The following is a 223,740-nucleotide window of genomic DNA, read 5'->3' on the forward strand; positions in this document are numbered from 1 at the left end:
AACTGCGATAGCAGCCCAGGCTTAGGATTTATATTGCAGGCCCGCACCACTGGCGGGGCGACGCGGGCGGGCCGCTGCCGTTCCTTGAAATCCGCGTTGGGAGTCAGATTCCGTCGGCACCGAAAAGCACAGGTGCTGACGAAGCAGACGGAACTTCCCCCCACGATCACGGTTTTGAGTCACGATGCCAACCCAAGGAGATGCAGATGTCGAGCAAAATGCCGCCCGTGCCGCCTGAGAACCAGAGCCAGAAGGGTCGAGGAGAAGGGCGACAGGTTAGCCACGATGATGCCCAGCACGGCACTCACGGAGCGCCGGATCCGGAGCGCCAAGGGCAGCAAGCCAACACCAAGGTCAACACCACTCATCAGGGCCGTCAGCAGGATCGGTGATCATGTCCACATCGAAGAAACACCCGAACACGATCCGGCAGGGCGGGCCAGGCGCATCGCACGAGAACGCCAGAAAACCCCTGCAGGTCAACAAACCCCGGCGGATGAAGACCGTCGATCCAAAAGCCGAGTTTCAGGGGGTGGCGGTGAAAAGGACAGTCATCATTCGCACAATCCCAAGAAGGGTAGCAACAGTTGAACCCACGGCTTTGTGAATGATTGTGCTAAAGCGCGCCGCGTGTGCATGTCATTGTCTCACAACCGAGCCTTTTTTTGAGTGACATGCATTAGCCGGACCAGGGTGAGGATCAGCGAGTCGAGACGCCCGGAAAAACCGGAGGCCGTGGGCCCGCACCACTGGCGGAGCGATGCGGGCCCGGCCAAGGGTTACGGCCCTCGACCAGCAGCGAGGGGCTCGCTGCCGCATGCAGAACAAGCCCCGTAATTTCAGGTTCCGCTAATATACAAAAAAGCCGGCCACCTTTCGGCAGCCGGCCAGTTCCAACAGAACAAGGGAACGTGCACTGATGGGGCAGTGCAACGCCCGAAGTGTTTCGAGGCGACGATGTTCCACCGGAAATCCACAGATTCGCCGTTTCGATCTACATTGGCCGGATTGAAAGATCTTTGACGATCTCTCCCAAGTTCTCGCGGAGCCCGGTCCGACGTGTGGCGCCCTGTCTGCGCCTTGGCTCTCTATGCGGCCAGCAAGCTCATCCTTGAAGAATGCCCGCCGCGGCTGCCGCGCGCATCAACCCGGCGTGCAATTGGTCGAGCGCGCGGCAGACCGGGGACGCGTCAAGTCGAGCGTCGGTCGACGTAGGTGTAGACGCCGGCCCCGATGGCGACCGCGCCGACCGTGATCACGATCGATGGCGCGCCCATCAAACTGGCAAGGACCGCCCAGATGAGGGCGATGACGATAGCGCCGAGTGTTCCCAGGATCAGTTTCGGCATTGTCTACCCCTCCACGTTCGGACCGCCCGTCGATGGTCGTCACCCACCGGTCATGCGAAACGCCGCATGAAAGCACAGTGTGGCCCATGAGGTGAAGGGCCGCGCCGGAATACTCCGGTGCGAAAAAGATGATGCCCGCGCCGCCAAAGCCCGGGTGTTCAATAGCCAAATTGCTGGACCGGCGCCTAGCGCCTCAGCGCGTGGACTTCCGCCATGCTTTCGCCGCCCATCGGCAGGGCCATCTCATCATCGAGCAGCCGGGTGATGCGGGCAAAGCCCGTAAACGCCTTCCTGGCTGCTTCGGCCGACATTCTGCCCGACAGGGCCGCGGAGCAGCAATTCACGGCGCATTGATACACAGGCCCACGCCGTCCCAATGGCCATTTCTGCAAAAAGACCATCGCTTCGGCAACGCTATCGACTTCCTCGACGGGGTGTCCCTGCCCGCGCGCAATGCGCACGGGCGTAAAGAAATGCAAGCGGTCCATTTTGTTCTCTCCCTGGTCGGCCGCAGCGCGGACCAACCCTACTAAATTCGCGGATAGCGCGTTTGTTCCGCTTATTGCAAAAAAATCTGCGCCGGTGGGCTTGGGTTGCCGACGACCGCTTTTGTCCGGAACGTTAGGCCGGCTGATGCATTTCGCTCTCGTGATTGCCTTGAGGGACACGTTCAAACCATGCGGATAGCCCATGTCGCCCCTTTGCACGAATCGGTGCCGCCCCTTCTCTATGGCGGCACCGAGCGCATCGTTTCCTATCTGACCGAAGGGCTGGTCGAACTCGGCCATGAGGTGACGCTGTTCGCCAGCGGCGACAGCCGGACGTCGGCCAGACTGATACCAGGACGCGAACGCGCGCTGCGCCTCGATCCGCGTCCGCTGAAATCGGACACGGCGGCGCATCTTGCGATGCTTGCCGATGTGAGGAACCGAGCCCACGACTTTGATATCATTCATTTTCATCTCAGCCATTTCCTGCATTTCTCGTTCTTCGAGACCATGCCGGACAAGACGGTGACGACGCCTCATGGCCGGCTCGATTATGTCGATCTGGCGCCGGCCTATGAGCGCTTTCCGCGCTTTCCGCTGGTCTCGATCTCACACAGCCAGAAGACCGGGCTTGCGAATGCCAATTGGCTGGCCACCATCCATCACGGGCTGCCGACGGGTCTCTATCAGCCGACCTTCGAGACGGCGGCGGGCGAACCATACCTTGCCTTTCTCGGCCGGCTTTCGCGCGATAAGCGGCCGGACCGGGCCATCGACATCGCCTTGCGGTCGGGCATGAAGCTCAAGCTGGCGGCCAAGATCGGCGACGATGATCGCGCCTATTTCCATGAGACGATCGAGCCCTTGATCGATGGCAACCGCATCGACTATGTCGGCGAGATCGCCGAGGGTGAGAAGACTGAATTCCTCGGCAATGCCGCTGGTCTCCTGTTTCCGATAGACTGGCCCGAGCCGTTCGGCCTTGCCGCGATCGAGGCGATGGCGTGCGGTACGCCAACCATCGGCTGGAACTGCGGTGCGTTGCCGGAAGTCATCGACCATGGCGTCACCGGATTTGTCGTCGATTCTCTCCATGCCGCGGTCGCCGCAGTGCCGGCCTTGCTGCAGCTCGACCGGCGAAAGGTGCGCGCCGTCTTCGAAAGTCGGTTCTCCGCCAACAGGATGGCGCGCGACTATCTCACTGCCTATGCGCGTCTCATCGGCGCCCCGGCTGAATCGAAAGCGTCGTGAACGACGGCGGACGTTCCGAGCCCGAAACAGAGATTTGTGACTGATGACCGAACTTGACGAGCGCAAGCTCGACCCTGCCGTGGCCCTTGCCTCCCTGGACGAAACCGCGCCGCGCGAGCCGCACCGGCTGTTTGCCCTAAAGCAAGGCGACTGTTTTGCCGTGGCCGATGCCTACGGCGATATCAGGGGCGCGGGCGACGGTTTCTTCCGTGACGACACGCGGGTGCTGTCGGAGTTCAGGCTCACCGTCGGCGGCCGGCAGACATCGCTGCTCGGCGCCTCGCTCAGCCAGGACAATGTGCTGTTCACCAGCAATTTGACCAATTTGCCGATGCAAAGCGCCGGTGGCCGCGACATCCCGCAGGGCGCCATCCATATCGAGCGCGTCAGGCTGTTGTGGCAGGACCGGCTGTTCGAGCGCATCACCCTTTCCAACTACAGCCAGGAGCATTCGGCAATCCGCGTCTCGCTGCATTTTGCCGCCGATTTCCGCGACATGTTCGAGGTGCGCGGTTCGACCCGGCCGAAGCGCGGAATGGCGCATGCAGCGGAGATCGCGCCTGCCTCGGTGCTGCTGCGCTATGACGGACTGGACGGGCTGGCGCGGGTGTCGGCGATCTCGTTCTCGCAGCCGCCAGACCAGTTGAGCGCCGAGCGCGCGGATTTCCTCATCGCAGTGACCAAGCGCAGCAGCAAGATGCTTTACGTCGAGGTCGGCGCGGAACTGACCGAAACGCCCGACCGCGACCGCTTCCGGGCGGCCGCGGCGCGCGCCCGTTTCGGCATGCGGGCCAAGCGCCGCCATGGCGCGACGGTGCACAGTTCGGGCCGCGTCTTCAACGATTGGGTCGAACGCGCTCGCGCCGATGTCGCCTTGCTGACCACCGAGCTGTCGACCGGCCCTTACCCCTATGCCGGCATCCCCTGGTTTTCGACGGCCTTCGGCCGTGACGGCGTCATCTCGGCGCTGCAGATGCTATGGCTCAACCCCGGCCTGGCGCGCGGCGTGCTTGCCTTCCTCGCCCAGCACCAGGCGACCGAGACATCGCCTTTCAGCGACTCGCAGCCCGGCAAGATCATGCACGAGACGCGCAAGGGCGAGATGGTGGCGCTGCAGGAGCTACCCTTCGGCCGCTACTATGGCGGCGTCGATACCACGCCGCTCTACATCCACCTCGCTTGCGCCTATGCCGAGCGCACCGGCGACATGGACTTCATCGCCAGCCTGTGGCCGTCTCTCTGCGCCGCCGCCAAGTGGACGGAAGAGGCGAGCCGCGCAACCGGCTTCGTCACCTATCAGCGCGCTGCCGAATCCGGCCTTGCGAACCAAGGCTGGAAGGACAGCTTCGACTCGGTCTTCCACGCCGACGGGCGCATTCCCAAGGGGCCGATCGCGCTGGTCGAAGTGCAGGGTTATGTCTTCGCCGCCTTCAGGGGCCTTGCCGCTCTCGCCCGCCGCCGGGGCGAGTTCGCGCAGGCCGAGCACTGGGAAAATCGCGCCGAAGAGATGCGGATCGCCGTCGAGCGTGATTTCTGGCTGGACGATCTCGGCTTCTATGCGCTGGCGATCGACGGCGCCGGAGAGCCGTGCAAGGTGCGCACCTCGAATGCCGGACACCTGCTCTATGTCGGCCTGCCCGAACCGGCGCGGGCTAAGATGGTCGCCGACCAGTTGCTTTCGGCTTCCTTCCACTCCGGCTGGGGGGTGCGAACGCTTTCCGACGATGCTGTGCTGTTCAACCCGATGTCGTACCACAATGGTTCCATCTGGCCGCATGACACGGCGATGTGCGGCGCCGGCCTGGCGCGGTTCGGCGAGCGTGACAGCGTGGTGCGGCTGATGAGCGGTACGTTCGAATCGGCAGTGCATTTCAACATGCGACTGCCGGAACTGTTCTGCGGCTTCACCCGCTCGCCGGGCGAAGCGCCGATCGCCTACCCCGTCGCCTGCCTGCCGCAAGCGTGGTCGGCAGGCTCGGCCTTCATGCTGATGCAGGCGTGCCTCGGTCTGGAAATCGACGGCTGGAACGGCGAAATCCACGTCACTCGACCCCGTTTGCCGATCGGCATCGATACGCTGACGCTCAGGCATCTGGGTGTCGGCGAAAAGAGGGTCGATCTTACCTTCCAGCGTGTCGGCGACCGCGTCGTCGCCTTTCTCGCCGACCGCCATGAAGGGCTGGTTCCGCTGATCGTGCGGACATGATCGGAACGGCTTTCAACGGGAACCGATCCCAGGGTTTGTGCGTTGCAAAAAACACAGGTTCTCACGGGCGATCGTCGGCTGCGAACACTCAAATGGAACCATGAAGAAAAAGGCCCTGACGGCCAAAATTGAGTTGGAATTGGAATGACCGATTATGGCATGGCCCTGCTCTGGGTCTTGATCCTTGCAAGCCTTGGCCTTTCGATTCTAGCCGTTCTGTTATCGATCTCCAGGCAACGTCGTAGCCATAGCTTGACGGTTGCACCGACTGCCGGCGAGGACGTCGCATCGGAAGCGACGCGCAAGGTTTTGCGGGAGTTCGAGAAGAATGGACAATCTCCCGACGCGGCGCTGGTGAACTGGTCGCCCGACACCTTGCGCAAGATACTTGCCGACGACCTGCCGGACGCGCAGGTCATCGTCGTCTCGAACCGAGAACCCTATATCCACAACATCAAGGACGACGGCGTCGAGCTTCTGGTGCCGGCCAGCGGCCTGGTGTCGGCGCTTGAGCCTATCACCCGCGCCTGCAGCGGCACCTGGATCGCCTATGGCGGCGGAACTGCGGATCGTCTGACGGTCGACAGCAACGATCGGGTTCAGGTGCCGCCGGACAATCCGTCCTATACGCTGCGCCGCGTGTGGCTGAGCGACGACGAATATCAGGGCTATTATCTCGGCTTTGCCAATGAAGGGCTTTGGCCGCTCTGCCATATCGCCTTCACACGGCCGGTCTTCCGTGCCTCGGACTGGGAGGCCTATGAGGCCGTCAACCGCAAATTCGCCGATATGGTGGTTGCCGAGGCGCGCAATGAGCGGCCGATCGTGCTGGTTCAGGATTACCATTTCGCGCTCCTGCCGCGCATGATCCGCGAGCGCCTGCCGGAGGCGATCATCATCACCTTCTGGCACATCCCGTGGCCGAACTCCGAAGTGTTCAGCATCTGCCCATGGCGCGAACGCGTTCTTGATGGACTGCTCGGGAGCTCGATCATCGGCTTTCACACCCAGTTTCATGCCAATAATTTCACTGAAAGCGTAGACAGGTTCCTGGAAAGCCGGATCGAGCGCGCCGACGCCGCGATCTCGTATGGCGGGCGGACGACACTGGTGCACGCCTATCCCATCTCCATCGAATGGCCGGCCGAACTCCTGGCCAAACTGTCACCGGTCGAGGAAAGCCGCGCCCGCCTGCGTGAGCGGTTCGGCCTGTCGGCGGACGTCAAGCTGTGCGTCGGCGTCGAGCGCCTGGACTACACCAAGGGCATCCTCGACCGCTTCCATGCGCTGGACGAATTGTTTACGCGCCACCCCGAGTGGATCGGCAAGGTAGTGTTCCTGCAGATTGCTGCCCCAAGCCGCGGCACGCTGCCGGCGTACCAGCAATTGCACGATGAATGCCTGCGTTATGCCAACGAGCTCAACCAGCGCTACGGTCATGACGGCTACAAGCCCGTGGTCATGGTGGCTGAGCACCATTCGCAGCAACAGGTCTATGAGATCTATCGCGCCGCCGACATCTGCATGGTCACCAGCCTGCATGACGGCATGAACCTCGTAGCCAAGGAATTCGTCGCCGCGCGTGACGACGAACAGGGCGTGCTGTTGCTCAGCACGTTTGCCGGCGCGTCGCGCGAACTGCTGGAAGCACTGATCGTCAATCCTTACGACGCGGCGATGATGAGCCAGGTGCTGCTGCAGGCGCTGACCATGTCACCGGACGAACAACGCGAGCGCATGCGCCCGATGCGCGAAATAGTGCGCGACAACAATGTCTTTCGCTGGGCCGGCAGCATGCTGCTCGATGCGGCGCGCCTGCGCAAACGCGGCGACCTCGAAAGAGCGACAAGTGTCGCCGAGCGGCCCGCAAACACCGGCAGCAACATCGTCTCACTGTTCGACCGCATGCGGAAGGTGGCGTCATGAATAGCCTGTCGAAAGCACCGGGCCTGCCAACCGCACCCGACCTGCCGGAAGGACAATGGGCGCTTTTCCTCGACATCGACGGCACATTGCTGGAGCACGCCGCGCACCCCGACGCCGTGTCCGTGAGCGACGAACTGCGCAACCTCCTCGGCGCCGTCGACAAACGGCTGGACGGCGCCGTCGCCTTTATCACCGGCCGCTCGGTCGAGGGCGCCGACCGCCTGTTTCATCCGTTGAAGCTGCGTGTTGCCGGTCTCTATGGGCTGGAACACCGGCTGACGCCGGACGGCCCGGTCGTTACCGCGGATGCTCCCGCCGATATCGCTGCCCTTGCCGACGCCATCGAGGCCGAACTCGATGACGGCCTTGTTCATATCGAGCGCAAGGGTCCGATCCTCGCCATCCATACGCGTGCGGCGCCGCATCTGCTGGCCAGGGCAACGCATCTTGTCGAACAGGCTTTGACCGAGCTTCCCAAGGGCTATCGGGTTATCCCGGGCAATGCCGGCGTCGAACTCATGCCGCTCGAAGCCGCCAAGGGCGCTGCCGTGCGGCGTTTCATGGCAATCCCGCCCTTTGCCGGACGCCGGCCGGTCTTTCTCGGCGACGACACCGCCGACGAAAACGGTTTCGAGGCGATCAACGAGGCCGGCGGCATCTCGATCCGGGTCAAGCCGCGTGGGCCGACCGTGGCCCAATACAGGCTCGATGATGTCACCTGCGCGATAGCTTGGCTTGCCGCCAATTTCGACGCATCACCGGCCCTCAACCGCAAAGCGTCCTGATCCCTGCCGTCTGCGGGTCGAATCAAGATCGCCGCGATTGCGCCGACCTTCGCCAAAAGCCGATCGATAAGCGCTGTTCTCATTGAATATCTTTAAGGCCAAAGCCGGCAAATGGATTGCTTGCCGGTTCCCCTGCGTCAGGCATAACCTGCGCAGTCGACGCGTGAGGGCGCGTGCGGCATCAAGGGGAGGACATCGCAGTGACCATACAAGGCGCATCACCTGATCTATACAATGAGGATCTGGCTCCGGCCAAAGTCCGAAACTGGGGGCCGTTCTCGATCTTCAACGTCTGGACGTCGGACGTCCACAGCCTCTGGGGCTATTATCTCGCCGCAAGCCTGTTCCTGTTTTGCGGCGGCTTCGTCAATTTCATCATCGCCATCGGCATCGGTTCGCTGATCATCTACGCGCTGATGAACATGGTCGGCTATGCCGGCGTGAAGACCGGCGTGCCCTACCCCGTGCTGGCGCGCGCCTCCTTCGGCATCTGGGGCGCCAACATTCCGGCCCTGGTGCGCGCCATCGTCGCCTGCTTCTGGTACGGCGCGCAGACGGCGGCGGCATCGGGCGCGATCGTGGCGTTGCTGATCCGCTCGCAATGGTTCGCCGATTTCAACGCCAACACGCATTTCCTCGGCCATACGGGTCTGGAAGTGATCTGTTTTGTGGTCATCTGGGCACTGCAATTGCTGATCATCCAGAACGGCATGGAAACGGTGCGCCGCTTCCAGGATTGGGCCGGCCCGGCGGTGTGGGTGATGATGTTGATCCTGGCGATCTATCTCTGTGTAAAATCCGGGAGATTTGCCTTTACCAGCGACATCCCGATGGATGTGCTGCTCGACAAGACAAAGGATGCCGGCGTACCCGGAACCCCTGGCTCCTGGACGTCGCTGTTTGCGGTGGCCGCGATCTGGGTCACCTATTTCTCGGCGCTCTATCTCAATTTCTGCGATTTCGCCCGCTATGCCCCAGACAAGGCATCGCTGCGCAAGGGCAACATCTGGGGCCTGCCGATCAATCTCATCCTGTTCTCGCTGGTCGCCGGCGTGACCACCATCGCTGCCTTCGACGTCTATGGCGAAGTGCTTCTGCATCCCGACCAGATCTCGGCGAAATTCGACAGCTGGTTCCTGGCAGCGCTTGCAGCCCTGACTTTTGCCGTGGCAACGCTCGGCATCAATGTGGTGGCAAACTTCGTCTCGCCGGCCTTCGACTTCTCCAATGTCTTTCCCCGGCAGATCGACTTCAAGAAGGGCGGCTATATCGCGGCCGTGATCGCGCTGGTGCTTTATCCCTTCGCGCCGTGGGAAGGCAGTGCCGCGTCTTTCGTCAACGTCATCGGCGCGACGATGGGGCCGATCTTCGGGGTGATGATGGTCGACTACTATCTGATCCGGAAGGGCGAGGTCGACGTCGAGGCACTGTACCGCGAAGATGGCGAGTTCCGCTTCCAGGGCGGCTGGCACGTCAACGCCTTCATAGCCGCCGGCATCGGCGCCATCTTCTCCTCGGTCCTGCCGAACTTCACCAACTTGCTGCCGGCATGGTGGGGCGTTTATGGCTGGTTCTTCGGCGTCGGCATTGCAGGGGTCATCTACTACGTCCTTCGCACCGCCGCCCTTGGCGCAGGGGCCAGGACGGCAAAGGCGTGAAATGAGAGATAGGGAGTAGTCAGTAGTCAGTAGTCAGTGGGAATAGTATAACTCCCTACTCCCTACTCCCTACTCCCTACCATCTCAGCCAACCTCCGCACCGTGTTCCAGTTGCGTGCGGTGCCGATGCCCATGCGCTTGTGGTTCATGGCAGCGAGCAGCCGCGAGCTTGGCCGCTCGCGCGAAAAGACGACCCAGATGTCACCGTTGACCGAAGCCACCTTCTCGTCCTCCGCGGCATAGGCCTGGAGCGCGGCCACACCATCCGCTGGCGCTGGCTTGCGCATCACCCGCACAGCCACCTGATCGCCTGCCTCGGCAGAGTCGGCCGGGAATGGGTTGCCGGCGGCAAGTTTCAGCCAATCCTCGGCAGTGCGCACGATGATGACGACGTTGCGGCCGAAGGTTTTTTCGAAGGCCGTTTCCAGCCGCTGTTCCAGCTTGGCGATGCCGGTCGCCCGTGTCTCGAAGACCAGATTGCCGGTCGCCACCAGGGTGCGCGGGTTCTTCAGCCCAAGCTGTTCAGCCATCGCCTTGAGGTCGGCCATGACGACCCGGCGGCCTTCGCCGAGGATAATGCTGTAGAGCAGCGCAACATAGGTCTGCATCAGCTGCGAAACCTCACCGTGGCCCTAGACCAGTCGCGACTGGTCCACCGCGGCCGAGATGAAGCTGGCGAACAGGGGATGCGGCTCAAGCGGCCGGCTCTTCAGCTCCGGATGGTACTGGACGCCGATGAACCAGGGATGGTCGGGGTATTCGACCGTTTCCGGCAGCACGCCGTCGGGCGACATGCCGGCAAACACCAGGCCGCAATCTTCCAGCCGCTCCTTGTAGTCGATATTGACCTCGTAGCGGTGGCGATGGCGCTCGGAAATCTGGGTGTCGCCATAGATGTCGGCGATCTTCGAACCCTTGGCGAGTTCAGCCTGATAGGCGCCAAGCCGCATGGTGCCGCCGAGATCGCCGGTTTCGCGGCGCTTCTCCAGCATGTTGCCTTTCAGCCATTCGGTCATCAGGCCGACGACCGGCTCGTCGGTCGGACCGAATTCGGTCGACGAGGCGTGTTCGACGCCGGCCAGCGAGCGCGCCGCCTCGATGCAGGCCATCTGCATGCCGAAGCAGATGCCGAAATACGGCACCTTGCGCTCGCGGGCGAATTTCGCCGCCAGGATCTTGCCTTCCGAGCCGCGCTCGCCGAAGCCGCCGGGCACCAGGATGCCGTGCACCTTTTCCAGCCACGGCGTGGGGTCTTCCTTCTCGAAAATCTCGCTCTCGATCCAGTCGAGCTTGACCTTGACGCGGTTGGCCATGCCGCCATGCGACAAAGCCTCGATCAGCGATTTGTAGGCATCCTTGAGGCCGGTGTATTTGCCGACAATGGCAATCGTCACCTCGCCTTCCGGATTGTGGATGCGGTTGGACACGGCCTGCCAGGGCTCCATACGTGGCTTCGGCGCCGGATCGATACCGAAGGCGGCCAGCACTTCCGAATCGAGCCCTTCCTTGTGGTAAGCCATCGGCACGTCATAGATGTGGGGCACGTCGAGCGCCTGGATGACGGCACTTTCGCGCACATTGCAGAACAGCGACAGTTTTCTGCGCTCTTCCTTGGGGATGGCGCGGTCGGCGCGGACCAGCAGGATATCGGGCGCGATGCCGATGCCGCGCAGTTCCTTGACCGAATGCTGGGTCGGCTTGGTCTTCAACTCGCCGGCCGTCGGGATGTAAGGCATCAAGGTCAGGTGGACATAGACGGCGTTGTTGCGCGGCAGATCGTTGCCGAGCTGACGGATCGCCTCGAGAAACGGCATCGCCTCGATATCGCCAACCGTGCCGCCGATCTCGCACAGCACGAAATCATAGTCGTCATTGCCGTCGAGCACGAAATTCTTGATCTCGTCGGTGACATGCGGAATGACCTGCACGGTGGCGCCGAGATAGTCGCCGCGCCGTTCGCGCTCGATGATGTTCTTGTAGATGCGGCCGGTGGTGATGTTGTCCTGCTGGTTGGCCGAGCGGCCGGTGAAGCGCTCGTAATGGCCAAGATCGAGATCGGTCTCGGCGCCGTCATCGGTGACGAAAACCTCGCCATGCTGGTAAGGCGACATCGTTCCGGGATCGACATTGAGATAGGGATCGAGCTTTTTGATGCGTGCGCGATAGCCTCGCGCCTGCAAGAGAGCCCCAAGGGCCGCTGCAGCGATGCCTTTTCCAAGTGAGGAAACCACGCCGCCTGTGATGAATACATATCGCGCCATGGGAGTCATCGCTTAACGCGGCCGAATTGATTCCGCCAGAGAAAAAACCGCCGCTGAGGCTTTTTCCAGAGAAGGCGCGATAGTCCCGAGGTTCGAGACTGGTGTTTTGGTCAAAACAAAAGGGCCGGCAAAAGCCGGCCCTTTCGGCAGGTTTGTGAAAGCGTCAGATGATGACGACCTTGGTGCCGACCCTGACGCGGCTGTAGAGGTCCATGACGTGCTCGTTGATCATGCGGAAGCAGCCATTGGAGGCGCTGGTTCCGATCGACTGCGGCGCGATGGTGCCGTGGATGCGCAGATGCGTGTCCTTCTTGCCGTCGTAGAGATAGATGGCGCGGGCGCCGAGCGGGTTCTGGCCGCCGCCGGGCATTCCGTCCTTGTACTGGCCATAATGCTTGGGTTCGCGCTTCTGCATGTCGAGCGTCGGGATCCAGCGCGGCCATTCCTGCTTGTCGCCAACGGCAACCTTGCCCTTGAACTGCAGGCCTTCGCGGCCGACCGCGATCGCATAGCGGCGGGCGGTGAAAGCCGATTCGACGAGGTAGAGGCGGCGCGCGCTGGTATCGATGACGATCGTACCCGGCTCATAGCCGCTGAATTCGACGTCCTGCGGCACGAATTCCGGCTTCACCTTGAACTGCTTCTTGGCTTGCCGCTTGGCGAGAGCCTGGTCGAGCGCGCGCGTTTCGGGGAGATAGGCAATCGACGAGGCAGAGGACGTGCCGCCGAACAGGCCGGCGAACAGTCCGCCGCTCGTCGGCTTCTGGCCCGGGGCCTCGCTGCGCAATTCGCCATTGTTGCCGGTCAGCGCGATATTCATCGCTTCGGCCGGAAGCGGTTCAGCCGATTCGATCGGCTCGATCGGCGCGATCGGGTCAACCGGAGCGATGATCTTGGTGGTCTTCTTGCCTGGCTTGGCGTCGGCAACCACGACCGGCTTGCCCTTGCTTGCCAGGAACGCCTGGCGCTGGGCATCGGCCCTGGCTTTCGCCGCATCGCGCATCGCCAGCTTGCGGGCCTCGAGCGCCTTGACGCGGGCGAGATCCCTGTCGGCGGCGATCTTGTCTTCGAGCTTGCTGATCTGAGCCAGATCATCCGGGCTCGGGTTTTTCTTCTTCTTGAGAAGCTTCAGCTGCGTCGCATCGCTCTTGGCGGCGACGTTGATGACAGCGGTTTTGCCAACCGCCTGCGGTGAGGTCATTGCCGGAGTGCCGGCGAAGACCGCGGAGCTCATGCCGAATACGGCACAAAACCCCATGAAAATGAAGCTGCGAAGCTGCATGGCGAAGATCCGATCGTTCAATGCTTGTTGCCCACGGCGTCGCCCGGCGCCCCCCAAGGGCGCAGAAAGTGCCGCCGGCAATCTATAATCGAAGTGGCGTACGGGCCTCAAGCACGGGGTGCGGTCGAATCTTCGTGATCGTGTGCCATTTGCCGCGACTGTGTTGAAACAACAACAGATCGCGGCATCTGACGCTACCGACTACTGGTTCGGAACCTGCGGTGTCACCGGCAAGGTAACGCCATTGGTAGCCGGCGGCGTAGCCGAATCGGTTGCAGGTGGCGTCGCCGGAGATGGAGCCGTCGCCGGGGCCGTGGTGGCGGGCGGCGTGGTGGCGGCGCCGTTGGCCGCGGGCGCGGCCGGTGCGGTGTTGCCCGAAGGCGGCGTCGGCGCCGTCGTGCCGGGCAACTGATTGAGCACGCCGTTGCCGCTGTCGGCCGGCACGCGGTCGAGAATGTCGATCGGTTTTTCGCCATAGCGGGCAACGATCGAGAGTGTCAGCGACGTCACGAAGAAGGCCGCGGCCAGGATCGCCGTCGCCCGCGTCAGCGCATTGGCGGCGCCACGCGCGGTCATGAAACCGGAACCGCCGCCAATGCCGAGACCACCGCCTTCGGAGCGTTGCAGCAGCACCACGCCGACAAGGGCGAGCACGACCATGAGGTGGATGACGATCAGTACGGTTTCCATATTTTATCCTGGCAAGCCCTGCCGCTCCCTGGCGATCAGGGCCGGTGATTTGGAGGCGGCTCCATACAATGCTTTAACGGCATTTCCAAGCCCGTGGCCGGAATATGGGAAGCAATGCGCCCTTTGCAACGATTTCCGCCGAACTGCTGCGTTCATAAGTCTATGACCGAACTGGTCGGCAACGAAATTCCGGGGCCTACGAGATATTCTGGTATGCCTCGGCGATGGCGAGAAAGTCGGACGCCTTCAGGCTGGCGCCGCCAACCAGCGCGCCATCGACGTTTTTGACGCCTAGCAGTTCGACAGCGTTGGACGCCTTGACCGAGCCGCCATAGAGGATGCGCATCTTGCCGGCCACGGCTGCGCCGAGCGCTTCCGCCAGTTTTTGGCGGATATGCGCGTGCGCCTCCGCCACGTCTTCGGCGGTCGGCGTCAGGCCGGTGCCGATAGCCCATACCGGCTCGTAGGCGATAACGGTGTTGGCGGGCGTTGCGCTCGGTGGCACCGAGCCGGCGACCTGGCGCGATAACACGTCGAGTGCTGTGCCCGCTTCGCGCTCGGCCTTGGTCTCGCCGATGCAGATGATGGCGACGAGCCCTGCCCGCCACGCCGCCGAGGCCTTGGCGAGGACGATGGCATCGTCCTCGCTGCGCTGTTCGCGGCACTCGGAATGGCCGACAATGACGTGGCTGGCGCCCGCATCCTTCAGCATCTCGGCTGAGACGCAGCCGGTGAAGGCGCCGCTTTCCTTGATGTGGCAGTCCTCGCCACCGGCCCGCACCGGCGTGCGCGACAGGATTTCGACGGCGCGCGACAGTAAGGTCGCCGGCACGCAGACCAATGCTTCGGTCTCTGCGTCGAGCCCGCTCATGAAGCCGTTGCCGATCATCCTGAGCTCGTTCAGCGAAGCGCTGGTGCCGTTCATTTTCCAGTTGCCGGCAACGAGCGGTCGAATTCCTGGCGTCATGGGGATCTGGTTCTCCGGGCGACATTGGGGTCTCGCCCTCCCTATCAAAATCAGGCCACAAAGCAATCGACAGTGAGCCGGAAGGGCGCTATTGCGCTTGTTTCAGACTCGGGCGCACGCAAAACTGCGCAAAAATCGGAAGTAACAATGCTTGGTATATTGAGAAGCGCGGCAGGGACCTGGGTCGCGAAAGCCCTGCTGTCGCTGCTGGTGTTGAGTTTCCTTGCCTGGGGCGTCACCACGCGGATGACGGGCGGCTTCCTGGCTGGCCATCATGCGGTGATCACCGCCGGCAGCACCACCGTGTCGATCACCGAATACCGCCTCGCCTACGATCGCCAGATCGCCATGCTGCAACAGCAGATCGGCCAGCGCATCAGCCGCGACCAGGCCAAGGCCTATGGCATCGACAACCAGGTGCTGGCTCAGTTGGTGTCCGGCGCCGTCCTCGACGAACAGGCGCGCAAGCTCGGGCTTGGCTTCTCCAAGGACAGGCTGGCCGAACTGACGCGGCAGGAACCCGCCTTCCAGGGCCCGAATGGCCAGTTCGACCGCCGGCTGTTCGAATCCCGCCTGCGCGAACTGGGAATGCGGCCGGAGGATTATCTGAAGAACCGGGCTCAGGTGGCGGTGCGCCAGCAGATCGTCGAAGCGGTTTCGGACGGGCTCAAGGCTCCGGATACCTTCTTCAAGGCAGTTGCGCTCTATCGCGGCGAAGACCGCACCATCGACTATCTGATCTTGCCAAAGGCGTTGGTGGAGCCGATCGAGGCGCCATCCGACAGCGTGCTTCAGGCTTATTTCGAGGCCAACAAGAAAACCTACGCGGCGCCAGAATACCGCAAATTCTCCTATGTCCGGCTCGAGCCCGAAGACATCATGGATGTCAGCGCCGTAACGGACCAGCAGGTCAGCGACGACTACAACAAGAACAAGGGCCGCTACACCACGCCGGAAATGCGCACCATCGAACAGCTGGTGTTTCCTTCCGCGGACGCCGCCAAGGCGGCATCCGATTCGCTGAAGACGGGCGCCACTTTCGACAAGATCGTCACCGCGCAGGGCAAGACCCCGGCCGACACGCTGCTCGGCACGCTCTCCAAGGATAAGATCACCGACAAGGCGGTCGCCGATGCCGCATTCGCGCTTGCCGTCAACGAAGTCAGCCCGGTCGTCCAGGGCGCGTTCGGTCCGGTGCTTTTGCGCGTTACCGAGATCAAACCGGAAACGGTGAAGCCGCTGGCCGAAGTGTCAGACCAGATCCGCAAGGATCTGGCGCTTGGCGAAGCAAGCCGCATCCTGCTCGACGTGCACGACAATTACGAAGACACCCGCGCCGCCGGCAGCACGCTGGCCGAAGCCGCCGCCAAACTCAAGCTCAAGGACGTTACCGTCGAGGCCATAGACCGCACCGGCCTCAAGCCGGACGGCACCATCATCAAGGACCTGCCGGCATCGCCGGACCTCATCAAGGCGGTGTTCCAGGCCGAGCCCAACACCGAGAATCAAGCCCTGACCACCCCTAACAACGGCTTCGTGTTCTATGAACTGACATCGATCACGCCGGCTCGCGACCGCACGCTGGACGAAGTCCGCCAGCGCGTGGTGGCGGACTGGACGACAGAGGAAACGACCAAGCGGCTGACCGCGAAAGCAGACGAACTCGACAAGCGCCTCAAGGCTGGCACCACACTCGACGTCATCGCCGGCGAACTGAAGCTTGAAAAGCAGACCAAGCGCGGCGTGAAGCGCGAGGCCGACGATGTCGATTTCGGCAAGGAGGGTGCTGCTGCGATGTTCGGCGTCGGCGAAGGCGGCACCGGGCTGATCCCCTCGCCCACCGGCGACGGCCAGATCCTGTTCAAGGTCGCCGAAGTGTTCGAGCCGGCCGGAGCCGACGCCAGCTCGGTACCCGACGATGCGCAAAAATCCTTCACGCAAGGCATGTCCGACGATCTGCTCGACCAGTTGGTGGCGCAGTTGCAGACGCAGTACGCCGTCAGCGTCGACCAGGCCGCCGTTGCCCAAGCCCTCGCCCAATGAATGGCCCTAGCCCAATGAACGTCTTGGCCGAATGAGCGCCCTGAAGACCCATATCGCCAAGGTCGCCACGGGAACCGGGCTTACCTTCGAGGAAGCGCGCGAAGCTTTCGACATCATCATGTCTGGCGACGCGACGCCGGGCCAGATCGGCGGCTTCCTGATGGCCTTGCGTGTGCGCGGCGAGACGGTGAGCGAGATTTCCGGGGCCGTCGCCACCATGCGTGCCAAGATGCTGCGCGTCGAAGCTCCTGAGGGCGCAATCGACATCGTCGGCACCGGCGGCGACAATTCGCATTCAGTCAACATCTCGACCGCTTCGGCCTTCGTCATTGCTGGCTGCGGCGTGCCGGTCGCCAAGCACGGCAATCGGGGCCTGTCGTCGCTGACGGGCGCTGCCGATGTGCTGGTCGCGCTCGGCGTCAAGATCGATATCCCACCAGAGGTAATCGGCCGCTGCATCCAGGATGCCGGCGTCGGCTTCATGTTCGCACCTGCGCACCACCCGGCGATGAAGCATGTCGGCCCGACCCGCGTCGAGCTCGGCACGCGCACCATCTTCAACCTGCTCGGACCGCTGTCCAATCCGGCCGGCGTCAGCAGGCAGGTGGTCGGCGTGTTCCTGCCGGAATGGATCGTGCCGGTGGCCGAGACATTGAAGGCGCTGGGCACCGAGCATGCCTGGGTCGTCCATGGCGACGGCTATGACGAGATCACTACCACCGGCGAGACTGTGGTTGCGGAACTGGCCGGTGGCGAGATCCGTCATTTCACGCTCACCCCGGAAGCGGTCGGCCTGCAGCGCCACAGCAAGGACGAGCTGCGCGGCGGCGATGCCGCCTACAATGCCAAGGCGTTGCGCGACATGCTGGGCGGTGCTGCCGGCGCCTATCGCGATACGGTGCTGATGAATGCCGGCGCCGGCATGGTGGTAGCCGGCAAGGCGACGACGCTTGCCGACGGCATGGCCGCGGCCACACAGGCCATCGACAGCGGCCGGGCGCTGGGCGTGCTCGACAGGCTGGTCGAGATTTCGAACGGATGAGCCGTGGCTGACATTCTGCGCAAGATCGAGGCCTACAAACGCGACGAGATCGCGGCGGCGAAGGCGCGGATACCGTTGGCCGAGATCAAGGCGCGAGCCAAGGATGCCGACGCACCGCGTGGCTTTCTGAGGGCGCTTGAGGCGAAGCGCAGATCGGGCAGCTTCGGCCTGATCGCCGAGATCAAAAAGGCAAGCCCTTCCAAAGGCTTGATCCGTGCCGATTTCGACCCGCCCGCACTGGCGCAGGCCTATGAGAAAGGCGGTGCCGCCTGTCTTTCGGTGCTGACCGATGCGCCATCCTTCCAGGGCGCGCCGGAATTTCTCACCAATGCACGCAAGGCAGTGTCCCTGCCCGCGCTGCGCAAGGATTTCCTGTTCGACCCTTACCAGGTCTACGAGGCTCGCGCATGGGGCGCCGATGCCATCCTGATCATCATGGCCAGCGTCGATGATGCCTTGGCGAGCGAATTGGAAGCGACCGCGTTCGAACTCGGCATGGACGCGCTGATCGAGGTGCATGACGAGGCCGAGACGCAGCGCGCGGTAAAACTCTCGTCGCAGCTGATCGGCATCAACAACCGCAATCTGAGAACATTCGAGACCAGCCTCGAGACCTCGGAACGGCTGGCGTCGATGGTGCCGGGCGGCCGATTGCTGGTCAGCGAGAGCGGCATTTTCACCCACGACGATTGCTTCAGGATGCAAAAGACCGGCATCAGCACCTTCCTCGTCGGCGAGAGCCTGATGCGGCAAGAGGATGTCGCTGCGGCAACGCGGCTGCTTTTGACAGGCAAGGCGAAGGCAGAGGCCATCTGAGGATGGCAGCCGCCCTCACCCATCTCGGCGCCAAGGGCGAGGCCAACATGGTCGATGTCGGCGACAAGGCGGAGACGACGCGCACGGCGGTCGCCGAGGGCTTTGTCTCGATGCGGGCCGAAACCCTGAAGATGATCCTCGACGGCGACGCCAAGAAGGGCGATGTGCTGGGTACCGCGCGCATTGCCGGCATCATGGCGGCCAAGAAGACGCATGAGCTGATTCCGCTCTGCCATCCGCTGCTTTTGACCAAGGTGTCGGTCGACATCGAACCGGACACCACGCTGCCCGGCCTCAGGGTCACCGCGCTTGCCCGCGTCACCGGCAAGACCGGGGTCGAGATGGAGGCGCTGACCGCGGCATCTGTCGCGTGCCTGACCATTTACGACATGGCCAAGGCGGTCGACCGCGCCATGGTGATTTCCGGTATAAAGCTGGTGGAAAAGACCGGCGGCAAGTCCGGCGACTACAAGGCGGGTTCGTAAATGGTGCTGGTTCCGGTCGCCGAGGCGCTTCAACGCCTCCTCGACGGCGCTGTGGCGTTGCCCGGTGAAAGCGTCGCGCTGGCGGATGCGGCCGGCCGGGTGCTGGTGGAGCCGGTCGTGGCGCTGCGTACCCAGCCGCCTTTCAATGCATCTGCCATGGACGGCTATGCCGCACGGGCGCAGGATGTGGCGTCCGCTCCGGCGCGGCTTTCGGTGATCGGCATGGCGCCCGCAGGGCGCCGCTTTGACGGCACAGTTGGTAAATCCGAGGCCGTGCGCGTCTTCACCGGCGCGCCGCTGCCTGAAGGCGCAGACACCATCGTCATCCAGGAAAATGTCCGCGATCTCGGCGGTAGCCGGATCGAGGTCACCGAACCGACGGCGAAGAACCGCAATATCCGCCGCCTTGGACTGGATTTTGCGCAAGGCGACGTGCTGCTGGAAAAAGGCCGCGTGCTCGATCCGGCTGCATTGTCGCTGGCGGCGTCGGCCAATCATTCCCGGCTGAACGTGGTGCAACGGCCGCTGGTCGCCATAATCGCCACCGGCGACGAATTGCTGCCACCGGGCAGCGAACCTGGCCCCGACCAGATCATCTCGTCCAACGCCTATGGCGTCGCTGCTGTGGCGCAGTCGGTCGGCGCTCGCGCGCTCGATCTCGGTATAGCGGCCGATCGCAAGGAAGCGATCGCGGCGCTGGTGAAAAAGGCGGTCGATGCGAAAGCCGACGTCATCGTCACGCTCGGCGGCGCCTCGGTCGGCGACCATGATCTCGTCCATGACGTGCTGACCGGCGAAGGCATGAACCTCGACTTCTGGAAGCTCGCCATGCGCCCGGGCAAGCCGCTGATGTTCGGGCGGCTGGGCGATATCAGGTGCATCGGCCTGCCCGGCAATCCGGTGGCGAGCCTGGTCTGCTCGCAATTGTTCCTGAAGCCGCTGTTGGCGCAGCTCGGCGGCCGTCCCCACCGGCAGGACATCCGCCAGGCTCAGCTTGGCGCCGCGATGCCGGCCAATGATCTAAGGCAAGACTATGTGCGCGCCGTGGTCCGGGAAGAAGCCGGCGCATTGGTGGCGACGCCGTTCGGCATCCAGGATTCCTCGATGCTGAGAATGCTGGCCGACGCCAACGGCCTGATCGTGCGCGAGCCCTTCGCTCCGGCGGCAGAAGCAGGCGCCGCTTGCAGCGTTCTGATGTTGCGCTGAAGGTCGCGGATCCAAGCCGTTAATTCCAAGAGATAAGACTGGTTGTTACTCCGCCAGCAATGTCCGCGTCAGCGGATGTGTCGGATCGGCAAGCCCGTCGACGATGCTGAAATGATGCCGGTCCGGCTCGACCACTGTGCTGGTCGTGGCGCCGAGGCCGATCCAGATGTTGGCAAGCAGCGCATTCTGGCGCAGGAACTCCGCCCGCTCGCCGCCGCCGGCCCAGCAGGTGATGCGCGCGCCCTGCATGGGGCGCAGCAGAACCGGGCTTTCGGCCAGTGCTTCCGCTTCATCGATGGCCAGTGTCGCGTTCATCCCCGTCCGCATGATCGGCCGCAGATCATGAACCCCGGAGATCGAGACGACATTGCGTATGCGGCCGGCCACATCGGCGGCCAGAGGCGTCGTTGTCGTCACCATCCTGGAGGCGAGATGGCCGCCGGCGGAATGCCCGGTCAGGATCACCGGCCCGCCGACCATCGTCGCCGCCTTGCCGATCGCCGCCGCGATTTCCCTGACGATGCCGGAAATGCGTATGTCGGGACAAAGCGTGTAAGTCGGCATTGCCACGGCAAAGCCATTGGCAACCGCGCCGTTGGCCAGATGCGACCATGGCTTGTTGTCGAACGCCTTCCAGTAACCGCCATGGATGAAGACGACGAGCCCTTTGGGCATGACATCGGGAAGGAACAGATCGAGCCTGTTGCGCGGGCTGTCGCCATAGGCGATGTCGAGCTTGGCCCGACCGGACGCCGACATTGTGTCGCGAAAAGCCTGTGCCGGTGTGTCCCACGCGGCCGGCCAGCGATTGCTGCCGGCAATGTTGTCGCCGTTGGCGTAGGCATTGTCCCAATCGGCAACACGATGTTGGAGCATCTGCATCCCTCCCGGATGGCTTCAGTTCAGTCGACAGGAATGGCCGCCGAACAGGGCGGCGTCAATCCTGCGACCTAAAAACATTTTAGGCTTGAAACAAATTTCGACTGGTGCGATCCTGCGCCTTGTTCAGCCATGGGCGCGAGGCAGACAGGGGCAGCCGAAAATGCTTGGGCCATCAGCGCATATCGACACATTCACGCGCGACAACCTGCCGCCGCCGGAGCAATGGCCGGAGTTTTTGCTCGACGGCTTCGACTATCCCGACCACATAAATGCCGCCGTCGAATTGACCGACAGGCTGGTCGAAAAAGGGTTCGGCGACCACACCGCGCTGATCGGCAATGGCCGCCGCCGCACCTACAAGGAACTGTCCGACTGGACCAACAGGCTCGCCCATGCCCTGGTCGAGAATTATGGCGTCAAGCCGGGCAACCGGGTGCTGATCCGCTCGGCCAACAATCCGGCCATGGTCGCCTGCTGGCTGGCCGCCACCAAGGTTGGCGCGGTGGTCGTCAACACCATGCCGATGCTGCGCGCCGGCGAACTCGCCAAGATCGTCGACAAGGCGGAAATCACGGTTGCGCTTTGCGATACAAGGCTGATGGACGAGATGACCGCCTGCGCCAAGGGCAGTGCGTATCTCAAGCAGGTCATTGGCTTCGACGGCACGGCCAACCATGACGCGGAACTCGACCGCGCCGCCCTCGACAAGCCGGTCACCTTCACTGCCGTCAACACCGGCCGCGACGATGTCGCCCTGCTCGGCTTCACCTCCGGCACCACCGGCGTGCCGAAGGCGACGATGCATTTCCACCGCGACCTGCTGATCATCGCCGACGCCTATGCCCGCGAAATCCTGGAGGTGACGCCCGACGACATCTTCGTCGGCTCCCCGCCCCTTGCCTTTACCTTCGGTCTTGGCGGGCTCGCCATCTTCCCGCTGCGTTTCGGCGCCGCGGCGACGCTGCTGGAACAGGCGACGCCACCCAACATGATCCACATCATCGAGACCTACAAAGCGACCATTTCCTTCACCGCTCCAACCGCCTATCGGGCCATGCTCAAGGCCATGGATCAAGGCGCTGACCTGTCCTCGCTGCGCGTCGCGGTTTCGGCGGGCGAGACGCTGCCGGCGCCTGTCTTCGAGGAATGGACTGAGAAGACCGGCAAGCCGATTCTCGATGGGATCGGCGCCACCGAGATGCTGCATATCTTCATCTCCAACCGCTTCGACGACATGAAGCCGGCCTCCACCGGCAAACCCGTCGGCGGCTATCAGGCACGCATCGTCGATGACGAGATGCGGGAGCTGCCGCGCGGCTCTACTGGCCGGCTGGCGGTGCGCGGCCCGACCGGCTGCCGCTACATGGCCGATGCCAGGCAAAAGGACTATGTCCGCGATGGCTGGAATCTCACCGGCGATACGTTCACGCAGGACGAGGATGGCTTCTTCCACTTCGCCGCGCGTTCCGACGACATGATCGTCAGCGCCGGCTACAACATCGCCGGCCCCGAGGTCGAAGCGGCGCTGCTCTCGCATCCCGACGTCGCCGAATGCGCGGTGACCGGCGCCGAGGACGGTGAACGCGGCCAGATCGTCGAGGCGCATATCGTGCTTGTGCAAGGTGTTTCGCCGGACGCATTGACCGTCAAACGCCTGCAGGACCACGTCAAGGCAACGATCGCGCCCTACAAATATCCGCGTTCGGTGAAGTTCATCGACGCCTTGCCCAAAACCCAGACCGGCAAGATCCAGCGCTTCCGGTTGCGCGCGGAGAAGAGCAATTGATTAAGCCGCACGATCCGGCGTCCGATGGCGCGCAGATGTCGTTCAAGGAGCGGATGTCCTACAGCGACTATCTGCAGCTGGACAAGGTGCTCGATGCGCAGGCGCCGCTGTCTTCGGCCCATGACGAGATGCTGTTCATCATCCAGCATCAGACATCGGAATTGTGGATGAAGCTCGCTTTGCACGAGATCGGCGCCGCGATCCGCTCTATCCGCGCCGACCGCCTCGAACCGAGCTTCAAGATGCTGTCTCGCGTCGCGCGCATCTTCGAGCAGCTCAACAATGCCTGGGACGTGCTGCGCACGATGACGCCAAGCGAATACACCGAGTTTCGCGACGCGCTCGGCCAATCCTCGGGCTTCCAGTCGTGGCAGTACCGCGCTATCGAGTTCATGGCCGGCAACCGCAACCTAGCCATGCTCGGGCCGCACAAGCACCGGCCCGATCTTACGGACAGGCTGGAAGCGATCCTGGCCACGCCGTCGCTGTACGACGAGGCGCTTCTGCTTTTGGCGCGCAATGGCTTCGACATCGGCGCCGATGCCGGGCGCACGGACTGGCGCGAGACGCGCGTCGAGAACGAAGACGTGCTGGCTGCCTGGCAAACCGTCTACCGCGACCCGCAGCGCTACTGGATGCTCTACGAACTGGCCGAGAAGCTGGTCGACTTCGAGGATTACTTCCGCCGCTGGCGCTTCAACCACGTCACCACGGTCGAGCGCATCATCGGCTTGAAGCGCGGCACGGGCGGCACCTCAGGCGCCTCCTATCTGAAGAAGATGCTGGAGGTTGTGCTGTTTCCGGAGCTCTGGACGGTCCGCACCCGGCTCTAGAGCATTTCACCGTTTAACGTAAACGGCGAAATGCTCTAGCTCTTTGATTTGACGCAATTGCGGACGGAAAACCGCTTCACACTTTTCCTGAAATTGCTCTAGTTCCTCAGGTGACCGCGGTCTTCACCGCGAAGCGGGCGTCCTGCCAGGCGCCGGTGCGCAGAATATCCTCCAGGACTTCGACCGCCTGCCAGACATCGCCATATCCGACATAGAGCGGCGTGAAGCCGAAACGGATGGTCGACGGCGCCCGGAAATCGCCGATCACGCCGCGCTCGATCAGCGCGCGCATCACCTGATAGCCATGCGGATGGAGGAACGACACCTGGCTGCCGCGCTGGCTGCCGTCGCGAGGACTTTCCAGTTCAAGCCCGTAGGCGCCGCATCTGGCTTCGACGAGCTGGATAAACAGGTCGGTCAGCGCGATGCTTTTTCTGCGCACCGCCGCCATATCGACGTCGTTCCAGATATCGAGCGCGCCCTTGAGCGCCCGCATCGACAGCACCGGCTGCGTTCCGCACAGGAAGCGGCGAATGCCGCTGCCGACGGCAAAGCCCTGCTCGAAGGCAAAGGGCCGCGCATGGCCCCACCAGCCGCTGAGCGGCTGGTGGGCATCGTCATGGTGGCGCTCGGCCGCGTAGATGAAGGCTGGCGAGCCCGGGCCGCCATTGAGGTATTTGTAGGTGCAGCCGACGGCGAAATCGGCATTGGCACGGTCAAGTTCGACCGGCAAGGCGCCGGCCGTGTGGCAGAGATCCCAGATGATCAGCGCGCCGGCGTCATGTGCCTTGCGCGTCAGCGCCGCCATGTCGCGCAACTGGCCGGATTTGTAGTTGACGTGGTTGACCAGGATGACGGCAACGCTGTCGTCGATCAGCTCCTCGATTGCGGCCGCGTCGACGCCCTCCAGCCGCAGCCGCGTTCCCGGCCGGGTCGAGGCGACGCCTTCGGCCATGTAGAGGTCGGTCGGGAAACTGTCGCCCTCGGCAACGATGACCGACCGATCCGGCCGCATGCCGAGCGCTGCGTGCAGCAGCTTGTAGATGTTGATCGAGGTTGTGTCGCAGACCACCGTCTGCCCATCAGCCGCGCCGATCAGTCGCCCGAGCTGATCTCCGAGTTCCACCGGCATGTTGAACCAGCCGGCGGTGTTCCAGGCGCGAATGAGATCGTGCGCCCATTCCTGCGTGGCGGCCTGCTGCAGTTCGCTGAAGACGACCGCTGACGCGGCGCCCAGGGAATTGCCGTCGAGATAAATCACGCCTTGCGGCAAGACAAAGCGTCCGCGCATGGAGCGCAGCGGATCGGCGGCATCCATTGCTTCGATTGTAGCGAGATCGGGTGTCGTGCTCATGATCCGGCGCCCCTCCATGGACAAACGCGCGCGGCGGAGCCTGCCGCCCAAACATGCCGGCGATCTTGAGTGGTCGCCCTTGAACTGTCAAACATTATATATAATTCACCCATTGAAAGGCTTTGATATATAATGATCCGCCGAGCGTTTATGTCTGATGGATCACGATGCTGGATGACGAGCAGACCTCGAAGACGGAAGCGGCCTATCGCCTGCTCAGGCGCGATATTCTTGCGACCCGGCTGGCGCCTGCCGCGCCGTTGAAGCTGAGCACGCTGCGCAACACCTACGGCATCGGCTGGACGCCGTTGCGCGAGGCGCTGTCGCGGCTGGAGGCGGAACGGCTTGTGACCGCCATCAGCAACCGCGGGTTTGCGGTCGCTCCCGTCTCTCGGGCGGAGCTCGAGGATTTGGCGCGTGCGCGGCTGGTGGTCGAACTGCCCCTGCTGGTGGAATCGATCGAGGAGGGCGACCGTGAGTGGGAAGACGCGGTCGTTGCCGCCCACTATCGTCTCTCACGGTGCGGGTCTGTTCTCGACGATCCATCGGATGATGCGGTCGACGCGTGGTACGAAAAACACGATGCCTTCCATGCGGCGCTGCTCAGTGCCGCGACATCCAGCTGGCTGCTGCGCTTCAATGCGACGATTTCCGACCAATTGCATCGCCATCACCGCTTTCTGGGTCTGGCCCCGACGCTGCGCGCCGCCGCCGGCCGCACGGATGGCCACCGGAAGGCCGTGGCGGCCCTGCGCGACGCCGTGGCGATCGAACACCATACCGCCCTGATGGAAGCGGCCCTCGATCGCGACGTCGAACGTGCGAAAACTCTGATGACCGCTCACATCGGCTACACGCTGCAGGTCTATGCCCAGAGTGAACCCGGCGCGGATGCTGCGCAGCCCCGTCCGAAAAGGAAGCGGCGATCGTAGCCGACGACGCAGGGCACTTTGTCTTCGTTTCACCCCGTTGCCGGCCAACGACTACGAGCGGCGCTCGCAGCGCCGAACGTTACGCTGAACAAAACGTCAACACATTCATTAAACTTTAAAAGGTTGCGGAACACAACTGGAACAGATAGGGTTTGTTCTGGGTTTGTTTTTTCTGATTCTGGTTTCAGAACCCTTGGGGGCCGCGATGCTGACGCGCAAACAACATGAGCTTCTGATGTTCATCCATGAACGCCTGAAGGAGAGCGGAATCCCGCCGTCCTTCGACGAGATGAAGGAAGCGCTCGACCTCGCCTCCAAGTCCGGCATCCACCGCCTGATCACGGCGCTTGAGGAGCGCGGTTTCATTCGCCGGCTGCCGAACCGGGCGCGCGCGCTGGAAGTGCTGCGGCTGCCCGACTCGATCGCACCAGGCCTCAATGCGGCGAGGAAGTTTTCGCCGAGCGTCATTCAGGGCAGTCTTGGTCAAACCGGCCAAGGGCAAGGCGGCCAAGGACAAGGCGCGTTGGGCCAAGGCGGTCTCGGCCGCCAGATCAAGCCGGGCTCGCCGTCGCGTTCGATGTCGGCCGGCAATGACGATGCCGTTTCCGCGATTTCAATCCCGGTTATGGGACGCATCGCCGCCGGCGTGCCGATCGACGCCATCCAGCATCAGACCCATTCGATCTCGGTGCCGCCCGATATGATCATGGGCGGCGAACACTACGCGCTCGAGGTCAAGGGCGATTCGATGATCGAGGCCGGCATTTTCGATGGCGACACGGTCATCATCCGCAATGCCGACACAGCCAGCCCCGGCGAGATCGTGGTGGCGTTGGTCGACGATGAGGAAGCGACCCTGAAACGCTTCCGCCGCAAGGGCGCCTCGATCGCCCTGGAAGCCGCCAACCCGGCCTACGAGACCCGCATTTTTGGACCGGACAGGGTGAAGGTGCAGGGCAAGCTTGTCGGATTGATCCGGCGCTACTGAGCCGGCTTGGGTTTGTACTTTTCACGCTGGTTGTAAGGCGGCAGGCCGCGCGCTTCGCGGGAGAAGCGGCGTTGCTCGTGCCAGGGGCGATACGGCTTGTCGACGGCGAAGCGGATGGTTGGCGCTGCAGCTGCCGATTGCGGATCGAAGAAGACGGCGGCGCTGCCGTCGCGGGCCAGCTGTTTCTTCGTCACGACCAGCACCAGCGGGTCGCGGCACGGATTGTAGGCGGTGGCGTCATCGATGACGATCAGGCTCGCGAAGGCACAGGCCGGCCGCGCCGTCTTGCGGTCTTTCGCAAGCGCTACAATGGCTCCGGAAGGGTGCCGGGCGATACAGAGATCGCCGGTGCAATAGAAGGGCGAGCCGGGCGGCAGATCGAGCGGATCGAGATCGAACCGCGTATCTGTTGCCTCGAAAATCTCAGGTGGGATAATGGTTTTGGCCCGCAGCGCCCGTTTCCAATTGTCCGTGGTGAATTCGTTGGAGCGTTCGCGGTTGAGGGCGAGTTCGCCGCCACCGATCGGCATGGCCACCAGATGCGCATCCTCGGATATGAGCACGTCGGGCGTAAGCACCTGCGGCACCGTCAACAGGCCGGCCAGCGCGAAAGGCACGGCCGCCAACCTGAGCCAGGTGGTGGCCATGGTGGCGATGACGAGGGCGACCGCCACCAACAGCACCGAGCGGATGGAGATCAGCCCGACGGCGTCGACCGGCGAGCGCTCGGAAATCCAGGCCGATATAGCGATCATCGCCATCAGACCCTTGCCCATCACATAGAGGAACGGCCCGTCGGCGCCGAACGGCATCGCCAGTGCGCTGAGCACGGCAAAAGGCATGACGATCAACGAAACAATCGGCATCACGGCCAGATTGGCGATCAGGCTGAGCGGCGACACACGCTGAAAATGCCAGATGGCGAACAGCAAGGTTGCACTGCCGGCGATGATCGAGGTCATGGCGAGGCCGCCCATGGCCAGCGCGAATTTTCGCGACAGGAAGCCGACGAAGGAGCGCTTTGCCGGCGGCGTTCTCACCTTGTCGGCGCGGTAATCGGCCCAGCCGGCATAGGCGCCGACAAGGGCGGCGGTGGCAGCAAACGACATCTGGAAGCTGGGACCGACCACCTCGTGCGGCGACACCAGGATGACGGCAATGGCGGAGATCGCCAGATTGCGCATGGTGAGTGCGGCGCGATCAAACAGCACGGCGACAAGCATGACCGCCAGCATGATGAAGCTGCGCTCGGCGGCAACCACGACGCCTGAAATGACGAGATAGGCGGCGATGGAGACGAGTGCTGCCACTGCTGCATATTTCTTGACTGGGCGGCGCGAAGAGAAATCGGGAAACAGCGCAAAGGCGCCACGCAGCAACGCCATGATGGTGCCGGCAACCAGCGCCATGTGCAGGCCGGAGATGGAGATGATGTGGTAGATGCCGGTGCGCCGCATCGCTTCGTTGACCTCGTCCGGGATGCCGGCGCGCACCCCGACAATCAACGCCGCGGCAATCTCGCCTTCGGCGCCGCCGATTTTGCCCCTGATATGGTCGGCAATGTTTTCGCGCGCGTTCTCGATTGCCGAGGAGAGCCGCGCGGTCAGCGGCGGCGGTCCCTGCGTAGCAATGGTTTTCGGATTGCCGAGAAAGAAGCCGCTGCCGCCGATACCGGTGAAATAGCTGTCGAAGGAGAAATCGTAGCTCTCCGGCCGCACCGGACCGGTCGGCGGCAACAGCCTGGCATAGCCGGTGATCAGGGAGCCGGCGGTCATATCGGCGGGAACGGTCCGCGCCGAGAGCCTGACCCGCTCCGGGGCGTAGCGCAGCTCGGGGTAAGCGGTCGAAACCACATCGAGCGTCAGCCTGATGCGGCCGCTTTCCATCTGTTCGAGACTGACGACGCGGCCGGTCAGCCGTGTCTGAATCTCGGAGCCGAGCATCTGCGTTCCGGCGCGCCAAGTCTCGACTTTGGCGGCGACGACGCCGAGCGCGCACAGCATCGCGGCCATGCAGAACAGATGCGTCCTCGGCCGCGATCGCGTGGCGAGGGCGCAACATGTCGCCAGCACCACAATGGCGATTGGCTGCGCAAAGCCGGGCTCGCCGGCCAGCGAGAAATAAATGATGACGCCGGCCGCCAGGAAAACCGGCACCAGCAGGAAGGCGACGCCCCGGTCGAGCTCCGTGTTGGCGGCCACGGCAAGGCTGCGGCGGAGCGCGGGCCATGACGGACGGCGAAGCCGTCTGCGCAGACGGGCGATAGATCCGGGCGCTGTGACTTGCGCCGGCAACGCGCCACCGGGCAGCGCAGGCGCGACGCCGGGATGCGGCTCAGGCAGCGCGAGGGGCAGCGGCTCGGCATAGGGACTATCGGCAAACAGCGAGCGTTCGCTGACGCTTGCCTCGGCGCCTTCGCCTTCCTTCGTGCCCCGGCCACGTCCAGCCATCGGGTCTGCCCCTTGCGCCCCAGACCCCTATGCTACATGAACGCGCAAAGCGCGAAAGTCCGCGTGATCACGTCCACCGCGCCGGAATCGACCATCACCTGGCAAGGACGCTCAATCCTCAATCATATCCTGGCCCTCCGCCCTCAGGCGAGCAAGCCCATCGTGCATTGCCTTCAATTGTTCCGGTGTATGACCCTGCCATTCACCGAGTTCACCCAGGATGAGCAACGGATCACGGGAGCGGTAGGATTTCGTCGGATTACCGGGAAATTTTTTGTCGGTCAGGTTAGGGTCATCCATAAAAAACCCCGTCGGCTTTACGATGTAAATCCTTTGACGACCGTCACCCGTTGCAAGCTCTGCTCCCCAGATGGCGGCTTCCAGTGTCTGGGTGAAATAGATCCATGACAGTGGTTTACCTCTGAAATTGGAAGGGTGGCCGACGCTCAGCAGATCCCCGGGTTTCAAATCCGCCCGGGTACCATGGTAGAACGGATCACCCTCCGTATGGTCGGCGTTTTCGGTCATCGGTAGTCCTTCTTTCAATCATGCCTCCTTCGTGGCGAGACCGGCCTGCACACAGTTGCGGTGTTCACGATAATGATTGCAGAAAGGTCTATATGCGTGACCAAGCCAACGCTGTCACGGCGGCGTTGTAGTCGGGCAGTGCCGCATCCGTGAAGAAATGTCCGCTCGTCAGAGGGGGCTACCACCGTCGCAGCGATGTTCCAGGCACTGTGACGGACGCTGCAGCCGAATGAAACCCAGACATTGACGCTGCTGTCAAACGAGGTTGCGCGGAGGGTGCGAACAGATTTTGTGCTACAAGGCTCCAGCGCCAGTTGACGCAACCGATAATTGCCGACGTGCCCCGGCCACGTCCAGCCATCGGGTCTGCCCCTTGCGCCCCAGACCCCCTATGCTACATGAACGCGCAAAGCGCGAAAGTCCGCGCGATCACGCTCCGCTTTCCAAGGTTCCGAGAGTTCCATGTCCGACACGGTCGTCACCCGTTTTGCCCCCTCGCCCACCGGCTATCTGCATATCGGCGGCGCGCGCACGGCGCTGTTCAACTGGCTGTACGCCAAGCACACCGGCGGCACGATGGTGCTGCGCATCGAGGACACCGACCGCGAACGCTTCAACGAGGCGGCGACACAGGCCATTCTGGATGGGCTGACCTGGCTCGGCCTTTCCTGGGACGGTGAGGCCATATCGCAGTTCGAGCGCGCGCCGCGCCACCGTGAGGTGGCCGAGGAGCTGGTGCGCCTGGGCAAGGCCTATTACAGCTACGAGACGCCTGCCGAGCTCGAGGCGATGCGCGAGGCCGCACGCGCCAAGGATCTGCCGCCGCGCTACAACGGCCAGTGGCGCGATCGTGCCCCCTCGGAGGCGCCTCCCGGCGTCAAGGGCGCCATCCGCATCAAGGCGCCGACCGAGGGCGAAACCGTGGTGCACGACCGTGTGCAGGGCGAGGTGCGCTTCCCCAACAAGGACCTCGACGATTTCATCATTCTGCGCTCGGACGGCAATCCGACCTACATGCATGCCGTCGTCGTCGACGACCATGACATGGGCGTCACCCACATCATCCGTGGCGACGACCATCTGACCAACGCCGCGCGCCAGACGGTGATCTACAACGCGATGGGCTGGGACGTCCCGTCGATGTCGCATATCCCGCTGATCCACGGCGCCGACGGCGCCAAGCTGTCGAAGCGGCACGGCGCACTCGGTGTCGAGGCTTATCGCGCCATGGGCCATCTGCCCGAGGCACTGCTCAACTATCTGGCGCGGCTCGGCTGGAGCCATGGCGACGACGAGATCATGTCGATCAAGGACATGATTTCGTGGTTCGACATCGGCGATGTCAACAAGGGTGCGGCGCGCTTCGACTTCGCCAAGCTCGAGTCGATCAACGGCGCGCATATGCGCAAGATGGCCGATACCGAGCTGTTCGACATTTTCGTCGCCACTCTGCCATACCTCGAAGGCGGATCTGCTATGGCCGCCCGTCTCGACGACGCCAGGAAGGCGCAGCTGCTGGCCGCCTTGCCGGGCCTGAAAGAGCGCGCCAAGACGCTGGTGGAACTGGCCGATGGCGCGGCCTTCCTGTTCGTCGAGCGGCCGCTGCCGATCGACGAGAAGGCGGCAGCATTGCTCAGTGCCGACGCGCGCGCGATCCTGCGCGGCGCACATGCCGCTTTGCAGACTGTTCCGGGCGATTGGTCGGCTGCCGCGGCTGAAGCCGCGGTGCGCGAGTTCGCAGCGGCCGGCGGCCACAAGCTCGGCGCCGTGGCCCAACCGCTCCGGGCGGCCCTTACCGGCCGTAGCACCTCGCCCGGCGTGTTCGACGTTCTTGCCGTGCTTGGCCGCGAGGAAAGCCTGGCGCGGATTGCGGATCAAATCGATTAGGAGCGAGCTGGCCCAAAAAGATTGGCATTGAAAGGCGGGTTTCGCAGTGCAACATTAGGCCTTGGCCCAATCAGGCACGCACCTCCCAAAATGCGGTGGCGAGTTCGCGCATTCCGGTGATTTCGACGTGTCGTTTGCAGGAATTGCCTTGCCGGCATGAGGAACATGAAGGAGTTGAGAATGAGCGAAGCTGCGACAAGACTGGAAACCGGCAGCAAGACGACGCACCCGTCGACTGCCACGCTCGAACTGGCCGGCAAGACGCATGAATTCAAGGTGCGGAGCGGCTCGGTCGGGCCCGACGTCATCGACATCGGTGCGCTCTACAACACCACCGGCGCCTTCACCTACGATCCCGGCTTCACCTCGACGGCGAGCTGCGAGTCGGCGATAACCTTCATCGACGGCGATGCCGGCATCCTGCTTCACCGCGGCTACCCCATCGACCAGCTGGCCGAGCATGGCGACTTCCTCGAAGTCTGCTACCTCCTGCTCTACGGCGAACTGCCGACCAAGGCGCAGAAGGACGATTTCGACTACCGGGTGACGCGCCACACCATGGTGCACGAGCAGATGTCGCGCTTCTTCACCGGCTTCCGCCGCGACGCGCATCCGATGGCTGTGATGTGCGGCGTGGTCGGCGCGCTGTCGGCCTTCTATCACGACTCCACCGATATTTCGGATCCGTATCAGCGCATGGTCGCCTCGATGCGGCTGATTGCCAAGATGCCGACGATTGCGGCCATGGCCTACAAATACCATATCGGCCAGCCCTTCATTTACCCGAAGAACGAGCTGAACTTCGCCGCCAACTTCCTGCATATGTGCTTTGCGGTGCCGTGCGAGGAATACAAGATCAATCCGGTGCTGGCGCGCGCCATGGAGCGCATCTTCATCCTGCATGCCGACCACGAACAAAACGCCTCGACCTCGACGGTGCGCCTTGCCGGCTCGTCGGGCGCCAATCCGTTCGCCTGCATTGCCGCCGGCATCGCCTGCCTGTGGGGCCCGGCGCATGGCGGCGCCAACGAAGCGGCGCTCAACATGCTGGGCGAGATCGGCCATGTCGACCACATCCCGGAATTCATCGCCCGCGCCAAGGACAAGAACGATCCGTTCCGGCTGATGGGCTTCGGCCATCGCGTCTACAAGAACTACGATCCTCGCGCGAAAATCATGCAGAAGACGGCGCATGAGGTGCTGGGCGAACTCGGCATCAAGGACGATCCGCTGCTCGATATCGCCATGGAGCTGGAAAAGATCGCGCTGACCGATTCCTACTTCATCGAGAAGAAGCTCTATCCGAACGTCGATTTCTATTCCGGCATCACGCTGAAGGCGCTGGGCTTCCCCACCACCATGTTCACCGTACTGTTCGCGGTCGCGCGCACCGTCGGCTGGATCGCGCAGTGGAAGGAAATGATCGAGGACCCGCACCAGAAGATCGGCCGCCCGCGCCAGCTCTATACCGGCGCCCCGGAACGCGACTACGTGCCGATTGCGAAAAGGTGAAAGAGAGTGAATGGTGAATGGTAAGTAGTGAATAGCAGGTAGTAATAGCAGGTAGTAAGTAGCAGCTTGATTATAGTCGAGAGCTCGTTAATCCTATTCACTATTCACTATTCACTATTCACTATTCACTATTCACTCGCTAAGCCCTATTCGCTCTCCCGATGTGGCGAAGAACGACATCGGCGGCGATGTCGCCGGAGGGCCTGTCGGTGGCCATGCGTCTGGCAACCTCGCCAAAGCCGTCCTTTTGCCAAGCGCGGTAGGCGGTGTCTGAGAACAGTGCCTCGAGCTGCCGCGCCAGATAGTGCGGCCGCACGTACTGGTTGTAGCTTTCCGGCACGACCGGCCGGTCGGCAATAAGGTTGGGCAAAGCAGCGCTCCACACCGTGATCAGGCTCTGCGCCATCAGCATGATCGGATCGAACTTGTAGCAAGAGATCATCGGGACACCCGACATCGCCAGTTCCAGTGACACCGTTCCAGACGCGATCAGCGCCGCATCGGCCTTGCCGAAGGCCTGCCACTTGCGCTCGGGATCGAGGATGACTTCTGGCTCCTGATCCCAGCGCGCCACCGATGTTTTGACCAGTTCGGCGACATGCGGCACCGTCGGCAGCAACAGCCGCAGCCTGTGGCCACGCGCGCGCAGCGCCGACACCGTCTCGCCGAACGGACCGATAAGCCGGCTCACCTCGCCGCGCCGCGACCCTGGCAGGACGAGCAGCGTCTTGACGTGATCGGCCGAGAGATCGCGTGGCTGGGCTTGCGCCCTGGCCGCGCCCAGCACGCCTGGATCATGCGTGAGGCGATGTCCGACGTAAGTGCCGGGCGGGCCGCCGAGACGGCTGAGCTCCTTTACCTCGAAAGGCAGGATGCACAGTATGTGGTCGACATAGGGCTTCATCGCGGCCGCCCTACCCGGCCGCCACGCCCAGACGCTCGGGCAGACATAATGGACGATCGGGATCGACGGATCGGCGGCGCGGATCTTTTTGCCGACGCGCAGCGAGAAATCGGGGCTGTCGATGGTGATCAGACAGTCGGGTTTTTCGGCGGCGACAGCACTTGCCGTCTGGCTGATCCGCCGCATCAGGCGCGGCAAGTCACGCAGGATGGCGCTGAGCCCCATCAGCGCGATCTCGGCGCCGTCGAACAGCGGCGCCAGTCCGAGCGCCTGCAGATGCCGCCCGCCAGTGCCGACGAGTTGCACCTCGCGCCCGGTCATGCGCTTCAGCGCCTGCACGATGTCGGCGCCCAGCAGGTCGCCGGATTCTTCGCCGGCGACGATGGCAATCTTCAGCGGCTTCTCAGCTGCCATGGACAGCCCCCGCAGCCGGCAGGCCGAACACGAACAGGCCGAGCGCATTGGCGCGCGCGAGAACGGCGGGGCCTTCGAGGATGAGCGAACGGCCGGCTTCGACGGCAATGCCGGCGAGCCCCGCGGCATGCGCCGCCTCGACGGTCTGGGGGCCAATAGATGGCAGATCGGCACGCAATTCCTGGCCAGGCTTGGCGCATTTGACCAGGACACCGCGCGTCTTGCCGGCCAGCCTGCCATGGCCGCGCAACTGCTGCGTCCGCTCGAGCAGTCCGTGGGTGCCCTCGACGCCTTCCAGGGCAACAGTGCGGCCACCGATGGCAATTGCCGCCTGACCAATGTCGAGCGCGCCGATGGCCTTTGCCGCCGCGTGTGCCGCCTCGATATCGCGCCAGTCGGACTTTCGCGGCACTGCTTTGGTCAGCGGCCCTTCGGCCGCGACGAGCCGGGGCACGACTTCATGCGCACCGACAACCTTGACGCCCCGTGCCTCCAGGCCGCGGGTCAATATCTTCAACAGCCCGTCATCGCCGCGGGCAAGCGCCATGGCGAGCGAGGGTATAAGTGCCAGTAGCCCAAGGTTCGGACGCATGTCGACCAACCGCGGCCTGCGCCTGATCTCGCCGGCAAGCACAAGATGGGTGATGCGCCGGCGCCTCAGCAACGCAACCAGCGAGCCGATGTCTTCCAGCGCAAGGCTTTCATGCTCATAGATTGTGAGGTCGGACTGACGGTCGGCCTGACCTTCGACCAGGATGATGACAGGCCGATGTCCGGCCTCCGCCAGGCCGGCGGCAACTTCGACCGGCAAGCTACCGCCGCCGGCAATGATGCCGACCCTGGCGTCCGGCGCAAGTTCGAGGCCCGTTGAAGTGGCCTCAGCCTTCGTCATCGGCATCGTCGCCGTCGCCACCCTTAAGCGACGGGACGGCAAAATGCCGCTTGCCGCGACTGGTGATGAAATCGATGATTTTCATGGCCGTCGGCGACGACGCAAACTCGGCCTTGGCGAATTCGATGTTCTCGCCGACAGTGCGGGAGCGGTCGAAGATGGTCTTGTAAGCCTTGCGCAGCAGGTAGATTTCGGCGCGCGGCAACCCGGCGCGCTTCAGGCCGATGATGTTGAGTCCACGCAGGCTGGCGCGATTGCCCACCGCAATGGCGTAGGGAATGACATCGCCGACAAAAGCCGAGCAGCCGCCGAGAAAGGCGTTGTCACCAACACGCACGAACTGATGAACGGCGCTGAGGCCGCCAATATAAACGCTGTCACCGACCTCGCAATGGCCGCCCAGGGTCGCGCCATTGGCGAAGGTGGCGTTTTTACCGACGACGCAATCATGGGCAATGTGGGCATAGGCAAGGAAATTGCCGTTGTCGCCGACGGTCGTCTCACCGCGGCTGGAATCGGTGCCGAGATGCATGGTCACGCCTTCGCGGATCGTGCAGTGCTGGCCGATGACCAAAGTGGTGCGGCCGCCCTTGTGCTTGGTGTTCTGCGGCGGTCCGCCCAGTGTCGCCATTGGATAGACCTTGGTCGCGGCGCCAATGGTTGTCGCGCCCAGCACCGAGACATGGCTGACCAGTTCGACGCGGTCACCGATCACGGCGTCAGCGCCGACATAGCAGAAAGGTCCTATTGCGGCGCCTTCGCCGATCTGCGCGCCGGCCTCGATGACGGCCGAGGGGTGGATTGAAGTCTGTATTTTCATGAGCATTTCGAACCGTCAGCCGGTAACCATCATTGCCGAGATCTCGGCTTCGGCGGCCTTTGTGCCCTCCACCATGGCCTCGCAGGCGAATTTGAGCAGGTTGCCGCGCATCTTGATTTTCTTGACGTGGATTTTCAACTGGTCGCCCGGGACGACCGGTTTGCGGAATTTCGCATTATCGATGGTCAGGAAATAGACCAGCGACGGCTTTTCCGTGTTGAGGTTACGGATGCAGATCGCGCCGGCGGTCTGCGCCATGGCCTCGACGATGAGCACGCCCGGCATCACCGGCTGATCCGGGAAATGGCCCTGGAAATGCGGCTCATTGATGGTCACGTTCTTGATGCCGATGGCAGAATCATTGCCGTCGATTTCGATGATGCGATCGATCATCAGGAAGGGATAGCGATGCGGTAAAAGCTTCATCAACCCCAATATATCGACCGCTTCGAGCGTCGCCGGCACCATCTCAGCTACTTCCCCCTTCGCCCTGCTTGCGCGTCCTGGCGAGCTTCCTCAGCATGGCGATCTCGCGCATGGCTTCCGCCATCGGCTGCGCCGGATAGCCTCCCCAGATCTCGCCCGCCGGCACGTTGCTCATGAACCCGCTTCTTGCAGCAAGCTTGGCCCCTGATCCGATGGTCAAATGATCGGCAAGGCCAACGCCGCCGCCCATGGTGACACCATCACCGACGGTGACGGAGCCGGAAATACCAGAGAGCCCGGCAATAATGCAATTGCGGCCGATGCGAACGTTATGGGCGATCTGCACCAGATTGTCGATCTTGGTGCCCTGACCGATGACCGTATCCGACATGGCGCCGCGATCGACGGTCGTGTTCGAGCCGATTTCGACATCGTCCTGGATGATGACGCGGCCGACCTGCGGCACACGCTCAGGGCCTTTGGCGCCGCCGACAAAGCCGAAGCCGTCCTGGCCTATCCTGGCGCCGCCATGAATGATGACGCGGTTGCCGATCAGCGCATACTGAACACTGACACCCGGCCCAATGTAGCCGTCACGGCCGATCTGGCAGGAGGGGCCGATAACGGCGTGGGGGGCAATGACCGTTCCGCTGCCGATGGAAGCGCGGGGGCCGATGACCGCTCCGGCCTCGATGATCGCCCCGGCCTCGATATGCGCCGAGGCATCGACATGAGCTTGCGGCGAGACCCCGGTTTCGCTGGTCATCGGTCCCGGCGTAGCCGCCGTCGGGAACAGCAGCCGGCCGATCATGGCGAAGGCCTGCTGCGGGCGCGGATGAACCAGAACCGCAATGCCTGCCGGCGCCTTGCCCGCGAACTCGGCGGGACAAAACACGGCCGCCGCCTTCAGCGACTGCATCAGCGCGAAATTGCGCTTGCCGTCGACGAAGACGAGCGCACCCTCGCCGCCTTCATTGGCTGGCGCCAACGCATCGATCGATATGTGGGCAAAATCGGAATCGACAAGCGATGCGCCGGTCAGATTCGCGACTTCGCCAGCCGTATACCGGCGTGATGGCGCGAAGAACACCGGATCGGTCATTCCAGAAGCAATATCCAGCTAGGTCGGATCAATTCTCTTCCGGACCCCAACGGCCCGGAAGCATCGTTACCCGCGCATCAGAAGCGGCTCGACATGCCGAAGTTGAATTCCTGCACGTCGTCGGTCTTTTCCTTCTTGATGGGCATCGCGTAGTCAATGCGGATCGGGCCAAAAGGCGATGACCACAGCAAGCCGACACCAACCGAAGCGCGCAACTCTAGATCAGTTGAAGCTTGAGTAACCCCGGCGACGTTTATCTTGCTGCCGTACAGTGTGGCGGCATCAGCAAACACAGCGCCGCGCACACCAAAGCTTTCCGGAATGACCGGTATCGGGAATTGAGCTTCGGCCGACGCATTGAAATAGGTGGTGCCGCCGAGGTGGTCACCCGTTGCAATATCCGCGGGGCCGATACCACCATACTCGAAGCCGCGGATCATGCGGTCGCTGCTCTGGAACTGATCGAAGATACGCAGGCCGTTGTCGCCATAGCCCGCGATATGGCCAGCACCGCCTGAGATCAGGCCGACCAGGTCCAGCTGTTCGGACAACGTCTGGTAGACAGTGCCACGACCGGTAACCTTTACGAATTTGGCATCGCCACCAAGGCCGGCCACTTCCATGGTCGTGGTGGCGTAGATGCCTTCATGCGGGCTCTTCATGTCGTCGATGGTGTTGTAGACCAGCCCAAGGCTGACCGACGACTTGATCCAAGGGCTCTCATCAATTCCCTGGACGATTGCCGCAGATACGTTGCAGTCCGCGTCGGGAATCCCGTCGCCAGGGGCGTTGCCCGGGATGGCAGGATTGTTATCGCAACCGTCGTCGAGCTTGTACTTCTCCTGGGCGATATTGTACGCCAACTGCGTCGAGATGTTGTCGGTGATCGGCAGGCCGAAGCGCACCGTCGCACCCAGCGTCTCGCTGTCATAGTGGTCGTAGTTGCGCGTCTGCTGGAAGACATCGAAGCCGGCGGCGATACGGCGCCCGAGGAAATAGGGTTCGGTGAAGGACAGGCTGTAGTCCCGCGAATTCTTGCCACCACCCGCCGAAACCTTGATGTACTGGCCGCGACCGAGGAAGTTGCGCTCCGCGACCGAACCTTCGACGGACGGACCGGCAGTGTCGCCACCTGTCGAATAACCTGCGCCAACCGAGAACTCGCCGGTCGATTTCTCGACCACGTCGACCACGAGCACGACCTGGTCTGGCTCGGAACCCGGGACAGTCGAAACGTCGACTTTCTCAAAGTAGTCTAGCTTTTCCAGCCGCTTCTTCGCGCGCTGGATGAGTACCTGGTTGAAGGCGTCGCCTTCGCTGACATCGAACTCACGACGAATGACATAGTCGCGTGTGCGGTCGTTGCCGCGGATTTCGATGCGCTCGATATAGGCCTTGGTGCCCTGGTCGATCGTATACACGACCGAAATCGTGTGGTTCTCGAAGTTGCGATCACCGCGCGGCGTCACCTGAGCGAAGGCATAGCCCGAACCCGCGACCTTTTCGGTCAGCGCGATGATGGTGTCCTCGACATCCTTGGCGTTGTAGACGTCGCCCTTGTGGGTCTGAACCACCGCTTCCAGCGCCTTCGAGTCGACTTCGGGAATGGTGCTCTCGACGCTGACGTCGCCGAACGTATAGCGGTCGCCTTCCTGGACGGTGATGGTAACGGTGTACTGGTTGGTCGTGTCGTCGAGCTCGCCGACAGCTGAGACCACCTGGAAGTCGGCATAGCCGTGATTGTAATAGAAGCGGCGCAGCGATTCCTGGTCGGCGCGGAGCTTGTCCTCGTCATAGACGTCGTCACGCAGCACGAAGGACAGGAAGCTCGAGCGCTTGGTGGCGATGACGTCAGACAGGCGGCGGCTCGAATAGGCGCTGTTGCCGACGAAATTGACAGCGGCGATCTTGGTGCGGCCGCCTTCGTTGATGTTGAAGACCACGTTCACGCGGTTGTCGCCGAGATCCATGATCTGCGTCGTGACAGCGGCGTCATCGCGGCCAATTCGCCTGTAGGCAGCCTTCACCGCCTCGACATCGGAGTCCAGCGTTGCCTGCGAAAACGTCCCGCGCGGCTTCAACTGCACGGCGACTGCCAGCGCATTGTCCTTGAGCTTCTTGTTGCCCTGGAACAGAACCTGGTTGACGACCTGATATTCGGCAACCTTGACCACCAGCGTCGAACCGACCTGATTGATCTGCACGTCCGAGAACAGCCCGGTACCGAACAGCGCCTTGACCGCATCGTCGATATCGGCGCTGGAAAACGCCTTGCCCGGCTTGATCGTGATGTAGTTGCGGATGGTGTCGGCGTCGACACGCTGGTTGCCGCTGACCTCGACTCTCGAGACAACGGCTGCCTGCGCCGCAGATGTGGCAACGAACTGCACGGCGAGCGCACCTGGTACAACCAGAGCGGCGGACATAGCCACCGCGGACGCGGCGCTCAAAAATTTGGATGCTGCCTTCATCGGGCTTTTGTACCTTTTCTCGAAGTCCCCACGGCGAGAAAACCGGACGTGCGGTAATTTCTCCTACCGTATTAACCGGATTTTCCCTACACGCAAGGCTTCTGGTTAATTTGTAATTACTTAACCCTGATGCGTGGCTTTCGCGTCACGCATACCCCCGTGCATGGTAAACGGCGTCTCAACATTGCCGGTGCTGAAGCCAAATTTCTTCATGATTTCAGCACCCAAACAGATCGTTCCAGAAGACGAAGCCCATAAATCCCAGCACCAGAAAGAGGCCGGCCCGGTATCCCATTTCCATCATCCGCTCCGATACCGGACGCCGGAAAACGGCTTCGAGTGCGTAGAACAGGAGGTGGCCGCCGTCGAGGGGGGGAATCGGCAAAAGGTTCAGAATTCCGATCCCGACCGACAGTCCGGCGACGAGCTGCACCAGCCACAGGAAGCCCAGCTTTGCCGCCTGCCCCGACATCTTGGCGATCTTGATCGGGCCGCCCAGCTGGCATTTGTCTTCGCGGCCGACAACGAATCGCTGCAGGAACTGGCCGGTGCGCTGAATGACGTGCCCCGTCTCCTCGACCGCGGCGCCGACTGCTCCGACAGGGCTGTAGGTGATCAGCCTGGGCTGGCCGACATCCTTGTTGTTGACGACGCCGATGACGGCCACCTTGACCTTGTTGCCCAGCGCGTCCAGCTGCTCCATCGGCTCCGGCGTCGCGACGACGGTGACCTCCTTGCCGTCGCGCAACATGGTGAAGGTGATGGCGTCGCCGCCGCGGCCTGAGACCAGGCGTTGGACGTCGGCGAAGGTCTCAACCTTGCTGCCGCCGACGGCGACGAATCGGTCGCCTGGCAAAATGCCGGCCCTTTCGGCTGGACTGCCGGCGGTGACCGCCGCCACCATCGGCTCAAACACAGGGCGGCCATAGAGGGAAAACAGCACGGCAAAGACGGCAATGGTCAAAAGGAAGTTGAACAGCGGTCCGGCCACCACCGTGGCGGCGCGTTTCCAGATGGGTTGCGTGTGGAAGGCGACCTTGCGTTCAGCGTCAGTCAGCGTTTCCAGATCTTCCGAACTCGGCTGGCTCGACGTGGCGCTCATGTCGCCGACGAATTTGACATAACCGCCGAGCGGTATGGCGCAGAGCTTCCAGCGCGTGCCGTGGCTGTCGTTGAAGCCGAGAAGTTCGGGGCCGAAGCCGATCGAAAAGGCCTTCACGCCAATGCCGCACCAGCGGCCGACGAGGTAATGTCCCATTTCGTGAATGAAGACGACCACGGTCAGCACGAACAGAAACGGCACCAGCGTGCCGAGGACAAAGCCTTCCGTGCTGAAAAACGCGTGAAGAATTTCGTTCAAGTCATGCCCTCAAATTCACCTGCGGCATAAAGGTGTCGCCGCGACTGTGACATCAATCCAGGCGAATCCGTGGCGTGCGCCATTTCTTCGCCGTGAAATATCACTCAAGCCGGAAACAGCCCCTGCGCCGGATGATCGGCGCCCGCCGAAATCCAGCCGATCACGTATAGGGCAAAAGCCGCCGCGACAAGCCCGTCCACCCTGTCCATGACACCGCCATGCCCGGGTATCAACGCGCTTGAATCCTTGCGGCCGTGGCGGCGCTTGACCCAGGATTCGAAGAGATCGCCAGCCTGGGCAACAATCGACAGCACCAGCGCAACCAAGGCGAGGACGCCAAGATTGCCGGCCCCGGCGGCGGCAGCCAGAAGCACGCCGGCGGCCACGCCGCCGACAGCGCCGCCAAGCGCGCCGCTCTGCGTCTTGCCGGGGGATATAGATGGCGCGAGCTTGGGCCCACCGACGGAGCGGCCGACGAAATAGGCGAAGATGTCGGTCGCCCAGACCACGGCGAACAGAAACAGGATTGCGACCAGGCCGGGATGGTCGCCGCCGCGCAGCAGCGCCAGCGATAAGCCGGACAAAGCCGCGTAGGCAAGACCGGCTGCATCCCATTGCGCCGCTCCACGCATACGGGCGCCGACAGCAGCGACCACAACCATGGCCAGGACAAGAGACAGAAGCCACGATGCCGGCACGCCTGCAACCAGGGCGACGACGAAAACCAGAAGCAGCGCTTCGGGAATGAAGCCGAGGGTCGCACCGGCCAAGGGGCGCGACATGCGCGCCCATTCATAGAAGATGACCGCCGCCATGCCGGCGCAAAGCAGGCGGAACCACAGCCCTCCCAACCAGGTCAGGCCAAGCGCTATTGCGGCCAGCACCAGCGCCGAGACGATGCGAAGCTGAAGATTGTTCATCCCGCCGCCGATCACGAGGCAGCGACATCTTGAGCGGCAAGCCCGCCAAAACGGCGCTCGCGGCCAGCAAAATCGCGCAATGCGTCGGCCAGGTGTTCGCGGCTGAAGTCAGGCCAGTAGCAAGGCAGAAAAACCAGTTCGCTGTAGGCTGCCTGCCACAGAAGGAAGTTCGACAGCCGAAGCTCGCCACTGGTGCGGATGACCAGCTCCGGATCGGGAATGCCTGCGGTGTCGAGGGCGCCGGCAAAAGTGTCTGCCGTGATCGCCTCTGCGTCGATCTCGCCGCGCACCACTGCGGCTGCGAGCTTGCGTGCCGTGCGCACGATCTCGTCGCGCCCGCCATAGTTGAAGGCGATGACCAAGGTCAGCGATTCATTGCGCGCAGTCAGCGATTCGGCCTCTTCGAGCAGGCCCCTGATGTCCGGCTGCAGCCCCGCCCTGTCACCGATGATCCTGACGCGCACGCCGTTCTGGTGCAGTTCGGCCAGATCGCGGCGGATGAACAGCTTCAAAAGCCCCATCAGGTCGCTCACTTCGGCCTTGGGCCGCGACCAGTTTTCCGACGAAAAGGCGTAGACGGTCAGGAAGGAAATGCCGAGACCGGGCGCGGCGCGCACCGTCTTGCGCAGCGCTTCGACGCCGGCGCGATGGCCGGCAAGCCGCGGCATGCCGCGCGCTTTGGCCCAGCGTCCGTTTCCATCCATGATGATCGCGACATGCGCGGGCGTTGCCATTGTCTCGCTTTCGGGCCGGTGTGGGCCGACCCTAGACCTGCATGATTTCAGCTTCCTTATCGGAAAGCAGGTGATCGATGGTGCTGATCGTTTCGTCGGTCAGCTTCTGGACCTGATCGGAGCGCTTGCGCTGATCGTCCTCGCTGATGTCGCCGTCCTTTTCCGCCTTCTTCAAGAAGTCCATGCCGTCGCGACGGACATGGCGCACCGCAACGCGGGCGTTCTCGGCGTAGCCATGCGAAATCTTGACCAGTTCCTTGCGGCGCTGCTCGTTGAGCTCGGGCAGCGGAATTCTGAGATTGGTGCCGTCGACGATCGGATTGAAGCCGAGATTGGATTCTCTGATGGCACGGTCGACCGCGCCGACCATCGACTTGTCCCATACCGAAACCGAGATCATGCGCGGCTCCGGCACCGACACGTTCGCCACCTGGTTGATGGGCATGGTGGTGCCGTAGGCCTGGACCTGGATGGCGTCGAGCAGATTGCTGGAGGCACGGCCGGTGCGCAGCGAAGCCAGATCGTGCTTGAAGGCGGCGATCGCGCCATCCATGCGCCGCTTGAGGTCGTCGAACTCACCACTCATCTTAGTCTCCTCGACCCGTTTGATCCGGGTTCAGTGCTTAGGGCCTATATTCGGACCCGCTTTCGAAAACTGATCCCCTTTTTAGGAGAGTATACTCCGGGTCACTCGTCGGCGACGATCGTGCAACGGCCGCCGCCCCGCAGAATATCGCCGAAACCACCTTTTTCGTGGATCGAATAGACGATTATCGGGATGTTGTTTTCGCGCGCAAGTGCAATTGCGGCGGTATCCATGATCGAAAGGCCCTTGTTGATGACTTCGGCATGGCTGATGCGCTCGAAGCGGGTCGCATTCGGATCCTTCTTGGGATCGGCCGAATAGACGCCGTCGACCTGGGTGCCCTTGAACAACGCGTCGGCGCCGATCTCGGCGGCGCGCAAGGCCGCGGCCGAATCGGTGGTGAAGAACGGATTGCCGGTGCCGCCGGCGAAAATGACGACCTTGCCCTGGTTCATATAGGCGGTGGCCTGGCGCTGGGAAAAACTCTCGCAAAGTTCGGGCATGGCGATGGCCGACAGCACGACGGCATCGACGCCGATCTTGTTCAGCGAGGTGCGCAGCGCCAGCGAGTTGATGACGGTGGCCAGCATGCCCATGTGGTCGCCGGTGACGCGGTCGCCGCCCTTGGATGCCACCGCCACGCCGCGAAAGATATTGCCGCCGCCAATGACGACGCCGACCTCGATGCCAAGTGCGCGGGCTTCGGCGATGTCGGCGGCGATTCGGTCGACCACCGAGACATCGATGCCGAAATGCTGCTCGCCCATCAACGCTTCGCCCGACGCTTTCAGCAGGACACGTCGATAGAGGGGCTTTGCCGTCATCTGGACCTCGTCATTGTTGCGTGTGGCAGCCTGGGCAGGCCGCCCTCGCGCGGGCGCCGCCGCTGGCGCGATGCCGAGTTCCGATACACGAAGGGCGCCGCGATGTCACGCGGCGCCCCTCGCCCAATTCCGCCTTCCCGTCGCGGCCCGTCAGTTGCTGGTGATGCTGACGGCGTCGCCCTCGACCAGCAGCGGCGGCGCATAACCCAACGGCTTGTCGCCGGTCACGGCGCCGCCGGTAACCCGGGCTTGTATGTCGGAACCGAAATAGGCGTACGGGAATGGCGGCGGTGTCTTGCTGACCGTATCCAGCCGCGCGCGAAGCTCGGCGGGTAAAGTGAAATCCAACGCCGCCAGATTGTCCTGCAACTGCGCCAGCTTGGTGGCGCCAAGAATCACGGTGGCGATGCCCGGTTGCGTTGCCACCCAGTTGAGCGCGACCTGCGCCATGCTGCGTCCGAGTTCGGCGGCAACTTTTTCGAGCTCCGCCACGATCGCCCAGTTGCGCTCGGTGAACTTCTGGAACCCCGGATGAGTGGTGTTGCGAAAGCCGTCGAGCCGGCCGGCATGGCCTTCCTGCGTCGGCCGGTACTTGCCGCTGAGCAGCCCGCTGGCCAGCGGGCTCCACACCATGATTCCTGCGCCATGGCGGGTGCCGAAGGGCACGAACTCATTTTCGATCGAACGCTCCACCAGCGAATATTCAAGCTGCAGGGCCGACACCGGCTCGTAGCCGCGCCACTCGGCGATCGTCTGCGCGCGGGCAGCATACCAGGCCGGCACATCGGACAGGCCGACATGGCGAATTTTGCCCGCACGCACGAGATCATCCATCGTGCGCATGACCTCCTCGGCCGGCGTCAGCCCGTCCCAGACATGGAGGAGGTAGAGGTCGATATAATCAGTGCCCAACCGCTTCAGGGAAGCGTCCACGGCGCGCAAGATGTTCTTGCGGCCATTGCCGCCGGCGTTCGGATTGCCGGGCTCCGCGTTGAAGGTGAATTTCGTGGCGATCACCGCTCTGTCGCGCAAGCCTCGCTCGGCGATGAATTCGCCGAGCCAGGTTTCGGCTGTGCCGCCGGTGTAGAGGTCGGCGGTGTCGAAGAAATTGCCGCCGGCCTCGACATAGGCGTCGGCCATGGCGCGCGCGGTTTCCCTGTCCGCGCCCCAGCCCCATTCGGTGCCAAAGGTCATGGTGCCCAGTGCCAACCGGCTGACGCGCAGGCCGCTGTTGCCCAGTGTGTAATAGCTCATGGTCATGGTGTTTTTCCTATCCTGATTTCTTGACGCCGGCTCACTGGCCAGGCGTCATCTTGACCCAGGGATTGCCGCGCTCATGCGTGGCGCGGAAAACGAAGCCGTCGACTTTCCAGCCGGTCCCGGAGCGAACCAGATGGTGCTCGTAGGTGCCCCAGACTTCCCACAGCGGGTCGCCATTGCCTTCCATCCGGTTCCAGGCATAGCCGTTCGAAGAGACGGTCGCCGCGTCCGCCTCAAAGATCACCTGGTGATTGGTGCGCAGATGCAGGCTGGTCTTGCTGCCCCTGAGGTTGCCGGCCCAGGTACCGATCAGATCGTCGGAGGGGATGGTGGCGGCGGGCTGTCCTGACAGGCTGCTGAAGTCGACGGTGACACGGTCGGCGAAATAGGAGCGGGCAAGCTTCCAGTCCTGCGCATCGACGGCACGGTCGATGGCATCGGCGATGCGGATGACGGCGCGTTCGTCGGCGAGCGCGCGCCAACCGGACGGCTCGGCGCCGCCGGCATCAGCCGGCGCCAGAGCAAGGGCTGCGGCGAAGGTAGCGTGTTTCAAGGCATTCATCTCTCTTCTCCTTGTGCATTGGTGACGGCAATATGGGTCAGCCTGTCGGCATCGAGAAGATTGAAGTGTTCGCAAGGACTATGCGATATCATGCATGAATGGACCGGGACCTGCTCAGCCATCTGCCTGTCATCGTCGCCGTTGCCCGACGCGGCGGCTTTGCGCTTGCTGCGGCCGAACTGGGCATGTCCCCATCCGCCGTCAGCCATGCGGTGCGCCTCGTGGAGGAGCGGATCGGCCAGCCGTTGTTTGCGCGCACGACGCGCAGCGTCTCGCTGACGGAAGCCGGCAAGGCGCTGGTGGAGACGGCGGCCCCTGCCCTTCAGGACATTGCCGACCGTATGGATCGTATCCGAGCCATCAAGGGCCGGCCCTCCGGCTTGCTCAGGTTGAACGTTCCCAACATCGCCGTTCCACTTGCCGTCACTCCCGTGGTCGCCGCGATGGCTGAACGCTATCCTGATGTGACCATCGAATTGCTCACCGACCAGGGGCTGGTGGACATTGTCGGCGAGGGTTTCGATGCCGGCATCCGGCTGGGCGAGATGATCGCACAGGACATGGTCACGGTCCGGCTGACGCCGCCATTCAACGCCGTGATCGTTGCCTCTCCCGCCTATGTCGGCCGGCATGGCCGTCCGCGCGGTGTGGCGGATCTTTCCGAGCACAATTGCATCGGCTACCGGCTTGTGCGCTCCGGCGCACTCTATCGCTGGGACCTGACCGAGGACGGCAAGGATGTCGTGGCCGAGACGAAGGGTACGGTCATCGTCACCGATTCGCTGGCCGCGATCGACCTTGCGCTTGCCGGCGTCGGGCTGACCTATGTGTTCGAGCCGCTGGTCCGCGCGGAATTGGCCGCCGGCCGCCTCGTTCAGATCCTGCCGCAAACGGCGATCGAGGAGCCCGGCCTCTTCCTTTACTTCCCGCGCAGGGCGTCGACGGCGCCAAAGCTCAGGGCCTTCATCGACACCGCACAAGAAATCGGCCGAGCATCCTTGCGGACACCCGGCCGAGTTGCCTGAGCTGAGAAGCCCTTTTCGGGGCTATTTTTAAAACTACTTCTTCACCGCCGCCGCGACTTCCGCTGCGAAATCGGTCTCTTCCTTTTCGATGCCTTCGCCCAGCGCAAAGCGCAGATAGGCGGAGATCTTGGCCGGAGCGCCGATGTCCTTCTCGGCATCCTTCAGCGCCTGCTCGACAGTGATGTCGGGATTGAGCACGAAGGCGTGCTTGAGGAGCACGACTTCCTCGTAGAACTTGCGCAGGCGGCCTTCGACCATCTTTTCGATGATCGCTTCCGGCTTGCCGGACTGGCGCGCCTGGTCGGCGAAGATCGCCTTCTCGCGCTCGACCGCTGCCGGATCGATCTGCTCGGCGGTCAACGCCAGCGGGTTGGTGGCGGCGACATGCATGGCGACCTGGCGGCCAAAGGCGTTGGCGGCATGCTCATTGCCCGTCGTCTCGATCGCGACCAGAACGCCGAGCTTGCCAAGACCATCGGCAACCGCATTGTGGACGTAGGTTGCGACAGCACCGTGCGGGACGGTGAGCTTGGCCGAACGGCGGAAGCTCATGTTCTCGCCAATGGTGCCAACGGCGTCCTTGATGGTGTCAGTGACCGACTTGTCCGAACCCGGATACTTTGCGGCAGAGACAGCCTCCGTCGTGCCATAAGCAAGCGCGACCTTGGCGACATTGCGAACGATCTCCTGGAACTGCTCGTTGCGGGCCACGAAATCGGTCTCGGAGTTAACCTCGATGATGGCGGCCTCGCGGACGCCGGAGTCGACGCCGATCAGGCCTTCGGCGGCAGTACGGCCAGCCTTCTTGTCGGCCTTGGAAATGCCCTTCTTGCGCAGCCAGTCGACGGCCTCTTCGATGTTGCCGTTGGTCTCGGTCAACGCCGCCTTGCAGTCCATCATGCCCGCGCCGGTCAAGTCGCGGAGTTCTTTGACCTGTGCAGCCGAAATGCTCATTGTCGCCTCTTTGTTTTAAATGCACCGACGCACCACCGGTACTCGGTGATGCGTCCGTCTAGCGTGCCAAATATGAGAATGATGAAGGCCGCAACCGGCCTTCGATTGTCAAGCTTCCGGAGCGTCAGCAGCCGGGGCCGGAGCCGGATCAAGCGCCGGTTCGACCGGAGCTTCGACCGAGGCGCCGATGTCGACGCCGAGCGCGCCCTGCTGGCGGGCGATGCCGTCGATGGCAGCCTTGGCGATCAGGTCGCAATAGAGCTGGATGGCGCGCGCCGCGTCGTCATTACCGGGGATCGGGAAATCGATCTTGTCCGGATCGCAGTTCGAATCGATGATGGCGACGACCGGGATGCCGAGGCGCTTGGCCTCGAGGATGGCGATCGCTTCCTTGTTGGTGTCGATGACGAACATCAGGTCCGGCGTCGAACCCATGTCCTTGATGCCGCCGAGCGCCTTGTCGAGCTTCTCGCGCTCGCGGTCGAGGTTCAGGCGTTCCTTCTTGGTCAGGCCCTGGGCCTCACCGGCCAGCATCTCGTCGAGTTTGCGCAGGCGCTGGATCGAATTCGAGATCGTCTTCCAGTTGGTCAGCATGCCGCCGAGCCAACGCGAGTTGACATAGTATTGGGCCGAACGCTGTGCGGCGTCGGCGACGATGTCGGACGCCTGGCGCTTGGTGCCGACGAACAGCACGCGGCCGCCCTTGGCAACGGTGTCGGAAACCTGCTTCAGAGCCTGGTGCAGCAAAGGCACCGTCTGCGACAGGTCGATGATGTGGATGTTGTTGCGGGCGCCGTAGATGTAAGGCGCCATCTTCGGGTTCCAGCGGTGGGTCTGGTGGCCGAAGTGAATGCCAGCTTCCAAAAGCTGGCGCATGCTGAAATCAGGCAGTGCCATTCTTAGTTCCTTTTCCGGTTAGCCTCCACGGACACAGGCATTTTTGGACTTTGTCCTCGAACGCCACCGGAGGTTTCAGCCGGATTTCTCCCGGGCAGACACCAAAGTCCGTGTGTGGAATGAGCGCGCATATAGAGGGGAAGTGCTGCAAACGCAAGCGGTGAGGTGCTTCATCGCTCAGCGTGCGGCAATCAGCGCTCCGGTGCCGATCATGGCGCTGCCGGCGAACCGGTTAATCAGCCGCATGCGTTCGGGCGTCCTGAACCAGCCGGATGCCCTGCCCGCCAGCGCGGCGTAGATGCCCATGGTGAGAATATTGGCGCCGACGACGACTGCCACCACCAGCAGGCCGTCGGCAAACGTCATGGTGTCGAGGTTGAGGATCAGCGGCATGATCGAGGCGTGGAACAGGATCGCCTTCGGGTTGCCGAGCGCCACGGAGGCGCCAAGCAGGAACGAACGCGACAATCCGGTTTGGGGGATTCCTTGCGCGGCCGATTGCGCGGCCGCGGCCCGCCACATCTTGATGCCGAGGAAAATCAGGTAGGCCGCACCGGCGTATTTCAACAGGAGAAACACCCATTCGAAGGTCTGGGCCAGCGCCACCAGCCCGAGCAGTGCCAAGGTGACCAGCACGGCATCACCGGCGGCAATGCCCATTCCGGCGACGAACGCACGCAGGAAGCCGCGTGCCACGCCGTTGGTGATCACCGTGAACATCGCCGGACCCGGCGTGGCGGCGGCAAGTGTGATGGCAAGGCAATAAGCCAAGAATGCCGTTAGCGTCACGATCGGCCCTTTCCGTTGGGTATTCGTACGCGCCTGAAGATCGCAACGATCTCCTCGCGGCTGCATTCGATGGCGCCGAGCCGCACCGCCCGGTCGCGCTCGAAGCCGGTTATGTCATAGTGCGGCGCCGATGTCCTGGGCGGCCCCTGGTAGGACGAACGCTTGACACCAAGCTCGGCGGCGAAACGATGCAGTTCGTCCGTATCGTCGGCCATCAGGTGGCACCAGCGATGGCCGGCCCATTTCCAGATCGCCGCATCGACATAGACCGCCATCGGGAACTGCCATCAAGCCTGCCGTGCCAGCGCCGCATTGTTGCTATTTCGAGACCGGGCAAGGCTTGGTCTGATCGAACAGCGACAGGTTGACCAGCTTTCCGGTCATCGAGAACTCGCCATAGTCCATTGTGAGGTCGCGGGTGATGCCGTTCTCGTGCAGCTTGAAGCTGATGCGGTATTCCGGCACCTCTTCGCCCGATTTGTCGGTCTCGTCGAAATAGGCGATGTCGACCGGCCAGTATTTGTCGCCGGCAAGCTTGGCCAGCGCCGGCGCTTCGGGGTCGGCCTTGTCGCCCTCGGCCTTCTTGCCGACGATGACGGTGGTGGTCATCACCTTGTTGGCATCCTCCGAACCGTCGAACAGGCTGGTTTCGTAGAAATTCTCGCCCTTCTCGGCCTTGCCGATCAGTTCGACCAGATGCTGGGTCGGGAACTGGGTGGCGGCGAGTTCGAGGCTGTTCTTCTCGGGCTTGTCGATATCGACCTTGAGGCCCTTGGTCTCTTTTGTGGCGGTGCCTTTGACCTCCTTGTCTAGGTTCTGGTCGACGAAGGATTTGGTCACGAACGAGAAGGTCTTGCCTTCGGCGTCCTCGAACGTGGTCGTCTGCTGGTCGGTGAGCCTGGTGTTGTCGCCGGTGGCGATCTGGGTGACGAAACGGAATTTTACCGTATAGCCCTCGCAGGGCGAGCCGTTGAACTCATAGACCATGCGGCCGGAAATCCCGGTGATGCCCGAGCGGTCCGACGCCTTGTCGAGGGTAAGATCGTAGACGGCGCGATGCGCCTGCAGCGCCGGCACGGCAAAGGCTGGAGCCATCGAGAACAGCACCGGAAAGAGAACGGCGTGGAAGGCAAGGCGCGTTGCGCGCATTAGGGGCTCCGATCGTCGCAGCTGATGGCAGGCCGCAGGTAAAGATGGTCCAGCTTAAAAAAAGTCGTGGCGGAAGCGAGGCAAAAATAGCAATTTCGGCCCGGCCAGCGCGGCGTCTCCAAGCAATAGGGAAATACCATGAGTGAAACAATCGAAAAGCGGCTAAGCGATCTCGGCGTGACGATACCTGCCGCCGCAGCGCCCGCCGCGAACTATGTGCCCTATTGCAGGTCCGGCAATCTTTTGTTCACCGCCGGGCAGTTGCCGCTCAAGGACGGCAAGCTGCAGGCAAGCGGCCTGCTCGGCCGCGACCTCGACACCGCAACCGGCAAGGAAGGCGCAAAGTACTGCGCAATCAATGTCTTGGCCCAAGCAAAAGCAGCACTTGGCGATCTCGAAAAAATCCAGCGTTTGGTCAAGATCACCGTCTTTGTTGCATCAGTGCCGGATTTCGTCGAGCAGCATCTGGTCGCCAATGGCGCCTCCGATTTCCTGGTCGCCGCCCTTGGCGAGCGCGGCAAGCATGCCCGCTCCGCCGTCGGCACCGCCTGTCTGCCGCTTAATGCCGCAGTGGAAATCGAAGGCGTCTTCGAGGTCGCATGAGCAGGACCAAGACAATGACCGACCTTTCCTGGCTGACCGCCCGCCCGGTGGCGCATCGCGGCTTTCACGACATGAACAAGACGCGCTGGGAAAACACGCTGTCGGCCTTCGCGGCTGCCGCCGAGCGCGGCTATGCGATCGAATGCGACGTGCATCTGTCGTCCGACCGCGTCCCCGTCATCATTCATGACGGCGATCTCAGGCGGTTGACCGGCCAGGACGGCTTCGTCTGGCAGCGCACGGCAGCGGAACTGGCGGCGCTCAGGATCGGCGGCACCAGGGACCATATACCGACGTTGCAGGAAGCGCTCGGCCTGGTCGATGGCCGTGTGCCGATGGTTGTCGAACTGAAGGGTGTGCCCGGTTACGACGAGGGCTTGGTGGCAAGCGTCGGCAAGATGCTGGAGCGCTACAAGGGCAAGGCGGCGATCATGTCGTTCGACCATTGGCTGGTCCGCGACTTCCCCAGGGATGCGCCTGGCATTCCGGGTGGGCTGACCGCCTACGGCAGGGACAATCAGTTGATCGAGGCGCATTTTGCCATGCTGGCACATGACCTCGCCTTCACCTCATATGCCGCGGGCGATCTGCCGAACCCGTTCGTCAGCTTCGTGCGCGAAAGGCTTAAAATGCCTGTCATCACCTGGACGGTGCATGACCAGCCGGCGGTGGATCTCACCTTCAAATACGCCGACCAGATGACGTTCGAAGGGTTCGAACCCGATCTGGTCAATGTCGCCTGATGGAAGTGCCTGAAACGTGACTTGTAGCGGCCCCGACAGAGCTTAAATAAGCCCCATGGATCAGGGTGATGAAGGTGACGGGCAAACGGCGAATGCGGAGTTTTCCATCCGCGTTGCCGCCGGCATCAATGCCTTCACCTGCGACGAGTGGAACGGCTTTACCGGCACAACCCGCAGCGACACAGAAAATGGCTATAACCCTCTCGTTTCATATGCTTTTCTGAGCGCGCTTGAAGAGTCCGGCTGCGCCGTGCGGCGTACCGGCTGGCAAGGTCATCATCTCAGACTGGAAAATGCCCAAGGCAGATTGCTGGGCGCCGTGCCCTGCTATCTCAAATCGCACAGCCAGGGCGAATATGTCTTCGACCACGGCTGGTCCGATGCGTTCGAACGCGCCGGCGGCAACTACTATCCGAAACTGCAATGCGCCGTGCCGTTCTCTCCGGTCACCGGCCCTCGCCTGCTGGTCAGCAAAGGCGAGGACAGCGCCATTGTGAAGGCCGGTCTCGCAGCGGGCCTGAAGGCGGTGACGGAAAAGCTCGGCGTGTCGTCCGCGCATGTCACCTTCGCCAATGAAAGCGACGTTGCAACGCTGGAAGCAGCCGGCTTCCTGCACCGCACCGACCAGCAGTTCCACTTCTGCAACGAAGGCTTTTCGACCTATGACGATTTCCTCGCTACGCTGGCATCGCGCAAGCGCAAGGCGATGAAGAAGGAGCGGCGCGAGGCGCTCGCCAACGATATCTCGATCGACCGGCTGACCGGCAAGGACCTGACCGAAAGGGCCTGGGACGATTTCTTCGCCTTCTATATGGACACCGGCAGCCGCAAATGGGGCCGGCCCTATCTCAACCGCAAGTTCTTCTCGCTGATCGGCGAGCGCATGTCCCAGGATATCCTGTTGGTAATGGCCAAGCGCAATGGCCGCTATGTCGCCGGCGCCATCAACTTCATCGGCTCCGATGCGCTCTACGGCCGCAATTGGGGCTGCATCGAGGACCACCCGTTCCTGCATTTCGAAGTTTGCTACCATCAGGCCATCGACTTCGCCATCGAGCGTAAGCTGAAGGTGGTCGAGGCCGGCGCGCAGGGTGAGCACAAGCTGGCGCGCGGCTATCGTCCCGTGACCATGCATTCGGCGCACTACATCGCACATCCCGGCCTGCGCAATGCTGTGGCCGACTATCTCCGGCGGGAACGCCGCGAGGTCGAGCGGATGGGCGAAATCCTGGAAGAGCATACGCCGTTCCGCAAGGATCTTGAGGAATAGCGATCCGCCCCTGCCCTCGCCTGTCGATATCGCCGGACCATCTTGCCGGTCCGGGACAGCTTCGCTACACCGGGAGCATACTCCCGGAGCGCCGCCATGACCGAGGCCTACGACCCCAGCAATATCTTCGCGAAGATCCTGCGCGGCGAAATCCCGTCGCACCGCGTCTACGAGGATGATGCCGTGGTCGCCTTCATGGATGTGATGCCGCAAGGCCCCGGTCACACGCTGGTGGTGCCCAAAGCACCGTCGCGCAATCTGCTCGATGCAGATCCGGCGACGCTCGGCCGGCTGTTCACCACGGTCCAAAAGGTGTCGCTGGCGGTCAAAAAGGCTTTCGGCGCTGACGGGGTCACGATCCTGCAGTTCAACGAACCGGCCTCCGGCCAGACCGTCTACCACCTGCATGTCCATGTCATCCCGCGGTTCGAAGGCATCGCGCTCAAGCCGCATACGGGGCAGATGGAGAAGCCCGAAGTGCTGACTGAGAACGCGGCCAGGATCCGAGCAGCGCTGAACGGTTGAGGTGGCGCGCGCCTCAGGGCGATGCGCTCAGCCACAATCCACCACGTCGGTTAGGAAAATATCAAACCACCCCGTGATAAAGTGCCGTACCGGGATGCGTTTGGGTTTTAAAAATCGTGGAACATTCGGTTGCGACATCAGAGCCGTTGGTAAAAGCAGCTGCCGGGCGGGCCTTTCTGCGCACCTTGGCGGACGCGTACCGGCGACACCGCCTGCTGCACGCGATGGCCATCGCTGCCCTGCTTTTGGCAGCCGCGGTCGGCCTGCGCACCGGAAACATGCCGGATTTCGGCGTGCTGGAAGACTATGCCCAATACCTTCTTTTCGCTTTCTGGATCGGTGGCTGCGCCTTCGCACTCGGCAGCTTTTTTCACCTTGCGCAGGACATTGTGTGGAGCGGCTATATCGGGGCGACGCCAGGCAGTCTCGGCATATCCGCCTTCCCGTCCATGCATGTGGCGATGGCGGTGCTTTTCGCGCTTTATGCAACACGCCGCTCACGGTTGGCCGGCCTTTTGATGTGGGCATTCGCCGCAATCATCATGGTCGGCTCGGTCGTCCTTGGCTGGCATTGTGCCGTGGATGGCTATGCGAGCGTTCTGATTTCGATCGCCATCTGGAAGGCGTGCGGGTACTTCCTGGGCAAGTTTGCACCCGAGGGCGTCGCCGCCTGACCTAACAGCATCTGACCTGAAAAGCAGGGGCCTGTGTCGGCAAACCGGCCAGCCAATGAAAAAAGGGCCCGTCACCGGGCCCTTTTTTCATAGGCGAACTTTTTAGCTCTTGCGCGGTAGTTGCGGCACCAGGCTGCGCTTGCCGCCATCCTTGCCCTTGGGCTCAGGCTCGTCCTTGCCCTTGGGCTGAGGCTTCTGCGCCGCCGCCTTCTTGGCGACGGGCTTCTTGGCCACCGCCTTGCGGGCTTTCGGCGCCTCTTCCGGCTCCTGCTTCGGCTGCACCGGGGCTTCGTCGGCCAGCGATTCGAGCTTCAGGCCGGTTTCGCCGGTTTCCTTCTTCTCGACAGTGACGCGCACCGTGCCGCCCTTCTTGAGCTTGCCGAACAGCACCTCGTCGGCCAACGGCTTCTTGATGTGCTCCTGGATGACCCGGCCGAGCGGCCGCGCACCCATGCGCTCATCATAGCCCTTGTCGGCCAGCCAGGCGATCGCGTCCGCCGACAGGTCGAAGGTGACGCCCCGCTCGGAAAGCTGGGCCTCGAGCTGCATGACGAACTTCTGCACCACCTGGTGGATGACCGGGACTGGCAGAGAGCCGAACGGGATGATCGCATCGAGACGGTTGCGGAACTCCGGCGTGAACAACCGGTTGATGGCCTCGACATCGTCGCCTTCGCGCTTGGTCGATCCGAAACCGATCGCCGCGCGCTGCGCATCGGATGCGCCCGCATTGGTGGTCATGATCAGGATGACGTTGCGGAAGTCGATCTGCTTGCCGTTGTGGTCGGTCAGCTTGCCGTGGTCCATGACCTGCAACAGGATGTTGAACAGGTCCGGATGCGCCTTCTCGACTTCATCCAGCAAGAGCACGCAGTGCGGATGCTGGTCGACGCCGTCGGTCAACAAGCCGCCTTGGTCGAAACCGACATAGCCGGGAGGCGCGCCGATCAGCCGCGAAACGGTGTGGCGTTCCATATATTCCGACATGTCGAAGCGGATCAGCTCGACGCCGAGCGAGGCAGCCAACTGCTTGGCGACTTCGGTCTTGCCGACGCCGGTCGGGCCTGAGAACAGGTAGGAGCCGATCGGCTTTTCCGGTTCGCGCAGGCCGGCACGCGCCAGCTTGATTGCCGAGGTCAGCGCGGTGATGGCGGTGTCTTGGCCATAGACGACGCGCTTCAGCTCGATGTCGAGGCCTTGCAGCACCTTCTCGTCGTCGGCCGAAACCGTCTTCGGCGGGATGCGGGCCATCGTGGCGATAGTGGCTTCGATCTCCTTGATGCCGATCGTCTTCTTGCGCTTGGCTTCCGGCACCAGCATCTGCGAGGCGCCGGTCTCGTCGATCACATCGATCGCCTTGTCCGGCAGCTTGCGGTCGTTGATGTAGCGGGCCGACAGTTCCACCGAAGCCTTGATCGCCTCGTTGGTGAACTTCACCTTGTGGAATTCCTCATAATAGGGCTTGAGGCCCTTCATGATCTCGATGGCGTCCTCGATGGTCGGCTCGTTGACGTCGATCTTCTGGAAGCGCCGCACCAGAGCGCGGTCCTTCTCGAAGAACTGGCGGAATTCCTTGTAAGTGGTCGAGCCGATGCAGCGGATGGCACCCGAAGACAGCGCCGGCTTCAACAGGTTCGACGCATCCATCGCGCCGCCTGACGTGGCGCCGGCCCCGATCACCGTGTGGATCTCGTCGATGAACAGCACGGCGCCGGGATAATCCTCTAGCTCCTTGACAACCTGCTTCAGCCGCTCTTCGAAATCGCCACGGTAGCGGGTGCCGGCCAGAAGCGTGCCCATGTCGAGCGCGAAGATGGTGGCGTCCTGCAGCACTTCGGGCACGTCGCCTTCGACGATGCGCTTGGCCAGACCTTCGGCAATCGCCGTTTTCCCGACGCCGGGATCGCCGACATAGAGCGGGTTGTTCTTAGAGCGGCGGCACAGCACCTGGATGGTGCGGTTGATTTCGCTCTCGCGGCCGATCAGCGGATCGATCTTGCCGGCCTTGGCCTTGTTGTTGAGGTTGACGCAATAAGCCGTCAGCGCATCCTGCTGCTGCTTCTTCTTGCCGCCTTCCTCCTGCGGCTCGGCGCCGTTCTGGCCGCCCTGCTCGTCATCGGCGCCGCGCGGCGAGCGCGTCTCCGATGCGCCGGGGCGCTTGGCGATGCCGTGCGAGATGTAGTTGACCGCGTCGTAGCGGGTCATCTGCTGTTCCTGCAGGAAATAAGCGGCATGGCTCTCGCGCTCGGCAAAGATGGCGACGAGCACGTTGGCGCCGGACACTTCCTCGCGGCCGGATGACTGCACATGGATCACGGCGCGCTGGATGACGCGCTGGAAGCCGGCGGTCGGCTTGGAATCCTCATCGTAACCGGTGACCAGATTGTCGAGTTCGGTGTCGATATAGGTCAGAACGGTGTGCTTCAGCTCGTCGAGATCGACGTTGCAGGCGCGCATAACGGCGGCCGCCTCGGTGTCGTCGATGAGGGCGAGCAGCAGATGTTCTAGGGTTGCATATTCATGGTGCCGCTCATTGGCGAGCGTCAGCGCCTGGTGAAGCGCCTTTTCCAGGCCTTGGGAGAAAGCCGGCATGTTACCTCACTTCTTCTCCATCACGCATTGCAGCGGATGCTGATTATGTCGGGCGAAATCCATGACCTGAGACACTTTGGTCTCGGCCACCTCGAATGTATAGACCCCGCACTCGCCCACCCCATGATTGTGAACATGAAGCATGATGCGTGTGGCGGCTTCGCGGTCCTTTTGAAAAAAACGCTCCAGGACGTGAACCACGAACTCCATGGGCGTATAGTCGTCGTTGAGGATGAGGACCCTGTAAAGGCTGGGCTTCTTGGTCTTGGTCTTCGTGCGCGTAATGACGGCTGTGCCGCGACCGGCCTCATTGCCGTCGCCGTCACTTTGCATCCGCACCACGCTTGTCGTGGCAGTCAAACCTGAAGTCACGTAATCCTGCCTCTTTCGAATCCCCATGGCGAGTTCGATATGTAGGTGTTCGATGGACGATTTTAAGCCCTTCTTGTTAGCTGACAATATGGCTAGGTGGGCAAACCGAGGCGATTTTCAAAATCGTGAACCGCCAAAGCCCCGGAATTGAAACCGGCATGAAAAAACCCGGCCGCGCATCCGCGACCGGGTCTGTTTTGCAAGCCCGAAAGGCCGTGCCTGGTATTCTCGAGCGAAATTACTTCGCCTTGGCGACAATCGATTCGAAGGGCTTGTAAGCCTCCTTGGCGAGATCGGCATAGAGATCGCCGAACTTGGTCGCCTCGGCAACGAAGCTCTCATAGCTCTGCTTGGCGAAGTCGGACTGGATCTCGACCGCCTTTTCCAGCGACTTGGCGGAGAACAGCTTTTCGACCGCGGCGCTGCCGGCTTCGAAGCTCTTCTTGGTGTATTCGCCAGCTTCAGTGGCGATCGCCTGCGCGCCCTTGGAGAGCGAGGTGAAGCTCTTCAATCCGGTATCGGCAAACTCCTTGCCGTATTTCGAGAAGTCCTCGTAGGTCTGGGTCATTTGACGTTTCCCTTGGCGTTTTGAAGCGCCCTTGCCTGAGCGCGGTTGTGCAATGCACGAGAATATATTGTGCGCTGCACAAAAGTCAAGATTTCAGCGGCATCAGGCCGCGCTGCGCCGGCAACAGCTAAAATTCGAATAAAGAAAGGCTCAAGCCCGAGGAAAATGGTGAACGCGCCGGTTACCATAAACGGATTGGTAACGCTGGCCGCGATAGTTTGACGACAAGTGAGGTCGGATCCCTTTGCCACCTCCAGGGCAATGAGTTTCAAAGGAACTATCAGTGCGTCAGGCGTTGTCGGTCTTCGGTTCAAAATCCGCATCTTCCCTCAAAACGATCATGATCCTCGCTTTGGCGATGTCATTTGTCGTTGCGGATGCCGCGTCCTCGATGGCCGCCAGGTCTTCGGCGATCGTCGTCGACGCCAAGACCGGCAAGGTGCTTTATTCGTCCGATGCCAACGGCCGGCGCTACCCGGCGTCGCTGACCAAGATGATGACGCTCTATCTGACCTTCGAGGCCATGGCGAAGGGCCGGATCAGCAGGAACACGCCCGTGCCGTTCTCGGCCAAAGCGGCGGCCGAACCGCCGACCAAGCTCGGCGTCAAGGCGGGCGGAGCGGTTTCGGTCGAGACCGCCATCCTGTCGATGGTGACCAAGTCGGCCAATGATTCGGCGACCGCGCTCGGCGAACTGCTCGGCGGCAGCGAAAGCAATTTCGCCCGCATGATGACCGCCAAGGCGCGCGCGCTCGGCATGGACGGCACCGTGTTTCGCAATGCCAACGGCCTGCCCGATCCCGGCCAGTTCACAACCGCCCACGACATGGCGATGCTCGGCATAGCGCTCAGGGAACATTATCCGCAGTATTACGGCTATTTCTCGCAGCGCTCCTTCCTTTACGGCCGCCAGCGCATCAATGGCCACAACCGTCTGCTCGGCCGCATCAAGGGCGTCGACGGCATCAAGACCGGCTATACCCGCGCCTCCGGCTTCAACCTCGTCTCGTCGGTTTCGGATGGCAACCGCCGCCTCGTCGCCGTCGTCATGGGCGGCACTTCGGGGCGCAGCCGCGACAACCAGATGGCCGGCCTGATCAACGCCTACATGCCGCGCGCATCGACCCGCGGCGGCGGCGCCCTGGTCGCCAAGGCCGGCGGCGACAATCCGGTCAAGGCGCTGGCCAAGGTCTTCCTGCCCAAGCATGACGCGCCGACGCCGGATGGCAAGCCGATCGTTGAAGACGATGCCGTAGCGTCCAATGACGATCCGACATCCGCTGACGAGCAGTCTGCTGAAGGCCAGTCTGCCGACGAACAGACGGTGGCCGCGGTCGAAGAGCCCGCCCCCGTCGTCAAGACCAGGAAGGTCAAGACCGTCATCGTGACGGCGCCGAAGGTCGAAACTGCGCAGATTGTGGCTGCCTATGCCGAACCCACGCCTGTATCCCCACAGGCGGTCGACCCGGTCAACACGGCCTCGGTGCCGGCTGGTTGGGCGGTGCAGGTGGCGTCGTCGCCCAAGCAGTCCGAAGCCCAGGCTTTCCTCGACAAGACCGCCAAGCTGGCGCCCAAAGTTCTTGGGGCTGCTTCCGGTTTCACCGTCGCCTTCGAAAAGGATGGCGAGACCTATTACCGCGCCCGGTTCGGCGGCTTCCGCTCGAAGGACGCGGCCTGGAATGCCTGCAATGCCCTGAAGAAAAAGAAAATCGCCTGCTACGCCGTCCAACAGTAGGGCGGCGTCGGAACCATCTCCCGGAAATTTACTGCGTCGAAGGAGACTAGTTGTGATTGGAGAGCAAGACGTCCTTGGCTTCGTTGATCCGCGCCGCCAGGAAAGACGTGCCGCCGATGTCGGGGTGCAGGCGCTGCATCAGGCGGCGGTGCGCCTTGCGGACATCCGCCGCGGCGGCCCCCGCTTCAAGACCAAGGATCTTGTAGGCCTCCTCCTTAGTCATGGCGCCCGCACCTGGCGCAACACCCAGCCCTTCGCCACCGTTCGCCTCAGCGTCTTTGCGCCAGACGGGAAAACGGCCGTCAAGATACGTCTCTAGGAGCTGGCGGCTCTCCGGGTCGCCGGGGAGTTCGCCGTAAAGCTGCTGCAGCTCGGCCAGGCCCATCGCGCCCAGCATCTTGCCTTCATGGCGGCCGGCCAGAACCAGGCCTTCAAGTCCGCCCGTATCGTGATCAAGCTCCATTTCCAGTGCGGCGGTCCGCACCGTCGAGCGCTTGCCGGGCGCCGGCCCGACCGACGGCCGCTTCATTCGCATCGAACCGTACCAGGCAAGGGCCGCGGCCAGAATGAGGCCGGCAATGCCTTCGCGCCCGACCACCAGCACGGCGAGCCCGACCAGCGCCAGAAGCACCGGCCCGAGCGTGCGCATGCCGCTTGCCAGTTTTTGCGCATCGGCGCGGACAAAGATCGTCGCCGCCCCGAGCAGCACCAGAAACAGTGCAACAAGTGCAATGATAGCGCCCATCAATTCCCGCCGCCCCTGAGATGCTCGATCAGCAGCCGGTCTCCCGGCCTGTCCCTTGCCTCGAGCGCCTTCAATCCACCCGTCGCATAGACGGCGACCGCCGAAAGCAGCCCGGCCAAGGTCGCGGCGGCCCGCCGATCAAATCGGAACCAAGCCCCTTTGGACAGCCGCGCAATCTCCTTGAACGCCTTTTCTGCGCCGGGATCATGGCCTTCCTGGAAGACGAAGACGGGAGCGCCGTGCAGACCGAGGCTGCCGGCCTTCTGCGCCAGGTCGTCGATATCCTCTTCCATGGCATCGCCGATATAGACCAGAGCGTTGACCTTGGCCGCCGCCGTTTCCTTCAGCGCATGCGCCAGCACCTTGCCGATCTGGGTGTGGCCGGCACGGCAGTCGATCCGCGTCATCAGCTGCTTCAGGGCGTTGGTGTCGGCGACAAAAGCCGTTGAACGGCACTCGCCCAGCCCGCGAAAATAGGCCAATTGGACGCTGAGGGTGCCGGCCTTGCCGACGGCGTCGAACATTTCGCCCTGCAGCTTGGTGGCGAGATCCCAGGTCGGCTGGCGGCTCATCGTGGCATCGAGCGCAAGGATCAGCCGCCCGGAGCCGGTCGCGGACGCGGCAAGCGTCCGGGCCTGACGCATAAAGGCGTCGATCTCGCCGGCATTGGATTGAGGCTTGACCGGCGCAGGATCGGCCCTTGCGGGCACGCGCTGCTTCTTGTCGCTCATAAGAATCAAGATGTGGCGTTGTCGGGCCCCTTGCAAGTCCAGCCTTGGACAAGATGGAGGGCCAGCGCTCGACGCTCTGGGAGAAGCGGCCGCGCCGTGGCCTTACAACAAGCCCAGATCGGCGAGCTCGCGCTTCAGTTTCGGCGGCATCTCGACCATTCCGGCCTTGCCCTTGCCGATATCGGCGGGCGCATCCGACGGTTTGAGATAACGCCAGCCCTGGAAGGCGCGGCGCGGCTGCCAGTCGGTGCGCACGACGTCGAGGTCGAGCATCAGGCGGCAACGGCCGATGCCATCGTCGTCGGTAAAGGGCCTGATATCAGTGATCAACTGGCGGCATTGCACGCTGCCCTTGATCACCCAATAAAGCGAACCGCCATCGGTGACCTCGGCGCCGCGCGTCGGCACCATGCGGGTGGTGTGCCAGTGCTCGGCGGGTTCGCCGGCGCGGCGGCGCTCATCGAGGCGGAAGGCGATCCATTCTTCGAGGTCCTCGACGCTGTCGCAACCGACGCACAGTTTTAGGAGATTGAGTGCCATCGCTTAAGGTTTAGTCCGGCGCGCGATTGCGTCAACGGCCCTGCCCGACTTCTCCACAGTGCCAGTGGCGTTGCACGGTCAGCATTCCACGACATTGACGGCGAGCCCACCAAGGCTGGTTTCCTTGTACTTCTCGTTCATGTCGAGGCCCGTCTGGCGCATTGTTTCGATCGCGGCGTCGAGCGGCACGAAGTGGACGCCGTCGCCTTTGATCGCCAGAGAGGCGGCGGTGACCGCCTTGACGGCGCCGAGCGCGTTGCGCTCGATGCAAGGCACCTGGACCAGACCGCCGACTGGATCGCAAGTCATGCCGAGATGATGTTCGAGCGCGATTTCGGCGGCGTTCTCGACCTGCTCGGGCGTGCCGCCCATGACGGCGCAGAGACCCGCGGCAGCCATCGCCGAGGCCGAGCCGACCTCGCCCTGGCAGCCGACTTCGGCGCCGGAGATCGAGGCATTGGTCTTGATGATGCCGCCGACGGCGGCCGCCGTGAGCAGGAAGTCACGGATGCTCGGCTGGTCGGCCTCGGGGTGGAAATGCAGCCAGTAACGCAGCACCGCCGGCAATGTGCCGGCCGCGCCATTGGTCGGCGCGGTGACGACGCGTCCACCGGCGGCGTTCTCTTCGTTCACCGCCATGGCGTAGATCGACAGCCAGTCATTGGCCAGCAAAGGGTTGGGCTTGTTCTGCTGCCATTGCTCCTGCAGCTTGTCGTGCAGCATGCGGGCACGACGGCGCACTTTCAGCCCGCCCGGCATGATGCCGTCCTGCGACAGGCCGCGGTCGATGCAGCCCTTCATGGCGCCCCAGATCGCATCAAGGCCGTTGTCGAGCTCCTCGCGCGACATATGTGTCTCTTCATTGATGCGCTTCATGTCGGCGATAGACAGGCCGCTTTTGCCTGCCATCTTCAGCATCTCGACGGCATTCTTGAAGGGATAGGGCACCTTCTTGCCTTCTGTGGTCACCGAGCCCTTCACCTTCATCCGCTGCAGCTCTTCCTCGGACACCACGAAGCCGCCGCCGATGGAATAGTAGATGCGCTTGAGCAGCAGCCGGTCGCCGGCATCGTAAGCGTAGAAGGCCATGCCGTTGGCGTGGCCGGTGAGCGGCGTCTTGCGGTCGAGCACCAGATCCGTCGCCGGATCGAAGCGATAGGAGGGATGGCCGCGTGGCGATATCCGCTTCTCGGCGGCGATGCGCGTGGCGATTCCCTCGGCCTGATCGGGATCGACCGTCTGCGGTGTCAGGCCAGCAAGTCCGAGGACAACGGCGCGATCCGAGCCATGGCCGATACCGGTATAGGCGAGCGAGCCGTGCAGGCTGGCGCCAATGCGATCGACCTTGACGCCGGCCGGGCGCGGCCAGTCATCGCCGGCGATCTCGTCGAGAAACCGCCGCGCCGCTGTCATCGGTCCCATCGTGTGCGAACTCGACGGTCCGATGCCGATCTTGAACAGGTCGAAAACCGAAAGAAACACGCTGCGCCGTCTCCGGGAATGGGATCAAGACCTACATATAGGACTTTCCATGATGTTTGTGCTGTTTTGCGGATTGCGGCGCTGCACCTGCCGACCTTGTTTGCTCCGGCAGCGACATCACCGGCTGAAAGCGCGTCGCGCTGAAACGGATTCATGCGACGCGCTTTAAGTTCTTGTTTCAATGCATGTCGTTGTCCCAGAACCGCAGCTCACCTCTGGGCGGCATGCATTGGAGCATCGAACTGACCGCTTTGCCTGTGGTAAAAGGGGGCATGGGCGATTCCTTCCATCTGTCGACGGCTGATCTGGCGGCGCTGGCTTTCTTCCTGCTCGCATGGTTGCTGCATACGCTGGCGTCCGACGGCAGACTGGTCAGCCGGGTGTCGTTGACGATGGCCATGAACGTGCAGCGCGAGGCCTGGATGCGCACCATGGCCGAGCGCGAAATCCGCATCGTCGACACCGCCATCATGAGCGGCCTGCAGCAAGGCACCGCCTTTTTCGCCTCCAGTTCGCTGATTGCGCTCGGTGGCTGTTTCGCGCTGCTTGGCGCCTCGGATCAGGTCCTTGCCGTGCTGAACGACCTGCCGTTGAACGCGACCTCATCGCGCTCCGCCTTTCAGATCAAGGTCTTTGGCCTGGTGCTGATCCTGGCCTTCGCCTTCTTCAAGTTCGGCTGGGCCTACCGTCTCTTCAACTACTGCACGATCCTGATCGGCGCGGTGCCGATCCCCTATGGCGAGGCGTCACGCAACCTGGTCAGCGAAACGGCGGTGTGGCGCGCGGCGCGCATGAACATGCTGGCCGGCAAGCATTTCAATTCAGGCCTGCGCGCGGTGTTCTTCTCGATCGGCTATCTCGGCTGGTTCGTCGACCCGATCGTGTTCGTGCTGTCGACGCTGCTGCTTCTGGCGGTGCTGGTGCGGCGCCAGTTCTTTTCAGCGGCGCGACAAGCGGTGATCGGTCAGCCGCCCGGGCCGGGGAAAAGCTGGTCGATCCGGCCCGATAGCCAATAGGCGGCGAGGCCGATCCATTCGCGGATCGCAATGGTGGTGGTCTGCAGCGAATCGGGTGCGTTGTCGCGAAACAGGCCAAAGCCCTCCTTGCCCGACGTGCGATAGTCGACAGGCCATGGCGTCGTCGGAAAGCCTGCCTTGTCGAACAGCGCCTTGGAGCGCGGCATGTGGAAGGCCGAGGTCACCAGCAGCCAGGTTTCGCCCGATTTCGGCGTTACCAGTTCCTTGGTGAAGACGGCATTCTCATAGGTGTTGCGGGATTTGGTCTCGAGCACCAGCCGATCCGCACTGACGCCGAGCGCGTCGAGCAAACGTGGTGCGGTGGCCGCATCACCCTCACCCTCGATGAACAGTTCGCCGGTGCCGCCCGAGACAACCACCTTCGCTTCGGGAAAGCGCCGGGCGAGGATTGCCGTCTCAACCATGCGGTCGCCGCCGGAATTCAGCTCATAGCCGCCGCGCACCAAGTTGATGGCGCCCTCGAAACCACCGCCAAGCACGACGATGCCGTCGACCTTCTGCGGCAGCGGTGGCCTTGGAAAGCGCTCTTCAAGCGGATTGAGCATCATGGCACCAAGCGACGTCCAGGCCGACAGCGCAAGAATGAGGAAGGCGAAGACACTGCCCGTGGCCGCCAGCCGCCGGCGCCCGATCAGCGCCGCGAGCAAGCCTGCCAGCAGCAGGAAGATCGCAAAATTGAGCGGCTGGACGAAGAACCAGAAGATTTTGGAGAGATAGAAGAACATTACCTGCCTATCACCAGCTCAAATTGTGACGGCCGATGAAGTGCTCGACCGCACTCGCTACCGCTTCCGCTTCGAGGCGGCTTAACTCCCTGCCGAAAACAAGGACGCCGTTCGCGTTGGTCAAGCTGATGACTTCCGACAGTCCCACTTCGTTCGTGGGATAGGTGTGGTCGAGGATTTCGACCCTAAGATGCCCTTTCAAAGGCAGTGACCACCGATTTCGCAAAGAACCCCTCACCGAGCGCACGGCTGCGGTGTCGGTCAGCCGCAGGGTTTCCCTGCCGAACACCCGCCAGATGAAATCCTTGCCCAGGAAATAGGTGAAGAGGGCAATGATCGCCACGAACGACAGCAGGCCAAGCGTGCCGCTGCTGACCGTCGCGGGAGAAATATCGGTCAACCCCATGTAGCCGGTATAGGCAACGATAGCCGCCCCGATCAGGACAAAGACTGTCCTGAAATCCGAGCTGCGTGGCGGGTTGGTGATCAGCAGTTCGTCTCCCGTCTCGACGATGGAAATGCGAGACGGAGGCGGCATGCTACCACCACTTCTCCGGCTGGAAGGTGCCCGCTGCCTGCTCGATGACGGCGGCTGTCTGGAACAGGGTTTCCTCGTCGAAGGGACGGCCAATCAGCTGCAGGCCGAGCGGCAGGCCCTTGGCATCGAGGCCGGCAGGCACGGCAACGCCTGGCAGTCCGGCCATGTTGACGGTCACCGTAAAAATGTCGTTGAGGTACATTTTCACCGGATCGGCTGCCATGTCCTCGTCGGCGATGCCGAAGGCGGCCGACGGCGTCGCCGGCGTCAGGATGACGTCGACGCCGTCGGCAAAAACCGTCTCGAAGTCGCGCTTGATCAAATTGCGCACCTTCTGCGCCTGCAGATAGTAGGCATCGTAATAGCCTGCCGACAGCACATAGGTGCCGATCATGATGCGACGCTTGACCTCTCGACCGAACCCGGCGGCTCGGGTCTTTTCGTACATGTCGACAATGTCCTGGCCCGGCACGCGCAGGCCATAGCGGACGCCGTCATAGCGCGCCAAATTGGACGATGCTTCGGCAGGCGCTACGATATAATAAGCCGGCAAAGCATATTTGGTGTGCGGCAGCGAAATGTCGACGATCTCGGCGCCGGCATCCCTGAGCCAGGCAATGCCCTTCTGCCACAGCGCCTCGATCTCTTCCGGCATGCCGTCGACGCGGTATTCCCGGGGAATGCCGACCTTCATGCCCCTGATCGGTTTGCCGATCGCCGCCTCGTAATCCGGCACCGGCCGGTCGACGGAAGTGGTGTCCTTGGCGTCGACCGAGGCCATGGACTTCAGCATGATCGCGGCATCGCGCACGTCCCGGGCGATCGGGCCGGCCTGATCGAGCGACGAAGCGAAGGCGACGATGCCCCAGCGCGAGCAGCGGCCATAGGTCGGCTTGATGCCGACGGTGCCGGTGAAGGCGGCTGGCTGGCGGATCGAGCCGCCGGTGTCGGTGGCGGTGGCGCCGGCGCACAGGAAAGCCGAGACGGCGGAAGCCGAGCCCCCCGACGAGCCCCCCGGCACCAGTTGGGCATTGTCCAGCGTGCGCGCGGTCTTGGTGCCGCCGGCCGAAACGAAACCGCCATCGCCCTGATGCGTGGTCGGCATCACCACCGTGTCGAGGCGCGAACGCCGCCACGGATTGACGACAGGGCCGTAATAGGAGGTCTCGTTGGACGAGCCCATGGCGAACTCGTCCATGTTGAGCTTGCCCAGCATGACGGCGCCGTCTGCCCACAAATTGGCGGTGACTGTCGATTCGTAGCGCGGCTTGAAGCCGTCGAGCACATGGCTGCAGGCCTGGGTGTGGACACCTTCGGTCCCGAACAGATCCTTGATGCCGAGCGGGATGCCCTCCAGCGCACCGCCCTCGCCCTTGGCGAGCCTGGCGTCGGAAGCTTTGGCCATATCGCGCGCCTTGTCGCCGGTGACGACGATGTAGGCATTGAGCACCGGATTGGCGCGCTCGATGGCACCGAGATAGGCCTCGGTGATTTCGACGGCAGAAATCTCCTTGGCGCGCAGCTTGGCGCGCGCCTGCGAAATTGTCAGATGGGTCAGTTCGCTCATCAAAGGCTCTTTTCGTAAAACACCGACCACTCGGAATCGGGATAATCCAGCACCGGCCCGCAGCGCGAGAAGCCGGCGCGTTCATAGACGGTCCAGGCGGCGGGATGGCGGTCGCCGGTTTCCAGCACCAGACGCTTCAGCCCTTCGCTGCGCGCCAGCGTTTCGACATGTTCGACGATCTTGGCGCCGATCTTCCTGCCCCGATGCGAAGGCCGCGTGTACATACGCTTGACCTCACCGACGCGGGCATCATGGCGCTTCAGCGCGCCGCAGCCGATGGCTTGCCCGTCGTCGCGGGCGATGAACACGGTGGTGTCGTCGCCGGCCATCTGCTCGACCGTCAGATGGTAGCAATGCTCCGGCGGCGTCAGTTCGAGCAGCGTCGCGTTGAGCTCCTCGACCAAAGCGCGGACATCGTCCTGCAGCGGCGTTTCGATGGCGATCTCGATTGCCATCGGCCAGCTACTCCACGACCTTCGGCACGAGGAAGAAATTCTCGTCAGTGGCCGGCGCGTTGGCGACGATATCGGCAGCCTTGTTGCCGTCGGTGACGATGTCTTGGCGCTTCTTCATCTCCATCGGCGTCACCGATGTCATCGGTTCGACGCCGGAGACATCGACCTCGTTCAGCTGCTCGACAAAGCCCAGAATGGCGTTCAGCTCGCCGGTCATGCGCTCGGCATCCTCCTCGCTCACCGCAATGCGGGCGAGACGCGCGACGCGCTTCACAGTTTGCAGATCAACGGACATGTCTTTAGCCTTTGGGAAAACCAGATGGCGCTATAGCGGCGTGGCGCGTGCCGCGCAACATCGATCGTGCTTGGGGATAGAGCCCGTTCATGCCAGGGCGGCATTTCAGCCTAGGGCAGCGATACACCCTCGCACAGATAATAGCTGCCGCCATTGCCGGCCTGCTCGCCTTCGTCGGCGGTCGGGCGCACCGAGACGATGTCGATTTGGGTCGCGTTCATCTGCGTGATCGACAGTATATCGGGAAAGAGAAAGCCCGGCTCCTGGCAGATGGCAGTGACCGCCCAGCTCGGCGAGCGCGTCGCCTTGGTGACCTGGACGAACTCGCAATTATACTCGACGCTTTCCAGGCCGTCCGCCGACAAGATGACATTGCCGGTGTCAATCAGCGTCTGCAGCGTGTCCTTTTTGGCTTGCGCGCAAAGCTCCTGGGTCTGGAGGTAAACGCCCTTGATGAAGTCCTCGGCGGCGGATGCGGGCGACGCAGCGACCAGCATCGAAACGCAAAGAGTCTCTCTCAAACCCATGGTTTAATTCCCCTTTGCGACAAGGGATCGTTTCAACGATCGCTCTATAGTGTGATCGTTTGGCCGATGGCTGGCAAGGCTAGGTCGACACCTGATCCTTCGAGGCCGGCCACGAACTTCTCCGCCGTCGCGTCGATGATCGGGAAGGTGCCGAAGTGGCATGGCACGACGGTGTCGAAGTGGAAGAAGCGCCGGCAGGCCAGGGCCGCCACCGCGCCGCCCATGGTGAAGCGGTCGCCGACCGGCACGAGGCCGATCTTCGGCTCATGCAATTCCTCGATCAGCGCCATATCGGAGAAGATGTCGGTGTCGCCCATATGGTAGAGCGTCTTGTCCTCCGGGAAATGCAGGACCAGCCCGTTGGGATTGCCGAGGTAGACGTTCTGGCCGCCATCGAGCCCAAACGACGAGGAATGCAGTGCCTGCACGAATGTGGTGGTGAAGGCACCGCAATCGACGGTGCCGCCATGATTGCCGGGATTGATCTTCTTGCCGTCGACGCCCTTGCCGACCAGGTACATGCAGATCTCGTAATTGGCGACCAGCTGGGCGCCGCTCTTCTTCAGCACCTCCACCGCGCCGCTGACATGGTCACTGTGGCCGTGGGTCAGAAGCACATGGGTGACGCCTTCCGCCGGCCCCTCCCAGCCGCTCGTCCATGATGGGTTGCCGACGAGATAGGGGTCGATCAGGATGGTCGCGCCTGATGTCTCGACGCGGAAGGCGGAATGTCCGTACCAAGTCAATTTCATCGATCGTGTTCCTCGATTTTGGTTGCGCCGGAAGATAGAACGCCGGCAGCAAAATTAAAGTGACATAGTGTGCTCGCGCTTCAAAAGAACGTGTCGCGCTCTTTGTGACGGCAAGTCTGGGTCACGGTAAGTCTTGGTCACGGTTAAGACTGGGTCACGGTAAAACTGGTTGGGAAAGCCGTTGGGCATCATAGCAATCGAGGATCTGCCGGCACGGCTGGAGGGCGGCAGGACGCTGGCCGGACTCGACCTCGGCGACAAGACGATCGGTGTCGCCGTTTCCGACCGCGGCCTGTCCTTTGCCCATCCGCGCCCTGTCATCCTACGTAAAAAGTTTTCGCTGGATGCGGCAGCGCTGCTCGCCCAGCTGCAGAAGGATAATGTCGGCGCGTTTGTACTCGGCCTTCCTATCAACATGGACGGCTCGGAAGGTCCCCGCGCCCAGAAGTCGCGCGCCTTCGTGCGCAACATGGCAGGCATAACCGACCTGCCCTTCGTGCTGTGGGACGAGCGGCTATCGACAGTCGCGGCCGAGCGGACGTTGATCGAGATGGATTTCTCGCGCGCCAAGCGCGCCGGCAAGATCGATTCGGCGGCGGCCGCCTTTATTCTGCAGGGAGCTTTAGATCGACTCCAGTCGCTTGGCTCATCCGATCGGACGGAACCGAATTTCCCGTCTGACGCCTGATCCAGGCGGCGATGTTGCGGCGCCGGCGAAACGCCCACAACGCCAGCAGCAGGAAGCCGTCGAAGACGCAGGCCTTGGCTACCATGCCCGGAATGATTGCCGGATCAATGCCCAGCATCTGGCCGTAAAGCTGGAACACGAAGTCGTGCAGTCGCCGGCTGAGCATAACATAGCCGAAATTAATGTCGTTGAGCGACAGGAAGAACCAGCCCCAGAACAAGGTGATTGGGGCGGCCCACAGTGCGAACAAGGTGCGCATCAGTGGCCTTCCCAGTGGCTGGAGCCGTCTCTATGGCCGATATCCGCCCGGCCGGAGATGCGCGACAGCAGGGAACCGTGCGCAGCGCCCTTGGCCATGGCATGCGCGGTGGCGCGGCTTTCTGCCTCCCGGGAAACCATGCCGGCAAGGGTCGACCGACGCTCGGCCAGCATGGCGACATAAGAGGCCAGAAGGGCCGCCAGCTGCACGGCGACCACCATGAACAACCCATTGATGCCTTGTGCGGCGCCACCGATCAGGATCAGCGACAACACGGCGGAAGCCGAAATGAAGGCGGTGCGCGCCACACTGTCGGCTCCGTCCGGGCTCGCTGCGGCGTTAACCAGGCTCTCGACGAAGACCCAGCAAAACAGCACCGCCACGACCAGCAAGGCGATGGCCAGCGGCGCCACGACAGCAGCATTGTCGAGATCGGCCAGACGAGTGTTTTCCACGACGACGCCGAGCACGCCCAGAGCGCCCGCAACGCCGCGGTTTCCATCGACACAGATGAACGCCAGCAGGGCGAAAACCAGCGCCCAGTGCAAGGCCAGAAAGGACGTCAAAATGTGCCGCATGGCATTCCTGCTTTGGTGACAAAGACAGTGGGGTCTGCGGCCTGCGGCTGCAACGGAAACCATTCGTTAAGGTTAACGCCTGTCCACAGGCAGGCAAATTCGTTCGAGGCCTGGCGGAAGGCCCTCAATTCACCGGCGGATAGAGCGTGTCGACGATCATGCGCGCATCGTGGCGCGAATCGAGCATGCCATAGGTGTTGCGCCACTGGCCGGCGAGCCGCGTCTCGACGAAGGCGTCCGCAATCCGCCCTGCCCCCAGCCGGCGCAATTCCGCAGCTGCCGCCGACAGCGCCAGCTGTTCGGTCAGCAGGCGGGCCGACCCCTCATCGGTGCCGGCGACCTGCATGGCCGCCTTGAGCACGCCAATGGTTCCGCGTCCGCCGGCGCCGAGATCGCGGTCGATGCCGGCCAGCACCTCCTCGAACAGGCCGGGCGCGCGGCCGAGCACGCGCAGCACGTCGAGCGCCATGACATTGCCTGAGCCCTCCCAGATCGCATTGACCGGGGCTTCGCGGTAGTAGCGGGCGAGCGGCGCTTCCTCGACATAGCCATTGCCGCCGAGGCACTCCATCGCCTCATAGAGCAGTGGCGGCGCGATCTTGCAGACCCAGTATTTGACCACCGGGGTCATGGCGCGGGCAAAAGCAGCCTCGCCGCGGTCGCCGGCAGCCTCGTCGAAGGAGCGCGCCAGTCGGAACGAGAGTGCCGTGGCGGCGGCGACATCGAGCGCCATGTCCGCCAGCACGCGCTGCATCAGCGGCTGTTCGATCAGCGTCGAGCCGGCCACCTGGCGATGACGGGCGTGATGCACGGCCTCAGCCAGCCCCGCCCGCATGATTGCCGACGAGGCGACGGCGCAGTCGAGCCGGGTCAGCGTGACCATGTCCATGATCGTCTTTATGCCGGCGCCGGGCTCGCCGACCATCTCGCCGATGGCGTTGACGAACTCTACCTCCGATGAGGCGTTGGAGCGGTTGCCGAGCTTGTCCTTCAGCCGCTGAAAGCGGAAGCCGTTGCCGGAACCGTCGCCGAGGATGCGCGGGACGAGAAAGCAGGAAAGCCCTTCAGGCGCCTGTCCAAGCACGAGAAAAGCGTCCGACATCGGCGCCGACATGAACCATTTGTGGCCGGTGAGGCGATAAAAGCCGCTGCCGGCGCGTTCGGCCCGTGTGGTGTTGGCGCGCACGTCGGTGCCGCCCTGCTTTTCGGTCATGCCCATGCCGAGCGTCAGCCCGGTCTTGTCGACCGGCGGCTTCTGACTCTGGTCGTATTTGCGCGTCGTCACGCGCGGCGCCCATTCGCGAAACAGCTTTGGGCTGGCCATCAGGGCGGCCAGCGAAGCGCTGGTCATGGTGATGGGGCAGAGATGCCCGGTCTCGAGTTCGGCGGTCAGGTAGAAACGCGCGGCGCGCACCTGATGGCGACGGCCGATCTCGCTATCGCCGTTTTCCCAGATCGAGGAATGCAGGCCGCCGGCAACCGAGCGGCGCATCAGCGCATGATAGGCCGGATGGAATTCGACGAGGTCGATGCGCCGGCCCTGACGGTCATGCGTGCGGAGCTTCGGCGTCTCGACATTAGCGAGGCGCGCCAGCTCCTGCGCCTCCTGCGTCAGGACGAACCGGCCAAGCCCGTCGAGGTCCTTGCGCACCGGATCGGAAAAACGCTCGGCAAGCTGGATCAGCAACGGATCGCCCCGCCAGGCGTTGCCGCCCGTCAGCGGCGGCGGCTGGTTGGTCACGTCGTCGGTCACGCCCAATCCTTCTGAAAGTAGAAGGGCCTTCTAACGCTAGAAAGGCACTTATCATCACGAGGCTTCGAATCCGAAGCAATCGGCTAGATATAGCCCAAGGCAGGCGGCGCGCGCGACGAAAATACCGGGGAGAAAGGCCGCAATGCCAAGCTGACGCTTGCGGCAAGGAATTCTCCCCCCTATAGCAGCGCCTTGAGATGACCGACGCTTCGTCCCTGCCGCTTTATCCTCACCGCCATCTTCTGGGCATCCGCGATCTTTCCCCCGGTGACATCGAGCTTCTGCTCGACCGGGCCGATCGCGCCGTCGCCATTTCGCGGCAGTCCGAAAAGAAGACCTCGACGCTGCGCGGCCGCACCCAGATCAACCTCTTCTACGAAGCCTCGACGCGCACGCAGTCGTCGTTCGAACTGGCCGGGAAACGGCTCGGCGCCGACGTCATGAACATGTCGGTGGCGAGCTCTTCGGTGAAGAAGGGCGAGACGCTGATCGACACGGCGATGACGCTGAACGCCATGCGCCCCGACATCCTGATCATCCGCCACCAGTCTGCGGGCGCCGCCGCCCTTTTGGCGCAGAAGGTCGGCTGCTCGGTGGTCAATGCCGGCGACGGCGCGCATGAACACCCAACGCAGGCGCTGCTCGACGCGCTGACCATCCGCCGCGCCAAGGGGCCGCTGTCGAAACTGATCGTAGCGATCTGCGGCGACATCCTGCATTCTCGCGTGGCGCGTTCCAACATCATGCTGTTGAACGCGCTTGGTGCGCAGGTGCGTGTGGTGGCGCCGTCGACCCTGCTGCCGTCCGGCATCGAGAAAATGGGCGTCATCGTCTCGCGCTCGATGGCAGAGGGCCTCAAGGGCGCGGACGTGGTGATGATGCTGCGCCTGCAGCGCGAGCGGATGGAAGGCGCCTTCGTGCCTTCGGTACGCGAATATTTCCGCTATTTCGGCCTCGATGCCGAAAAGCTGAAGGCCGCCAAGGACGGCGCGCTGGTGATGCATCCCGGTCCGATGAACCGCGGCGTCGAGATTGCGTCCGAAATCGCCGACGGTCCGCAAAGCGTCATCCAGGAACAGGTCGAGATGGGTGTCGCCGTGCGCATGGCGGTGATGGAAGCGCTGCTCGACCCGCGCCGCAACGAGGGCCGGAGCGCATGAGCACGACGGTCTTTGAGCGCGCCCGCATCGTCGACCCGTCACGCGGCTTCGACGAGGTCGGCACCGTGATCGTCGAGGGGAAAAAGATCGTTGCCGCCGGCAAGGCTGCCCTGAACCAGGGCCTGCCGGCGGGAGCCACCGTGGTCGACTGCGCCGGCAAGGCAATCATTCCCGGCCTGATCGACGCGCGCGTCTTCATCGGCGAACCGGGCGGCGAACATCGCGAGACCATCGCTTCGGCCAGCGTTGCGGCGGCGGCCGGCGGCGTTACCTCCGTCGTTATGATGCCCGACACGGACCCGGTGATCGACAATGTCGCGCTGGTCGAATTCGTGCTGCGCACCGCCCGGGACACGGCAAGCGTCAACATCTTTCCGGCGGCGGCGATCACCAAAGGCCTCGCCGGTCGCGAGATGACCGAATTCGGCCTGTTGCGCGAGGCCGGTGCGGTCGCCTTCACCGATGGGCGGCACACAATATCCAGCGCACTGGTGATGCGCCGGGCTCTCACCTATGCCCGCGATTTCGGTGGCGTCATCGCACATGAGACACAGGATGGCGACCTCGCTTCGGCAGGCGTGATGAATGAAGGCCTGTATGCCAGCTGGCTCGGCCTTGCCGGCATTCCGCGCGAGGCCGAGTCCATCCCGCTGGAGCGCGACCTGGCGCTGGCACGGCTGACGCGCGGCGCCTACCACGCGGCCAAGATCTCGACGGCGATGGCAGCGCAAGCGATGACGCGGGCGAAAGCCGACCAGGCCAATGTCACGGCGGGCGTGGCGATCCACAATCTGTCGCTGAACGAGAACGATGTCGGGGAATACCGCACCTTCTTCCGGCTGACGCCGCCTTTGCGCGCCGAGGAAGACCGGCTGGCCATGATCGAGGCGGTCAAGGACGGCACGATCGACATCATCGTCTCCTCGCACGACCCGCAGGATGTCGACACCAAGCGCCTTCCCTTCGCCGATGCAGCTGCAGGCGCGATCGGGCTGGAGACGCTGCTTGGAGCAGCGCTTCGGCTTTACCACAATGGCGACGTGCCGCTGCTTCGGCTGGTCGAAACACTGTCCACCGCACCAGCAAGGCTGTTCGGCCTGCCGGGCGGCACGCTGAAGCCGGGAGCGCCGGCCGATCTTGCGCTGATCGACCTCGGAGAACCCTGGATCGTAAGTGAAAGCGGTATCCGCTCGCGCTCGAAAAACACCTGCTTCGAAGGTGCGCGGCTGCAAGGCATGGTCTTGCAAACGCTGGTGGCGGGCCGCACAGTGTTTTCGAGCTAGAGCGATCGCGCCACGTCGCAGACCGATATTCTGCTGGGGAAATGCGGGGGCAAACAATGAGTTATAACGTTATCCTGGCATTGCTGTTCGGCTATCTCCTCGGCTCGATTCCCTTCGGCCTCTTGATCACCCGCGCGGCCGGCCTCGGCGATGTGCGCAAAATCGGCTCCGGCAATATCGGCGCCACCAACGTTCTGCGCACCGGCAACAAGGGCCTCGCCGCCGCGACGCTGGTGCTCGACGCGTTGAAGGGTACGGCGGCGGTGGTGATCGCGCGCCATTTTGGACACGACTACGGACTGTGGGCCGGCCTTGGACTCTGGGCAGGCCTTGGCGCCTTCCTTGGCCATCTGTTTCCGGTCTGGCTCGGTTTCAAGGGCGGCAAGGGCGTGGCGACCTATCTCGGCGTGCTGATCGCGCTCGGCTGGCATGTGGCGCTGATCTTTATCGTCGTCTGGCTGGCGATGGCTTTTCTGTTTCGCTATTCCTCGCTGGCAGCGCTGACGGCGGCGGTCATCGTGCCGATCGCGCTTTATTTCTGGAGCACACCTGAGACCGCCGGGCTGTTCCTGGTGATGAGCCTGATCGTCATCTTCAAACATCGCGCCAACATTTCGCGCCTTCTTGCCGGCACCGAAGGCAAGATCGGAGCCAAGGGTTGAGCAAGCCCGCCGCCGGGCCGCGCCTCAGCGACCGGCAGCGGCTGAGCTGGCTGCGGCTGATCCGCACACAAAATGTCGGCCCGGCCTCGTTTCGCGAATTGATCAACCGCTTTGGTTCGGCCGAGGCGGCGTTGGAGATGCTGCCCGAGCTGATGATTTCGGGCGGAGCCAAAAGGATCATGCGCATTCCTTCCGTCGAGGAAGCCGAAGCAGAACTCGACGCAGCCAGTGAAAACGGCGCCCGCTTCGTCGGCATCGGCGAGGCCGACTACCCGCCGATGCTGAAGAACATGGACAATCCGCCGCCGCTGATTGCCGTGAAGGGCGAGGCAGCCGTCTTTCGCCTGCCGGCGGTGGCCATCGTCGGCGCCCGCAACGCGTCGCTCGCCGGCATCAAGATGGCGCGCATGCTGGCAGCGAATCTTGGCCGCGACGGCTACGTCATCGTTTCCGGCCTGGCGCGCGGCATCGACACGGCAGCACACCAGGGCAGTCTCTCGACTGGTACAGTGGGTGTGCTGGCCGGTGGGCTCGATGTCCCCTACCCGCCCGAAAATATCGGCTTGTGCGACGACATTGCCGAGCGTGGCGGCGCCGTTATTTCGGAAATGCCGTTCGGCTGGCAGCCGCGGGCGCAGGATTTTCCGCGCCGCAACCGGCTTGTCGCGGGCGCCGCCCTCGGACTGGTGGTGATCGAAGCGGCGCAACGCTCCGGCTCGCTGATCAGCGCGCGCCTGGCCGGCGAGATGGGCCGGCTGGTCTTTGCCGTGCCGGGTTCGCCGCTCGATCCGCGCTGCGCCGGCTCCAACGGCCTGCTCAAGGACGGCGCCACCCTGGTCACCGAGGCGGCCGATGTTTCCGGTGCGATCGCACCCTTGGCGGGCACGCGAACGCGAAGCATTGCGCCGCCAGAAAAGGCACCCGATTTTTCGGCAACTCCCCCGCCCGGTGAGGACGAACGCAGCGGCGTGCTCGAAGTGCTAGGCCCAACGCCGGTGGGCGTGGACGAGATCATCCGCCACACCGGCCTCAACGCCGCGCAAGTCTCCATGGTGCTGCTGGAACTCGACCTTGCCGGCCGCATCGAGCGCCATGCCGGCGGCAATGTCTCACTGGTTTCATGACGTTCCAGCCGATCCCGCCGCACGTCGGCCGCAACTCACGCGTCGAGGGTCACGCCGGCGGCGCCAACGCCGGTACAGATGCCACCGCAGGGTATTTTCCAGGCGGCTCTCGGAAAAGCACTCCGCCATTCCAGGGCTCTCCGTTGCACTGACGATCACGCTCGCAATGGCATACTCTCGACAGCTGACGAAAACCGGGCTCGACGGTCTGCGCATCAGTCAGCGGAACAGATACTTCGATACCTCCGGATTGCCACGGCGCCACATCACATTGTCCAGAAAATAATGGTGCACATTGATGAAGATGAGCACGATGAAGAAGAACAGCGATGACCCCAGCACTTGCCTGTCATACGGGATCAAGGCCGTCAGCGCGGATGGGATCAGCCAGAAGCCGAGATAGCCAAGGGCGGTGCCGCCGACGATAAAGCCGAAGAGCCGAAACCTGTAGAGGGGGCCGAGAAAGGACAGGATTTTCGGCTGCGGATCGCCTTCGGCATCGGAACTGTCTCGCTCGACGTTCGTCTGGTAGCGCCAGACCACGGCGAGATACTGCAGCGAGTGGAGCGCGGGCACGATCAGCAGCCAGAGCGGGTTTACGCGCGCAATCAGGATCCAGAGATAGAGCGACGCGACATAGGCCACCAAACCGTTATAGGGCAGGCCGCCGCCGTTCTTTCGCCAGCGATTGGCCAACATCAAAAGCGTGGCCGCCGTCGACGCAACGGCCGCCAGCATGCCGATGTCGGTAATCCAGGAAGGGGCCGCGAATGTGTAATAGTCCAGGCCATAATATTTGCCCTGGGTGACCGCCGTATTCGTCTGCAGCCATGCCAGGATCCACACCGCATAGGAGTTCACCAGCAGCACCTTCTTGTCGCGGTCGTCGAAGAATTTGCGCTTCAGCACCGCATCCACCATCAGCATGCCGTAGCCCTGCTTGACGTAGTGCCAACCGACAAAAAAGAACATCGCGTTGGTGGCATAGCCGAGCAGGCGCGTGTTCGCCGCCGCCGCGCCATAAGCAAAGAACCCGGCCATGACGAGGGGCACGACAATGCCCGCGAAGATGTAGCGAAGCTGCAGACTCCTGTCGTAGCCGTCGCCCGTCACCTTGCGCCCGAAATTGCGGTAGAAAAGCTGGTAGGAGTGGGCGAAGTGGGGATAGTTCACGAGATAGGCAACGATCACCATAGTTGCGGCCACCGGACCCTCATATTCGAGGGGAACGAGAAACAGCACCGGCAGGATGAGAAACGCGCTGCCGCCCAGCATGAGGAAATCGGCGACCGGGCCGAAGAGGTATTTTTGAGGCGCCGCCGCCTTAGGAGCGACAACATCGGCCGAAAGCTGAAGTGTCATGTCAGAACCCTCCCCTGGGAAGGGCTGAGTTTAGCCAGCGACTGATGTGGCGACAAGGTTGCGCCGTCGATTGGCAACCAACTTAGCCAAGCCCCATCTCCAACCTCAGATGGGCTGCGTTTGTCACGATCCCTCCCAACAACATGAACACGGGAACTGCAATTCCCACCGCTCCTAGCTCCTGTGCAACAAGCGCAGAACCGAAAAAGGCAGCCAAGCCAACAAAGAGGGAAATCGGTATAAAAAGAGCCGCCCTCGTTAGGCCTTTGCGGTAAATGACATACGCCGAAGGGCCTAGCCATAAAAGCATCAGCGCTAAGATCCCGATCACGTCGTTGCCCCTAATTGCATCGCGCCAGATGCTTTTGATGAGATCAGCCCGCCGCTACCTCGTCAAGCGCAGGGCCGCGCGCTGGATAGAGTTGACCACCTTCGCATCGGTGCCGAAAACGGTCCGCACATCCCATTCCGTCATACCCCTCCTCTGATCGTAAAAAAAACCGGCACGATTTGCTACTAACATGTTAGTGTGCTAGCACGGCATACACACCTACTTCGGAGACCTTCCGGTGACATCACGCTTTGGCCTTTCGGCCGCTCTCGCCACGCCTTTCGATGCCCGCGGGCAGATCGCCACCGATCCCATGATCGCTCAGGCCAAAAGTTGCCTGGCGCAGGGTTGCGGCAGCGTGACGCTTTTCGGCACCACAGGGGAAGGCGCGTCGGTGGGCACGACGGAGCGGCGGTCGGTGACCGAAGCCATGCTGGCTGCTGGAATCTTGCCGCATCAACTCGTTGCCGGCGTGCTGGTCGACGCCGCCGAAGACGCCGCCGAACAGGCACAGCATGCCTTGCAGCGAGGCGCCCGAAACATTCTGCTGGCCCCGCCGAGCTACTTCAAGAATGTCGGCGAGGACGGCCTTTTCGGCTGGTTCTCCGCCGTCTTTGCCGCGCTCGGCCCCCTCGCCCGTGACGTGCTGCTCTACAACATCCCTTCGGTTACCATGGTGCAGCTTTCGCTTGGCCTGATCGGCCGGTTGCGCACTGCTTTTCCCGACGTGGTCGCCGGGGTCAAGGATTCCGGTGGAAATTGGAGCTACAGCGAGGCGCTGCTTGCCGCCCATGGCGATCTGGTGATCCTGATCGGCGATGAAAGGCATCTGGCGCGTGCGGTGCGACTGGGTGCTCAAGGCGCAATCTCGGGCATGGCCAATTTCGTCCCGGGCGAAATCCGCGCCATGGCCGAGGACGGGCGCGACGATCCTCGCGTCGAGAGTTTTGTGCTCGAATTGCTCAAATATCCGGTCACCCCGGCGGTAAAGGTGATGGTGGCGCGTAAGACCGGCGACGAGCGCTGGCTTGCGGTCCGTCCGCCGCTGGAGCCGATCGCGTTGCAAGGGCAGCAGCAGCTTGCCTCAGCCTATGACAGCTTGTTTGCCAGGGAACCGGCCTGACCGGCAAAGGGAAGCGCGCCGAAATGGAAGACGGCAACGAACCGACCACCCTCAGGGAGAAGGCCTATGCCAGCTTCACGCGGCATTTGCTGGCGCGCGACTTCAAGCCAGGCCAGTTCGTGTCGCAACGTGAGCTGGTTGCCTTCACCGGACTGCCGCTCGGCGCCATTCGCGAGATCGTGCCGCGTCTCGAGGCGGAAGGACTGCTGACGACCATTCCGCAGCGCGGCATGCAGATCGCCCATATAGACATCAGCCTGATCCGCGAGGCCTTTCAGTTCCGCCTGTTCATGGAGCGTGAAGCGGTGGCGCTGTTTACGGTCAGCGCCTCCGACGCCGAGCTTGCCCGCTTGCGGCGCGAGCATGAGGACATGCTTGCCCGGGCGCTGGAGCAGACCCCGACGCCGGAGATGGAGGCCAAGGCGCAGACCATCGACTGGGCCATGCACGACACGTTCATCGATGCGCTGGGCAACGAGATCATCGCCAAGGCCTATCTGGTCAATTCGGTGAAGATCCGCCTGATCCACCAGGAGCGGTTCCGTATCGACGGGCGCGTCGTGCCGGTCATGCGCGAGCACCTGGCGGTGATCGAAGCCATGGAGAGCCGCGATCCAGGGAAGGCGGTCGAGGCGATCAGTCTGCATATCGACAAGGCGCGCCGGCTGGCGCTGCAGATCTGAGGAAACCTGAGCCGCACCGCGGTCCGCGATGCAATCGATAACGACAACAACCGGGAGGAAGAAATGTCGTCCAATCTGTTCAACCCAACCAGGAGGCAACTGCTTCAGGGAACCGCCGCACTTGCCGCCGCCGCCATTGCCGGTGTTCGCCCAAGCTTTGCCGCCGGCGTCGACTGGAAGCGCTTTGCGGGAACGACGCTTGACGTCAATCTGGTGAAAAGCCCGCGCAGCGACACGCTGATAAAATACATCGCCGAGTTCGAGGAACTGACCGGGATCAAGGTCAATGCCGAAGCGACGCCGGAACAGCAGCAGCGCCAGAAGACGGTGATCGAACTGAGCTCCGGCAAACCGAGCTTCGACGTCGTGCATCTGAGCTACCACGTGCAGAAGCGCCAGTTCGAAAAGGGCGACTGGCTGGCCGACATATCAGGCTATCTCGCTGACCCGACCCTGACCGATCCTGCGCTGGTGGAAACCGATTTCGCCGATGCCGGCATGCTGTTTGCCAAGGACGGCCAGGGCGTGCTGCGCTCGCTGCCGTTCTCGGTGGATTACTGGATCGTCTACTGGAACAAGGAATTGTTCGAGGCCAAGGGCCTCAAATACCCCGAGACGTTCGAGCAGCTGGTGGCCGCCGCCGAAACGCTGACCGATCCGTCGACCAACACCTACGGCTTTGTCGCCCGCGGCCTGAAAAACGCCAACACGCCGGTGTGGACGTCGCTGATGCTCGGCTACGACATGACGCCGCTCGACGACAAGGGCAAGCTGCGCACGACCTCGCCCGAGGCGGTCGAGGCCGCCAGCCTCTACCAGCGGCTGATGACCAAGTCGGCGCCTCCAGGCGTCACCGGATTCAACTGGGCCGAAGCCCAGTCCGCCTTCCTGCAAGGCAAGATCGGCATGTGGTTCGATGGCGTCGGCTTTGCCCCGCCGATGGAAAACCCGGAAAAGTCACGAGTGGTCGGCAAGGTCGGCTACGGCGTCATGCCCAAGGGGCCCAAGGCGCATGCCGCCGGCACCTTTGGCGACGGCCTCGGCGTGACGGCCGCCAGCGAGAAGAAGGAGGCCGCCTACCTCTTCTGCCAGTGGGCGATTTCGCCCGCCATGGGCGCGCGCCTGCTGCAGGCGGGTGCCGGCGTGCCGTTCCGCAAGTCGGTGCTGGAAGATCCCAAGGTGCGCGAAGGCGTCACCATGCCGGCGAGTTGGCTCGATGCCGTGGTCGGCTCGGGCAATGTCAGCCGGCTGTCGCTGCCGGTCATCATTCCGGTCACCGAGTTCCGCGACATCTATGGCGTGGCGCTGACCAATCTGATCGCCGGCGCCGATCCGGCGGAGGAACTAAAGAAGGCCACCGAGCAGTTCCAGCCGGTGCTCGACCGGAGCGAGCAAGGCTGATGTCCGCCATCACCCCAGAACGCACCGGGGTGACGACGCAAGCCATCGAAGGGGGCCAGACCATCCGTCTGGCTCCCAACTACTGGCCTTTCGTCGTCCCGGCGCTCGTCGTCGTCGGCGCCGTGATCGTCTTTCCCTGGGCCTTCACACTGTGGATGAGCGTCAACCGCTGGACCCTCGGCCAGGCGCGAAGCTTTGCCGGGATGGAAAACTATCTGCGGCTGGCAGTCGACCAACGCTTCTGGGAATCGCTTTTCCATACGCTGACCTACACGGCGCTTTCGGTCGCGGCGCCGATGTTCCTTGGCACTGTCGCGGCGCTGATCTTCGACGCCAAATTTCCGCTGCGCGGCCTGTTGCGCGGCGTCTTCGTCATGCCGATGATGGCAACGCCAGTCGCCGTGGCGCTGGTCTGGACGATGATGTTCCATCCCCAGCTTGGCGTGCTCAACTATCTGTTGTCGCTGGTCGGCATCCCGGCGCAGGAATGGATCTTTAATGCCAGGACGGTCATCCCGTCCCTGGTTGCGGTCGAGACCTGGCAATGGACGCCGCTGGTGATGCTGATCGTGCTGGGCGGCTTGGCCTCCGTGCCGCGCGAGCCCTTCGAGAGCGCCGAGATCGATGGCGCCAACGCCTGGCAGCAATTCCGCTATCTCACCTTGCCGATGATCGCGCCGTTCCTGATGATCGCGATGATCATCCGCACCATCGATGCGCTGAAGAGTTTTGACATCATCTATGCCATGACCCAGGGCGGACCGGGCACGGCCTCGGAAACCATCAACATCTATCTCTACAACACCGCCTTCTCCTACTACGACATCGGCTATGGCTCGGCCATGGCCGTGGTGTTCTTCATCGTCATCGTCGCGCTGTCCTTCATCCTGCTGATGCTGCGCCAGCGCTCCCAATGGATCGGGGTGGAGGGCAAATAGATGAGTTCACGGCTGCTCAACCGGATCGGGCTGTTTTTCGCGGCTCTGGTCTTCGTCTCGCCGGCGATCCTGTTCTTCCTCTGGATGGTCTCGCTGTCGCTGAAGTTCGAGATCGACAACGGTGCATACCCGCCGATTCTGATCCCGGAACATCTCGCCTGGTCGAACTATGTGAAGGTATTCGAGGAGAACAATTTCCTGCTCTATTTCTGGAATTCGGTTCTGGTGACGGGCACGGCAACGTTGCTGGCGCTGCTGATCGGCGTGCCGGCCGGCTATGGCATCGCGCGGCTCAAGGCCGAACGCTCGGCGGTGGTCATCATGATCGCCCGCATGACGCCGGGGCTTTCCTATCTCATTCCGCTGTTCCTGCTGTTCCAGTGGGTCGGCATTCTCGGCACGCTGTGGCCGCAGATCATCATCCATCTGGTGGTGACGGTGCCGATCGTGGTCTGGGTGATGATCGGCTATTTCGAGACCACGCCGATGGAGCTGGAAGAAGCGGCCAACATCGATGGCGCCAGTTCCTGGCAGGTGTTCCGGCTGGTCGCCTTGCCCATCGCCAAGCCGGGCATTGTCGTCGCCTTCATCCTGTCGATCATCTTCTCATGGAACAATTTCGTCTTCGGCATTGTGCTCGCCAGCCGCGAGACTCGCACGCTGCCGGTCGCCGTCTACAACATGCTTTCCTACGAGCAGGTGAGCTGGGGTCCGCTCGCCGCCGCGGCACTTGTGGTGACGCTGCCGGTGCTGGTGCTGACCCTGTTCGCGCAAAGGCAGATCGTCGCCGGGCTGACCGCAGGCGCCGTCAAGGGCGGCTGAGGCACGGCCCCGACATCACTCATTTCCGGGAGAAATCCAATGGCATCGGTAACAATCAACAACGTTCAGAAGGCTTTCGGAGCCGCCAAGATCATCCACGATGTCAGCGTCGACATCGCCGATGGCGAATTCGTCATCCTGGTCGGGCCGTCGGGCTGCGGAAAGTCGACGCTGCTGCGCATGATTGCCGGACTGGAAACGATCTCGGGTGGCAGGATCGCCATTGGCGATCGCGTCGTCAACAATCTCAGGGCGCGCGACCGAAACATCGCCATGGTGTTCCAGAACTACGCGCTCTATCCGCATATGACGGTGGCCGACAATATGGGCTTTGCCCTGAAGATCAAGAAAGCCGATCCGGCCGACACCGCCGGCCGCGTCGGCAGGGCCGCCAGCATTCTCGGCCTGGACAAGCTGCTCGACCGCTATCCGCGTCAGCTTTCCGGCGGCCAGCGCCAGCGCGTCGCCATGGGCCGCGCCATCGTGCGCGACCCGCAGGTGTTCCTGTTCGACGAGCCGCTGTCCAATCTCGACGCCAAATTGCGCGTGCAGATGCGCGGCGAGATCAAGGCGCTGCACCAGCGGCTGGGAACCACAACCATCTACGTCACGCACGACCAGATCGAGGCCATGACCATGGCCGACAAGATCGTCGTGCTGCATGACGGCCTTGTCGAGCAGATCGGCGCGCCGCTCGATCTCTACGATCGCCCGGCCAACCTCTTCGTTGCCGGCTTCATCGGCTCGCCGGCGATGAATTTCATTCGCGGCCATGTCGAGGAAGGTGTTTTCCGCAGCGCCGGTGGACTGATCTTGCCGCTGCCGGAAGGCATCGACCTGGCAAACATACCCGGCGGCGACCTCATCTACGGCATCCGCCCCGAACACATCCGAGCGACGACCGCCAAAGGAATCCCCGGCACGATCGTGCTTCTGGAAGCAACGGGTTCGGAAATCTTTGCCAGGGTCGACTGCGCCGGAGAAGAAATCTCCTGCCTTTTCCGCGAGCGGCTGGCACTGAAACAGGGCGAGCAGATGCGCATCGAGATCGACCGCGCCTGCGCTCATCTGTTCGACGTCAAGACCGGGCGGCGATTGTAGGGGGCGATGGGGGCTGCTGACAGGGCAACTTCCGCACGAAATATTTCTGGTGAGCGCGTCGGGGTTCGAACCCGAGACCTACTGATTAAAAGTCAGTTGCTCTACCGGCTGAGCTACGCGCTCCCGCGGGCTCTAAAGGCCGCCCTCGAAATTGCGCGGAACATAGGGAGAGTGCCGCGACCGGTCAACCGGAAAAAGATGGCCCTTCGACCGGGGTTTCAGCCATCGCCAGACGCGCCGCAAATTGCGTCGTCACCAGCCCGGTGAGCCGCTCCCGCACGTGGTCGCCGCTTCGATCTGTTGGCGCGCGAGACGCGCCTTTTCTCTCGCGCCGAATTCGAGAAACATTACAAATCAGCAACTTACTGTTTTGGTGGGAACCATCGCACGAGCGGGCCGTTTTCGTCTCACAAGGGACGTCAACCACCCTTCAAGGAGAAGATCATGAACAAGATCGCAACGGGTCTACTGGCGACCACCCTGTCAATTTCGTTTGCCGCGGCCGCCGCTATGCCGGCCAATGCCGCCCAGATGTTCGTGCCCCAGTCATCAGAAACTTCGTCCGACATCGTGAATGTGGGCGATTCTCGTCATGACAACTGGCGGTGGATGCGCCATGGCAACCGCAATTCCGGCAATCGCGATTTCCGCGTGGGCCGCCAGTTCTCGCGCAACAATGATGGCGGCAGCTATTGGAATGGCCATCGCGGCTATCGCGAATATCACCGCGGCTATCGCCGTCACGGCGACTACTGGTTCCCGCTGGCTGCCTTCGCCACCGGCGCCTTGATCACCGGCGCGATCGTCAACAGCGAGAACAACCGCGGCGATGCGCATGTGCAGTGGTGCTACGACCACTATCGGTCGTACCGCGCTTCGGACAACACATTCCAGCCCAATTACGGCCCGCGTCGGCAGTGCAATTCGCCCTATTGAGCTGAGTTGGTACCAAGTGTTGTGTAGAAAAGCCCGCGCCGGCAACGGCGCGGGCCTTTCCGTAGGTTGCTTGGGTACGGGCGCGGCGGATTAGCTGGCCCAATTGACGCTCTTGAAGATCAGATACAGGGCTCCGCCTTCACCACGCGGAGAACGGTATGCACCGAGGCCGTTGCAGATTCGAACCGCAACTGCGGTCATCTTCCAGCCGAGCACTTCCAGGTCGTTGTTCAAATCTATCGCATAGGATTGAGCCAGCTCATCAATGGAATGCTCCTGTCCGAATGACCGAACCAGCTTTGCGTCGGCAAGCAGTTCGCCAGGCAGGTTTGAATTTGCCCAAGCCCAGAGCCAGTTGCTGGCCTTGGCACTCGTCGATCCGGCGATTTGGATTTCGGCGACGACCTTGGTGATGCCGTTGTCCGAGAACAGAAGCTTTCCTTCTGTCAGATCATAGTCATAGCGAGGCCAACTGCCGAGTCGGAACGCCTGCTGCAAGCGTGCATTCTTTGCATCCAATTGTTCGACAGCCTCGTCGCGCCAGGCGACATACCAGTGTGGATTCATCCCCTTCCCCCGCCACGATTTACTACCGTACGCTCAGCGTCCGGCGCACCGCATCGCGCCAGCCGGCCAGTTTTGCCGAACGCACCGTGGCATCCATGTCCGGCTTGAAGCGGCGCTCGAGCGCCCAGCTCTTGGCAAAATCCTTCGCCTTCGGCCACACGCCTGCTTTCGAGCCGGCAAGCCACGCCGCACCCAGCGCCGTCGTCTCCAGAATGGTCGGGCGATCGACCGGCGCATCGAGGATATCGGCCAGCCGCTGCATGGTCCAGTCGGAGGCCACCATGCCGCCGTCGACGCGAAGCACGGTTTTGGCCGACGCCCCCTTCCAGTCCTTGCGCATTGCGTCGAGGAGATCGCGCGTCTGGTAGGCGACGGATTCCAGCGCCGCGCGGGCGAACTCCGCCGGGCCAGAGTTGCGGGTCAGCCCGAAGATCGCGCCACGCGCCTCGGCGTCCCAATGCGGCGCGCCGAGACCGACGAAAGCCGGCACCAGATAGACGTTCTGTGTGGGGTCGGCGGTTGCCGCCAAAACGCCGCTATGCTCGGCCTTGCCGATCACCTTGATGCCGTCGCGCAGCCATTGCACGGCGGCACCCGCGATGAAGATCGAGCCTTCCAAGGCATAGGTAGTCTTGCCGTTCAGCCGATAGGCGATGGTGGTCAACAGCCGGTTCTTCGAGCGCACCAGATCGGCGCCGGTGTTGAGCAGCGCAAAGCAGCCGGTGCCATAGGTCGATTTCATCATGCCTGGCTCGAAACAGGCCTGGCCGATGGTCGCTGCGTGCTGATCGCCGGCCACGCCAAGGATTTTGATTTCGGCGCCAAACAGGCTTTTTTCCGTCACGCCGTAGTCGTCGGCGCAATCCTTGACCTCAGGCAGCATCGCCACCGGGATGCGCAGGATGGAGAGCAGCTCGTCGTCCCAGACATTTTTCTCGATGTTGTAGACCAGCGTGCGCGAGGCGTTGGTGGCATCTGTCGCATGCACCTTGCCGCCGGTCAGCCGCCAGATCAAAAAACTGTCGATGGTGCCGGCGAGCAGTTCGCCCTTTTCGGCTCGCTTTCTCGCACCGTTCACCTTGTCCAGCATCCAGGCGATCTTAGTGCCGGAGAAATAGGGATCGAGCAGCAGGCCGGTCTTTTTGGTGAACTTTTTCTCCAGGCCGTGTTTTTTCAGCTTCTGGCACAGCGGCGCGGTGCGGCGGTCCTGCCAGACGATGGCATTGTGGATCGGCTTGCCGGTCGCCTTGTCCCAGATGACGACGGTTTCGCGCTGGTTGGTGATGCCGATCGCCGCCACATCCGAGGCCTCGCGGCCGGCGGCCTTCAGCGCGCCTTTGGCCGTCGCGACGACGCTTGCCCAGATCTCTTCCGGATCATGCTCGACCCAGCCGGAGGCAGGATAATGCTGCGTGAATTCCTGCTGCTTGCTGCCGGCGACCTTCATCGCGCCGTCGAACAGGATCGCCCTGGTCGATGTCGTACCCTGGTCGATTGCAAGGATGTATCCGGTCATTAGTCCTCCCGGTAGCTCGCCTATACAAACAGGGGAGACGGCAAGATGCCGCCTCCCCGTTCACTATGATCCTGGCGCGTACGCCAAGATTACTTCTGCCAGCTCTTCACCAGTTCGTCGTAGTTGATGGTGATCGGCTTTTCCTTCTCGTTCTCGATCTTCAGCTGAGGCGCGAGATTGCCGTTCTTGACCGCGTCGGCGTTCCAGTAGGCGAGGTCATGCTCTTCGGCCATCTTCGGGCCGATATCGCCCTGGACGCCCGACTTCTCGATGCGGGTCATGACTTTTTCCTGCTCGGCGCAGAGCGAGTCCATGGCTTCCTGCGCCGTCTTGGCGCCGGACGAGGCATCGCCGATCGCCTGCCACCAGAGCTGTGCCAGCTTCGGATAATCGGGCACGTTGGTGCCGGTCGGCGACCACTGAACGCGGGCCGGCGAGCGGTAGAACTCGATCAGACCACCGAGCTTCGGCGCACGTTCGGTGAAGCTCTTGTCGTGGATCGTGCTTTCGCGGATGAAGGTCAAGCCGACATGGCTCTTCTTCACGTCGACCGTCTTCGAGGTCACGAACTGCGCGTAGAGCCAGGCGGCCTTGGCGCGGTCGGTCGGCGTCGACTTCATCAGCGTCCAGGAACCCACGTCCTGATAGCCGAGCTTCATGCCGTCCTTCCAGTAGACGCCATGCGGCGACGGGGCCATGCGCCACTTCGGCGTTCCGTCGTCGTTCAGCACCGCCTTGGCGCCGGCGTCGACCATCGAAGCGGTGAAGGCGGTGTACCAGAATATCTGCTGCGCGACCGCACCCTGTGCCGGCACCGGGCCGGATTCGGAGAAGGTCATGCCCTGGGCTTCGGCCGGAGCGTAGGCCTTCAGCCAGTCGAGGTATTTCTGGATCGAGTAGACGGCAGCCGGGCCGTTGGTGTCGCCGCCGCGCGCCGTGCAGGAGCCGACCGGCTGTGATTTCTCGTTGACCTTGATGCCCCATTCGTCGACCGGCAGGCCGTTCGGCAGGCCCTTGTCGCCGTTGCCGGCCATCGACAGCCAGGCGTCGGTGAAGCGCCAGCCGAGCGACGGGTCCTTCTTGCCGTAGTCCATGTGGCCATAGACCTTCTTGCCATCGATCTCGCGGCCGGTGAAGAACTCGGCGATGTCCTCATAGGCCGACCAGTTCACGGGAACGCCGAGGTCGTAGCCGTATTTCGCCTTGAAGTCGGCCTTATTCTTCTCGTCGTTGAACCAGTCGTAACGGAACCAGTAGAGGTTGGCGAACTGCTGGTCGGGCAGTTGATAGAGCTTCTTGTCCGGCGCGGTGGTGAAGGAGGTGCCGATAAAATCCTTCAGGTCGAGGTTCGGATTTGTAACGTCCTTGCCCTCGCCCGCCATCCAGTCGGTCAGGTTGCGGACCTGCTGGTAGCGCCAGTGGGTGCCGATCAGGTCGGAATCGTTGACCCAGCCGTCATAAAGGTTCTGGCCGGTCTGCATCTGGGTCTGGATCTTCTCGACGACGTCGCCTTCCTGGATGACGTCATGCGTGATCTTGATGCCAGTGATGGCGGTAAAGGCCGGCGCCAGCACCTGCGATTCATACTGGTGGGTGGCGATGGTTTCGGACACGACCTTGATGTCCATGCCGGCGAAAGGCTTCGCGGCATCGATGAACCACTGCATTTCTGCTTCCTGGCCGGCGCGGTCGAGCGTCGACAGCGGGCCGATTTCCTTGTCCAGAAACGCCTTGGCCTCATCCATTCCGGCGTAGGCGTTGCCTACCCCGAGCAACAGGACAAGGGCAGTTGTTGATGTTAAAAATTGCCGTCGCATAGGTTTCCTCCACATTTAGGTTTCAAGTGCGATCTGGAACGGCCGCCGGCACGCGGTCGATCCAACAGTTTCCCCCTCTATACGTAGCGGAACACGCCGACGGCGTAGACCACGGAGAGAGCGAGAGCCCACCACAGGTTGGATCCGACAAGACCCAGCCAAGCGAGATGGATAAAGGCGCTGCCAAGCAGCGACAGAAAAAGACGGTCGCCGCGCGTCGTCTCGAAGCGCAGGATGCCGACGCGCGGATTGCCGCCCGGCGAGGCAAATTCCCAAAACGCCATGCCGCACAGCAGCAGAAGAATGGTGCCGAAGAACGCCGCCGTCGGCCACGTCCACGCCATCCAGGTGAGGTCGAGATTCATGGTGACACCCTCCCCAGGGCAAAGCCCTTGGCGGTAGTGGTGAGGGTGAACCCGTGCTTTTGTTTCATCACACCCTCCCCAGGGCGAAGCCCTTGGCGATGTAGTTGCGGACAAACCAGATGACGAGCGCGCCGGGGATCAGCGTCAGCACGCCGGCGGCAGCGAGCAGGCCCCAATCCATGCCGGCGGCCGAAACGGTGCGGGTCATGGTGGCGGCGATGGGCTTGGCATCGGTGGTCGTCAGCGTGCGAGCGATCAAAAGCTCGACCCATGAGAACATGAAGCAGAAGAAGCAGGCGACACCGATGCCACTGGCGATCAGCGGCATGAATATCCTGACGAAGAAGCGCGGGAAGGAGTAGCCGTCAATATAGGCTGTTTCGTCGATCTCTTTGGGCACGCCCGACATGAAGCCTTCGAGGATCCACACCGCCAGCGGCACGTTGAACAGGCAGTGCGCCAGCGCCACAGCGATGTGGGTGTCGATCAGGCCGAAAGCCGAATAGAGCTGGAAGAACGGCAGCGCGAACACTGCCGGCGGCGCCATGCGGTTGGTCAGCAGCCAGAAGAACAGATGCTTGTCGCCGAGGAAGCGGTAGCGCGAAAAGGCGTAGGCCGCCGGCAGCGCCGCAGCCACGGAAATCACCATGTTCATGACAACATAGGTGATCGAGTTGATGTAGCCCGAATACCAGGACGCATCGGTGAAGATAGTGACGTAGTTGGCGATCGTAGGCTGATGCGGATAGAGCGTCAGCGAGGAGACGATCTCGGCATTGGTCTTGAAGCTCATGTTGATGAGCCAGTAGATCGGCAGCAGAAGCACGATGATGTAGATCGTCGGCACGATCCACCACCAGCGCGATTCCTCGCCGCGCTTGCGCATCAGCCGGGCGACCTGATCCTGCGAAAGCGTGCTCGCCAATTTTCCCGAAGCGGTGGTTTCGCTCACTCTGTCGGCTCTTTCGTTGGCGCCGCTCATCTCAGCGCTCCGCGTCGTAGTTGGTCATCACGGTGTAGAACACCCACGACAACAACAGGATGATCAGGAAGTAGACCAGCGACATGGCGGCCGCCGGACCGAGGTCGAACTGGCCGAGCGCGGTCTTGACGAGGTCGATCGACAGGAAGGTGGTCGAGTTGCCGGGGCCGCCGCCGGTGACGACGAAGGGCTCGGTGTAGATCATGAAGCTATCCATGAAGCGCAACAGCACGGCGATCAAAAGCACACGCTGCATCTTCGGCAGCTGGATATAACGGAACACCGCCCAGCGCGAGGCGCCGTCGATCTTGGCCGCCTGGTAGAAGGCATCCGGGATCGAAACCAGGCCGGCATAGCAGAGCAGCACGACAAGGCTGGTCCAGTGCCAGACGTCCATGATGATGATGGTGACCCAGGCGTCGAACGAATCCTGCACGTAATTGTAGTCGATGCCGAGCGCGTTGACGTAGTAGCCGAGCAGGCCGATGTCGTTGCGGCCGAAGACCTGCCAGATGGTGCCGACGACGTTCCACGGAATGAGCAGCGGCAACGACATAAGCACCAGGCAGACCGGCACGCCCCACCCCTTCTTCGGCATGTTGAGCGCGATGAATATGCCGAGCGGCACTTCGATGGCCAGGATGATGAAGGAGAAGATCAGGTTGCGCACCATCGCTTCCCAGAAGCGGCTGGACGACAGCAGTTCCTCGAACCACTGGGTGCCTGCCCAGAAGAAGACGTTGTTGCCGAAGGTGTCCTGCACCGAATAGTTGACGACCGTCATCAGCGGAATGACGGCCGAGAACGCCACCAGCACCAGCACCGGCAGCACCAGGAACCAGGCCTTGTTGTTCCAGGTCTTTTCCATCTATGCCCCCATCTCGACACGCCCCATCTCAACCAGCCAGGAATCGGCATAGATGTTGATGCCGGCCGGATCGAAGCGAACCTTTGGGTCGGCCGGCACGCTCTCGTCCTCGCCGATGACGGCAGCGATCTCGCGGCCTTCGAGGCTGGCGCGCACCACCTTGTGGCGGCCGAGATCCTCGACCTTGCTGATTTTAACCGCCATGCCGTCACGGCCGAGCCTGACATATTCGGGGCGGATGCCGAGTTCGATGGCGCCGGAGCTCCCAGCGGCGGTCTTTGGCGCGCCGGGCAGCTCGATCCGCTGGCTGCCGATGGTCGCGGTCTTGCCGTCGATCGCCACCGGCATGACGTTCATGCCGGGCGAGCCGATGAAATAACCGACGAAAGTGTGGCGCGGGCGCTCGAACAATTCGGCCGGCGTGCCGATCTGGACGATACCGCCATCATACATGACGACGACCTGGTCGGCGAAGGTCAGCGCTTCAGTCTGGTCATGGGTGACATAGACCATGGTGTAGCCGAAGCGGCGGTGAAGTTGCTTCAATTGCGAGCGCAGCACCCATTTCATGTGCGGATCGATGACCGTCAGCGGTTCGTCGAACAGGATGGCATTGACATCCGAGCGCACCAGGCCGCGGCCGAGCGAGATCTTCTGCTTCTGGTCGGCGGTCAGGCCCCTCGCCTTCTTCTTCGCCCACGACGCCAGGTCGATCATCTCCAACGTCTCGCGCACCTTGCGGTCGACATCGGCCTCCGGCACGCCGCGGTTGCGCAGCGGGAAGGCCAGATTGTCGTACACCGTCATGGTGTCGTAGATGACCGGGAATTGGAACACCTGCGCAATATTGCGCTCCTGCGTCGACAGATTGGTGACGTCCTTGCCGTTGAACAGCAACTCACCGTGCGAGGGTTGCAGAAGTCCCGAAATGATGTTGAGCAGCGTGGTCTTGCCGCAACCCGAGGGCCCAAGCAGCGCATAGGCGCCGCCATCCTCGAAAGTGTGGTGCACTTCCCGCAGCGCAAAATCGGCATCCTTCTGCGGGTTGGGCAGGTAGGAGTGCCTGACATGGTTGACGTCGATGCGCGCCATCTCTTCCCCCTCAGGCCGCAAGCTTCGGCGCGGCGACGGCGCTGCCGTTGCTGTCGAAGACCATGATGTGGCGCGGATCGATAAACACCTCGATCTCGGCGTCGGGCTCGAAATCGCGGATGCCGTGGGTCAGCATGACCCAGCGCGCATCGGCAAAATCGAGATGGATGAAGCTTTCCGAGCCGGTGATCTCGGTGATCGTCACCTTGGCGCGCACCGGCACCGCGGCGGCGTTGGGCCGCTCGAGCGACAGATGATGCGGCTGGAAGCCGATCGTGTAGTTGGCGTCGGCAATGCCGGCGAGTTCGGCAGGTACCGGCAGCTTGACGCCGCCCTCGAGAAGGAAATCCGGACCTTTCTTGGCCAGCACGATGGTGTTGAGCGGCGGATCGGCAAAGGTTTTCGCCGTCACCAGGTCGATCGGCTTGCGGAAGACGTCGATGGTCGGCCCGAATTGGGTGATCCGCCCCTCGGACAGCGTCGCCGTATTGCCGCCGAGCAGCAAGGCTTCATGCGGCTCGGTCGTGGCGTAGACGAAAATGGTGCCGGCGGCGGCAAATATCTTGGGCAGCTCGGCGCGCAACTCCTCGCGCAGCTTGTAATCCAGATTGGCGAGCGGCTCGTCGAGCAGCACCAGACTGGCATTCTTGACGATGGCGCGGGCCAGCGCCGTACGCTGCTGCTGGCCGCCGGACAGGCTGAGCGGCGTGCGGTCGAGATAGGGTGTGAGCTTCAAAAGCCCTGCCGCGTTGCGGACTTCCTTGTCGATCTTGGCCTGGTCGGTGCCGGCGACGCGCAACGGCGAGGCGATGTTCTCGTAGACGGTCATCGCGGGGTAGTTGATGAACTGCTGATAGACCATGGCGATCTTGCGCTGCTGCACCGGCATGCCGGTGACATTCTGGCCGTCGAACCAGACTGAACCGGTGGTCGGCACGTCGAGTCCGGCCATCAGCCGCATCAGGCTGGTCTTGCCCGACAGTGTCGGCCCGAGCAAAACGTTGAGCGAGCCGTGCTGAAGCGTCAGCGACACGTCGCGGATATGCTCCACCGCGCCGACCATCTTCGTCACGTTTCTCAGTTCCAGCATGATGCCTCCTCCCAGGCTTTGTGCATCAATCGCCTTCCCTATTCCGCTGCCGCGACATGGCGCCGGCTTATGCCGCGCATGAATTCGTCAAGCGCCGAGGCCTGTTCGCGGCTGAGATGCAGACCGCGCTTGGTGCGACGCCACAATACATCTTCGGCGGTCAGCGCCCATTCGTTTTCGCAGAGGTAGCGTACCTCGGCCTCATAGAGATCGGCGCCGAAATTGCGGCCGAGATCGGCGTTCGACTTGGCGAGGCCGAGCAACATTTGCGCGCGCGTGCCGTAAAGCCTGGTCAACCGACGCGCCAGGCGCTGGTCGAGGAAAGGATAGGCGCTCTTCAGCTTCGCCACCTGGGCGTCGAAACCGGTGGCCGGGAAATCGCCGCCCGGCAAGGGCGCGTTCGCCGTCCACGGCTTGCCGCGCTTGCCGAGAAAACCTTCGACCTTTTCCAGCATCGATTCCGACAACCGGCGGTAGGTGGTGATCTTGCCGCCGAAAGCGTTGACGATCGGCGCCTTGCCCCCGCCGCCATCGGCTTTCAGCACATAGTCGCGGGTCGCTTCCTGCGCCTTCGAAGCACCGTCGTCATAGAGCGGGCGCACGGCCGAATAGGTCCAGACGATGTCGGGACGCGTCACGGCTTCAGCAAAATATTCGCTCGCCGCCGCGCAGAGATAGTCGATCTCGGTGTCGCTGATCTTCACGTCATGCGGATCGCCGGGATAGTCGCGATCGGTGGTGCCGATCAGCGTAAATTCTTCCTCGTAAGGGATGGCGAAAATGATGCGCCCGTCCTTGTTCTGGAAGAAGTAGGCGCGCGGATCATCGAACTTCTTTTTGATGACGATATGACTGCCCTGCACCAGGCGCACATTGTGCACGTCGTTCTGGCCCACGGTGGTCGACAGGACGTGATCGACCCATGGACCGGCGGCATTGACCAGCAGCCGGGCCTTGACCTCGTCGGCATCTCCCGTCCGCACGTCTTCCACGCGGATCGCCCATAGATCGCCTTCGCGCCGCGCCCCGACGACTTTCGTGCGGGTGCGGATGGTGGCGCCGCGGTCGGCGGCGTCACGCGCGTTCAACACCACCAGCCGGGCATCGTTGACCCAGCCGTCCGAGTACTCGAAGGCCTTGTGAAACAGCGGCTTCAGCGGCTTGCCCGCCGGATCCTTGGACATGTCCAGTGTTCGGGTCGCCGGCAGCAATTTGCGGCCACCAATATGATCGTAGAGGAACAGGCCGAGCCGGATCAGCCAGGCCGGGCGCAGGCCCTTGGCATAGGGCAGCACGAAGCGCATCGGCCAGATGATGTGCGGCGCGTTCTTCCAAAGAACCTCGCGCTCCATCAGCGCCTCGCGCACCAGCCGGAACTCGTAGAATTCGAGATAGCGCAGGCCGCCATGGATCAGCTTGGTCGAACCGGAGGAGGTTCCGCTGGCGAGGTCGTTCATCTCGGCCAGAAACACCGAAAAGCCCCGCCCAACGGCGTCGCGGGCGATGCCGCAGCCATTGATGCCGCCACCGATGACGAAGATGTCACGGACTGCGTCCACAAAGCCCTCCCGCGATTTCGCATTGCAGCATTTTTAGGTTTTTACGAAACCGTAGCGGGATTATTTCGAAATAAGAACGAATGTCAAACGAAATATCACGGGGCTGTGATAGCGCCGCTATCCGAGCGACGTTTCAATCAATTGCACCTCGGCCTCTTCGCAGATCCGGCGCACCGACGGGATGTCGCAACGGTCGGTGATGAAGGTGTTTACCTGCGAGAGATGGCCGATGCGAACCGGCGCGGTGCGTTCGAACTTGGTCTGGTCGGAGACCAGGATGACATGCCTGGCATTGGCGATAATGGCTTGCGCCACTTTCACTTCGCGAAAGTCGAAATCGAGCAACGCGCCGTCATGGTCGATGGCCGAGGCGCCGATCACCGCATAGTCGACCTTGAACTGCCTGATGAAATCGACCGCGGCCTCGCCGACAACGCCGCCGTCGGAGCCACGCACGACGCCGCCGGCGATTACCACCTCGATCGAAGGATAGATGCGCATCCTGTTGGCAACATTGATATTATTGGTGATGACCATCAGCCCGGTATGGTCGAGCAGCGCCTTGCTGACCGACTCGGTCGTGGTGCCGATGTTGATGAACAGGGAGGCGTTGTCGGGTATCAGCCTGGCCGCCGCGCGGCCGATCGCCTCCTTCTCGTCGGCGGCAATCTTGCGGCGCGCCTCATACTCCATGTTCTCGATGCCGGACGGGAACAAGGCCCCGCCATGAATGCGCGTCAGCAGCCGCTGATCGCAGAGATCGTTGAGGTCCTTGCGGATGGTCTGCGGCGTCACGTTGAAGTGCGTGGCGAGGCCATCGACCAGCACACGGCCATGGTCCTTCGCCATCTGGATGATTTCGGCATGGCGCGGCGACAAATACACTGAGAACCTCCCGTTTTCGTTTTTCTTGTTTGTAGCTGAAAACGAAAGCAATGAAAAGGGAGACGCCGGCTAATGAAATATCGATGATTGCAAAGGCGAACCGGGCAGATACGGCTCAGACCCGCTCCGCCACCTTGCGGGTGACAGCCGCGACTTTACCTGGCGAGCGGATCATCAGGAAATTGCCGGACCAGTATCCCGGGATTCGCCAAGTGCCTTTGATCTCGGTTGCATCACCGTTGATGATGCCGCTGTAGTGAATCGGGTGCGCCTTCAATTCGGCCTTGTCGTATGTCTTGGTAAAGGAGACGGCGTTGCCCTCTCGCTGCCCCTGCAGGCTTGCGTATCTTGCCGTGCTGGTCGCCGCCGGTTCGTGGGTCATCCCCGTCAAGCTGGTTGCCGTCTCGATCAGCGTTGCAACGAAGGAAACCGGCGGCAGTTCGCGCGGATAGAAATAGCGCCCGCTCCAGACGCCCGTCAGATTCTGGCTAACCCCTTCGGCCCTTCCGGCCATATGCTTGCTCGCAAGTCCTTGCTGGCTTGCCCCGGCGGCGGCAACCACCCGGGCAATCCCTGTCAGTCCTTCGGGGATCTTGCACACTCGCAGATGACAGTGAAGGCGGTATCGACATCGGCCGCGGTTGTCTCGAACTGGCCTGCCTGGAAGCGGATGGCGACCCGCCCATCGACACGCGTCTGCGTCAGGTAGATACGGCCGTCATTGTTGATGGCGTCGACCAGACGCAAATTGTGCTCGTCGGAGTCAACGCCGGATGCGGCGCGATGCCGGAACGAGAACAGCGACAGCATCGGCTGGCTGGCGAGCTCGAAATCCTCCTCCTCGGCCAGGCGCCCGGCTATGCCTTCGCTCCAGGCGACGTGATTGCGGATCATGGTGCGCAGCGCCTCGAGGCCATGGGCGCGCAGCAGGAACCACAGCTTCAGCGCCCGGAAGCGACGGCCGAGAGGCACCGACCATTCGGAGTAGTTGATGATGCCGTCATGGCCGCGAGTTTTCAGATAATCCGGCTTGATCGCCAGCGTGCGCACGAGATCCTCCGGCTGGCGGACGAACTGGATCGAGCAGTCGAATTGCGCGCCCAGCCATTTGTGCGGGTTGAAGACGATCGAGTCCGCGCGCTCGACACCGGTCCAGAAATGCCGGTATTCCGGACAGATCATCGCCGATCCGGCCCAGGCGGCGTCGATATGCAGATAGAGCCCCTGGCGTTTGGCCACCGCGGCCACTTCAGCGATGTCGTCGGTGCCGCCGGTGCTGGTGCCGCCGACGCACGCGATGATGCCGGCCGGCAATAGGCCGGCGGCGCGGTCGGCAACAATCGCCGCTTCCAAAGCCGCGGTATCCATGGCGCGGTAGGTGCCAGCGACGGGAATGCGGACGAGGTTTTCCTCGCCAATGCCGGCGACCCAGATGGCGCGGTCGATCGAGGTGTGCACCTGGTCGGAGGAATAGACGCGCAGCCTGCCCTGCCCGGAAAGACCCTTCTTGTTGCCCTGCCAGTCGAGCGTGCGCTCGCGCATGGTCAACACGGCGGCCAGCGTCGCCGATGATGCGGAGTCCTGGATCACGCCGGAAAAGCCTTCGGGCAGGCCGAGCGCCTGGCGCATCCAGTCGACGATGCGCGTCTCAAGCTCTGTCGCCGCCGGCGAAGTCTGCCACAGCATGCACTGCGCGGCCATCGCAGAGACCAGATATTCGGCCACCACCGAGACGGGTGCTGCATTGGCCGGGAAATAAGCAAAGAAACGCGGATGCTGCCAATGCGTCATGCCGGGCACGATCTTGGCTTCGAAATCGGCGAAGATCGTCTCCATCGATTCCGCGGCCTCCGGCGGAGAAGCTTCGATGCTCCTGAAGATCTCGCCCGGCGCTATGGCAGGTCGCACGGGCCGATCGCGAAGGCCGGCGCGGTAATCAGCGCCCCAGTCGGCGGCGCGCCTCGACCAGTCGCGGAATTGCTCGTTGTCCATGGATCCTCCGACACGCCGATCAGCCAGCCGTTTGAATTTTGATTAACATGTTAAATAGAGACAGGCAACCGCGACGAAGGTCCCGCGCTACCCCGGAAAATCCGGCAGGCTGGCAAAGGCCGTCTTCAACGCGTTCGACCAGCCTTCGGAAATAGCACGATAATATCGATCGTCCTGGCCGATGCGCTTTTTCAAACCCACCGTGAACGTGTCCTCCTCCAGGAACAGCAGGTCGAGAGGCAGGCCGACGGACAGGTTCGATTTCAGCGTCGAATCGAACGATACCAGCAAGAGCTTGACCGTTTCAGCCAGGCTCATCGTCCTTTCATAGGCACGGATGATGATCGGCTTGCCGTATTTGGTCTCGCCGATCTGGAAGAACGGCGTGTCGTCGGTCGATTCAATGAAATTGCCCTCGGGATAGATCATGAACAGCCGTGGCGGGCTGCCCTTGATCTGGCCGCCGAGGATGAAGGAGGCGTTGAAATAGGAATCCGCCTTTTCGCCGGCAGGCGACGAGCTGGCGATGACTTCCTTGACGGTGTCGCCGACCAGCCGCACCGTCTGGTACATGGATGGGGTCTCGAGCAGCGTCGCGTGGCGTTCCGCCACCGCCTTGGTGCGCTCGTCGAGCAGGCTGACCACGGCCTGCGTCGTAGCCAGATTGCCGGCCGACATCAGTACGATGACGCGCTCGCCTGGCTCTTCCCAGACATGCATCTTCTTGAAAGTGGAGATCGAATCCATCCCTGCATTGGTGCGCGTGTCCGACATGAACACGAGCCCACGATCGATCTTGAGGCCGACGCAATAAGTCATGGAATCTCTTCAGGCAGCAATCTTGCCGGAGACTACTGCTCTACCGTGACGGTGACTGCAAGCTGTTCCTCCGCCTGTCCCAGTCGAATTCCCGACACCGGCGAGGCGTCGCGATAATCACGGCCGGTGGCTACCCTGACATAGCGTTCATCGGGGGAAATGCCGTTGGCGGCGTCGAAGGCGACCCAGCCGAGACCCTGAACATGGGCTTCGGCCCAGGCATGGCTTGCCGCCTGCTCGATGGCCGCATCCATCATCAGATAGCCACTGACATAGCGGGCCGGAAAACCCATGACGCGGGCTGCGGTGACAAAGATGTGGCTGTGATCCTGGCAAACGCCGGTCTTCAGCGCCAATGCCTCTTCCGCCGGGGTCGTCACGCTGGTGGTGCCCGGCGTGTAGGCGACGCGCTCGACGATCAGCGCCATCAGCCGATGCAGCCTTTCGATGTCGGTACCTTTGCCGACCGCCGCGGCAAGCTCGCTTATGCCCTCGCCGGGGATGGTCAAAGCTGTCTCCTGGCTGAACAGCCACAGTGGCGCAAAGCCGTGATGCGGACCCGAGACGCCCGCTGTGTCGCGGGTGACAACCTCGCCGGAGGCCTCGACGGTGATGAAGTCGCGCTCGCCCTCGACGCTCAACAGCCTGTTATCGTTGCCGAAATGGTCGTTAAAGCGGACTTCCTCGCGCGCGCCCTCGATCTTCAGCGCCCAGGACAGCACGGTCTGCGTCGGGCCACTGACCGGTAACAGGCGTAGCCGCTGCAACAGATAGTGCACCGGCGCGTCGTAGCGGTATTCGGTACGGTGGGTGATCTTGAGCCGCATGCCTATTTTCCGTTTGTAAGCATGATCTTATCCGAAAACCGGGTCTCACTTGTCGCTAGCGCGGTCCTCCGGTTCGCGATCATGCTCAATTGAACCGGTAATCTTGTGCGATCTCTTCGCCAAGCTTGGTGTTGTCTTGAATGAACCTGGCCAGGAATTCGTGCAGGCCGGTGTCGAATATGTCCTTGATCGACCCTGCCTGCAGCATCGCCTGTGTCCTGTCGACGGTGGTGTGGCAGGCATGACGGTCGCCATAATCGTCGCCGAGGAACTTCAGATGCTCGGCGAGAAAACGATAACAGAAGGTCAGCGAGCGCGGCATGCGCACATTGAGGATCAGATAGTCGGCAATGTTGGTCGGTTTGTAGTCGGCCTCATAGACCCAGCGATAGGAACGGTGCGCCGACACCGAGCGCAGGATCGATTCCCACTGGTAGTTGTCGAGGCTCGAGCCGACCCAGGAGATCGACGGCAGCAGCACGTAGTATTTCACGTCGAGGATGCGTGCCGTGTTGTCGGCCCGCTCGACATAGGTGCCGAGCTGCGAGAAGTCGAAGATCTCGTTGCGCAGCATCGTGCCGTAGAACGAGCCGCGGATCAGCGCCGTCTCGCGCTTGATGGCGTCGAGCACACTCGGCAGGTCGCGCTCGTCGATCGGCTTTGCCAGCATGCGCTTCAGGGCCATCCAGGCTTCGTTGATGCTCTCCCACGTCTCGCGCGTCAGCGCGGTGCGCACCATGCGGGCATTGTTGCGAGCGGTCTCGATCGCCGACATCGTGCTCGACGGGTTCGAGGTGTCGCGCAGCAGGAAGTCGGCGACGTTGGCGGCGGTATAGTCCTTGTATTTCTGCGTGAAGGTGACGTCGGAGCCGGCGCTGAGCAGCACCGAATTCCACTCTTCCGACGCGCTCTGGGTGCGGGTCAGAGCCATGCGAAGGCCGGCATCGACCAGACGCGCCATGTTTTCCGCCCGCTCGATATAGCGGTTCATCCAGTAGAGCCCGTTGGCGGTGCGGCCGAGAAGCATGTGAAGTGGCCTTCGGGCTAGTGAGTAGGGAATAGTGAGTAGGGATTAGTAAGCATTTGAATCTCTGTGGAATATGGCATTTCTTGTCCCTCTACTGCCTACTGCCTACTGCCTACTGCCCTATTCCCTACCTAATCGTCCAACACCCACGTATCCTTCGTGCCGCCGCCTTGCGAGGAATTCACGACCAACGACCCCTCCTTCAGCGCCACCCGCGTCAAGCCGCCGGGAACGATCTGGATTCGGTCGGAGACCAGAACATAGGGCCTGAGATCGACATGGCGCGGCGACAGGCCTTTTTCGGTCAGGATCGGGCAAGTCGACAGCGCCAGCGTCGGCTGGGCGATGTAGTTGGAGGGCTTCGCCTGCAGCTTCTTGGCGAAATCCTGGCATTCCTTCTTGGTCGCAGCCGGGCCGACCAGCATGCCGTAGCCGCCGGAGCCGTGCACTTCCTTGATGACCAGCTCATGGATGTGTTCGAGCACGTATTTCAGGCTGTCGGGCTCCGAGCAGCGCCAGGTCGGGATGTTGCCGAGGATGGCCTTGCGGCCGGTGTAGAACTCGACGATGTCGGGCATGTAGGAATAAATCGCCTTGTCGTCGGCGATGCCGGTTCCCGGCGCGTTGGCGATGGTGATGTTGCCGGCGCGGTAGACGTCCATAATGCCGGGCACGCCAAGGGCCGAGTCCGGCCGGAAGGTCAGCGGATCGAGGAAGGAATCGTCGACGCGCCGGTAAAGCACGTCGATCTGCTTGTAGCCTTCGGTCGTGCGCATGGCGACGTGGCCGTCTACAACGCGCAGATCCTGGCCTTCGACCAGTTGCACGCCCATCTGGTCGGCGAGGAAGGCATGTTCGAAATAGGCGGAGTTGAAGCTGCCCGGCGTCAGCACGGCAATGGTCGGTGCGCCCTTGGTGCTTTGCGGCCGCACTGCCGCCAGCGACTGGCGCAGCAATTGCGGATAATTCTCCACCGGCCGCACCTTGATCTGCTGGAACAGCTCGGGAAAGAGCTGCATCATCGTCTCGCGGTTCTCCAGCATGTAGGAGACCCCCGACGGCGTGCGCGCATTGTCCTCCAGCACGTAGAACTCGTTCTCCGAGATGCGGACGATGTCGACGCCGATAATGTGGGTGTAGACGCCGGCCGGTGGCCGCACTCCGATCATTTCCGGCAGGAACGCCTCGTTCCTGGCGATCAGCTCCCTCGGCACGCGGCCGGCGCGCAGGATTTCCTGGCGGTGGTAAATGTCGTCGAGGAAAGCGTTCAGCGCCTGCACGCGCTGCTCGATGCCTTGCGTCAGCCTTCGCCATTCATTGCCGGAGATGATGCGCGGCACGATGTCGAAGGGGATCAGCCGCTCGGAGGCTTCCTGCTCGCCATAGACGGCGAAGGTAATGCCGGTCTTGCGGAAGACGCGCTCGGCGTCCTGCATCTTTTCGGTAAGCCTGGCCGGGTCCTGCTCCTTCAGCCAGCGGTCGTAAGCCGTATAGGGTTGTCTAAGCCCGGAAACTTCCGGAAGCATTTCGTCGAACGCTGCCAATCGCATACTCCCCTGTGACGCCATTTCACTGGCGTCGCGGGAGAAAATCAAGCGCAATCGGTGATTTGGAGGATATCGGCGATCAGTATGTTCCGACTGCCCAAAATTCGGGCAGTCGGAACAGGACCTTAATCAGGCTCTGCCTTGTCGCCGGGCAAGTGCCTGATGCGGCTCTAGCAGTTCACCGGGCAAGTGCCTGATGCGGCCATAGCAGTTCACCGTTTCATGGAAACGGCGACCTGCCATGGCTTTTTGCTTTGCCGCAATTCCGGACGGAAAACCGCTTCACACTTTTCCTGGAATTGCTTTAGAATGCGCGGAAAGTGACGACCGTGAAGGTGTCCTTGATTCCGGGAATAATCTGCACTTTCTCGTTGACGAAGTGGCCGACATCTTCCTCGTCGTCGACGTAGAATTTGGCAAGCAAGTCGTAATTGCCGGCGGTCGAGTAGATCTCCGAGGCGATTTCGGCATCGGCGAGCGCGCTGGCGACCTCATAGGACTTGCCCAGATCGCACTTTATCTGCATGAAAAACGTCTTCATTGCCGGTCCCGATCAAGCTTCAGCACTCAAGCGGCCCTTGTGGCAGACTGCCGCCCGGCTTTCAAGCATCAGGCGGAGCGGGCCTTGGCGACGGCTTGTCTCAGTTCGGACACGGGCATGCCGCGCCGGTACAGGTTGCCGCCGATGACCAGGGCTGGCGTGCCGCGCAGCTTGAAAGCCGTCGCCTGGGCTTCGGTGCGGACAAGGGCAGCGTCGATGTCGGGTTCACGGATGGCGAGGTCGGCACGCACCATCGCCACATCGACACCGACGGAAGAAAGGATGTCGTTGGTGCGGCGTTCCGAAAGGCCGCGCTGGTTGGTCATCAGCGCATCGACCGCCGCGCCATAGTGTTCGCCGCTCAGCAGCGTCACCCGCGCCGCGTCGCGCGACACGTCGCCGAAGATCGGCCAGTCCTTCATCACCAGCCGGACGCCGTTGTCCTCTTCCATCAACTTCTTCAGTTCGACGAAGACGAGCTTGCAGATCGGGCATTGATAGTCGACGAATTCGGCGATGGTGACGTCGCCATCGGGGTTGCCGAGCGCTGGAATGGCGGGATCGAAGGCGACTTCCGTGACAGTCGGCCCGGTGCTTGCCCAGGCGGGCAAGGGAGCCAAAACCGCGAGGCTTGCCGCGCCCTTCAGCAAAAGGCGCCGGTCGATCGGCTGCTTGAACATGGTCGTCCCCTGGTTGCGCGAACGGGTCCCCACCCGTCCCTACGATGCGCGCCCCGCGTTAAAGGAGGCTTAAGCATGATCATGTGGCACTTGCGTGGCGAATATTGCGGTTGCTGAAACCGTGAGGCTCCGCAAACCGTATGGTATGATGCGTCCCGGGACAGGTTTTGTTGGGGGACAATGGAGACAGGCCATGCGCCGCACCGCATTCGCAGTTGTTTCATTGCTGTTCGCGTTGTTCGTGTCGGCAGCCCTTGCCGGCGACGCCGAAGTCAAGGCCGGCCAGGCCGTCATCGATGGTCAGTTGAAGGCGCTCATCGCCAATGATGGCGCCAAGGCGTACAGTTTCGCCGCTCCAAATGTGAAGCGCATCTTTCCGACCGTCGACACCTTCATGAACATGGTGACCAACGGCTATCCGCCGGTGCGCCAGCCGCAGAGCTATTCCTTCGGCAAGGTCGAGCAGATGGGGCCAACTTCGCTAATCCAGCAAGTGCTGATCGTTGGGCCCGACGGCAAGGACTATGAGGCGGTCTACACGCTGGAACAGCAGCCCGACGGCAGCTTTCAAATCACCGGCTGCAGCTTGCGCGCAGCGAATTCGCTCAGCACCTAGATGTGCTTATAGCACCGGAATATCGCCCCTCGCCCATCCCTCTGAAATGTCTGATGTGTGCGCCTCGAAGGCCTTTGCCTCGATCGCGGCGCGAATGTCCTGCATCAGCTTCTGATAGTAAGACAGGTTGTTCCAGGTCAGAAGCATCGCGCCCAGCGCCTCCTGCGAGCGCACGAGATGATGCAGATAGGCGCGTGAATAGTCGCGTGCCGCCGGGCAGTCACTCTCCTCGTCCAGCGGCCGCGGATCGTCCGCATGGCGGGCATTCCTGAGATTGACCTTGCCGCGCCTGGTATAGGCCAGGCCATGGCGGCCGGCGCGGGTCGGCATCACGCAGTCGAACATGTCGATGCCGCGCGCCACCGATTTCACGATGTCGTCCGGCGTGCCGACGCCCATGAGATATCGAGGCTTGTTGTCAGGCAATTCCGGACAGGTGACCTCCAGCATATCCAGCATCACCGCTTGCGGCTCGCCGACGGCCAGGCCGCCGACGGCATAGCCCTTCAGCTCCATCGCGCTCAGCGCCTGCGCCGAGCGCACCCTGAGTGCTGCGTTGTCGCCACCCTGGACGATGCCGAACATGGCCTTGCCGGGCTGGTCGCCGAACGCTGTCTTGCAGCGCTCGGCCCAGCGCAGCGACAGCTCCATCGCGCGCTCGATCTCCTTGAGGTCGGCCGGCAGCGCTGTGCATTCGTCGAGCTGCATCTGGATGTCGGAATCGAGCAGGCCCTGGATCTCGATCGAGCGCTCCGGCGACATCTCGTAGGCAGCGCCGTCAATGTGCGAGCGAAAGGTGACGCCCTTCTCGGTCAATTTTCTGAGCTTCGACAGCGACATGACCTGAAAACCGCCACTGTCGGTCAGGATCGGCTGTGGCCAGCGGGCGAACTCATGCAGGCCGCCAAGCCGCGCCACGCGCTCGGCGCCTGGCCGCAGCATAAGATGATAGGTATTGCCCAGAATGACGTCGGCGCCGACGCCGCGCACCTGGTCCATATACATGGCCTTGACCGTGCCGCCGGTGCCGACCGGCATGAAGGCCGGCGTGCGGATTTCGCCGCGCGGCATGTCGATGACACCGCGCCGCGCCTTGCCGTCGGTGGCGAGAATCTTGAAGGTGAATGTCTCAGCCATTGAATTCCTTGTCATGGACAGGCGCGCCTGGCGCCTGCCTGTCGAGCGACTGCCGGTATTGGATGCAGCCGCGCATGAATTTCGGCCATGGCGGCACAGCAATCGATGGATCGGTCTTTTCCGGCAGCAGGTCCCACAGGTTGGGATGATGCCAGCATAAATCATGGCCGGTAGAATCTCGGTGCTGGCGAATGCCGGCACGCAATTTCTTCACTTCGGCGATCAGGCTTTCGCGATCAAAGGCCTGCAGGTCATCGTCCATCGCTCATCTCCGCTCGATAAAGCAGGCTTGCATCTCCGTAGGAATAGAACCTGTAATCGTTCCCGATGGCATGAGCATAGGCCGCACGCATCGTATCTAGGCCGCTGAAGGCCGAAACCAGCATGAACAGCGTCGAACGCGGCAGATGGAAATTGGTCATCAGCAGATCGGCGGTGCGGAAGCGATAGCCCGGCGTGATGAAGATGTCGGTCGGGCCGGACCAGGCGGTCAGCGAGCCATCAGGCCGTGCCGCGCTCTCCAGCAGGCGCAGCGAGGTCGTGCCGACAGCGATGATGCGCCCGCCCCGCGCCTTGGCGCCATTCAGAGCGTCGGCTGTTGCTTCGCTGACCGAGCCGGTCTCGGCATGCATCTTGTGGTCAGCGGTGTCGTCCGCCTTGACCGGCAGGAAGGTGCCGGCGCCGACATGCAAGGTGACGAAGCGGCGTTCGATACCTTTAGCGTCGAGTGCTGCAAACAGTTCCGGCGTGAAATGCAGGCCGGCGGTGGGCGCTGCCACAGCACCTTCCTCTTTGGCATAGATGGTCTGGTAGTCGGTCAGGTCGCGCGCGTCGTCGTCGCGCTTCGACGCGATATAGGGCGGCAGCGGGATGTGGCCGACGGCATGCAGCGCCTCGTCGAGAAACGGGCCGGAGAGGTCGAAGCCGAGCAACGCCTCGCCGGCGTCGCCCTTCTCGATCACCGTGGCGTCGAGTTGGCCGAGAAAACAGGAATTGCCGTCATGGCCGAAATGGATGCGGTCGCCGGCGGCGACGCGCTTGCCCGGCCGCATGAAGGCCAGCCAGCGGTCAGGCGCCATGCGCATATGCAGCGTGGCGTCGACCTGCGCCTGCGCTTCGCCGCGTCGCCTGATGCCTCTTAACTGGGCAGGTATGACCTTGGTGTCGTTGAAGACCAGAACATCGCCAGCCCTGAGCAGGGACGGCAGGTCGCCAACCGTGCGATCCGAAAGACCCTCGCCCGGCCTGACCACCAGCATTCTGGCGCTGTCGCGCGGCTCAGCCGGGCGAAGCGCGATGCGCTCCTCAGGCAGGTCGAAGTCGAAGAGGTCGACGCGCATCAGTAGAGCCGGACGAGCAGCGCTCCGGCCAACAGCAGCACCGCGCCGGCGATGCGGCCGAGCGAAATCTCGCGCACCGCCACGCCGAGAAAGCCGACGCGATCGATCAGCATGCCGGCCAGCAACTGGCCGGCAACCAGGAACGCCATCAACGCGGCTGCACCAATGCGCGGCGTAAGAATGGTTGACAGGGTAACATAGAAACCGCCGAGCATGCCGCCCGCGATGAACAGCCAAGGCGCCGGCGCCTTCCAGTCGAGCGAGATGTCCTGCAGCCGCACAACGGCAATGGAGATGATACCAAGCACGATCGCGCCCGACAGGAACGAAAACGCAGCAGCCGCGACCGGGAGCCCCAGGCCGCGCGCCAGCTGCGAGTTGATCGGCGCCTGGACGGCGATGAAGGCGCCTGACAGGATGCCGAGCAGCGACCAGACCACGCCCATCATCTTCGTTTGTCCTTACTTGACGTCGGCCGCGACCTTCAGCGACACGATCTTGTCGGGATCGACCACCGGCTCACCGCGCTTGATCTTGTCGACATTGTCCATGCCTTCGATGACCTGGCCCCAGACCGTGTACTGGCGGTTGAGGAAAGCGGCATCGTCGAAGCAGATGAAGAACTGCGAATTGGCGGAGTTCGGGTTCTGCGAACGGGCCATCGAGCAGGTGCCGCGGCCGTGGTTCGCGTTGGAGAATTCAGCCTTCAGGTCCGGCTTTTCCGAGCCGCCCATGCCCGCACGCGAGGGCGCGAAGGTCGGCTTCGACGAATTGCCGAACTTCACGTCGCCGGTCTGCGCCATGAAGCCTTCGATGACGCGGTGGAAGACCACGCCGTCATAGGCGCCTTCGCGGGCCAGTTCCTTGATCCGGGCGACGTGGCCGGGAGCCAAATCGGGGAACAGTTCGATGACGACCTTGCCCTTGGTCGTTTCCAGGATGAGCGCGTTCTCGCGGTCCTTGATCTCAGCCATGTCGGATATCCTTTATCTCAGAAAAACAGATTGATTTGATCGGTTTACTTGTCGGCGGCGATGCGTACCTTGATCATGCGGTCGGGCTCACTGACCGTGCCATTGTCCGCCTCGTTGCCCTTCTTGATCTTGTCCACCAGCTCCATGCCGCTGACGACATTGCCGACGATGGTGTACTGGCCATCGAGGTTCGGCGCCGGCGCGAACATGATGAAGAACTGCGAATTGGCGGAGTTCGGGTCCTGCGAACGGGCCATACCGAGCGTGCCGCGCTTAAAATGTTCGCTCTGCGAGAATTCCGCCGGCAGGTCGGGCAGGTCTGAACCGCCGGTGCCGACGGCCTCGGGGCTGAACCCCTTCTTCATGTTGCCGAACTTGACGTCGCCGGTCTGCGCCATAAAGCCGTTGATGACGCGGTGGAATGCGACATCGTTATAAGCGCCTTCGCGCACCAGCTTCTTGATCTGGGCGACATGCTTGGGTGCCAGGTCGGGGCGTAGCGCGACGGTGACGTCCCCGTTCTTCAAGGTGATGACCATGGTGTTTTCCGGTTCGGCGGCGAAGGCCGAAACGGATGCGGTCACGAGACCGGCAAGCACGGCGAGGAATGAGGCGAGCTTTTTCAGCTGCATAAGGGATCTCCGAAGGTCTTTGTTAGGGTGCATGTCGTTGCCCCAAAACCGGCATCCACTTTTGGGCGACATGCACTATTTCGCGAATTTGGCGGTGAGCGCGCCGGCAACGGCGGCCGGTACGAAGGGACGGATGTCTCCGCCCATCGAGGCTATCTGGCGCACAAGTGTGGCGGTAATGGTGCGTACCGATGGACTGGCGGGCAGAAAAACCGTCTGCAGTTCCGGCGCCATGGTCTCGTTCATGCCGGCCATCTGCATCTCGTAATCGAGATCGGTGCCGTCGCGCAGGCCTCGGATCATGATCGAGGCGCCATGGTTGCGGGCCGCGTCGATGACCAGCCCGTCAAAGGCGACAACCCTAATGCGGGCTCCGTCGCGGCCGAATTCGGCGTTCGTCGCGGCCTCGATCAGCTTCACCCGTTCGTCGAAGGAAAACAGCGGCGTCTTGCCGGGGTGGGTGCCGATCGCCGCATAAACCGTGTCGGCGACAGCCAGCGATGCCTTCAGGACATCGAGATGGCCGTTGGTCAGCGGGTCGAAGGAGCCGGCATAAAGGGCGATGCGATCGGTCATGGGAGGTGCTTCTAGCGGGGCATTGGGCGGAAGGCAAATGCGATTGGGAACATCTGCGTGAACCTTTTCGCAGACATGAACGACAGATGAATGCCTTGATCACGAAGACTTCACGCCGCGTTCGCTAGTTTGCACTTCGGAAGATGAAACCAAAACCCGATCTAATCGTTGGATAGGCGCAGGAGAACACGCACATGCTGATCTACATGCTCGCCACCGCAATGACCGTCGCCATGCTGATCGCCACCGCATTCGGATTGCATAGCGAGGCAGAGCGCGTCCGTGTCCGGACAAAGCGGTTCGAAGGTTTCGGCGCTCGCTGGCCCCACCGTCACCCTTGATTTATTGCTAGTTTCTTGTTTGCGCCGGCCCATCGGGCCGGCGTTGTTGGTCAAAACCTATTCGGCGCTGTCCGGTACGGCATCTCCGGCGCCGGCCTCAATGACACTCTCTTCGACATCCTCGTCGGCCTGCGGCTCCGAGATCCGTTCGACCGAAACCACCTTTTCGCCTTCGGCGGTGTTGAAGATGGTTACGCCCTTGGTGGCGCGGCTGGCGAAACGGATACCGTTGACCGGCACCCGGATGACCGTGCCGCCGTCCGAAACCAGCATGATCTGGTCGTCATTGCCGACCGGGAAAGTCGCCACCAGCTGGCCGATCTCGGCCACCTTCGACACGTCGGTGGCGCGGATGCCCTTGCCGCCGCGTCCGGTCAGGCGGAAATCGTAGGATGACGAGCGCTTGCCGTAGCCATATTCGGTCACCGTCAGCACATACTGCTCATGCGCCTTGAGCTCTTCGTAACGGCTGTCGGAAAGCTCGGTCTCCTCGCCAATCTCCTCATTGGTGAGTGCAATCTCTTCTTCCTCGCCGGTCACCTCGGCGGCAAGCCGCCGCTCCAGTGCTGCCCGCTTGAGGTAGGCGGAGCGTTCCGCCGGTGAAGCATCGACATGCTCGATCACCGACATGGAGATGATGCGGTCGGTCTCGGCCATGCTTATGCCGCGCACGCCGACCGAATTGCGGCTCTGGAAGACGCGCACATCGCCAACGCGGAAGCGGATGCACTGGCCGGAGCTGGCGGTCAAAAGCACATCGTCATTGTCTGTGCAGGTCTCGACGCCGAGAATCTCGTCGCCCTCCTCCTCCAGCTTCATGGCGATCTTGCCGTTGCGGTTGACCTGGACGAATTCGGACAGCTTGTTGCGGCGCACGGTGCCGCGCGTGGTGGCGAACATGACGTCGAGTTCGCCCCAGCTGGTCTCGTCCTCGGGCAGCGGCATGATGGTGGTGATGCGCTCGCCCTGCTCCAGCGGCAGCATGTTGATCAGCGCCTTGCCGCGCGACTGCGGATTGCCGATTGGCAGCCGCCAGACCTTTTCCTTGTAGACGATGCCGCGCGAGGAGAAGAACAGCACCGGCGTATGCGTGTTGGCCACAAACAGCCGGGTGACGAAATCCTCTTCCTTGGTCGACATACCGGAGCGGCCCTTGCCGCCGCGGCGTTGCGCCCGGTAGAGCGATAGCGGCACGCGCTTGATGTAGCCGGAATGGCTGACGGTGACGACCATGTCCTCGCGCTGGATCAGGTCCTCGTCTTCCATGTCGGCGCCGCCGTCGGTGAGCTCGGTGCGGCGCGGCGTGCCGAACTCGTCGCGCACGGCGGCAAGCTCGTCCTTGACGATCTGTTGGATGCGGGCGCGGGACGACAGAATATCGAGGTAATCCTTGATCTCGTCGCCGATGGTGTTCAGCTCGTCGGCGATTTCGTCACGGCCGAGCGCGGTCAGGCGCTGCAGGCGCAGTTCGAGGATTGCGCGCGCCTGTTCCTCGGAGAGGTTGTAGGTGCCATCCTCATTGATGCGATGGCGCGGATCGTCGATAAGCAGAATCAATGACTCCACGTCCCCGGAGGGCCAGCGCCGCTCCATCAACTGCTCGCGCGCCGTCTGCGGATCGGGCGCGGTGCGGATCAGCTTGATCACTTCGTCGATGTTGGCGACGGCGATGGCGAGGCCGACCAGCACGTGGGCGCGGTCGCGCGCCTTGCGCAGCAGGAATTTCGTGCGCCGGCTAATCACCTCTTCGCGGAAGCTGACAAACGCCTTCAGCATGTCGGTCAGGTTCATCACTTCCGGCTTGCCGCCGTTCAGCGCCACCATATTGGCGCCGAAGGAGGTCTGCAGCGGCGTGAAGCGGTAAAGCTGGTTGAGAATGACGTCGGCGACAGCATCGCGCTTCAGCTCGATGACGACGCGGTAGCCCTGGCGGTCGCTTTCGTCGCGAATGTCGGAAATGCCTTCGATGCGCTTGTCGCGCACCAGCTCGGCCATTTTCTCGATCATCGAGGCCTTGTTCACCTGGTACGGGACTTCCGTGATGATGATCGATTCACGGTCGTTTCCGCGCTGTTCGACATTGACCTTGCCGCGCATGACGATGGAGCCACGGCCAGTCGCATAGGCGCTGTAGATGCCGGAACGGCCGAGCACGATGCCGCCGGTCGGGAAATCGGGACCCGGAATGATCTCCATCAGCGCCGGCAAATCGATCGCCGGATTGTCGATGATGGCGATGGCGCCGTTGCAGATCTCGGCCAGATTGTGCGGCGGGATGTTGGTGGCCATGCCGACGGCGATGCCGCCGGAACCGTTGACCAGAAGATTGGGGAAGCGGGCCGGCAGCACCTTCGGTTCGGTGTCGGATGCGTCATAAGTCTCCTGGAAATCGACGGTTTCCTTGTCGATGTCCTCCAAGAGTTCATGCGCGACCTTGGTCAGCCGCGATTCGGTGTAGCGCATCGCCGCCGGCGGATCGCCGTCGATGGAGCCGAAATTACCCTGCCCGTCGATCAGCGGAACGCGCAGCGACCAGTCCTGCGCCATGCGCACCAAGGCGTCGTAGATCGAGGCGTCGCCATGCGGATGGTATTTACCCATCACGTCGGCGACCGGGCGGGCCGACTTCACATATTTGCGGTTCCAGTGGTAACCGCTCTCATGCGCCGCATAAAGAATGCGGCGGTGAACCGGCTTCAGGCCGTCGCGTACATCGGGCAGCGCACGGCTGACGATGACGCTCATGGCATAAGAGAGGTAGGAGCTCTGCATCTCCTCGATGATGGAGATGGGCTCGATGCCGGTAGGGCCGCCGTCGGCGCCGCGCGGGGGTTTTTGGTCGGTCAAATCGGATCACAATCTAATCAGGAATCACTGACCGCTTATATAGGAAGCACGGCCGAAACTCCAATATTCGTGGTGCTTTTCCAATGAGGATTTCAGTGGCAATTTCAAATGGATAAAGCTGATTGCGACGATTTGGCCACAACGCATTTCGCCGCCGCCAGGGCAAAAGCCTGCGATGGACCGTTTTCCAAGCCAGAACGTATCAGGAGGCAGGCGGACGCATTAGCGGGTAGCCACCCGCCGGGCGCGATAGTCGCCGGGCGTTTCGCCCATGACGCGCCGGAAACGGCGGTTGAACGTCGACAAATCGTTGAAACCGGCCTCGAAGGCGATTGCCGAGATGGCATCGCCTGACATGCGCAGCCGCACCGCCGCGCGGTGCAGCCGGGTTCTCAGCAGAAACTGATAGGGCGTCATGCCGGCGACCTGCCGGAAGGTGCGCAGGAAATGATACGGGCTGGTCGCCGTCGCGCAGGCAAGCTCGGAAAGCGAGACCGGCCTGTTGGCATTGAGCTCGATCTGCCGCACCGCCTCGGCAACCCGTTTCTGGTCGCGGCGGCTCGGCGGTCGAACGCCAGGCACCGCATCGCTGGCCACAGGCAGTGCTGCGCCGGCAACAGCAAGTGCTGCGCCGGCAATTCGCAGGCCAAGCTCTTCAAAGGCGTCGATGTCGACCATCTCGCGCGCCGCTTCCGCCTCGGCCAGCAGCGATGCGAGCGCCGGCAAAGGCGGCAGATGCGGCACGCCGAAGGCGGGCTTGCTCGCGCCGGGCACGTCGCTGGCGATGCGGTCGAGATAGGCCGGTGCGAAGTGGAAGGACAGGCAACGGTCGCCGGCGCCATGCTCATGCCCGCATTCATAGCAGGCGCCGACATTGCCGAGCAGGATCGCGCCCGGCGCCAGCATGGCGGCGCCTTGCCTGGTGCGGTAGCGGAAGGTGCCGCTGGTGACAGCGGCAACGCAGAAGGTGTCGTGCGCCTCCTCGAATGGGCGGTCGCCGGCGCCGGCCGTGCACAGCACGTCACAGACATACCAACCCTGCCCCGATGCCAGGTTTTGTTGGCTCGTCGTCATGGCTTGAAAGATAGCAATTTTTCCCAAGCGCGACACCCTGCCGGGGCCTATCGCTTGCAGCCTCCTGACACAACGAAGGCAGCAAGTATGATCGGTGCATCCTCCTTTGCCGAAGCGCTCCACAGCGACGGCCCCAATCCCGGCCTGGCTGAAAAGCTGGATCTCTACGGCCGCTTCGTCGGCGCCTGGACATTCGATGCCACGCGCCATCTCGAGGACGGCACGGTTCTCACCGGACGCGGCGAGGTGCATTTCGGCTGGGTCCTGGAAGGCAGGGCGATCCAGGATGTATGGATCCTGCCCGCACGGGATGCCGGCCCCTCGCCCTCGCTCGGCAAATGGACTTTCTATGGCACAACGCTGCGGGCCTATGATCCCGGCTCGGATGCCTGGCACATCTTCTGGAGCGACCCGCGCAACCAATACTACAGCCGCCAGCTTGGTCGCGCCGAAGGCGACACGATTGTGCAGGTCGGCGCCGACGGCACTGGTTCCTCGGTCCGCTGGAGCTTTTCGCGCATCACCAAGGACGGCTTCCGCTGGCTCGGCGAGCGTTCGCACGACGATGGCAAGGCATGGCATCTCGAAGTCGAGTTCCTGGCGCGCCGCGTCGCCCAGGACTGATGACGCAACATATTGCAAAAAGGTGAAAAAACATGCTTGACCATGTCTCGATCGGCGTCCGCGAGACCAACGTTTCGAAGCCCTTCTACGATGCCGCGCTAAAACCGCTCGGTTATTCCTGCCTCAGCCAGTCGCCAGGCTCACTGGGTTATGGTGCGCAAACCGTGGCGCTGTGGGTGAACGACGCGGAGCGGCCAGTGTCATCGGACGAGAAGTCCGGTCTGCATTTCTGCTTTACCGCGCCGACGAGGCAGAGCGTCGACGCCTTTCACGCCGACGCCTTGCGTGCAGGCGGCAGCGACAATGGCGCGCCGGGGCTGCGCGCCGACTATGGCGAGAACTATTACGCTGCCTTCGTCGTCGATCCCGACGGCTATCGCCGGGAGGCCTATTGCAACGCTGCCGCCTAACACTGACGCCGTCTCCGGTATCGCCATGTCAGACGGTTCCCACCGGTCGGGCTTTGCTCTACCACTATGGTGGCGCAGGGGTCCGGCCCGGCGGGAGGGGTCAGCGATGCCGAGTTTCGACAGCCTGTTCAACGCCTTCGTCACCATTCTGGTGACCATCGACCCGCCAGGTCTCGCGCCGCTCTTCCTCGCGGTGACACGCGGCATGAACCGCGAGGAACGTCAGCAGGTTTCGGTGCGCGCCTCGATCATCGGCTTCCTGGTGATGGCGCTGTTTGCGGTGGCCGGGGCCTCCATCCTGTCGGTGTTCGGCATCACGCTGCCGGCTTTCCGCGTCGCCGGCGGGTTTTTGCTGTTCTTCATCGCGTTCGAAATGGTGTTCGAGCGCCGCCAGGACCGCAAGGAGAAGATCGGCGACGTCGCCATCACCAAGGACATGATCCACAATATCGCGGCCTTCCCGCTGGCGATCCCGCTGATCGCCGGCCCCGGTGCGATTTCGGCGACCGTGCTACTGTCGGGCTCGTTTCAGGGTTTTGCAGCACAAGCGGCGCTGGTCGGCATCATCTTCGTCTGCCTTGCCATCACCTATCTGGTGTTCGTGCTGTCGGAGCGCATCGACCGCATCCTCGGCCAGACCGGCCGCTCGATCCTCACCCGCCTGCTCGGCGTCATCCTGGCCGCGCTTGCGGTTCAGTTCGTCGCGGATGGCATCAAGGCGCTGATGGCGGGGTAACGGCAGCCCCTACTCCACCGCCGTATCGACGACCTTGAAATCGTGGGTGATGACAGCCGTCTTGGCCAGCATGGCCGAGGCCGAGCAGTATTTCTCGATCGACAGGTTGATGGCGCGCTGGACCTTGTCGCGCGACAGCGCGTGGCCCGTGACGATGAAATGCATGTGGATGCGGGTGAAGACTTTCGGGTCGGTTTCGGCCCGGTCGGCGTCGAGTTCGACAACACAGTCCTCGATCGCCTCGCGGCCTTTTTCGAGGATGTGGACGACATCATAGGCCGAGCAGCCGCCGGTGCCGATCAGCACCATCTCCATCGGGCTCGGACCCGGCGTCTTGCCTTCCGGCCCGGAGGCGGTTCCCAGCACAACCTTGTGGCCGCTCCCGGACTCGCCGACGAAGGTGCGCTCCTCGACCCATTTGATCCGGGCTTTCACGGCAATCTTCCTTTCAGAAAGCGTCACTGGCCGAAGACGACCGTGTGCATGATCCGCCCCGGCAGCAGCGTGAACACGCCGGCGCCGATCAGGGCGAAAACATACAGCGATATCATGACCCTGCGATGTGTGGCGACCCGATGCATATGCGCGTGCCAGACCGCCAGCGGCACGGCGATCAACACTAACATCGACAAGAGATGGATCGGGCTGAACGGACCGACGAGGCGTATCTGCTGGATCCAGAAACTGGAGATGGCGACGACCAGCATCAGCGCCGCCCAGGTATAGCCGACGACACGATGACGCGTCGTGCCTTTCGGCAGCGCCAGTTGCGTAGCGCCAATGGCAAGCGCGGCAAGGGCCGCGAAGGCGTGCCATGGAATGGGAGGGCGCGCCGATAGAAGCGGTCCGAGCGACATCGCGCCCTCTCCTCAGATATCGCTGACTATCGTCAGCTCAGAACGGGATTTCGTCGTCCAGTTCGCGCGACGAGCCGCCGCCACCGCCGCCCTTGGAACCGCCGCCACCGCTGTTGCCGCCGCGGTTGAAGCTCTCATTGGGGCCAGACTGGCCGAAATCCGAGCCACGGCTCGCGCCGCCGCCGGCATAGTTGCCGACCTGACCGCCGCCCTCGCCGCGAGAATCGAGCATCTGCAGCTCGCCGCGGAATTTCTGCAGCACGACTTCGGTCGTGTACTTGTCGGCGCCGGTCTGGTCCTGCCATTTGCGTGTCTGCAGCTGGCCTTCGACGTAAACCTTCATGCCCTTCTTCAGGTACTGCTCGGCGACCTTGGCGATCTGGTCATTGAAAATGACGACGTTGTGCCATTCGGTCTTTTCCTTGCGCTCGCCGGAATTCTTGTCGCGCCAGCTTTCCGACGTGGCGATGCGGATGTTGACGACCGGGTCACCGGAATTCAGGCGGCGGATTTCAGGGTCCGCGCCGAGGTTACCGACCAGAATGACCTTGTTGACGCTACCCGCCATGACACTTCTCCGTGCTCATCCGAAACAAATTTCAAGTCGTTCACCTTACAGGCCGCGCACAATCCTGGCTTGCCGCGGCTGGCTTTTCCCACAAGGTTTTTGTTCCCTTTTCGTTCCTATACTGTTAACCACGGATTGTCAAGGAATGGCAGCAATCGCCGACGCGGGCGCGTCGATTTAGCTGACACGCAGGGGCGAGAAGCGGTGTCGTCAGCGCCGTTTTTTAGCTGGCCGCAACGGACCGAAAAAGCCGCTCCACTCCATGCCCATGCCATGGGCGCGCTGTGCGATCACGGTTGGCGCCGACATCAGCCCGACTGCAGGTTCAGATTTCAGAGCCGGGTCATTCAGCAATTTCCCGATCGCGCGCCCGTGCCACCACACCTGAGCGACGAGCGCCGCTACCACCGCGATCAGGCCCCAGGTCCCCAATCCTTCGCCGAAGATGTAAATCCCGTATGGCGGCGATAGCGCCGTACCCAGCTTGGCCAACAAGATCACGGCCACGAAACCGATGACGGCGATCGCTCCTATACCGAGTACGAGGCGGCGATAGAGCCTCAGAGCCTCGTTGAGGTTCTCGGCGGACGAAAGATCGACGTTGGAATTCATAAATACTACTCCTGCCTCGCGATGATGGCCCATCTTGTTCCCCACGGCTTAGAGGCCCGGCAGGATCCAATCAATACGCGGCATTCAAAACACCCCTTGCCAAATCGATAAGTATCGACTTATGCTTTTGCCATGATCGAAGCAGAGATTTTTCGCGCCCTGGCCGACCCGACGCGACGCGCCGTCTACGAGCGGCTGACTTCCGGCGAGATGAGCGTGTCGGAGTTGCGCACCGGCATGAGCGTGTCGCAGCCGGCGGTGTCGCAGCACCTTGCCGTGCTGCGCGGCGCAGGCCTGGTCAGCGAAAGACGCGCCGGCCGCAACGCCTACTATCGCGCCGATCCGCAAGGGCTCGAGCCGCTGCTCGGCTGGATCGAACGCTACCGCGCATTCTGGCCGGAGCGCATCGAAAGACTGAAGGCCGTTTTGAAGGACATGGACCAATGACCGACGAAAAGCAGACGCAGACCGCCAAAGATGCCCTCGCCTTCGAATGCGATCTGCCGGACGCACCGGAAAAAGTGTGGCGGGCACTGACCGTGCCGGACCTCTTGGCGGAATGGATGATGCCGAACGACATCAATCCGGAAACCGGCAGCCGCTTTGCCTTTGCCGGGCCTGAGAAGCCGATCGAGTGCGAAGTGCTCGATGCCGAACCGGGGCGCCTGCTGCGCTATTCCTGGCGCGAGCGTTCCGGCGACGCCGACCGCGAGGAGCTGGGGAGCATCGTCACCTTCACACTCGCCCGCACCGTTTCCGGCGGCACGCATCTGCGCATCGTCCATGACGGGTTTGTCCTGACGCCTGCGGTCGCGATGGCCGGCGCCGGCTGCCGGCTCTGGCTGCGCGCATACAAGCCCAAGCGGCCTGTCGCCGCCAACGCGCCACGCCTGTTGCTGCGCGCCGCCTGAACCGGAAAAATCAAAACGGAGACAATGAGATGAGCGGCTTTGCCAATCTGGTGCCGATGGTGATCGAGCAATCGAGCCGCGGCGAACGCGCCTTCGACATTTTCTCGCGGCTGCTGCGCGAGCGCATCATCTTCGTCAATGGCGAGATCAATGACGGCATGTCGGCGCTGGTCTGCGCCCAGCTCCTGTCGCTGGAATCGGACAATCCCGACAAGGAGATCTCGCTCTACATCAACTCGCCGGGCGGCGTGGTGACCAGCGGTTTCGCCATCTACGACACGATGCAATATGTCAGCTGCCCGGTGTCGACCGTGTGCATGGGCTTTGCCGCGTCGATGGCCTCCTTCCTGCTGATGGCGGGAACGCCGGGGCGGCGCATCGCGCTGCCCAATGCCAGCATCGTGCTGCATCAGCCTTTGGGTGGCTTCCAGGGCCAGGCCTCCGACATCCAGCGTCACGCCGAAGGCATTTTGCGCACCAAGCGGCACATGGCCGACCTCTACGCTCACCATTGCGGCCGCACCCACGAAGAGGTCGAACGCACGCTCGACCGCGATTTCTTCATGACCGCGAAGGAGGCCAAGGACTGGGGCCTCGTCGACCACGTCTTCGACACCCGCAAGCAGGCAGCGGCCTGATCGGCGGATTGAATGCAGGCCGGTGTTCCCTCAATTTCAACGCCGCTGGTCTGGCCTCGCCTTGAGCGCGGCACTATAGTCTTGCCATGCGCTACCACCTGAACAGACTGACCATAGCCATTGCCATCACGGCGGCGACATCGAGCATGGCCTTTGCCGGGGGCAGCACCAGCACGTCGCGGAAAGGCGCTCTGCCCGGCGTGACCGGCGACTACCGCATCGCCAAGCCCGCGCCGCAGCCGGAGCCGGACGACGCGCTGTCTGCCGGCGAGAACGGCACGTTCAAGATCGGCGACACCGATGTCAGGATTTCCGGCAGCATCACTGTCGATGTCGGCACGGGTGGGATCAAGCCGCCGCGCCGGTAGCCCCTTTTCCCAGTTACTATACGGGAGAGAAAGCCTGCGCCGACGACTTCCTCACAAAAGAACAGCCCCGCCGTTGCTTCCGCTAACGGTCGGGGCTTTTTTTGGATTCCAAATCCAAACTGCCGGTAGTGTTATACCGACTTTGATTTCGGATGCTTCGCGGCGTTCAGCCGACGATCCGACTAGCCGTCTCTGATTTTTGTGGGATTCGGCAGGTCACGGTTTGTCGGGTGGTTTGTTGGATTGTCGCGATGCGTCCATTTGGACACATACACTTCAATGCCTCGAAACTACCTGGCACTTATGCCCGCCGCGGCTCCACTAGCAGGTGGAGCCTCAAGGGACTATCCGGTGGCGTCATGCTCCGCTCCTATGTCCGTTGCGACAGGTGTCAATCCGAAGCACAAATCGCAAAAACCTGCGGCGTCTCGCAGGCCGCTATGGGCGGCGAGGCCATCAAAGACGGCCGGCTCCGTTGACTCCGGCAGAGTGCGCCCCTGATTCGACGGCGTCAACCTTGAATAGCCGGTTACGGAAAATGTGATCGTCGGGAGCTTACGTTAGGGTCAGTTTCTGAAACACCCTTGTCAGTTTCTGCACAGCTTTGTCAGGAGCGTGTTCGGTCTTTGTTCTTTCCGCTTGCCCGTTCGCGCGAAAGACGGTTAAACGGCTTTGGTCGAGAAGTGTGGCGTCTCTCGACGTGGCGGCAAAAATACCTACATAGGGAATGGCCGGGAAAACCCGCCGATCCCACTGACACCAGACCTGAGGCGGCGACCGGCGATGGCCGACCATAAATACCTTTCCATTCGCGGGGCACGCGAACACAACCTAAAGAATGTCGATCTCGACCTGCCGCGTGACAGCCTGATCGTCATGACCGGCCTGTCGGGCTCCGGCAAATCGTCGCTTGCTTTCGACACCATCTATGCCGAGGGCCAGCGCCGTTACGTCGAGAGCCTGTCGGCTTATGCGCGCCAGTTCCTCGAAATGATGCAGAAGCCGGATGTCGACCAGATCGACGGCCTGTCGCCGGCCATCTCGATCGAGCAGAAGACCACGTCGAAGAACCCGCGTTCGACGGTCGGCACCGTCACCGAGATCTACGACTACATGCGCTTGCTGTTCGCGCGCGTCGGCATCCCCTATTCGCCGGCGACCGGCCTGCCGATCGAGAGCCAGACGGTTTCACAGATGGTCGACCGGGTGCTGGCGGTCGAGGAAGGCACGCGCCTTTTCCTGCTGGCGCCGATCGTGCGCGGCCGCAAGGGTGAGTATCGCAAGGAACTGCTGGAGCTGCAGAAGAAGGGCTTTCAGCGCGTCAAGGTCGACGGCGTCTTCTATGAGATCGCCGATGTGCCGGCGTTGGACAAGAAGTACAAGCACGACATCGATGTCGTCGTCGACCGCATCGTCGTGCGCGGCGACCTGGCGACACGGCTTGCCGATTCCATCGAAACGGCGCTCAAGCTGGCGGAAGGGCTGGCGGTGGCCGAGTTCGCCGACCGGCCGCTCGACGCCAGCCAGACCGGCGAGGACTCGGTCAACAAATCGAAGAACGAGACGCATGAGCGCATCCTGTTCTCGGAAAAATTCGCCTGCCCGGTTTCCGGCTTCACCATTCCGGAGATCGAGCCCAGGCTGTTCTCGTTCAACAACCCGTTCGGCGCCTGCCCGACCTGCGACGGCCTCGGCAACCAGCGCGCCATCGACGCCAGCCTGATCGTGCCGGACGAAAACGTCTCGCTGCGCGACGGCGCCGTCAGCCCGTGGGCGAAGTCGACCTCACCCTATTACGCCCAGACGCTGGAAGCGCTGGGCAAAGCCTATGGCTTCAAGCTCGGCGACAAGTTCAAAGACCTGACCGAAGAGGCCAAGGAGGCCGTCCTGCGCGGCACCGGCGAGCGCGAGGTCACCTTCCAGTATGATGACGGCCTGCGCTCCTACAAGACGACCAAGACGTTCGAGGGCGTCATTCCCAATCTCGAACGGCGCTGGAAGGAAACCGAATCCGCCTGGATGCGCGAGGAGATCGAGCGCTTCATGTCGGCGACGCCCTGCCCGGTCTGCAAGGGTTACCGGCTGAAGCCGGAAGCGCTGGCGGTCAAAATCGCCGGAAAACACATTGGCGAGGTCACCGAGCAGTCGATCCGCAACGCCGACAAATGGTTCACCGAACTGCCGCCACATCTCAACGACCAGCAGAACGAGATCGCGGTGCGCGTTCTCAAGGAGATCCGCGACCGGCTGCGCTTCCTCAACGATGTCGGCCTCGACTATCTGACGCTGTCGCGCAATTCCGGCACGCTGTCGGGCGGCGAGAGCCAGCGCATAAGGCTGGCGTCGCAGATCGGCTCCGGCCTCACCGGCGTGCTCTATGTGCTGGACGAGCCGTCGATCGGCCTGCACCAGCGCGACAATGCCCGCCTGCTCGACACGCTCAAGCATCTGCGCGACATCGGCAACACGGTGATCGTCGTCGAGCATGACGAAGACGCCATCCTGCATGCCGATTATGTCGTCGACATGGGTCCGGCCGCCGGCATTCATGGCGGCGAGATCATCGCCCAGGGGACGCCGCAGCAGGTGATGGCCAATCCCAACTCGATCACCGGTAAATATCTGTCGGGCGCGCTCGAAGTCGCCACGCCCGGTGTCAGGCGCGAGGCCAAGAAGAACCGCCGGCTGAAGATCGTCGGCGCGCGCGGCAACAATCTCAAGAACGTCACTGCCGAAATCCCGCTCGGCACCTTCACCGCCGTCACCGGCGTGTCTGGCGGCGGCAAATCGACCTTCCTGATCGAGACTTTGTTCAAGGCGGCGTCGCGCCGCATCATGGGCTCGCGCGAGCATCCGGCCGATCACGACCGCATCGAGGGCCTCGAATTCCTCGACAAGGTCATCGACATCGACCAGTCGCCGATCGGCCGCACACCGCGTTCGAACCCGGCCACCTACACCGGCGCCTTCACACCGATCCGCGACTGGTTCGCCGGGTTGCCCGAGGCCAAGGCCCGCGGCTATCAGCCGGGCCGCTTCTCCTTCAACGTCAAGGGCGGCCGCTGCGAGGCCTGCCAGGGCGACGGCGTCATCAAGATCGAGATGCACTTCCTGCCCGACGTCTACGTCACGTGCGACGTCTGCCACGGCAAGCGCTACAACCGCGAGACGCTCGACGTCGTGTTCAAGGGCAAGTCGATCGCCGACGTCCTGGACATGACGGTCGAGGAAGGCGTCGATTTCTTTGCCGCCGTGCCCGGGGTGCGCGACAAGCTCGACACGCTGAAGCAGGTCGGCCTCGGCTACATCCATATCGGCCAGCAGGCGACGACGCTGTCGGGTGGTGAGGCGCAGCGGATAAAACTCGCCAAGGAATTGTCGCGCAAGGCGACCGGCAAGACGCTCTACATCCTCGACGAGCCGACCACCGGGCTGCACTTCCACGACGTCGCCAAGTTGCTGGAAGTGCTGCACGAACTGGTCGACCAGGGCAACACGGTGGTGGTGATCGAGCACAATCTCGAAGTCATCAAGACCGCCGACTGGGTGCTCGACCTCGGCCCCGAAGGCGGCGATGGCGGCGGCGAGCTGGTTGCCCAAGGCACACCGGAAGCGATCGTGCGCGAAAAGCGCAGCTACACCGGCCAGTTCCTGAAGGAGCTTTTGGAGCGGCGGCCCGGAGGCAAGCGCGAAGCGGCGGAGTAACTGACAGACCGGTCGGGCGCCTGGAGAGCTTTGAATGACAGTCCGACAGGCGCTTGCCGGTGATCTCGACGCAGTCGTCTCGCTGACGCAGACCGCCTATGAGCACTACACGCCCCTGTTAGGCGCGCCGCCGCTCCCAGTCACCGAGGACTATGCGCCACGCATCGAGCGTGGCGAGGTCTGGCTCTTGGAGAGCGGCGCGGAACTCGCCGGGCTGATCGTTATTGAGCGCCATCCCGATCATGCGATGATCTTCAGCGTCGCGGTCTCCCCCGCTTTCCAGGGCAGGAAACTCGGCACCGCGCTGCTCGACTTCGCCCAGGAACAGGCGCGGCTATGGGGTGTGCCGGAGGTGCGGCTCTACACCAATTCGCGCATGGAGCGGAACATCGAGATCTATACGGCCTATGGCTTCCACGAAACGGGCCGCCGAGCCAATCCCCACCGTCCCGGATGGACCGTGGTCGACATGATCAAACCGGTTGGAAAAATAGCCTGACCGCATTTTTAGAACTGGGAGGAAGACGATGATCAGCCAAGGAACAATCCGCGCCGGGATGGGTGGCTGGACTTTCGAACCCTGGGATACCTCCTTCTATCCGGACAAACTGTCGAAGGCCAAGCAGCTGCACTATGCCAGCCGCCAGGTGCCGAGCATCGAGGTCAACGGCACCTACTATTCCAGCTTCAAGGAGCCGACCTTCGTCAAATGGGCTGGCGAGGCGCCGGACGGTTTCGTCTATTCGGTGAAGGGCAATCGCTTCGTCACCAACCGGCGCGTGCTTGGCGAAGCCGGCGAGTCCATGACGCGCTTCCTCGGCTCCGGCATTGCCGCGCTGGGCGACAAGCTGGGCCCGATCCTGTGGCAGTTCGCGCCGACGAAAAAGTTCGACGCCGACGATTTCGAGGCCTTCCTGAAGCTGCTGCCGGAAAAGCAGGATGGCGTCGCGCTGCGCCATGCGCTGGAAGTGCGCAACGACAGTTTCAGCGTGCCGGAATTTGTGAGCCTGGCGCGCAAATACAAGGCGGCGATCGTCTATGCCGACCATGCCAAATATCCTGGTATCGCCGACATCACCGGCGATTTTATCTATGCGCGGCTGCAGACCGGCAGCGACGACAATCCGGATTGCTATACGCCGAAGGGCCTGGACGAATGGGCAGCGCGGGTGAAGACCTGGGCGCAAGGCAAGCAGCCGGCAGATCTGCGGCGCGCCGATCCGACTTTCGACGCGCCGGTGAAACCGCGCGACGTGTTCGTCTACTTCATCACCGAGGGCAAGGTGCGCGCGCCGTTCGGCGCCATGGCGCTGATGAAGCGGGTGAGCTGATCGGTTAAAGCGCGTCGCGCTGAAACGGATTCATACGACGCGATTTAAGTCTTTGTCTTGATGCATGCCGTTGTCCCAGAACCGCGGCACACTTCTGGGCGACATGCATTAGGAGCAATTCCAGGAAAAGTGTGGAACGGTTTTCCCGGGAAAGCGGTCAGCGCTTTCCCTTGAAAAGGGTTTCAACCCAGAATTGCTACGATGAACCGAAGCGTGATAGCTTATGCGCATCGTAACCTTATCGATACCTCCATCCTGCATAAATCCGGTGCGGGTCCTTTCTAGAGGCCGGCCGCCGCGCGCAAGGACGAGGGCATGTCGCTCGACTACAGTTCCCTTCTGTTGGCTGTCGGGTTTTCCGCCGCTTGCCTCGGCCTGACGCTGTTCGGCATTTGGCTTACCGCGCGCTCGGAAAAATTCCTGCTGACCTGGGCGGTCAGCGTGCTTCTGATCGTCGCCGACGTCTTCGCCTACCAGGCCTATATCGACGCGCCCGGACGCCTGCTCGGCCTCGCCAGCTTCACGTTCCTGCTGCTCGGCTTCGCGACCATGCTGGGCGCGGCCCATCAGTTCACGACCGGCCGCTCGCCATTGCCGCGCATCGCTGTCGGCGCCGGCGTCTCGCTGGCAGTCGCCTTGCCGCCGATGGCGCTTGGCTATGACGGGCTGGGCTTCATGCTGGAGAATGCCTTCGCCGCGCTGCTTTTGTTTGCGACGGCCTATGAATACTGGAAGGGTCGTACGGAATTCCCGGCCCCGATCCTCGGCATTGCAGGGCTCTACACCGCCACCGCAATTTCCTTCGTGCTGTGCTCCGGTGCACTTGTCTGGGATGGCAGGCTGGTGCTTGGCCATGCGCCGAGCAACTGGGCCGAGGATTTCAGCCTCATCGTCGTCATCGCCTGCATGACCGGCATCGGCGCGCTCTCGCTGGCGCTCAACCAGGGACGCTTGGCGCAGCATCATCGCCGCGAAGCGCTGACCGATCCGCTGACCGGACTGCTCAACCGGCGCGCTTTGTTCGACCTGCACGGCAAAACACCGGTCCGGTCCTTCACCGCCGTGATCGTGTTCGATCTCGACGGCTTCAAGGCCATAAATGACGAGTTCGGCCATGCCACCGGCGACGAGGTGCTGAAACTATTCGCCAAGGATTTGACCGCCAATCTCCAGCCAGGCGATGTCGCCGCGCGCATGGGCGGAGAGGAATTTGCATTGGTGCTCGATCGCACCTTGCCTGAAAAGGTGGAATTCATAGCCGAGCGCATCCGGGCCAGTTTTGCCATGCGCCGGATCGATACCGAGACCCGCCTGCTCTCCTGCACGGTCAGCGCCGGCTACGCCTTCGGCAGCGAGGGCGGCACCAAATTCGACAAGGTGCTCAGCGCCGCCGACAAGGCGCTTTACGGCGCCAAGCGCGGCGGCCGCAATCGTGTGCTCGCCTTCCGGCGCGCCGGGTAGGCTGGGCTGATATTCAGCCGGCCTGAACCTCACCACACGTAAAACAACACCCCAAAGCGCGTCGCATGAGGCCGTTCAGGCGCGACGCGCTTTTAGGCCGCTATGACGATCTCGTTGTAAGTGTCGAGGTCGACGTAGAAAACCTTGGTGATTTCGCCGATCAGCTCATCCTGCTGGTAGCCTTGCGAGCGCAGAATGTTGATGGCGGTGATGATGTCGACACGCTCTGTCAGCCGTCGTTTCTGGTGGTCCTCGACGAACCGTTCCATAGCCCTATTCTCCTGGCAAGATTATCTGAACGCATTGACCGACAATCAGAACTGCGAGGGAAGCTAGGGTGGCTTGCTTGCGTGGAACTTGCAGGCTGAGCCAGCATATTCCCTCGATCTGCTACAGAACCAGACTGATACGGAAGCGGCCGACTCACCGAGGCCTAGGAAAGACTAGCATGTAGTATTCGGCGTGCCAGAGTGTGGCGGCCTCGGACGAAAGTCCGACGCAACGGGTGCGGACCTTCGCGACTTCATCATCCTTGGGCGTAGCGACGCGAAGCGGAGCGAAGACCCAGGGATCCATGCCGGGACGAAGAAGCGTCATTAACGGTGCAGAATGTGGAATGGCCAATGTGCCGCAGAAGCGATCTTGTTCTGCATCGCGGCACTCTTTGGCTGATGTCGCGGCATGGATTCTAGGGTCTGCGCGCGTCGCTCCGCTCCTTGGCTCCGCCCTAGAATGACGAAGTGATTGTGGGCATTTCAGCCAATCTTCGACGTGTACGATCCGTGCAGCCGTCGACCTGCGTTAAACCGTCAGAAACTTCCTGACGTCCGCCCGGTCGAGATCTTCGGCCGGGCCGGTGTGGACGATCTGGCCGCGGTCCATGATGTTGACCTCGTCGGCGAGCTCGCGGCAGAAATCGAGATATTGCTCGACCAGAAGCACCGCAATGCCGGCCTGATCGCGCAAATAGTGGATGGCGCGGCCGATGTCCTTGATGATCGAGGGCTGGATGCCTTCGGTCGGCTCGTCGAGCACCAGCAGTTTCGGCCGCATGACGAGCGCCCGGCCGATGGCGAGCTGCTGCTGCTGGCCGCCTGAGAGATCGCCGCCGCGCCGCCCCAGCATCTGCTTCAGCACCGGAAACAGTTCGAAGACATGCGCCGGCACGTTGCGGTCGGCGCGCTTCAACGGCGCAAAGCCGGACTCCAGGTTTTCGCGCACCGTCAGCAGCGGAAAGATCTCCCTGCCCTGCGGTACGAATGCGATGCCCGACCGGGCGCGATCATACGCCGCGCTCCGGTCGAGCGCCTTCCCCTCGAAGGCAACGCTTCCGCTCGTCAGCCGGTGGTGGCCGACGATCGATCTCATCAAACTGGTCTTGCCGACGCCGTTGCGGCCGAGCACGCAGGTGATCTTGCCGGCACCCACCGTCAGCGACACACCGCGCAGCGCCTGAGCAGCGCCGTAATGGAGCGTGGCGTTGGAAACTTCGAGCATGTCAGCGACTTCTCCAGAAGCGGAGGAACGAAAAGTCGAAGCGATGGAATTGCACCCGCCAGACCATGCTCATCTCCCGAGATAAACTTCGACGACCCGCTCGTCGGCCGAGACGAAATCGAGCGAGCCTTCCGACAGCACCGAGCCCTCATGCAGGCAGGTGACCTTGACGCCGAGTTCGCGCACGAAATGCATGTCGTGCTCGACGACGATGACCGAATGCTCGCGCGCTATGTCCTTGAGCAGCCGCGCGGTTTCCTCGGTCTCGGCATCGGTCATCCCTGCGACCGGCTCGTCAACCAAAAGCAGCTTCGGGTCCTGCGCCAGCAGCATGCCGATCTCCAGCCACTGTTTCTGGCCATGGCTGAGATTGGCTGCCAGATCGTGGCGCTTGTCGCCCAGCCGGATGATGCCGAGGATGTCGTCGATCTGTCTGGCTTCGGCGGCCGAGCGGCGATGGAACAGCGCCGGAAAGATCGAGCGCGGGCCCTTCAGCGCCAGCATCAGATTGTCTTCGACGCTGTGGCTTTCGAAGACGGTCGGCTTCTGGAATTTGCGGCCGATGCCCATCATGGCGATCTCCGCCTCGTCGTGCCGGGTCAGATCGACCTGGCCGTCGAAGAACACTTCGCCCTCGTCGGGCCGGGTCTTGCCGGTGACGATGTCCATCATCGTCGTCTTGCCGGCGCCGTTGGGACCGATGATGGCGCGCATCTCGCCCTTGTCGAGCACCAGCGACAGATTGTTGATGGCGCGGAAACCGTCGAAGGAGACCGAGACGCCGTCGAGATAGAGGATGGTGTTGGACTTCGACATCGCTCTATTCCGCCGGCTGCGGTTCAGGCCCGGACGCGGACCAGGCACCGGGCGTTGTTGCTGCGCTGCGCACGATCTTCAATGGCGGCGCGGCATCAGGGTCTGTGCCCGCTTCCTCTGCAATCGCTGCAGCCCGCATCGCCCGAGCGTTACCGCGCCAGGAATCCCACATGCCGACGATGCCCTTGGGCAGGAACAGGGTTACGGCGACGAACAGGCCGCCGAGCGCAAACAGCCAGAACTCCGGCAGCAGGCCGGTGAACCAGGATTTGCCGGCGTTGACCAGCAGCGCGCCGACGATCGGGCCGACAATGGTGCCGCGCCCACCGACGGCTGCCCAGATCACGACTTCGATGGAATTGGACGGCTCGAATTCGCCGGGATTGATGATACCGACCTGCGGCACATAGAGCGCGCCGGCGATGCCGGCCATGACAGCCGAGACGGTGAAGGCAAACAGCTTCACGTTCTCCGCCCGCCAGCCGAGGAAGCGGGTGCGGCTCTCGGCGTCGCGCACCGCCATCAGCAGCTTGCCGTATTTGGAGCCGACGATCGCCCAGGTGATGAAGACGGCGAGCGCGAGTATGATGGCGCTGGCGGCAAACAGGGCCGAGCGGGTGGCGTCGGCCTGCACGTTGAAGCCCAGAATATCCTTGAAATCGGTCAAGCCGTTGTTGCCGCCGAAACCCATGTCGTTGCGGAAGAAGGCGAGCAGCAGCGCGTAGGTCATCGCCTGGGTGATGATGGAGAGATAGACGCCGGTGACGCGGCTGCGGAAGGCGAACCAGCCGAAGACGAAGGCGAGCAGGCCGGGCACCGCCAGCACCATGATGGCGGCGAACCAGAAGTGGTCGAAACCGGTCCAGAACCAGGGCAATTCCTTGTAGTTCAGGAACACCATGAAATCGGGCAGGATCGGATTGCCGTAAACGCCGCGCGAGCCGATCTGGCGCATGAGGTACATGCCCATCGCATAGCCGCCGAGGGCGAAGAAGGCGCCATGGCCGAGCGAGAGGATGCCGCAATAGCCCCAGACGAGATCGAGCGCCAAGGCAAGCAATGCATAGCAGAGGTACTTGCCCGTCAACGCGACGATGTAGGACGGAATATAGAACGCGCTTTGCGGCGACACTGCGAGGTTGAGCAGCGGCACGATAATGGCGGCCGTCAGCAGGATGAAAATAGTGATGGCGATGCGACGGTCGGCACCCGCGGCGAAGAAGCGTCCCGTGATCATGTTTCCACCGCCCTGCCCTTGAGCGCGAACAGGCCGCGCGGGCGCTTCTGGATGAACAGGATGATCAGCACCAGCACGACGATCTTGCCGAGCACGGCGCCAGCATAGGGTTCGAGAACCTTGTTGACGATGCCGAGCGAGAAGGCGCCGACCAGCGTGCCCCAGAGATTGCCGACGCCGCCGAAGACCACGACCATGAAGCTGTCGATGATGTAGCCGCGGCCGAGATTGGGCGAGACATTGTCGATCTGGCTGAGCGCGACGCCGGCAATGCCGGCAATGCCGGAGCCGAGCGCAAAGGTCAGCGCATCGACCCAAGGCGTCCTGATGCCCATCGAGGCGGCCATGCGGCGGTTGGCGGTGACGGCGCGCATCTGCAGGCCCCAGGGCGTGCGCTTCATAACAAAGAGCAGCACGCCGAAGACGGTGAGCGCGAAGACCAGGATCCAGAGGCGGTTCCAGGTGACGGCGAGTTGGCCGACATCGAACGATCCCGACATCCAGGAGGGGTTGCCGACCTCCTGGTTGGTCGGTCCGAAGATCGAGCGCACCGCCTGCTGCATGACAAGCGAGACGCCCCAGGTTGCGAGCAGCGTTTCCAGCGGCCGGCCGTAGAGGAAACGGATGACGCCGCGCTCGATGATCAGGCCGACGGAAGCGGCAACCAGGAAGGCGAGCGGCAGCGCGATCACCAGCGACCAGTCGAACAGGCCGGGGAATGAGGTTCGGATCACCTGCTGGACGACGAAGGTGGTGTAGGCGCCGAGCATCACCATCTCGCCATGCGCCATGTTGATGACGCCCATGACGCCGAAGGTGATGGCGAGGCCGATGGCGGCCAGCAGCAGCACCGAGCCAAGCGAGATGCCGTACCATATGTCCTGGCCGGCATCCCACAGCGCCAGGCTCGAATTGATGCTGGCGATTGCCGCCGTCGCGGCATCCTTGACCGCGCCTTGCGCATTGGCCTCGACCGCGGTGAGCAGCGAGACCGCGTCGCGGTCGCCGCGCGCGCCGATCAGGGCAATGGCGGCAAGCTTGTCGGCCTCCGGCTTATCGGAGACCAGCACCGATGCCGCGCGCGCCTGTTCGAACAATGCCTTGACCTTGGCGTCGGTCTCGGCGGCGATGGCTGCATCGAGCGGCTCGATATTGGCGGCATCGGGGGTCTTGAACATGGTGTCGGCGGCGGCGATGCGGACAGAAGGATCTTTCGCGCGCAACGTCAGCGTTCCCAGCGCATCTCGGATGACACGGCGCAGCGTGTTGTTGACCTTGATCTTGGTGATGTCGGCCTTGGCGGCGTCGCCGGCTTTCTCGCCGCTCAGCGGGTCGAGCAGCGTGACGCTGTCGGCGGCCTCACTGCCGACGAAGACGGCTGAATCGGCTTTACGAATGTAGAGATTGCCTTCGGCGAGGGCTGCAAGCGACCGTTCAACCAGCGGATCGCCGGTGGCGGCAAGTTCGCGCACAACAGCCTCAGTGGTGGCAAAGCCCGTGCCCGTGGCGAATTTGGCGACGATGGCGCGCAGATCGGCTTCGGCTGCGTTCGACGGCAATAGGCTTGCCACCAGGAACACCAGCATGGGGCCGAGAGTGCGCAACAGGATCATCCGTTCAGATACTCTTCTGTGGGGAAATTCCGCGTCCGGGCGGGCTGAAGCGCCCGGACGCTTGGCGGTACCGATCGTGGACGCGTCCACGATCGGTCAGTCCCGGGAGGGATCAGTTCGTGCCCTTGCCGCCGCATTTGCCGGTGGCAACGTTGAAGTTGCCGCAGGACAGAGGCGCGCGCCAATCCGAAATCAGGTCCTTGGAATCGGGCAGATAGTCGGACCATTCGTCGCCCATCACGAGGCCGGGCGTCTGCGACACGGTCTCGAACTGGCCGTCGGCCTGGATCTCGCCGATCAGCACCGGCTTGGTGATGTGATGGTTCGGCATCATGGTCGAATAGCCGCCGGTGAGGTTCGGCACGGACACGCCGACCATGGCGTCGATGACCTTGTCGGGCTCGGTGGTGCCAGCCTTTTCGACCGCCTTCACCCACATGTTGAAGCCGATATAGTGAGCTTCCATCGGGTCGTTGGTGGTGCGCTTGTCATTCTTGATGAACTTGTGCCAGTCGGCGATGAACTTCTTGTTTTCGGGTGTGTCGACGCTCTCGAAATAGTTCCAGGCAGCGAGATGGCCGACCAGCGGCGCGGTATCGAGACCGGCCAGTTCTTCCTCACCGACCGAAAAGGCCATGACCGGGATGTCCTCGGCCTTGATGCCCTGGTTGCCGAGTTCCTTGTAGAACGGAACGTTGGCGTCGCCATTGACGGTCGAGACGACGGCGGTCTTCTTGCCGGCCGAGCCGAATTTCTTGATTGCGGAGACTTCGGTCTGCCAGTCGGAGAAGCCGAACGGCGTGTAGTTGACCATGATGTCTTCGGCGGCGACGCCCTTGGCCTTCAGATAGGCCTCGAGGATTTTGTTGGTGGTGCGGGGATAGACGTAGTCGGTGCCTTCCAACACCCAGCGCTTCACCGAGCCACCGTCTTCGCTCATGAGATAATCGACAGCGGGAATCGCCTGCTGGTTCGGGGCGGCGCCGGTGTAGAACACGTTGCGCTCGCTTTCCTCGCCCTCATACTGGACGGGGTAGAACAGGATGTTGTCGAGTTCCGAGAACACCGGCAACACCGATTTGCGCGACACCGAGGTCCAGCAGCCGAACACGGCGGCGACCTTGTCCTTCGAGATCAGCTCGCGCGCCTTTTCGGCAAAGAGCGGCCAGTTGGAGGCCGGATCGACAACGACCGCCTCGAGCTTCTTGCCGAGCAGACCGCCCTTGGCATTCTGCTCTTCGATGAGCATCAGCATGGCGTCTTTCAGCGTCGTCTCCGAAATCGCCATGGTCCCCGACAGCGAATGCAGAATGCCGACCTTGATCGTGTCTTCGGCGGCCTTGGCCGGAGACGACATCGACAGGCCGGCGGCGATCACGCCCGCCGAAAACATTTTTGTTATTGTGGAGAAATTACCCCTCATACCGAAGACTCCCAAGCTGTTTGATTGCACCGCGACAATGCAAAGCAACTGCCGTGCCAAACGCGAAGGCGCCGCTCATAAAGATGTAATAGCCGAGCGTTATCAGCCGGTTGGTATATTAGCCTGGAGAGACAACAAAGGCAGCCGGTAGAAATTGATTGAGGCAAATTTGCGCAGCGCACACGACTTTTGCCTAATTTTCGCCCAATTGAGACAAATGCCTAGTTTTTGATCTCCGGCCGTGGTTTCCGGGCGAACAATGTTGCGGCACCGCGCAAAAATAGGGCAAGCTCGCCCTTCAAAAGAGAGACGTCATGACATCTCGCATCTCACGCATTTCCGGCATCCTGCTGCTGATGGCAACGAGCGGCGCCGCGCGCGCCGATTTCAGCGAGGGCAAGCTTCCGGACGGCACCTATCATTGCGAGGTCTACCTGCTCGGCGCCTTCCTCAACCTCGGCGACATCACCATCAAGGGCAATGTCTATACCGGCCCGGTGACATTCGGCACCGGGACGCAAGGCTACAACTATCAGATGAATGCCAATGGCGAGATAACCTGGCTCGGGCCGCTGGGCGGCTATACCACCGGTGGCAACTCCGTCTCCATGACACAGGCAACACTGGACGGCAAGACCGCCCCGTCATTCGACATCATTCTGAAGCAGCCCGACGGCGCCTTCACCGCCTCGACCTGCACCAAGGGCTGAGCGATGCGTAGTGCCGCGCCCAGTTGCGGCAAAACCTTCCTCTTATGTCATGTGAATGTTGCCTAAGCAGACTAGGGCAACGGTGCGCCGTAACATCCACCCTGAGAGGCAGACACCATGGCCAATACACCGTCTTCATCCTCCCCCGTCATCCGCGAAATCATTGCCGAGCGCGTCTCGCGCCGGTCTCTTTTGAAAGGCAGCCTCGCCTCCGGCGCGCTGATTGCCGGCGGCAGCTTTGTCGGCTCCTTGTTTGCCGGCGAAACGCATGCCGCCGCAGCGCAGTCGACGCTCGGCTTTCCCGAGCTGAAGCGGGTCTACGACAAGACCCATGCCGCCGCCGAAGGCTATGAGACGACCATCGTCGCGCGCTGGGGCGATCCGCTTGCAGCTGGCCTCGCCGAATTCGACGGCAACAAGGTCGCGGCGGAGGAACAGGAAAAGCGCTTCGGCTACAATTGCGACTACATCGCCTTCATGCCGCTGCCGAAGGGCACGGTGAATTCTGATCATGGCCTGCTCTGCGTCAACAACGAATACATCTCGCCCAATGTGATGTTTCCGGGGATGACCGAGGGCGATGCCGGCAAGACGATGACCAAGGAACAGGTCGATCTCGGCATGGCCGCGATGGGCCATTCGATCGTCGAGGTGCAATTGAAGGACGGCAAGTGGGAAACCGTAGCCGACAGTCCGCTGAACCGCCGCATCACCGCCAACACCGAAATGACCGTTTCCGGACCGGTTGCCGGCCATGCGCTGATGAAAACTTCGGCCGACCCGACTGGCACGAAAGTGCTCGGCACCAGCTATAATTGCAGCGGCGGTTTCACCCCCTGGGGTACGGTGCTGACCTGCGAGGAAGGCGTGTCCGACATTTTCGGCGGCGACCCGAAAAAGGCGCCGACTGCCGACCTGCTCGACCGTTACGGCTTCGACGGCTCCGACATCTATGGCCGCGGCCGCTTCCATGACCGCTTCAACCTCGACAAGGAACCGAACGAGGCCAACCGCTTCGACTGGGTGGTCGAGATCGACCCTTACGATCCTCAGTCCAGGCCGGTGAAGCGCACGGCACTTGGCCGCATGTCGCATGAGGCCTCGACCGTGGTCCTCAACAAGGACGGCCGCGTTGTCGTCTATATGGGTGACGACGACTATTTCGAATATATGTACCGCTTCGTCTCGGCCAAGGCCTATGACAAGGCCAACCCGGCCTCCGGCGCCGATCTGCTCGACGATGGCGTGCTGTCGGTCGCCCGCTTCGATGCCGATGGCTCGATGACGTGGCTGCCGTTGGTGCACGGCCAGGGCAAGCTTACCGTCGAGAACGGTTTTGCCGACCAGGCCGAGGTGCTGTTGAAGACGCGGTTTGCGGCAGATGCGCTCGGCGCCACGCCGATGGACCGGCCCGAGGACATCGAGACCAATCCGGTGACCGGCCGCGTCTATGCGGTGATGACCAAGAACAAGAAGCGCGACCAGTCAAAGGTCAATCCGGCCAACACGCGGCCGGAAAATCTCTGGGGCCATATTGTCGAACTGATCCCGCCCGGCGGCCGCGGCGCGGATGCCGACCACACGGCCGAAAACTATGCCTGGGACCTGTTCGTGCTCTGCGGCAACCCGAAAGATGCCAAGGTCGGCGCCACTTTTCATCCGGACACGTCGGACAATGGCTGGTTCGTCTGCCCCGACAACATCACCTTCGACCCGGCGGGGCGGCTGTGGGTGGCGACGGACGGCGCCAATGATTTCGACCTGCCGGACGGCGTCTATGGCGTCGACACCGAAGGTGCGGCGCGCGGCCTGCCGAAGCTGCTGTTCACCTGCCCGCATGGCGCCGAAGCGACCGGCCCATGCTTCACGCCGGACGGCACGACTTTGTTCCTGTCGGTGCAGCACCCTGCGGAAGATGCAGAGACGCTCGACAAGGCGCAGACGCTGTGGCCCGACTTCAGGGATGGCCAGCTGCCGCGACCGTCCGTCGTCGCCATCCGCCGCAAGGACGGACAGCCGGTCGGCGCATAGTGAGTCCTAGGAAAAAAGGGCGGAACGCGCCATGCGCGTTCCGCGTAGCGATCCCGGAGGACGGCTCAGATCGTCTTGGCCGACATTTGCGAAGCGATGTATTCGGCCTGGCGGATAGCCAGCGACACGATCGTCAGCGTCGGATTTTCAGCCGCACCGGTGGTGAACTGGCTGCCGTCCGACACGAACAGGTTTTTGATGTCGTGCGCTTGGCCGTGCTTGTTGACGACGCCGTCTTCCGCCTTTTCGCTCATCCGGTTTGTGCCGAGATTGTGGGTTGAGGGATAGGGCGGCGTCGGGAAGGAGCGCGTCGCGCCGACCGCATGGTAAAGCGCTGTGGCCTGCTTGTAGGCATGGTTGCGCATCGCCGTGTCGTTGGGATGATCATCGAAATGCACGTCGGCGATCGGCATACCGTGCGCGTCCTTCTCGTCCTTGTGCAGCGTGACGCGGTTTTCCGCGCGCGGCATGTCCTCGCCGACGATCCACAGGCCAGCCATGTGATCATAGTGGTCGAGCGCGGTGGTGAAGGAACGGCCCCAGCCGCCGGGATTGAGGAAGGCGGCCATGAAGGGCAAGCCGAGCGACAGCGTCTCGAATTCATAGCCGCCGACAAAGCCGCGTGAGGGATCGTGCCGCGCCTCGTCGCGGATAATGCCGGCCATGGTGGTGCCGCGATACATATGCACCGGTTGGTCGAAGATGGCGTAGACCGAACCGGTGGTGTGGCGCATGTAGTTCTTGCCGACCTGCCCCGACGAATTGGCAAGCCCTTGCGGAAACTTCGCTGACTCGGAGTTCAGCAGCAGGCGCGGGCTTTCGATCGAGTTGCCGGCGACGGCGACGATGCGGGCCTTCTGCTCCTGCAGATTGCCGTCCTTGTCGGCATAGACGACGCCGGTCACTTTTCCGCTAGCGTCATGGTTGATCTTGATCGCCATGGCGTTTGGCCGGACCTCGAGATGGCCGGTCGCCTCACCTTTGGGAATCTCGGTGTAGAGCGTCGACCATTTGGCGCCCCATTTGCAACCCTGGAAGCAGAAGCCGGTCTGTTGGCAGGAGTTGCGGTCGTCGCGCTCGACCGAATTGATTGCCATGTTGCCGGTATGACATTCCTTATAGCCGAGCTTGTCGGCGCCGGCCTTGAGCACCTTGAAGTTGTTGTTGCCGGGCAGCCGCGGCCAGCCATTGGTGCCGGTGACGCCCATCTTGGCTTCCGCCTTGGCGTAGTACGGCTCCATCTCGGCCAATGTGACCGGCCAGTCCAGCAGGTTGGCGCCTTCCAGCTTGCCGTAGGTCGAGAGCGTCCTGAACTCATGCTTCTGGAAGCGCAACGAGGCGCCGGCCCAGTGCGTGGTCGAGCCGCCGACCGATTTGACGATCCAGGCCGGCAAATTGGGGAAATCCTTCGACACCCGCCAGTCGCCTGAGGTTGTGCGCTTGTCCGTCCAGGCGAGCTGGCTGAAGGAACCCCACTCGTCGTTGATGAAATCCTCGTATTCGTGGCGCGCGCCGGCCTCGAGGATGACGACATCGACGCCTTTCTGGGCGAGTTCGTTGCCGAGCGTGCCGCCGCCGGCGCCGGAGCCGACGATCACGACCACGCCGTCGTTGTTGAGATCAAATGAAGCTGCCATGGTTTCCTCCCATGAATTCCTGTTTGCGGGGTTTCAGAACGACGGAAGGGCTCAGAGCCACTCTATGTCGTCGAAACCGCGCGCGATGTAGCCGCCCTTGGAGTAGGATTCGCCCTCGTAGCCGAAAATCGGCCACACCTCCTGCTGGTTGTAGAGGCTGACGACGAGGCCGCCGCGGATGGACTGGAAGAACGGCGTCGCCTCGATCTGCTGCAGCACGGCAACGCGCTGCTCCTCCCAGCCGAGGCCGCGATAGCCGCCCTCGCCCGACTTCTTGTCGAGGTTGGCGATGCCGTCTTCGATCATCGTCTTGTAGGCAGCGTCCTTGCCGGCCTGCTCATCATGCCCTTTTACGGCGATGGCATAGTATTTGTCGGGCACCTGATCGTGCGGATAGATGTCGCGCGCCATCTGGATCAGCGTTGCCATGGTTTCGGGCTTGAGCGCCGATGTCTCGAGCCCCCAGGCATTTTCAGGGCTGATGACGGCGCTGCCGGAAATGACGAGCAACGCGCCGATGCCGCCGCGCTTGAGAAGTTCACGACGTGAGAGCCTCGCGTCATAGATCGTGACCATTTGTTCCTCCCTGCTTGCTGTTTGCGCCCTTGAACAGCGCCGTTGCTGGCGCCGCGCGGCTAAATGCGGCTGATAATCCCCTACTGGAAGCGCCCTCCACGCTGCAGAACCTCGATCTTGTAGCCGTCGGGGTCCTCGATGAAGAAAAAGCGGGCGATCAGCGATCCGTCGCGGTTGAATTCGACGATCTTCTTGGGGTTGAGGCCGAGCGCGCCGATCCGGTCGTGTTCGCTGTCGAGATCGGACACCGAGACCGCCAGATGGCCGTAACCGTCGCCAAGCCCATAAGGCTCTGTGCGGCCCTTGTTCACGGTGAGTTCGAGCTCGAACCCCGTTTCGGCGTTGGCAAGGTAAATCAGCGTGAATGTCTCGAAATCCAGCCTGTCGGCGACGTCGAGCCCGAAAGCGTTTCTGTAGAAATCGACGGATCTGGCCTCTTGGAGAACCCGGATCATTGAATGGATTGCCTTCGCCAAATCAGTCTCCGCCGCTGCATGTTGGAGGCGATTATGGGCGGCACGCGCGAAAGGTGGTGGCAGCCGGTTACCACGGCTAAATTTGCAATCGCTGCTATGCCTGCGCCTAAAGACGAAAGTCCGATTGCCGATTCGGCCCACAAGGCCGAACATGCAGGGACAACCACAACTTGAAGGCGCGACACGCTGCGCCCAAAACCAACAATATCGGGAGGTAAGGATGTGCAGGGTTTTTGCCGGGCAGGATCCGGAAGGCTATCGACAGATCAACCGGTCGATCCGCATCGACGGTCACTCTACGAGTATCCAGCTTGAAGGAACGTTCTGGGCGCTGCTTGACGAAATTGCCGACAGCCAGGGCCTGACGACGCCGAAGTTCATCTCAAAACTCTATGACGAGGCGATCGAGATCAACGGCGCCATTCCCAACTTCGCGTCAATGCTGCGTACCACCTGCGCGCTCTATCTGCGCGGTCACCGGCCAGACATGGATGAGCTGACGCCGAAGCGCGAAGCGGCCTGAGGAAGCTAGCCTTCCGCCGCAACGTCGAGCCCGAGCCGCGCCATATCGGTGAACAGCGCCTGACGTTCGGAATAGGCAGTCTGTTCGCCGGTCACGATGTTGTCGACGACGGTCAGCAGCGACAGCGCGCGGGCGCCGAAATGCGCCGCGATTCGGTAGAGTGCGCTGGTTTCCATATCGACAGCGAGAGCGCCAAGCGCCTGCGCTTCGGCAAAGCGGTCGCGCCGTTCAGGGTGGTAGAAGACATCGCTGCAGATGGTCAGCCCGGCCTGGTGGTCGATGCCGAGCTGGGCGGCGCAGGCCAAAGCGTGGGCGAACAGGCCGGGATCGGGCCCGGCGGCAGCATCGTAGAGGCCGAAGACCTGGCCGCTTTGGTCGCTTTCGGCGCGCACCGACTGCGAGATCACCAAGGAGCGCAGCGGCACGCGGGGTGTCAGGCCGCCGCAGGTGCCTGTGCGGATCAGCGTTTTTACGCCGTGAACATCCAGGAGTTCATGCGCATAGACCAGGAAGGACGGGACACCGATGCCGGTGGCCTGGATGCTGATGGGACGGCCGCGATAGAGACCGGTGAAGCCGAGTACGCCCCGGCGGCGGTTGACGCAGCGCGGCGCCTCAAGAAATGTCTTTGCCATCCACTCGGCGCGTTGCGGATCGCCCGGCAACAGCACCGTTGCGGCATAGTCGCCCCTGGCAGCCTCGTTGTGCGGCGTCACGACATGCTCCCCAAAACCCGCCGCCCGTTTCGCCTGCAATCATGGCAGTGTCACGTCATTGCGCAAGCTTTGAATTAGGGCGCCCTAGGACTCCAATACATCCTTGACCACGGTGGCCAGTTGCTTGAGGGAGAACGGCTTCGGCAGGAAGCCGAATTGCGCGTCCGGCGGCAGGTTTCTGGCGAAAGCGTCTTCGGCATAGCCGGACACGAAGACGAACTTGATGTCGGGCTGGCGCTTGCGCAGTTCGCCGAGCAGCGTCGGTCCGTCCATTTCCGGCATCACCACGTCGGACACGACGATATCGACTTTGCCGCCGAGCGCTTCGAAGACTTCCAGCGCCTCGACGCCCGAGGACGCCTCGTGGACAGTGTAGCCGCGCGATGTAAGCGCCCGGGAGCCGCCCATGCGCACGGCGTCCTCGTCCTCGACCAGCAGCACCGTGGCCGAGCCCGACAGGTCCTTGGCGCTGTCGGCGGCTTTGACGGGCGCAACCGGCGCCTCGCTGACGTCGCCGGGCTTCTTCGCCTCCACGATATGGCGCGGCAAGAAGATGCGGAAGGTCGAGCCCTTGCCGACTTCGGAATCGCAGAAGATGAAACCGCCGGTCTGCTTGATGATGCCATAGACCATCGACAGGCCAAGGCCGGTGCCTTTGCCGACTTCCTTGGTGGTGAAGAACGGCTCAAAGATCTTCTTCAGCACGTCCGGCGCAATGCCCGAGCCGCTATCCTCGACCTCGACCACGACATAGTCGGCAGGCGTGAGCTCGCGGTAGGAGAAGCTCTTGCATTGTTCGGCGGTGACGTTGCGGGTGCGCACGGTGAGGTCGCCGCCAGCCGGCATGGCGTCGCGCGCGTTGACGGCCAGGTTGACCACCACCTGCTCGAACTGGCCGATATCGACCTTGACCGGCCACAAATCGCGGCCGTGGTCGACCTTCAGCTTGATCTCGTTGCCAACCAGGCGGGCAAGCAGCATCCGGAGATCGGCAAGCACGTCGGTCAGGTTCAGCACTTCCGGCCGCAATGTCTGCTTGCGCGAGAAGGCGAGCAACTGCCGCACCAGCGAGGCCGCCCGGTTGGCATTCTGCTTGATGTTCATGATGTCGGGGAAGGACGGGTCCGACGGCCGGTGATTGGTTAGCAAAAGATCCGACGCCATGATGATGGCGGTCAGCACATTGTTGAAGTCGTGGGCGATGCCGCCGGCGAGCTGTCCGACTGCCTGCATCTTCTGGCTCTGCGCCATCTGGCCCTCGAGCGCCTTCTGCTCGGTGGTCTCGACGGCATAGACGATGGCCGATTCCTCGGCGCCCTCGCCGGTGCCGTCGGCGACGGCGTTGACGTAGAAGCGGATGTGACGCTCCTCATTGCCTGGCAGCAGCGTGTCGATCGGCTCGATGTCGGCCTGCCTCAGCCGCGCCTTTTCGAACGCGGCGGCAAAGGCCGGCCGGTCGCGCTCGTGGATCACGGTGTCCAGCCGCACGCGGCGGTCGACCGCGTCGCCGTCGACGACGGAGGAAAACAGCGACAGGAACGGCGCGTTGGTGCGCAGGATGCGGCCGCCATTGTCGACGGCGGCAATGGCCATCGGCGTCGAATTGAAGAAGCGAGTGAAGCGTACCTCCGAAGCCCGAAGATCGGCCGATGCGTCCTCGCCCTGGGTGCGGTTGAGCACGATGGTGCGGGTGGGACCGTTGGTCCCCTCGCGGCTGGCCGAGACCCGATGCATGAAGCGCACCGGCAGCGCCTCGCCGGTCGTCGTCGTAAGATCGAGATCGATGACGGCGTTGCGGGTGGTGCCGGGATCGGCCTTGACCGAGCGCACCAGCGCCATGCCGTCGCCGGCGACGATTTCCGGGAGTGTCACGGCGCCAGGGGTGAAGCTCGCCAGATCGATGCCCAGCCATTCGGCGAGCGTGGCGTTGATGTAGGTGACACGGCCTTCCTGGTCGGCCGAGAAGAAACCGGCCGGCGCATGGTCGAGATGGTCGATGGCCTTCTGCAAGTCGAGGAAGAAACGCTCCTGCTCGGCCCGTTCCTGCGAGATATCGGCAAGCTGCCAGGCAAGCATCGGCAGGCGCTGACCGGGAACGCTGAAGGTCCGGGCCCGCGCCCGGTACCAGCGCGCGCCGGGTTCGGCGCCCGGCCGGATCGACTGTGCTAGCCGGAACTCACCGTCGCCGGCCTGGCCATCGCGCAAGCCCGAGGCCAGCCGGTATATGGTCACCGAAGCTTCGGGGACATCGGAAAGCAGGCCTTCGACCGTCTTCAGATCGGCGGCCGACGCAGCACCGGTCATCTCGGCGTAGGCCCGGTTGGCGTAGACGACGCGGCCCTTGGTGTCGGTGACGATCAGGCCCTGCGACATCGAATCGACGAAGGCCTTCGACAGTTCGTCCCCGGTCGAACGCGGCGCGATCTGCACGAAGCCGATGGCCGTGGCGAACAGGAAGCCGACGCCGATCATGGCAAGCACGCCCAGCATGCCGAGCAGGAACGGATCGCCAAGACGCTCGCGGAAAATGCCGAAAACGATCGCGGCCCCAGTCAGGACGATGATGAACACGATGAGCCGGGTAACCGCGCCTGGCCGCGTGTTCTGATCGACGATCGGTACCGGATAGAAATCGCCGCGCGTTTCCCTGGCCATATGCCCCCTGCTCGTGAGTTGTCCGACACCGCCCCCGGCCGGTTGAATCACATTCTCCTAATCCGGAAAAGGCCTTGGCGGCAAATGTCGGATAAAAATGACGCGTCGGTGTTTTCAAGCTGTTCACGAAGCGTGAAGGCAACTTGCGGTGGCTGGCCGCAACGGTCTAGTGTCCCTCCACTTCAAAAGCCGATTGGGGGCACCGATGCAGTGGCTGGATAATGTGGCGGGTCCCGGATATGCCGCAGCGCTGCTGTGGACGTTTGCTGCCCTTGTCCTGCTGGTCATCGTGCTCATCATCATCAGGCTGATCCGCAACCTGACCTTCGGCACCTTCGTTGCCGGCGGCAGGAACCGCAAGACACGGCTGGCGGTCATGGACGCCACGGCAGTCGACAGCCACCGCCGGCTGGTGCTCATCCGTCGCGACGACATCGAACACCTGCTTTTGATCGGCGGCCCAACCGACGTTGTCGTCGAGCGCGATATCAGGCTTGCAGCGCCACGCCGTCCGGCATTGACCGGCGATGGCGGTGTTGGCCAGCAGCAACAGGCGCCGCGTCCGCGCGCAGCACAACCCGCTCCGGCCACGCCCGCAAGGCAGGCGCCGCCGCCGCAACCGGTAAGGGCTGCTCCGGCCGCCGTTCCGCCGCGCCAGGCCGCGCCGGCGCCGAAACCGGCTCAAATCTACCAGGCGAGCAATGTGACACCGCTGCCGGCCTATGGCTCCGCCGCCAATACTGCCCGGCAGGCCCCGCCACCGAAGCATGAGTCCATCGACGATACCCTGATGCGGGAGCTCGAGGTCTCGCTCGACGATTCGCACCCCAAACCGGCAAGCAAGCCGGCTGCGAAGGCACCGCAGTCTCTCGACGACGAGATGACCAAGCTGCTCGGCGAACTCGCCAGCCAGAAACGATAAAGCCCGGCGAACCGTCACATCTTGCCGATTCCCGATCGAACGCCGCTTAAGCGTGTCGTCCGTTTCAGCGCGACGCGCTTTAACTTGGGGGCGGACTAAACCCTTCGGCCAAAAACAGAAATGGCCGGGAAACCCGGCCATTTCTGATGAAACAGTCCTGCCTGACGGCAGCGGCTCAATCGTCGCGATAGACCTTCTCGCGGCGTTCGTGGCGCTCCTGCGCTTCGATCGACAAGGTCGCGATCGGACGCGCATCCAGCCGCTTCAGCGCGATCGGCTCGCCGGTTTCCTCGCAATAGCCGTATGTGCCTTCATCGATGCGCTGCAGCGCCGAATCGATCTTTGAAATGAGCTTGCGCTGGCGGTCGCGGGCCCGAAGCTCGATGGCGCGGTCGGTTTCCGAGGAAGCGCGATCGGCGAGATCGGGATGGTTGGCGTTTTCCTGCTGCAGGATTTCGAGGGTTTCGCGCGCTTCGCGCAGTATGTCGGTCTTCCAGGTGACGAGCTTCAGGCGAAAGTAGGATTTCTGCCGTTCGTTCATGAACGGCTCGTCTTCAGAGGGTACGTAATTGGCTGTAACGATATCGTTCATTCGACTCACCCAACAACCCCAAATTTGGCGCCTATATATTCGCGCAGAGAAGGCTGCACAAGCGTAATCCGCGCGCGTTTCACGCAATTGTTAATGCCGCGCGGGCGATCCTCAGCAAAGCCTTCCATAGCAAGGGCGCGGGCGAATTCGCACATGATTCGCTGCGCTTGGGCGTCGCCGCCCATTGTGCCTCAGGCCTTTCTCGTGGCTAATCCAGTTGTGTCATTGGTGGGCAGCACACCATTGGGGGTCCGGTGAGCAGACTGTATCTGTTGAGGCATGCGAAGGCTGGCTGGGCCCTTCCCGGCGTGCGCGACTTCGATCGCCCGCTCGACGCATCCGGCATTGCCGATGCCGAAATGATGGGGACTGCGATGCGTGCCCGCAACTACATCCCCGATATCACGCTCTGCTCCAACGCCAAGCGGGCGCGCCAGACGCTGGAAGGCATCGCCGGCCACACCGATACCGGCCGGGTGCTGTTCTTCGACACGCTCTACAGCGAGGATGCCGCCGGCTACCTCGCCATCATCCGCAGCAATGGCGGCCCCGGCTCGCTGCTGGTCATCGGCCACAATCCGATGACGGAAGACCTTGCCATGGCGGTCTCGGGCGACGGCGACGAGGCTGCTCGGGCCATCATGAACCATGGTTTCCCGACCTCCGGCCTTGCGGTCGTGCGCTTCGACGGCACCCTCACCGAGGCTGCGCAAGGCGCGGGCTACCTCGAAGCCTTCCTGACGCCCGTCGATCTCTGAGCCGAGCCGGCGAGGCCGGGCGCCATTTCAAACTTGAACCGCAAAGCCTATATCGGGCGCAAGAGCACGCCTGAGAGAACAGATTTTGGCATCATCGCTGACCACTTTCACCGACGAAGCGAGAATTGCCCTGGATACGCTGTCGGGGCGTGCGAGCGGGCTTTTTTCGCCGTCGCTTCGGCTGGGCGTTACCGGCCTTTCGCGCGCCGGCAAGACAGTGTTCATCTCCGCCCTTGTCCACAATCTCATCCATGGTGGGCGCCTGCCGCTGTTCGAGGCGCAGAAGTCGGGACGGATCGCTCGCGCCTTCCTCGAGGAACAGCCGGACGATGCCGTGCCGCGTTTTCAGTACGAGGACCATATCTCCGCCCTGGTCAACGACCGTGTCTGGCCGGACTCGACGCGCGCCATTTCGGAACTCAGGCTCACCATCGAATATGAGTCTGCCTCCGGTTGGAACCGGATGTTTTCCAGCGGCCGATTGTCGGTCGACATCGTCGACTACCCCGGCGAATGGCTGCTCGACCTGCCGCTGCTCGGCAAATCCTTCGCCGATTTTTCGCGCGAGGCGTTCGAGATGGCGATGCTGCCGGTGCGGGCCGACCTGTCGCAGGACTGGCGGGCGCTGTCGGCGAGGATCGAACCCAATGCCGAAGCCGACGAGATGACGGCGCGGCGCCTCGCCGAGAGTTTTGCCGCCTACCTCAAGGCCTGCAAGCTCGACGAGCGGGCGCTTTCGACCTTGCCGCCCGGCCGTTTCCTGATGCCTGGCGACCTCGAGGGATCGCCGGCGCTGACCTTCGCGCCCTTGCTGCTCAAGGGTGAGAAACGGCCGCGCTCCGGCTCGCTGCAAGCGATGATGGAGCGCCGCTACGAGGCCTACAAGACGCATGTGGTGAAACCGTTCTTCCGCGAACACATCACCCGCCTCGACCGCCAGATCGTGGTGATCGACGCCATGCAGGCGTTGAACGCCGGCCCCGGCGCGATGGCCGACCTGGAACGCGCGGTGACCGAAATCCTCTCCTGTTTCCGTCCTGGCCGAGGCAATTTCCTCACCGACCTGTTTTCACGCCGCATCGACCGCATCCTGGTTGCCGCGACCAAGGCCGACCATTTGCATCACGAAAGCCATGACCGGCTGCAGGCAATCGTGCGGCGGCTTGCCGACCGCGCCGTGGCGCGGGCAAATTTCACCGGCGCCGATGTCGATGTGGTCGCCATGGCGGCGGTGCGCGCGACGCGCGAAGGCACGGTCAAGCAAGGCCGCGACACCCTGCCGGTGATCATCGGCACGCCGCTGAAGGGCGAGAAGATCAACGGCGAAACCTTTGATGGTAAAGCCGAAACCGCCATATTTCCCGGGGACTTGCCGGAGAAAATTGATGCGGTTTTCGACGTTTCGGAAGCCGACCACCGGCAGAGCAGCGACGATCCGGCGATCCGTTTCGTGCGCTTTCGCCCGCCAAAGCTCGAACGCACCGCTGAAGGCGTCACGCTGTCGCTGCCGCATATCAGGCTCGACCGCGCCTTGCAGTTCCTGATCGGAGACCATCTGGCATGACCGCGCCCCGCAGACCGGCAGCTTTCCGCATCGAGCCGGAGGCCGAACCGAAGCAGGAAACGCGCAGCCCCCATGCCGAGCCGCCGCGCAAGCCGCGCACCGTCGTCGTGCCGGCCGAGATCGATGTCTTCGATGAGCCGGACATTGTCGCCGCCGAACCGCCGCCGGCGACCGCGCCGCGCAGGCGCTCGCTGTTTGCCAGCCTGTTTTTCGGCGCGGTCGGCGTGCTGGTTTCGCTCGCCGTCGGCCTGTGGACCGACCAGCTCATCCGCGACCTGTTCGAGCGCGCAGAGTGGCTGGGGTGGCTGGCAGCGGGAATGGCCGCAATTGCCGTGTTGGCCCTCGCAGTCGTGCTGGTGCGCGAATTCCTGGCTATCGCCCGGCTGGCCGAGGTCGAAAAACTGCAAAAGCGGGCGCTCGATGCCGTGGCCCGCGACGATCCGAAGGCTGCAAGGGCCGTCGTCGAAGAGCTTTCGGCCTTTGTCGCTGCGAAACCCGAAACCGCGGCCGGCAGGCGCTCCCTGGCCGAATTGCGCGGCGAGATCATCGATGGCGGCAATCTGGTGCGACTGGCCGAGACCGAAATTCTCGGGCCGCTCGATGCGAGAGCCAAGGTGATGATCCTCGAAGCAGCCAAACGCGTGTCGCTGGTCACCGCCGTCAGCCCCCGCGCACTCGTAGACGTTGCCTATGTCGTGTTCGAGGCCGGGCGCCTGATCCGCCGCTTGTCCGAACTCTACGGCGGCAGGCCGGGCACGCTGGGCTTTTTCCGGCTGGCGCGCAGCGTTCTTGCCCATCTGGCGGTGACCGGCTCGATCGCCGTCGGCGACAGCTTTGTCCAGCAGATCGTCGGCCATGGCCTTGCCGCACGGCTTTCGGCGAAACTCGGCGAAGGCGTGGTCAACGGCATGATGACGGCGCGTATCGGCATTGCTGCCATGGAGACGGCGCGGCCCCTGCCCTTCATTGCCGGCAGGCGGCCGGGTATGGGCGATTTCCTGTCGGCGCTGACCTCGTTTGCGGCCAGAAAAGAGAATGAAGCACCCGCCTCGACCAAGTGAACGCCCTCTCGCGGTCACCAAGCATTAACCAATCTTGTTCATGGTCGTCCAACAACAGCCTCCTTGTTGCCGGGTGTCGTCTATGAAAAGCGTAATCTTGTCCTGCGTCCTGCCCCTGGTCGCGCTTGCAGCACCTCTGGGCCCGACCGGGAAAGCCTTTGCAGCGGAGCCCGACAAGCAGTTCTTCCGCACCGTTGAAGGCAAATGGGTCGGCCCGGGCGAAATCATCGCCGGCAAATACAAGGGCACGAAGTTCACCTGCAGCTTCGACGGCTCGACGCCGGACAACAAGACCGGCATGACGCTCGATGGCGACTGCCGCGTCGGTGTCTTCACCCAGAAAATGTCGGCGACCGTCGAGCGCAAGGGCCGCGACTACAAGGGCAATTTCATGGGCGGCGCCGCGGGGTCGGGCCTGGACATCATCGGCGGCAACGTGGTCGATGCCCGCAAAGTCGTCTTCACCATCAACCGCAACCAGCTGCGCGGCGTCATGCAGGCCCGCATTCCCGACGACAATTCGATGACGGTGACCATCGCCGTGCGCGTCGACCAGCAGCTGGTGCCGGTCATCGGCATGAGCCTCAAGCGCGTCGACGCCGTCGAAGTCGGCTCCATCGCCAAAAACTGACTCTCAAGCGGTTCCCCGAAAAAAGCGCGGAACGGGGTTGCACTGCGCGTTAGCTGAGCTGTTCCGCTCAGCTCGATGTCGGGAAGGACACGCCACCTTGCGGCCAGGTTGGCGCTCCTCAAGCACGGGCCGCTCGGGCGGCACCTTTCTGCCGCGACCGGACATGTGGCGCGCAACCGATGATGTCAGCGTCTCCGATGGCCCAAGCCACAGCAAGGCCAACGTGTCATGGTCCTGTGCGTGCCGGCGGTCCTCCGTGTCAGCGCGATGCGCTTTAAGAACACCAGCAAAAAAGGCGGCGGCTACTCGAGCCACCGCCTTCCTCAATTTCCGAACGAAGAATCAGCCCTTGATGGCGGCCGTCAGATCGTCATAGGCCTTGCAGGCGTCGGCCGGCGTGGTGGCGCCCTGATATTTGGTCGTCACAGCCTGCACCTTGGCGGTCAGGTCGGCGGCCTTGGTCGGATCCTTGGTGATCGCTTCCTGCAGCGCGGCGGTCATTTCCTGCGCCTTCTTGGCCGCGATTTCCTGCGTGCATTCAGGCGCCTTCGAACAGGCCGATGCGGCAAGCATGGCGACACCCACGCCGACGAGCAAAAACTTCTTCATGTCAGTCATTCTCCTCACGAAGGCAGAACTTGATCGTCGCTGCCTTCCAACGGCCGAAGCCTGGCGTCCCATAGCCGCCGATTGCGGCAAAACGCAACGTGTGCGGCGCATAAACCTGTGCAGCGCTGCTGCAACGGCGCGGACGGCCTGATTGAGGCCGCCCGTGTCAGACGAAGCGAGGTTTCAGCCACGAGGCTGCAGCAGCGCCAGTGCGGCCGTCGCCGCGGCAAGGACGGCGGTTAGGGTCAAAGGTCCCGTAGCGCCATAGGTGTCCACGACATAGCCGCCGACAACCGCACCGACGGTGATGGCAACCTGGAAGGAAGTGACCATCAGGCTGCCTGCTGCTTCCAGCGCATCAGGTGCCGCGCGAGACATATTGGTCGGCAGCACCACCGGCGCCATGCCGAAGGCGAAGCCCCACAGCGTAACAAAGCCGAAGGCAACGCCGGTTTGCGCGCCCCAAAGCACCAAAGCGAGTGCCGCAAACGCCATCAACGCGGCGGTAACTGCGAGGGCCATGTGGATGTTGGTGTCGGCCAGGCGGCCACCGGCAATATTGCCGATCACAGCGGCGATGCCGAACCCGAGCAGCGCCAGGGCAATCGGCCCGGTTGTGAGGAGCGTCACCTGTTCGAGGAACGGGCGCACATAGACCGAGCCGGCAAAATGCCCGGTCATCAGCAGAACAATGGCAAGCATGCCGAGTTGGATGCCACGCCGCCGTGTCAGCCGAAAGACGTCTGCAAGGCTGTTGCTTGCCGCCGCAGGCAAGGTCGGCAGGCTGAGAAGCTGCAGCAGCATGGCAAGCGCGGCCAGCCCCGCCGTCATGGCCATCGCGCTGCGCCATCCCAGCCAGTCACTGATCAACGCACCCATCGACGGCGCGGCAATGGTCGCGAGCGAGACGCCGAGGGTCACGATCGCCATGCCGCGACCTGTCGCATTGGCGCCGACCAGCCGCGCCACGACGGCAACGGAAAGTGCCCAGAAAGCGCTAAGAGCGATCCCCAACCCGGCCCGGCCCAGCAACAGCAGCCAGAAATTGGGCGCCAGCGCCGCAAGAATATTGGAACCGACCGCCAGGGCCATGAGGCCAACCAGCACCGCCTTGCGGTTCAATCGGCCGATGAGAACATTGCTCAACATGGCCGTCACGGCGCCAACGGAAGCGGTGGCGGTGACGACCTGTCCGGCAGTTCCCTCGCTGATGCCGAGATCGCGCGCCATCGGCGTCAACAGACCTGCCGGCAAGAACTCGGCTGACACCAGGGCAAAGCTGGTGGCCGCCAATGATAGGACCGCAAACCATGTGGCCGCGCTCCACGCGGCTGGTGCATCGGCATCAAGGCCGATTGCGGCGTCTTCAAGCTGTAATGTTGTGTCCGTCACGGAAAGATCTCCACAGTTGGAGATCTTAGATAGGCGAGTCCGCCCGGATGTTATGTACCTTAAAATCCGAAATTCATATCCATTCGTCCGGGAATTGTGCGACGCACAACGCCTGGCGAGACATTGGTGATGCGCTTGAACGCGCGGGCGAAGGACGCCTCGGAATCATAGCCCAAACGGGTAGCGACTTCGGCAACCGACAAGCCGTTTTGGCCCAGCAATTCGCGGGCAAGCTGCATTCGCAGGCGGGCGAGATAATGTGCGGCACCCTCCCCCAATACCGCGCTGAAGCGCTCGGCGAAAATCGAACGCGATTGGCCTGCCACGCCGGCGAGGCTTCCCAGCGTCCAGTTGTGGCCGGGGTCGCGGTGCATGGCCGCCAGAGCGCGGCCTATATGGGGGTCGCGGATGGCTGCGAGCCAACCGGTGGTCGATGCGCCGTTGCAATTGACCCAGCACCGGATGAGCCTGGCTGTCAGCAAATCCGCCATACGCGACAGGATGGTGGCGCTGCCCATCTGCGGTTGCGCGGCCTCCACCGTCATGGCCGCCAGCAAAGGGCCGACCATCGGGTCATTGCCGGCCACGTCGCAACCCTTGATGAGAGGCGGCATCAACGTGATCAACGGATTGAGCGCATAGGAGCCGAGAGACATGGAGCCGCAGAAAAGGGTGCTTGTCGCGCCCGTTCCCTGCCGTATCACTTCGCAAACGTTGCCGCCCAACTTGATCACCTGGCAGCCCTCGAGCGAATCGCCCACCACGTCCGGCGCACTCGCCAGCCGATGGGCGATGCCTTGCGGCAGCAGCACCAGATCGCCATCGCGCAACTCCTGCCAGCCTTGCGCTTCGGTGTGAATCCAGCATGGACCCTGGCCGACAAAGTGAAAACGAAGCAGTTGTTGTTGCGGAAAGTCTATGCTCCATGGGTGCCGGAGTTCGCAGCGGCCATAGTTGACGCCACTCAAGCGAAAGTCTTGCAGAACTTCGCTGAGCGCATCCATCGGGATATGTGGCAGCGGCGACGGCCGGGACGAATAATCAGGCATTTGTCAGATATAGATACCGGCCGTCCGACAGGCAAGCGCAGACTGTTGTTCCACCGGGGAATCGCTGCCACGGCACCCTACCCATCCTGGCAGGCTTCCCGCCCTTGCCTCCCGCTCCCGGTGCATGCAAGGAGTGCTGTCGGACACAGGGACAAGAGGCATGGCAGCGGAAGCATCGGGCAGCGATCTCATTCAGGTGGTGGCGCTGCTTGCCGCAGGCGTCGTCGCCGTTCCGATCTTCAAACGCATGGGGCTGGGCTCGATCCTAGGCTATCTCGCCGCGGGCGTGGTCATCGGCCCGTTCGGTATTGGCATTTTTTCCGAATCGGAAGCCATCCTGCATGTCGCCGAACTCGGCGTGGTCATGTTCCTGTTCATCATCGGGCTGGAGATGCAGCCGTCGCGGCTATGGGGCCTGCGCCGCGAGATTTTCGGCCTCGGCGCGCTGCAGGTCGGCGTCTGCGCCTTGCTGCTCACCGGTGTTGGTCTCGCCGGCGGCTTTCCGATCGCGCAATCCTTCGTTGCCGGCGCCGGCTTTGTCCTGACCTCGACGGCGATCGTCATGCAGCTTCTGGAAGAGCGTGGCGAGATGGCCAGCCCCAAGGGCCAGCGCATCGTGTCCATCCTGCTGCTCGAGGATCTGGCAATCGTGCCGCTTCTGGCGCTGGTCGCCTTCCTGGCGCCGGGCGGCAGCGAGATGACCCTGCAGCAAAGGCTGACCGAAATCGGCATCGGTCTTGGCGCCATCGTCGGGCTGGTGGTGGCCGGCCGCTATCTGCTCAACCCGTTCTTCCGCATCCTGGCCGACGCCAAGGCGCGCGAAGTCATGACGGCGGCAGCCCTTCTGGTCGTGCTGGGGTCGGCGCTGGTCATGCAGCTTTCCGGCCTCTCGATGGCGATGGGCGCCTTCCTCGCCGGCGTGCTGTTGTCGGAATCGACCTTCCGCCACCAGCTGGAGGCCGACGTCGAGCCATTCCGAGGCATCCTGCTTGGCCTTTTCTTCCTCGCCGTCGGCATGTCGCTCGACCTACATGTGGTGGCCGACAACTGGCGGCTGATCGCCGTCTATGTCGTCGCCTACATGGCGATGAATGCGCTCGGCATCTACCTCGTCGCCCGCTTGCTGAAGAGCGGTCATCGTGAAGCGCTGGAACGCGCCGTGATCATGGCGCAAGGCGGCGAATTCGCCTTCGTCCTCTATTCGGCCGCGGCGGCGGTTGGCATCATCGACAGCCGGGCCAACGCAACGCTGACCGCGATCATCATCATCTCCATGGTGCTGACGCCGCTGGCCATCATTGCGCTCAAATATGTGACGCCGCGCGACGAGCAGTCGCTTGAAGGCGTCGACATCGCCGACGGCCTTACCGGCAGTGTGCTGGTCATCGGCTTCGGCCGTTTCGGCCAGATCGCCAGCCAGCCGCTTTTGTTGCGCGGCATCGACGTGTCGATCATCGACAATGATGTCGAAATGATCCAGGCGGCCGCCGATTTCGGCTTCAAGGTCTATTATGGCGACGGCACGCGGCTCGACATTCTGCGCGCCGCAGGTGCAGGCCGCGCCCGCGCCGTGCTGATCTGCGTCGACAAGCCGGACGCCGCCGTGCGCATGGCGGAACTGATCAAGGCGGAGTTCCCGCTGCTGACTGTCCTGGCGCGTGCCTTCGATCGTGGCACCGCGCTGTCGCTCATCCGCGCCGGGGTCGACTTCCAGCTGCGCGAGACCTTCGAATCGGCCCTCGTCTTCGGCGGTTCCGCGCTCGAGGTTTTGGGCGTCGAGCCGGAAGATGTCGCCGATGTCATCGAGGATGTGCGACGGCGCGACAATGCCCGACTGGAGACGCAGCTGGCCGAAGGCGTCCGCGCCGGGCAACGTTTCCTCAGGGGCAATACCGGCACGCCGATCCCGACGCCGCTGACGCAACCGCGCCGGCCCGGCCAGGCGCTGAACGAAGAGACGGCCGGCGTGCTGCACAAGCCGGAGCCCGCCGATCAGGGGGAAAGCTGATGACCGCATTGGATGAGCGCGCGCTCGCCGTCACAAAATTCTGGCGCGAGGCCGGCGAAGACGCGTGGTTCGAGAAGAACGACGCCTTCGACGCGAATTTCCGCAGCAGGTTTCTCGACCTGCACTTTGCCGCCGCGCGGCGCGAGTGCGACGCATGGTCGGAGCATGCCGAGGGTTCGCTGGCGCTGATGATCCTGCTCGACCAGTTTCCGCGCAACTGCTTTCGCGGCTCGGGCCATATGTACGCCACCGATCCGCTGGCAAGGCACTTTGCCGCCAAGGCGATTGCGGCAGGCCATGACCTTTCGCTGGAAGAAAACCTTCGCGTCTTCCTGTACCTGCCCTACGAACATTCGGAACTGCCCGCCGACCAGGACAGATCGGTCGAGCTCACCACCGCCAGGGCGCCGGAGTATGTGAAATACGCCATCGAGCATCGCGACATCATCGAGCGTTTCGGCCGCTTTCCGCACAGGAACAAGATGCTTGGCCGCGAGACGACGGCGGACGAACAGGCATTTCTCGATGGCGGCGGCTTCTCCGGTTAACCCAGCCACCAGTCGCGGCCGGAAGCCAGCCGCTCTATGCCTGACGTATCGACGGCGCTGAGCCGCTCGGTCACGCTCCTGCCGCCCACCGCCAGATCCGGCGCGATCTCGGCCAGGGGCGCCAGCACGAAGGCGCGCTCCAGCATCCTGGGATGCGGCACTTCCAACCCGGTTTCGTGGATTGTGCGGTCGCCGAACACCAATATGTCGATGTCGATCAGGCGCGGACCCCAGCGCTCCTCGCGCACCCGCTTCAGCTTGCGCTCGGCCTCGAGGCAGAGGTCGAGCAGCGCCCTTGGCGCCAGCGCGGTCGAGATTTCGGCAGCGGCGTTGAGGAAATCCGGCTGGTCGAGCTTGCCCCAGGGCGGCGTGCGATAGAGCGAGGAGACGGCGATGACACGCGTGTTCTCGTCGGCGTCCAGCAGGCGCAGCGCCGTGGCCATCGAGGCCGAGGGATCGCCGAGATTGCCGCCAAGGCTGAGATAGACCGTGTTATTGTTACTCTGGCCAGACAACGGTCACCTCGACATAATCGAGCACGCCGGGCACCGGTGCGTTGGGCTTGCGCACGGTGATCTCGGCCTTCCTGATCTGCGGAAACCGTGAAGTCAGCGCCTTCGCTACTTCGAGCGCCAGCGCCTCGATCAGGAAACGGCGATGTCCAGTGACGATCTTTTCAATCACCGTGAAGGCGATGCCGTAATTGACGGTGTCCTCGATGGAATCATCCTCCAGTGGGCGGCTGGGCTCGACCGTCAACTCGGCATCGACATAAAAACGCTGGCCAAGCGCCTCTTCCTCATCCAGCACGCCGTGCCGGGCAAAGAAGGCGCAGTTCTTCATGCGGATGACGTACATTTCTTAGTGTCCTGGCATTTCTTAGTGTCCTGGCATTTCTTGGTGTCCTGGGCTCAGCGTCCTGGCTTTTCACGCGCCAGCATAGCATCGGCGACGGCCAGTGCGTCCATGTTGATTGCGACATCGTGAACGCGAAACAGATCGGCGCCCTTCAGCCTCAGGATGACACTGGTGGCTGCCGTCCCGGCGGCGCGCGCGCCGGCTTCGCGGCCGGTGACGGTGCCGATGAAGCGTTTTCTGGAGGTGCCGGCCATCAAGGGAAAACCGAGCTCCTTAAGCTCGGAAAACCGCGCCATCAGGTCGAGGTTTTCCTCAGCCGTCTCCTTGGCGAAGCCGAAGCCGGCATCGAGTACGATATGATCGTCCGCAACGCCGCTGCGCCTGGCGATTTCCAGCGAAGCCTTGAGGAACAAAAACTGGTCGGCGATGACGTCGGGCAGTTTTTGCCGCTCGCGCCCGGTATGCATGATGACCAGTCCGGCGCCGGTCTCGGCGGCGACGCGGGCGATGCCGGGTTCACGCTGCAAGCCCCAGACATCGTTGACGATATGCGCGCCGGCGGCGACGGCGAGGCGCGCGGTTTCCTCGCGATAGGTGTCGACCGAAATCAGGGCTTCGCCTGAACCGGCGAGTGCTGCGATCACCGGCAGGATGCGGCCCTGCTCTTCTTCAACAGTTACGGGCGATGCGCCGGGGCGTGTGGATTCCCCGCCGATGTCGATGACGGCGGCGCCCTCTTGCGCCATACGGCGCGCCTGCGCCACCGCCTGATCGGGCGTGATGAACAGTCCGCCATCCGAAAAACTGTCCGGCGTGACGTTGAGAATGCCGACCACAATAGCTTTCTCGCCAAGTTCGAGATGGCGCCCATGCGCCAGTTGCCATCGCCTTGTCGTCATTGTCCTTCAACCATGTGTCTCATTGGCATGTGGCTCATTGGCATGTGGCTCATCGAGCGCTTGCAATCCATCAACGATGCGTGATCGGTGGAAGATCAATTCCGTTGCGCCGGCAACGGCCGTAAAGCAAGGTGAGTGAAGAGGCAACATGATGAAACGACCCCTGCTCTGCGCCCTGATGCTGGCTTTGACCGTCCTGCCGGCGAATGCTGCCAATCTGGTGAAGACCTACAGCTATTTTGCCATCGGCGGCAGCACGCTCGATGACATCGAGACGCAATTGTCGAAGCATGGACCCGAGGTGAAAAGCACCGGGATGCGGCATCCAGGCGCCACCCAGATGGCGTTCACCACCCGCATCAGCTACGCGCAAACCGCAGACACCTGCCGCATCGCCAAGGCCGCCGTTACCGTCAAGGTCAAGGTCATCCTTCCGGAGTGGCGCAGGCCGCGCAAGGCCGATCCCGATGTCAGGCTGTTCTGGGACACCCTGTCGGCCGACATCAAGCGCCATGAGGAGCGTCATGTCGAGATCGCCAAGAACCACGGCCGTCTGCTCGAAGACGCGCTGAACGCGAGCTTTGCGCAAAAGACCTGCGCCGGGGCCAAGGCGAAGGCGGCGCAGATCACCGCGGCCGAACTCGCCAGGCATGACCAGGACCAATTGCGCTTCGACCGCGTCGAAGGCGTGAATTTCGAAAGCCGCATCCTGCGGCTGCTGCGCTACCGCATGCAGCGCGTCCAGAACGGCCAGCTTCCGCCCGGCTGATACCAAGCCAATTCTGCCGAAACATGAGGCCAGCCCCAGAAAATTTTCGGGCAAAGGTCGAAATCGGCCTATACGGGACGACATATGTCAGGCTCGCAAGATATGTCAGGTGGCAAGGCGCGAGCTTCGAAACACCAGATCAAGACCAATCGAGGCGGCGTATAGCGGAGCGGCCATTGGCGCCGCGCAATCGCTCGCAGACACTGTGGATGCACTGATATGGACCAGGCTGTCGACAAGCCGGCTAGGGTGGCGCCCGCCGTGCCGCTTACGGAAAGCGAGAAGAACGTCATCATCGCCGGCATCCTTTTGTCGATGCTGCTGGCGGCGCTCGACCAGACAATCGTCGCGCCGGCCATGCCGACCATCGGGCGTTCGCTCGGCCATGCCGACTACCTGCCGTGGATCGTGACCGGCTATCTCCTGACGGCGACGGCCATGGCGCCGCTCTACGGCAAGATTTCCGACGTCTATGGCCGCCGGCCGACCGTCTATGCGGCGATCCTGATCTTCCTTCTGGGATCGCTGGTCAGCGCCATGGCCCCCAACATGTTCGTGTTGGTTGTCGGCCGGGCGATCCAGGGTGCGGGCGGCGGCGGCCTGTTCGCCCTGGCGCAGATCGTCATCGGCGACCTGGTGCCGCCGCGTGAACGCGCGCGTTATGCCGCCTGGATTTCGGGCACCTGGGCTGTCGCCAGCATCGCCGGACCGTTGCTCGGCGGCGGATTTGCCGAACATCTGCATTGGTCGCTGATCTTCTGGATCAATATCCCGCTCGGCATCTTGGCCATGGCCATCATCAACAAGCCGCTGCGCAAACTGCCGGTCGCCGCAAAGCGGCATCGCATCGACGCGCTGGGCGCGCTGCTTCTGGTGGTGGCGACGGCATTGCTGCTTTTGGCCCTCAACTGGGGCGGCAGCGCCTATCCATGGGCCTCGCGCGAGATCGTCGGCCTGCTCGCCTGTTCGGCGGTCTTCTGGGGTGCGTTCGCCCTCAGGCTGATGCGTGCGGCCGAGCCGCTGATTTCGCTTGAAGTGCTGAGCAATCCGATCGTGCTTGCCGGTACGGCGTCGATGTTCCTGCTGCAGGCCGCCAATATCGGCCTGTCGGTGTACCTGCCGGTCTATCTGCAGTCGATCATCGGCCTGTCGGTCAGCCAGTCGGGCCTTGCCATGCTCGGCCTGCTGCTCGGAACGGTCGCCGGCGCGACCTTCAGCGGCCGCACGATACCGCGCTTCTTCCATTACAAGCGTATAGCCATGGTCGGCGTTCTCTTCGCCATTATCTGCCTTGGCGTGCTCAGCCTGGTCGCCGGCCGCGCCTCGCTGCTGGTGGTCGAGCTCTTGACCATCTGCATCGGCCTTGGAAGCGGCACCACTTTCCCGGTCGCCACCGTATCGGTGCAGAACGCCGTCGACCGCGCGCATCTCGGCGTTGCCACCGGCGTGCTGACCTTCCTGCGTTCGCTGGGCAGCGCGCTCGGCGTCGCCATGCTCGGCGCCGTCGCGCTCGGCTATGGCCTGCCGCTTGCCGGCGAAGGCGCGCCGGCTGCCGGACAGATCGTCTCGGCGACGCCCTTCATGATGATCTTCCTTGCCGCGGCCGTCACGCTCGTGCTGGCGCTGATGACGCTGGCGCTGATGCCGGAGAAGTCACTGCGCGGCCGCGACGACGCCGAGGCGCCAGTCGTTCTGGTGGAGTGATCCGGAAAGCCCTGTAGGACCTACTCCACGACGCCGAGCTTCTTCTGCAGGCTGGTCGACGACGTCGTGTACTGGAAGACGATGCGCTCACCGGGGCTGATGATGCGCTTGGCGGCCTGCGCCATCAGCGCCACCTCGTGAAAACCCGACAGGATCAGCTTCAGCTTGCCTGGGTACCAGTTGATGTCGCCGACGGCAAAGATGCCTGGCACCGAAGTCTGGAATTTCTCGGTATCGACCGGAATGAGGTTCTCATGAAGGTTGAGCCCCCATTCGGCGATCGGGCCGAGCTTCATGGTCAGGCCGAAGAACGGCAGCATGCGCGTGCACGGCACCTCGATGTCGCCGTCAGGCCCGCCCTTGATGGTAGCAGAGGCCAGCTCGCCGTCGGCGCCGGTCAGGCCGCTCACCTGGCCGACCCGGAACTCCAGCTGCTTCATCTCCTGCATGGCATACATCTTGTTGACGCTGTCGGGCGCCGCCCTGAATTCCGCGCGCCGGTGGACCAGTGTCACGCTTTTTGCCACCGGCTGCAGGTTCAGCGTCCAGTCGAGTGCGGAATCGCCGCCGCCGACGATGACGAGGTCGTGGCCGCGGAATTCCTCCATACGGCGCACCGAATAGAAGACGCTCCTGCCCTCATAGGCCTCGATGCCGGGAATGGGCGGCCGTTTGGGCTGGAACGAGCCGCCACCGGCGGCGATCACCACCACCTTGGCTTCGAACACCTCGTTCTCGTCGGTGGTGACCCGAAATGAGCCGTCGTCCAGGTTTTCCAGGCTGGAGACCATGCGGTTGAAGGTAAAATCCGGCTTGAACGGGTGAATCTGCTCCAGCAGTCTGTCGACCAGCCCTTGCGCCGAGATCGAGGGCCAGCCTGGAATGTCGTAGATCGGCTTTTCCGGATAGAGTTCGGCGCATTGGCCGCCGGGCCGGTCGAGGATATCGATCAGATGGCACTTCATGTCGAAGAGGCCGAGTTCGAACACGGCGAACAGGCCGACCGGCCCCGCCCCGACAATGAGTGCGTCCGTCTTGATTACATCGGTCATGCCAGGCGAGCCTCATTGTCAAACTGGGGCGAAACTGGCGCGAGACTGCATGAGCATTGGCCCGCTGCCAAGCGGCGGCGGGAAAAATCAGATGGTACGGGAGATCAACCCTGGCGAGCCGGCACGCGCACGACGAGGCCGTCAAGCGCGTCGCGCACCTTGATCTGGCAGGACAGGCGCGAGTTCGGCTGGACGTCATAGGCAAAGTCCAGCATGTCCTCTTCCATCGCCTCCGGCTCGCCGACCTCGGCCGTCCAGGCTTCGTCGACATAGACATGGCAGGTCGCGCAGGCGCAGGCGCCGCCGCATTCTGCCTCGATGCCCGGCACCGCGTTGCGGATCGCATTCTCCATGACGGTCGAGCCGTTTTCGGCCTCGACATCGAAAGGAGTGCCGTCATGGGCAATGAAGGTCAGCTTGGTCATTTGTCACCTGAAGGGAGTCCCAGCCGAGATAATCACTCCGCCGGACAAGTCAACTGCCGCGCGAAAGCGCCGCTTTGTGACGTTTTTTCGGAAAGCTGGCCAAAGCACGCCCTGGCCCCGTCGATTCATCCCCGTGGCCGCTGCCGAGCGGCAGCCATTACCGGCTGATGGCGGCGATGAAATCGCGCACTTCCTCGATCAGGGTGCCGAGGCGCTTGAGGATGCGCGCATCTTCCGGCTGCTGTTCGATCGAGGTGGCGCAGTCGGCGATGGCAAAGGCGCCGACCCCGCGCGCCGAACCTTTCAGCCCATGCGCCAGAAGCAGTCGCTCCCTGACATCGGCATCGACTATTCTGTCGCGGACGGAAAGCGCCTGCTGTACGAACAGCGCCAATACCTCCTGTTCGAGGGCGCGATCGCCCATAGTCTGACGGGCCAGATGGGCCAGATCCACTGGGCGCGAACGGGCCGGTCCCGACGCATCGCCGCCCGGCATTGAGAAGGCAATGCCGCTTTCACCGCGTACCAATTTGAAACTCCTTGTGCCGATCGCTGAAAAAACTAGGCGATTTCCGTCGCCAACGCGTTAATGAATGGGCTGGAAAATTGTTGCCGTTGAGGCGGTTAGATCACGTTGTCGTTAACCTTATATTTAAAGTTTTACGTATCTCGCGGAATGCATGTTTTCTTTACCCCTGTGTGTCATTACGATACGAAGGTCCATTTTCAGCCTCCTGCGTGGGATAAGACGAGCCAGAATCAGGCAAAAATAAGAAGTCCCTCGGCAGCTAGTACAGGGTAGCGAAGGCATGGCGAAGAAACCAACGACGACCAGAACTCTCGACAGCGACGTAGCCAGGGAACTCGAAAAGGCACTAGACCTCGATCTCAGCGGAGACGGCAGCGGCGATCTCGATATCGCGGCGTCGATGGAAGATCTGGAAGCGCAGATATCGCAGGCTGCGGACGAACTGGCGCGCGAAGGCCGCCCCCAGAAGCCCGCCCCCGCTCAAAACGCGCCCGTCCAACAAAACCAGAGTGCGAAGCCGGCAGCCAAGCCCGCCGAGCTGCGCCCGGTCGAATCGCGCAACAGCGCTCAGCCAGCCGGCTTCAAGCCGGCAAACGATGACCGCCAGAAAGATTACAAGACGCTGCTGCACAGCCTCAACCGGCGCGCGTCGAGCACGATCTATTGGGTCGTGGCGTTCGTGTCGCTGGCCTGGATCGCCGGCGCCGGCGGACTCGCCAATCTGCTGTTTGGCCCCAGCATCTGGAAAATTCATACGTTCGATCAAATCCTGGCCCGCCCTGAACTGATCGGCCTGGCGATCGCGGCAATCATACCGGTCGTCCTGTTTTGGGCCTTCGCGGCGATGATCCGCCGCGCGCAGGAAATGCGCATTGCCGCGCAGTCGATGACGGAGGTGGCTTTCCGCTTGGCGGAGCCGGAAAACCTCGCCCAAGACCGCGTGATGATGATCGGCCAGGCCGTTCGCCGTGAAGTGGCGGCGATGGGCGAAGGCATTGAGCGCACGCTGGCGCGCGCCGTCGAGCTCGAAACGCTGGTCCACAGCGAGGTCAACCAGATCGAACGCTCCTATTCGGAGAATGAATCGCGCATCCGGTCGCTGGTCGACGGGCTGGGCAGCGAGCGCGAAGCCGTCGTCACTCATGCCGAGCGCGTGCGCGCCTCGATCACCGGCGCGCATGAAACGCTGAAGGACGAGATCGGCGCCGCCTCCGACATTATTCGCGACTCTATCCTCAACGCGTCGACCAAGCTGTCGATGACGATCACGAATTCCGGCGACACGCTGATCGACCGCATCAATGAAAGCTCGATGTCGATCTTCGATTCCGTCGAAACCCGGCTGGATTCAATCACCGACAGGCTGTCGACATCGGGCGAAGCCTTTGCTTCGCTGCTCGACACCCGCATCGCCAAGCTGACGGACACCACAGACGGCCTGACCCGGTCGCTGACCGACCTGCTCGACGACCGCACCACCGGTATGGTGTCGCTGCTCGGCGGCGCCGCCCGCACCCTGAGCTCGGAATTCGAGTCCAGCCTGAACGGCATCGAGCGGACGCTGGCCGAGCGCGGCCAGGCGCTGATCAGCGAATTCCAGACCCGCGCCGAAGCACTCGATACCGGCACGCAGAAGCTCAACGCCGCGCTCGAGGCGCGCGCCCGCCAGATCAACGAAACGCTGGTCGAGCGCGCCCGCGAGATCGCCCACACCTTTGCCGAGAGCAAGGATCATTTGACTGCGATGATCGATCAGGGCAAGACCCAGATCGGCGCCGACATGGCCGACATCGTCTCGTCGACCTCGTCGATGCTCGAAGCCCGCGCCAGCGATTTCGCCGGCCGCATGGAAGCCGCCCGCCATGTCGTGTCGCGCTCCTTCGACACCGACATCCAGCGTCTTGCCGATGCCCGTGTCGGCATCGAGGACGCCGTCGAAAACCACAGCCGCAAGCTGTCCGAAAGCCGCGAACGCATGGCGGCTGCCATGCAGGCGGACCTGGCGAAGTTCGCCGAGGGCCGCGCCGGCATCGATGCGGCCGTAACCAACCAGGTGCAGAAGCTGGCCGAAGGCCGCAACCTGATCTCGCGCGCCCTGGAAGAGGATCTGCGCAAGGTCAACGAGTCGCGCGCCGCCATCGACGCGTCGCTGGGCAGCCATCTCGAGCGGCTTGAAGAAGGCCGCAACCGGCTCAACCAGGCTTTGCATGAAGACTCCGGAAAACTTGTGCAAGCCCGTACGATCATTGACGAAATGGTCGCCGGACATGTCGGTAAACTGGCCGAAGGCCGCAACATTCTGTCGCGCGCCCTGGAAGCCGATCTCGGCAAGCTCGCCGACAGCCGCGCCTCCATTGACGGGCTGGTCGCCGGCCAGGTTGAAAAGATCGCCGAAGGCCGCGCCATCCTGACCAAGGCGCTCGAAAATGACATTATCGGCATCAAGGGCGTGATCGAGAACCACTCGGCGAAACTGGCCGAGGACCGCACCGAACTCAGCAAGGCGCTGGAGAACGACCTGTCCGGCATCAGGGGCCTGCTCTCCGACCATTCGAGCCGGCTTGCCGACGATCGTGGCCTGTTGTCACAGACGCTCGAGGCCGACCTCGCCAAGCTCGCCGAGAGCCGGTCGAGCATCGACGGGCTGGTCGCCGGCCAGGTCGAGAAGCTGGCCGAGGGCCGCGATATCCTCAAGCGCGCGCTCGAAGCCGACCTCAACACCATCAAGGGCGCCATCGCGGGTCATTCCGACAAGGTGGCGGAAGAGCGCGGTCAGCTTTCCAAGGCACTGGAGGCCGATCTGCAGAATGTGAACAGCCTGATCGCCGACCACTCGAACCGGCTTGTTCAGGATCGTTCGACGCTATCCCAGGCGCTTAAGGATGACCTTCAGAATGTGAACAGCCTGATCACCGACCACTCGAGCCGGCTTGTCCAGGATCGTTCGACGCTATCCCAGGCGCTTCAGGACGATTTGCACAATGTCAGCGGCATCATGGCCGATCATCAAAACAGGCTCGTCCAGGACCGTTCGGCGCTCTCAAAGGCACTGGAAGACGACATCGCCAAGCTGGCGGAGAGCCGCTCCAACATCGATGGGCTGGTCGCCGGACAGGTCGAGAAGCTCGCCGAGGGCCGAGACATCCTCACACGGGCGCTCGAAGCCGATCTCAATGCGATCAGGAGCGCCATTGCCGACCAGTCGCAGAAGCTGAGCGAAAACCGTGGCGAGTTCGCACGGGTGTTGGAAGCGGATTTGGAAAATGTCAACAGCCTGATCGAGGGTCACAGCGACAAGCTCGTCCGGGATCGCGCGACGCTGTCGAAGGCTCTCGAGGACGACCTCGCCAAGCTGGCCGAGAGCCGGTCGAGCATCGACGGACTGGTCGCGGGCCAGGTCGAGAAGCTGGCCGAGGGCCGAGACATCTTGAAGCGTGCGCTGGAAGCCGACCTGCAGAAGCTGTCGGCAAGCCGCGGTGAGGTCGACGACATCATCGCCGGCCATGTCGGCAAGTTGGCCGAAGGCCGCAACATGTTGACCCAGGCGCTGGAAGACGATCTGGCAAAGCTCGCCGACATACGTAAGGATGTCGACCGCTCGCTGTCGGGCCATATCGACCAGATTGCCGGCAGAAGCACCGATATCTCGGCGGCAATCGCTGCCGATGTCGAGAAGATCGAGCAGGCCTTCAGCAAGCAGACCGGCATCATCGAAGAGCGCGCCGGAACCATGGAGCGCGCGTTGTCGGTGGGTGTCGACAATGTCCGCAGCGTGCTTGAAAAGAGCGCCGTCTTCGTTGCCGGCGCGCTCCGCGAGAAGGTGATGGAAGTCACCAGCGCGCTGCACGAACAGGCCGGTGCTGCCTTCAGCGACGCAGACCGCAAGATCGCCGAGCGTGCCGAGCAGACCTCGGCCGCCCTTTTGGCCCGGGCCGAGGACATCGCCCGCACCTTCGAGGACGCGGATCGCCGTCTGCACGCCCGTGCCGAGGACACATCGAGCGCCCTGCTTGCTCGCGCCGAGGATACGACGAATGCCTTGCTTGCTCGCGCCGAAGACACAACGAGCGTGCTGCTTGCCCGGCACGACGAGACGTCGAACTCGCTGCTCGCCCGCGCCGAAGAAACGGCCGGACGGCTGGCTGCCCGCGCCGGCGAGATCGCCGGCACGTTCGACGCCGCCGACCAGAAGCTGGTCGCGCGCGCGGTCGAGACGGCGCAGTCGCTGGCCGACCGCGCCGGCGACATCCTGCGCAACTTCGAGGGCGCCGACCAGCGGCTGAGCATGCGCATCGGCGAATCCGCCGAAGCGCTCGCGGCTCGCGCCTCCGACCTTGGCCGCATCTTCGACGCCGCCGACCAGCAGCTGATCTCGCGCATCGCCGAGGGTTCGGACGCGCTGTCAGCCCGCGCCACCGAGATCAGCCGCATCTTCGACGAGGCCGATCACCGCCTGGTGTCGCGCATCGCCGACTCCACTTCGACGATCGGCGAGCATGCCGACAACATCGTTGGCGCCTTCGCCAGCACCGAGCAGCGTGTTGCCGAACGTGCACGCCAGACCGGCCAGGAACTTGCCGTCCACGCCCGCGAGATGGAGCAGGCTCTTGCCGGGGCCGACGAGCGGCTGGCCGCGAGCGTTACGTCCGCAGCTTCGCGCGTCGAGGAACAGGTCGCCAGCGTCGAGAACCGCCTTCTTTATACGACGGAGACGATGGGCCAGAAGCTCAACGAGCAGGTTTCCAGCGCAGAAGCTCAGCTGATTTCGCGCGCCAACACGATTGCGGAGACTTTTACCGCGGTCGGCCAGCACATCGGCCAGAGCACCAACGACGCTGCCAAGACCATCGGCACCAATACCCGCGAGCTCAATACGATGCTGGCGGCGCGTTCGGCCGAGATGGCGAAGATCCTGGACGAAACCGCGCGGCCGCTGGTCGAGCGCTTCGCCCAGGGCGGCTCGGAACTGCAAAAGAGCATGGAAGAGGTCACCGAACGCGCGACCGAGAAGCTGCGCAGCGAAAATGCCGCCCTCGTCAACGCGCTCGCCAGCCGCACCGCCGAAACGCTGTCGGCCGTCGAAGGCGCGCGCTCGTCGCTCGCCGATAGCGTCGCCGACCTCATCGGCCGCATGAGCGTCTCCAGCTCGCAGCTTGGTGAGCTGATCGAACAGGCGGCGATCAACCTCGGCCAGGTTGACGAACGTCTGAGCGGCAGCACGCAAAGCTTCGCGGCAACCACCGAAAAGGCCGCGCAGACCTTCGCCAGCTCGGCACGCCTGGTCGATTCGAACACGACGCGGCTTACCGAACTGTCGTCGTCGACCCTGCGCGAAGTGGCCTCGATCGCCACCAAGTTCGACGAGCACAGCCGCTTGCTGTCCTCGGCTTCGGATCTGTTGAGCTCGGCGCAGAGCAATCTGGAGCACACGCTTGAGCGGCAATCGTCGCTCGAAGATCTCGCCGTCGGCCTGGTCAAGAAGTCGGAAGACCTCGAGAAGGTGATGCGTTCGTTCGAAAACCTTGTCGGCCAGACGATGCAGAATGCCGAAGGCAAGACGCTGGCATCAGCCGACAAGATCCGCATCGCCATAACGGAAGTGGTCGATTCGGCAACCAGCCGGTTCGCCGATGCGACCGAGGAGATGCGGCGCACCGCAAGCTCGATCAAGAGCGAGCTCGACCTCACCCGCGCCGAGCTCAAGAAGGGCGTCATCGAGATGCCGGAAGAGGCCAAGGAATCGACCTCGGCGATCCGCCGTGCCGTTGCCGAGCAGATCAACGCGCTCAAGGAACTTTCGGACATCGTTGCGAAATCGGGACGCGGCGGCGACAATGCCGAACCGCGCGCCCTGCGCCCGGCGCCGCAGGCGCCAGTGCAGCGCCCGGCCGAGCCGGTACGCCGCCCGCCGCCGGCGCCACAGCCGGAGCGCCCTGCTCCGCAGGCGCCGCTCGGCGGCCTGCGTGGCACGCTCGATATCGAACGCCCTGCCGAAGCACCGCGCCAGCGCGACGCCAACGCCCGCACGCCGCAAGGCGGGTGGGTGCGCGATCTCCTGACCGGGGCATCGCGCGAGGAGGAAGTCGCCAGGCCGGCAGCGCCCGCGGAAGCACCGCGCGCAACTCCCGCCCAGCGCTCGCCGCTGCATGTCATGGAGTCGCTCAACTCGCTCTCGGTCGATATCGCCCGGGCGATCGACCACGACGCCTCTATCGAGCTGTGGAACCGCTACCGGCGCGGCGAGCGTGACGTGTTCACGCGCCGCCTCTACACGCTCAAGGGCCAGCAAACCTTCGATGAAATCCGCCGCAAATATCAGGCAGAGGCGGAGTTCCGCGCCGCTGTCGACCGCTACTGCGACGATTTCGAGAAGCTGCTCAAGGACGTCTCGCGCAACGACCGCGACAACATCATGGCGCAGACCTACCTGACGTCGGACACCGGCAAGGTCTACACCATGCTGGCCCATGCGAGCGGCCGTTTGCACTAGCTACGATTGCTGCATCAAAATGAAAAAGGCGGGAAATTTCCCGCCTTTTTCGTTTGTCATGGATCGAACAATGACGAGCGCAAAGAACTCAGGCTGCCCTTGCTGGCGCGATGGGCTGCAAGCTATGCCTCCAGCATGAGGAAATACGGTCGCACCTTTCATCTGCCGATATCGGTCGGAGCCACCAGCGACGACAAGGTCATGGCGTCGCTTGAAGGACTAAGGGTGGCTGATCTTGTGGTCACCGAGAAGATGGATGGAGAGAACACAACCCTTCATCGCGATGGCTCTCACGCGCGCAGTCCCGATAGCCGTTATCATCCACCCCGAGACTGGCTGAAGGCATTTGCAGCAAATGTTTCACCGCAACTTGCTGACGATGAACGGATTGTCGGCGAGAACCTCTATGCCCGACATTCGGTTGCGTATGATGCGCTGCCGTCATTTTTTCTTGGCTTTGCATGGATCATCGGGGCCGAAATTCAATCGTGGGATTTGACCCTGGCCCGGTTTGAGGAACTGGGCATCACTCCTGTTCCCACGCTCTATCGTGGGCCTTTCAGCCCCAACCTCTTCGATAATCTGGCTGCGTCCCTGGATAAGGCCAAGCAAGAAGGCTTTGTGGCTAGGGTTGCCGAAGCATTTGCTGAGGCAGACATGCCCATTCGCATGGGCAAATATGTACGGGCAGGACATGTCCAGAGTGAAACCCACTGGATGAAGGCAGAACTGATCACCAACCGTCTGCCAGGCGGCTAAGGTTCCTGGGTCTCAAGCGCCTCGCCGGGTTCGCTCAGATCACCGAATCCGTCCAGCCCACAATATCCTTCGCCGCCTCGCCGAAGGCGCTGTCGAGCGCGCTGACATAGGCCGGATTGCCGCTGCCCGAGACGGGAGCGGATGCGGTGAAGCTCTTCGAGGCGCGCACCTCGCCGTTGCGGTCGTTCAGGATGCGCACGAAGAGATTGACCTCGGCATGCTCGCCACCATTGACGCGGACTTCGAAGGAGCGGATCTCGACGATCACCTGGTAGTCGATCGCCAGCCCCTCGCCCGGCTTGCCGACGCCGGCAAAGCTTCCGGAGCGCTGGAAGGTTTCGGCGAGCCTCGCCTGCACGATCAGCGGCAGCCGGTCGGCCCATTGCGCGCCCTTGAGATACTGGATCGAGCGATCTGACGGCTTGATGACGATGTTCTGGCTGTCCAGCGCCTTGAGCGCGGATGGCTGGGCGATCAGGATCTGGCGGCGGCTGTGGCCATGGGCGTCGATCGACGGGGCGGACAGCTCGAACGTATCGAGCGGCGCCGGCTTGCCTCCCAATGCCGCGCAACCAGCCAGCGTCAGGCCAAGCAAAACGGCCGCCGATCTATACCCACCCAACCCGAACGTCACGCGTGATCCCCACTGTCCCCGGATCGTATGATGAATCCGCATCCGCGGTCCATGTAATTGCTGCGGGCGGGCACGGAAGTCAACGCCGTGCCCTGCCATCGAACTGCCGGACCTCGCCGTCGCCGCCCGACAGGATGCGCTGCGGGTTGCGGCTGAGATCGGTCACCGCCTCTTCGATGCGACTGATCGAACGCCGGCTGTCCTGGACCAGCGCCTCGACATTCGACAGGCCCTGGCCCGAGAAGCGCGCGATGTTGTCGGTGATCGTGCCAAGCCGGGCGTTCAGCGTGTCGGCGACCTGCTTGAACGACTTCAGCGTGTCCCTGGCATCGGCCATGACGCCGTCGGCCTGGCCCGAACCGAGCAGCGTATCGACCCTTTTCAGGATGCCGTCGACGCGCACCGAGGCATCGTTGAGGCGCGACGCAAGCTGTTTGGCGTCCTTGATCGTCTCGTCGATGTCGTCGGCCCGGTCGGCGAACTTGTCGGTCACCTTGGCGATGTCGGCGGCGGCCTTGTTGGCATTTTCGCTGGCCTTCTGAATGTTGGCGAGCGCCACGCGCACCTGCGCCGGATCGATGCCGTCGAGCACATTGTCGACCTTTGCCAGCGTGCCTTGCGTGCGCGTGGCGAAATCGTTGACCGAGCCGACCGCGGTATCGACGTTCTTGATCACTCCGTCGAGCTGTCCGCTGGTCTCCTTCAGATTGGCGGTGACGGCGTCCACATTGGCGACGATGCTCTTGATCTTGTCCTTGTCGACGGCATTGAGCAGGCCTTCGGCAGCCTTCAGCGTGCCGTCGAGCTTGCCGGAAACACCCTTCAGCTCATCCGACAGCGCGCTGACGGCGGTCAGGAACTTGTCGATGCCGTCGGCATTCCTGGCCAGCGCATCGGAAAATGTCTGGGCGTTCTTGACGGTCTGGGTCAGCGGCCCGCGCACATCCCTGGTGAAACCTTCTAGGTCGGAAAGCACCTTGTCGGCGCGGGTGAAGATGTTCTGCGCCGTCTGCAGCAGGTTGGTGACCGCTGACGGATTGGCGATGATCTCGGCCGTCCTGCCTTCCTTTGCCGCCTCTTCCAGCAGGTTCGGTTCCTTGGGATCGGCGCCCTTCAATTCGATGTTGACCTGGCCGGCAAGGCTGGCGATGCCGATATCGGCCTGCGTCGATTTGGTGAGCGGCGTTGTCTGGTCGATCTCGGTCGTAGCAATGGCGGCATTGGGGTCATTGCGGTCGAAATAGACGCGCTTGACCACCCCGACCTTGACGCCGTTGAACAGCACCAGACTGCCGGGGCCGAGGCCGGAGGCCGAACCCTGAATGCGCACGCGCAGCTCCGCCGTCTCGCCGCGATCACCGATCTGGGCGGTCCAATAGACGAACCCGAACGCCGCCAGGATCGCAGCCAGGGTGAAAATGCCGACAATTACGTAGTTGGCTCTGGTTTCCATTGCCCCACTTATGTCTATGCGCGCGCGGCAAGATCAAGTTGCCGAGCGCGTTTTCCGCGGAAATAGGATTTGACCCACGGTTCTTCGCTTTTCAGCATGTCGTCGATCGTGCCTTCGACCAGGATTTTCTTGTTGCCGAGCACCGCCACGCGGTCGCAAGCGGTAAACAGCGTGTCGAGATCGTGCGTCACCATATAGACCGTCAGATCCATCGTATCGCGCAACTTCACCACCAATTCGTCGAATTCGGACGCGCTGATCGGGTCGAGGCCGGACGTCGGCTCGTCGAGGAAGACGATGTCGGGGTCGAGCGCCAGCGCCCGCGCCAGGGCGGCGCGCTTGATCATGCCGCCCGAAAGCTCCGAGGGAAATTTTTGCGCGGCGTCCGGCGGCAGGCCGACCAGTTCGATCTTGAGCAAGGCCAGCTCGTCCATCAGTTTCTTCGGCAGATCGAGATATTCGCGCATCGGCACCTGCACGTTTTCCTGCACGGTCAACGCCGAAAACAGGGCGCCGTGCTGGAAAAGCACGCCAAGGCGCATGTCGATGCGCAACCGCTCGATGTCGCTGGCCTTTTCGAGGTCGAGACCAAACAGCTTGATCGTGCCGGACTGCTTGTGCAGCAGGCCGAGAATCGTGCGCAGCAGCACCGATTTGCCGGCGCCCGAGGCGCCGACGAAACCGAGGATTTCGCCGCGCTTGATGTCGAGCGCCAGTTTGTCGAGGATCAGCTTGTCGTCCAGGGCAACGGTGATATCGCGCACCGACAGCACGATATCGTCTTCTTCCATTCCCTGCACAGCCTTGGTCGCCTTTGAGTTTCTGCGCATCATGTCAGAACTCGATCGATGCGTAGAAGATGGCAAAAAGGCCATCGAGGATGATGACGACGAAGATCGATTTCACAACCGAGGCGGTGACGTGCAGACCCAGCGATTCGGCGCTGCCGCCGACCTTCATGCCTTCTACGGAAGCAATGGTGCCGATGATCATGGCCATGAACGGCGCCTTGATCAGCCCGGCGAAGATGGTGCTGATATCGATTGCCCCGCGCAGCCGGTCGATGAAGGCCGTCGGCGCAATACCGGAATAAAGCCAGGCGGCTAGGATGCCGCCGCCAAGAGCGGCAAAATTGGCGACGATGGTGAGACAGGGCAGCGCGATCACCAGCGCCACCAGGCGCGGAAACACCAGCACGCCGATCGGGTTGAGGCCGATGACCTTCAGCGCGTCGACCTCCTCGCGCATCTTCATCGAGCCGATCTCGGCGGTGATGGCGCTGCCGGAGCGGCCGGCGATCATGATGGCGGTCATCAGCACGCCGAGTTCGCGCAGGATCAGCACGCCGACCAGATCGACAACGAAAATGTTGGCGCCGAAATAATTGAGCTGGTAGGCGCCCTGCTGGGCGACGATGGCGCCGACGATCGCCGACATCAGCACCACCACGGGGATGGCGCCGACCCCCATGCGATCGATCTGGTTGAAGATCGCCGCCGGATTGATGGCATGGCCGCGCCCGAGCTTCATCTGGGCGCCGCCGATGGTGGCGCCAAGGATGTTCATCGAGGCGAGGAAATCGTCGCGCATCTCATAGATGCGGCGGCCGACCGCCTCCAGCCCGCGGAGGATGATGTTGGGGCGCCGGACGCCGCGCGATTCGGGCTCGCGCCGGACAGCTTCGCCAACGGCGCCGAGCAGGATCGAGGCGACATCGCTTTGCCCCTGCATCTTGATCTCGACACCCTTCTTTTCGAAGACACTGACCAGGCGATCGATCAGCCAGGCGCCGGCGGTGTCCATCTTCTCGATGTGGGAAAGATCCAAAGCGAGCGTCTGGAAGCCTTTGCGCTGCTCGATCTTGCGCATCTCGGCGTCGATCAGCGCCACTGTCGTCGTCGTCCAGATGCCGGAGAAAGCGCAGCCGAGGACGCCGCCCTCCTCGCCGACCGCAACGCGGGGCTGGTGGTCGGCCTCCTTGGCGGCGTTGCCGCTTGCGTCGCGTTTGCCGATGGTCAACATGGCGTCCTGTTTAGCCTGACGGGTCGTACCTGTCGATTTGCCGACGACGCGTTGTCGCATAGCCGGAGCAGAAAATTATGGCGCGTGTCATTTCGGTTGAGGCCGAGCGTTTTCCCATTGCCGGCACCTTCACCATCTCGCGCGGGTCGAAGACCGAAGCCGAAGTCATTACCTGCACGATCAGTGATGGGGACAATCGCGGATGGGGCGAATGCGTCCCCTACAAGCGCTATGGCGAGACCATGGAGGGGGTGCGCGACGCCATCGAGGCCATGCGCCGGCAGATAGAAGGCGGCATCAGCCGCAAGGAACTGCTCGATGCGATGCCGGCGGGTGCTGCCCGCAACGCCATCGATTGCGCCTTGTGGGACCTGGAGGCCAAGATCAGCGGCGTTGCGGTCGCGGACGCCATCCACGTTGTGCCCTTGTCGGCGCTGGAGACGGCCTACACGCTGTCGCTGGGCGAGCCGGAGGCAATGGCGGCGCAAGCCCGCGCCAATGCCGGGCGGCCGCTGCTCAAGGTCAAGATTGGCGGCGACAACGACATGGCCCGCATCCGCGCCGTGACCGAAGCGGCGCCCGACAGCCGCATCATCCTCGACGCCAATGAAGGCTGGATCGATGCCAACATCATCGAGAATCTCGCTTTCGCCGCCGAACATGGCATAGCCCTGATCGAACAGCCGCTTCCCGCCGGCCATGATGCCATCCTGCGCCACATCGCGCATCCGGTGCCGATCTGCGCAGACGAAAGCCTCCACGAGGCGAAGGACCTCGAAGCGCTTGTCGGCCTCTATGACGCCGTCAACATCAAGCTCGACAAATCCGGCGGCCTGACCGCCGCCCTTACCCTTCGCGACCGCGCCCGGGAGCTGGGATTCGGCGTGATGGTCGGCTGCATGGTCGGCACGTCGCTGGCGATGGCGCCGGCAGTGCTTTTGGCGCAAGGCGCCGACTTCGTCGACCTCGACGGTCCGCTGCTGCTTGCCCGCGACCGCCAGCCCGGCCTCGTGTACCAGGGGTCGCTGGTGTTACCGCCTGACAGGATGCTGTGGGGCTGAACGCGCGGCGAGCCCGATCAGCGCCAGGCCGACGATGGCGATCGGGATCATCGCCAGGAAGCCGTCGACGCCGTAGCGCTCATAAAGCGGGCCGGACGCCAGCGTCACCGCCGCCATGAAGAAGCCGTTGAAGAAATAGGCAATGCCTTGCGCCGCACCCGTGCGTTCTTCCGAAACCGTTTCGCCGATCATCTTCTGCAGGCCGATCAACACCATCGCCACCGACACCGAATGCAGGGTCTGGACGCCGAAGAAACCGGCAACGCCAAGCCCGAGTGGCCAGATCAACGGAAAGGCGATCCAGCGCACGATGGAGCCGACGCCGGCGATCAGCATCACCTTGACGACTGAGACGGAGGCAAAAATACGGTTGAAAAACACGAACATGCAGACCTCGGCCACCACGCCCCAGGCCCACAGCAGGCCAACGACGGAATCGCTGATGCCGACCGATTTCCAGTAGATTGAGACAAAGCCGTAGAGGAAGGCATGGCTGGCGGTGATGATGCCGACGCCGAGGGTGAAATACAGGAAATACGGATTGAGAAGGCTCGGCGCCTGATGCTGGATGTCGGCGGCAGATAGCGGCGAAGCCCGGCGCGGGCGGCCAAGCCGCGGCGCCAGCAATCCGGCGACGAGCGCGGCAGACAATGCCGCAAAGATGATTACCGGCACGGCCTGCGGGCTCGTCCAGGCGAGGATAAAGCCGCCTGCGACATTGGCGCAGAGATAGGATATCGAGCCCCATTTGCGCATCGCGGTGTAGTTCGAGCCAAAGCGGCGCACACCCGACAGCGCGAGCGAATCGGCGATCGGCGAATGCGGCGTCCACACCACCGTCAGCGCCAGCGATACGGCAAGCACCATGGCGTAGGTCGGGTTGAGGAAATAGCCGGCGGAAAGCACCATCGTCGCGGCCACCAGCGCGATATAGACATCCGCCCTGTCCTTCGCCCGGTCGGCCAGCGCGGTCAGCAGGGGTGTTGTCACCACGCGCAGGAACATCGGCGCCGCCAGGATGATGGCGATCTGCTCGGCGTGGAAACCCTGCGCATGCAGCCACAGCGGGAAATAAGGCACATGCGTTCCCAGGGACATGAATAATGTCGCGAAGATCAGGCTCATGCGCAGTTCGAAATGGCGCGGCTTGACGAGTTGTTTGGGCGAGAGCGGCGGCAGCGACATGAATCGATCCAATTACGCTGCACAAAGGGCTGCAACGCAGATCGATCCCTTAACATGCGCGAAAGCGGTCCGAAACTGCCTGGACCAGTCGATTAACAGGAGGGTTATGCCGCTTCGACGACCCTGTCTTCGATCAGCAAGGGGATGAACGGCTCGTCCGGTGCTTCGGGCAGCACCAGCGCCCAGTGGATGATCTCCATCTTGCCATCGAAATGTTCGACCACCGCCGTGCAGCTCTCCACCCAGTCGCCGGTGTTGATGTACTGCACATTCTCATAAGTCTCGATCGCGGCGTGATGGATGTGGCCGCAGATGACGCCGTCGACATGCGAGCGGCGGGCCTCCTCGGTCAGCACGGTCTGGAACGAGCCGATGAAGTTGACCGCCTTCTTGACCTTGACCTTAGCCCAGGACGAGAACGACCAGTAAGGGAGACCCAGCAAATGGCGGAGCTTCGTCACCACACGGTTGACCATCATCGCGGCGTCATAGGCGTAGTCGCCGAGATAGGCCAGCCAGCGCGCATTGTGGACGACGGTGTCGAATTGGTCGCCATGGATGACCAGCAGGCGCCTGCCATCGGCGGTTTCGTGGATGGCGCGGTCGGCAACGACGATGCCGCCGAAATGCACGCCTTGGAACTGGCGCGCGAATTCGTCGTGATTACCGGCGATATAGGTGATCGAGGTGCCCTTGCGCGCCTTGCGCAGCAGTTTCTGGACGACGTCATTGTGGCTCTGCGGCCAGTGCCAGCTGCGCCGCAGACGCCAGCCGTCGACGATGTCACCGACGAGGTAGATGATATCGGCGTCGTGATACCGCAGGAAATCGATCAGGAACTCGGCCTTGGCCGCCTTCGATCCGAGATGCAGGTCGGATATGAACATGCTGCGGAAAGTGCGGGTTTCTGTACCGGACATCAGATCGTCACCGTTGCTTTCGCGCAGGCTATGCCCCGATTCATGCAACAACCGTATGACGGTTGCGATTGGGCCAGCCAAAGGGCTAGCGTGCCGCGCCATTCACAGGAGAAAATCGTCATGGATCTCGGCATCAAGGGCAAGAAAGCCATCGTCTGCGCATCGAGCAAAGGGCTGGGCCGCGGCTGCGCCATGGCGCTGGCCGAGGCCGGCTGCGATCTCGTCGTCAACGGCCGCAATGCCGAGCTGCTGGCAAAAACCGCAGCCGAACTGCGCGAACGCTACGGCGTGAAGGTGACCGAGACCGTCGGCGACGTCTCGAAACCCGACGTGCAGCACGCGCTCCTTGCCGCCTGCCCCGACCCGGATATCCTGGTCAACAACAATGGCGGCCCGCCCTTGCGCGATTTCCGCGAGCTCGACCGCGCAAAGATTCTCGAGGGCGTGACGCAGAACATGGTGACGCCGATCGAACTGGTGCAGGCCGTGATCGACGGCATGGCCAAGCGCGGCTTCGGCCGCATCGTCAACATCACCTCGCTGTCGGTCTACGTCCCGATCCCCGGCCTCGATCTGTCGTCCGGCGCGCGCGCCGGGCTGACTTCGTTCCTGGCCGGCGTGGCGCGCACGGTGATCGACCGCAACGTCACCATCAACAGCCTGCTGCCGGGCAAGCTCGACACCGACCGGCTGCGCGGCCCGCATGAGGCCGGCACGATGGAAGACCCGGCAGCGGCCGCAGCGCGCAAGACCCGCATCAGCGCCGACGTTCCGGCCAAGCGGCTCGGCACGCCGGAAGAGTTCGGCCAGATCTGCGCCTTTCTGTGCTCGGTCCATGCCGGCTATCTCACCGGTCAGAACATCCCGGTCGATGGCGGCCTCTATGTCAGCGCGTTCTAAAGGGCTCGATGGATAATCGGCAGGATTTCAGCGCAATTATTTGAAATAGTTCGATATTTCCGGCCCCGGTTGTTTTAGCCGCCCTTGCGTTATTTGGCGTCGCGAAAAACCATTTTTGCGTGCTAAAAGGCTGCAAAGCAGGTTTGAGGGAGCGGCCGCATGGAAGGCGAGAACAAGAAAACGGCACGTTCGGACCTCGACGAAGCCGCCCTCTACTTCCATAAGCATCCAAGGCCGGGAAAGCTCGAGATTCAGGCAACCAAGCCGCTCGGCAACCAGCGCGATCTGGCGCTGGCCTATTCGCCGGGTGTTGCCGCGCCCTGCCTCGAAATCCGCGACAATCCGGCAACCGCGGCCGATTATACAGCGCGCGCCAATCTGGTCGGCGTCGTCTCCAACGGCTCGGCCGTGCTCGGGCTCGGCAATATCGGCCCGCTCGCCTCCAAGCCGGTGATGGAAGGCAAGGCGGTGCTGTTCAAGAAATTCGCCGGCATCGACGTCTTCGACATCGAGATCGACGCGCCGGGCATAGAGCGCATGGTCGAGACGATCTCGGCGCTGGAGCCGACTTTCGGCGGCATCAATCTCGAGGACATCAAGGCGCCCGAATGCTTCGAGGTCGAGGCGCAGTTGAAGGCCCGCATGGGCATTCCCGTCTTCCATGACGACCAGCATGGCACCGCCATCATCGTCGCCGCCGCCGTGCTCAACGGGCTGGAATTCGCCGGCAAGACCATTTCCGACATCAAGATCGTCACCTCAGGCGCCGGTGCGGCAGCGCTCGCCTGCCTCAACCTGTTGGTCTCGCTTGGCGCCAAGGTAGAGAATATCTGGGTCACCGACCGCTTCGGCGTCGCCTACAAGGGCCGCACCGACGAGATGGATCGCTGGAAAGACCCCTATGTGAAGGACACCGAGGCGCGCACGCTGGCCGATGTGATCCCTGGCGCCGACGTTTTTCTCGGCCTGTCGGCCGCCGGCGTGCTGAAGCCGGAATTACTTGATCATATGGCGCCTAAGCCGTTGATCCTGGCGCTGGCCAACCCCAATCCCGAGATCATGCCGGAGGTCGCGCGCGCCGCCCGTCCCGACGCGATGATCTGCACCGGCCGTTCCGATTTTCCCAATCAGGTCAACAACGTGCTTTGTTTTCCTTACATCTTCCGCGGTGCGCTGGACTGCGGCGCCAGCGCCATCAACGAGGAGATGAAGATGGCCGCGGTCAGGGCAATTGCTGCCCTTGCCCGCGAGGAACCATCCGACGTCGCCGCCCGCGCCTATTCCGGCGAGACGCCGATCTTCGGACCCGACTTCCTTATCCCCTCGCCCTTCGATCCCCGCCTGATCCTGCGCATCGCGCCGGCGGTGGCCAAGGCTGCCTGCGACACCGGCGTCGCGACCCGGCCGATCACCGACTTCGCCGCCTATATCGACCAGCTCAACCGCTTCGTCTTCCGCTCCGGCCTGGTGATGAAGCCGGTGTTTTCGTCGGCCAAGGCGTCGACCGCCAAGCGCGTCATCTATGCCGACGGCGAGGACGAGCGCGTGCTGCGCGCAGCCCAGGTGGTGCTGGAGGAAGGCATTGCCGAGCCGATCCTGATCGGCCGCCCGCATGTCATCGAGGTCAGGCTGAAGCGCTACGGCCTGCGTATCAAGCCGGGCGTCGATTTCGGCCTGATCAACCCTGAGGACGATCCGCGCTACCGCCATTATGTCGACCTGTTGATCGAGCTTGCCGGCCGGCGCGGCGTGACGACGGAGGCCGCGCGCACCATGGTGCGCACCGACAATACGGTGATTGCGGCACTGGCGCTGAAGCGCGGCGATGCCGACGCCATGATCTGCGGCCTCGAGGGCCGTTTCGAGCGGCATCTGCGCAATGTGACGCTGGTCATCGGACCACGCGCAGGCGTCAAGGACCGCGACCTGTCGACGCTGTCGATGCTGATCTCCCAACGCGGCATCATCTTCCTCACCGACACCCATGTCTCGGTCGACCCGACGGCCGAGGAGATCGCCGAAATGACCATTCTGGCGGCCGAGGAAATCCAGCGCTTCGGCATCGAGCCGAAGGCAGCGCTGCTGTCGCATTCGGATTTCGGCTCGCGCGATTCTCCCAGCGCGCTGAAGATGCGGCAGGCGGCGGCGATCCTGGCGCGCGTTGCGCCCGACCTGCAATGCGACGGCGAGATGCATGCCGATTCAGCCCTGTCGGAGCATCTGCGCCAGCGCGTCTATCCGCATTCGCGGCTGAAGGGCGAAGCCAATCTCCTGGTGTTCCCCAACCTCGACTCCGCCAACATCACGCTGACCGCGCTGCGCACGATGATGGACGCGCTGCATGTCGGGCCGATCCTGCTTGGCACCGACAAGCCGGCGCATATTTTGACCCCGTCAGTGACCTCGCGCGGCGTCGTCAACATGACGGCGCTTGCGGTGGTCGAGGCGGCGCACAAGGCGCAGGCGGTGGTTCATTTCGGCTGAGTTTCTCACGCAGGCGCGAAGCGGTAATGCCCGGTCTGCTTGAAGGCGAACAGCGTGTCCTCCTCGCGGGCGCCCGCCCCGATATTGTGGATGACCAGCGCTCGTTCCGGCACGTCCGCCGAGCGTTCGGATGAGACGATGATGATGTGCGGCAGGTTGCCGGGCAGCATCTGGGTGACGATATCGCCCGGCTGAAAGTCGGGAGGATACTCGCTGGCGGGCAAGGAAACTCCGTTGCGCCCGAAAAATGCGGCAAGATTGCCGACCCGTCGGTGGTCGATGTTGCGGTCGGTCGCTTTCAGGCCCCAGGTCTTGGGGTAGGCGGCGAAATTGGCGGCCATATCCTCATGCACCAGTTTCTGCAGGTCGAGCTTGAAGGCGCGGCGATAGGCGCGGACAATGACGTCCGTGCACACGCCTCGATCCGGCGCGACATCGCCGCCGGGATAGTCGAGGCGGACATAGGTCGGGTCGTAGAATGTGGTGACGCCGATCTGCTCACGCGCGGCTTCGACCAATTTGCTGCGCCAGTCCGGAGCGGCTGGATTTTCCTGCGCCAAGGCTGCGGGCGCCGCCAGGCCCAGGAGGCCGAACTGCAGTGCGGTTCGACGGGTAATCGCGGTCATGCCAGCTCCCCGGGGCATTGCTGGATCGTGGGATAATTCCGGGGCGATTGCGCCTTTTTCATGCAGCGGTGAGATCGCACAGTTGCCGCTCTATCCAAACGCCTCCTGCAACGCGTCTATGGGCTAAGACCATCTTTGGTTGTAGATTGAGGGAACGGTTAACCGCGAATCCGGTAGACAGGCAGGCAAGCGGGGTTCGGGCAATGACGGGCGGACGATGGAGGCTGAAGCACCTGGCTGCGCTGCTCGGAGCGCTTGTGCTTTCGGCCGTCGCCACCACTGAACCGCAGGCCGCCTCCCGCGTTTGCCGTCAACTGGAAGCCGAGCTTGCTTCTTCATCGAATGGCGGCGGCAATTCCAGCATGGTGCGGAAGTATGACAAGGCCATCTCCCGCCAGTTCGAACAGCTATCAAAGGTGCGCGGTCGTGCGAGCGATGCGAATTGCGGGTTTTCGCTGTTTTCGCGCAATGTCAGCCAATGTGCTGCGCTGAACAGCAGCATCGATCGCATGAACGCCAATCTCGATGCGTTGCAAGCCAAGCGCGCGCAGCTTGCCGGCGGCGGCTCGCGGCGCGACCGCGGCCGCATCCTGGCCGCGCTCGACGCCAATGGCTGCCGTGACGAGCCCGCGCCGCGCCGGGAGCCGCTGCAGGAAGCCAGCCGCGAACCCGACGACGGCAATCTGTTCGACCAGCTTTTCGGCGGCAACCGGCAGATCGACACGCTCGATCAGCCCGATGATCCCGGCGAGGAGCGCAATGTGCGCCGGGTGCTCAATCAGCCCGGCGTGCCGGATTTCCCGACGGTCGGCGGCGAGTTCCATACGAGCTGCGTGCGCACCTGCGACGGCTATTTCTTCCCGATGTCGAACTCGGCTTCGCTCGGCGATTTCGAGCGCGACCAGAAGAATTGCGAATCGAGCTGCCCCGGCACCGAAATGCAGGTGTTCTATTCGCGCGGCATGGAAGACGATTCGGCCAACATGACGTCGTCGGTGACCGGGAGGCCCTACAGCGAGTTGCCTACCGCCTATCTCTACAAACAACCCAACCAGTCGCGGCCGCAGGCATGTGGCTGCAACGCGCAGGCCGGAAATTTCAAGATCATCGGCGGTAACCCGCCACCGCCCGAGCAGTTTCAGCCCGATATTGAGACCACGCCGTTCATTCCGGTGCCGGCGGCCAAACCCGATCCGGGCGCGGATCCGGAGACGCTGGCGAACGTACAAGGCGGGCTCGACCGCGCCGCCATCAAGCGCCTTGCCGTCAAGCCGGTGGTGTCGCCGGTGTCGCTGATCCCGCCGGACCAGCGCAAGGTCAGGGTCGTCGGGCCAGCGTTCCTTCCCGACCCAGCAGCGGCAATAGATCTGCAAGCTCCGGCCCGGAAGCAAGTCCGGTAAGCGCCAGCCTGAGCGGCATGAACAGCGCCTTGCCCTTGCGGCCGCTGGCTTCCCTGATCCTGGCCGTCCAGTCTTTCCAGACCGTACCGGTCCACGGCTCTTCCGGCAACAGGTCGAAGGCCTGCTGCAGGAAGTCGCGATCCTCGTCGGAAAATTCCGGCGCGGGCTGCGGGCCGTCGGCAAGGATGCGCCACCAGCCGACCGCGTCGCTCAGCCGGTCGAGATTGCCGCGCACCGCCAGCCAGAACGGCTCGGCCTTGTCGCCGGAGATGCCGAGCACGATCAGCCGATCCCGCGCCTCGGAAAACGGCATGTGGTGCATGAGCGCACGATTGAGCACGAACAGCTCGTCCGGGTCGAATTTGGCCGCCGATTTCGACGTGGCGGCGGGATCGAAGCGCGCGGCCAGTGCCGGCATGTCATGCACCGCTGCGACATTTTCCGAGGTGCCGACAAGGACGGCCAGCGAAGCCACAGCCATCGGTTCGATGCCCTCCTCGCGCAGGCTTTCGATCGACAGCGCACCGCTGCGCTTCGACAGGCCCTCGCCCGAGGCCGTGGTCAAGAGATTGTGGTGGCCGAAGACAGGCGGCTCGGCGCCCAATGCCTTGAACAGCGCGATCTGCACGCCGGTGTTGGTGACGTGGTCGTCGCCGCGGATGACATGACTGACCCCCATCTCGATGTCGTCGACGACCGAAGGCAGCGTGTAGAGATAAGTGCCGTCCTCGCGCCGCAGCACCGGATCGGACAGTGAGGCCAGATCGACGGTTTCCTCGCCGCGCACCAGATCGTTCCAGTGCACTTCGGTGCGTTCGGGCTGCAGCGGATCGCTGGTGAAATTCGGCAGCAGAAAGCGCCAGTGCGGCCGGCGGCCATCGGAGCGGTATTCGGCGATCTGCTGCTGCGAAAGCGCCAGCGCCTCGCGGCCATAGACCGGCGGCAGGCCGCGCGTGCGGCGCACCTTGCGGCGCAGGTCGAGTTCTTCGGGGGTCTCGTAGCAGGGATAGACAACGCCGGCTCTCTGCAGCCGCTCCACCGCCGCGTCGTAAGTTTCGAAGCGCCGCGACTGGTATTCGGTGGCGTCGGGAAAAATCCCCAGCCAGTGCAGGTCGTAGAGGATGGCGTCGGAAAATTCCTGCCTCGAGCGGGCAATGTCTGTGTCGTCGAAGCGCTGAATGAAACGGCCCTTGTTGTTCATGGCAAACAGCCAGTTGAACAAGGCGGTGCGGGCATTGCCGATATGAATGCGGCCGGTTGGTGAGGGGGCAAAACGGACGGTAACTGTCATGGGCGGGGCGTAACGGATGCTCTTGGAATTGACAAGACGCGCCCCCGCGCGACGCCAAAGACATAATGCACGCCAGCTAAAATGAAAAGGCTGTGAGCCAGAATCCGGCCGGGCCTGTCTCGGGTGAACCGCTCACCAGCGGTCCACGCCGGCAGAATCGGGCTTTCCTCAGCCGCTTTTTGTCCCCGTTATCCACATATGTGACACACAAGATGTTGGGGTCACAAAAGCTACGCAAACGAATCCTTGACGACGCAAACCGAGTCGCCTTTTATGTGCCATGTGCTCTTGTTGAGGGCGCGACCGGAGAGTTTCGAGCCCGGTCATTTTTCCCGGATTTTGTGCGTTTTGGCCATGATTTCCGCCTGTTTACGAGGCTGGCGGAAGCGTTGGATCGTGGGGGCTTCGGGAGCGAAAAGGGAGATTTGTCGGACTGGAATAAATTGTCTGTTAACACTATATTTAGTGTTTGCAGGCAAGTTCGACGCTAGATAATGTGAATTTCCCTCGGTCGAGGGAATCGAGGAAAAATTCAGTTTTGAGGGAACCGCAGGGTTCGGCGCAGAGTTGGAACAGCGGCTTCGTAAGAAGCTCGACCGGCAAGGCGACGAAGACTGCCACAAGGAGAGCCGGTGTTTTCGAACGCCGGCAGACGGCGGACATGCGCGTTTCGCATTGGGGGCAGAAATCCCCGGGGAAAAGCGCTATATATAGACAAAAGGGACCGGACCAATGCGCATCGAGCGTCGTTTCACCAAGCCAGGCCAATCAGCTTACGCGGAGATCGAATTCCGCAAGGCGCTTTCGGAGATCAAGAATCCGGACGGCTCGGTGGTGTTCCGCTTGGACAATATCGATGTGCCGGCGCAGTTCTCGCAGGTTGCCGCCGACATCCTGGCGCAGAAGTATTTCCGCAAGGCCGGCGTGCCCGCGCGCCTGAAGAAGGTCGAGGAGAACGACGTCCCCTCCTTCCTGTGGCGCTCCGTCGCCGACGAGGCCGAGCTTGCCAAGCTGCCGGAAGCCGAGCGCTACGGTTCCGAAATCGACGCCCGCCAGGTCTTCGACCGGCTGGCCGGCACCTGGACCTATTGGGGCTACAAGGGCGGCTACTTCAAGTCGGAAGAAGACGCGAGCGCCTTCCGCGACGAACTCGCCTATATGCTCGCCACCCAGCGCGTTGCGCCGAACTCGCCGCAATGGTTCAACACCGGCCTGCACTGGGCCTACGGCATCGATGGTCCGAGCCAGGGCCACTATTATGTCGACCCGTTTACCGGCAAGCTGACCAAGTCGAAGTCCTCCTACGAGCATCCGCAGCCGCATGCCTGTTTCATCCAGGGCGTGCAGGACGATCTCGTCAACGAAGGCGGCATCATGGACCTGTGGGTGCGTGAAGCGCGTCTGTTCAAATATGGCTCGGGCACCGGCTCCAATTTCTCGATGCTGCGCGGCGAAGGCGAAAAGCTGTCGGGCGGCGGCCGTTCGTCCGGCCTGATGAGCTTCCTCAAGATCGGCGACCGCGCGGCGGGCGCCATCAAGTCGGGCGGCACCACGCGTCGTGCGGCCAAGATGGTCATTGTCGACGCCGACCATCCCGATATCGAGGAATTCATCGACTGGAAGGTCAATGAAGAGCAGAAGGTGGCGTCGCTGGTCACCGGCTCCAAGATCGTGAAAAAACATCTCGAAGCGATCATGAAGGCCTGCATCAACTGCGAAGGCCATGATGACGACTGCTTCGACCCGTCGATCAACACCGCGCTGAAGCGCGAGATCAAGGCGGCCAAGAAGTCGGCCGTGCCGGAGAACTACATCTACCGTGTCATCCAGTTCGCCAAGCAGGGCTACACCTCGATGTCGTTCAAGACCTACGACACCGACTGGGATTCCGACGCCTACCTCACCGTTTCCGGCCAGAACTCCAATAATTCGGTGTCGCTGAAGGACAATTTCCTGCGCGCCGTCGAGGACGATGCCGACTGGCACCTCACCGCCCGCAAGGACGGCAAGGTGCTGAAGACGCTGAAGGCGCGCGACCTGTGGGAGAAGATCGGCTACGCCGCCTGGGCTTCGGCCGATCCGGGCCTGCATTTCAACACGACGATGAACGACTGGCACACCTGCGCTTCGGCCGGTGCGATCCGGGCCTCCAATCCGTGCTCGGAATACATGTTCCTCGACGACACGGCCTGCAACCTGGCCTCGATCAACCTGCTGCCCTACCGCAATGCCGACGGCACGATCGACATCGCCGCCTACGAGCACACGGTGCGGCTGTGGACCGTCGTTCTCGAAATCTCGGTGATGATGGCGCAGTTTCCGTCGAAGGAGATCGCCAAGCAGTCCTACGAATACCGCACGCTCGGCCTCGGCTATGCCAACATTGGCGGCCTGCTGATGACGTCCGGCATTCCCTATGATTCCGACGAGGGCCGCGCCATCTGCGCAGCACTCACCGCCATCATGACCGGCGTCGCCTATGCCACCTCGGCCGAGATGGCCGGCGAGCTCGGCGCCTTCGCCGACTACGACCGCAATGCGCAGAACATGCTGCGCGTCATGCGCAACCATCGCCGTGCCGCCTATGGCGAAAAGCAGGGCTACGAGAAGCTCGCCGTCAATCCGGTGCCGCTGGTCGCGTCCGACCTGAAGCAGCAGGAACTGGCCGCGCACGCCAAGGCTGCCTGGGACCGCGCCATCGAACTCGGCGAAGAGCATGGCTACCGCAATGCGCAGGCGACCGTGATTGCGCCGACCGGCACGATCGGCCTGGTCATGGATTGCGATACCACCGGCATCGAGCCCGACTTCGCGCTGGTGAAGTTCAAGAAGCTTGCCGGCGGCGGCTATTTCAAGATCATCAACCGCGCCGTGCCGGAAGCGCTGCGCACACTGGGTTACTCAGAAAGCCAGATCGCCGAGATCGAGGCCTATGCGGTCGGTCACGGCAACATGAACCAGGCGCCGGCGGTCAACCCCGGCTCGCTCAAGGCGAAGGGCTTCACCGACGACAAGATCGCGGCGCTCAATGCAGCACTGAAGTCGGCCTTCGACATCAAGTTCGTCTTCAACCAGTGGACGCTCGGCGCCGACTGGGTGAAGGAGACGTTCGGCTTCACCGACGAGCAGCTCAACGACTTCTCGTTCGAGATGCTGCCGGCGCTCGGCTTCTCCAGGAAGGACATCGAAGCCGCCAACATCCATGTCTGCGGTGCGATGACGCTGGAAGGCGCGCCCTTCCTCAAGGCCGAGCATCTCGCGGTGTTCGACTGCGCCAGCCCGTGCGGCAAGATCGGCAAGCGCTCGCTGTCCATCAACAGCCACATCCAGATGATGGCGGCGGCACAGCCTTTCATCTCCGGCGCCATCTCCAAGACCATCAACATGCCCAACGATGCGACGGTGGAAGACGCCAAGGGCGCCTACATGCTGTCGTGGAAGCTGGCGCTGAAGGCCAACGCGCTCTATCGCGACGGCTCGAAGCTGTCGCAGCCGCTCAATTCGTCGCTGCTCGCCGACAGCGAGGACGACGAGGACGACGCGGTCGAGCAGTTGATCGCGGCGCCCGCTTCACAGCGTGCCGTGCAGGTCACCGAGAAGATCGTCGAGCGCGTCATCGAACGCCTCTACCGCGATCGTGAAAAACTGCCGAATCGCCGCAAGGGCTACACCCAGAAGGCAGTCGTCGGCGGCCACAAGGTCTACCTGCGCACGGGCGAATTCGACGACGGCCGCATCGGCGAGATCTTCATCGACATGCACAAGGAAGGCGCCGCTTTCCGAGCGATGATGAACAACTTCGCCATCGCCATCTCGCTTGGCCTGCAATATGGCGTGCCGCTCGAGGAATTTGTCGAGGCCTTCACCTTCACCAAATTCGAGCCGGCCGGCATGGTGCAGGGCAACGACGCGATCAAGAATGCGACGTCGATCCTCGACTACGTGTTCCGCGAACTCGCCGTGTCCTACCTCGGCCGCCACGACCTCGCCCATGTCGACCAGTCGGATTTCGACAAGACGGCGCTCGGACGCGGCATCAACGAAGGCAAGGCGACGCCGTTCTCGAAGGGCCTTACCCGCGGCGCCTCGCCGGTCAAGTTGGTGTCTGGCCTAGGTGGCGAACCCAAGGGTTTTGCCGGATCACCTGCCGCGGCCCCGGCCCGGGTCACTCCAACTGCGTTCTCAGGCTCCAACGTGTTGGCGCTTAAACCAGCAAGCGACGAAGCCATCGCCTACAAGCGCGACTATGAGGAGCGAGCCAAGGAACTGGTCGAAGATATTGTTTCCGAGGAGGCAGCCGACCTCACCGGTTTGTTCACCGACGAAGCAGCGAAAGAAGCGGCCGAGGCAAAGGCGCTTGCCTCCACGCGCCGTCAGCAATCCTTGATGCAAGGCTACACCGGCAACGAATGCTCGGAATGCCACAACTTCACCATGGTGCGGAACGGAACGTGCGAGAAGTGCGATACTTGTGGATCGACGAGCGGGTGCAGCTGAGAACTCATGCCGCCTCGGCTTACAGTCCGCGAAGTCATTCGCCTGCTGGAGACCGACGGTTGGTATCTGGTTGCAACCAAGGGCAGCCATCGCCAATATAAGCACAAAACCAAAGCCGGCCGCGTCACCGTGGCCGGCAAACCGTCTGAAGAGGTTGCGCCAGGAACACTGAACAGCATCCTCAAGCAGTCCGGTTTGAAGGAGTGATTGTATGCGTTACGCGGTGGTGATTGAAAAAGCAGGCAACAATTTCTCTGCCTATGTGCCGGACCTACCCGGCTGCATCGCAACTGGTGCTACCGTGCCAGAAGTAGAAATCGAAATTCGCGACGCTATACGCTTTCACATCGAGGGCTTGCGTGCCGATGGGCTGGAGGTGCCCAAAGGAATCAGTCTCGCGGAATACGTAGAGGCATAAGCGGTAGCCTTCAGGACAACATCCTATCCCGGCACCCGCAGCGTCTGATCGTCGAACAGCGGCTCGTCCTGCCCCGCCCGAACGAACAGCACCCTCCGCCCCTCACCCGCCGGCGCCTCGAAATACTGAATACCATCCGGCATTTCGCCCCAGTCGCCGCAGGGCGGTTCGGGAACTTCGTCATTGGCTAGCGCCTTCAGCTCTTTCGCATAGGCAGCATCGGGGCTGAATGTGTAGCGTTTGACGCCCGCGGGCACGGTGCCCTCGGTGTAGGGCGTCAGCACGCAGCGGGCGCTGACTGATTTGTCGGTCTTTTCCAGCAACAGGCGCAACACCGCGGCCTCGGCGGTTTCGCCTGATTTGATGTCGAACACCTCGACCAGCGGATCGGGCGCGCCGCCATCGCTGTATTTGATGGCGAGCGCGTTGCCGACGAATTCGAAGTGGATCTGGCGAAAACCGAAATCGCAGCGCTGCACCCAGGCGGCCAGCCCAACCGTCTTGTCGGCCATTTTTTCCCAGACGCATTTGTCGATCGGCGGGCGCGATGGCGCCGGCTCGTCCGCCCGCGCTGCGGCTGATATCGTCGCCGAGGCAAACAGCGTGCAGATCCAGACAATCGGTCTCATGGCGCTATTCATCGCTGCATCCTGTCAATGTGAAGGCGTCCCACGCCGAGCCGTCCGGATTGGCATTGGCGAAATCGGCAAATTCGGTGAAGCCCGCGCCGAAATCGGGCAGCAACAGCCCTTTCGGCGCCGGTGTCGCTTCGCGCGAATTCAGCTGCTCGGCGCCGCCTCCGGTCAAGGCATAGACCTGGCCCATCCATATCCGGCACATGCCGCTGCCGTCCTCCAGCCCCGCTTCGCGGTCGTCGTCGGTGCAGGCGTGGCGGATGGTGCCGAGCGGAAACGAATTTTTGCCATTGGTCCAGGTGATGTCGGCCGGCAAGCGCGTGTCGGTGTTGGGCACGGTCACCGAAAACACTTCGGCCGTCAGTGCCGCCGGCTCATTGTTCAGCGGCCGGAATTGCATCACCGCGCCCGAACGCGGCTCGCGGTAGGTGGCATGGCTGAGCAGACATTCTTTTGCGCTCGCTGCCTGCACGGCGCCGAGCAGAGCCAGGCAAACGACGGCCAGCCTGCGGACGATCATTGGATGTCTCGTCATGAAAGTGGCGCCTCAGATAAAACCGACCAGCCACGCCGCGCCGCCCAGAAACGCGGCCGAACAGACCCACAGCAGCCAAAGCCCGCGCACCCTGCATTCGAGCACTGCCGAGGCGGGGTTGGCTGGGTCGTAATGCACGTCGACCTTGCCGCCCTCGGCATAGCTGCGCGCCTGGCCGCTGACGAGGCCGGGCATTGAAGCGGTGACCGTGGCGCCGAAGGTGACGCGGTCTGAGGTGTAGTGCTGGCCTGCGACGCCGTAGCTGTACACGATGCGGGATTTGAAGACGGTGCTCCAGCGTCGATGGCTGCTGTAGTTTCGCAGCGTCTGCAGGCCCGAGGAGTCAATGCGGCCGGGGGCGACCGGCCATTTAGACGCCTGCTCGGCAAGCGACTTCTGGACGAAGGCCATGCGCAGGATCATCAGGCCCATGAACAGCAGCAGCGCTCCGGCGCCGAGGTTCTGCGGCTTGGGCAGGTGCGGCCGGATCGCCTCCAGCACGCCACCGAGCGAAAACACCAGCACCACCGTGCCGATCACCAGCCCGGCCGAGAGCTTGACCATGAACTTGAAGGCGCCGTCCGGCAGGGTGCGTTCGATCACGGCCTTGCCCGGATCGGCCGGATTGTAGAAGACGGTCACTTCAGCGCCGGTGGGAAACTGCGCCAGGGTTTCGGTGACTTCGAAATTCCCCAGATTCTCCTTCACGCTGTAGCGCGAGCTTTGAAATTTCTTTTTACCGACCTTGTATTCGAAGGTGATCGCCGGAAAATTGCGCATCTCGGTGGTGTCGCTGCTGTCCGAGCCGACGCCCGACCTTCTGACTTCACGCGCCTCGACGCGCGACGAGATGATCTTGCCCGGCGCCGGCAGCCAGTGGCTCATCGCCTGCACCTCGCGCCATTTGACGAAGGTGATGAACGACAGACCGCCCGCGATCGCGCAGGCAAATCCGACAATCAGAAATTTGAGCTCTACGTCCACCGCGTCCCCCAGGAGTGCCGGAAGCTGCAAATAGATAGCACGGCGAAGGCAATGTCTTGATTATTCGCAAAGGACGAACCGCCCTTCCTCGGGTATCGAAGCCCCGCCAACTTTGTTAAGAGTCGCCCAAACTGTTAGGAGCCATGAGACCAGGATGACAGCACTGCGCGTTCTCTCGGATGCCTTCATTCCGGAACTCCCGAACCACTACAAAGGCAAGGTCCGCGAGAATTACGATCTGCCGGATGGCCGCCGCATCATCATCGCCACCGACCGGCTGAGCGCCTTCGATGTGATCCTGACCGCTGTCCCGCTCAAGGGCGAACTGCTGACCCAGACGGCGCGCTACTGGTTCGAGGAAACGGCGGACATCTGCCCCAACCATGTGCTCGATTATCCCGACCCCAATGTCGTCGTCGGCACCAGGCTCGACATTCTGCCGGTGGAAATCGTTGTTCGCGACTACCTCGCCGGCACCACCAGCACTTCGGTGCTGACGAAATACAAGAACGGCGAACGCGATATGTACGGCATCCGCCTGCCGGACGGACTGCGCGACAATGAGAAGCTGCCGCAGGCCATCATCACGCCGACCAGCAAGGCGCTCGATGGCGGCCATGACGAGCCCTTGACGCGTGACGAGATCCTGACGCGCGGCCTGTTGTCGGAAGAGCAATGGGACACCGTCTCGCGCTATGCGCTGGCGCTGTTTGCGCGCGGCAAAGCGTTGGCCGCCAAGCGCGGCCTGATCCTGGTCGACACCAAATACGAGTTCGGCACGGACAAGGATGGCGCCATCGTCCTTGCCGATGAAATCCATACGCCCGATAGCAGCCGCTACTGGCTTGCGGCAAGCTATGAGGAGCGCTTCAAGGCAGGCGAGCGGCCGCAAAGCTTCGACAAGGACTTTATTCGCGCCTGGGTAACCGCACGCTGCGATCCCTACAAGGACCGTATTCCGAAAATCCCCGCCGAACTCATCGAGCAGACGTCGCGTGTCTATACGCAGGCCTTTGAGACCATCACCGGCAAGACCTTCACCGCCGATATCTCGGGAAAGACGGTGCTGGACCGCATTCGCGAGAACCTGCGCCCTTATTTCTGACGGCGGCTGGCGGCCGCCGGTCAACTTGCCGAGGTCGCGGACACGGACGGTTCTGGCGGAGCGCGCCACGTGCCGAGATATGATCCGCACAGGATGAGCGCGAAAGCCGCTACAATGCCGATATCGAGCGGCTCTGAAAGGACGAGCACGCCGGCTGCCACGGAGACGGCGGGCGCCACATAGGTTATGACGACCGCCCGTTCGGGGCCGATCTCCCGCACCAGCAGGAAGTAGGTGGCGAAGGCAATCGCCGTGCAAAACACGCCAAGACCGAGGATTGCGCCAACCACCATTGTCGACGGCATGGCCGCCGGCCAGGCCAACGCCGCCGGCACGGCGTAGATCAGCGCGGCCCCTGCCAGACAGACTGCCGTCAGCGAGGTTGCCGGCAAATCGTTGAGCCAGCGCGACGCGATGATCGAACCCGAGGCATAGCAGGCCGCGGCCATGAGAATCTCGACGACCGCGAGAAATCCGCCACCCAAGGTCGGCAGCGCCAGCACGAAGACACCGGCAAAACCGAGGAAAAGGCCGGTCCAGCGGCGTATCCCCAGCCGCTCATCCGAACCCATCAGCTTTGAGATCGCGACGGTTACGGCCGGCGTCATGGCAATCAGCAGTCCCGCGGTGGAACTGTCGATGCTGACTTCGCCATGGGTGATCAGCCCCCATGGCAGGATCATCTCGACCAGACAGAATGCGGCGACCGCCGGCCAATGTGTCTTCAGCCATCCGAAACTGCGCTGGACAAGGACGAAGGGCAGCAGCGCGAGCGCGCCGACGGCTGTTCGGGCAAAGACCAGGAAGGGCACCGACACCTCGGCAACCGCCAGCTTGATCAACAAATAGGGAATGCCCCACAGGAGGCTGAGCAGCACGAACAAAAACAGTCCGCGGCGCGTCATGACGGCCTCACAGCCAGAAAGGTGGTCCACTCTTCGCGATCGCGGCCGACGTTGAATTCGTCTCCGACAAGGACCAGCCCGGCGTTTTCGAGGCGGGCCGCGAAGTCGTCCCTGCGCCAGTAGACCGTATGATATTCGCCGCTCTTCTCGCCGTCGCCAATGCGCATCGAGACGAGGAAGGCGCCGCCCGGCCGCAGCGACCCGGCAATCTTGGCAAGCACCTGGTCGGCCTGCTCGCGCGGCACGTGGATCAGGACGCACAATGCGAGCACCGCGTCGTAGGGGCCGCCGAGATCGTCGGTGATGAGATCGAGAAACTCACCATGCTTGCCGCGTGCGGCCTGCAACTCGAGAAACCGCTTCGTTGCGTCTGTGCGCCGAACCTGGACACCGAGCCCTTCGACGAAGTCCGCATCGTATCCGGGTCCCGAACCGACTTCAAGAATCCGGCCACCTTTGCCGGCGATCTTCACCAGGCGCTTCAGCCATTTCTGTTCTCTTTGGTTCGGAACGTGCCGCACCAGAGCGTCGTAGCGTTCGGCATAGTCCTCATAGGCGTTGATCGTTTGTCGGCTCTTCGCCAGATCCTCGGATAACACAGTCATCTTTCCCTCCCCTGGTCAAAGAGCTTGCTTAGCCAATGGTGCCGGGAGGCACGCGTCCGTCAAGCATGCCGATATCCCTGAGGAAATGATCCGACAGCGAGCGGCGGTCGAGCAGGCCGTGCTTGCGAGGTCTGAACGGCGCGGTGAAGAGGTCGAGCATCGGCCGGCGAAGCGTGTTGTAGAGAGCGATGGTGGTGGTCATTGCCGTATCCTCCAGGGTTTGATCCGATGAATGCAGCATGCCGTTTTCCGGGCTTGGTTTCCAATCGAACGTCGCGTAGTATGCATCAGCAGGATTGATGCGTCATGAGCTGGGAACTGCCACCATTAGGAGCCATCAGGGTCTTTGAAGCCGCGGCCCGGCTGGGCAGTTTCACCAAGGCAGCCGAAGAACTCGGCATGACCCAATCAGCTGCCAGCTATCAGATAAAGGTGCTGGAAGAACGTGCCGGAACGCCGCTTTTCGTAAGAAAAACAAGGCAGATCGCGCTGACCGAGGCCGGACAGCAGCTGGCGCCGCACGCAACAGGCGCGTTCTCGACCCTGGCCGACGCATGGGTCGCCACCAAGGGTGGAGCGACCGGCGTGCTGTCGGTGACGACGATGGAAACCTTCGCATCGAACTGGCTGGCCGTATGGCTTGGAACATTCCAGCTGATGCATCCCGACCTTGCCGTGAAGGTGAATACATCGCACGGGCTGGTCGATTTCACGCGCGGCGACATGGATGTCGGCATTCGCACCGGCAGTGGAAATTGGCCGGGACTGACGGCTCACTATCTGTTCAAGGCGGACTATACGCCGATGCTCAGCCCGAGACTCGCCGAAAGCGTCGGCGGCATCCACCGCCCCGAGGATCTCTACCAACTGCCGCTATGCTGTGCCGACGATCCCTGGTGGGAAATCTGGTTCAAGGCTGCCGGCGTGCCGTTCGAGCCCGATCGCGTCATCGCTGGCCCGAAACTGGGTACGCAGGCCTATGATGCGATGGCGGCGCTAACCGACAAGGGCGCCGCGATCCTGACCAAAAACCTTTACAGCGCCCTGTTGGAAAAGGGCCAGTTGATACAGCCATTCGGCGTGCTTGGATCGGACGGCGACGGCTATTGGCTGGTGCATCTGGAGAGCCGCCGCAACGCGCCCAAAATCAAGGTGTTTCGCGACTGGGTGCTGGCGCAGACGGCAGAGATACGCGAACGCGAAAAGCGCGACAGCCCTCTAGGCCCGCGATAAAACTCGCCCGCGCCTCAACCCTCAGTCCTTGAAGGTCAACCCGTACTTTGCAACCTGCTCCTTCGGCATATCCGCAAGCGCCTGGCGCGTGGTGTAGCCGCCGTAGATCACCTTGCCGTTCTTGATCATCCAGTCCTCGACGTCGGCCTCGGTTACCGTCATCCTGTCGCCCATCTTGTACTTGTTGCCATTGACCGGCACGTCAGCAAGCAGGCCGATATAGGAGCCTTCGCTGTAGCCCACCAGCTGCAGCCAAATATGCTCGGTGGCGCCGTTCTGGGTCAGCGGGAATTTTACCGTGTAGGTGCCCGGCGTGCCGGCGTCCATCAGTTCGTGGAAGCGCTTGAGGGTCGAGCGGCCGCTGTCCTTGGCGGCCTGCATCGCCTTGTCCTCGGTGGAATAGGACACGACGTTCTGCTTCGACTCCGCCAGCGAAGCGCCACTTCCGCCCGGCATGTGGCCGAGCGAACTGAAAAACCCGTAGCCGACGGCGGCGGCAAGTGCGACAGCCACAACTGGATTGCGCATGGATCCCTCCGAAAACCCGATCACGGGCACGTTACCGGAAGGCTGTTGCGATACCGCTAAAGGACACAGTGAGCGGATCGTTAGCGAGACGCTGAAAATTCAACCCAAGGCGCAGCGGCAGGCAGCGCAGGCGCACCGGCACCGGGCCTGACGTTCAATCGGCGTCGGCGACGGTCGTCTGCCCGCCTGCCCATGCCCGCCAGGCGCGCTCGTCGCCATGGAAGACGTTGAGGTCGATGCGGCCGGTCACGCCGTGCGACAGGCCGGAGCCGGAGTACTGCCAGAATAGCCATTTGCGGCCGGGATAGACTTTTGAGGGATGCCGCGCCACGGCGCGCAGCCAGAACGGATAATCGAGAAACGCACCCTTGAGATTGTCGCGATAGAAATCCGGTGCGGTGTAGATGATGGGCCGCTGGCCGTAATGGCGCTCCAGCTTGTCCATGAACACCTTCATCTTTTCCAGCACGGTGGCCCGCGACGGCCGCCGCTTGCAGGAAGATTCGCCGTTCCACTCGACATCGATTACCGGTGGCAGCGCGCCTTCGACCCTCGGCACATTGCGGATGAACCAGTCGGCCTGCTCGCCCGCAGTGCGGCACCAGTAGAAGAAATGATAGGCGCCGCGCTTCAGCCCGGCGGCGTCGGCATTGCGCCAGTTCTTCATGAACATCGGGTCGAGATGGTCGCCGCCATCGGTCGCCTTGATATAGGCGAAGTTGGCGCCCTGGGTACGCAGCTTGCCCCAGTTGACATTGCCCTGCCAGCGCGAGACGTCGACGCCGTGGACGGCAAGGTAGCGTGGCGAAGCCTTGCCGAAATTGATCGGCTTGGCGTCGCGGAAACCGTAGCGGGTGACCGGCGAGGCCAGCATGGCCGGCGCCGCGCGCGTCAACCGCTTCGGCGCAGACATCAGAGCGGCGGGCTCGAGCTGTGGTCTGGTGCTCCCCTGCGGCGTGCCCGCGACGATGGCCTCTTCTTCCTCGACCATGGAAAAGGGCGGCGCATTGTCGGCCACAGCGTTGTCGGCCACCATGTCGGACCGCATCGGCGCGAGGTCGGCGGTCTCCGCCGGAGCCGCTGCGACCGGCGCGCTCGGACGCACGACCGAACTGGTCGTCTCGTTCGACGGTTGCAAGCCATCGACGCCCGCTGTGGACGAACAGCCGGCAAGCCACAGCGATGCCAACATGAAACTGACGACGGCTGAAATCCGCATCTGGACCTGTACGCAAAACACAACAGACCGAAGGCAAACAGACGCCGCCGGACAAACCGGCCTCGATTACTAACGAGAAATTACCAACAAAGTTTGAATCAAGTTGTTAGGAATTGGCCCTCTTGTCTTCTCCCCCTGTGGGAGAAGGTGGATCGGCGCGTAGCGCCGAGACGGATGAGGGGTGTTCCAGCGGAGTGAGGCGTTGGCGTTCCCTGGAACACCCCTCATCCGACCGAGCTTCGCTCGGCCACCTTCTCCCACAAGGGGAGAAGGGGAAGCCCTTACCTTCCCAGCCATTGCTGCATGCAGCTTTTCGCCACCACATGCGCCGGTGGCACGGCGTCGGCCGCCGGGCGGCGGGCACGTTCGAGCAGCAGGCGAACCTGTTCGGGGCGCACGCGGTCACGCTCCATGACGAGGAGGACCATCGGATCGCTCAAAAGCTCGTCCAGGGTGCTGATTCTGTCGCTCATCGGTCGTCTCCTCGATACCGGCCCGCAGACGATAGATAGGCAGCCAATCATGGCCCGCCAATGACGCTTTGCCGGCTATGTCGTGGTTTCGGGATTAATTTCCGGTAAGGCCGGCGTCAGTTCGGAGGCGGCGCGCCTTCATGGTGCGGCAGGCCGTCATCGAGCTGCAGCCAGGGCTGCTTCGAGGCGGTCCACATATGCATCTCCGGCTTGAACAGCGAGGGATCGTCGAGCGAGCCGGTGGTGATGCCGACGATGCCGGCGGAGTCGCGTCGGGAAAACAGCGTGGTGCCGCAAGCGGCGCAAAAGCCGCGCTTGAGGTCCGGAGAGGTGTTGACCGTCGCCACCTCTCCCTCGACGGTGACATCGTCGATGCGAAACAAAAGGCGGGCGTTGAAGGCCGCGCCGATCACCTTCTGGCAGCGCCGGCAATGGCAGACGCGCTGATTGAGCGGCGCCGCCTCGGTGCCGTAGCGCACTGCCCCGCAATGGCATCCGCCCTGGTATTTCGTCATCATTCGAACCCATCACACTGAAGGTCTCTTGATGATATCGACAGGTACCTTTCGGTCAATTGAAAAGCCCTGATGGCGCCATCGATTGCGCCGATAGGACTAATGGCTGCGCCAGGGCTTCGTGGTTTCGCAGGCACAAAAAAGCCGGCCGCCTCTTCGAGACGGCCGGCATGTATCTCAGGCAAGCTATTTCGTTTCGCTGAGGACTTCGTCCCAGGTCTTCACCTTGGTTTCGCCATTGAGGAAGGGCAGTGCCGCGGCCGTCAGCTCCGGTGCGAAGAAGACGTCGTAGTGGGTGCGATTGGGAATGATGGCCAGCCGGTTCTGCGACAGGTTCTCACGCATCCAGCCGGCATCCTTCAGCCCGCCGCCGATCATCTGGTAGAACCTGATCTCGTGCTCGGGCTTGTACATGTCGCTGTCGCCATAGGCCAGCATAACTGGCATCTTCAGCTTCGCCACATCGGTGGAATAGTCGTAATCCTTGCGCATGAAATTGCCCAGCGCGTCGAGCAGTTTGGGGAAATCGTCGGGACGTGGGGCGACGGCGACGTAGGATTTGTACATCGGCGTGTCCTTCATGAAATCGGCGGCGGCCGCGCTCACCTGCGCCTGCTGGCCGCGCATCTCGTCATAGAAGCCATTGGCGGCGAAGCCGGTCGAGACCAGGACCAGACGTCTCACCGTCTCGGGATGCTGAACGGCCATACGGAAGGCGACGCCGCCGCCCAGCGAATAGCCAAGCACGTCGACCTTGTCATAGCCGAGCGCCTTGACGATACCAGCCATGTCGTCGCCCATCCCCTCCAGGCTGAAGGGTCGCTCGCCGAGCGCGGTGCGGCCATGGCCCTGCAGGTCGACGGCAATGATGGTGCGGTTTTCCGCCAGCTTCGGCAGCAGCGGCGCGAACATGTCCGACGTGCCAAGGCCGCCATGCAGCAGAAGCAGCGGTTCTCCCTTGCCATAGACGGCATAGTAGTAATTCAGGCCGTCGATCGGCAGCAAGCCGGACTTTTCCGGCTTCGGCATGGCTGTTGCTTCGGTGGTCATGGCGGGCTTGGTCTCCTCTGCATTGGCTGGGCCGGGCGCTGCAAACAAGGCAGCGACCGAGGCAAGAATGGCGAAATAGATTCGTCTGGACATGTCGGTCTCCTCAGGTTCCCCCCAAGGACGAGCGAGCACGCCGCGTGCCGACATGCCCTGCGAAAAAATCCGCGGAAGAATGATCGGTTTGGCTGTTGTCGATCGGTCGCGCGCCTCAGTGGCGCTTGGCTTGCACCAGATAGGCGTCGATCTCGGTCTCGCCGAGCCATTTGGCGGCTTCCAGCCGGTGCAGGCCCTCGACCAGGATGTGGCGCTTGCCGTCATGGCGAACCTGGATCGGCGTCTTCATGCCGTTTTCCAGTATGTCTTCGGCCAGATGCCGGACCGTTTCGGGATGCAGCGTCTTCTTGCGCGCCGTCGGCACGTAGATTTCGTCGACCTTGACCTTCTGCACTCTCAGCATACCGGCTCCCGAGGCGGAAAATGCCGCCTCGCCTGAGATAGTCGGTTTGCCGGGTGCGGCCAAGAGCGGCCAAGCAATTGTGTCGTATGCAATTGCTGGCCCGATCGTTTCCATTTGACGCTTGGCCGGCAGATGGCCGAAATGGCGGCCTGTCACTTTTCCGGTGTTCATGACCCAACTGCCGACCGAATTTCCCGATTTCGGACTGACGCCCGAGCAGCGCCGCGAGGCAGTGCGCGGCCATTACTATGAATGGCCGGGAATGGACGGCGAGCGCGGCGAGATCTGGTGTTATTCCAACCGCTTTTCCTACCGCGCCGGCGAGACCGTGACGCTGCATGTCAGTTCGAGAGTGCCGCGCTTCAGCATTGTCATTGTCCGCGACGGCGGCAGCGAGACAAAAGTCTTCGAGCAAACGGGGCTTTCGGCGCGCTGGCAGGATACGCCCGACCAGTGCTCGGTCGAAGGCTGCGGCTGGGAGGCGTCGTTTCAATTCAGCATCGGCAAGGATTGGCCGTCCGGCGCCTACCGGCTGACGCTGACGGCGGACGGCGGCGACGGCAAGCCGATCCACTGCCACCACCTCATCATCGTCGCGCCCCTGCCCGGCAAAAAGCCCGGTCGCGTGCTGCAGGTGGCGGCGACGGGCACCTGGCTGTCCTACAACACCTGGGGCGGCTCCAACGCCTATCAGGGCATCACCGGCCCGGGCCGCGACCAATATGCGCGCATGGTGTCGACGCAGCGGCCCTGGTGCCGCGGCTTCGTGGTGCTGCCCAAGGATGCGCCGCGCGTGCCGCTGGAGGTTGCGGTGCCGCCGAAAACAGTGCCGCGCTATCCGCACATGGAATGGGCGTACGCCACCGGACATTCGAAGAAATACACCTCCTCCGGCTGGGCGAGCTATGACAGCCACTTCTTCCGCTTTGCCGAGCGGGCCGGCTATGGCGTCGATCTCGCCAGCCAGCACGATTTGCACTTCTCGCCCGAGATTCTCGACGGCTACGACTGTGTGGTCTTCGTCGGCCATGACGAGTACTGGACCTGGGAAATGCGAGACGCCGTCGACAGCTACGTCGAGCGCGGCGGTCATGCGGCGCGCTTTGCCGGCAATTTCATGTGGCAGACCAGGCTCGAGGACGAAGGCCGGCGGCAGGTCTGCTACAAATACCGGGCGCGCGCCGAAGACCCGGCCTATGGCGGCGACGTCACCCGCGCCACCAACTCCTGGGAAGCGCCTGAGATCGGTCGTCCCGGCGCAATGACGTTCGGCCTCAACGCGACGCGCGGCGTCTATGCCGGCTGGGGCGGATGCGCACCGCGCGGCATGCGCGGCTTTCCGGTCTATCGGCCCGAGCACTGGGCCTTTGCCGGCACCGGCATGTACTATGGCGACCTGCTTGGCGCCGACAGCCATGTCTATGGCTATGAGGTCGACGGGCTCGATTTCGAGATCCGCGGCGGCCTGCCCTATCCGACACCGGACAGCGGTGCGCCTGACGGGCTGCAGGTGCTGGCCGTCGGCATGGCGAGCCAGGTCGAGGAAAGCGCCGACATCCCGATCGAGGACCAGTTTCTCACCGACGAGGATGGCCGCTTTACGGCCGAAACGCTATTTGGCGAGGCGACCGACGCCAATCTGGAAAAAGTCAAACGCGGCAACGGCATGATCGTCAATTTCCCGCGCGGCAAGGGCGAGGTTTTCCACGCCGGAAGCTGCGAATGGGTGGCCGGCCTGCTCAGGCAGGATCCGATGGTCGAGCGCGTGACCAGGAATGTAATCGATCGCTACCTCGGAAAGTCCTGACATGCAGAAGCCCTCATCAACTGGTTCAGAAACGCGCGCGCCATCGCACCTGTTCTACCTCTCCAGCCTGCGCCGGCCGCTGATCGACCGCGCCGAAGGCATCTATATGTGGACGCAGGACGGCCGCCGCTTCATCGACGGATCGAGCGGGCCGATGGTCGCCAATATCGGTCACTCCAACCGCAACGTGCTCGATGCCATGAAGCGGCAGATGGACCGCGCCACCTTCGCCTACCGGCTGCATTTCGAGAACGAACCGGCGGAAGAACTGGCGCGGGAGCTCGCCGGCAAACTGCCGGAGGGCATGGACCGAATCTTCTTCGTCTCCGGCGGTTCGGAGGCGACGGAATCCTGCATCAAGCTGGCGCGGCAATGGGCGGTCGCGACCGGCCAGCCGAAGCGCTGGAAGGTTATCACGCGTTTTCCCTCCTATCATGGCGGCACGCTGGGTTCGCTTTCGATAACCGGCGACGATGCGCTGGCCGAAACGTTCACACCGATGATACGGGTGATGCCGACCGTGCCGGCGCCGACGGCATGGCGCGACCGCGACAATCTTTCGATGGAGCAGCGCGGCGTCCGCTATGCCGACATGCTGGAGGAGAAGATCCAGGCCGAGGGCCCGGACAGCGTGCTCGCCTTCATCATGGAGCCGATCGGCGGTGCGGCGACTTCGGCCCTCGTCGCACCGGACAGCTATTATCCGCGTATACGCGAGATCTGCGACCGCTACGGCATCCTGCTCATCCATGATGAAGTGATGAGCGGCGCCGGCCGCACCGGAAAATTCCTTGGCGGCGACCATTGGAACTGCAAGCCCGACATCGTCGCGCTGTCGAAGGGGCTTGGCTCCGGCTATGCGCCGCTCGGCGCGCTGGCCGCCCCGATGCGGCTGGTCGAGCCGCTGCTGGCGTCGGGCGGCTTCCAGCATGGCCACACCTATGCTGGCAATCCGCTCGCCTGCGCGGCCGGGCTCGCCGTGCTCGGCGAGATGGACCGCCTCGACCTGATCGCCAATGCCGCCGCGATGGGCGACGTGCTGATGGACGGGCTGAAAGGGCTGGCGAAGCGTTTTCCGTTCATCGCCGATGTCCGAGGCAAAGGCCTGCTCACCGGCGCCGAGATGGTTGCCGATCCCGAAACTCTACGGCCGATCGAACAGGGCAAGAAAGCCACGCAGCGCCTGCTCGACCTCGCCTACGAGCGCGGGCTGATCATCTACGGCCGCAGGGTCAAGGGCGGTGTAGACGGCGACAATTTCATGGTGGCGCCGCCGATGATCGTCACGGCTGAAGAGGTCGGCGAGATCATTTCCATCATCGGCGATTCGCTGGAAGTTCTGGCCGCCGAACTCGACCTGCCGGTCGAAGGCTGAGGGCTAAAGAATGGCGCCGAGGAAAGTCATCATCACCTGCGCGGTCACTGGCTCGGTGCACACCCCGTCCATGTCGCCCTATCTGCCGGTGACGCCGGACCAGATCGCGACCGACGCCATCGCGGCGGCCGAGGCTGGCGCCTCAATCCTGCATCTCCACGCCCGCGATCCCAAAGACGGCCGGCCGACCGCCGATCCTGAGGTGTTCATGCAGTTCCTGCCGCGCATCAAGCAAGCGACCGATGCGGTGATCAACATCACCACCGGCGGTTCGTCGCTGATGACGCTTGACCAGCGGCTGGCGGCACCACTGCGGGCCGAGCCGGAAATGTGCTCGCTCAACATGGGCTCGATGAATTTCGCGCTGTTCCCGATGCTCGACAAGCCAAGGGAGTGGCAGCACGAGTGGGAACCAAAGCTGCTCGAAGCCACGCGCGACACCATCTTCAAGAACACCTTTGCCGATATGGAAGGCGTGCTCGAAAAGCTCGGCAAGGGCTGCGGCACGCGCTTTGAGTTCGAATGCTACGATGTCGGCCATCTCTATTCGCTGGCGCATTTTCGCGACCGCGGGCTGGTGTCGGGGCCGCTGTTCATCCAGTTCGTGCTCGGCATTCTCGGCGGCATCGGCGCCGATCCCGACAATCTCATCCATATGAAGCGCATCGCCGACAAGCTGTTCGGCGACAGCTACCAGTTCTCGGTGCTCGCCGCCGGCCGCCATCAGATGCCCCTGATCTCGATCGCGGCGGCGATGGGCGGCAATGTCCGCGTCGGGCTGGAGGACAGTCTCTACGATGGACGGCAATTGGCGAAATCCAATGCCGATCAGGTGCGCAGGATACGCGCCATTCTCGACGGGTTGTCGCTGGAAGTCGCAACGCCGACCGAGGCGCGCGAGATGCTGGCGCTGAAGGGTGGCGATAGGGTGGCGTTTTGAGATGATTGATCTGCGATGATGGCGTTCTGGCACACCCCCCTCTGGCCTGCCGGCCATCTCCCCCTCAAGGGGGGAGATCGGATGTCACTGCGGCCTTCGCCAATCTCAATCGTTGCAAAATGGATGGCAGCGCCAAAGCTGCCAATCTCCCCCCTTGAGGGTGAGATGTCCGGCAGGACAGAGGGGGTGCCTGGGCGCCTTGCCTATCGTGAGTACAGTCACCCTCCGCCCCGGCACCATCGACGACGTCGACACCATCCATGCCGCGCTGCTCAAGCTCGGCACCCATATCGGCGCGCATCAGGAGATCACGTCCACTGCCGACGATCTCCGCCGCTACGGCTTTGGCGACAAACCCGCCTTCTCCACCCTGATCGCCGAGATCGGCGGCGATTTTGCGGGGCTCTGCCTGCATTTCCCGATCTTCTCGACATGGATGGGGCGGCCCGGCGTCTATATCCAGGACCTCTATGTCGAGGACCGGTTTCGCGGCCGCAAGATCGGCGAAAGACTGCTGCGCCGGGTCGCGCGCGACTGCCGCCGGGATGGCGGCGCCTATCTCAGGCTGTCCGTCGACACCGACAATGACGGCGCCAAGGCTTTTTATGAGCGGCTGGGCATCGCCTGGTCGAGCTACGAGCAGACGCAGAAGATTGTTGGCGATGCCTTTTTCGCCTTTGCCGATGCAGCGCAGGATGGGGACGCGGAATGAAAGCCTTCTTTGCCGAGGAGCAGAAACGCCACGACCCGAAGGCCTTTCTGTCCAGCGGTGCGCCGCAGCCCAATCCCGAACAGCCGGAGCGGGTAGAGCGATTGTTAGCCGGCGCAAAATCCGCCGGATTGATGATCGAGCGGCCCAGGGAACATGGCCTAGGCCCGGTGGCGGCCGTGCATACGCCGGAGTATCTCGCCTTCCTCGAACACATTTTTGCGCGCTGGCAGCGCATCGAGGGCGCATCCGCGGAAGTCATCCCCAACATCCATCCACTGGCCCGCACAGGGTCCTATCCGGCCTCGGCGGTCGGCCAGGCCGGCTACCACATGGCCGACACCGCTTGCCCGATCTCCGCCGAAACCTGGCAAAGCGCGCTGTGGAGCGCCTGGAGCTCGGTCGAAGCGGCGGAAGCTGTCATGGCAGGCGCGCCTGCCGCTTATGCGCTCTGCCGGCCGCCCGGCCATCATGCCTTTGCCGATGTCGCCGGCGGCTTCTGCTTCATCAACAATTCAGCGGTCGCGGCCCAGGTGTTGCGCAAGCAGGCAGCGCGGGTGGTGATCCTCGATGTCGACCTGCATCACGGCAACGGCACGCAAGGCATCTTTTATACGCGTTCCGACGTCCTGACGGTGTCGCTGCACGCCGATCCGGTGCGCTTCTATCCGTTCTTCTGGGGCCATGCCGATGAGCGCGGCGAAGGTCCGGGCCTCGGCTATAATTTCAACCTGCCATTGCCGCGCAAATCAGCCGACGCGGCGTTTCTGGAGGCCCTCGAAGTGGCGTTCCAGCGTATCCGCGCCTTTTCGCCGGACGCGCTGGTCGTGGCGCTCGGTCTCGATGCGTTCGAGGGCGATCCGTTCGGCGGGCTTTCGGTGACCACGCCCGGTTTCTCGCGGATCGGCGAGGCAATTGCCAAGCTTGGCCTGCCGACGATTATCGTCCAGGAAGGCGGCTATCTCTGCGACGCGCTCGGCGACAATCTCACGGCGTTCCTCACCGGTTTCGCGGCAAACAGCGATAGCTGACTAGCGCTGCTGCCTCAGCATGGCGATCTCCCGGTGCACGCTTTCCAACGTCTCGTCGATCTCTGCCGCCGTGTTGTAGTGCGCAATACCGATGCGCACGACGCCCTGCTCGGCCGGAATGCCGAGATGGTGGACGATCTCCCAGGCGTAGTTGTGACCCGACCATAGAAAAATGTTCTCGGCATTCATCTGCCGCACGATCGTCTCTGGCACGATGCCGTCGACGGTGAAGGACACGGTCGGCACGCGCTCAATGACACGCTTCTGATCGGTGATGCCGCGGATGGTCAGGCCCTCAATGGCGGACAGCCCATCGATCAGCCTCAGCGCCAGCGGGTTTTCGTAGGCGATCGACACTTCGTATGCCTTTGCGATCTTTTGCCTTCGCGAACCGCCCTCGCCGGCCGCAGCACCGAGTTCGGCGAAGTAATCGACCGCTGCGGTAAGCCCGGCCATCAGTTCGATCTGCGGCGTGCCGAGTTCGAAGCGCTCCGGCAGGCCATTGGAAGAGCAACGGCATTTGTAGGGTTGCAGCGCATCGATGATGTCGCGGCGTCCCCACAATATGCCCATGTGCGGGCCGAAGAATTTGTAGGCCGAGCAGATCAGGAAGTCGCAGCCGAGATCCTGCACGTCGACCAGCCCGTGCGGCGCGAACTGCACGGCATCGACATAGACGAGCGCGCCGGCCTGTTTGGCGATGGCCGTCAGCGCCTTGACCCGGTTGATCGAGCCGGTGAGGTTCGACGCATAGTTCAGCGCAACGAGTTTTGTCCTGTCGGTAAGCAGAGCGCTGAGCGCCGCCTCCTCGACCTGCCAGCTGTTCTCGTCGAAGGGCAGGAAGCGCACCACAAGGCCGAGGTCCTCGGCCAGCTGCAGCCAGGGCGAGACATTGCCCTCATGATCCATGCGGGTGACGATGATCTCGTCGCCCGGCTTGAAGCCGCGGCCGAGCGTGCGCGACATGTGATAGGTCAGCGTCGTCATATTGGCGCCGATGATGATTTCCTCAGCGCTCGCTGCACCCAGGAAATCGGCCATCGCCGCATGGGCGCCGTCGACCACCTGTTGCGCGGCAAGCGTGGTTTCGAAATAACCGCCGAGATTGGCGTTGGTGGTGAGGAGGCAGCGCGCCACCGCATCGGCAACCGCCTGTGGCACCTGCGTGCCGGCCGGATTGTCGAGATAGATGCGCCGGCGGCCTTTGTCGGTCAGGTCCAGCGCCGGAAATTTTCCCCTGACGGTCTCGATCGGAAAATCCATTGCTGTCCCCTTCCCCTTGTGTTTTCTACGGAATTCCGCCCGGAGTGCCCGCTTACGGACAAGGATTGCCCACGCGCTGGTGGATCGCGTCGACGGCCTTCTGCATCTCGTCGGTCCAGGTCACGTCAACTGAGGACAGCGCCATCTCGAGCTGGGCAATCGTCGTCGCGCCGATGATGCTGGAGGTAACAAAGGGTCGGCTGGCGACATAGGCGTTGGCGAACAGCGCCGGTTCGAGGCCGAAGGAGCGCGCCAGTTCGTTGTATTCGAGCTGCGCCTCCGCCGCATTCGGCGTCTCATAGCGCTGGCCGCGGTTGAACAGCTGCGAGCGCGAACCTTGCGGCCGCGCGCCATGATCGTATTTGCCGGTGAGATAGCCTTGCGCCAGCGGCGAATAGGCGAGAAAGCCAACCTCTTCGCGGTCGCAGACTTCGGCGAGGTTCACCTCAAATGTGCGGTTGACGAGGCTGTATGCGTTTTGCAGCGAAACGATGCGCGGGCCGACGCCCTTGTCGGCCTCGGCGATGAAGCGCATGACGCCCCAGGAGCTTTCGTTCGACAGGCCGAGATGGCGGATCTTTCCCGCCTTCACCAGCTCCTCGAAGACTGCGAGTGTCTCGGCGATCGGCGTCTCGCCGGCCGGCGCCCCAACGGCATCGGCACGGCGCGGCACAGCACCCACGCGGGTCGGGTTGGCGCCCCAGGGGATGTCGCGCTCCGGCCAATGGATCTGATAGAGATCGAGATAGTCGGTGCCGAGCTTGGACAGCGATTTGTCGATGGCGTCAAAGATATCGGCGCGCACCAATTTCGACGGACGGTCGCCACGAAACCAGCTGTTGGCGGTGCGGCCGACCACCTTCGAGGCCAGGATCACCTTGTCGCGGTTGCCCTTGGCCTTCATCCAGCTGCCGATGATCTTTTCCGTGCGCCCCTGCGTCTCGGCCTTGGGCGGGATCGGGTAGAGCTCGGCGGTGTCGATGAAATTCACGCCGCGCTCAAAAGCCAGATCCATCTGCGCATGGCCATCGGCCTCGGTGTTCTGCTCGCCCCAGGTCATCGACCCCAGGCAGATCTGGGTCACAAGAAGATCGGTCCGACCGAGACGGCGTTTATGCATCGAATTTTCTCCGGCGGGAATTGCGCGGCTACGCGGGAAGGAAGCCGCATCTATAGGGAAAGCGGCGCCGCTCTCCAACCCTTAGCGGACCGACTTTTGCGTGAACCCTGGAAGTCAGCGCCGGACGCCAGCCAAAGCCCGCCGCTTGGCTTCGTCGATCAACATGTTGGCCACCTGCATGCGGATCATGGCGCGCTGGCGCAGATGCGGCGCGACACGGTCGGGATGGTTGGCGAAAGCGAAGCTGCGGCGCATGCGGCCGAGATCGGCGTTCTTGACGGGATGATCGAGGCCGAGTTCGACCGCGATTGCGTCAGGATCGATCGGTGGCAGCTTCTCCTCGGGCTTTGCTTCCTCGCCGGCCAGTGCCAGCTTGGCCTGGTCGAGAAGGGCTGCGAATTCGGCGGCAAGATCGGACCCCGCTTCGCGATACTCGGCCGTGAAGGTTTCGCCGGAGACCTTGATGCGGCCGGAATGAAGCTCGTCGGCCACGGAGAGATAGTCGAACGGGATCGACGGCCGCGCGCCTGTCTCCCCGCCAGCCTCGTCCTTGTCGGAGGCGACGAACAGATCGTCGAGCAAGGAAGCGAAATCCCGCTTGGCGCCGATGTCAGCCTCCCCCTCGTTTTGCGCATGCGAACAGAGCCGGTCGCACCATAGAACCGGCTCGTTAAAAATGAATGCCACTGATCTTAACCAGTTTAGGCGTTCGCCGGGCTTGCGCGACCGGTTGATGGTGCAGCTCAACAAAAAGCCGGACTGCATTTGCATGCAGTCCGGAAATTCGCCAGGAGTGGCGAGGAAAAGCCGGCCATGTGCCAGCGTCTATGCATACGGTGGGGATGCGCCACAAGTTTCAGCGCACGCGGCAATTGTGCCGAAAAAAATTCGCTTGGAATGGCTGCCATGCAAATGCTGCACTGCACAATCTTCACAAATTTCCTATACTCGGCGCCGTGGAGGATCAACAAGGGGCCGAATCATGGGGTTCTTCACTGAAATGTTTGCCCGTCCGCGTCCGCAGGAGCATCTGCGTTATCGTTCCGCACTGGCGTTGCTGCATTCGATGAGCAATGCCGACCGCGCCGACATCGGCATCAAGCCGGCCGACTTCCCGCGCATAGCCAGCGAAATGTCCGTGCGCTGAACCAGCGCGAGACGAGGTTTCCCGGCAGCGACCGGGAAACCTCGGAATGCCGAATTCGTCAACGATTCCCGAGATAGGCACCCTTGGTCAGCGGCACGCCATTGTGGCGCAGGATGTCGTAAGCCGTGGTCACGTGGAAATAGAAGTTGGGCATGGCGACATGCAGCAGATACTGCATGCCTGGCATCGAGGCTTCGCGCTGGCCAAACTTCAGTTCGACCACCCTTTCATCCGAACCCTCGAATTCGGCGGCTGAGAATGACGCCAGCAGATCGAGCGTCTTGGTCAGGCGCGCCTGCAACTCGGCGAAGGTCGCTTCATTGTCTTCGTATTTCGGCACCTCGCGACGGGCCAGCCGTGATGGCGCGCCCTTGGCGTGGTCGGTGGCGACCTGCACCTGCCTGACCAGCGCGTACATGTCGGGCGCCAACCTCGCGGTCAAAAACACCTGCGGGTCGATCTTGCGCTCGGTTGCATTCTGTTCGGCCGCCGACAGCACGCCGGACAGCGCCTTCAGCCTGGCCGAAAACACCGGCACCGAGGCTTCATACATCGATAGTGTCACGTTCAAATCTCCATTGCGGCTGAAGCGCCGACGGCGGGACGTAGCGCCTTCCCGGAGGATTTTTCAAGCGTCACCACGTCGCCGCAATCTCTATGATAGACTCCTTCGTGGTGGAGATTCTCCGATGAGACGCGTCTTTCTGGCAGCGGCCGCCTTTTGCTCCCTTGCCGCATCCGGCCAGGCTGTGTTCGCCGACGATGAACCGGCAGCCGATGACCAGGCCCCTTACGTCGATGACAGGTCAGACGCCGAGGCCGTCATCCGCTCGCTCTACAGCGCCATCAACCGGCACGAATTCGCCCGCGCCTGGGCTTACTACGGCGATACCAAGCCGGCAAAGGATTTCGATACCTTCGTCAAGGGCTATGACGGCACCGGCAGGGTCGACGTCGAAACCGGTGCTGTTTCCGACGAGGGCGCAGCCGGCAGCATCTATTACAGCGTTCCGGTCGCCATCCGCGCCACCGGCAAGGACGGCAACGAGGCGGTCTTCGCCGGCTGCTACACGCTGCGCCAGGTCAGCGCTCAGATCCAGGCCCCGCCATTCCGCCCGATCTTTATCGACAAGGGCGCGCTGAAGCCGTCCAAGGCCGATTTCGAGGAGGCTCTGCCGCCAAGCTGTGGTGACGGGCCGCCGCCGCCGAAGAAGGACTCCGCACTCGAGCAGGTGAAGAAACTGTTCGCCGCCGATTATGGCGATCAGTGTGACAAGCAATTTCTCGGCGAGGAGCCGAACATCTTTTCGATCAAATACAAGGCAAAGGACGCGGCTGCCAGCGATCCCGACAAGGAAACGCGGCTTTTCGAGTTCTACTGCCAAGCGGCAGCCTATAACGCAAGTTCGGTCTACTACATGACCGACGAAGTATCGGGCGTGCGGCAGTTGCAGTTCACCGAGCCCGAAATGGATATCCGTTACGAGAACAATGACAGCGACGGCAAACTGCTGGGCATGGATATCATCGGCTTCCGCACATCCGGCTGGGCGGCCAATTCCGAATATGACGAAGACGCCAAGACGCTGACCACGTTCAACAAATGGCGCGGCATCGGCGACGCCTCGGACAAAGGGATATACCTGTTCCGTAACGGCGATTTTTCCCTCGTCCAATATGATGTGGACGCGTCTTACGATGGCGAGGAGAACCCGCAGACGGTGGTCGACTACAACACCGCGCCGTAGGGATCTTATCAGGAACCGCCGCGCTCAAGCAGTCCTTCACATTCGCCTTCTCGTTTCAGGCCGCGAACGCATCGGCCGGAAGAAGGCGCGAATGTCCTGGACCAGAAGACTCGGTTCCTCCAGCGCAGCGAAATGGCCGCCTCGCGGCATCGATGTCCATCGCTGAACGTCAAAGACCCGCGCCACCCAGGATCGAGGCGGCATCGGCAACTCGCGAGGGAAAAGCGCTACCCCAAATGGCGGCGAAACGCGTTCCAGCGTCTCGAACGCAAGAGGGAACAGTCGATTCTCCTTGTAGAGCCGCAAGGACGAGGTGAGCGCGTTGCTGAACCAATAGAGCGAAACATCCGTAAGGAGCGTGTCCATGCCGAAGGTGCGCTCCACGTCACCGTCGCAATCGCTCCAGCTACGGAACTTCTCGATCATCCAGGCTGCGAGACCGATCGGCGAGTCTGTCAGCGCATAAGCAAGCGTCTGAGGCTTCGTGCCCTGCAGATGGGCATAGGCGCCCTCTGTTGCCGTCCAGGCCGCGGCCTTGTCCAGAAAGGTCTGCTCCTCAACGGTGACAGGTGGCAGACCTGCACCCAAAGGTGGCCGATAGCTCCCGGGAATGTAATTGACGTGGACGCCAAGCACGCTTTCGGAATGGAGCCGTGCCATCCAGGCGGAAACGCCCGCGCCGATGTCGCCTCCTTGGGAAGCGAAGCGGTCGTAGCCGAGCCCGCGCATCAACTGTACCCATAACTCCGCGATGCGGCCGGAATGGAAGCCTGGTTCCGTCGGCGCCTGCGAAAAGCCGTATCCGGGCAAAGAGGGAACTACCACGTGGAAAGCGTCGGCCGGGTCACCACCATGGGCAGATGGGTCTGTCAGCAATGGAATGACGTGTTCCATTTCGATGAAGGAGCCGGGCCAGCCATGCGTTATGATCAGCGGCAGCGGCGCCGGTCCGTTGCCTGGCTGGTGGACAAAGTGGACATCTAGGTTGTTCAGCCTCGTCAGATATTGCGGCAGCCGGTTCAGCCGCGCCTCTTGCACTCTCCAGTCGAAGCGGTCTCGCCAGTAATCCGCAAGACGCTTGATGAACGGCAGGTCGGCCCCATCGCTCCAGCCCGCTTCGCTTAGCGGAATTGGCCATCGCGTTGCGCTAAGCCGGCGCTGGAGATCTTCAAGTTGTTCGTTCGGAATTTGGATCTTGAAGGGGTGAGCGTCCATCGCTGTGCTTCCGATCTGTTGGATCATATCAGCCTACACCAGTAAGGATATCGGCCGAACCATGATCGCCAAAACCAACGGGCACCTCTGGGCGATATGCCTCAGGGCGCTTTCGACAGCATCCAGTTCAGCGTTTGGCGCCAGTCGACCATGCGGATCGGCGTGCCATGGGTGCCGGTCTCGAACCGGACGAACCGGGTCGGATAGGCTTTCGAGTTCGCAATGATGGAGCGGAAGAAGGCTTCCTGTTTCTCCACGGGAAAGACCGGGTCCTTGCTGCCCTGGCCGAAAAACACCGGCACGTGACGCCTGTAAGCCGGGCTCGAAAGGAAGCTGTCATCCCATAGCGAGCCGAGCAGCAGCAGCCCGCTGATGCGCCGTCCGGTATCGTCGCGGCCGGCAAGTTTCCAGCACAGCGCACCACCCATCGAGCCGCAGGCGACGAAAATCTTCGCGTCCGGCGAAGCCTCGGCATAGTGGCCGATCAGCGCCGCGACCTGGGCCGCGCCCTTGTCGCCGAAATCGGTGAAATCCGGTGAGAGGTAGAGGCCGCCATTGCCGGCCATCAGGTTCTTGATGCGGTTGAAATTGCCGCCGAAGGTGAAGTCGTCGACGCCCTGCTTGCGGCTGCCGCCCTGCCCGTGCAGGTAAAGCACGATGATGCCGGCGCCTTCGGTCTTGCCGACGGCGACATGCCTGACATCGCCGGCATCGGTTTTCAGCATCAAATCCCGCTGCACCTTGCGCACGCCGGTGTCGGTATACTTAGCCTGCACGCGCTTTTCCGGCACCTCGTCGCGGTCGTTGATGTCGCGCATCTCGCGATAGTCGATGACGGTGTAGGCGCCTTTGTCCGTGGACGAGAGCGTCGCCGGATAGGCGAAGAGGTCATCCTTGTAGGGTTTTAGTTCGAGCGCGTCGGCGTGGGCGGCAGAGAACAGGAAAAAGAGCGAAATCAGAAGGCTATGGAGCGCGGCCGCCCCCTCTGGCCTGCCGGCCATCTCCCCCTCAAGGGGGGAGATTGGATATCACGTCGCCTTCCGCCAATCTTCAAAGCTGCAGGATAGACGCCGCCATCGAGGCTGCTGATCTCCCCCTTGAGGGGGAGATGGCCGGCAGGCCAGAGGGGGGTAGAAGCGCTGAGGCAAGTAAAGAGAGAGCCATGCTAAAGGCATGCGTTTTTCGGCTTCGCTTTGTCAATCCTGCAGCACGCCGCCGGCGTCTTCCAGCGCCTCGCGGGTGTCGACATCGATCGACGCGCCGTCGCCGATCTCGACGTCGATGACATCCAGTCCCTCGGCCTCGACCAGATGGCGGGCGCCGGTGTCGCCCTCGAGGTGAGCGATGCCTCCAAACAGCGCGCGTGGCAGCAGCACCGGATTGCCGCGGCGGCCGTCATGGGCGGCACGCACCACTGAGCGGCCGCCGTCCCTACGGAAGGCCTCGATCAACCGGTCGAGATCGGCCGATGAGATACCCGGCATGTCGCCGAGTACGATCATGGCGCCGGCCGCCTCGGCTCCAACGCGGGCAATGCCGGCTTTTAGAGACGAGGACAGGCCGTCGGCAAAATCCGGATTGTCGGCGAAGATCACGTCGAGGCCGGTCAAGGCTTGGTGCACCCGCTCACGCTGGTGGCCGGTGACGACAACGGTGCTGGTTGCCTTCGAGGCCAGTGCGCGCTCGACTGTCCGGCGCACCAGCGGTTTGCCGTCGAACAGCGCCAGAAGCTTGTTCGGCCCGCCCATGCGGCTGGAGCGACCGGCGGCCAGAAGCACGATCTCGACCTTCAGCCCGGCTCTCGCCGGCAGCGGCTCGCGCGGCTGCGGCCGGGTCGGGATTTCCATCAAGAGGCCGCCAACGCCCATGCCGGCGATGTCCTTGGCGGTGACGTCGAGGCCGGCGATCAGCCTGTCGAGCACCCAATCGAAACCGTTCTCCTTGGGGCTGCGGGCGCAACCGGGCGCGCCGATGACGCGCTTGCCGTCGAGCGTGCCCAGCACCAGCAGATTGCCGGGATCGACGGGCATGCCCGCGCGGATCACCGTGCCACCTGCTGCCTCGATCGCCGCCGGAACGACATCGTTGAAATCGCTCATCGCCGAGGCGCCGAAGATCACCACCATGTCGTTGTCGCGCGCCAGCGCGGCCGCTGCCTCGGCTACAGGCGCGATCTCGTGCGGCGTGCGGCGCTCCGTCGTCAGCCGGCCGCCGGAGCGTGCCAGCCGGGCCTCGGTGACGCGCAGCGTTTTGTCGAGCACGCTGGGCTTGATGCCGGGCAGCATCGTCTGAATGACGCCGATGCGCACCGGATGGTAGGCGTTGACGGCGAAGATCTCGCCGCCGGCGCAGATCTTCGTCACCTTGTCGACCAGAGCCGTGGCAACAGCGAACGGGATGATCTTGACCGTCGCCACCATTTGCCCCGTCTCGACAGGTGCGTGCTGCGCCAGCGTGGCGATGGTGATGGTCGGGTCGACGGCATTGATGGCGTCGATCATCGTGGCATCGACGGTGAAGAGACCGGCGGCCTTGGCATGGAGGTTGACGCGGCCGGTCGCGGCGGGTTTTGCCTCGATGTTGCGATGGGCCATGCTTCCGGCGATCTTTTCGGCCGCCGCATCTTCGCTGAGATCATCGGCGGCAAGCACCGCCGCGACGATCTCGGTAATGCCGGCTGCTTTCAGAGCCGCCACGTCCTGTGCGCTCAGCGTGTGCGCCTTGCGGAAACGTCGCTCACCCGCCGTGGTGGCATGCGCGAGCACCGCGCCTTCGGCCTGGTCGATCGGAACCGGGCCGAATCTCACGCTGCGGCGCCTTTCGCTTCCAGCCCTCGCGAGCGAAAGGCATGGATCGTCTGAGCCAGGACGGCGACGGCGATCTCGGCCGGGCTCGCCGCACCGATATCGAGACCGATCGGCGCGTGGATGCGGGCGATCTGGTCGGCGCTGGCGCCCAGCGCCAGCAAACGCTCGACGCGCTTGGCGTGGGTCTTGCGGCTGCCGAGCGCCCCGACATAGAAGCAATTGGCGTCCAGCGCCGCCTTCAGCGCGAAATCGTCGATCTTGGGATCATGGGTGACGGCGGCAAGCGCGGTGTAGCTGTCGAGCGGCTGGCGCTTCAGCACATCCTCCGGCCATTCGGCATGGAGTGCTACATCGGGAAAACGGTCCGGAGTGGCGAAGGCGGTGCGCGGATCGATGATCTCCAGGGGATAGCCGGCGATCCTGGCCATCGGCGCCAGCGCCTGGCTGATATGGACGGCGCCGATCACCACCAGGCGCGGTTGCGGCAGGTGCGCGTTGAGGAAGAAGGTGCGCCCTTCAGCCTCGACCGAACCCGAATTGCCGGTGCGGAAAGCCTTGGCGATCGCTTGCCCGAGATCGCCGGCAACCTGGTCGCCTTCTCGCACGATGCGGTCGCGGCCGTCGCCGAGATCGGTCACCAGGATCGCCGCACGGCGGGCACGGCGTTCGGCATTGAGGGCTTTGAGAGCGTAGGGATCCATGCCTAACCGAGCCGCTCCACATAGACCTTGATGCGGCCGCCGCAGGACAGGCCGACCTGCCAGGCGGTCTCGTCGGCAACGCCGAACTCCAGCATTTTGGCCTTGCCGCTGTCGATGACGTCGATCGCCTCGCTTACCACGGCGCCCTCGACGCAGCCGCCCGAGACCGAGCCGTGGAAATTGCCTTCGGCGTCGATGACCAGATGACTGCCGACCGGCCTCGGCGCCGAACCCCAGGTCTCGACCACAGTGGCGATGGCGACATCCTTGCCGTCCTTCATCCAGCCCTCCGCGATGATCAAGGGGTCGCGGGCCTCATCGAGATAGATGCTGTTGTCCATGATCGCTTGCCTCAAAGTCTGTTTTTCTCTGGGAGCCTGTTTTTCGGAATCCAATATGGCTATGCGGCGCGCCTGACACCAGCGTCCAGCCAGCGACGCGGATCGACCGAAGCGGCCGATTTCTTGTCCAGCGAGGCGCAGAGGTCGGCCAGCGCATCGAGATTGTGTACCGAGCGGAACTCGTCGACATGAGGCAGCATCGCTCTGACGCCGCGGGCCCGCGCCTCGAAGCCGCCAAAGCGCAGAAGCGGGTTGAGCCAGATCAGCCGCCGGCAGGATTTGTGCAGGCGATCCATCTCCTCCGACAGGCCGGAAACATCGTCGCGCTCCAAACCGTCGGTGATCAAAAGCACCACCGCGCCCTGCCCGAGCACGCGGCGTGACCAGTGCTTGTTGAACTCCGCCAGCGTATCGCCGATGCGGGTGCCGCCCGACCAGTCCTTCACCGCCGCCGAGCAGTCGGCAAGGGCGGCATCGGGGTCGCGATGGCGCATCTGCCGCGTGAGATTGGTCAGTCGCGTGCCGAAGACGAAGGTGTGCACGCGCCGCCGTTTTTCGGTCAGCGCATGCAGAAAGTGCAGGAAGATGCGCGTGTACTGGCTCATCGAACCGGAGATATCGGCGAGAACCACCAGCGGCGGATGCACTTCGCGGGCTGAGCGGAATTTCGGCAGGATCAGTTCGCCGCCGGTGCGCGCGGCCGAGCGCATCATGGCGCGTGGATCGATACGGCGGCCATGCAGGTCTGCCTTGAAGCGTCGGGTACGGACCATGTCGAACGGCAGCCGCAGCCGGGCAATCGCCTTCTTGGCGTCTGCCATCTCGTCGGCATTCATCTGGGCAAAGTCCTTGCCGCGCAGCACTTCATTCCCGGAGAAGGTTAGCCGGGCGTCGACTTCGATCTCCGGGATTTCCCTGACCGGCCGATTCTTCTCGTGGCCTTCGAACATGGCCTGGCTGACGCGGTTTTCTGCCGCGCGCGGCTTTTGCTTCTCCCTGGTGTCGGGCGCCACCGGCGAGAACATCACCAGAAGTTTCTCGATCAGCTCGCGCGATTTCCAGAACAGCCGGAAGGCTTCGTCGAAAACAGGGTGATCCTCGTGCCGCGACACCAGCACGGCATGCAGCGTCCAGTAGAAATCGTCGCGCGAACCGATGCCGGCTGCCAGCACCGCCTCGATCCCATCCTTGACCGAAGCCGGCCCGACCCGCATGCCGGATTTGCGCAAGGTGCGGGCGAAATAGACGATGTTGTCGGCGATGCGCCCGTCTTCCGTCGCCTCTCTGGGTTCGGTCTCTTTGGGGTAAGCACCCGGCGCCTTCACTGCCCTACTCCGCCGCCGCCAGTTCGGCCTTGACCTCATCGAGGATGCGCCGGCCCTCGCCCGCGCCGATGCGGGCAATGTCGTCCTGGTATTTCAGCAAAACGCCGATCGTGTCGGAGACGGTTTCGGGATCGAGCGCCACCTTGTCGAGTTCGGTCAGCGCGCCGGCCCAGTCGATGGTCTCGGCAACGCCCGGCGCCTTGAATAGTTCGACTTGGCGCAGCTTCTGGATGAACGACACCACTTCGGCCGAAAGCCGGCTGTTGGCCTGCGGCACCTTGCGCCGCACGATCTCCAGCTCGCGCTCGGCATTGGGATAATCGACCCAGTGATAGAGGCAGCGCCGCTTCAGCGCGTCGTGGATTTCGCGGGTGCGGTTGGTGGTGATGATGACGATCGGCGGCTCCTCCGCCTTGATCGTGCCAAGCTCGGGCACCGTCACCTGGAAGTCGGAGAGGATTTCGAGCAGGAACGCCTCGAAGGCTTCGTCGGTGCGGTCGAGCTCATCGATCAGGAACACCGGGGCCGCACCCGCCTTGCCGGTCAGCGCATCGAGCACCGGCCGGCGGATCAGGTATTTTTCGGAAAAGACATTGCGCTCCATGTCGGAGCGGTCGACCGAGCCTGCCGCCTCCTCCATGCGGATCTCTATCATCTGCGCGGCGTAATTCCACTCATAGACAGCGGACGAGACGTCGAGCCCTTCATAGCATTGCAGGCGGATCAGCCGGCGGCCGAGTGCCTGCGCCAGCACCTTGGCGATCTCGGTCTTGCCGACGCCGGCCTCGCCCTCGAGGAAGAGCGGCCGCTGCATGCGCAGCGACAGGAACAGCACCGTTGCGAGCGAGCGGTCCGCGACATAGTCCGCGCCGGTCAGGAGATCGAGCGTTTCGTCGATCGTCCGCGGCGCGGGGCGCGGTTTCAGCTCGGTCATTCTTTCTCCGTTGCCGCCTCTGCTCCGCTCTGCAGCACGTGGTAGTCGCGGGCGTGGTAGATCAGCGGCCGCAAATTATCGCCCATGCGCAGGCCTGTCACCTTGCCAAAAAGCACACGATGGGTGGCGAGATCCTTGGTGTCGATCAATTCGCAGTCGAAAACCGCAAGAGCGCCCTTCAGGGTAGGCGCGCCCGTCGATATGACATCCCACTCGCCCAGCCCGAAACGCTCATCGGCCGACAGCCCGGTCAGGCCTGAAAACGCCACCGATAGGGGCTGCTGGTGCGAAGCCAGCGTGTTCAGCGCAAACCGGCCGTTTTGCATGAACAGCTCGTTCTTGGCATTCTCGCGGTTGAGACAGACGAGAACCGTCGGCGGCGTGTCCGACACCGAACAGGCGGCAATCACCGTCGTGCCGCGTTTGCCGGCGGGCCCGTCGGTGGTCACCACATGGACGTGGCCGGCAAAATGCGCCATCGCGTCGCGATAGGCCTGAGGCCCTATGTCGTTCAACTTCAACACCGATGATTTTCCATAAGCGGGAACCCAAGCGTTATATATGGCGGCACACAATAGGCCACAAGCGAAGTGGTTGACGCCAATCCGCAAATTCCCGTGTTGCGCCTGGGGCGGGCAGCCTTTAGGTCTTGGCACAAGAGACGCTGGAAGCATGCGACCGGCACGGAGGAATTCGTCGTCAAAATGCGACCCCCAACAGCTGTAATAGCGGCACTGCTCTGGCTGCTGCCGGCAAGCGCCGGCGCGCAGACGCTGCATGTCGGCGTCGCCGCGCCCCTGTCCGGTCCGTCGGCGATCCTGGGCAAGCAGATCGAGGCGGGCGCTGCCCTGGCAGCAGAAGCCAACGGCGCCGAGATCAGGACGGTCGACGATGCCTGCACCGCCGATGGCGGGGCTGCCGCCGCCAGGGAATTCGCCGCTGCGAAGGTCGATATCGTCGTCGGCTTCCTCTGCACCGAGGCGATCCAGGCGGCGCTGCCGATCCTCAAGGACGCCAACATACCGGTCATCACCGTTGGCGTGCGCACCGAAAGCCTGACCGATCGCCGCGCCAAAACCGGCTGGCCGGTCTACCGGCTGGGGCCACGCGGCGACGACGAGCGCAATGCGGTGGCCGGCATCCTGACCCGGCTGTGGCAGAGCGAATTGTTCGCCATCGTCGATGACGGGACCATCTATGGCCGCGAAATCGCCGAGACGCTGCGCGCAGCGGCCGAACAGGCGGCGCTGAAGCCGGTCTTCACAGACACGTTCCGGCCGCAGCTCGACAACCAGATCGGGCTGATCGGCCGGCTGAAGAAGGCGGGCGCGACGCATGTCTTTGCCGGTGGCGACGGCGACGACATCGCCATTATGGGCCGCGACGCCGGCCAGCTCGAGGCCGGCATTGTCTTTGCCGGCGGCGAGAATTTGCGCACGCCACCCGGCGATGTGCCTTACGCCGTCGGCACGCTGATGATCGCGCCGCCGGAATGGGCCGATGTCGCCGATCCCAAGGTGCTGGCGGCGTTTACGGCCAAGAACATCGCGCCGGATGGCTATGCCTTGCCGGCCTACGCGGCGGTGGAGATTGCCAAGGCGGCCTCGGCCGCGCCCCAGACCTCGGGCAAGGGGCTGGCCGACGCGCTAACCGGGCATGATTTCACCACCGCGATCGGGCCGCTGCGGTTCGACGACAAAGGCGATCTGAGCCAAAACCTCTATCGCGCCTTCCGCTTCGACGGGACGCGTTTCGTGCCGGCGGAGACGAACTGATGTTTCGCACCGGGCCGCGCAATCTGATCACCGATGTCGCCGGCTTGCGCGTCGGCAACGCGTCGGATGCCACGCTGAAATCGGGCGTCACCACCGTATTGTGCGACGAACCGGCGGTCGGTGGCGTGCAGATCCTCGGCGGCGCGCCGGGCACGCGCGAGACCGATTTGCTCGAACCGCACAATTCCATCGAGGCGGTTCATGCCGTCGTGCTTTCGGGCGGTTCGGCCTTCGGCCTCGACGCCGCGTCGGGCGTGCAGGCGGCGTTGCGTGAAAAAGGCATTGGCGTCGATGTCGGCGGCTTTCGGGTGCCGATCGTGCCGGCGGCGATCCTGTTTGACCTGCGCAATGGCGGCGACAAGGCTTGGGGGCGTTATCCGCCCTACCGCGACCTCGGCTACGAAGCAGCTCAGGCGGCAACAGTCGACTTTCCGCTCGGCACAATCGGCGCCGGCACCGGCGCGCTAAGCTCCGGGCTGAAGGGCGGCCTCGGCTCGGCCTCGACCGTGCTCGACAGCGGCATCACCATCGGCGCGCTGGCCGCCGCCAACCCGACCGGCTCGGTAACGATCGCGCGGACCCGCTATTTCTGGGCAGCACCCTTCGAGATCGGCGATGAATTCGGAGGCCTCGGCTATCCCTCGCCGATGCCGGACGACGCCAGGCGGATCCTATTGAAACACCGCGACAAGCGTGTCGGTGGACAAGCCGAGGCCGGTGGCAACACCACCATCGCCGTCATCGCCACCGACGCCGTGCTGACCAAGGCGGCAGCCAAGCGGCTGGCCATTTCAGCGCATGACGGCTTCGTGCGCGCCATCTGGCCCGTGCACACGCCGGCTGACGGCGATCTGGTGTTCGCGCTGGCGACGGGCAAGAGCGGCATAGAACTCAGCGCCGACGATGCCGTCGATTTCTTTGCCGCCGCCGGCGCCACCATGGCGCGCGCCATCAGCCGCGGCATCCACGCCGCGACGCCGGCCGATGGCGATCTGTTTGCGGTGTGGTCGTCGCGCTGACTTTCAGTCAGGTCGGGTCGGACTCCTCTTCCTCGAAGCTGACCGCGACATCCGAATTCGCCGACAGCCAGACTTTCTGGCCCTCGACCTCGGCAAGCAGGCTCAAGGGAATGTAGTGGTGATGCCCCTGATGGGCGCCCTCGCCGCTGTCGGCCTTGGTCAACTTGATCCGCTCGCCATCGACCCTGTCGACGGTGCCGATGTGAACGCCGTCGGCGCCGACCACTTCCATATGCTCGCGAATCTTGCTGGCCTCAGTCATGGGGTGTTCTCCTTTTGAAAACGATCGACGATAACAAACAGAGGCGAAATTGGATGCATCGCCTTTCGAATAGCACGATGTTTTGACTGTCTCGTGATAGGGAACGATCGAACCAAGGCAGGCGGAGCGGAACCCCGATGCGAAATCTCGTCCTGATTGGCGTTTGCCTGCTGGTCCATCTGGCATCCGCCATGGCCGCCCGAGCGGGCGATGTCGCCGAGCTTGAAATCCTCGGCTTCAGCAAGGATGGCAGCGTCTCCGCCTTCGAGGAATATGGTGTGGCAGACGGTTCGGGCTTTCCCTATGCCAATCGCTACTACATCAACACCGCCGACGACACGTTCCTGAAGGGCACGCCAATCCGGGTCCGGCTGGAGGATGAGACCGCCTCGCTCGAGACGGCCCGTCAGCAAGCCAGGCAAAAAGGCGAAGCAATCATTGCCCAGGCCGAGCTTACCGCCAACCGCGGCATCACCGCCGGCTTCAACCCGGTGACCGAATTGTCGGCCGACCCGTTCCGCATGGTGGTCAACCCACGGCCGATCTTTTCGCCGGTCGACCCGCCGCTGGAATTCCGGCTGGACGAGATCGGCATGAACGACACCGAAAGCTGCCAGAGCCAAGGCGAGATCAACGGTTTTCGCTTGCTGCGGATCGAGGCCAGGGATGGCGGCCAGACCCATCTGCTGCATGAGGATAAATCGATCCCGAAAAGCCGTGGCTGCCCGAACGGCTACAGGATCGGCGCGGTGCAGACATTTTCGATGGACGGCATCAGCGCCTATGCGGTGCTGATCGCGGTGCGCCAATACGGCTTCGAAGGGCCGGATTTTCGCTGGATCGCCGTGACCGGACGCCTGTGACATCGCTCGATCAATCCAGCTGGCGCAAGCGCGCCGGAAATCGCGTCAGCCGCGCCGTACCATCGACGGGCACGGCGCTTGTCGGCGCCTTGCTGTGGGCGATGGCCATGGGCGCCAGCGCGCTGACCGGTCTTTGGCTCGACAATTGGGAGACCCCGGAAAAGATCCGCTTCGTCGCCCTGCTGTTTGCGACCGGCGCGGCATTGGCCTTTCCCGTCGGGTTGTTCGCGGCGCGGCTGGTCTCGCTCGACCGGCATTGGGAGGTGGCGTTCGCCGCCGCCTTCGTCTGCCTGCTTGCCACGACGCTCGCCTTCACCGGCGGGTTGTTTGCGCTGCAATACCGCTCCTATTATGCCGAATGGCACGCGGAGGCCTTCACCGCCCGGTGGGCGTTCGAACTGGTCTTCACCTCGCTGACGGCGCTCTACCAGTTCGTGGTGCTGGGTATCAGGCTCTATTTTCCGCTCGGATTCATCGCGCTTGCCGCCGCCAGCGTTTGGTTTGCACGCCAGCAGCGTTGAGCATTCGGTCCGCCTCTGATAGGAGGCGCACTTAACCACCGACATATCAGGACTGACGGATGATCCCTCGCTATTCCCGGCCGGAAATGGTCGCCATCTGGTCGCCGGAAACCCGCTTCCGCATCTGGTTCGAGATCGAGGCCCATGCCTGCGATGCGCTGGCTGAGCTCGGCGTCATTCCCAGGGAAGCCGCCAAGACCATCTGGGAAAAAGGCGGCGCCGCCCAATTCGACGTCGGCAAGATCGACGAGATCGAGGCCGTCACCAAGCACGACGTCATCGCATTTCTGACCCATCTCGCTGAATTCGTCGGACCGGATGCGCGTTTCATCCACCAGGGTATGACCTCGTCGGATGTTCTCGACACCTGCCTTGCGGTGCAGCTCAGCCGCGCCAGCGATATTTTGCTGGCCGACCTCGACGGCCTGCTCGCCGCGCTGAAGCGCCGTGCCTTCGAGCACAAGGACACCGTCACCATCGGCCGCAGCCACGGCATCCATGCCGAGCCGACCACGTTCGGCGTCAAGCTGGCGCAGGCCTATGCCGAGTTCTCACGCTGCCGCGAGCGGCTGGTGCACGCGCGAGAGGATATTGCCACCTGCGCCATATCGGGCGCGATCGGCACCTTCGCCAACATCGATCCCTATGTCGAAGAACATGTGGCGAAAAAGCTTGGGCTGAAGCCGGAGCCGGTGTCGACGCAGGTCATCCCTCGCGACCGCCATGCCATGTTCTTTGCCACGCTCGGCGTCATCGCCTCGTCGGTCGAGCGGCTGGCGACCGAGATCCGCCATCTGCAGCGCACCGAGGTGCTGGAAGCGGAAGAGTATTTTTCGCCGGGCCAGAAGGGCTCGTCGGCAATGCCGCACAAGCGCAACCCGGTGCTGACCGAAAACCTCACCGGCCTTGCCCGCATGGTGCGCTCCATGGCCTTGCCGGCGATGGAGAATGTCGCGCTCTGGCACGAGCGCGACATTTCGCATTCCTCGGTCGAGCGCATGATCGGCCCGGACGCCACGATAACACTCGATTTCGCGCTGTCGCGGCTCACCGGCGTCGTCGACAAATTGCTGATCTATCCCGACAACATGCTGAAGAACATGAACAAGTTCCGTGGCCTGGTGCATTCGCAGCGCGTGTTGCTGGCGCTGACCCAAGCCGGCGTCAGTCGCGAGGACGCCTACCGCCTGGTGCAGCGCAACGCCATGAAGGTATGGGAACATGGCGCTGATTTCCTTGAGGAATTGTTGGGTGACAAGGAAGTCACCGCAGCGCTGCCCGAAGCCGAGATCCGCGAGAAATTCGACCTGGGCTATCACACCAAGCATGTCGACACGATCTTCAAGCGGGTTTTCGGATAGGTTTTTCGATGCGGCTGGCCGTCCTTTCCGACATCCATGGGAATCTGCGCGCGCTTGAGGCGGTTCATGCGCAGATCAAAGACGCTTCTCCCGACATAATCGTCAATCTGGGCGATTGTCTTTCCGGGCCGCTATGGCCTGAAGAAACCGCGCAATATCTGATGGCGCAGAATTGGCCGACCGTGCGCGGCAATCACGACCGTGTGCTGGTCGAGCCGCCTGCTTCCGGGTTGGAAGACGTCGATGCTTTCACCCACCAACGCCTGTCCCAGGCGTCATTGACCTGGCTCTCCGCATTGCCGGTCACCCTGTCGCCTGCCCAGGACATCCTGCTTTGCCATGGCAGCCCCAGTGACGACGACGTGTTCCTGCTCGAGGAAGACGGAGGCAGCCACTTCCACCCGTCCAATGAAAAGCAGATCAGGCACAAGCTGGGCAGCGCCGGCGCCGGGCTGACCTTGTGCGGCCATACACATACGCCGCGCGTTGTGCGCTTGTCGGACAACCGGACAATCGTCAATCCCGGCAGTGTCGGCGTCCAGGCATTCCCAGGTTTGACTGTGACCGGCAGTCCGGATGCCCGCTATGCCCTTGCCACGCGCAAGGACAGACAATGGTCGTTCAGCCATCATACGGTCAGCTATGACTGGACCGAAGCATCCGGCCGCGCCACGGCGACCGGATTCGACAGCTGGGCGCATGGGCTGCTGACGGGCTACGCCGCCAATTCCTTGTAAGAACCGAGCAGACGCTCAGCCTGGGGCGCCTGGTACGGTGCGGATCACCGTGCCCCACGGATCTTCCCGTGTGATGTCAGCGGTTGTCTTGTCCGAGCGCATCTCGACCCAGGCCAGCCCTGAGCGGGACGGATCGCGGCGCCCGGCGCCGGCGCTGTGCCACGAATTGCCACCGATATGATGGTGGTAGCCTCCCGACGACAGGAACACCGCCTGCCCTCCATACTTAGCGACCGTGTCGAAGCCAAATTCGTCGTGCCACCAGGCCTCGGCATCTTCCGGCCGGCCGACGCGCAGATGGACATGGCCGATAATGCTGTTTTGCGGCGCGCCCTGCCAGCCGGCGTCACCGGCCGGCACGCTGCCAACCACGGCGGCCAGATTCAGCCGCTCGGTCGCCATGGCGATCTTGTCGCCGTTCCACTTCCACTCCTGCGGCAGACGGTCCCTATAGATTTCAATGCCGTTGCCTTCGGGGTCGGTCAGATAGAGAGCCTCGCTGACCAGATGGTCGGAGGCGCCCTCGATGCGGATCTTGTTGGCGGCGGCATGGTTTATCCAACGGCCGAGATCGGCGCGGCTGGGCAGAAGGAAAGCGGTGTGGAAAAGGCCGGCGCTGCGCGGATCGTCGGGCTTGGCCGCTGCGTCAGGCTCGATGACCAGCAGCGGGCGCTCGGCAGCGCCCAGCGTGATGGCGCCATCGGCGCGGCTCAATTCCTGCAGGCCGACAACAGCCCGGTAGTAATCGGCAAGTCCTTCGGCGTCGCGCGCCTTCAGGCCCACGCGTGACACGCTGACGGGGGTCGTCGCGGCAAAAGGCAGTTCGCTCATAAGACTCTCCGTTCAGCGCGTTATCCCTAGGGCGCGCCACCAGCCTATTCTGTTGTCCATCTCTCCCCGCCTCAAATCGTCGATCCTGATCGTTCACACAAGATGGAAAGAATCGAACAGGTTGTTCACGATTGTGATGCACCGCATGCGTCAGCGCGGGTTGCACGAGACACGGCCGCTCGCTATCTCAGCGCCATGAAAGTCAAAGACGCAGATATTCTGATCGTGCCGGGCTACACCAATTCCGGCCCCCAACACTGGCAGACACGCTGGCAGTCGAAACTGTCGACGGCGCGCCGGGTCGAGCAGGCGGAGTGGTCGAAGCCGGTGCGCGAGGACTGGACGGCGAGCGTGGCGAACGCTGTCAACGAGGCCGAGCGGCCGGTGGTGATCGTTGCCCATTCCCTGGGCGTGGCGGCCGCGGTGCAGGCCATTCCGCAGTTCAGGAAGCCGGTCGCCGGTGCGTTCTTTGTCGCGCCGCCCGACGTCGCCAACCCGGAGATAAGGCCGCGTCACCTGATGACCTTTGGCCCCTATGCACGCGAACCGCTGCCCTTCCCGTCCATCGTCATCGCCAGCCGCAACGATCCGTTCTGCGCCTTCGAGGTTGCCGAGGACATTGCCGGCGCCTGGGGTTCGCTGTTCATCGATGCCGGCGAAACCGGTCACCTCAATGAGGATGCCGGCTTCGGCCCGTGGCCGGAAGGGTCGATGACCTTCGCCAAGTTCCTGACCGACCTCAAGGCCTGACCGGGCAAGGCACCACGCCTCAGCCCTTGATCGAATCGTTCATGCTTTTGATGAGTATCTTTGCGCCGAGCGAAATCAGCGCATGGTCCGAGCCCATCGCCAGCAGCCGGTAGCCCATCGCCACGACGCGGCCGGCAATCGCCGGCTCAACGACGTAGATTGCCGCATGCTTGCCCGCCTTGCGCGTCCGCTCGGCGATGGAGGCGACGGTTTCCATCATGCTTTCCAGCGTCGAATTGACGGTGGCGCCATTCGACCAGGCGATGGAGAAATCCGATGGGCCGAGGAAGATGCCGTCAATGCCCGGCGTGTCGAGGATGCCGTCCAGCGCATCGAGTGCGGCGCGCGTTTCGACCATGGCAAAGGCCATGGTGCGTTGATTGGTGTCGCGCAGCCATTCGGCGTGGTCGCCTTTGCCATGGCGCGGAAAAGCATAGGTCGGGCCCCAGGAGCGCTCGCCCATCGGCGGATATTTCATCGCCGCGGCAAAGAGTTTTGCATCGGCCACCGAATTCACCATCGGTGCAATCACCGCCTCGGCACCGAAATCGAGGGCGCGGCTGGCCATGTCGAAGCGGCCGACCGGAATGCGCACCAGCGCCGGCTTGTTGGCGGCCAGCACCGGCACCAGGCCGCGCAAGACCGAGTCTTCGTGGTGTCCGCCATGCTGCATATCGAGGGTGACGGCGTCAAAACCCTGCTTGGCGATGATTTCGACCGTCAAAGCGTCCGGAACGCCGGACCAGGCGGTGAACAGCGTTTCATCCGCCGCCAGGCGTGACTTCAGGGACATGGGTGCTTTCCTCGTTGGGTAGAGCCTTGTAACAGGCCTACGCACAGTTTCAGCCGGAAAAGGCTGAAAAGGCAAAGAAAAACCGCCCGGCTGGACCGGGCGGTCGATTGGTCCAGCGCTACTCGCTCTAGGTGTTCTTGATCTGCTCGATCGCCTGCGCCATCAGTTCGTCCATGGTGCGGCGGATCTGGTGATCCGACTGGTCGACGCCGGCGGCGTCGAAATCCTTGCGGATCTTGCGGAATACGTCGTGATCGCCGGCTTCCTCGATATCGGAAACCACAACTTCCTTGGCATAGGCGTCGGCGTCAGTGCCGGATTTGCCCAGCTTTTCGGCGGCCCACAGACCGAGCGCCTTGTTGCGGCGTGCGGAAGCCTTGAAGCGAAGTTCTT

Annotated in this window: 225 protein-coding genes, 1 tRNA gene and 1 pseudogene (1 of these 227 cut by a window edge); 89 read left to right on the top strand and 138 right to left on the bottom strand. The window is 62.9% G+C overall.

Translation table 11 applies throughout. The annotated features are described in order from the left end of the window. Positions 1–206 precede the first annotated feature (206 nt). Both NL532_RS18710 and NL532_RS18715 read left to right on the top strand, forming a co-directional pair. On the top strand, positions 207–392 hold the full coding sequence (locus tag NL532_RS18710) for a hypothetical protein (protein ID WP_023688550.1): 186 nt from the start codon (positions 207–209) through the stop codon (positions 390–392). Positions 393–394: 2 nt separating this feature from the next. After that, a pseudogene (locus tag NL532_RS18715) lies at positions 395–591 on the top strand (hypothetical protein). Between the two features lie 599 nt (positions 592–1,190). Here NL532_RS18715 and NL532_RS18720 read toward each other — a convergent pair. Both NL532_RS18720 and NL532_RS32410 read right to left on the bottom strand, forming a co-directional pair. Continuing rightward, complete coding sequence (locus NL532_RS18720; protein WP_023724403.1) at positions 1,191–1,349, bottom strand: hypothetical protein; 159 nt, start codon at positions 1,347–1,349, stop codon at positions 1,191–1,193. Between the two features lie 185 nt (positions 1,350–1,534). Beyond that, positions 1,535–2,041, bottom strand: a complete 507-nt coding sequence (locus tag NL532_RS32410; protein WP_502881979.1) for a DUF982 domain-containing protein — start codon at positions 2,039–2,041, stop codon at positions 1,535–1,537. Between NL532_RS32410 and NL532_RS18730 the strand changes: the two genes are divergently transcribed. The 5 genes from NL532_RS18730 (at position 2,027) to NL532_RS18750 (ending at position 9,663) form a co-directional block, all read left to right on the top strand. Further along, positions 2,027–3,088 (top strand): glycosyltransferase family 4 protein, encoded by a 1,062-nt coding sequence (locus tag NL532_RS18730; RefSeq protein ID WP_023830061.1) that lies wholly within the window; start codon positions 2,027–2,029, stop codon positions 3,086–3,088. The two genes, NL532_RS32410 and NL532_RS18730, sit on opposite strands and share 15 nt — an antisense overlap. A 43-nt stretch (positions 3,089–3,131) precedes the next feature. Next, on the top strand, positions 3,132–5,294 hold the full coding sequence (locus NL532_RS18735) for an amylo-alpha-1,6-glucosidase (protein ID WP_023724401.1): 2,163 nt from the start codon (positions 3,132–3,134) through the stop codon (positions 5,292–5,294). 144 nt (positions 5,295–5,438) lie between these two features. Then, positions 5,439–7,220, top strand: coding sequence for an alpha,alpha-trehalose-phosphate synthase (UDP-forming) (locus NL532_RS18740; RefSeq protein ID WP_023830060.1), 1,782 nt, complete (start codon positions 5,439–5,441; stop codon positions 7,218–7,220). Then, positions 7,217–8,005: a trehalose-phosphatase gene (gene otsB / locus NL532_RS18745; protein WP_023702849.1), complete on the top strand. Its 789-nt coding sequence runs from the start codon at positions 7,217–7,219 to the stop codon at positions 8,003–8,005. The genes NL532_RS18740 and otsB overlap by 4 nt, the downstream gene beginning before the upstream one ends. A 200-nt stretch (positions 8,006–8,205) precedes the next feature. Continuing rightward, positions 8,206–9,663 (top strand): NCS1 family nucleobase:cation symporter-1, encoded by a 1,458-nt coding sequence (locus tag NL532_RS18750; RefSeq protein WP_023688556.1) that lies wholly within the window; start codon positions 8,206–8,208, stop codon positions 9,661–9,663. Between the two features lie 62 nt (positions 9,664–9,725). Here NL532_RS18750 and NL532_RS18755 read toward each other — a convergent pair whose 3' ends face one another. From NL532_RS18755 to tpiA, 5 genes are all read right to left on the bottom strand, one after another. Next, positions 9,726–10,271 carry a DUF1697 domain-containing protein gene (locus tag NL532_RS18755; RefSeq protein ID WP_023830059.1) on the bottom strand — a complete coding sequence of 182 codons (546 nt, stop codon included), beginning with the start codon at positions 10,269–10,271 and terminating at the stop codon, positions 9,726–9,728. A gap of 24 nt (positions 10,272–10,295) precedes the next feature. Continuing rightward, positions 10,296–11,933: a CTP synthase gene (gene pyrG, locus NL532_RS18760; RefSeq protein ID WP_081725397.1), complete on the bottom strand. Its 1,638-nt coding sequence runs from the start codon at positions 11,931–11,933 to the stop codon at positions 10,296–10,298. Between the two features lie 154 nt (positions 11,934–12,087). Beyond that, entirely contained in the window at positions 12,088–13,206 is a 1,119-nt protein-coding gene (locus NL532_RS18765) for a L,D-transpeptidase (protein WP_023693456.1), read from the bottom strand. A 201-nt stretch (positions 13,207–13,407) separates the two neighbouring features. Further along, positions 13,408–13,896 carry a preprotein translocase subunit SecG gene (gene secG / locus NL532_RS18770; protein WP_023693455.1) on the bottom strand — a complete coding sequence of 163 codons (489 nt, stop codon included), beginning with the start codon at positions 13,894–13,896 and terminating at the stop codon, positions 13,408–13,410. A gap of 196 nt (positions 13,897–14,092) precedes the next feature. Then, positions 14,093–14,863: a triose-phosphate isomerase gene (tpiA, locus tag NL532_RS18775; protein ID WP_023688559.1), complete on the bottom strand. Its 771-nt coding sequence runs from the start codon at positions 14,861–14,863 to the stop codon at positions 14,093–14,095. A 147-nt stretch (positions 14,864–15,010) separates the two neighbouring features. Here tpiA and NL532_RS18780 point away from each other — a divergent pair, with 147 nt between their 5' ends. From NL532_RS18780 to NL532_RS18800, 5 genes are read left to right on the top strand one after another with little or no spacing between them, the layout of a single operon-like run. Then, entirely contained in the window at positions 15,011–16,906 is a 1,896-nt protein-coding gene (locus tag NL532_RS18780; RefSeq protein WP_023829631.1) for a peptidylprolyl isomerase, read from the top strand. A 31-nt stretch (positions 16,907–16,937) separates the two neighbouring features. Further along, positions 16,938–17,948 carry an anthranilate phosphoribosyltransferase gene (trpD, locus tag NL532_RS18785; RefSeq protein WP_023829632.1) on the top strand — a complete coding sequence of 337 codons (1,011 nt, stop codon included), beginning with the start codon at positions 16,938–16,940 and terminating at the stop codon, positions 17,946–17,948. A 3-nt stretch (positions 17,949–17,951) separates the two neighbouring features. Further along, complete coding sequence (gene trpC / locus NL532_RS18790; RefSeq protein ID WP_023688562.1) at positions 17,952–18,764, top strand: indole-3-glycerol phosphate synthase TrpC; 813 nt, start codon at positions 17,952–17,954, stop codon at positions 18,762–18,764. A gap of 2 nt (positions 18,765–18,766) precedes the next feature. Next, positions 18,767–19,249, top strand: a complete 483-nt coding sequence (gene moaC / locus NL532_RS18795) for a cyclic pyranopterin monophosphate synthase MoaC (protein ID WP_023819950.1) — start codon at positions 18,767–18,769, stop codon at positions 19,247–19,249. After that, positions 19,250–20,455 (top strand): molybdopterin molybdotransferase MoeA, encoded by a 1,206-nt coding sequence (locus NL532_RS18800; protein ID WP_023829633.1) that lies wholly within the window; start codon positions 19,250–19,252, stop codon positions 20,453–20,455. It abuts the gene before it with no gap. Positions 20,456–20,500: 45 nt separating this feature from the next. Here NL532_RS18800 and NL532_RS18805 read toward each other — a convergent pair whose 3' ends face one another. Then, a complete protein-coding gene (locus NL532_RS18805) occupies positions 20,501–21,337 on the bottom strand; it encodes a hormone-sensitive lipase (RefSeq protein ID WP_488473701.1) in 837 nt (278 codons plus the stop codon). Positions 21,338–21,497: 160 nt separating this feature from the next. Between NL532_RS18805 and NL532_RS18810 the strand changes: the two genes are divergently transcribed. Continuing rightward, entirely contained in the window at positions 21,498–23,123 is a 1,626-nt protein-coding gene (locus NL532_RS18810) for an AMP-binding protein (RefSeq protein ID WP_023829634.1), read from the top strand. Then, entirely contained in the window at positions 23,120–23,956 is an 837-nt protein-coding gene (gene kynA / locus NL532_RS18815; protein WP_023748414.1) for a tryptophan 2,3-dioxygenase, read from the top strand. The genes NL532_RS18810 and kynA overlap by 4 nt, the downstream gene beginning before the upstream one ends. A 106-nt stretch (positions 23,957–24,062) precedes the next feature. On the opposite strand, the gene kynU is transcribed toward kynA, so the two are convergent. Further along, complete coding sequence (kynU, locus tag NL532_RS18820) at positions 24,063–25,310, bottom strand: kynureninase (protein ID WP_023829635.1); 1,248 nt, start codon at positions 25,308–25,310, stop codon at positions 24,063–24,065. Positions 25,311–25,477: 167 nt separating this feature from the next. Between kynU and NL532_RS18825 the strand changes: the two genes are divergently transcribed. After that, positions 25,478–26,242 carry a GntR family transcriptional regulator gene (locus NL532_RS18825; RefSeq protein WP_023688568.1) on the top strand — a complete coding sequence of 255 codons (765 nt, stop codon included), beginning with the start codon at positions 25,478–25,480 and terminating at the stop codon, positions 26,240–26,242. Between the two features lie 205 nt (positions 26,243–26,447). Further along, positions 26,448–27,230 carry a transcriptional repressor LexA gene (gene lexA, locus NL532_RS18830; RefSeq protein ID WP_023684703.1) on the top strand — a complete coding sequence of 261 codons (783 nt, stop codon included), beginning with the start codon at positions 26,448–26,450 and terminating at the stop codon, positions 27,228–27,230. Here lexA and NL532_RS18835 read toward each other — a convergent pair. Both NL532_RS18835 and arr read right to left on the bottom strand, forming a co-directional pair. Then, the gene (locus tag NL532_RS18835; RefSeq protein ID WP_023829636.1) at positions 27,224–29,680 is read right to left on the bottom strand and encodes a ComEC/Rec2 family competence protein; all 2,457 of its coding nucleotides are present in this window, start codon (positions 29,678–29,680) and stop codon (positions 27,224–27,226) included. The genes lexA and NL532_RS18835 overlap by 7 nt on opposite strands. Before the next feature lie 111 nt (positions 29,681–29,791). Then, positions 29,792–30,208, bottom strand: a complete 417-nt coding sequence (arr, locus tag NL532_RS18840) for an NAD(+)--rifampin ADP-ribosyltransferase (protein WP_023688571.1) — start codon at positions 30,206–30,208, stop codon at positions 29,792–29,794. A 462-nt stretch (positions 30,209–30,670) separates the two neighbouring features. On the opposite strand from arr, the gene gltX (NL532_RS18845) reads away from it, so the two are divergent. Further along, the gene (gene gltX, locus NL532_RS18845; RefSeq protein ID WP_023829637.1) at positions 30,671–32,095 is read left to right on the top strand and encodes a glutamate--tRNA ligase; all 1,425 of its coding nucleotides are present in this window, start codon (positions 30,671–30,673) and stop codon (positions 32,093–32,095) included. Positions 32,096–32,275: 180 nt separating this feature from the next. Then, on the top strand, positions 32,276–33,607 hold the full coding sequence (gene gltA, locus NL532_RS18850) for a citrate synthase (RefSeq protein WP_023671037.1): 1,332 nt from the start codon (positions 32,276–32,278) through the stop codon (positions 33,605–33,607). Positions 33,608–33,746: 139 nt separating this feature from the next. Here the strand turns inward: gltA and lpxB are convergent, their stop codons facing one another. From lpxB to NL532_RS18915, 13 genes are all read right to left on the bottom strand, one after another. Beyond that, on the bottom strand, positions 33,747–34,925 hold the full coding sequence (gene lpxB, locus NL532_RS18855) for a lipid-A-disaccharide synthase (RefSeq protein WP_023829638.1): 1,179 nt from the start codon (positions 34,923–34,925) through the stop codon (positions 33,747–33,749). Beyond that, positions 34,915–35,817: an LpxI family protein gene (locus NL532_RS18860; RefSeq protein WP_023829639.1), complete on the bottom strand. Its 903-nt coding sequence runs from the start codon at positions 35,815–35,817 to the stop codon at positions 34,915–34,917. The genes lpxB and NL532_RS18860 overlap by 11 nt, the downstream gene beginning before the upstream one ends. After that, the gene (gene lpxA, locus NL532_RS18865) at positions 35,804–36,637 is read right to left on the bottom strand and encodes an acyl-ACP--UDP-N-acetylglucosamine O-acyltransferase (protein WP_023684697.1); all 834 of its coding nucleotides are present in this window, start codon (positions 36,635–36,637) and stop codon (positions 35,804–35,806) included. Before lpxA ends, NL532_RS18860 begins: the two co-directional genes overlap by 14 nt. Positions 36,638–36,652: 15 nt before the next feature. Next, positions 36,653–37,105 (bottom strand): 3-hydroxyacyl-ACP dehydratase FabZ, encoded by a 453-nt coding sequence (fabZ, locus tag NL532_RS18870; protein WP_023684696.1) that lies wholly within the window; start codon positions 37,103–37,105, stop codon positions 36,653–36,655. Between the two features lies 1 nt (position 37,106). Then, the gene (gene lpxD, locus NL532_RS18875) at positions 37,107–38,165 is read right to left on the bottom strand and encodes a UDP-3-O-(3-hydroxymyristoyl)glucosamine N-acyltransferase (RefSeq protein ID WP_023684695.1); all 1,059 of its coding nucleotides are present in this window, start codon (positions 38,163–38,165) and stop codon (positions 37,107–37,109) included. Positions 38,166–38,242: 77 nt separating this feature from the next. Further along, a complete protein-coding gene (gene bamA / locus NL532_RS18880) occupies positions 38,243–40,636 on the bottom strand; it encodes an outer membrane protein assembly factor BamA (RefSeq protein ID WP_023829640.1) in 2,394 nt (797 codons plus the stop codon). Between the two features lie 217 nt (positions 40,637–40,853). After that, entirely contained in the window at positions 40,854–41,996 is a 1,143-nt protein-coding gene (gene rseP, locus NL532_RS18885; RefSeq protein ID WP_023829641.1) for an RIP metalloprotease RseP, read from the bottom strand. A gap of 104 nt (positions 41,997–42,100) precedes the next feature. Next, positions 42,101–42,916, bottom strand: a complete 816-nt coding sequence (locus NL532_RS18890; protein WP_023684692.1) for a phosphatidate cytidylyltransferase — start codon at positions 42,914–42,916, stop codon at positions 42,101–42,103. Positions 42,917–42,927: 11 nt separating this feature from the next. After that, complete coding sequence (locus NL532_RS18895; RefSeq protein WP_031203426.1) at positions 42,928–43,650, bottom strand: isoprenyl transferase; 723 nt, start codon at positions 43,648–43,650, stop codon at positions 42,928–42,930. Between the two features lie 31 nt (positions 43,651–43,681). After that, entirely contained in the window at positions 43,682–44,236 is a 555-nt protein-coding gene (gene frr, locus NL532_RS18900; protein WP_023671027.1) for a ribosome recycling factor, read from the bottom strand. Positions 44,237–44,337: 101 nt separating this feature from the next. Then, the gene (gene pyrH, locus NL532_RS18905; protein WP_023671026.1) at positions 44,338–45,060 is read right to left on the bottom strand and encodes a UMP kinase; all 723 of its coding nucleotides are present in this window, start codon (positions 45,058–45,060) and stop codon (positions 44,338–44,340) included. 150 nt (positions 45,061–45,210) lie between these two features. Beyond that, positions 45,211–46,320: an aldo/keto reductase gene (locus NL532_RS18910; protein WP_023829642.1), complete on the bottom strand. Its 1,110-nt coding sequence runs from the start codon at positions 46,318–46,320 to the stop codon at positions 45,211–45,213. A gap of 34 nt (positions 46,321–46,354) precedes the next feature. Then, the gene (locus NL532_RS18915) at positions 46,355–46,882 is read right to left on the bottom strand and encodes a nuclear transport factor 2 family protein (protein ID WP_023826963.1); all 528 of its coding nucleotides are present in this window, start codon (positions 46,880–46,882) and stop codon (positions 46,355–46,357) included. A gap of 98 nt (positions 46,883–46,980) precedes the next feature. Between NL532_RS18915 and NL532_RS18920 the strand changes: the two genes are divergently transcribed. Continuing rightward, complete coding sequence (locus NL532_RS18920; RefSeq protein WP_023826964.1) at positions 46,981–47,907, top strand: LysR family transcriptional regulator; 927 nt, start codon at positions 46,981–46,983, stop codon at positions 47,905–47,907. Between the two features lie 33 nt (positions 47,908–47,940). Here the strand turns inward: NL532_RS18920 and tsf are convergent, their stop codons facing one another. From tsf to NL532_RS18945, 5 genes are all read right to left on the bottom strand, one after another. Continuing rightward, a complete protein-coding gene (gene tsf, locus NL532_RS18925) occupies positions 47,941–48,861 on the bottom strand; it encodes a translation elongation factor Ts (protein WP_023826965.1) in 921 nt (306 codons plus the stop codon). A 108-nt stretch (positions 48,862–48,969) separates the two neighbouring features. Continuing rightward, entirely contained in the window at positions 48,970–49,758 is a 789-nt protein-coding gene (gene rpsB, locus NL532_RS18930; protein ID WP_023671022.1) for a 30S ribosomal protein S2, read from the bottom strand. A 177-nt stretch (positions 49,759–49,935) separates the two neighbouring features. Beyond that, positions 49,936–50,547, bottom strand: coding sequence for a LysE family translocator (locus NL532_RS18935; RefSeq protein ID WP_023688582.1), 612 nt, complete (start codon positions 50,545–50,547; stop codon positions 49,936–49,938). Next, positions 50,544–50,822 carry a DUF4031 domain-containing protein gene (locus NL532_RS18940; protein WP_023826966.1) on the bottom strand — a complete coding sequence of 93 codons (279 nt, stop codon included), beginning with the start codon at positions 50,820–50,822 and terminating at the stop codon, positions 50,544–50,546. The genes NL532_RS18935 and NL532_RS18940 overlap by 4 nt, the downstream gene beginning before the upstream one ends. Positions 50,823–50,865: 43 nt before the next feature. Next, positions 50,866–51,696, bottom strand: coding sequence for a cell envelope integrity EipB family protein (locus tag NL532_RS18945; protein WP_023688583.1), 831 nt, complete (start codon positions 51,694–51,696; stop codon positions 50,866–50,868). 138 nt (positions 51,697–51,834) lie between these two features. On the opposite strand from NL532_RS18945, the gene NL532_RS18950 reads away from it, so the two are divergent. The 5 genes from NL532_RS18950 (at position 51,835) to NL532_RS18970 (ending at position 55,511) form a co-directional block, all read left to right on the top strand. Then, entirely contained in the window at positions 51,835–52,299 is a 465-nt protein-coding gene (locus NL532_RS18950) for a RidA family protein (RefSeq protein WP_023826967.1), read from the top strand. Between the two features lie 14 nt (positions 52,300–52,313). After that, positions 52,314–53,042: a glycerophosphodiester phosphodiesterase gene (locus NL532_RS18955; RefSeq protein ID WP_023829643.1), complete on the top strand. Its 729-nt coding sequence runs from the start codon at positions 52,314–52,316 to the stop codon at positions 53,040–53,042. Positions 53,043–53,097: 55 nt separating this feature from the next. Then, positions 53,098–54,312: a GNAT family N-acetyltransferase gene (locus NL532_RS18960; protein WP_023829644.1), complete on the top strand. Its 1,215-nt coding sequence runs from the start codon at positions 53,098–53,100 to the stop codon at positions 54,310–54,312. 96 nt (positions 54,313–54,408) lie between these two features. Further along, complete coding sequence (locus NL532_RS18965) at positions 54,409–54,837, top strand: HIT family protein (protein WP_023671015.1); 429 nt, start codon at positions 54,409–54,411, stop codon at positions 54,835–54,837. Positions 54,838–55,061: 224 nt separating this feature from the next. Continuing rightward, positions 55,062–55,511 carry a phosphatase PAP2 family protein gene (locus NL532_RS18970; protein ID WP_023826970.1) on the top strand — a complete coding sequence of 150 codons (450 nt, stop codon included), beginning with the start codon at positions 55,062–55,064 and terminating at the stop codon, positions 55,509–55,511. 102 nt (positions 55,512–55,613) lie between these two features. On the opposite strand, the gene clpA is transcribed toward NL532_RS18970, so the two are convergent. From clpA to NL532_RS18990, 4 genes are all read right to left on the bottom strand, one after another. Beyond that, positions 55,614–58,103 (bottom strand): ATP-dependent Clp protease ATP-binding subunit ClpA, encoded by a 2,490-nt coding sequence (gene clpA, locus NL532_RS18975; RefSeq protein WP_023826971.1) that lies wholly within the window; start codon positions 58,101–58,103, stop codon positions 55,614–55,616. Positions 58,104–58,109: 6 nt separating this feature from the next. After that, positions 58,110–58,436, bottom strand: coding sequence for an ATP-dependent Clp protease adapter ClpS (clpS, locus tag NL532_RS18980; RefSeq protein ID WP_023754877.1), 327 nt, complete (start codon positions 58,434–58,436; stop codon positions 58,110–58,112). A gap of 277 nt (positions 58,437–58,713) precedes the next feature. Then, positions 58,714–59,043 carry a phasin family protein gene (locus NL532_RS18985; RefSeq protein ID WP_023671011.1) on the bottom strand — a complete coding sequence of 110 codons (330 nt, stop codon included), beginning with the start codon at positions 59,041–59,043 and terminating at the stop codon, positions 58,714–58,716. Then, positions 59,040–59,315 carry a hypothetical protein gene (locus tag NL532_RS18990; RefSeq protein ID WP_155922483.1) on the bottom strand — a complete coding sequence of 92 codons (276 nt, stop codon included), beginning with the start codon at positions 59,313–59,315 and terminating at the stop codon, positions 59,040–59,042. Before NL532_RS18990 ends, NL532_RS18985 begins: the two co-directional genes overlap by 4 nt. A 68-nt stretch (positions 59,316–59,383) precedes the next feature. On the opposite strand from NL532_RS18990, the gene NL532_RS18995 reads away from it, so the two are divergent. Next, entirely contained in the window at positions 59,384–60,778 is a 1,395-nt protein-coding gene (locus NL532_RS18995) for an SPOR domain-containing protein (RefSeq protein ID WP_373420149.1), read from the top strand. 46 nt (positions 60,779–60,824) lie between these two features. Here the strand turns inward: NL532_RS18995 and NL532_RS19000 are convergent, their stop codons facing one another. From NL532_RS19000 to NL532_RS19015, 4 genes are all read right to left on the bottom strand, one after another. Continuing rightward, entirely contained in the window at positions 60,825–61,523 is a 699-nt protein-coding gene (locus NL532_RS19000; protein WP_023826972.1) for a DnaJ domain-containing protein, read from the bottom strand. After that, positions 61,523–62,254, bottom strand: coding sequence for a hypothetical protein (locus NL532_RS19005; RefSeq protein WP_023826973.1), 732 nt, complete (start codon positions 62,252–62,254; stop codon positions 61,523–61,525). The genes NL532_RS19000 and NL532_RS19005 overlap by 1 nt, the downstream gene beginning before the upstream one ends. Positions 62,255–62,356: 102 nt before the next feature. Next, a complete protein-coding gene (locus NL532_RS19010; RefSeq protein WP_023829645.1) occupies positions 62,357–62,794 on the bottom strand; it encodes a DUF1489 family protein in 438 nt (145 codons plus the stop codon). A gap of 78 nt (positions 62,795–62,872) precedes the next feature. Further along, a complete protein-coding gene (locus tag NL532_RS19015) occupies positions 62,873–64,276 on the bottom strand; it encodes an L-serine ammonia-lyase (RefSeq protein WP_023829646.1) in 1,404 nt (467 codons plus the stop codon). A 272-nt stretch (positions 64,277–64,548) separates the two neighbouring features. On the opposite strand from NL532_RS19015, the gene NL532_RS19020 reads away from it, so the two are divergent. Further along, positions 64,549–65,292: a DUF599 domain-containing protein gene (locus NL532_RS19020; protein WP_023829647.1), complete on the top strand. Its 744-nt coding sequence runs from the start codon at positions 64,549–64,551 to the stop codon at positions 65,290–65,292. Here NL532_RS19020 and NL532_RS19025 read toward each other — a convergent pair. The 7 genes from NL532_RS19025 to NL532_RS19055 all read right to left on the bottom strand — a co-directional run bounded on the left by NL532_RS19025 (position 65,241) and on the right by NL532_RS19055 (position 70,172). Next, positions 65,241–66,038, bottom strand: a complete 798-nt coding sequence (locus NL532_RS19025; RefSeq protein ID WP_023829648.1) for a YdcF family protein — start codon at positions 66,036–66,038, stop codon at positions 65,241–65,243. The genes NL532_RS19020 and NL532_RS19025 overlap by 52 nt on opposite strands. 10 nt (positions 66,039–66,048) lie before the next feature. Then, on the bottom strand, positions 66,049–66,576 hold the full coding sequence (locus NL532_RS19030; RefSeq protein WP_023829649.1) for a hypothetical protein: 528 nt from the start codon (positions 66,574–66,576) through the stop codon (positions 66,049–66,051). 1 nt (position 66,577) lies between these two features. Next, entirely contained in the window at positions 66,578–68,143 is a 1,566-nt protein-coding gene (locus tag NL532_RS19035; RefSeq protein WP_023829650.1) for an amidase, read from the bottom strand. After that, on the bottom strand, positions 68,143–68,598 hold the full coding sequence (locus tag NL532_RS19040; RefSeq protein ID WP_023706217.1) for a GNAT family N-acetyltransferase: 456 nt from the start codon (positions 68,596–68,598) through the stop codon (positions 68,143–68,145). The genes NL532_RS19035 and NL532_RS19040 overlap by 1 nt, the downstream gene beginning before the upstream one ends. 7 nt (positions 68,599–68,605) lie before the next feature. Further along, positions 68,606–68,893: an Asp-tRNA(Asn)/Glu-tRNA(Gln) amidotransferase subunit GatC gene (gene gatC / locus NL532_RS19045; protein ID WP_023670999.1), complete on the bottom strand. Its 288-nt coding sequence runs from the start codon at positions 68,891–68,893 to the stop codon at positions 68,606–68,608. A 110-nt stretch (positions 68,894–69,003) separates the two neighbouring features. Next, positions 69,004–69,420, bottom strand: coding sequence for a hypothetical protein (locus NL532_RS19050; RefSeq protein ID WP_023815783.1), 417 nt, complete (start codon positions 69,418–69,420; stop codon positions 69,004–69,006). Between the two features lie 44 nt (positions 69,421–69,464). After that, positions 69,465–70,172 carry a metal-dependent hydrolase gene (locus NL532_RS19055; RefSeq protein ID WP_023829651.1) on the bottom strand — a complete coding sequence of 236 codons (708 nt, stop codon included), beginning with the start codon at positions 70,170–70,172 and terminating at the stop codon, positions 69,465–69,467. 181 nt (positions 70,173–70,353) lie between these two features. Here NL532_RS19055 and ruvX point away from each other — a divergent pair, with 181 nt between their 5' ends. Continuing rightward, positions 70,354–70,860, top strand: a complete 507-nt coding sequence (ruvX, locus tag NL532_RS19060; RefSeq protein ID WP_023826977.1) for a Holliday junction resolvase RuvX — start codon at positions 70,354–70,356, stop codon at positions 70,858–70,860. Here the strand turns inward: ruvX and NL532_RS19065 are convergent. From NL532_RS19065 to NL532_RS19075, 3 genes are all read right to left on the bottom strand, one after another. After that, entirely contained in the window at positions 70,778–71,119 is a 342-nt protein-coding gene (locus NL532_RS19065) for a DUF6105 family protein (RefSeq protein ID WP_081731041.1), read from the bottom strand. The genes ruvX and NL532_RS19065 overlap by 83 nt on opposite strands. Next, positions 71,119–71,697, bottom strand: a complete 579-nt coding sequence (locus NL532_RS19070) for a hypothetical protein (protein WP_023829652.1) — start codon at positions 71,695–71,697, stop codon at positions 71,119–71,121. The genes NL532_RS19065 and NL532_RS19070 overlap by 1 nt, the downstream gene beginning before the upstream one ends. Positions 71,698–71,821: 124 nt before the next feature. Further along, positions 71,822–73,450, bottom strand: a complete 1,629-nt coding sequence (locus tag NL532_RS19075) for a DNA alkylation response protein (RefSeq protein ID WP_023688598.1) — start codon at positions 73,448–73,450, stop codon at positions 71,822–71,824. A gap of 197 nt (positions 73,451–73,647) precedes the next feature. Between NL532_RS19075 and NL532_RS19080 the strand changes: the two genes are divergently transcribed. Genes NL532_RS19080 through dprA form a run of 4 tightly spaced genes read left to right on the top strand, consistent with a single transcriptional unit; the run spans position 73,648 to position 77,679 of the window. Further along, a complete protein-coding gene (locus NL532_RS19080; RefSeq protein ID WP_023688599.1) occupies positions 73,648–74,610 on the top strand; it encodes an aspartate carbamoyltransferase catalytic subunit in 963 nt (320 codons plus the stop codon). Further along, positions 74,607–75,893 carry a dihydroorotase gene (locus tag NL532_RS19085; RefSeq protein WP_023829653.1) on the top strand — a complete coding sequence of 429 codons (1,287 nt, stop codon included), beginning with the start codon at positions 74,607–74,609 and terminating at the stop codon, positions 75,891–75,893. Before NL532_RS19080 ends, NL532_RS19085 begins: the two co-directional genes overlap by 4 nt. 56 nt (positions 75,894–75,949) lie before the next feature. Continuing rightward, positions 75,950–76,555, top strand: a complete 606-nt coding sequence (gene plsY, locus NL532_RS19090; protein ID WP_023829654.1) for a glycerol-3-phosphate 1-O-acyltransferase PlsY — start codon at positions 75,950–75,952, stop codon at positions 76,553–76,555. Next, positions 76,552–77,679 (top strand): DNA-processing protein DprA, encoded by a 1,128-nt coding sequence (gene dprA / locus NL532_RS19095; RefSeq protein WP_023829655.1) that lies wholly within the window; start codon positions 76,552–76,554, stop codon positions 77,677–77,679. Before plsY ends, dprA begins: the two co-directional genes overlap by 4 nt. A gap of 219 nt (positions 77,680–77,898) precedes the next feature. Here dprA and NL532_RS19100 read toward each other — a convergent pair whose 3' ends face one another. Next, positions 77,899–79,041 carry a hypothetical protein gene (locus tag NL532_RS19100; RefSeq protein WP_023754886.1) on the bottom strand — a complete coding sequence of 381 codons (1,143 nt, stop codon included), beginning with the start codon at positions 79,039–79,041 and terminating at the stop codon, positions 77,899–77,901. Between the two features lie 569 nt (positions 79,042–79,610). Here NL532_RS19100 and NL532_RS19105 point away from each other — a divergent pair. From NL532_RS19105 to NL532_RS19130, 6 genes are all read left to right on the top strand, one after another. Next, positions 79,611–80,495 (top strand): dihydrodipicolinate synthase family protein, encoded by an 885-nt coding sequence (locus NL532_RS19105; RefSeq protein WP_023726668.1) that lies wholly within the window; start codon positions 79,611–79,613, stop codon positions 80,493–80,495. 23 nt (positions 80,496–80,518) lie between these two features. After that, a complete protein-coding gene (locus NL532_RS19110; RefSeq protein WP_023726669.1) occupies positions 80,519–81,178 on the top strand; it encodes a GntR family transcriptional regulator in 660 nt (219 codons plus the stop codon). Between the two features lie 63 nt (positions 81,179–81,241). Further along, positions 81,242–82,579, top strand: coding sequence for an ABC transporter substrate-binding protein (locus NL532_RS19115; RefSeq protein ID WP_023829656.1), 1,338 nt, complete (start codon positions 81,242–81,244; stop codon positions 82,577–82,579). Beyond that, complete coding sequence (locus NL532_RS19120) at positions 82,579–83,517, top strand: carbohydrate ABC transporter permease (protein WP_023670984.1); 939 nt, start codon at positions 82,579–82,581, stop codon at positions 83,515–83,517. The genes NL532_RS19115 and NL532_RS19120 overlap by 1 nt, the downstream gene beginning before the upstream one ends. Next, positions 83,518–84,339, top strand: a complete 822-nt coding sequence (locus tag NL532_RS19125; protein ID WP_023684659.1) for a carbohydrate ABC transporter permease — start codon at positions 83,518–83,520, stop codon at positions 84,337–84,339. Between the two features lie 39 nt (positions 84,340–84,378). Then, positions 84,379–85,440, top strand: coding sequence for an ABC transporter ATP-binding protein (locus NL532_RS19130; protein WP_023730144.1), 1,062 nt, complete (start codon positions 84,379–84,381; stop codon positions 85,438–85,440). Between the two features lie 47 nt (positions 85,441–85,487). Here the strand turns inward: NL532_RS19130 and NL532_RS19135 are convergent. After that, a tRNA-Lys gene (locus NL532_RS19135) sits at positions 85,488–85,563 on the bottom strand. Between the two features lie 321 nt (positions 85,564–85,884). On the opposite strand from NL532_RS19135, the gene NL532_RS19140 reads away from it, so the two are divergent. Further along, positions 85,885–86,376, top strand: a complete 492-nt coding sequence (locus NL532_RS19140) for a BA14K family protein (RefSeq protein WP_023700775.1) — start codon at positions 85,885–85,887, stop codon at positions 86,374–86,376. Positions 86,377–86,466: 90 nt separating this feature from the next. Here NL532_RS19140 and NL532_RS19145 read toward each other — a convergent pair whose 3' ends face one another. The 18 genes from NL532_RS19145 to NL532_RS19230 all read right to left on the bottom strand — a co-directional run bounded on the left by NL532_RS19145 (position 86,467) and on the right by NL532_RS19230 (position 104,550). Next, on the bottom strand, positions 86,467–86,943 hold the full coding sequence (locus NL532_RS19145) for a DUF6882 domain-containing protein (RefSeq protein WP_023826984.1): 477 nt from the start codon (positions 86,941–86,943) through the stop codon (positions 86,467–86,469). A 22-nt stretch (positions 86,944–86,965) separates the two neighbouring features. Then, positions 86,966–88,459 carry a glycerol kinase GlpK gene (gene glpK / locus NL532_RS19150; RefSeq protein WP_023826985.1) on the bottom strand — a complete coding sequence of 498 codons (1,494 nt, stop codon included), beginning with the start codon at positions 88,457–88,459 and terminating at the stop codon, positions 86,966–86,968. Between the two features lie 89 nt (positions 88,460–88,548). Then, entirely contained in the window at positions 88,549–90,276 is a 1,728-nt protein-coding gene (locus tag NL532_RS19155) for an ABC transporter substrate-binding protein (RefSeq protein ID WP_023670978.1), read from the bottom strand. A gap of 77 nt (positions 90,277–90,353) precedes the next feature. Then, positions 90,354–90,641: a DUF2160 domain-containing protein gene (locus NL532_RS19160; RefSeq protein WP_023670977.1), complete on the bottom strand. Its 288-nt coding sequence runs from the start codon at positions 90,639–90,641 to the stop codon at positions 90,354–90,356. Positions 90,642–90,708: 67 nt separating this feature from the next. Continuing rightward, positions 90,709–91,623 carry a carbohydrate ABC transporter permease gene (locus tag NL532_RS19165; RefSeq protein ID WP_023670976.1) on the bottom strand — a complete coding sequence of 305 codons (915 nt, stop codon included), beginning with the start codon at positions 91,621–91,623 and terminating at the stop codon, positions 90,709–90,711. A 1-nt stretch (position 91,624) separates the two neighbouring features. Beyond that, a complete protein-coding gene (locus NL532_RS19170; protein ID WP_023712374.1) occupies positions 91,625–92,491 on the bottom strand; it encodes a carbohydrate ABC transporter permease in 867 nt (288 codons plus the stop codon). Next, on the bottom strand, positions 92,492–93,583 hold the full coding sequence (locus NL532_RS19175) for an ABC transporter ATP-binding protein (RefSeq protein WP_023696519.1): 1,092 nt from the start codon (positions 93,581–93,583) through the stop codon (positions 92,492–92,494). A 10-nt stretch (positions 93,584–93,593) separates the two neighbouring features. After that, the gene (locus tag NL532_RS19180) at positions 93,594–94,673 is read right to left on the bottom strand and encodes an ABC transporter ATP-binding protein (protein ID WP_023684650.1); all 1,080 of its coding nucleotides are present in this window, start codon (positions 94,671–94,673) and stop codon (positions 93,594–93,596) included. 38 nt (positions 94,674–94,711) lie between these two features. Next, the gene (glpD, locus tag NL532_RS19185) at positions 94,712–96,232 is read right to left on the bottom strand and encodes a glycerol-3-phosphate dehydrogenase (protein ID WP_023829657.1); all 1,521 of its coding nucleotides are present in this window, start codon (positions 96,230–96,232) and stop codon (positions 94,712–94,714) included. A 117-nt stretch (positions 96,233–96,349) separates the two neighbouring features. After that, positions 96,350–97,117 (bottom strand): DeoR/GlpR family DNA-binding transcription regulator, encoded by a 768-nt coding sequence (locus tag NL532_RS19190; RefSeq protein WP_023829658.1) that lies wholly within the window; start codon positions 97,115–97,117, stop codon positions 96,350–96,352. 115 nt (positions 97,118–97,232) lie between these two features. After that, entirely contained in the window at positions 97,233–97,679 is a 447-nt protein-coding gene (locus NL532_RS19195; protein ID WP_023693406.1) for a hypothetical protein, read from the bottom strand. Positions 97,680–97,693: 14 nt separating this feature from the next. After that, positions 97,694–99,109 (bottom strand): pyridoxal phosphate-dependent decarboxylase family protein, encoded by a 1,416-nt coding sequence (locus tag NL532_RS19200; RefSeq protein WP_023829659.1) that lies wholly within the window; start codon positions 99,107–99,109, stop codon positions 97,694–97,696. A gap of 87 nt (positions 99,110–99,196) precedes the next feature. After that, on the bottom strand, positions 99,197–99,928 hold the full coding sequence (locus tag NL532_RS19205) for a proteasome-type protease (RefSeq protein WP_023684646.1): 732 nt from the start codon (positions 99,926–99,928) through the stop codon (positions 99,197–99,199). A 32-nt stretch (positions 99,929–99,960) separates the two neighbouring features. Beyond that, positions 99,961–100,755 carry a transglutaminase family protein gene (locus NL532_RS19210; RefSeq protein WP_023670966.1) on the bottom strand — a complete coding sequence of 265 codons (795 nt, stop codon included), beginning with the start codon at positions 100,753–100,755 and terminating at the stop codon, positions 99,961–99,963. An 85-nt stretch (positions 100,756–100,840) separates the two neighbouring features. Beyond that, positions 100,841–101,782 carry an alpha-E domain-containing protein gene (locus NL532_RS19215; RefSeq protein ID WP_023829660.1) on the bottom strand — a complete coding sequence of 314 codons (942 nt, stop codon included), beginning with the start codon at positions 101,780–101,782 and terminating at the stop codon, positions 100,841–100,843. 131 nt (positions 101,783–101,913) lie between these two features. Next, on the bottom strand, positions 101,914–103,326 hold the full coding sequence (locus NL532_RS19220; protein ID WP_023670964.1) for a circularly permuted type 2 ATP-grasp protein: 1,413 nt from the start codon (positions 103,324–103,326) through the stop codon (positions 101,914–101,916). 307 nt (positions 103,327–103,633) lie between these two features. Then, positions 103,634–103,870 carry an Lrp/AsnC family transcriptional regulator gene (locus tag NL532_RS19225; protein ID WP_023670963.1) on the bottom strand — a complete coding sequence of 79 codons (237 nt, stop codon included), beginning with the start codon at positions 103,868–103,870 and terminating at the stop codon, positions 103,634–103,636. Between the two features lie 68 nt (positions 103,871–103,938). After that, the gene (locus tag NL532_RS19230) at positions 103,939–104,550 is read right to left on the bottom strand and encodes a DsbA family protein (protein WP_023693402.1); all 612 of its coding nucleotides are present in this window, start codon (positions 104,548–104,550) and stop codon (positions 103,939–103,941) included. A 193-nt stretch (positions 104,551–104,743) separates the two neighbouring features. On the opposite strand from NL532_RS19230, the gene NL532_RS19235 reads away from it, so the two are divergent. Beyond that, positions 104,744–105,166 carry a DUF4864 domain-containing protein gene (locus NL532_RS19235; RefSeq protein ID WP_023684643.1) on the top strand — a complete coding sequence of 141 codons (423 nt, stop codon included), beginning with the start codon at positions 104,744–104,746 and terminating at the stop codon, positions 105,164–105,166. A gap of 6 nt (positions 105,167–105,172) precedes the next feature. Here the strand turns inward: NL532_RS19235 and tgt are convergent, their stop codons facing one another. From tgt to coaD, 7 genes are all read right to left on the bottom strand, one after another. Next, entirely contained in the window at positions 105,173–106,303 is a 1,131-nt protein-coding gene (tgt, locus tag NL532_RS19240; RefSeq protein ID WP_023734325.1) for a tRNA guanosine(34) transglycosylase Tgt, read from the bottom strand. Continuing rightward, the gene (locus NL532_RS19245) at positions 106,296–106,565 is read right to left on the bottom strand and encodes a hypothetical protein (protein ID WP_023684641.1); all 270 of its coding nucleotides are present in this window, start codon (positions 106,563–106,565) and stop codon (positions 106,296–106,298) included. Before NL532_RS19245 ends, tgt begins: the two co-directional genes overlap by 8 nt. Beyond that, entirely contained in the window at positions 106,555–107,643 is a 1,089-nt protein-coding gene (gene queA, locus NL532_RS19250; protein WP_023829661.1) for a tRNA preQ1(34) S-adenosylmethionine ribosyltransferase-isomerase QueA, read from the bottom strand. Before queA ends, NL532_RS19245 begins: the two co-directional genes overlap by 11 nt. Continuing rightward, entirely contained in the window at positions 107,643–108,092 is a 450-nt protein-coding gene (locus tag NL532_RS19255; protein WP_023693398.1) for a DMT family transporter, read from the bottom strand. The genes queA and NL532_RS19255 overlap by 1 nt, the downstream gene beginning before the upstream one ends. 12 nt (positions 108,093–108,104) lie before the next feature. Further along, positions 108,105–108,617 (bottom strand): peptidylprolyl isomerase, encoded by a 513-nt coding sequence (locus NL532_RS19260; protein WP_023696509.1) that lies wholly within the window; start codon positions 108,615–108,617, stop codon positions 108,105–108,107. A gap of 44 nt (positions 108,618–108,661) precedes the next feature. Further along, positions 108,662–109,156 carry a peptidylprolyl isomerase gene (locus NL532_RS19265; protein ID WP_245270353.1) on the bottom strand — a complete coding sequence of 165 codons (495 nt, stop codon included), beginning with the start codon at positions 109,154–109,156 and terminating at the stop codon, positions 108,662–108,664. Between the two features lie 168 nt (positions 109,157–109,324). Continuing rightward, entirely contained in the window at positions 109,325–109,825 is a 501-nt protein-coding gene (gene coaD / locus NL532_RS19270) for a pantetheine-phosphate adenylyltransferase (RefSeq protein ID WP_023829663.1), read from the bottom strand. Positions 109,826–110,019: 194 nt separating this feature from the next. On the opposite strand from coaD, the gene NL532_RS19275 reads away from it, so the two are divergent. After that, positions 110,020–110,166 (top strand): hypothetical protein, encoded by a 147-nt coding sequence (locus NL532_RS19275; protein ID WP_023700785.1) that lies wholly within the window; start codon positions 110,020–110,022, stop codon positions 110,164–110,166. A 57-nt stretch (positions 110,167–110,223) separates the two neighbouring features. Here the strand turns inward: NL532_RS19275 and gyrA are convergent, their stop codons facing one another. Continuing rightward, positions 110,224–113,013: a DNA gyrase subunit A gene (gene gyrA / locus NL532_RS19280; RefSeq protein WP_023829664.1), complete on the bottom strand. Its 2,790-nt coding sequence runs from the start codon at positions 113,011–113,013 to the stop codon at positions 110,224–110,226. A 222-nt stretch (positions 113,014–113,235) separates the two neighbouring features. After that, positions 113,236–114,087 carry a helix-turn-helix transcriptional regulator gene (locus tag NL532_RS19285; protein ID WP_023829665.1) on the bottom strand — a complete coding sequence of 284 codons (852 nt, stop codon included), beginning with the start codon at positions 114,085–114,087 and terminating at the stop codon, positions 113,236–113,238. 87 nt (positions 114,088–114,174) lie between these two features. On the opposite strand from NL532_RS19285, the gene NL532_RS19290 reads away from it, so the two are divergent. From NL532_RS19290 to NL532_RS19300, 3 genes are all read left to right on the top strand, one after another. Continuing rightward, the gene (locus NL532_RS19290; protein WP_023829666.1) at positions 114,175–114,711 is read left to right on the top strand and encodes a hypothetical protein; all 537 of its coding nucleotides are present in this window, start codon (positions 114,175–114,177) and stop codon (positions 114,709–114,711) included. 32 nt (positions 114,712–114,743) lie between these two features. After that, positions 114,744–115,121 (top strand): VOC family protein, encoded by a 378-nt coding sequence (locus NL532_RS19295; RefSeq protein ID WP_023829667.1) that lies wholly within the window; start codon positions 114,744–114,746, stop codon positions 115,119–115,121. A gap of 106 nt (positions 115,122–115,227) precedes the next feature. Continuing rightward, positions 115,228–115,857, top strand: coding sequence for a MarC family protein (locus NL532_RS19300; RefSeq protein WP_023670949.1), 630 nt, complete (start codon positions 115,228–115,230; stop codon positions 115,855–115,857). Between the two features lie 9 nt (positions 115,858–115,866). On the opposite strand, the gene NL532_RS19305 is transcribed toward NL532_RS19300, so the two are convergent. From NL532_RS19305 to NL532_RS19320, 4 genes are all read right to left on the bottom strand, one after another. After that, positions 115,867–116,292 (bottom strand): OsmC family protein, encoded by a 426-nt coding sequence (locus tag NL532_RS19305; protein WP_023829668.1) that lies wholly within the window; start codon positions 116,290–116,292, stop codon positions 115,867–115,869. Between the two features lie 23 nt (positions 116,293–116,315). Beyond that, a complete protein-coding gene (locus NL532_RS19310) occupies positions 116,316–116,714 on the bottom strand; it encodes a DUF2306 domain-containing protein (RefSeq protein ID WP_023684634.1) in 399 nt (132 codons plus the stop codon). 37 nt (positions 116,715–116,751) lie between these two features. Further along, positions 116,752–117,282: a single-stranded DNA-binding protein gene (gene ssb / locus NL532_RS19315; protein WP_023715842.1), complete on the bottom strand. Its 531-nt coding sequence runs from the start codon at positions 117,280–117,282 to the stop codon at positions 116,752–116,754. Between the two features lie 210 nt (positions 117,283–117,492). After that, positions 117,493–117,894, bottom strand: coding sequence for a hypothetical protein (locus NL532_RS19320; RefSeq protein WP_023730163.1), 402 nt, complete (start codon positions 117,892–117,894; stop codon positions 117,493–117,495). 132 nt (positions 117,895–118,026) lie between these two features. Between NL532_RS19320 and NL532_RS19325 the strand changes: the two genes are divergently transcribed. From NL532_RS19325 to NL532_RS19360, 8 genes are all read left to right on the top strand, one after another. Continuing rightward, positions 118,027–118,341 carry an ArsR/SmtB family transcription factor gene (locus tag NL532_RS19325; protein WP_023670944.1) on the top strand — a complete coding sequence of 105 codons (315 nt, stop codon included), beginning with the start codon at positions 118,027–118,029 and terminating at the stop codon, positions 118,339–118,341. Beyond that, positions 118,338–118,805: an SRPBCC family protein gene (locus NL532_RS19330; RefSeq protein ID WP_023819863.1), complete on the top strand. Its 468-nt coding sequence runs from the start codon at positions 118,338–118,340 to the stop codon at positions 118,803–118,805. Before NL532_RS19325 ends, NL532_RS19330 begins: the two co-directional genes overlap by 4 nt. Positions 118,806–118,834: 29 nt before the next feature. Then, a complete protein-coding gene (locus NL532_RS19335; protein WP_023684630.1) occupies positions 118,835–119,443 on the top strand; it encodes an ATP-dependent Clp protease proteolytic subunit in 609 nt (202 codons plus the stop codon). Between the two features lie 146 nt (positions 119,444–119,589). Then, entirely contained in the window at positions 119,590–119,811 is a 222-nt protein-coding gene (locus NL532_RS19340) for a hypothetical protein (RefSeq protein WP_155923853.1), read from the top strand. A gap of 783 nt (positions 119,812–120,594) precedes the next feature. Further along, on the top strand, positions 120,595–123,516 hold the full coding sequence (gene uvrA, locus NL532_RS19345) for an excinuclease ABC subunit UvrA (protein WP_023706186.1): 2,922 nt from the start codon (positions 120,595–120,597) through the stop codon (positions 123,514–123,516). 34 nt (positions 123,517–123,550) lie between these two features. Next, a complete protein-coding gene (locus NL532_RS19350; RefSeq protein ID WP_023706185.1) occupies positions 123,551–124,015 on the top strand; it encodes a GNAT family N-acetyltransferase in 465 nt (154 codons plus the stop codon). A 28-nt stretch (positions 124,016–124,043) separates the two neighbouring features. Continuing rightward, positions 124,044–124,847: a DUF72 domain-containing protein gene (locus NL532_RS19355; protein WP_023706184.1), complete on the top strand. Its 804-nt coding sequence runs from the start codon at positions 124,044–124,046 to the stop codon at positions 124,845–124,847. A gap of 315 nt (positions 124,848–125,162) precedes the next feature. Next, positions 125,163–126,308, top strand: coding sequence for a GGDEF domain-containing protein (locus NL532_RS19360; RefSeq protein ID WP_023670937.1), 1,146 nt, complete (start codon positions 125,163–125,165; stop codon positions 126,306–126,308). Between the two features lie 92 nt (positions 126,309–126,400). Here NL532_RS19360 and NL532_RS19365 read toward each other — a convergent pair whose 3' ends face one another. The 6 genes from NL532_RS19365 to urtA form a co-directional block, all read right to left on the bottom strand. Continuing rightward, entirely contained in the window at positions 126,401–126,577 is a 177-nt protein-coding gene (locus NL532_RS19365) for a hypothetical protein (protein WP_023670936.1), read from the bottom strand. A 532-nt stretch (positions 126,578–127,109) separates the two neighbouring features. After that, complete coding sequence (urtE, locus tag NL532_RS19370; protein WP_023815806.1) at positions 127,110–127,805, bottom strand: urea ABC transporter ATP-binding subunit UrtE; 696 nt, start codon at positions 127,803–127,805, stop codon at positions 127,110–127,112. A gap of 69 nt (positions 127,806–127,874) precedes the next feature. Next, positions 127,875–128,621, bottom strand: a complete 747-nt coding sequence (urtD, locus tag NL532_RS19375; protein ID WP_023670934.1) for an urea ABC transporter ATP-binding protein UrtD — start codon at positions 128,619–128,621, stop codon at positions 127,875–127,877. Between the two features lie 4 nt (positions 128,622–128,625). Next, on the bottom strand, positions 128,626–129,858 hold the full coding sequence (urtC, locus tag NL532_RS19380) for an urea ABC transporter permease subunit UrtC (RefSeq protein ID WP_023688641.1): 1,233 nt from the start codon (positions 129,856–129,858) through the stop codon (positions 128,626–128,628). Next, the gene (gene urtB, locus NL532_RS19385) at positions 129,855–131,471 is read right to left on the bottom strand and encodes an urea ABC transporter permease subunit UrtB (RefSeq protein ID WP_023829670.1); all 1,617 of its coding nucleotides are present in this window, start codon (positions 131,469–131,471) and stop codon (positions 129,855–129,857) included. Before urtB ends, urtC begins: the two co-directional genes overlap by 4 nt. A gap of 112 nt (positions 131,472–131,583) precedes the next feature. Then, the gene (gene urtA / locus NL532_RS19390; protein ID WP_023829671.1) at positions 131,584–132,894 is read right to left on the bottom strand and encodes an urea ABC transporter substrate-binding protein; all 1,311 of its coding nucleotides are present in this window, start codon (positions 132,892–132,894) and stop codon (positions 131,584–131,586) included. Positions 132,895–133,208: 314 nt separating this feature from the next. Between urtA and NL532_RS19395 the strand changes: the two genes are divergently transcribed. Both NL532_RS19395 and NL532_RS19400 read left to right on the top strand, forming a co-directional pair. Next, entirely contained in the window at positions 133,209–133,604 is a 396-nt protein-coding gene (locus NL532_RS19395) for a hypothetical protein (protein ID WP_023829672.1), read from the top strand. A gap of 117 nt (positions 133,605–133,721) precedes the next feature. Continuing rightward, entirely contained in the window at positions 133,722–135,635 is a 1,914-nt protein-coding gene (locus NL532_RS19400; protein WP_023829673.1) for a PhoX family protein, read from the top strand. 65 nt (positions 135,636–135,700) lie between these two features. On the opposite strand, the gene NL532_RS19405 is transcribed toward NL532_RS19400, so the two are convergent. The 3 genes from NL532_RS19405 to NL532_RS19415 all read right to left on the bottom strand — a co-directional run bounded on the left by NL532_RS19405 (position 135,701) and on the right by NL532_RS19415 (position 138,324). Further along, on the bottom strand, positions 135,701–137,272 hold the full coding sequence (locus tag NL532_RS19405; RefSeq protein ID WP_023829674.1) for a GMC family oxidoreductase: 1,572 nt from the start codon (positions 137,270–137,272) through the stop codon (positions 135,701–135,703). Between the two features lie 51 nt (positions 137,273–137,323). Then, entirely contained in the window at positions 137,324–137,848 is a 525-nt protein-coding gene (locus NL532_RS19410) for a twin-arginine translocation pathway signal (RefSeq protein ID WP_023684617.1), read from the bottom strand. A gap of 80 nt (positions 137,849–137,928) precedes the next feature. Continuing rightward, a complete protein-coding gene (locus NL532_RS19415; protein ID WP_023684616.1) occupies positions 137,929–138,324 on the bottom strand; it encodes a VOC family protein in 396 nt (131 codons plus the stop codon). Positions 138,325–138,544: 220 nt separating this feature from the next. Between NL532_RS19415 and NL532_RS19420 the strand changes: the two genes are divergently transcribed. After that, the gene (locus NL532_RS19420) at positions 138,545–138,847 is read left to right on the top strand and encodes a ribbon-helix-helix domain-containing protein (RefSeq protein WP_023670924.1); all 303 of its coding nucleotides are present in this window, start codon (positions 138,545–138,547) and stop codon (positions 138,845–138,847) included. 5 nt (positions 138,848–138,852) lie between these two features. Here the strand turns inward: NL532_RS19420 and NL532_RS19425 are convergent, their stop codons facing one another. Next, entirely contained in the window at positions 138,853–139,563 is a 711-nt protein-coding gene (locus NL532_RS19425) for a purine-nucleoside phosphorylase (RefSeq protein WP_023829675.1), read from the bottom strand. Between the two features lie 84 nt (positions 139,564–139,647). Continuing rightward, a complete protein-coding gene (gene cckA / locus NL532_RS19430) occupies positions 139,648–142,218 on the bottom strand; it encodes a cell cycle histidine kinase CckA (RefSeq protein WP_023829676.1) in 2,571 nt (856 codons plus the stop codon). A gap of 205 nt (positions 142,219–142,423) precedes the next feature. Here cckA and NL532_RS19435 point away from each other — a divergent pair, with 205 nt between their 5' ends. Further along, positions 142,424–143,140 carry a flagellar biosynthetic protein FliO gene (locus NL532_RS19435; RefSeq protein ID WP_023706175.1) on the top strand — a complete coding sequence of 239 codons (717 nt, stop codon included), beginning with the start codon at positions 142,424–142,426 and terminating at the stop codon, positions 143,138–143,140. A 175-nt stretch (positions 143,141–143,315) separates the two neighbouring features. On the opposite strand, the gene dksA is transcribed toward NL532_RS19435, so the two are convergent. Further along, positions 143,316–143,732, bottom strand: a complete 417-nt coding sequence (gene dksA, locus NL532_RS19440; protein ID WP_023673491.1) for an RNA polymerase-binding protein DksA — start codon at positions 143,730–143,732, stop codon at positions 143,316–143,318. Between the two features lie 5 nt (positions 143,733–143,737). Next, positions 143,738–143,917, bottom strand: coding sequence for a hypothetical protein (locus NL532_RS19445; RefSeq protein WP_023696495.1), 180 nt, complete (start codon positions 143,915–143,917; stop codon positions 143,738–143,740). 69 nt (positions 143,918–143,986) lie between these two features. On the opposite strand from NL532_RS19445, the gene NL532_RS19450 reads away from it, so the two are divergent. The 4 genes from NL532_RS19450 to NL532_RS19465 all read left to right on the top strand — a co-directional run bounded on the left by NL532_RS19450 (position 143,987) and on the right by NL532_RS19465 (position 147,746). After that, complete coding sequence (locus tag NL532_RS19450) at positions 143,987–144,490, top strand: SixA phosphatase family protein (RefSeq protein ID WP_023693370.1); 504 nt, start codon at positions 143,987–143,989, stop codon at positions 144,488–144,490. Between the two features lie 85 nt (positions 144,491–144,575). After that, positions 144,576–146,054, top strand: coding sequence for a YcjX family GTP-binding protein (locus NL532_RS19455; RefSeq protein WP_023673493.1), 1,479 nt, complete (start codon positions 144,576–144,578; stop codon positions 146,052–146,054). After that, positions 146,051–147,115, top strand: a complete 1,065-nt coding sequence (locus NL532_RS19460) for a YcjF family protein (RefSeq protein WP_023693368.1) — start codon at positions 146,051–146,053, stop codon at positions 147,113–147,115. Before NL532_RS19455 ends, NL532_RS19460 begins: the two co-directional genes overlap by 4 nt. A gap of 82 nt (positions 147,116–147,197) precedes the next feature. Next, on the top strand, positions 147,198–147,746 hold the full coding sequence (locus NL532_RS19465) for a hypothetical protein (protein ID WP_023673495.1): 549 nt from the start codon (positions 147,198–147,200) through the stop codon (positions 147,744–147,746). A 342-nt stretch (positions 147,747–148,088) separates the two neighbouring features. Here the strand turns inward: NL532_RS19465 and NL532_RS19470 are convergent, their stop codons facing one another. The 3 genes from NL532_RS19470 to NL532_RS19480 all read right to left on the bottom strand — a co-directional run bounded on the left by NL532_RS19470 (position 148,089) and on the right by NL532_RS19480 (position 150,796). Then, the gene (locus tag NL532_RS19470) at positions 148,089–148,355 is read right to left on the bottom strand and encodes a hypothetical protein (protein WP_023685989.1); all 267 of its coding nucleotides are present in this window, start codon (positions 148,353–148,355) and stop codon (positions 148,089–148,091) included. Positions 148,356–148,538: 183 nt separating this feature from the next. Then, on the bottom strand, positions 148,539–149,747 hold the full coding sequence (locus tag NL532_RS19475; protein ID WP_023688655.1) for an MFS transporter: 1,209 nt from the start codon (positions 149,745–149,747) through the stop codon (positions 148,539–148,541). Positions 149,748–149,806: 59 nt separating this feature from the next. Then, positions 149,807–150,796 (bottom strand): AraC family transcriptional regulator, encoded by a 990-nt coding sequence (locus NL532_RS19480; RefSeq protein ID WP_023673498.1) that lies wholly within the window; start codon positions 150,794–150,796, stop codon positions 149,807–149,809. A 160-nt stretch (positions 150,797–150,956) separates the two neighbouring features. Between NL532_RS19480 and NL532_RS19485 the strand changes: the two genes are divergently transcribed. Continuing rightward, on the top strand, positions 150,957–152,804 hold the full coding sequence (locus tag NL532_RS19485) for a monovalent cation:proton antiporter-2 (CPA2) family protein (protein WP_023673499.1): 1,848 nt from the start codon (positions 150,957–150,959) through the stop codon (positions 152,802–152,804). Continuing rightward, entirely contained in the window at positions 152,804–153,352 is a 549-nt protein-coding gene (locus tag NL532_RS19490) for a DUF924 family protein (RefSeq protein WP_031203433.1), read from the top strand. The genes NL532_RS19485 and NL532_RS19490 overlap by 1 nt, the downstream gene beginning before the upstream one ends. On the opposite strand, the gene folK is transcribed toward NL532_RS19490, so the two are convergent. The 3 genes from folK to folP are packed head-to-tail and all read right to left on the bottom strand — an operon-like array spanning position 153,349 to position 155,109. Further along, positions 153,349–153,867, bottom strand: a complete 519-nt coding sequence (gene folK, locus NL532_RS19495; RefSeq protein WP_023728089.1) for a 2-amino-4-hydroxy-6-hydroxymethyldihydropteridine diphosphokinase — start codon at positions 153,865–153,867, stop codon at positions 153,349–153,351. The genes NL532_RS19490 and folK overlap by 4 nt on opposite strands. Continuing rightward, positions 153,851–154,210 (bottom strand): dihydroneopterin aldolase, encoded by a 360-nt coding sequence (gene folB / locus NL532_RS19500; protein WP_023673502.1) that lies wholly within the window; start codon positions 154,208–154,210, stop codon positions 153,851–153,853. The genes folK and folB overlap by 17 nt, the downstream gene beginning before the upstream one ends. Before the next feature lie 53 nt (positions 154,211–154,263). Beyond that, positions 154,264–155,109 (bottom strand): dihydropteroate synthase, encoded by an 846-nt coding sequence (folP, locus tag NL532_RS19505; RefSeq protein ID WP_023829677.1) that lies wholly within the window; start codon positions 155,107–155,109, stop codon positions 154,264–154,266. Between the two features lie 148 nt (positions 155,110–155,257). On the opposite strand from folP, the gene NL532_RS19510 reads away from it, so the two are divergent. Beyond that, on the top strand, positions 155,258–155,878 hold the full coding sequence (locus NL532_RS19510) for a DUF922 domain-containing Zn-dependent protease (RefSeq protein WP_031196153.1): 621 nt from the start codon (positions 155,258–155,260) through the stop codon (positions 155,876–155,878). Between the two features lie 219 nt (positions 155,879–156,097). Beyond that, a complete protein-coding gene (locus tag NL532_RS19515) occupies positions 156,098–157,582 on the top strand; it encodes an MDR family MFS transporter (protein ID WP_023829678.1) in 1,485 nt (494 codons plus the stop codon). A gap of 20 nt (positions 157,583–157,602) precedes the next feature. Here the strand turns inward: NL532_RS19515 and NL532_RS19520 are convergent, their stop codons facing one another. From NL532_RS19520 to NL532_RS19530, 3 genes are all read right to left on the bottom strand, one after another. Continuing rightward, positions 157,603–158,634, bottom strand: a complete 1,032-nt coding sequence (locus NL532_RS19520; protein ID WP_023829679.1) for an NAD(P)/FAD-dependent oxidoreductase — start codon at positions 158,632–158,634, stop codon at positions 157,603–157,605. Positions 158,635–158,738: 104 nt separating this feature from the next. After that, positions 158,739–159,059 (bottom strand): 2Fe-2S iron-sulfur cluster-binding protein, encoded by a 321-nt coding sequence (locus NL532_RS19525; protein ID WP_023707481.1) that lies wholly within the window; start codon positions 159,057–159,059, stop codon positions 158,739–158,741. Positions 159,060–159,216: 157 nt separating this feature from the next. Then, positions 159,217–159,555 (bottom strand): Hpt domain-containing protein, encoded by a 339-nt coding sequence (locus NL532_RS19530; protein WP_023688665.1) that lies wholly within the window; start codon positions 159,553–159,555, stop codon positions 159,217–159,219. A 313-nt stretch (positions 159,556–159,868) separates the two neighbouring features. Between NL532_RS19530 and NL532_RS19535 the strand changes: the two genes are divergently transcribed. Continuing rightward, positions 159,869–166,078: an apolipoprotein A-IV repeat region-like domain-containing protein gene (locus tag NL532_RS19535; RefSeq protein ID WP_286487409.1), complete on the top strand. Its 6,210-nt coding sequence runs from the start codon at positions 159,869–159,871 to the stop codon at positions 166,076–166,078. 6 nt (positions 166,079–166,084) lie between these two features. Next, complete coding sequence (locus NL532_RS19540; protein WP_245270392.1) at positions 166,085–166,837, top strand: RNA ligase family protein; 753 nt, start codon at positions 166,085–166,087, stop codon at positions 166,835–166,837. Between the two features lie 34 nt (positions 166,838–166,871). Here NL532_RS19540 and NL532_RS19545 read toward each other — a convergent pair whose 3' ends face one another. Genes NL532_RS19545 through NL532_RS19560 form a run of 4 tightly spaced genes read right to left on the bottom strand, consistent with a single transcriptional unit; the run spans position 166,872 to position 170,946 of the window. Further along, a complete protein-coding gene (locus NL532_RS19545) occupies positions 166,872–167,513 on the bottom strand; it encodes an ABC-type transport auxiliary lipoprotein family protein (RefSeq protein WP_502881984.1) in 642 nt (213 codons plus the stop codon). Positions 167,514–167,550: 37 nt separating this feature from the next. After that, positions 167,551–168,924, bottom strand: a complete 1,374-nt coding sequence (locus NL532_RS19550) for an MlaD family protein (RefSeq protein ID WP_023690141.1) — start codon at positions 168,922–168,924, stop codon at positions 167,551–167,553. 14 nt (positions 168,925–168,938) lie between these two features. Beyond that, positions 168,939–169,757, bottom strand: coding sequence for an ABC transporter ATP-binding protein (locus NL532_RS19555; RefSeq protein ID WP_023684944.1), 819 nt, complete (start codon positions 169,755–169,757; stop codon positions 168,939–168,941). Position 169,758: 1 nt separating this feature from the next. Next, a complete protein-coding gene (locus NL532_RS19560; protein WP_023708615.1) occupies positions 169,759–170,946 on the bottom strand; it encodes an MlaE family ABC transporter permease in 1,188 nt (395 codons plus the stop codon). Positions 170,947–171,023: 77 nt separating this feature from the next. On the opposite strand from NL532_RS19560, the gene dgcA reads away from it, so the two are divergent. Then, a complete protein-coding gene (dgcA, locus tag NL532_RS19565; protein WP_023829927.1) occupies positions 171,024–172,007 on the top strand; it encodes an N-acetyl-D-Glu racemase DgcA in 984 nt (327 codons plus the stop codon). Here the strand turns inward: dgcA and NL532_RS19570 are convergent. Both NL532_RS19570 and NL532_RS19575 read right to left on the bottom strand, forming a co-directional pair. Next, positions 171,978–173,192 (bottom strand): MFS transporter, encoded by a 1,215-nt coding sequence (locus tag NL532_RS19570; protein ID WP_023829928.1) that lies wholly within the window; start codon positions 173,190–173,192, stop codon positions 171,978–171,980. The two genes, dgcA and NL532_RS19570, sit on opposite strands and share 30 nt — an antisense overlap. 104 nt (positions 173,193–173,296) lie before the next feature. Next, positions 173,297–174,112, bottom strand: a complete 816-nt coding sequence (locus tag NL532_RS19575; RefSeq protein ID WP_023829929.1) for a UDP-2,3-diacylglucosamine diphosphatase — start codon at positions 174,110–174,112, stop codon at positions 173,297–173,299. Between the two features lie 120 nt (positions 174,113–174,232). Here NL532_RS19575 and NL532_RS19580 point away from each other — a divergent pair, with 120 nt between their 5' ends. Beyond that, entirely contained in the window at positions 174,233–175,012 is a 780-nt protein-coding gene (locus NL532_RS19580; protein ID WP_023829930.1) for an SDR family oxidoreductase, read from the top strand. A gap of 159 nt (positions 175,013–175,171) precedes the next feature. Further along, positions 175,172–177,496: an NADP-dependent malic enzyme gene (locus NL532_RS19585; RefSeq protein ID WP_023684938.1), complete on the top strand. Its 2,325-nt coding sequence runs from the start codon at positions 175,172–175,174 to the stop codon at positions 177,494–177,496. Positions 177,497–177,501: 5 nt separating this feature from the next. Here the strand turns inward: NL532_RS19585 and NL532_RS19590 are convergent, their stop codons facing one another. After that, a complete protein-coding gene (locus tag NL532_RS19590; protein WP_031204252.1) occupies positions 177,502–178,122 on the bottom strand; it encodes a DUF1287 domain-containing protein in 621 nt (206 codons plus the stop codon). A 203-nt stretch (positions 178,123–178,325) separates the two neighbouring features. Here NL532_RS19590 and NL532_RS19595 point away from each other — a divergent pair, with 203 nt between their 5' ends. After that, entirely contained in the window at positions 178,326–179,522 is a 1,197-nt protein-coding gene (locus tag NL532_RS19595; protein ID WP_023711450.1) for a DUF2865 domain-containing protein, read from the top strand. On the opposite strand, the gene gltX (NL532_RS19600) is transcribed toward NL532_RS19595, so the two are convergent. Continuing rightward, positions 179,440–180,813 carry a glutamate--tRNA ligase gene (gene gltX, locus NL532_RS19600; protein ID WP_023684934.1) on the bottom strand — a complete coding sequence of 458 codons (1,374 nt, stop codon included), beginning with the start codon at positions 180,811–180,813 and terminating at the stop codon, positions 179,440–179,442. The two genes, NL532_RS19595 and gltX (NL532_RS19600), sit on opposite strands and share 83 nt — an antisense overlap. A gap of 732 nt (positions 180,814–181,545) precedes the next feature. On the opposite strand from gltX (NL532_RS19600), the gene NL532_RS19605 reads away from it, so the two are divergent. Genes NL532_RS19605 through NL532_RS19615 form a run of 3 tightly spaced genes read left to right on the top strand, consistent with a single transcriptional unit; the run spans position 181,546 to position 185,728 of the window. Further along, the gene (locus tag NL532_RS19605; RefSeq protein ID WP_023829931.1) at positions 181,546–185,310 is read left to right on the top strand and encodes a vitamin B12-dependent ribonucleotide reductase; all 3,765 of its coding nucleotides are present in this window, start codon (positions 181,546–181,548) and stop codon (positions 185,308–185,310) included. Positions 185,311–185,316: 6 nt separating this feature from the next. Then, complete coding sequence (locus tag NL532_RS19610) at positions 185,317–185,517, top strand: type II toxin-antitoxin system HicA family toxin (protein WP_023669047.1); 201 nt, start codon at positions 185,317–185,319, stop codon at positions 185,515–185,517. 4 nt (positions 185,518–185,521) lie between these two features. Further along, entirely contained in the window at positions 185,522–185,728 is a 207-nt protein-coding gene (locus NL532_RS19615) for a type II toxin-antitoxin system HicB family antitoxin (protein WP_023669048.1), read from the top strand. A gap of 23 nt (positions 185,729–185,751) precedes the next feature. Here the strand turns inward: NL532_RS19615 and NL532_RS19620 are convergent, their stop codons facing one another. The 3 genes from NL532_RS19620 to NL532_RS19630 are packed head-to-tail and all read right to left on the bottom strand — an operon-like array spanning position 185,752 to position 187,882. Next, positions 185,752–186,357 carry a hypothetical protein gene (locus NL532_RS19620; protein WP_245259856.1) on the bottom strand — a complete coding sequence of 202 codons (606 nt, stop codon included), beginning with the start codon at positions 186,355–186,357 and terminating at the stop codon, positions 185,752–185,754. A 4-nt stretch (positions 186,358–186,361) separates the two neighbouring features. After that, positions 186,362–186,898, bottom strand: a complete 537-nt coding sequence (locus NL532_RS19625; protein ID WP_245270394.1) for a hypothetical protein — start codon at positions 186,896–186,898, stop codon at positions 186,362–186,364. A 12-nt stretch (positions 186,899–186,910) separates the two neighbouring features. Then, a complete protein-coding gene (locus tag NL532_RS19630) occupies positions 186,911–187,882 on the bottom strand; it encodes a DUF3592 domain-containing protein (protein ID WP_023829933.1) in 972 nt (323 codons plus the stop codon). A 163-nt stretch (positions 187,883–188,045) separates the two neighbouring features. Between NL532_RS19630 and NL532_RS19635 the strand changes: the two genes are divergently transcribed. Continuing rightward, positions 188,046–188,987 (top strand): phosphoribosylaminoimidazolesuccinocarboxamide synthase, encoded by a 942-nt coding sequence (locus NL532_RS19635; RefSeq protein WP_023684926.1) that lies wholly within the window; start codon positions 188,046–188,048, stop codon positions 188,985–188,987. 20 nt (positions 188,988–189,007) lie between these two features. On the opposite strand, the gene NL532_RS19640 is transcribed toward NL532_RS19635, so the two are convergent. The 3 genes from NL532_RS19640 to NL532_RS19650 are packed head-to-tail and all read right to left on the bottom strand — an operon-like array spanning position 189,008 to position 190,699. Beyond that, a complete protein-coding gene (locus NL532_RS19640; protein WP_023829934.1) occupies positions 189,008–189,892 on the bottom strand; it encodes a DMT family transporter in 885 nt (294 codons plus the stop codon). Beyond that, positions 189,889–190,497: a class I SAM-dependent DNA methyltransferase gene (locus tag NL532_RS19645; RefSeq protein ID WP_023694158.1), complete on the bottom strand. Its 609-nt coding sequence runs from the start codon at positions 190,495–190,497 to the stop codon at positions 189,889–189,891. The genes NL532_RS19640 and NL532_RS19645 overlap by 4 nt, the downstream gene beginning before the upstream one ends. Before the next feature lie 28 nt (positions 190,498–190,525). Further along, the gene (locus NL532_RS19650) at positions 190,526–190,699 is read right to left on the bottom strand and encodes a hypothetical protein (protein ID WP_196813891.1); all 174 of its coding nucleotides are present in this window, start codon (positions 190,697–190,699) and stop codon (positions 190,526–190,528) included. Positions 190,700–190,803: 104 nt separating this feature from the next. Here NL532_RS19650 and NL532_RS19655 point away from each other — a divergent pair, with 104 nt between their 5' ends. Further along, a complete protein-coding gene (locus NL532_RS19655) occupies positions 190,804–191,730 on the top strand; it encodes a LysR family transcriptional regulator (RefSeq protein ID WP_023731194.1) in 927 nt (308 codons plus the stop codon). 21 nt (positions 191,731–191,751) lie between these two features. Here NL532_RS19655 and NL532_RS19660 read toward each other — a convergent pair whose 3' ends face one another. After that, entirely contained in the window at positions 191,752–192,258 is a 507-nt protein-coding gene (locus tag NL532_RS19660; protein ID WP_023700830.1) for a DUF2314 domain-containing protein, read from the bottom strand. Here NL532_RS19660 and NL532_RS19665 point away from each other — a divergent pair. Then, positions 192,257–192,409 (top strand): hypothetical protein, encoded by a 153-nt coding sequence (locus NL532_RS19665; protein ID WP_155923882.1) that lies wholly within the window; start codon positions 192,257–192,259, stop codon positions 192,407–192,409. The two genes, NL532_RS19660 and NL532_RS19665, sit on opposite strands and share 2 nt — an antisense overlap. A gap of 3 nt (positions 192,410–192,412) precedes the next feature. On the opposite strand, the gene NL532_RS19670 is transcribed toward NL532_RS19665, so the two are convergent. The 5 genes from NL532_RS19670 to NL532_RS32225 form a co-directional block, all read right to left on the bottom strand. Continuing rightward, the gene (locus tag NL532_RS19670; protein ID WP_023825095.1) at positions 192,413–193,477 is read right to left on the bottom strand and encodes a glycoside hydrolase family 25 protein; all 1,065 of its coding nucleotides are present in this window, start codon (positions 193,475–193,477) and stop codon (positions 192,413–192,415) included. Between the two features lie 281 nt (positions 193,478–193,758). Then, on the bottom strand, positions 193,759–193,950 hold the full coding sequence (locus NL532_RS19675) for a hypothetical protein (protein ID WP_023669058.1): 192 nt from the start codon (positions 193,948–193,950) through the stop codon (positions 193,759–193,761). Positions 193,951–194,066: 116 nt separating this feature from the next. Then, the gene (locus NL532_RS19680; protein WP_023684918.1) at positions 194,067–194,465 is read right to left on the bottom strand and encodes a GFA family protein; all 399 of its coding nucleotides are present in this window, start codon (positions 194,463–194,465) and stop codon (positions 194,067–194,069) included. A gap of 186 nt (positions 194,466–194,651) precedes the next feature. Beyond that, on the bottom strand, positions 194,652–195,608 hold the full coding sequence (locus tag NL532_RS19685) for an alpha/beta fold hydrolase (protein ID WP_023829935.1): 957 nt from the start codon (positions 195,606–195,608) through the stop codon (positions 194,652–194,654). 115 nt (positions 195,609–195,723) lie between these two features. Then, positions 195,724–195,972 carry a ParB N-terminal domain-containing protein gene (locus tag NL532_RS32225; protein WP_023669061.1) on the bottom strand — a complete coding sequence of 83 codons (249 nt, stop codon included), beginning with the start codon at positions 195,970–195,972 and terminating at the stop codon, positions 195,724–195,726. A gap of 169 nt (positions 195,973–196,141) precedes the next feature. On the opposite strand from NL532_RS32225, the gene NL532_RS19695 reads away from it, so the two are divergent. The 5 genes from NL532_RS19695 (at position 196,142) to NL532_RS19715 (ending at position 201,834) form a co-directional block, all read left to right on the top strand. Continuing rightward, the gene (locus NL532_RS19695; RefSeq protein ID WP_023690162.1) at positions 196,142–197,779 is read left to right on the top strand and encodes a N,N-dimethylformamidase beta subunit family domain-containing protein; all 1,638 of its coding nucleotides are present in this window, start codon (positions 196,142–196,144) and stop codon (positions 197,777–197,779) included. A 1-nt stretch (position 197,780) separates the two neighbouring features. Then, positions 197,781–199,154, top strand: a complete 1,374-nt coding sequence (locus NL532_RS19700; protein ID WP_023829936.1) for an aminotransferase family protein — start codon at positions 197,781–197,783, stop codon at positions 199,152–199,154. A 10-nt stretch (positions 199,155–199,164) separates the two neighbouring features. Next, complete coding sequence (gene kce, locus NL532_RS19705) at positions 199,165–200,094, top strand: 3,5-dioxohexanoate:acetyl-CoA acetone transferase (protein ID WP_023711469.1); 930 nt, start codon at positions 199,165–199,167, stop codon at positions 200,092–200,094. A gap of 208 nt (positions 200,095–200,302) precedes the next feature. Continuing rightward, positions 200,303–200,806, top strand: coding sequence for a GNAT family N-acetyltransferase (locus NL532_RS19710; protein ID WP_031196820.1), 504 nt, complete (start codon positions 200,303–200,305; stop codon positions 200,804–200,806). Next, complete coding sequence (locus tag NL532_RS19715) at positions 200,803–201,834, top strand: histone deacetylase family protein (protein WP_023816556.1); 1,032 nt, start codon at positions 200,803–200,805, stop codon at positions 201,832–201,834. Before NL532_RS19710 ends, NL532_RS19715 begins: the two co-directional genes overlap by 4 nt. Here NL532_RS19715 and NL532_RS19720 read toward each other — a convergent pair whose 3' ends face one another. From NL532_RS19720 to NL532_RS19730, 3 genes are all read right to left on the bottom strand, one after another. Then, positions 201,835–203,097 carry a cysteine desulfurase-like protein gene (locus tag NL532_RS19720; protein WP_023816555.1) on the bottom strand — a complete coding sequence of 421 codons (1,263 nt, stop codon included), beginning with the start codon at positions 203,095–203,097 and terminating at the stop codon, positions 201,835–201,837. Positions 203,098–203,149: 52 nt separating this feature from the next. Further along, on the bottom strand, positions 203,150–204,217 hold the full coding sequence (locus NL532_RS19725; protein ID WP_023754390.1) for an aldo/keto reductase: 1,068 nt from the start codon (positions 204,215–204,217) through the stop codon (positions 203,150–203,152). 114 nt (positions 204,218–204,331) lie between these two features. Beyond that, a complete protein-coding gene (locus NL532_RS19730; RefSeq protein ID WP_023684909.1) occupies positions 204,332–204,799 on the bottom strand; it encodes a hypothetical protein in 468 nt (155 codons plus the stop codon). Positions 204,800–205,199: 400 nt separating this feature from the next. On the opposite strand from NL532_RS19730, the gene NL532_RS19735 reads away from it, so the two are divergent. Then, positions 205,200–205,364, top strand: a complete 165-nt coding sequence (locus tag NL532_RS19735; RefSeq protein ID WP_023754389.1) for a hypothetical protein — start codon at positions 205,200–205,202, stop codon at positions 205,362–205,364. Between the two features lie 58 nt (positions 205,365–205,422). On the opposite strand, the gene NL532_RS19740 is transcribed toward NL532_RS19735, so the two are convergent. Beyond that, on the bottom strand, positions 205,423–205,929 hold the full coding sequence (locus NL532_RS19740) for a DUF1993 domain-containing protein (RefSeq protein ID WP_023690171.1): 507 nt from the start codon (positions 205,927–205,929) through the stop codon (positions 205,423–205,425). A 124-nt stretch (positions 205,930–206,053) separates the two neighbouring features. On the opposite strand from NL532_RS19740, the gene NL532_RS19745 reads away from it, so the two are divergent. After that, positions 206,054–207,112, top strand: a complete 1,059-nt coding sequence (locus tag NL532_RS19745; RefSeq protein ID WP_023829937.1) for a DUF1176 domain-containing protein — start codon at positions 206,054–206,056, stop codon at positions 207,110–207,112. 36 nt (positions 207,113–207,148) lie between these two features. On the opposite strand, the gene NL532_RS19750 is transcribed toward NL532_RS19745, so the two are convergent. From NL532_RS19750 to NL532_RS19785, 8 genes are all read right to left on the bottom strand, one after another. After that, a complete protein-coding gene (locus NL532_RS19750; protein WP_245270396.1) occupies positions 207,149–208,354 on the bottom strand; it encodes an epoxide hydrolase family protein in 1,206 nt (401 codons plus the stop codon). 74 nt (positions 208,355–208,428) lie between these two features. Further along, positions 208,429–209,328, bottom strand: coding sequence for an alpha/beta hydrolase family protein (locus tag NL532_RS19755; RefSeq protein ID WP_286487411.1), 900 nt, complete (start codon positions 209,326–209,328; stop codon positions 208,429–208,431). 195 nt (positions 209,329–209,523) lie between these two features. Beyond that, on the bottom strand, positions 209,524–211,134 hold the full coding sequence (locus tag NL532_RS19760) for an NTP transferase domain-containing protein (RefSeq protein WP_023829940.1): 1,611 nt from the start codon (positions 211,132–211,134) through the stop codon (positions 209,524–209,526). After that, positions 211,131–211,835, bottom strand: coding sequence for an XdhC family protein (locus NL532_RS19765; RefSeq protein WP_023806476.1), 705 nt, complete (start codon positions 211,833–211,835; stop codon positions 211,131–211,133). Before NL532_RS19765 ends, NL532_RS19760 begins: the two co-directional genes overlap by 4 nt. A 2-nt stretch (positions 211,836–211,837) precedes the next feature. Continuing rightward, complete coding sequence (locus NL532_RS19770; RefSeq protein WP_023734542.1) at positions 211,838–212,176, bottom strand: XdhC family protein; 339 nt, start codon at positions 212,174–212,176, stop codon at positions 211,838–211,840. A gap of 59 nt (positions 212,177–212,235) precedes the next feature. Next, complete coding sequence (locus tag NL532_RS19775; RefSeq protein ID WP_023806475.1) at positions 212,236–213,501, bottom strand: vWA domain-containing protein; 1,266 nt, start codon at positions 213,499–213,501, stop codon at positions 212,236–212,238. A gap of 4 nt (positions 213,502–213,505) precedes the next feature. Beyond that, the gene (locus tag NL532_RS19780; protein ID WP_023711480.1) at positions 213,506–214,435 is read right to left on the bottom strand and encodes an AAA family ATPase; all 930 of its coding nucleotides are present in this window, start codon (positions 214,433–214,435) and stop codon (positions 213,506–213,508) included. Then, positions 214,432–214,959 carry a flavin reductase gene (locus tag NL532_RS19785; RefSeq protein ID WP_023739380.1) on the bottom strand — a complete coding sequence of 176 codons (528 nt, stop codon included), beginning with the start codon at positions 214,957–214,959 and terminating at the stop codon, positions 214,432–214,434. Before NL532_RS19785 ends, NL532_RS19780 begins: the two co-directional genes overlap by 4 nt. Before the next feature lie 180 nt (positions 214,960–215,139). On the opposite strand from NL532_RS19785, the gene NL532_RS19790 reads away from it, so the two are divergent. Beyond that, positions 215,140–216,210 carry a branched-chain amino acid ABC transporter substrate-binding protein gene (locus NL532_RS19790; RefSeq protein WP_023739381.1) on the top strand — a complete coding sequence of 357 codons (1,071 nt, stop codon included), beginning with the start codon at positions 215,140–215,142 and terminating at the stop codon, positions 216,208–216,210. After that, the gene (locus NL532_RS19795; RefSeq protein ID WP_023829941.1) at positions 216,210–217,229 is read left to right on the top strand and encodes a P1 family peptidase; all 1,020 of its coding nucleotides are present in this window, start codon (positions 216,210–216,212) and stop codon (positions 217,227–217,229) included. Before NL532_RS19790 ends, NL532_RS19795 begins: the two co-directional genes overlap by 1 nt. 7 nt (positions 217,230–217,236) lie before the next feature. Here the strand turns inward: NL532_RS19795 and NL532_RS19800 are convergent, their stop codons facing one another. After that, entirely contained in the window at positions 217,237–217,491 is a 255-nt protein-coding gene (locus tag NL532_RS19800; RefSeq protein ID WP_023669083.1) for a DUF2171 domain-containing protein, read from the bottom strand. 137 nt (positions 217,492–217,628) lie between these two features. On the opposite strand from NL532_RS19800, the gene NL532_RS19805 reads away from it, so the two are divergent. The 4 genes from NL532_RS19805 to NL532_RS19820 all read left to right on the top strand — a co-directional run bounded on the left by NL532_RS19805 (position 217,629) and on the right by NL532_RS19820 (position 220,973). Further along, a complete protein-coding gene (locus tag NL532_RS19805; RefSeq protein ID WP_023829942.1) occupies positions 217,629–218,354 on the top strand; it encodes a DUF2259 domain-containing protein in 726 nt (241 codons plus the stop codon). A 101-nt stretch (positions 218,355–218,455) separates the two neighbouring features. Continuing rightward, positions 218,456–218,875: a hypothetical protein gene (locus NL532_RS19810; protein WP_245261354.1), complete on the top strand. Its 420-nt coding sequence runs from the start codon at positions 218,456–218,458 to the stop codon at positions 218,873–218,875. 59 nt (positions 218,876–218,934) lie between these two features. Beyond that, on the top strand, positions 218,935–220,236 hold the full coding sequence (gene purB / locus NL532_RS19815; protein ID WP_023829943.1) for an adenylosuccinate lyase: 1,302 nt from the start codon (positions 218,935–218,937) through the stop codon (positions 220,234–220,236). 8 nt (positions 220,237–220,244) lie between these two features. Then, a complete protein-coding gene (locus NL532_RS19820; protein ID WP_023829944.1) occupies positions 220,245–220,973 on the top strand; it encodes a metallophosphoesterase family protein in 729 nt (242 codons plus the stop codon). Positions 220,974–220,988: 15 nt separating this feature from the next. On the opposite strand, the gene NL532_RS19825 is transcribed toward NL532_RS19820, so the two are convergent. Beyond that, on the bottom strand, positions 220,989–221,804 hold the full coding sequence (locus NL532_RS19825; RefSeq protein ID WP_023754381.1) for a VOC family protein: 816 nt from the start codon (positions 221,802–221,804) through the stop codon (positions 220,989–220,991). Positions 221,805–221,999: 195 nt separating this feature from the next. On the opposite strand from NL532_RS19825, the gene NL532_RS19830 reads away from it, so the two are divergent. Beyond that, the gene (locus NL532_RS19830) at positions 222,000–222,554 is read left to right on the top strand and encodes an RBBP9/YdeN family alpha/beta hydrolase (RefSeq protein ID WP_023694132.1); all 555 of its coding nucleotides are present in this window, start codon (positions 222,000–222,002) and stop codon (positions 222,552–222,554) included. Between the two features lie 19 nt (positions 222,555–222,573). On the opposite strand, the gene NL532_RS19835 is transcribed toward NL532_RS19830, so the two are convergent. Next, positions 222,574–223,347 (bottom strand): HpcH/HpaI aldolase family protein, encoded by a 774-nt coding sequence (locus tag NL532_RS19835; RefSeq protein ID WP_023669090.1) that lies wholly within the window; start codon positions 223,345–223,347, stop codon positions 222,574–222,576. Between the two features lie 127 nt (positions 223,348–223,474). Then, positions 223,475–223,740: the 3' portion of a DUF1476 domain-containing protein gene (locus tag NL532_RS19840; RefSeq protein ID WP_023669091.1), read on the bottom strand. It continues 55 nt past the right edge of the window; only the last 266 of its 321 coding nucleotides appear in the window; its start codon lies beyond the right edge, outside the window; it ends in the stop codon at positions 223,475–223,477.

The organism is Mesorhizobium sp. C120A, assembly GCF_030323105.1.
In the GTDB taxonomy this organism is placed as follows: domain Bacteria; phylum Pseudomonadota; class Alphaproteobacteria; order Rhizobiales; family Rhizobiaceae; genus Mesorhizobium.

What these genes read in the sequence shown, in the direction of transcription:
- NL532_RS18710 (WP_023688550.1), top strand. Translation starts at nt 207, where the DNA reads ATGTCGAGCAAAATGCCGCCCGTGCCGCCTGAGAACCAGAGCCAGAAG.
- NL532_RS18720 (WP_023724403.1), bottom strand. Translation starts at nt 1,349, where the DNA reads ATGCCGAAACTGATCCTGGGAACACTCGGCGCTATCGTCATCGCCCTC.
- NL532_RS18730 (WP_023830061.1), top strand. Translation starts at nt 2,027, where the DNA reads ATGCGGATAGCCCATGTCGCCCCTTTGCACGAATCGGTGCCGCCCCTT.
- NL532_RS32410 (WP_502881979.1), bottom strand. Translation starts at nt 2,041, where the DNA reads ATGGGCTATCCGCATGGTTTGAACGTGTCCCTCAAGGCAATCACGAGA.
- NL532_RS18735 (WP_023724401.1), top strand. Translation starts at nt 3,132, where the DNA reads ATGACCGAACTTGACGAGCGCAAGCTCGACCCTGCCGTGGCCCTTGCC.
- NL532_RS18740 (WP_023830060.1), top strand. Translation starts at nt 5,439, where the DNA reads ATGACCGATTATGGCATGGCCCTGCTCTGGGTCTTGATCCTTGCAAGC.
- otsB (WP_023702849.1), top strand. Translation starts at nt 7,217, where the DNA reads ATGAATAGCCTGTCGAAAGCACCGGGCCTGCCAACCGCACCCGACCTG.
- NL532_RS18755 (WP_023830059.1), bottom strand. Translation starts at nt 10,271, where the DNA reads ATGCAGACCTATGTTGCGCTGCTCTACAGCATTATCCTCGGCGAAGGC.
- pyrG (WP_081725397.1), bottom strand. Translation starts at nt 11,933, where the DNA reads ATGACTCCCATGGCGCGATATGTATTCATCACAGGCGGCGTGGTTTCC.
- NL532_RS18765 (WP_023693456.1), bottom strand. Translation starts at nt 13,206, where the DNA reads ATGCAGCTTCGCAGCTTCATTTTCATGGGGTTTTGTGCCGTATTCGGC.
- secG (WP_023693455.1), bottom strand. Translation starts at nt 13,896, where the DNA reads ATGGAAACCGTACTGATCGTCATCCACCTCATGGTCGTGCTCGCCCTT.
- tpiA (WP_023688559.1), bottom strand. Translation starts at nt 14,863, where the DNA reads ATGACGCCAGGAATTCGACCGCTCGTTGCCGGCAACTGGAAAATGAAC.
- NL532_RS18780 (WP_023829631.1), top strand. Translation starts at nt 15,011, where the DNA reads ATGCTTGGTATATTGAGAAGCGCGGCAGGGACCTGGGTCGCGAAAGCC.
- trpD (WP_023829632.1), top strand. Translation starts at nt 16,938, where the DNA reads ATGAGCGCCCTGAAGACCCATATCGCCAAGGTCGCCACGGGAACCGGG.
- moaC (WP_023819950.1), top strand. Translation starts at nt 18,767, where the DNA reads ATGGCAGCCGCCCTCACCCATCTCGGCGCCAAGGGCGAGGCCAACATG.
- NL532_RS18800 (WP_023829633.1), top strand. Translation starts at nt 19,250, where the DNA reads ATGGTGCTGGTTCCGGTCGCCGAGGCGCTTCAACGCCTCCTCGACGGC.
- NL532_RS18805 (WP_488473701.1), bottom strand. Translation starts at nt 21,337, where the DNA reads ATGCAGATGCTCCAACATCGTGTTGCCGATTGGGACAATGCCTACGCC.
- NL532_RS18810 (WP_023829634.1), top strand. Translation starts at nt 21,498, where the DNA reads ATGCTTGGGCCATCAGCGCATATCGACACATTCACGCGCGACAACCTG.
- kynU (WP_023829635.1), bottom strand. Translation starts at nt 25,310, where the DNA reads ATGAGCACGACACCCGATCTCGCTACAATCGAAGCAATGGATGCCGCC.
- NL532_RS18825 (WP_023688568.1), top strand. Translation starts at nt 25,478, where the DNA reads ATGCTGGATGACGAGCAGACCTCGAAGACGGAAGCGGCCTATCGCCTG.
- lexA (WP_023684703.1), top strand. Translation starts at nt 26,448, where the DNA reads ATGCTGACGCGCAAACAACATGAGCTTCTGATGTTCATCCATGAACGC.
- NL532_RS18835 (WP_023829636.1), bottom strand. Translation starts at nt 29,680, where the DNA reads ATGGCTGGACGTGGCCGGGGCACGAAGGAAGGCGAAGGCGCCGAGGCA.
- arr (WP_023688571.1), bottom strand. Translation starts at nt 30,208, where the DNA reads ATGACCGAAAACGCCGACCATACGGAGGGTGATCCGTTCTACCATGGT.
- gltX (WP_023829637.1), top strand. Translation starts at nt 30,671, where the DNA reads ATGTCCGACACGGTCGTCACCCGTTTTGCCCCCTCGCCCACCGGCTAT.
- gltA (WP_023671037.1), top strand. Translation starts at nt 32,276, where the DNA reads ATGAGCGAAGCTGCGACAAGACTGGAAACCGGCAGCAAGACGACGCAC.
- lpxB (WP_023829638.1), bottom strand. Translation starts at nt 34,925, where the DNA reads ATGGCAGCTGAGAAGCCGCTGAAGATTGCCATCGTCGCCGGCGAAGAA.
- NL532_RS18860 (WP_023829639.1), bottom strand. Translation starts at nt 35,817, where the DNA reads ATGACGAAGGCTGAGGCCACTTCAACGGGCCTCGAACTTGCGCCGGAC.
- lpxA (WP_023684697.1), bottom strand. Translation starts at nt 36,637, where the DNA reads ATGAAAATACAGACTTCAATCCACCCCTCGGCCGTCATCGAGGCCGGC.
- fabZ (WP_023684696.1), bottom strand. Translation starts at nt 37,105, where the DNA reads ATGGTGCCGGCGACGCTCGAAGCGGTCGATATATTGGGGTTGATGAAG.
- lpxD (WP_023684695.1), bottom strand. Translation starts at nt 38,165, where the DNA reads ATGACCGATCCGGTGTTCTTCGCGCCATCACGCCGGTATACGGCTGGC.
- bamA (WP_023829640.1), bottom strand. Translation starts at nt 40,636, where the DNA reads ATGAAGGCAGCATCCAAATTTTTGAGCGCCGCGTCCGCGGTGGCTATG.
- NL532_RS18890 (WP_023684692.1), bottom strand. Translation starts at nt 42,916, where the DNA reads ATGAACAATCTTCAGCTTCGCATCGTCTCGGCGCTGGTGCTGGCCGCA.
- NL532_RS18895 (WP_031203426.1), bottom strand. Translation starts at nt 43,650, where the DNA reads ATGGCAACGCCCGCGCATGTCGCGATCATCATGGATGGAAACGGACGC.
- frr (WP_023671027.1), bottom strand. Translation starts at nt 44,236, where the DNA reads ATGAGTGGTGAGTTCGACGACCTCAAGCGGCGCATGGATGGCGCGATC.
- pyrH (WP_023671026.1), bottom strand. Translation starts at nt 45,060, where the DNA reads ATGACGGCAAAGCCCCTCTATCGACGTGTCCTGCTGAAAGCGTCGGGC.
- NL532_RS18910 (WP_023829642.1), bottom strand. Translation starts at nt 46,320, where the DNA reads ATGACCATGAGCTATTACACACTGGGCAACAGCGGCCTGCGCGTCAGC.
- NL532_RS18915 (WP_023826963.1), bottom strand. Translation starts at nt 46,882, where the DNA reads ATGAATGCCTTGAAACACGCTACCTTCGCCGCAGCCCTTGCTCTGGCG.
- NL532_RS18920 (WP_023826964.1), top strand. Translation starts at nt 46,981, where the DNA reads ATGGACCGGGACCTGCTCAGCCATCTGCCTGTCATCGTCGCCGTTGCC.
- tsf (WP_023826965.1), bottom strand. Translation starts at nt 48,861, where the DNA reads ATGAGCATTTCGGCTGCACAGGTCAAAGAACTCCGCGACTTGACCGGC.
- rpsB (WP_023671022.1), bottom strand. Translation starts at nt 49,758, where the DNA reads ATGGCACTGCCTGATTTCAGCATGCGCCAGCTTTTGGAAGCTGGCATT.
- NL532_RS18940 (WP_023826966.1), bottom strand. Translation starts at nt 50,822, where the DNA reads ATGGCGGTCTATGTCGATGCGGCGATCTGGAAATGGGCCGGCCATCGC.
- NL532_RS18945 (WP_023688583.1), bottom strand. Translation starts at nt 51,696, where the DNA reads ATGCGCGCAACGCGCCTTGCCTTCCACGCCGTTCTCTTTCCGGTGCTG.
- NL532_RS18950 (WP_023826967.1), top strand. Translation starts at nt 51,835, where the DNA reads ATGAGTGAAACAATCGAAAAGCGGCTAAGCGATCTCGGCGTGACGATA.
- NL532_RS18955 (WP_023829643.1), top strand. Translation starts at nt 52,314, where the DNA reads ATGACCGACCTTTCCTGGCTGACCGCCCGCCCGGTGGCGCATCGCGGC.
- NL532_RS18960 (WP_023829644.1), top strand. Translation starts at nt 53,098, where the DNA reads ATGGATCAGGGTGATGAAGGTGACGGGCAAACGGCGAATGCGGAGTTT.
- NL532_RS18965 (WP_023671015.1), top strand. Translation starts at nt 54,409, where the DNA reads ATGACCGAGGCCTACGACCCCAGCAATATCTTCGCGAAGATCCTGCGC.
- NL532_RS18970 (WP_023826970.1), top strand. Translation starts at nt 55,062, where the DNA reads ATGGCCATCGCTGCCCTGCTTTTGGCAGCCGCGGTCGGCCTGCGCACC.
- clpA (WP_023826971.1), bottom strand. Translation starts at nt 58,103, where the DNA reads ATGCCGGCTTTCTCCCAAGGCCTGGAAAAGGCGCTTCACCAGGCGCTG.
- clpS (WP_023754877.1), bottom strand. Translation starts at nt 58,436, where the DNA reads ATGCAAAGTGACGGCGACGGCAATGAGGCCGGTCGCGGCACAGCCGTC.
- NL532_RS18985 (WP_023671011.1), bottom strand. Translation starts at nt 59,043, where the DNA reads ATGACCCAGACCTACGAGGACTTCTCGAAATACGGCAAGGAGTTTGCC.
- NL532_RS18995 (WP_373420149.1), top strand. Translation starts at nt 59,384, where the DNA reads ATGATCCTCGCTTTGGCGATGTCATTTGTCGTTGCGGATGCCGCGTCC.
- NL532_RS19000 (WP_023826972.1), bottom strand. Translation starts at nt 61,523, where the DNA reads ATGGGCGCTATCATTGCACTTGTTGCACTGTTTCTGGTGCTGCTCGGG.
- NL532_RS19005 (WP_023826973.1), bottom strand. Translation starts at nt 62,254, where the DNA reads ATGAGCGACAAGAAGCAGCGCGTGCCCGCAAGGGCCGATCCTGCGCCG.
- NL532_RS19010 (WP_023829645.1), bottom strand. Translation starts at nt 62,794, where the DNA reads ATGGCACTCAATCTCCTAAAACTGTGCGTCGGTTGCGACAGCGTCGAG.
- NL532_RS19020 (WP_023829647.1), top strand. Translation starts at nt 64,549, where the DNA reads ATGGGCGATTCCTTCCATCTGTCGACGGCTGATCTGGCGGCGCTGGCT.
- NL532_RS19025 (WP_023829648.1), bottom strand. Translation starts at nt 66,038, where the DNA reads ATGTTCTTCTATCTCTCCAAAATCTTCTGGTTCTTCGTCCAGCCGCTC.
- NL532_RS19030 (WP_023829649.1), bottom strand. Translation starts at nt 66,576, where the DNA reads ATGCCGCCTCCGTCTCGCATTTCCATCGTCGAGACGGGAGACGAACTG.
- NL532_RS19035 (WP_023829650.1), bottom strand. Translation starts at nt 68,143, where the DNA reads ATGAGCGAACTGACCCATCTGACAATTTCGCAGGCGCGCGCCAAGCTG.
- NL532_RS19040 (WP_023706217.1), bottom strand. Translation starts at nt 68,598, where the DNA reads ATGGCAATCGAGATCGCCATCGAAACGCCGCTGCAGGACGATGTCCGC.
- gatC (WP_023670999.1), bottom strand. Translation starts at nt 68,893, where the DNA reads ATGTCCGTTGATCTGCAAACTGTGAAGCGCGTCGCGCGTCTCGCCCGC.
- NL532_RS19050 (WP_023815783.1), bottom strand. Translation starts at nt 69,420, where the DNA reads ATGGGTTTGAGAGAGACTCTTTGCGTTTCGATGCTGGTCGCTGCGTCG.
- NL532_RS19055 (WP_023829651.1), bottom strand. Translation starts at nt 70,172, where the DNA reads ATGAAATTGACTTGGTACGGACATTCCGCCTTCCGCGTCGAGACATCA.
- NL532_RS19065 (WP_081731041.1), bottom strand. Translation starts at nt 71,119, where the DNA reads ATGCGCACCTTGTTCGCACTGTGGGCCGCCCCAATCACCTTGTTCTGG.
- NL532_RS19070 (WP_023829652.1), bottom strand. Translation starts at nt 71,697, where the DNA reads ATGCGGCACATTTTGACGTCCTTTCTGGCCTTGCACTGGGCGCTGGTT.
- NL532_RS19080 (WP_023688599.1), top strand. Translation starts at nt 73,648, where the DNA reads ATGACCGACGCTTCGTCCCTGCCGCTTTATCCTCACCGCCATCTTCTG.
- NL532_RS19085 (WP_023829653.1), top strand. Translation starts at nt 74,607, where the DNA reads ATGAGCACGACGGTCTTTGAGCGCGCCCGCATCGTCGACCCGTCACGC.
- plsY (WP_023829654.1), top strand. Translation starts at nt 75,950, where the DNA reads ATGAGTTATAACGTTATCCTGGCATTGCTGTTCGGCTATCTCCTCGGC.
- NL532_RS19100 (WP_023754886.1), bottom strand. Translation starts at nt 79,041, where the DNA reads ATGACACTTCAGCTTTCGGCCGATGTTGTCGCTCCTAAGGCGGCGGCG.
- NL532_RS19110 (WP_023726669.1), top strand. Translation starts at nt 80,519, where the DNA reads ATGGAAGACGGCAACGAACCGACCACCCTCAGGGAGAAGGCCTATGCC.
- NL532_RS19115 (WP_023829656.1), top strand. Translation starts at nt 81,242, where the DNA reads ATGTCGTCCAATCTGTTCAACCCAACCAGGAGGCAACTGCTTCAGGGA.
- NL532_RS19120 (WP_023670984.1), top strand. Translation starts at nt 82,579, where the DNA reads ATGTCCGCCATCACCCCAGAACGCACCGGGGTGACGACGCAAGCCATC.
- NL532_RS19125 (WP_023684659.1), top strand. Translation starts at nt 83,518, where the DNA reads ATGAGTTCACGGCTGCTCAACCGGATCGGGCTGTTTTTCGCGGCTCTG.
- NL532_RS19130 (WP_023730144.1), top strand. Translation starts at nt 84,379, where the DNA reads ATGGCATCGGTAACAATCAACAACGTTCAGAAGGCTTTCGGAGCCGCC.
- NL532_RS19140 (WP_023700775.1), top strand. Translation starts at nt 85,885, where the DNA reads ATGAACAAGATCGCAACGGGTCTACTGGCGACCACCCTGTCAATTTCG.
- NL532_RS19145 (WP_023826984.1), bottom strand. Translation starts at nt 86,943, where the DNA reads ATGAATCCACACTGGTATGTCGCCTGGCGCGACGAGGCTGTCGAACAA.
- glpK (WP_023826985.1), bottom strand. Translation starts at nt 88,459, where the DNA reads ATGACCGGATACATCCTTGCAATCGACCAGGGTACGACATCGACCAGG.
- NL532_RS19155 (WP_023670978.1), bottom strand. Translation starts at nt 90,276, where the DNA reads ATGCGACGGCAATTTTTAACATCAACAACTGCCCTTGTCCTGTTGCTC.
- NL532_RS19160 (WP_023670977.1), bottom strand. Translation starts at nt 90,641, where the DNA reads ATGAATCTCGACCTCACCTGGATGGCGTGGACGTGGCCGACGGCGGCG.
- NL532_RS19165 (WP_023670976.1), bottom strand. Translation starts at nt 91,623, where the DNA reads ATGAGCGGCGCCAACGAAAGAGCCGACAGAGTGAGCGAAACCACCGCT.
- NL532_RS19170 (WP_023712374.1), bottom strand. Translation starts at nt 92,491, where the DNA reads ATGGAAAAGACCTGGAACAACAAGGCCTGGTTCCTGGTGCTGCCGGTG.
- NL532_RS19175 (WP_023696519.1), bottom strand. Translation starts at nt 93,583, where the DNA reads ATGGCGCGCATCGACGTCAACCATGTCAGGCACTCCTACCTGCCCAAC.
- NL532_RS19180 (WP_023684650.1), bottom strand. Translation starts at nt 94,673, where the DNA reads ATGCTGGAACTGAGAAACGTGACGAAGATGGTCGGCGCGGTGGAGCAT.
- NL532_RS19200 (WP_023829659.1), bottom strand. Translation starts at nt 99,109, where the DNA reads ATGGACAACGAGCAATTCCGCGACTGGTCGAGGCGCGCCGCCGACTGG.
- NL532_RS19205 (WP_023684646.1), bottom strand. Translation starts at nt 99,928, where the DNA reads ATGACTTATTGCGTCGGCCTCAAGATCGATCGTGGGCTCGTGTTCATG.
- NL532_RS19210 (WP_023670966.1), bottom strand. Translation starts at nt 100,755, where the DNA reads ATGCGGCTCAAGATCACCCACCGTACCGAATACCGCTACGACGCGCCG.
- NL532_RS19215 (WP_023829660.1), bottom strand. Translation starts at nt 101,782, where the DNA reads ATGCTTCTCGGCCGCACCGCCAACGGGCTCTACTGGATGAACCGCTAT.
- NL532_RS19225 (WP_023670963.1), bottom strand. Translation starts at nt 103,870, where the DNA reads ATGAAGACGTTTTTCATGCAGATAAAGTGCGATCTGGGCAAGTCCTAT.
- NL532_RS19230 (WP_023693402.1), bottom strand. Translation starts at nt 104,550, where the DNA reads ATGTTCAAGCAGCCGATCGACCGGCGCCTTTTGCTGAAGGGCGCGGCA.
- NL532_RS19235 (WP_023684643.1), top strand. Translation starts at nt 104,744, where the DNA reads ATGCGCCGCACCGCATTCGCAGTTGTTTCATTGCTGTTCGCGTTGTTC.
- tgt (WP_023734325.1), bottom strand. Translation starts at nt 106,303, where the DNA reads ATGGCTGAGACATTCACCTTCAAGATTCTCGCCACCGACGGCAAGGCG.
- NL532_RS19245 (WP_023684641.1), bottom strand. Translation starts at nt 106,565, where the DNA reads ATGGACGATGACCTGCAGGCCTTTGATCGCGAAAGCCTGATCGCCGAA.
- queA (WP_023829661.1), bottom strand. Translation starts at nt 107,643, where the DNA reads ATGCGCGTCGACCTCTTCGACTTCGACCTGCCTGAGGAGCGCATCGCG.
- NL532_RS19255 (WP_023693398.1), bottom strand. Translation starts at nt 108,092, where the DNA reads ATGATGGGCGTGGTCTGGTCGCTGCTCGGCATCCTGTCAGGCGCCTTC.
- NL532_RS19260 (WP_023696509.1), bottom strand. Translation starts at nt 108,617, where the DNA reads ATGGCTGAGATCAAGGACCGCGAGAACGCGCTCATCCTGGAAACGACC.
- NL532_RS19265 (WP_245270353.1), bottom strand. Translation starts at nt 109,156, where the DNA reads ATGGTCATCACCTTGAAGAACGGGGACGTCACCGTCGCGCTACGCCCC.
- coaD (WP_023829663.1), bottom strand. Translation starts at nt 109,825, where the DNA reads ATGACCGATCGCATCGCCCTTTATGCCGGCTCCTTCGACCCGCTGACC.
- NL532_RS19275 (WP_023700785.1), top strand. Translation starts at nt 110,020, where the DNA reads ATGCTGATCTACATGCTCGCCACCGCAATGACCGTCGCCATGCTGATC.
- NL532_RS19285 (WP_023829665.1), bottom strand. Translation starts at nt 114,087, where the DNA reads ATGACGACGAGCCAACAAAACCTGGCATCGGGGCAGGGTTGGTATGTC.
- NL532_RS19290 (WP_023829666.1), top strand. Translation starts at nt 114,175, where the DNA reads ATGATCGGTGCATCCTCCTTTGCCGAAGCGCTCCACAGCGACGGCCCC.
- NL532_RS19295 (WP_023829667.1), top strand. Translation starts at nt 114,744, where the DNA reads ATGCTTGACCATGTCTCGATCGGCGTCCGCGAGACCAACGTTTCGAAG.
- NL532_RS19300 (WP_023670949.1), top strand. Translation starts at nt 115,228, where the DNA reads ATGCCGAGTTTCGACAGCCTGTTCAACGCCTTCGTCACCATTCTGGTG.
- NL532_RS19310 (WP_023684634.1), bottom strand. Translation starts at nt 116,714, where the DNA reads ATGTCGCTCGGACCGCTTCTATCGGCGCGCCCTCCCATTCCATGGCAC.
- ssb (WP_023715842.1), bottom strand. Translation starts at nt 117,282, where the DNA reads ATGGCGGGTAGCGTCAACAAGGTCATTCTGGTCGGTAACCTCGGCGCG.
- NL532_RS19320 (WP_023730163.1), bottom strand. Translation starts at nt 117,894, where the DNA reads ATGAATTCCAACGTCGATCTTTCGTCCGCCGAGAACCTCAACGAGGCT.
- NL532_RS19325 (WP_023670944.1), top strand. Translation starts at nt 118,027, where the DNA reads ATGATCGAAGCAGAGATTTTTCGCGCCCTGGCCGACCCGACGCGACGC.
- NL532_RS19330 (WP_023819863.1), top strand. Translation starts at nt 118,338, where the DNA reads ATGACCGACGAAAAGCAGACGCAGACCGCCAAAGATGCCCTCGCCTTC.
- NL532_RS19335 (WP_023684630.1), top strand. Translation starts at nt 118,835, where the DNA reads ATGAGCGGCTTTGCCAATCTGGTGCCGATGGTGATCGAGCAATCGAGC.
- NL532_RS19340 (WP_155923853.1), top strand. Translation starts at nt 119,590, where the DNA reads ATGGCCTTTGCCGGGGGCAGCACCAGCACGTCGCGGAAAGGCGCTCTG.
- uvrA (WP_023706186.1), top strand. Translation starts at nt 120,595, where the DNA reads ATGGCCGACCATAAATACCTTTCCATTCGCGGGGCACGCGAACACAAC.
- NL532_RS19350 (WP_023706185.1), top strand. Translation starts at nt 123,551, where the DNA reads ATGACAGTCCGACAGGCGCTTGCCGGTGATCTCGACGCAGTCGTCTCG.
- NL532_RS19355 (WP_023706184.1), top strand. Translation starts at nt 124,044, where the DNA reads ATGATCAGCCAAGGAACAATCCGCGCCGGGATGGGTGGCTGGACTTTC.
- NL532_RS19360 (WP_023670937.1), top strand. Translation starts at nt 125,163, where the DNA reads ATGTCGCTCGACTACAGTTCCCTTCTGTTGGCTGTCGGGTTTTCCGCC.
- NL532_RS19365 (WP_023670936.1), bottom strand. Translation starts at nt 126,577, where the DNA reads ATGGAACGGTTCGTCGAGGACCACCAGAAACGACGGCTGACAGAGCGT.
- urtE (WP_023815806.1), bottom strand. Translation starts at nt 127,805, where the DNA reads ATGCTCGAAGTTTCCAACGCCACGCTCCATTACGGCGCTGCTCAGGCG.
- urtD (WP_023670934.1), bottom strand. Translation starts at nt 128,621, where the DNA reads ATGTCGAAGTCCAACACCATCCTCTATCTCGACGGCGTCTCGGTCTCC.
- urtC (WP_023688641.1), bottom strand. Translation starts at nt 129,858, where the DNA reads ATGATCACGGGACGCTTCTTCGCCGCGGGTGCCGACCGTCGCATCGCC.
- urtB (WP_023829670.1), bottom strand. Translation starts at nt 131,471, where the DNA reads ATGATCCTGTTGCGCACTCTCGGCCCCATGCTGGTGTTCCTGGTGGCA.
- urtA (WP_023829671.1), bottom strand. Translation starts at nt 132,894, where the DNA reads ATGAGGGGTAATTTCTCCACAATAACAAAAATGTTTTCGGCGGGCGTG.
- NL532_RS19395 (WP_023829672.1), top strand. Translation starts at nt 133,209, where the DNA reads ATGACATCTCGCATCTCACGCATTTCCGGCATCCTGCTGCTGATGGCA.
- NL532_RS19400 (WP_023829673.1), top strand. Translation starts at nt 133,722, where the DNA reads ATGGCCAATACACCGTCTTCATCCTCCCCCGTCATCCGCGAAATCATT.
- NL532_RS19405 (WP_023829674.1), bottom strand. Translation starts at nt 137,272, where the DNA reads ATGGCAGCTTCATTTGATCTCAACAACGACGGCGTGGTCGTGATCGTC.
- NL532_RS19410 (WP_023684617.1), bottom strand. Translation starts at nt 137,848, where the DNA reads ATGGTCACGATCTATGACGCGAGGCTCTCACGTCGTGAACTTCTCAAG.
- NL532_RS19420 (WP_023670924.1), top strand. Translation starts at nt 138,545, where the DNA reads ATGTGCAGGGTTTTTGCCGGGCAGGATCCGGAAGGCTATCGACAGATC.
- cckA (WP_023829676.1), bottom strand. Translation starts at nt 142,218, where the DNA reads ATGGCCAGGGAAACGCGCGGCGATTTCTATCCGGTACCGATCGTCGAT.
- NL532_RS19435 (WP_023706175.1), top strand. Translation starts at nt 142,424, where the DNA reads ATGCAGTGGCTGGATAATGTGGCGGGTCCCGGATATGCCGCAGCGCTG.
- dksA (WP_023673491.1), bottom strand. Translation starts at nt 143,732, where the DNA reads ATGAACGATATCGTTACAGCCAATTACGTACCCTCTGAAGACGAGCCG.
- NL532_RS19445 (WP_023696495.1), bottom strand. Translation starts at nt 143,917, where the DNA reads ATGGGCGGCGACGCCCAAGCGCAGCGAATCATGTGCGAATTCGCCCGC.
- NL532_RS19460 (WP_023693368.1), top strand. Translation starts at nt 146,051, where the DNA reads ATGACCGCGCCCCGCAGACCGGCAGCTTTCCGCATCGAGCCGGAGGCC.
- NL532_RS19465 (WP_023673495.1), top strand. Translation starts at nt 147,198, where the DNA reads ATGAAAAGCGTAATCTTGTCCTGCGTCCTGCCCCTGGTCGCGCTTGCA.
- NL532_RS19470 (WP_023685989.1), bottom strand. Translation starts at nt 148,355, where the DNA reads ATGAAGAAGTTTTTGCTCGTCGGCGTGGGTGTCGCCATGCTTGCCGCA.
- NL532_RS19480 (WP_023673498.1), bottom strand. Translation starts at nt 150,796, where the DNA reads ATGCCTGATTATTCGTCCCGGCCGTCGCCGCTGCCACATATCCCGATG.
- NL532_RS19485 (WP_023673499.1), top strand. Translation starts at nt 150,957, where the DNA reads ATGGCAGCGGAAGCATCGGGCAGCGATCTCATTCAGGTGGTGGCGCTG.
- NL532_RS19490 (WP_031203433.1), top strand. Translation starts at nt 152,804, where the DNA reads ATGACCGCATTGGATGAGCGCGCGCTCGCCGTCACAAAATTCTGGCGC.
- folB (WP_023673502.1), bottom strand. Translation starts at nt 154,210, where the DNA reads ATGTACGTCATCCGCATGAAGAACTGCGCCTTCTTTGCCCGGCACGGC.
- folP (WP_023829677.1), bottom strand. Translation starts at nt 155,109, where the DNA reads ATGACGACAAGGCGATGGCAACTGGCGCATGGGCGCCATCTCGAACTT.
- NL532_RS19510 (WP_031196153.1), top strand. Translation starts at nt 155,258, where the DNA reads ATGATGAAACGACCCCTGCTCTGCGCCCTGATGCTGGCTTTGACCGTC.
- NL532_RS19515 (WP_023829678.1), top strand. Translation starts at nt 156,098, where the DNA reads ATGGACCAGGCTGTCGACAAGCCGGCTAGGGTGGCGCCCGCCGTGCCG.
- NL532_RS19520 (WP_023829679.1), bottom strand. Translation starts at nt 158,634, where the DNA reads ATGACCGATGTAATCAAGACGGACGCACTCATTGTCGGGGCGGGGCCG.
- NL532_RS19525 (WP_023707481.1), bottom strand. Translation starts at nt 159,059, where the DNA reads ATGACCAAGCTGACCTTCATTGCCCATGACGGCACTCCTTTCGATGTC.
- NL532_RS19530 (WP_023688665.1), bottom strand. Translation starts at nt 159,555, where the DNA reads ATGCCGGGCGGCGATGCGTCGGGACCGGCCCGTTCGCGCCCAGTGGAT.
- NL532_RS19535 (WP_286487409.1), top strand. Translation starts at nt 159,869, where the DNA reads ATGGCGAAGAAACCAACGACGACCAGAACTCTCGACAGCGACGTAGCC.
- NL532_RS19545 (WP_502881984.1), bottom strand. Translation starts at nt 167,513, where the DNA reads ATGCGGATTCATCATACGATCCGGGGACAGTGGGGATCACGCGTGACG.
- NL532_RS19550 (WP_023690141.1), bottom strand. Translation starts at nt 168,924, where the DNA reads ATGGAAACCAGAGCCAACTACGTAATTGTCGGCATTTTCACCCTGGCT.
- NL532_RS19555 (WP_023684944.1), bottom strand. Translation starts at nt 169,757, where the DNA reads ATGATGCGCAGAAACTCAAAGGCGACCAAGGCTGTGCAGGGAATGGAA.
- NL532_RS19560 (WP_023708615.1), bottom strand. Translation starts at nt 170,946, where the DNA reads ATGTTGACCATCGGCAAACGCGACGCAAGCGGCAACGCCGCCAAGGAG.
- dgcA (WP_023829927.1), top strand. Translation starts at nt 171,024, where the DNA reads ATGGCGCGTGTCATTTCGGTTGAGGCCGAGCGTTTTCCCATTGCCGGC.
- NL532_RS19570 (WP_023829928.1), bottom strand. Translation starts at nt 173,192, where the DNA reads ATGTCGCTGCCGCCGCTCTCGCCCAAACAACTCGTCAAGCCGCGCCAT.
- NL532_RS19575 (WP_023829929.1), bottom strand. Translation starts at nt 174,112, where the DNA reads ATGTCCGGTACAGAAACCCGCACTTTCCGCAGCATGTTCATATCCGAC.
- NL532_RS19580 (WP_023829930.1), top strand. Translation starts at nt 174,233, where the DNA reads ATGGATCTCGGCATCAAGGGCAAGAAAGCCATCGTCTGCGCATCGAGC.
- NL532_RS19585 (WP_023684938.1), top strand. Translation starts at nt 175,172, where the DNA reads ATGGAAGGCGAGAACAAGAAAACGGCACGTTCGGACCTCGACGAAGCC.
- NL532_RS19590 (WP_031204252.1), bottom strand. Translation starts at nt 178,122, where the DNA reads ATGACCGCGATTACCCGTCGAACCGCACTGCAGTTCGGCCTCCTGGGC.
- NL532_RS19595 (WP_023711450.1), top strand. Translation starts at nt 178,326, where the DNA reads ATGACGGGCGGACGATGGAGGCTGAAGCACCTGGCTGCGCTGCTCGGA.
- gltX (WP_023684934.1), bottom strand. Translation starts at nt 180,813, where the DNA reads ATGACAGTTACCGTCCGTTTTGCCCCCTCACCAACCGGCCGCATTCAT.
- NL532_RS19605 (WP_023829931.1), top strand. Translation starts at nt 181,546, where the DNA reads ATGCGCATCGAGCGTCGTTTCACCAAGCCAGGCCAATCAGCTTACGCG.
- NL532_RS19610 (WP_023669047.1), top strand. Translation starts at nt 185,317, where the DNA reads ATGCCGCCTCGGCTTACAGTCCGCGAAGTCATTCGCCTGCTGGAGACC.
- NL532_RS19615 (WP_023669048.1), top strand. Translation starts at nt 185,522, where the DNA reads ATGCGTTACGCGGTGGTGATTGAAAAAGCAGGCAACAATTTCTCTGCC.
- NL532_RS19620 (WP_245259856.1), bottom strand. Translation starts at nt 186,357, where the DNA reads ATGAGACCGATTGTCTGGATCTGCACGCTGTTTGCCTCGGCGACGATA.
- NL532_RS19625 (WP_245270394.1), bottom strand. Translation starts at nt 186,898, where the DNA reads ATGACGAGACATCCAATGATCGTCCGCAGGCTGGCCGTCGTTTGCCTG.
- NL532_RS19640 (WP_023829934.1), bottom strand. Translation starts at nt 189,892, where the DNA reads ATGACGCGCCGCGGACTGTTTTTGTTCGTGCTGCTCAGCCTCCTGTGG.
- NL532_RS19645 (WP_023694158.1), bottom strand. Translation starts at nt 190,497, where the DNA reads ATGACTGTGTTATCCGAGGATCTGGCGAAGAGCCGACAAACGATCAAC.
- NL532_RS19650 (WP_196813891.1), bottom strand. Translation starts at nt 190,699, where the DNA reads ATGACCACCACCATCGCTCTCTACAACACGCTTCGCCGGCCGATGCTC.
- NL532_RS19655 (WP_023731194.1), top strand. Translation starts at nt 190,804, where the DNA reads ATGAGCTGGGAACTGCCACCATTAGGAGCCATCAGGGTCTTTGAAGCC.
- NL532_RS19665 (WP_155923882.1), top strand. Translation starts at nt 192,257, where the DNA reads ATGGATCCCTCCGAAAACCCGATCACGGGCACGTTACCGGAAGGCTGT.
- NL532_RS19660 (WP_023700830.1), bottom strand. Translation starts at nt 192,258, where the DNA reads ATGCGCAATCCAGTTGTGGCTGTCGCACTTGCCGCCGCCGTCGGCTAC.
- NL532_RS19670 (WP_023825095.1), bottom strand. Translation starts at nt 193,477, where the DNA reads ATGCGGATTTCAGCCGTCGTCAGTTTCATGTTGGCATCGCTGTGGCTT.
- NL532_RS19675 (WP_023669058.1), bottom strand. Translation starts at nt 193,950, where the DNA reads ATGAGCGACAGAATCAGCACCCTGGACGAGCTTTTGAGCGATCCGATG.
- NL532_RS19680 (WP_023684918.1), bottom strand. Translation starts at nt 194,465, where the DNA reads ATGACGAAATACCAGGGCGGATGCCATTGCGGGGCAGTGCGCTACGGC.
- NL532_RS19685 (WP_023829935.1), bottom strand. Translation starts at nt 195,608, where the DNA reads ATGTCCAGACGAATCTATTTCGCCATTCTTGCCTCGGTCGCTGCCTTG.
- NL532_RS32225 (WP_023669061.1), bottom strand. Translation starts at nt 195,972, where the DNA reads ATGCTGAGAGTGCAGAAGGTCAAGGTCGACGAAATCTACGTGCCGACG.
- NL532_RS19695 (WP_023690162.1), top strand. Translation starts at nt 196,142, where the DNA reads ATGACCCAACTGCCGACCGAATTTCCCGATTTCGGACTGACGCCCGAG.
- NL532_RS19700 (WP_023829936.1), top strand. Translation starts at nt 197,781, where the DNA reads ATGCAGAAGCCCTCATCAACTGGTTCAGAAACGCGCGCGCCATCGCAC.
- kce (WP_023711469.1), top strand. Translation starts at nt 199,165, where the DNA reads ATGGCGCCGAGGAAAGTCATCATCACCTGCGCGGTCACTGGCTCGGTG.
- NL532_RS19715 (WP_023816556.1), top strand. Translation starts at nt 200,803, where the DNA reads ATGAAAGCCTTCTTTGCCGAGGAGCAGAAACGCCACGACCCGAAGGCC.
- NL532_RS19720 (WP_023816555.1), bottom strand. Translation starts at nt 203,097, where the DNA reads ATGGATTTTCCGATCGAGACCGTCAGGGGAAAATTTCCGGCGCTGGAC.
- NL532_RS19725 (WP_023754390.1), bottom strand. Translation starts at nt 204,217, where the DNA reads ATGCATAAACGCCGTCTCGGTCGGACCGATCTTCTTGTGACCCAGATC.
- NL532_RS19735 (WP_023754389.1), top strand. Translation starts at nt 205,200, where the DNA reads ATGGGGTTCTTCACTGAAATGTTTGCCCGTCCGCGTCCGCAGGAGCAT.
- NL532_RS19745 (WP_023829937.1), top strand. Translation starts at nt 206,054, where the DNA reads ATGAGACGCGTCTTTCTGGCAGCGGCCGCCTTTTGCTCCCTTGCCGCA.
- NL532_RS19750 (WP_245270396.1), bottom strand. Translation starts at nt 208,354, where the DNA reads ATGATCCAACAGATCGGAAGCACAGCGATGGACGCTCACCCCTTCAAG.
- NL532_RS19755 (WP_286487411.1), bottom strand. Translation starts at nt 209,328, where the DNA reads ATGGCCGGCAGGCCAGAGGGGGCGGCCGCGCTCCATAGCCTTCTGATT.
- NL532_RS19765 (WP_023806476.1), bottom strand. Translation starts at nt 211,835, where the DNA reads ATGGATCCCTACGCTCTCAAAGCCCTCAATGCCGAACGCCGTGCCCGC.
- NL532_RS19770 (WP_023734542.1), bottom strand. Translation starts at nt 212,176, where the DNA reads ATGGACAACAGCATCTATCTCGATGAGGCCCGCGACCCCTTGATCATC.
- NL532_RS19780 (WP_023711480.1), bottom strand. Translation starts at nt 214,435, where the DNA reads ATGACCGAGCTGAAACCGCGCCCCGCGCCGCGGACGATCGACGAAACG.
- NL532_RS19790 (WP_023739381.1), top strand. Translation starts at nt 215,140, where the DNA reads ATGCGACCCCCAACAGCTGTAATAGCGGCACTGCTCTGGCTGCTGCCG.
- NL532_RS19795 (WP_023829941.1), top strand. Translation starts at nt 216,210, where the DNA reads ATGTTTCGCACCGGGCCGCGCAATCTGATCACCGATGTCGCCGGCTTG.
- NL532_RS19800 (WP_023669083.1), bottom strand. Translation starts at nt 217,491, where the DNA reads ATGACTGAGGCCAGCAAGATTCGCGAGCATATGGAAGTGGTCGGCGCC.
- NL532_RS19805 (WP_023829942.1), top strand. Translation starts at nt 217,629, where the DNA reads ATGCGAAATCTCGTCCTGATTGGCGTTTGCCTGCTGGTCCATCTGGCA.
- NL532_RS19810 (WP_245261354.1), top strand. Translation starts at nt 218,456, where the DNA reads ATGGCCATGGGCGCCAGCGCGCTGACCGGTCTTTGGCTCGACAATTGG.
- purB (WP_023829943.1), top strand. Translation starts at nt 218,935, where the DNA reads ATGATCCCTCGCTATTCCCGGCCGGAAATGGTCGCCATCTGGTCGCCG.
- NL532_RS19820 (WP_023829944.1), top strand. Translation starts at nt 220,245, where the DNA reads ATGCGGCTGGCCGTCCTTTCCGACATCCATGGGAATCTGCGCGCGCTT.
- NL532_RS19825 (WP_023754381.1), bottom strand. Translation starts at nt 221,804, where the DNA reads ATGAGCGAACTGCCTTTTGCCGCGACGACCCCCGTCAGCGTGTCACGC.
- NL532_RS19830 (WP_023694132.1), top strand. Translation starts at nt 222,000, where the DNA reads ATGAAAGTCAAAGACGCAGATATTCTGATCGTGCCGGGCTACACCAAT.
- NL532_RS19835 (WP_023669090.1), bottom strand. Translation starts at nt 223,347, where the DNA reads ATGTCCCTGAAGTCACGCCTGGCGGCGGATGAAACGCTGTTCACCGCC.